206 protein-coding genes, 2 tRNA genes, 1 other RNA gene, 3 pseudogenes and 1 riboswitch (1 of these 213 running past the window's edge) are annotated in these 225,526 nt (G+C 62.2%); of the genes and pseudogenes, 110 read left to right on the plus strand and 102 right to left on the minus strand.

The annotated features are described in order from the left end of the window. The 3 genes from PG881_RS05075 to glpD form a co-directional block, all read right to left on the minus strand. A protein-coding gene (locus PG881_RS05075) for a 3-deoxy-7-phosphoheptulonate synthase (RefSeq protein WP_011705545.1) crosses the window boundary here: on the minus strand, window positions 1-335 show its 5' end (the start). Its footprint begins 739 nt before the window's first position; only the first 335 of its 1,074 coding nucleotides appear in the window; its start codon is at window positions 333-335; its stop codon lies beyond the left edge, outside the window. Between the two features lie 319 nt (window positions 336-654). After that, window positions 655-1,734, minus strand: a complete 1,080-nt coding sequence (gene glpQ, locus PG881_RS05080; RefSeq protein WP_017409921.1) for a glycerophosphodiester phosphodiesterase — start codon at window positions 1,732-1,734, stop codon at window positions 655-657. A 102-nt stretch (window positions 1,735-1,836) separates the two neighbouring features. After that, window positions 1,837-3,324, minus strand: coding sequence for a glycerol-3-phosphate dehydrogenase (glpD, locus tag PG881_RS05085; protein ID WP_270798351.1), 1,488 nt, complete (start codon window positions 3,322-3,324; stop codon window positions 1,837-1,839). A gap of 104 nt (window positions 3,325-3,428) precedes the next feature. On the opposite strand from glpD, the gene PG881_RS05090 reads away from it, so the two are divergent. After that, a complete protein-coding gene (locus PG881_RS05090; protein ID WP_257684444.1) occupies window positions 3,429-3,638 on the plus strand; it encodes a hypothetical protein in 210 nt (69 codons plus the stop codon). A 7-nt stretch (window positions 3,639-3,645) separates the two neighbouring features. Here PG881_RS05090 and PG881_RS05095 read toward each other — a convergent pair whose 3' ends face one another. Both PG881_RS05095 and glpT read right to left on the minus strand, forming a co-directional pair. After that, the gene (locus PG881_RS05095; RefSeq protein ID WP_011705542.1) at window positions 3,646-4,404 is read right to left on the minus strand and encodes a DeoR/GlpR family transcriptional regulator; all 759 of its coding nucleotides are present in this window, start codon (window positions 4,402-4,404) and stop codon (window positions 3,646-3,648) included. Window positions 4,405-4,505: 101 nt separating this feature from the next. Then, on the minus strand, window positions 4,506-5,861 hold the full coding sequence (gene glpT, locus PG881_RS05100) for a glycerol-3-phosphate transporter (RefSeq protein ID WP_029301313.1): 1,356 nt from the start codon (window positions 5,859-5,861) through the stop codon (window positions 4,506-4,508). Between the two features lie 487 nt (window positions 5,862-6,348). On the opposite strand from glpT, the gene PG881_RS05105 reads away from it, so the two are divergent. After that, window positions 6,349-7,197, plus strand: coding sequence for an MIP/aquaporin family protein (locus PG881_RS05105; protein ID WP_223951942.1), 849 nt, complete (start codon window positions 6,349-6,351; stop codon window positions 7,195-7,197). 54 nt (window positions 7,198-7,251) lie between these two features. Beyond that, entirely contained in the window at window positions 7,252-8,754 is a 1,503-nt protein-coding gene (glpK, locus tag PG881_RS05110) for a glycerol kinase GlpK (RefSeq protein WP_005299552.1), read from the plus strand. A 164-nt stretch (window positions 8,755-8,918) separates the two neighbouring features. On the opposite strand, the gene PG881_RS05115 is transcribed toward glpK, so the two are convergent. Then, a complete protein-coding gene (locus PG881_RS05115; RefSeq protein ID WP_270798359.1) occupies window positions 8,919-9,821 on the minus strand; it encodes a LysR substrate-binding domain-containing protein in 903 nt (300 codons plus the stop codon). A gap of 192 nt (window positions 9,822-10,013) precedes the next feature. Here PG881_RS05115 and PG881_RS05120 point away from each other — a divergent pair, with 192 nt between their 5' ends. From PG881_RS05120 to PG881_RS05140, 5 genes are all read left to right on the plus strand, one after another. Next, entirely contained in the window at window positions 10,014-10,400 is a 387-nt protein-coding gene (locus tag PG881_RS05120) for a DUF6404 family protein (RefSeq protein WP_016350301.1), read from the plus strand. A gap of 20 nt (window positions 10,401-10,420) precedes the next feature. Continuing rightward, window positions 10,421-10,786: a VOC family protein gene (locus PG881_RS05125; protein ID WP_270798364.1), complete on the plus strand. Its 366-nt coding sequence runs from the start codon at window positions 10,421-10,423 to the stop codon at window positions 10,784-10,786. 175 nt (window positions 10,787-10,961) lie between these two features. Then, window positions 10,962-11,258, plus strand: coding sequence for a putative quinol monooxygenase (locus tag PG881_RS05130; protein WP_270798368.1), 297 nt, complete (start codon window positions 10,962-10,964; stop codon window positions 11,256-11,258). 47 nt (window positions 11,259-11,305) lie between these two features. Next, on the plus strand, window positions 11,306-12,109 hold the full coding sequence (gene dkgB, locus PG881_RS05135) for a 2,5-didehydrogluconate reductase DkgB (protein ID WP_106552227.1): 804 nt from the start codon (window positions 11,306-11,308) through the stop codon (window positions 12,107-12,109). Between the two features lie 514 nt (window positions 12,110-12,623). Further along, window positions 12,624-13,805, plus strand: a complete 1,182-nt coding sequence (locus tag PG881_RS05140; RefSeq protein ID WP_242795424.1) for an MFS transporter — start codon at window positions 12,624-12,626, stop codon at window positions 13,803-13,805. A gap of 96 nt (window positions 13,806-13,901) precedes the next feature. On the opposite strand, the gene PG881_RS05145 is transcribed toward PG881_RS05140, so the two are convergent. The 8 genes from PG881_RS05145 to PG881_RS05180 all read right to left on the minus strand — a co-directional run bounded on the left by PG881_RS05145 (window position 13,902) and on the right by PG881_RS05180 (window position 20,346). After that, entirely contained in the window at window positions 13,902-14,507 is a 606-nt protein-coding gene (locus PG881_RS05145) for an HvfX family Cu-binding RiPP maturation protein (protein WP_270798377.1), read from the minus strand. Beyond that, window positions 14,504-15,298 carry an HvfC/BufC family peptide modification chaperone gene (locus tag PG881_RS05150; protein ID WP_270798379.1) on the minus strand — a complete coding sequence of 265 codons (795 nt, stop codon included), beginning with the start codon at window positions 15,296-15,298 and terminating at the stop codon, window positions 14,504-14,506. Before PG881_RS05150 ends, PG881_RS05145 begins: the two co-directional genes overlap by 4 nt. Continuing rightward, on the minus strand, window positions 15,291-16,148 hold the full coding sequence (locus tag PG881_RS05155; protein WP_257684451.1) for a DUF692 domain-containing protein: 858 nt from the start codon (window positions 16,146-16,148) through the stop codon (window positions 15,291-15,293). Before PG881_RS05155 ends, PG881_RS05150 begins: the two co-directional genes overlap by 8 nt. Next, window positions 16,136-16,465, minus strand: coding sequence for a hypothetical protein (locus PG881_RS05160; protein ID WP_098984440.1), 330 nt, complete (start codon window positions 16,463-16,465; stop codon window positions 16,136-16,138). Before PG881_RS05160 ends, PG881_RS05155 begins: the two co-directional genes overlap by 13 nt. Continuing rightward, window positions 16,458-17,417 (minus strand): MBL fold metallo-hydrolase, encoded by a 960-nt coding sequence (locus PG881_RS05165; protein WP_257684452.1) that lies wholly within the window; start codon window positions 17,415-17,417, stop codon window positions 16,458-16,460. The genes PG881_RS05160 and PG881_RS05165 overlap by 8 nt, the downstream gene beginning before the upstream one ends. A gap of 79 nt (window positions 17,418-17,496) precedes the next feature. Next, window positions 17,497-17,619 (minus strand): cytochrome bd oxidase small subunit, CydX/CbdX family, encoded by a 123-nt coding sequence (locus PG881_RS05170; protein ID WP_242795434.1) that lies wholly within the window; start codon window positions 17,617-17,619, stop codon window positions 17,497-17,499. 16 nt (window positions 17,620-17,635) lie between these two features. Continuing rightward, window positions 17,636-18,775, minus strand: a complete 1,140-nt coding sequence (cydB, locus tag PG881_RS05175) for a cytochrome d ubiquinol oxidase subunit II (protein ID WP_257684453.1) — start codon at window positions 18,773-18,775, stop codon at window positions 17,636-17,638. Further along, window positions 18,775-20,346 carry a cytochrome ubiquinol oxidase subunit I gene (locus PG881_RS05180; RefSeq protein WP_270798392.1) on the minus strand — a complete coding sequence of 524 codons (1,572 nt, stop codon included), beginning with the start codon at window positions 20,344-20,346 and terminating at the stop codon, window positions 18,775-18,777. Before PG881_RS05180 ends, cydB begins: the two co-directional genes overlap by 1 nt. A gap of 122 nt (window positions 20,347-20,468) precedes the next feature. Here PG881_RS05180 and PG881_RS05185 point away from each other — a divergent pair, with 122 nt between their 5' ends. Further along, window positions 20,469-21,908: an aminotransferase-like domain-containing protein gene (locus PG881_RS05185; RefSeq protein WP_270798395.1), complete on the plus strand. Its 1,440-nt coding sequence runs from the start codon at window positions 20,469-20,471 to the stop codon at window positions 21,906-21,908. 40 nt (window positions 21,909-21,948) lie between these two features. Here PG881_RS05185 and PG881_RS05190 read toward each other — a convergent pair whose 3' ends face one another. Next, entirely contained in the window at window positions 21,949-22,467 is a 519-nt protein-coding gene (locus PG881_RS05190) for a GNAT family N-acetyltransferase (protein ID WP_080938376.1), read from the minus strand. A 128-nt stretch (window positions 22,468-22,595) separates the two neighbouring features. Then, entirely contained in the window at window positions 22,596-23,246 is a 651-nt protein-coding gene (locus tag PG881_RS05195; RefSeq protein ID WP_270798401.1) for a tellurite resistance TerB family protein, read from the minus strand. Window positions 23,247-23,388: 142 nt separating this feature from the next. On the opposite strand from PG881_RS05195, the gene PG881_RS05200 reads away from it, so the two are divergent. The 5 genes and pseudogenes from PG881_RS05200 (at window position 23,389) to PG881_RS05220 (ending at window position 26,249) form a co-directional block, all read left to right on the plus strand. Then, window positions 23,389-23,700, plus strand: a complete 312-nt coding sequence (locus tag PG881_RS05200) for a hypothetical protein (protein ID WP_016350291.1) — start codon at window positions 23,389-23,391, stop codon at window positions 23,698-23,700. A 20-nt stretch (window positions 23,701-23,720) separates the two neighbouring features. Further along, window positions 23,721-24,191 (plus strand): acyl-CoA thioesterase, encoded by a 471-nt coding sequence (locus PG881_RS05205; RefSeq protein ID WP_011705527.1) that lies wholly within the window; start codon window positions 23,721-23,723, stop codon window positions 24,189-24,191. An 81-nt stretch (window positions 24,192-24,272) separates the two neighbouring features. After that, window positions 24,273-24,428 carry a pleiotropic regulatory protein RsmS gene (gene rsmS / locus PG881_RS05210; RefSeq protein WP_005299504.1) on the plus strand — a complete coding sequence of 52 codons (156 nt, stop codon included), beginning with the start codon at window positions 24,273-24,275 and terminating at the stop codon, window positions 24,426-24,428. 42 nt (window positions 24,429-24,470) lie between these two features. Further along, window positions 24,471-24,938 (plus strand): annotated as a pseudogene (locus PG881_RS05215) (GyrI-like domain-containing protein). Between the two features lie 111 nt (window positions 24,939-25,049). Continuing rightward, a complete protein-coding gene (locus PG881_RS05220; RefSeq protein WP_269383698.1) occupies window positions 25,050-26,249 on the plus strand; it encodes an MFS transporter in 1,200 nt (399 codons plus the stop codon). Between the two features lie 22 nt (window positions 26,250-26,271). On the opposite strand, the gene PG881_RS05225 is transcribed toward PG881_RS05220, so the two are convergent. Further along, window positions 26,272-27,120 carry a LysR family transcriptional regulator gene (locus PG881_RS05225; RefSeq protein WP_043166442.1) on the minus strand — a complete coding sequence of 283 codons (849 nt, stop codon included), beginning with the start codon at window positions 27,118-27,120 and terminating at the stop codon, window positions 26,272-26,274. Window positions 27,121-27,230: 110 nt separating this feature from the next. On the opposite strand from PG881_RS05225, the gene PG881_RS05230 reads away from it, so the two are divergent. Next, window positions 27,231-27,734, plus strand: a complete 504-nt coding sequence (locus PG881_RS05230) for a nucleoside deaminase (protein WP_270798412.1) — start codon at window positions 27,231-27,233, stop codon at window positions 27,732-27,734. Continuing rightward, window positions 27,727-28,962 carry a cyanate transporter gene (locus PG881_RS05235; protein WP_270798415.1) on the plus strand — a complete coding sequence of 412 codons (1,236 nt, stop codon included), beginning with the start codon at window positions 27,727-27,729 and terminating at the stop codon, window positions 28,960-28,962. Before PG881_RS05230 ends, PG881_RS05235 begins: the two co-directional genes overlap by 8 nt. Before the next feature lie 74 nt (window positions 28,963-29,036). Here PG881_RS05235 and rluF read toward each other — a convergent pair whose 3' ends face one another. After that, on the minus strand, window positions 29,037-30,071 hold the full coding sequence (gene rluF, locus PG881_RS05240) for a 23S rRNA pseudouridine(2604) synthase RluF (protein WP_024943742.1): 1,035 nt from the start codon (window positions 30,069-30,071) through the stop codon (window positions 29,037-29,039). Window positions 30,072-30,700: 629 nt separating this feature from the next. Between rluF and gdhA the strand changes: the two genes are divergently transcribed. Together gdhA and PG881_RS05250 are read left to right on the plus strand one after the other, a co-directional pair. Continuing rightward, entirely contained in the window at window positions 30,701-32,047 is a 1,347-nt protein-coding gene (gene gdhA, locus PG881_RS05245) for an NADP-specific glutamate dehydrogenase (RefSeq protein WP_017779216.1), read from the plus strand. Between the two features lie 198 nt (window positions 32,048-32,245). After that, a complete protein-coding gene (locus PG881_RS05250; RefSeq protein ID WP_270798424.1) occupies window positions 32,246-33,829 on the plus strand; it encodes an alpha/beta hydrolase in 1,584 nt (527 codons plus the stop codon). Between the two features lie 123 nt (window positions 33,830-33,952). On the opposite strand, the gene PG881_RS05255 is transcribed toward PG881_RS05250, so the two are convergent. After that, window positions 33,953-34,321, minus strand: a complete 369-nt coding sequence (locus PG881_RS05255; protein ID WP_043160720.1) for a VOC family protein — start codon at window positions 34,319-34,321, stop codon at window positions 33,953-33,955. A 153-nt stretch (window positions 34,322-34,474) separates the two neighbouring features. Then, window positions 34,475-34,914 (minus strand): annotated as a pseudogene (locus PG881_RS05265) (hypothetical protein). A 256-nt stretch (window positions 34,915-35,170) separates the two neighbouring features. Between PG881_RS05265 and PG881_RS05270 the strand changes: the two are divergent. Then, window positions 35,171-35,848 carry an HNH endonuclease gene (locus PG881_RS05270; protein WP_270798436.1) on the plus strand — a complete coding sequence of 226 codons (678 nt, stop codon included), beginning with the start codon at window positions 35,171-35,173 and terminating at the stop codon, window positions 35,846-35,848. A gap of 54 nt (window positions 35,849-35,902) precedes the next feature. Here PG881_RS05270 and PG881_RS05275 read toward each other — a convergent pair whose 3' ends face one another. The 4 genes from PG881_RS05275 to PG881_RS05290 form a co-directional block, all read right to left on the minus strand. After that, the gene (locus PG881_RS05275) at window positions 35,903-36,490 is read right to left on the minus strand and encodes a histidine phosphatase family protein (RefSeq protein ID WP_270798438.1); all 588 of its coding nucleotides are present in this window, start codon (window positions 36,488-36,490) and stop codon (window positions 35,903-35,905) included. Window positions 36,491-36,632: 142 nt separating this feature from the next. Further along, window positions 36,633-37,286, minus strand: a complete 654-nt coding sequence (locus PG881_RS05280) for a helix-turn-helix transcriptional regulator (protein ID WP_005299461.1) — start codon at window positions 37,284-37,286, stop codon at window positions 36,633-36,635. A 58-nt stretch (window positions 37,287-37,344) separates the two neighbouring features. Further along, the gene (locus PG881_RS05285; RefSeq protein WP_043166427.1) at window positions 37,345-38,634 is read right to left on the minus strand and encodes an L-cysteine desulfidase family protein; all 1,290 of its coding nucleotides are present in this window, start codon (window positions 38,632-38,634) and stop codon (window positions 37,345-37,347) included. A 22-nt stretch (window positions 38,635-38,656) separates the two neighbouring features. Beyond that, complete coding sequence (locus PG881_RS05290) at window positions 38,657-39,040, minus strand: Rid family detoxifying hydrolase (RefSeq protein ID WP_005299455.1); 384 nt, start codon at window positions 39,038-39,040, stop codon at window positions 38,657-38,659. 248 nt (window positions 39,041-39,288) lie between these two features. On the opposite strand from PG881_RS05290, the gene PG881_RS05295 reads away from it, so the two are divergent. From PG881_RS05295 to PG881_RS05305, 3 genes are all read left to right on the plus strand, one after another. Further along, window positions 39,289-40,584, plus strand: a complete 1,296-nt coding sequence (locus PG881_RS05295; RefSeq protein ID WP_270798443.1) for an aromatic amino acid transport family protein — start codon at window positions 39,289-39,291, stop codon at window positions 40,582-40,584. Between the two features lie 188 nt (window positions 40,585-40,772). Continuing rightward, a complete protein-coding gene (locus tag PG881_RS05300) occupies window positions 40,773-42,779 on the plus strand; it encodes a methyl-accepting chemotaxis protein (protein ID WP_270798445.1) in 2,007 nt (668 codons plus the stop codon). A 279-nt stretch (window positions 42,780-43,058) separates the two neighbouring features. After that, window positions 43,059-43,349: a hypothetical protein gene (locus tag PG881_RS05305; protein WP_270798447.1), complete on the plus strand. Its 291-nt coding sequence runs from the start codon at window positions 43,059-43,061 to the stop codon at window positions 43,347-43,349. A gap of 65 nt (window positions 43,350-43,414) precedes the next feature. On the opposite strand, the gene PG881_RS05310 is transcribed toward PG881_RS05305, so the two are convergent. Both PG881_RS05310 and speA read right to left on the minus strand, forming a co-directional pair. Then, complete coding sequence (locus PG881_RS05310; RefSeq protein WP_011705509.1) at window positions 43,415-43,603, minus strand: hypothetical protein; 189 nt, start codon at window positions 43,601-43,603, stop codon at window positions 43,415-43,417. Window positions 43,604-43,888: 285 nt separating this feature from the next. Next, the gene (gene speA, locus PG881_RS05315; RefSeq protein ID WP_024943754.1) at window positions 43,889-45,790 is read right to left on the minus strand and encodes a biosynthetic arginine decarboxylase; all 1,902 of its coding nucleotides are present in this window, start codon (window positions 45,788-45,790) and stop codon (window positions 43,889-43,891) included. Window positions 45,791-45,817: 27 nt separating this feature from the next. Between speA and PG881_RS05320 the strand changes: the two genes are divergently transcribed. The 3 genes from PG881_RS05320 (at window position 45,818) to PG881_RS05330 (ending at window position 49,923) form a co-directional block, all read left to right on the plus strand. Next, window positions 45,818-46,075, plus strand: a complete 258-nt coding sequence (locus PG881_RS05320; protein ID WP_270798449.1) for a hypothetical protein — start codon at window positions 45,818-45,820, stop codon at window positions 46,073-46,075. Window positions 46,076-46,857: 782 nt separating this feature from the next. Next, on the plus strand, window positions 46,858-48,081 hold the full coding sequence (gene pepT, locus PG881_RS05325; RefSeq protein ID WP_270798451.1) for a peptidase T: 1,224 nt from the start codon (window positions 46,858-46,860) through the stop codon (window positions 48,079-48,081). 141 nt (window positions 48,082-48,222) lie between these two features. Beyond that, window positions 48,223-49,923, plus strand: coding sequence for a lysophospholipid acyltransferase family protein (locus PG881_RS05330; protein ID WP_270798453.1), 1,701 nt, complete (start codon window positions 48,223-48,225; stop codon window positions 49,921-49,923). 86 nt (window positions 49,924-50,009) lie between these two features. On the opposite strand, the gene PG881_RS05335 is transcribed toward PG881_RS05330, so the two are convergent. From PG881_RS05335 to PG881_RS05350, 4 genes are all read right to left on the minus strand, one after another. Continuing rightward, window positions 50,010-50,321 carry a SelT/SelW/SelH family protein gene (locus PG881_RS05335; RefSeq protein ID WP_270798455.1) on the minus strand — a complete coding sequence of 104 codons (312 nt, stop codon included), beginning with the start codon at window positions 50,319-50,321 and terminating at the stop codon, window positions 50,010-50,012. A gap of 37 nt (window positions 50,322-50,358) precedes the next feature. Then, entirely contained in the window at window positions 50,359-51,480 is a 1,122-nt protein-coding gene (locus tag PG881_RS05340) for an adenosylhomocysteinase (RefSeq protein ID WP_226033293.1), read from the minus strand. Window positions 51,481-51,666: 186 nt separating this feature from the next. Beyond that, complete coding sequence (locus PG881_RS05345) at window positions 51,667-52,404, minus strand: hypothetical protein (protein WP_270798460.1); 738 nt, start codon at window positions 52,402-52,404, stop codon at window positions 51,667-51,669. Beyond that, window positions 52,404-52,964 carry a YceI family protein gene (locus tag PG881_RS05350; protein ID WP_029303418.1) on the minus strand — a complete coding sequence of 187 codons (561 nt, stop codon included), beginning with the start codon at window positions 52,962-52,964 and terminating at the stop codon, window positions 52,404-52,406. The genes PG881_RS05345 and PG881_RS05350 overlap by 1 nt, the downstream gene beginning before the upstream one ends. A gap of 110 nt (window positions 52,965-53,074) precedes the next feature. Between PG881_RS05350 and PG881_RS05355 the strand changes: the two genes are divergently transcribed. Then, window positions 53,075-53,977, plus strand: coding sequence for a LysR family transcriptional regulator (locus PG881_RS05355; RefSeq protein ID WP_270798464.1), 903 nt, complete (start codon window positions 53,075-53,077; stop codon window positions 53,975-53,977). Window positions 53,978-54,006: 29 nt separating this feature from the next. Here PG881_RS05355 and PG881_RS05360 read toward each other — a convergent pair whose 3' ends face one another. Then, window positions 54,007-54,423 carry a hypothetical protein gene (locus PG881_RS05360; RefSeq protein ID WP_270798467.1) on the minus strand — a complete coding sequence of 139 codons (417 nt, stop codon included), beginning with the start codon at window positions 54,421-54,423 and terminating at the stop codon, window positions 54,007-54,009. Window positions 54,424-54,489: 66 nt separating this feature from the next. Between PG881_RS05360 and PG881_RS05365 the strand changes: the two genes are divergently transcribed. Next, window positions 54,490-56,220, plus strand: a complete 1,731-nt coding sequence (locus PG881_RS05365; protein WP_270798469.1) for a formate--tetrahydrofolate ligase — start codon at window positions 54,490-54,492, stop codon at window positions 56,218-56,220. A gap of 242 nt (window positions 56,221-56,462) precedes the next feature. On the opposite strand, the gene PG881_RS05370 is transcribed toward PG881_RS05365, so the two are convergent. Next, the gene (locus PG881_RS05370; RefSeq protein ID WP_076359907.1) at window positions 56,463-58,118 is read right to left on the minus strand and encodes a methyl-accepting chemotaxis protein; all 1,656 of its coding nucleotides are present in this window, start codon (window positions 58,116-58,118) and stop codon (window positions 56,463-56,465) included. A gap of 413 nt (window positions 58,119-58,531) precedes the next feature. After that, window positions 58,532-59,188 (minus strand): GTP cyclohydrolase I FolE, encoded by a 657-nt coding sequence (gene folE, locus PG881_RS05375; RefSeq protein WP_011705496.1) that lies wholly within the window; start codon window positions 59,186-59,188, stop codon window positions 58,532-58,534. 305 nt (window positions 59,189-59,493) lie between these two features. Here folE and moeA point away from each other — a divergent pair, with 305 nt between their 5' ends. Continuing rightward, window positions 59,494-60,720, plus strand: a complete 1,227-nt coding sequence (gene moeA, locus PG881_RS05380; protein WP_270798473.1) for a molybdopterin molybdotransferase MoeA — start codon at window positions 59,494-59,496, stop codon at window positions 60,718-60,720. Continuing rightward, window positions 60,717-61,472, plus strand: coding sequence for a molybdopterin-synthase adenylyltransferase MoeB (gene moeB / locus PG881_RS05385; RefSeq protein WP_270798475.1), 756 nt, complete (start codon window positions 60,717-60,719; stop codon window positions 61,470-61,472). The genes moeA and moeB overlap by 4 nt, the downstream gene beginning before the upstream one ends. Before the next feature lie 79 nt (window positions 61,473-61,551). Here the strand turns inward: moeB and PG881_RS05390 are convergent, their stop codons facing one another. From PG881_RS05390 to moaA, 16 genes are all read right to left on the minus strand, one after another. Then, on the minus strand, window positions 61,552-62,328 hold the full coding sequence (locus tag PG881_RS05390) for an alpha/beta fold hydrolase (RefSeq protein ID WP_162901982.1): 777 nt from the start codon (window positions 62,326-62,328) through the stop codon (window positions 61,552-61,554). A gap of 64 nt (window positions 62,329-62,392) precedes the next feature. After that, the gene (gene modC / locus PG881_RS05395) at window positions 62,393-63,469 is read right to left on the minus strand and encodes a molybdenum ABC transporter ATP-binding protein (RefSeq protein ID WP_270798486.1); all 1,077 of its coding nucleotides are present in this window, start codon (window positions 63,467-63,469) and stop codon (window positions 62,393-62,395) included. Further along, window positions 63,466-64,146: a molybdate ABC transporter permease subunit gene (gene modB, locus PG881_RS05400; RefSeq protein ID WP_016350259.1), complete on the minus strand. Its 681-nt coding sequence runs from the start codon at window positions 64,144-64,146 to the stop codon at window positions 63,466-63,468. The genes modC and modB overlap by 4 nt, the downstream gene beginning before the upstream one ends. A gap of 222 nt (window positions 64,147-64,368) precedes the next feature. After that, window positions 64,369-65,097, minus strand: coding sequence for a molybdate ABC transporter substrate-binding protein (gene modA / locus PG881_RS05405; protein ID WP_270798491.1), 729 nt, complete (start codon window positions 65,095-65,097; stop codon window positions 64,369-64,371). Window positions 65,098-65,200: 103 nt separating this feature from the next. Next, window positions 65,201-65,674, minus strand: a complete 474-nt coding sequence (gene moaE / locus PG881_RS05410; RefSeq protein WP_270798493.1) for a molybdopterin synthase catalytic subunit MoaE — start codon at window positions 65,672-65,674, stop codon at window positions 65,201-65,203. 2 nt (window positions 65,675-65,676) lie between these two features. Next, the gene (gene moaD, locus PG881_RS05415) at window positions 65,677-65,922 is read right to left on the minus strand and encodes a molybdopterin synthase sulfur carrier subunit (protein ID WP_016350256.1); all 246 of its coding nucleotides are present in this window, start codon (window positions 65,920-65,922) and stop codon (window positions 65,677-65,679) included. Next, window positions 65,919-66,443, minus strand: a complete 525-nt coding sequence (gene moaC / locus PG881_RS05420; RefSeq protein ID WP_011705487.1) for a cyclic pyranopterin monophosphate synthase MoaC — start codon at window positions 66,441-66,443, stop codon at window positions 65,919-65,921. The genes moaD and moaC overlap by 4 nt, the downstream gene beginning before the upstream one ends. A gap of 9 nt (window positions 66,444-66,452) precedes the next feature. Continuing rightward, the gene (gene moaB, locus PG881_RS05425) at window positions 66,453-66,959 is read right to left on the minus strand and encodes a molybdenum cofactor biosynthesis protein B (RefSeq protein ID WP_011705486.1); all 507 of its coding nucleotides are present in this window, start codon (window positions 66,957-66,959) and stop codon (window positions 66,453-66,455) included. Window positions 66,960-67,221: 262 nt separating this feature from the next. Then, a complete protein-coding gene (locus PG881_RS05430) occupies window positions 67,222-67,812 on the minus strand; it encodes a cytochrome c3 family protein (RefSeq protein WP_011705485.1) in 591 nt (196 codons plus the stop codon). An 11-nt stretch (window positions 67,813-67,823) separates the two neighbouring features. After that, window positions 67,824-68,279, minus strand: coding sequence for a nitrate reductase cytochrome c-type subunit (locus PG881_RS05435; RefSeq protein WP_005299342.1), 456 nt, complete (start codon window positions 68,277-68,279; stop codon window positions 67,824-67,826). Next, window positions 68,279-69,154, minus strand: coding sequence for a quinol dehydrogenase ferredoxin subunit NapH (gene napH, locus PG881_RS05440; protein WP_168755153.1), 876 nt, complete (start codon window positions 69,152-69,154; stop codon window positions 68,279-68,281). The genes PG881_RS05435 and napH overlap by 1 nt, the downstream gene beginning before the upstream one ends. Further along, entirely contained in the window at window positions 69,151-69,885 is a 735-nt protein-coding gene (napG, locus tag PG881_RS05445) for a ferredoxin-type protein NapG (protein ID WP_011705482.1), read from the minus strand. The genes napH and napG overlap by 4 nt, the downstream gene beginning before the upstream one ends. 16 nt (window positions 69,886-69,901) lie before the next feature. Beyond that, a complete protein-coding gene (gene napA, locus PG881_RS05450; protein WP_016350252.1) occupies window positions 69,902-72,391 on the minus strand; it encodes a nitrate reductase catalytic subunit NapA in 2,490 nt (829 codons plus the stop codon). 148 nt (window positions 72,392-72,539) lie between these two features. Then, window positions 72,540-72,803: a chaperone NapD gene (locus tag PG881_RS05455; protein ID WP_011705480.1), complete on the minus strand. Its 264-nt coding sequence runs from the start codon at window positions 72,801-72,803 to the stop codon at window positions 72,540-72,542. A gap of 29 nt (window positions 72,804-72,832) precedes the next feature. Further along, the gene (gene napF, locus PG881_RS05460) at window positions 72,833-73,342 is read right to left on the minus strand and encodes a ferredoxin-type protein NapF (protein WP_011705479.1); all 510 of its coding nucleotides are present in this window, start codon (window positions 73,340-73,342) and stop codon (window positions 72,833-72,835) included. A gap of 249 nt (window positions 73,343-73,591) precedes the next feature. Next, on the minus strand, window positions 73,592-74,587 hold the full coding sequence (moaA, locus tag PG881_RS05465; RefSeq protein WP_041213764.1) for a GTP 3',8-cyclase MoaA: 996 nt from the start codon (window positions 74,585-74,587) through the stop codon (window positions 73,592-73,594). Further along, window positions 74,575-74,714: riboswitch (molybdenum cofactor riboswitch) on the minus strand. (Overlaps the previous gene by 13 nt.) A gap of 79 nt (window positions 74,715-74,793) precedes the next feature. Between moaA and narQ the strand changes: the two genes are divergently transcribed. The 3 genes from narQ (at window position 74,794) to PG881_RS05480 (ending at window position 77,824) form a co-directional block, all read left to right on the plus strand. Beyond that, entirely contained in the window at window positions 74,794-76,506 is a 1,713-nt protein-coding gene (narQ, locus tag PG881_RS05470) for a nitrate/nitrite two-component system sensor histidine kinase NarQ (RefSeq protein ID WP_016350249.1), read from the plus strand. After that, window positions 76,506-77,144 (plus strand): two-component system response regulator NarL, encoded by a 639-nt coding sequence (gene narL, locus PG881_RS05475; RefSeq protein ID WP_011705476.1) that lies wholly within the window; start codon window positions 76,506-76,508, stop codon window positions 77,142-77,144. Before narQ ends, narL begins: the two co-directional genes overlap by 1 nt. Window positions 77,145-77,248: 104 nt before the next feature. After that, window positions 77,249-77,824 carry an LON peptidase substrate-binding domain-containing protein gene (locus PG881_RS05480; protein WP_011705475.1) on the plus strand — a complete coding sequence of 192 codons (576 nt, stop codon included), beginning with the start codon at window positions 77,249-77,251 and terminating at the stop codon, window positions 77,822-77,824. A 227-nt stretch (window positions 77,825-78,051) separates the two neighbouring features. On the opposite strand, the gene PG881_RS05485 is transcribed toward PG881_RS05480, so the two are convergent. Continuing rightward, window positions 78,052-80,148 (minus strand): ATP-binding protein, encoded by a 2,097-nt coding sequence (locus PG881_RS05485; RefSeq protein WP_179101332.1) that lies wholly within the window; start codon window positions 80,146-80,148, stop codon window positions 78,052-78,054. 18 nt (window positions 80,149-80,166) lie between these two features. Continuing rightward, window positions 80,167-81,351, minus strand: a complete 1,185-nt coding sequence (locus tag PG881_RS05490) for an FIST signal transduction protein (RefSeq protein ID WP_270798502.1) — start codon at window positions 81,349-81,351, stop codon at window positions 80,167-80,169. 113 nt (window positions 81,352-81,464) lie between these two features. Here PG881_RS05490 and PG881_RS05495 point away from each other — a divergent pair, with 113 nt between their 5' ends. After that, on the plus strand, window positions 81,465-82,376 hold the full coding sequence (locus PG881_RS05495) for a gluconeogenesis factor YvcK family protein (protein WP_039213739.1): 912 nt from the start codon (window positions 81,465-81,467) through the stop codon (window positions 82,374-82,376). A 51-nt stretch (window positions 82,377-82,427) separates the two neighbouring features. Here the strand turns inward: PG881_RS05495 and PG881_RS05500 are convergent, their stop codons facing one another. The 3 genes from PG881_RS05500 to lpcA all read right to left on the minus strand — a co-directional run bounded on the left by PG881_RS05500 (window position 82,428) and on the right by lpcA (window position 84,569). Beyond that, window positions 82,428-82,763, minus strand: coding sequence for an Hpt domain-containing protein (locus PG881_RS05500; RefSeq protein WP_039213741.1), 336 nt, complete (start codon window positions 82,761-82,763; stop codon window positions 82,428-82,430). 299 nt (window positions 82,764-83,062) lie between these two features. Beyond that, window positions 83,063-83,851: a class II glutamine amidotransferase gene (locus tag PG881_RS05505; protein ID WP_270798506.1), complete on the minus strand. Its 789-nt coding sequence runs from the start codon at window positions 83,849-83,851 to the stop codon at window positions 83,063-83,065. A 139-nt stretch (window positions 83,852-83,990) separates the two neighbouring features. Further along, window positions 83,991-84,569, minus strand: coding sequence for a D-sedoheptulose 7-phosphate isomerase (gene lpcA, locus PG881_RS05510; protein ID WP_011705469.1), 579 nt, complete (start codon window positions 84,567-84,569; stop codon window positions 83,991-83,993). A gap of 244 nt (window positions 84,570-84,813) precedes the next feature. On the opposite strand from lpcA, the gene fadE reads away from it, so the two are divergent. Further along, the gene (gene fadE / locus PG881_RS05515) at window positions 84,814-87,270 is read left to right on the plus strand and encodes an acyl-CoA dehydrogenase FadE (protein WP_270798508.1); all 2,457 of its coding nucleotides are present in this window, start codon (window positions 84,814-84,816) and stop codon (window positions 87,268-87,270) included. Window positions 87,271-87,436: 166 nt separating this feature from the next. Then, complete coding sequence (locus PG881_RS05520; RefSeq protein WP_011705467.1) at window positions 87,437-88,954, plus strand: HD domain-containing phosphohydrolase; 1,518 nt, start codon at window positions 87,437-87,439, stop codon at window positions 88,952-88,954. Window positions 88,955-89,035: 81 nt separating this feature from the next. On the opposite strand, the gene PG881_RS05525 is transcribed toward PG881_RS05520, so the two are convergent. Continuing rightward, the gene (locus PG881_RS05525) at window positions 89,036-90,301 is read right to left on the minus strand and encodes a TIGR03503 family protein (RefSeq protein WP_270798511.1); all 1,266 of its coding nucleotides are present in this window, start codon (window positions 90,299-90,301) and stop codon (window positions 89,036-89,038) included. Then, the gene (gene dnaQ, locus PG881_RS05530) at window positions 90,298-91,032 is read right to left on the minus strand and encodes a DNA polymerase III subunit epsilon (protein WP_011705465.1); all 735 of its coding nucleotides are present in this window, start codon (window positions 91,030-91,032) and stop codon (window positions 90,298-90,300) included. The genes PG881_RS05525 and dnaQ overlap by 4 nt, the downstream gene beginning before the upstream one ends. A gap of 52 nt (window positions 91,033-91,084) precedes the next feature. On the opposite strand from dnaQ, the gene rnhA reads away from it, so the two are divergent. Further along, window positions 91,085-91,549 carry a ribonuclease HI gene (gene rnhA, locus PG881_RS05535; protein WP_017409841.1) on the plus strand — a complete coding sequence of 155 codons (465 nt, stop codon included), beginning with the start codon at window positions 91,085-91,087 and terminating at the stop codon, window positions 91,547-91,549. Here rnhA and PG881_RS05540 read toward each other — a convergent pair. Next, window positions 91,537-92,259 carry a class I SAM-dependent methyltransferase gene (locus PG881_RS05540; RefSeq protein ID WP_016350242.1) on the minus strand — a complete coding sequence of 241 codons (723 nt, stop codon included), beginning with the start codon at window positions 92,257-92,259 and terminating at the stop codon, window positions 91,537-91,539. The genes rnhA and PG881_RS05540 overlap by 13 nt on opposite strands. Before the next feature lie 71 nt (window positions 92,260-92,330). On the opposite strand from PG881_RS05540, the gene gloB reads away from it, so the two are divergent. After that, window positions 92,331-93,095, plus strand: coding sequence for a hydroxyacylglutathione hydrolase (gloB, locus tag PG881_RS05545; RefSeq protein WP_029303442.1), 765 nt, complete (start codon window positions 92,331-92,333; stop codon window positions 93,093-93,095). Window positions 93,096-93,165: 70 nt separating this feature from the next. Then, window positions 93,166-94,713: a LysM peptidoglycan-binding domain-containing protein gene (locus PG881_RS05550; RefSeq protein ID WP_029303443.1), complete on the plus strand. Its 1,548-nt coding sequence runs from the start codon at window positions 93,166-93,168 to the stop codon at window positions 94,711-94,713. An 86-nt stretch (window positions 94,714-94,799) separates the two neighbouring features. On the opposite strand, the gene PG881_RS05555 is transcribed toward PG881_RS05550, so the two are convergent. Continuing rightward, window positions 94,800-95,645 carry an endonuclease/exonuclease/phosphatase family protein gene (locus tag PG881_RS05555; protein WP_016350239.1) on the minus strand — a complete coding sequence of 282 codons (846 nt, stop codon included), beginning with the start codon at window positions 95,643-95,645 and terminating at the stop codon, window positions 94,800-94,802. Window positions 95,646-95,756: 111 nt separating this feature from the next. Here PG881_RS05555 and PG881_RS05560 point away from each other — a divergent pair, with 111 nt between their 5' ends. Then, the gene (locus PG881_RS05560) at window positions 95,757-95,981 is read left to right on the plus strand and encodes a hypothetical protein (protein WP_005299261.1); all 225 of its coding nucleotides are present in this window, start codon (window positions 95,757-95,759) and stop codon (window positions 95,979-95,981) included. Between the two features lie 6 nt (window positions 95,982-95,987). Here PG881_RS05560 and yciA read toward each other — a convergent pair whose 3' ends face one another. The 5 genes from yciA to PG881_RS05585 all read right to left on the minus strand — a co-directional run bounded on the left by yciA (window position 95,988) and on the right by PG881_RS05585 (window position 103,291). After that, on the minus strand, window positions 95,988-96,383 hold the full coding sequence (yciA, locus tag PG881_RS05565; RefSeq protein WP_005299258.1) for an acyl-CoA thioester hydrolase YciA: 396 nt from the start codon (window positions 96,381-96,383) through the stop codon (window positions 95,988-95,990). 141 nt (window positions 96,384-96,524) lie between these two features. After that, on the minus strand, window positions 96,525-97,337 hold the full coding sequence (locus tag PG881_RS05570) for an NAD-dependent epimerase/dehydratase family protein (RefSeq protein WP_270798517.1): 813 nt from the start codon (window positions 97,335-97,337) through the stop codon (window positions 96,525-96,527). Between the two features lie 258 nt (window positions 97,338-97,595). Next, window positions 97,596-98,594, minus strand: coding sequence for a LacI family DNA-binding transcriptional regulator (locus tag PG881_RS05575; protein ID WP_024943788.1), 999 nt, complete (start codon window positions 98,592-98,594; stop codon window positions 97,596-97,598). A gap of 179 nt (window positions 98,595-98,773) precedes the next feature. After that, window positions 98,774-100,690, minus strand: a complete 1,917-nt coding sequence (locus PG881_RS05580) for a transglycosylase SLT domain-containing protein (protein ID WP_270798520.1) — start codon at window positions 100,688-100,690, stop codon at window positions 98,774-98,776. Between the two features lie 84 nt (window positions 100,691-100,774). Continuing rightward, window positions 100,775-103,291, minus strand: a complete 2,517-nt coding sequence (locus PG881_RS05585) for a putative bifunctional diguanylate cyclase/phosphodiesterase (protein ID WP_168755163.1) — start codon at window positions 103,289-103,291, stop codon at window positions 100,775-100,777. A 371-nt stretch (window positions 103,292-103,662) separates the two neighbouring features. Here PG881_RS05585 and hpf point away from each other — a divergent pair, with 371 nt between their 5' ends. Then, window positions 103,663-104,001 (plus strand): ribosome hibernation-promoting factor, HPF/YfiA family, encoded by a 339-nt coding sequence (gene hpf / locus PG881_RS05590; RefSeq protein ID WP_011705453.1) that lies wholly within the window; start codon window positions 103,663-103,665, stop codon window positions 103,999-104,001. A gap of 80 nt (window positions 104,002-104,081) precedes the next feature. Here hpf and PG881_RS05595 read toward each other — a convergent pair whose 3' ends face one another. Beyond that, window positions 104,082-104,597: a VC2046/SO_2500 family protein gene (locus PG881_RS05595; protein ID WP_039213226.1), complete on the minus strand. Its 516-nt coding sequence runs from the start codon at window positions 104,595-104,597 to the stop codon at window positions 104,082-104,084. 125 nt (window positions 104,598-104,722) lie between these two features. On the opposite strand from PG881_RS05595, the gene PG881_RS05600 reads away from it, so the two are divergent. Both PG881_RS05600 and PG881_RS05605 read left to right on the plus strand, forming a co-directional pair. Continuing rightward, window positions 104,723-104,807, plus strand: a tRNA-Tyr gene (locus PG881_RS05600). Window positions 104,808-104,859: 52 nt separating this feature from the next. Continuing rightward, window positions 104,860-104,944: transfer RNA gene (locus tag PG881_RS05605), tRNA-Tyr, on the plus strand. Between the two features lie 138 nt (window positions 104,945-105,082). Here the strand turns inward: PG881_RS05605 and tamB are convergent. Continuing rightward, window positions 105,083-108,868 carry an autotransporter assembly complex protein TamB gene (gene tamB, locus PG881_RS05610; protein WP_270798528.1) on the minus strand — a complete coding sequence of 1,262 codons (3,786 nt, stop codon included), beginning with the start codon at window positions 108,866-108,868 and terminating at the stop codon, window positions 105,083-105,085. Between the two features lie 209 nt (window positions 108,869-109,077). Beyond that, window positions 109,078-110,853 (minus strand): autotransporter assembly complex protein TamA, encoded by a 1,776-nt coding sequence (tamA, locus tag PG881_RS05615; RefSeq protein WP_024943793.1) that lies wholly within the window; start codon window positions 110,851-110,853, stop codon window positions 109,078-109,080. 574 nt (window positions 110,854-111,427) lie between these two features. Here tamA and PG881_RS05620 point away from each other — a divergent pair. Both PG881_RS05620 and PG881_RS05625 read left to right on the plus strand, forming a co-directional pair. After that, complete coding sequence (locus tag PG881_RS05620) at window positions 111,428-111,802, plus strand: hypothetical protein (RefSeq protein WP_024943794.1); 375 nt, start codon at window positions 111,428-111,430, stop codon at window positions 111,800-111,802. A gap of 81 nt (window positions 111,803-111,883) precedes the next feature. Then, window positions 111,884-112,162, plus strand: coding sequence for a peptidylprolyl isomerase (locus PG881_RS05625; protein WP_011705448.1), 279 nt, complete (start codon window positions 111,884-111,886; stop codon window positions 112,160-112,162). Between the two features lie 14 nt (window positions 112,163-112,176). Here the strand turns inward: PG881_RS05625 and PG881_RS05630 are convergent, their stop codons facing one another. Next, entirely contained in the window at window positions 112,177-112,737 is a 561-nt protein-coding gene (locus tag PG881_RS05630) for a peptide-methionine (S)-S-oxide reductase (RefSeq protein WP_270798532.1), read from the minus strand. Between the two features lie 51 nt (window positions 112,738-112,788). On the opposite strand from PG881_RS05630, the gene PG881_RS05635 reads away from it, so the two are divergent. From PG881_RS05635 to mltB, 8 genes are all read left to right on the plus strand, one after another. Next, on the plus strand, window positions 112,789-113,463 hold the full coding sequence (locus tag PG881_RS05635) for a DUF1499 domain-containing protein (protein WP_270798536.1): 675 nt from the start codon (window positions 112,789-112,791) through the stop codon (window positions 113,461-113,463). 11 nt (window positions 113,464-113,474) lie between these two features. Further along, window positions 113,475-114,056: a carboxymuconolactone decarboxylase family protein gene (locus PG881_RS05640; RefSeq protein WP_270798538.1), complete on the plus strand. Its 582-nt coding sequence runs from the start codon at window positions 113,475-113,477 to the stop codon at window positions 114,054-114,056. Continuing rightward, the gene (locus tag PG881_RS05645; RefSeq protein ID WP_270798540.1) at window positions 114,056-116,209 is read left to right on the plus strand and encodes an FAD-dependent oxidoreductase; all 2,154 of its coding nucleotides are present in this window, start codon (window positions 114,056-114,058) and stop codon (window positions 116,207-116,209) included. The genes PG881_RS05640 and PG881_RS05645 overlap by 1 nt, the downstream gene beginning before the upstream one ends. 20 nt (window positions 116,210-116,229) lie before the next feature. Continuing rightward, window positions 116,230-117,414 (plus strand): ABC transporter substrate-binding protein, encoded by a 1,185-nt coding sequence (locus tag PG881_RS05650; protein ID WP_270798543.1) that lies wholly within the window; start codon window positions 116,230-116,232, stop codon window positions 117,412-117,414. Further along, window positions 117,414-119,090 (plus strand): ABC transporter permease, encoded by a 1,677-nt coding sequence (locus PG881_RS05655; protein WP_270798546.1) that lies wholly within the window; start codon window positions 117,414-117,416, stop codon window positions 119,088-119,090. Before PG881_RS05650 ends, PG881_RS05655 begins: the two co-directional genes overlap by 1 nt. A gap of 23 nt (window positions 119,091-119,113) precedes the next feature. Further along, entirely contained in the window at window positions 119,114-119,752 is a 639-nt protein-coding gene (locus tag PG881_RS05660) for an ATP-binding cassette domain-containing protein (protein ID WP_270798548.1), read from the plus strand. 14 nt (window positions 119,753-119,766) lie between these two features. Beyond that, entirely contained in the window at window positions 119,767-120,369 is a 603-nt protein-coding gene (locus tag PG881_RS05665) for a CDP-alcohol phosphatidyltransferase family protein (protein ID WP_085735257.1), read from the plus strand. Between the two features lie 95 nt (window positions 120,370-120,464). After that, on the plus strand, window positions 120,465-121,568 hold the full coding sequence (gene mltB / locus PG881_RS05670) for a lytic murein transglycosylase B (RefSeq protein WP_011705439.1): 1,104 nt from the start codon (window positions 120,465-120,467) through the stop codon (window positions 121,566-121,568). A gap of 44 nt (window positions 121,569-121,612) precedes the next feature. On the opposite strand, the gene PG881_RS05675 is transcribed toward mltB, so the two are convergent. Beyond that, a complete protein-coding gene (locus tag PG881_RS05675; RefSeq protein ID WP_270798551.1) occupies window positions 121,613-122,095 on the minus strand; it encodes a MarR family winged helix-turn-helix transcriptional regulator in 483 nt (160 codons plus the stop codon). Window positions 122,096-122,191: 96 nt separating this feature from the next. On the opposite strand from PG881_RS05675, the gene PG881_RS05680 reads away from it, so the two are divergent. Then, window positions 122,192-123,073 carry a DMT family transporter gene (locus PG881_RS05680; protein WP_270798553.1) on the plus strand — a complete coding sequence of 294 codons (882 nt, stop codon included), beginning with the start codon at window positions 122,192-122,194 and terminating at the stop codon, window positions 123,071-123,073. An 85-nt stretch (window positions 123,074-123,158) separates the two neighbouring features. Here PG881_RS05680 and pgm read toward each other — a convergent pair whose 3' ends face one another. Both pgm and seqA read right to left on the minus strand, forming a co-directional pair. After that, entirely contained in the window at window positions 123,159-124,808 is a 1,650-nt protein-coding gene (pgm, locus tag PG881_RS05685; protein WP_270798555.1) for a phosphoglucomutase (alpha-D-glucose-1,6-bisphosphate-dependent), read from the minus strand. Window positions 124,809-124,865: 57 nt separating this feature from the next. Continuing rightward, window positions 124,866-125,375, minus strand: a complete 510-nt coding sequence (gene seqA / locus PG881_RS05690; RefSeq protein WP_270798557.1) for a replication initiation negative regulator SeqA — start codon at window positions 125,373-125,375, stop codon at window positions 124,866-124,868. 292 nt (window positions 125,376-125,667) lie between these two features. On the opposite strand from seqA, the gene PG881_RS05695 reads away from it, so the two are divergent. The 4 genes from PG881_RS05695 to fldA are packed head-to-tail and all read left to right on the plus strand — an operon-like array spanning window position 125,668 to window position 127,590. Continuing rightward, the gene (locus PG881_RS05695; RefSeq protein ID WP_270798685.1) at window positions 125,668-126,432 is read left to right on the plus strand and encodes an alpha/beta fold hydrolase; all 765 of its coding nucleotides are present in this window, start codon (window positions 125,668-125,670) and stop codon (window positions 126,430-126,432) included. 55 nt (window positions 126,433-126,487) lie between these two features. Continuing rightward, window positions 126,488-126,709 carry a DUF2788 domain-containing protein gene (locus tag PG881_RS05700; RefSeq protein ID WP_011705431.1) on the plus strand — a complete coding sequence of 74 codons (222 nt, stop codon included), beginning with the start codon at window positions 126,488-126,490 and terminating at the stop codon, window positions 126,707-126,709. 20 nt (window positions 126,710-126,729) lie between these two features. Then, on the plus strand, window positions 126,730-127,026 hold the full coding sequence (ybfE, locus tag PG881_RS05705; RefSeq protein ID WP_270798559.1) for a LexA regulated protein: 297 nt from the start codon (window positions 126,730-126,732) through the stop codon (window positions 127,024-127,026). 39 nt (window positions 127,027-127,065) lie between these two features. Next, on the plus strand, window positions 127,066-127,590 hold the full coding sequence (gene fldA, locus PG881_RS05710; RefSeq protein ID WP_011705429.1) for a flavodoxin FldA: 525 nt from the start codon (window positions 127,066-127,068) through the stop codon (window positions 127,588-127,590). A 60-nt stretch (window positions 127,591-127,650) separates the two neighbouring features. Here fldA and PG881_RS05715 read toward each other — a convergent pair whose 3' ends face one another. Beyond that, window positions 127,651-128,133: a DUF4442 domain-containing protein gene (locus tag PG881_RS05715; RefSeq protein ID WP_016350215.1), complete on the minus strand. Its 483-nt coding sequence runs from the start codon at window positions 128,131-128,133 to the stop codon at window positions 127,651-127,653. 244 nt (window positions 128,134-128,377) lie between these two features. Here PG881_RS05715 and fur point away from each other — a divergent pair, with 244 nt between their 5' ends. Then, entirely contained in the window at window positions 128,378-128,806 is a 429-nt protein-coding gene (gene fur, locus PG881_RS05720; protein WP_011705427.1) for a ferric iron uptake transcriptional regulator, read from the plus strand. Between the two features lie 245 nt (window positions 128,807-129,051). Here fur and glnS read toward each other — a convergent pair whose 3' ends face one another. From glnS to nagE, 3 genes are all read right to left on the minus strand, one after another. Then, a complete protein-coding gene (glnS, locus tag PG881_RS05725; RefSeq protein ID WP_039213175.1) occupies window positions 129,052-130,713 on the minus strand; it encodes a glutamine--tRNA ligase in 1,662 nt (553 codons plus the stop codon). Window positions 130,714-131,060: 347 nt separating this feature from the next. After that, window positions 131,061-133,724, minus strand: a complete 2,664-nt coding sequence (locus PG881_RS05730; RefSeq protein WP_270798561.1) for a beta-N-acetylhexosaminidase — start codon at window positions 133,722-133,724, stop codon at window positions 131,061-131,063. 122 nt (window positions 133,725-133,846) lie between these two features. Next, the gene (gene nagE / locus PG881_RS05735) at window positions 133,847-135,325 is read right to left on the minus strand and encodes an N-acetylglucosamine-specific PTS transporter subunit IIBC (protein WP_016350212.1); all 1,479 of its coding nucleotides are present in this window, start codon (window positions 135,323-135,325) and stop codon (window positions 133,847-133,849) included. Window positions 135,326-135,598: 273 nt separating this feature from the next. Here nagE and nagB point away from each other — a divergent pair, with 273 nt between their 5' ends. The 3 genes from nagB to nagC are packed head-to-tail and all read left to right on the plus strand — an operon-like array spanning window position 135,599 to window position 138,773. Then, window positions 135,599-136,399 (plus strand): glucosamine-6-phosphate deaminase, encoded by an 801-nt coding sequence (gene nagB / locus PG881_RS05740; RefSeq protein WP_011705423.1) that lies wholly within the window; start codon window positions 135,599-135,601, stop codon window positions 136,397-136,399. A 9-nt stretch (window positions 136,400-136,408) separates the two neighbouring features. Next, on the plus strand, window positions 136,409-137,554 hold the full coding sequence (nagA, locus tag PG881_RS05745) for an N-acetylglucosamine-6-phosphate deacetylase (RefSeq protein WP_270798564.1): 1,146 nt from the start codon (window positions 136,409-136,411) through the stop codon (window positions 137,552-137,554). Window positions 137,555-137,558: 4 nt separating this feature from the next. Next, on the plus strand, window positions 137,559-138,773 hold the full coding sequence (nagC, locus tag PG881_RS05750) for a DNA-binding transcriptional regulator NagC (protein WP_016350209.1): 1,215 nt from the start codon (window positions 137,559-137,561) through the stop codon (window positions 138,771-138,773). Window positions 138,774-138,841: 68 nt separating this feature from the next. On the opposite strand, the gene PG881_RS05755 is transcribed toward nagC, so the two are convergent. The 3 genes from PG881_RS05755 to aspS all read right to left on the minus strand — a co-directional run bounded on the left by PG881_RS05755 (window position 138,842) and on the right by aspS (window position 143,343). Then, on the minus strand, window positions 138,842-140,458 hold the full coding sequence (locus PG881_RS05755; RefSeq protein ID WP_270798567.1) for a phosphoethanolamine transferase: 1,617 nt from the start codon (window positions 140,456-140,458) through the stop codon (window positions 138,842-138,844). Between the two features lie 282 nt (window positions 140,459-140,740). Beyond that, window positions 140,741-141,481, minus strand: coding sequence for a YebC/PmpR family DNA-binding transcriptional regulator (locus tag PG881_RS05760; RefSeq protein ID WP_011705419.1), 741 nt, complete (start codon window positions 141,479-141,481; stop codon window positions 140,741-140,743). Between the two features lie 95 nt (window positions 141,482-141,576). Next, window positions 141,577-143,343, minus strand: a complete 1,767-nt coding sequence (gene aspS / locus PG881_RS05765; RefSeq protein ID WP_270798569.1) for an aspartate--tRNA ligase — start codon at window positions 143,341-143,343, stop codon at window positions 141,577-141,579. A gap of 432 nt (window positions 143,344-143,775) precedes the next feature. Here aspS and PG881_RS05770 point away from each other — a divergent pair, with 432 nt between their 5' ends. The 6 genes from PG881_RS05770 (at window position 143,776) to PG881_RS05795 (ending at window position 150,093) form a co-directional block, all read left to right on the plus strand. Next, entirely contained in the window at window positions 143,776-144,624 is an 849-nt protein-coding gene (locus PG881_RS05770) for a DUF72 domain-containing protein (RefSeq protein ID WP_270798573.1), read from the plus strand. A gap of 393 nt (window positions 144,625-145,017) precedes the next feature. Then, entirely contained in the window at window positions 145,018-145,767 is a 750-nt protein-coding gene (cmoA, locus tag PG881_RS05775; protein WP_011705416.1) for a carboxy-S-adenosyl-L-methionine synthase CmoA, read from the plus strand. Further along, entirely contained in the window at window positions 145,764-146,741 is a 978-nt protein-coding gene (gene cmoB / locus PG881_RS05780; RefSeq protein WP_180345341.1) for a tRNA 5-methoxyuridine(34)/uridine 5-oxyacetic acid(34) synthase CmoB, read from the plus strand. Before cmoA ends, cmoB begins: the two co-directional genes overlap by 4 nt. Window positions 146,742-146,793: 52 nt before the next feature. Next, window positions 146,794-147,582: an ATP-dependent zinc protease family protein gene (locus PG881_RS05785; protein ID WP_039213166.1), complete on the plus strand. Its 789-nt coding sequence runs from the start codon at window positions 146,794-146,796 to the stop codon at window positions 147,580-147,582. Between the two features lie 3 nt (window positions 147,583-147,585). Next, window positions 147,586-149,124, plus strand: a complete 1,539-nt coding sequence (locus tag PG881_RS05790; protein WP_011705413.1) for an inactive transglutaminase family protein — start codon at window positions 147,586-147,588, stop codon at window positions 149,122-149,124. Window positions 149,125-149,127: 3 nt separating this feature from the next. Next, window positions 149,128-150,093, plus strand: coding sequence for an alpha-L-glutamate ligase-like protein (locus PG881_RS05795; RefSeq protein WP_011705412.1), 966 nt, complete (start codon window positions 149,128-149,130; stop codon window positions 150,091-150,093). 208 nt (window positions 150,094-150,301) lie between these two features. Here PG881_RS05795 and PG881_RS05800 read toward each other — a convergent pair whose 3' ends face one another. Beyond that, a complete protein-coding gene (locus tag PG881_RS05800) occupies window positions 150,302-150,904 on the minus strand; it encodes a peroxiredoxin C (protein WP_270798581.1) in 603 nt (200 codons plus the stop codon). A gap of 146 nt (window positions 150,905-151,050) precedes the next feature. Between PG881_RS05800 and PG881_RS05805 the strand changes: the two genes are divergently transcribed. After that, window positions 151,051-151,959, plus strand: a complete 909-nt coding sequence (locus PG881_RS05805) for a hydrogen peroxide-inducible genes activator (protein ID WP_011705410.1) — start codon at window positions 151,051-151,053, stop codon at window positions 151,957-151,959. A 66-nt stretch (window positions 151,960-152,025) separates the two neighbouring features. On the opposite strand, the gene ahh1 is transcribed toward PG881_RS05805, so the two are convergent. Then, a complete protein-coding gene (gene ahh1, locus PG881_RS05810; RefSeq protein ID WP_270798583.1) occupies window positions 152,026-153,891 on the minus strand; it encodes a hemolysin Ahh1 in 1,866 nt (621 codons plus the stop codon). An 854-nt stretch (window positions 153,892-154,745) separates the two neighbouring features. On the opposite strand from ahh1, the gene PG881_RS05815 reads away from it, so the two are divergent. Next, window positions 154,746-155,195: a C40 family peptidase gene (locus PG881_RS05815; protein ID WP_011705408.1), complete on the plus strand. Its 450-nt coding sequence runs from the start codon at window positions 154,746-154,748 to the stop codon at window positions 155,193-155,195. A gap of 55 nt (window positions 155,196-155,250) precedes the next feature. On the opposite strand, the gene PG881_RS05820 is transcribed toward PG881_RS05815, so the two are convergent. Continuing rightward, on the minus strand, window positions 155,251-155,544 hold the full coding sequence (locus PG881_RS05820) for a hypothetical protein (protein ID WP_005299095.1): 294 nt from the start codon (window positions 155,542-155,544) through the stop codon (window positions 155,251-155,253). A gap of 211 nt (window positions 155,545-155,755) precedes the next feature. Between PG881_RS05820 and PG881_RS05825 the strand changes: the two genes are divergently transcribed. From PG881_RS05825 to PG881_RS05840, 4 genes are read left to right on the plus strand one after another with little or no spacing between them, the layout of a single operon-like run. Then, window positions 155,756-157,186, plus strand: a complete 1,431-nt coding sequence (locus PG881_RS05825) for a coniferyl aldehyde dehydrogenase (protein ID WP_270798587.1) — start codon at window positions 155,756-155,758, stop codon at window positions 157,184-157,186. Between the two features lie 10 nt (window positions 157,187-157,196). Further along, on the plus strand, window positions 157,197-157,799 hold the full coding sequence (locus PG881_RS05830; protein WP_270798590.1) for a TetR/AcrR family transcriptional regulator: 603 nt from the start codon (window positions 157,197-157,199) through the stop codon (window positions 157,797-157,799). Continuing rightward, window positions 157,780-158,295: an SCP2 sterol-binding domain-containing protein gene (locus tag PG881_RS05835; protein WP_060388943.1), complete on the plus strand. Its 516-nt coding sequence runs from the start codon at window positions 157,780-157,782 to the stop codon at window positions 158,293-158,295. Before PG881_RS05830 ends, PG881_RS05835 begins: the two co-directional genes overlap by 20 nt. 17 nt (window positions 158,296-158,312) lie before the next feature. After that, window positions 158,313-159,497 (plus strand): iron-containing alcohol dehydrogenase, encoded by a 1,185-nt coding sequence (locus PG881_RS05840; RefSeq protein WP_270798596.1) that lies wholly within the window; start codon window positions 158,313-158,315, stop codon window positions 159,495-159,497. 33 nt (window positions 159,498-159,530) lie between these two features. Here the strand turns inward: PG881_RS05840 and PG881_RS05845 are convergent, their stop codons facing one another. Beyond that, on the minus strand, window positions 159,531-159,812 hold the full coding sequence (locus tag PG881_RS05845; protein WP_247141412.1) for a hypothetical protein: 282 nt from the start codon (window positions 159,810-159,812) through the stop codon (window positions 159,531-159,533). A gap of 165 nt (window positions 159,813-159,977) precedes the next feature. After that, on the minus strand, window positions 159,978-160,883 hold the full coding sequence (cysM, locus tag PG881_RS05850) for a cysteine synthase CysM (RefSeq protein ID WP_270798600.1): 906 nt from the start codon (window positions 160,881-160,883) through the stop codon (window positions 159,978-159,980). 134 nt (window positions 160,884-161,017) lie between these two features. On the opposite strand from cysM, the gene PG881_RS05855 reads away from it, so the two are divergent. From PG881_RS05855 to PG881_RS05880, 6 genes are all read left to right on the plus strand, one after another. Further along, window positions 161,018-161,275 (plus strand): GNAT family N-acetyltransferase, encoded by a 258-nt coding sequence (locus tag PG881_RS05855; protein WP_011705401.1) that lies wholly within the window; start codon window positions 161,018-161,020, stop codon window positions 161,273-161,275. Then, complete coding sequence (locus PG881_RS05860) at window positions 161,265-161,885, plus strand: nucleotidyltransferase family protein (RefSeq protein ID WP_270798602.1); 621 nt, start codon at window positions 161,265-161,267, stop codon at window positions 161,883-161,885. The genes PG881_RS05855 and PG881_RS05860 overlap by 11 nt, the downstream gene beginning before the upstream one ends. A 70-nt stretch (window positions 161,886-161,955) precedes the next feature. Next, on the plus strand, window positions 161,956-163,779 hold the full coding sequence (locus PG881_RS05865; protein ID WP_011705399.1) for a SulP family inorganic anion transporter: 1,824 nt from the start codon (window positions 161,956-161,958) through the stop codon (window positions 163,777-163,779). 146 nt (window positions 163,780-163,925) lie between these two features. Then, on the plus strand, window positions 163,926-165,272 hold the full coding sequence (locus PG881_RS05870) for an MATE family efflux transporter (RefSeq protein ID WP_039213156.1): 1,347 nt from the start codon (window positions 163,926-163,928) through the stop codon (window positions 165,270-165,272). 11 nt (window positions 165,273-165,283) lie between these two features. Then, window positions 165,284-165,874 carry a hypothetical protein gene (locus PG881_RS05875; RefSeq protein ID WP_029303482.1) on the plus strand — a complete coding sequence of 197 codons (591 nt, stop codon included), beginning with the start codon at window positions 165,284-165,286 and terminating at the stop codon, window positions 165,872-165,874. Between the two features lie 286 nt (window positions 165,875-166,160). After that, entirely contained in the window at window positions 166,161-166,376 is a 216-nt protein-coding gene (locus tag PG881_RS05880; RefSeq protein ID WP_011705396.1) for a YdcH family protein, read from the plus strand. Window positions 166,377-166,452: 76 nt separating this feature from the next. Here PG881_RS05880 and PG881_RS05885 read toward each other — a convergent pair whose 3' ends face one another. After that, window positions 166,453-167,568 carry a helix-turn-helix domain-containing protein gene (locus PG881_RS05885; protein ID WP_270798605.1) on the minus strand — a complete coding sequence of 372 codons (1,116 nt, stop codon included), beginning with the start codon at window positions 167,566-167,568 and terminating at the stop codon, window positions 166,453-166,455. Window positions 167,569-167,755: 187 nt separating this feature from the next. Here PG881_RS05885 and PG881_RS05890 point away from each other — a divergent pair, with 187 nt between their 5' ends. Beyond that, the gene (locus PG881_RS05890; protein WP_270798608.1) at window positions 167,756-170,257 is read left to right on the plus strand and encodes a penicillin acylase family protein; all 2,502 of its coding nucleotides are present in this window, start codon (window positions 167,756-167,758) and stop codon (window positions 170,255-170,257) included. A 75-nt stretch (window positions 170,258-170,332) separates the two neighbouring features. Here the strand turns inward: PG881_RS05890 and nifJ are convergent, their stop codons facing one another. Next, window positions 170,333-173,908 (minus strand): pyruvate:ferredoxin (flavodoxin) oxidoreductase, encoded by a 3,576-nt coding sequence (gene nifJ / locus PG881_RS05895; protein WP_270798611.1) that lies wholly within the window; start codon window positions 173,906-173,908, stop codon window positions 170,333-170,335. Then, the gene (locus PG881_RS05900; protein WP_270798613.1) at window positions 173,905-175,551 is read right to left on the minus strand and encodes an NAD(P)-binding protein; all 1,647 of its coding nucleotides are present in this window, start codon (window positions 175,549-175,551) and stop codon (window positions 173,905-173,907) included. The genes nifJ and PG881_RS05900 overlap by 4 nt, the downstream gene beginning before the upstream one ends. 390 nt (window positions 175,552-175,941) lie before the next feature. Here PG881_RS05900 and PG881_RS05905 point away from each other — a divergent pair, with 390 nt between their 5' ends. Both PG881_RS05905 and PG881_RS05910 read left to right on the plus strand, forming a co-directional pair. Beyond that, window positions 175,942-177,756 carry a hybrid-cluster NAD(P)-dependent oxidoreductase gene (locus PG881_RS05905; RefSeq protein WP_270798616.1) on the plus strand — a complete coding sequence of 605 codons (1,815 nt, stop codon included), beginning with the start codon at window positions 175,942-175,944 and terminating at the stop codon, window positions 177,754-177,756. A gap of 222 nt (window positions 177,757-177,978) precedes the next feature. Next, window positions 177,979-179,687, plus strand: a pseudogene (locus tag PG881_RS05910) (methyl-accepting chemotaxis protein). Between the two features lie 59 nt (window positions 179,688-179,746). Here PG881_RS05910 and htpX read toward each other — a convergent pair. The 5 genes from htpX to bioB all read right to left on the minus strand — a co-directional run bounded on the left by htpX (window position 179,747) and on the right by bioB (window position 184,569). Next, on the minus strand, window positions 179,747-180,619 hold the full coding sequence (gene htpX / locus PG881_RS05915; protein WP_011705391.1) for a protease HtpX: 873 nt from the start codon (window positions 180,617-180,619) through the stop codon (window positions 179,747-179,749). Between the two features lie 112 nt (window positions 180,620-180,731). Next, window positions 180,732-181,412 (minus strand): dethiobiotin synthase, encoded by a 681-nt coding sequence (gene bioD / locus PG881_RS05920; protein ID WP_017410030.1) that lies wholly within the window; start codon window positions 181,410-181,412, stop codon window positions 180,732-180,734. 82 nt (window positions 181,413-181,494) lie between these two features. After that, a complete protein-coding gene (bioC, locus tag PG881_RS05925) occupies window positions 181,495-182,298 on the minus strand; it encodes a malonyl-ACP O-methyltransferase BioC (RefSeq protein WP_219252426.1) in 804 nt (267 codons plus the stop codon). After that, entirely contained in the window at window positions 182,288-183,484 is a 1,197-nt protein-coding gene (bioF, locus tag PG881_RS05930) for an 8-amino-7-oxononanoate synthase (protein ID WP_270798625.1), read from the minus strand. The genes bioC and bioF overlap by 11 nt, the downstream gene beginning before the upstream one ends. Continuing rightward, on the minus strand, window positions 183,481-184,569 hold the full coding sequence (bioB, locus tag PG881_RS05935; RefSeq protein ID WP_045529651.1) for a biotin synthase BioB: 1,089 nt from the start codon (window positions 184,567-184,569) through the stop codon (window positions 183,481-183,483). The genes bioF and bioB overlap by 4 nt, the downstream gene beginning before the upstream one ends. 191 nt (window positions 184,570-184,760) lie before the next feature. Between bioB and bioA the strand changes: the two genes are divergently transcribed. Together bioA and PG881_RS05945 are read left to right on the plus strand one after the other, a co-directional pair. Beyond that, window positions 184,761-186,035: an adenosylmethionine--8-amino-7-oxononanoate transaminase gene (gene bioA / locus PG881_RS05940; protein WP_270798628.1), complete on the plus strand. Its 1,275-nt coding sequence runs from the start codon at window positions 184,761-184,763 to the stop codon at window positions 186,033-186,035. A 135-nt stretch (window positions 186,036-186,170) separates the two neighbouring features. After that, the gene (locus PG881_RS05945) at window positions 186,171-187,004 is read left to right on the plus strand and encodes a HAMP domain-containing protein (protein WP_043164868.1); all 834 of its coding nucleotides are present in this window, start codon (window positions 186,171-186,173) and stop codon (window positions 187,002-187,004) included. Here PG881_RS05945 and PG881_RS05950 read toward each other — a convergent pair. After that, the gene (locus PG881_RS05950) at window positions 187,001-187,303 is read right to left on the minus strand and encodes a hypothetical protein (RefSeq protein WP_270798687.1); all 303 of its coding nucleotides are present in this window, start codon (window positions 187,301-187,303) and stop codon (window positions 187,001-187,003) included. The genes PG881_RS05945 and PG881_RS05950 overlap by 4 nt on opposite strands. Window positions 187,304-187,544: 241 nt before the next feature. Between PG881_RS05950 and asnS the strand changes: the two genes are divergently transcribed. The 3 genes from asnS to PG881_RS05965 all read left to right on the plus strand — a co-directional run bounded on the left by asnS (window position 187,545) and on the right by PG881_RS05965 (window position 191,454). Continuing rightward, window positions 187,545-188,945, plus strand: coding sequence for an asparagine--tRNA ligase (gene asnS / locus PG881_RS05955; protein ID WP_270798631.1), 1,401 nt, complete (start codon window positions 187,545-187,547; stop codon window positions 188,943-188,945). Window positions 188,946-189,322: 377 nt separating this feature from the next. Then, window positions 189,323-190,666 (plus strand): anaerobic C4-dicarboxylate transporter, encoded by a 1,344-nt coding sequence (locus tag PG881_RS05960; RefSeq protein WP_017410023.1) that lies wholly within the window; start codon window positions 189,323-189,325, stop codon window positions 190,664-190,666. A 131-nt stretch (window positions 190,667-190,797) separates the two neighbouring features. Further along, window positions 190,798-191,454 (plus strand): adenine nucleotide alpha hydrolase, encoded by a 657-nt coding sequence (locus PG881_RS05965; protein WP_270798633.1) that lies wholly within the window; start codon window positions 190,798-190,800, stop codon window positions 191,452-191,454. A gap of 82 nt (window positions 191,455-191,536) precedes the next feature. Here the strand turns inward: PG881_RS05965 and PG881_RS05970 are convergent, their stop codons facing one another. Together PG881_RS05970 and dcuC are read right to left on the minus strand one after the other, a co-directional pair. Beyond that, complete coding sequence (locus tag PG881_RS05970; protein WP_270798635.1) at window positions 191,537-192,676, minus strand: M20 family metallopeptidase; 1,140 nt, start codon at window positions 192,674-192,676, stop codon at window positions 191,537-191,539. 84 nt (window positions 192,677-192,760) lie between these two features. After that, on the minus strand, window positions 192,761-194,137 hold the full coding sequence (dcuC, locus tag PG881_RS05975; protein WP_270798637.1) for a C4-dicarboxylate transporter DcuC: 1,377 nt from the start codon (window positions 194,135-194,137) through the stop codon (window positions 192,761-192,763). 285 nt (window positions 194,138-194,422) lie between these two features. Between dcuC and PG881_RS05980 the strand changes: the two genes are divergently transcribed. The 9 genes from PG881_RS05980 to PG881_RS06020 all read left to right on the plus strand — a co-directional run bounded on the left by PG881_RS05980 (window position 194,423) and on the right by PG881_RS06020 (window position 202,850). Beyond that, complete coding sequence (locus tag PG881_RS05980) at window positions 194,423-194,737, plus strand: hypothetical protein (RefSeq protein WP_024943845.1); 315 nt, start codon at window positions 194,423-194,425, stop codon at window positions 194,735-194,737. Window positions 194,738-195,053: 316 nt separating this feature from the next. Further along, a complete protein-coding gene (locus tag PG881_RS05985) occupies window positions 195,054-195,965 on the plus strand; it encodes a LysR family transcriptional regulator (RefSeq protein ID WP_005298997.1) in 912 nt (303 codons plus the stop codon). Window positions 195,966-196,160: 195 nt separating this feature from the next. Next, window positions 196,161-196,511: an ArsC family reductase gene (locus PG881_RS05990; protein WP_257684517.1), complete on the plus strand. Its 351-nt coding sequence runs from the start codon at window positions 196,161-196,163 to the stop codon at window positions 196,509-196,511. A 22-nt stretch (window positions 196,512-196,533) separates the two neighbouring features. After that, window positions 196,534-197,661, plus strand: coding sequence for a succinyl-diaminopimelate desuccinylase (gene dapE, locus PG881_RS05995; RefSeq protein WP_060388917.1), 1,128 nt, complete (start codon window positions 196,534-196,536; stop codon window positions 197,659-197,661). Further along, window positions 197,658-198,347: a M15 family metallopeptidase gene (locus tag PG881_RS06000; RefSeq protein WP_270798645.1), complete on the plus strand. Its 690-nt coding sequence runs from the start codon at window positions 197,658-197,660 to the stop codon at window positions 198,345-198,347. The genes dapE and PG881_RS06000 overlap by 4 nt, the downstream gene beginning before the upstream one ends. Further along, entirely contained in the window at window positions 198,344-198,490 is a 147-nt protein-coding gene (locus PG881_RS06005) for a hypothetical protein (protein WP_005298986.1), read from the plus strand. The genes PG881_RS06000 and PG881_RS06005 overlap by 4 nt, the downstream gene beginning before the upstream one ends. Window positions 198,491-198,733: 243 nt before the next feature. Next, complete coding sequence (locus tag PG881_RS06010) at window positions 198,734-200,461, plus strand: potassium/proton antiporter (RefSeq protein WP_011705375.1); 1,728 nt, start codon at window positions 198,734-198,736, stop codon at window positions 200,459-200,461. A gap of 42 nt (window positions 200,462-200,503) precedes the next feature. Next, window positions 200,504-201,607 (plus strand): beta-N-acetylglucosaminidase domain-containing protein, encoded by a 1,104-nt coding sequence (locus tag PG881_RS06015; RefSeq protein WP_270798647.1) that lies wholly within the window; start codon window positions 200,504-200,506, stop codon window positions 201,605-201,607. Between the two features lie 34 nt (window positions 201,608-201,641). Further along, window positions 201,642-202,850: a cation:proton antiporter gene (locus PG881_RS06020; RefSeq protein WP_270798650.1), complete on the plus strand. Its 1,209-nt coding sequence runs from the start codon at window positions 201,642-201,644 to the stop codon at window positions 202,848-202,850. A 105-nt stretch (window positions 202,851-202,955) separates the two neighbouring features. On the opposite strand, the gene PG881_RS06025 is transcribed toward PG881_RS06020, so the two are convergent. Together PG881_RS06025 and PG881_RS06030 are read right to left on the minus strand one after the other, a co-directional pair. Beyond that, window positions 202,956-203,744, minus strand: coding sequence for a DUF1460 domain-containing protein (locus tag PG881_RS06025; protein WP_270798652.1), 789 nt, complete (start codon window positions 203,742-203,744; stop codon window positions 202,956-202,958). Between the two features lie 253 nt (window positions 203,745-203,997). Beyond that, the gene (locus PG881_RS06030; protein WP_011705371.1) at window positions 203,998-204,630 is read right to left on the minus strand and encodes a LysE family translocator; all 633 of its coding nucleotides are present in this window, start codon (window positions 204,628-204,630) and stop codon (window positions 203,998-204,000) included. 164 nt (window positions 204,631-204,794) lie between these two features. On the opposite strand from PG881_RS06030, the gene PG881_RS06035 reads away from it, so the two are divergent. From PG881_RS06035 to PG881_RS06045, 3 genes are all read left to right on the plus strand, one after another. After that, entirely contained in the window at window positions 204,795-206,417 is a 1,623-nt protein-coding gene (locus PG881_RS06035; protein WP_270798654.1) for a methyl-accepting chemotaxis protein, read from the plus strand. Window positions 206,418-206,594: 177 nt separating this feature from the next. Then, window positions 206,595-207,125, plus strand: a complete 531-nt coding sequence (locus PG881_RS06040; RefSeq protein WP_016350163.1) for a DUF1523 family protein — start codon at window positions 206,595-206,597, stop codon at window positions 207,123-207,125. Window positions 207,126-207,153: 28 nt separating this feature from the next. Continuing rightward, a complete protein-coding gene (locus PG881_RS06045) occupies window positions 207,154-207,450 on the plus strand; it encodes a winged helix-turn-helix domain-containing protein (protein WP_029303501.1) in 297 nt (98 codons plus the stop codon). 238 nt (window positions 207,451-207,688) lie between these two features. Here PG881_RS06045 and PG881_RS06050 read toward each other — a convergent pair whose 3' ends face one another. Together PG881_RS06050 and rihA are read right to left on the minus strand one after the other, a co-directional pair. Then, entirely contained in the window at window positions 207,689-208,159 is a 471-nt protein-coding gene (locus PG881_RS06050; RefSeq protein WP_024943856.1) for a hypothetical protein, read from the minus strand. Between the two features lie 34 nt (window positions 208,160-208,193). Then, entirely contained in the window at window positions 208,194-209,129 is a 936-nt protein-coding gene (gene rihA / locus PG881_RS06055; RefSeq protein ID WP_270798657.1) for a pyrimidine-specific ribonucleoside hydrolase RihA, read from the minus strand. A 151-nt stretch (window positions 209,130-209,280) separates the two neighbouring features. On the opposite strand from rihA, the gene PG881_RS06060 reads away from it, so the two are divergent. After that, window positions 209,281-210,045 carry an RluA family pseudouridine synthase gene (locus PG881_RS06060; protein ID WP_270798659.1) on the plus strand — a complete coding sequence of 255 codons (765 nt, stop codon included), beginning with the start codon at window positions 209,281-209,283 and terminating at the stop codon, window positions 210,043-210,045. 121 nt (window positions 210,046-210,166) lie between these two features. Here the strand turns inward: PG881_RS06060 and udp are convergent, their stop codons facing one another. Continuing rightward, window positions 210,167-210,922 (minus strand): uridine phosphorylase, encoded by a 756-nt coding sequence (udp, locus tag PG881_RS06065; protein WP_011705364.1) that lies wholly within the window; start codon window positions 210,920-210,922, stop codon window positions 210,167-210,169. Window positions 210,923-211,314: 392 nt separating this feature from the next. On the opposite strand from udp, the gene yiaY reads away from it, so the two are divergent. The 3 genes from yiaY to PG881_RS06080 all read left to right on the plus strand — a co-directional run bounded on the left by yiaY (window position 211,315) and on the right by PG881_RS06080 (window position 213,700). Beyond that, the gene (yiaY, locus tag PG881_RS06070) at window positions 211,315-212,466 is read left to right on the plus strand and encodes an L-threonine dehydrogenase (RefSeq protein ID WP_270798661.1); all 1,152 of its coding nucleotides are present in this window, start codon (window positions 211,315-211,317) and stop codon (window positions 212,464-212,466) included. Between the two features lie 135 nt (window positions 212,467-212,601). Then, a complete protein-coding gene (locus PG881_RS06075; protein ID WP_011705347.1) occupies window positions 212,602-212,940 on the plus strand; it encodes an outer membrane protein assembly factor BamE in 339 nt (112 codons plus the stop codon). A 124-nt stretch (window positions 212,941-213,064) separates the two neighbouring features. Beyond that, window positions 213,065-213,700: an NAD(P)H-binding protein gene (locus PG881_RS06080; RefSeq protein WP_270798663.1), complete on the plus strand. Its 636-nt coding sequence runs from the start codon at window positions 213,065-213,067 to the stop codon at window positions 213,698-213,700. Window positions 213,701-213,827: 127 nt separating this feature from the next. On the opposite strand, the gene PG881_RS06085 is transcribed toward PG881_RS06080, so the two are convergent. Both PG881_RS06085 and PG881_RS06090 read right to left on the minus strand, forming a co-directional pair. Beyond that, window positions 213,828-214,175, minus strand: a complete 348-nt coding sequence (locus PG881_RS06085; RefSeq protein WP_016350142.1) for an RnfH family protein — start codon at window positions 214,173-214,175, stop codon at window positions 213,828-213,830. Continuing rightward, window positions 214,168-214,602: an SRPBCC family protein gene (locus PG881_RS06090; protein WP_011705344.1), complete on the minus strand. Its 435-nt coding sequence runs from the start codon at window positions 214,600-214,602 to the stop codon at window positions 214,168-214,170. Before PG881_RS06090 ends, PG881_RS06085 begins: the two co-directional genes overlap by 8 nt. Window positions 214,603-214,771: 169 nt before the next feature. Between PG881_RS06090 and smpB the strand changes: the two genes are divergently transcribed. The 4 genes from smpB to PG881_RS06110 all read left to right on the plus strand — a co-directional run bounded on the left by smpB (window position 214,772) and on the right by PG881_RS06110 (window position 217,852). Then, window positions 214,772-215,260, plus strand: a complete 489-nt coding sequence (gene smpB, locus PG881_RS06095; protein WP_011705343.1) for an SsrA-binding protein SmpB — start codon at window positions 214,772-214,774, stop codon at window positions 215,258-215,260. 119 nt (window positions 215,261-215,379) lie between these two features. Continuing rightward, window positions 215,380-215,739: a transfer-messenger RNA gene (gene ssrA / locus PG881_RS06100) on the plus strand. A 172-nt stretch (window positions 215,740-215,911) separates the two neighbouring features. Further along, entirely contained in the window at window positions 215,912-217,183 is a 1,272-nt protein-coding gene (locus tag PG881_RS06105; RefSeq protein ID WP_104452560.1) for an integrase domain-containing protein, read from the plus strand. Window positions 217,184-217,399: 216 nt separating this feature from the next. Then, window positions 217,400-217,852, plus strand: a complete 453-nt coding sequence (locus PG881_RS06110; RefSeq protein WP_223931102.1) for an antitoxin Xre/MbcA/ParS toxin-binding domain-containing protein — start codon at window positions 217,400-217,402, stop codon at window positions 217,850-217,852. 131 nt (window positions 217,853-217,983) lie between these two features. Here the strand turns inward: PG881_RS06110 and PG881_RS06115 are convergent, their stop codons facing one another. After that, on the minus strand, window positions 217,984-219,114 hold the full coding sequence (locus PG881_RS06115; protein ID WP_270798668.1) for a hypothetical protein: 1,131 nt from the start codon (window positions 219,112-219,114) through the stop codon (window positions 217,984-217,986). A 239-nt stretch (window positions 219,115-219,353) separates the two neighbouring features. Here PG881_RS06115 and PG881_RS06120 point away from each other — a divergent pair, with 239 nt between their 5' ends. From PG881_RS06120 to PG881_RS06130, 3 genes are all read left to right on the plus strand, one after another. Next, window positions 219,354-220,598 (plus strand): Fic family protein, encoded by a 1,245-nt coding sequence (locus PG881_RS06120; RefSeq protein WP_270798670.1) that lies wholly within the window; start codon window positions 219,354-219,356, stop codon window positions 220,596-220,598. A 72-nt stretch (window positions 220,599-220,670) separates the two neighbouring features. Then, a complete protein-coding gene (locus tag PG881_RS06125; RefSeq protein WP_270798672.1) occupies window positions 220,671-221,657 on the plus strand; it encodes a hypothetical protein in 987 nt (328 codons plus the stop codon). Continuing rightward, a complete protein-coding gene (locus PG881_RS06130) occupies window positions 221,654-223,693 on the plus strand; it encodes an ATP-dependent helicase (RefSeq protein WP_270798674.1) in 2,040 nt (679 codons plus the stop codon). Before PG881_RS06125 ends, PG881_RS06130 begins: the two co-directional genes overlap by 4 nt. A 320-nt stretch (window positions 223,694-224,013) precedes the next feature. On the opposite strand, the gene PG881_RS06135 is transcribed toward PG881_RS06130, so the two are convergent. Then, window positions 224,014-225,176 (minus strand): IS3 family transposase gene (locus tag PG881_RS06135; RefSeq protein WP_270798676.1). Its coding sequence is split into 2 segments (ribosomal slippage): window positions 224,014-224,921 and window positions 224,921-225,176, totalling 1,164 coding nucleotides; the frame shifts between segments, so codons are not numbered across the junction. Window positions 225,177-225,526 lie beyond the last annotated feature (350 nt).

Here is a 225,526-nt window from a genome sequence, read left to right on the forward strand (position 1 = left end):
GGATCGTTGATAAAGCCCTTCCAGCCGACCGTGGTGCGCGGCTTCTCAAAGTAGACCCGCATGACAATGTAGAGAGAGTCCTGATAGGCGTCATGCAGCGCTTTGAGTCTGGTTGCGTACTCTTTGGCGGCGTCCATGTCGTGGATGGAGCAGGGGCCACAGATCACCAGCAAGCGGTGATCACGACGGTGGATGATGTCGGCGATGGTATTGCGGGCCCCTTGCACGAATGCCAGCGCGCGATCGGAGATGGGCAGTTTCTCCTTGAGCTGGGCAGGCGTGATCATCACTTGTTCGGACTGGATATGGATGTTGTTCAGGGGATCTCTTTGCATGTTCTCATTCTCTCTACTGTTTCAAGCCAATTGCGCCGACCGTTCACATTTGTTTACACAAGTCAGCACTTTGTTACGCAACCGCCCTCACCTTACCAATTAAAAACAAACAATCAAGTGAAACCAGTGGGTTTATTCGCTAACAGATGGATAAATGACCACAAAAGAGACCCTTTCGGCCAGAAAGTAGTGATCCGCGCATGCTCTACACACCAAAATCGTAAATATATAATTACACTCCTTCTGTTTTCTCTTGCCAACAAGCATAAAAAAGCGGGGCACCTGGCCCCGCTTGCATTCCCGTGTTCCTCTTCTTTTATTATTTGCCGTGAGCCTTGATCACCTCGACCGCCTTGTCCGGGAAGTCGCTGAATACCCCATCCACATCGGCCTGATAGAGGAAGATGTTGAGCAGGTCGGTGAAGTCTTTCGCATAGGCCGGGATCTGGCCCTCATCCTGACGGAAGGTATAAGGATGCACTTTGAGGCCAGCCGCGTGTGCCTCTTTCACCATGCCGGTGAAGGTCGGTTTGCCCAAGGTACCCGGCTCCGGCACTATCATCGGCTTCCAGGGGCCGATCCCCTCGGCATAGCCGGCGATCTCCTTCATGGCGCCCGGCTTGAACATCCAGTCATAGCTGTAGGGGGTCGCCTTGCCCTTGGCGTCATAGACCATGGTCTCGTTCCAGTCGGTCTCGGCCATCAGCTGCACCAGCTTCAAGTCCATACCCATGGCGGGCATCAGCTCGCTGTTGATGCGCTTGAGCTCGTTGGTATCGAAACACTGCAGATAGACCTTGTCGTTCTTGCTGGTGTAACCGTACTCCTTCAGTACCTTGAGCACCGCCTTGGAGATGTCCTTGCCCTCGTGGCGGAACAGCCAGGGGGCTTTTATCTCCGGGTAGATACCGATGTTCTTGCCGGTGCTCTTGTTGAGCCCCTGGATCATCTCGATCTCTTCCTGGAAGGTATGGATCTTGAAGCTCGACTTCCACAGCGGGAAACGGGCCGGATAGACCGGCACCTGCTTGCCGTCCACCAGCTGGAACGGCTCGGTCATGCGCAGGGAACGCACCTCGTCCAGGGTGAAATCCACCACATAGTAGCGACCATCCGGGCGGGCCCGCCCAGGGAAGCGCTCGGCCACATCGGTGATGCCGTCGAGGAAGTGATCGTGCATCACCACCAGCTGGTCATCCTTGGTCATCACCAGATCCTGCTCCAGATAGTCGGCCCCCATGCCATAGGCCAATGCCTTGGACTCCAGGGTGTGCTCGGGCAGGTAGCCGGAGGCCCCCCGGTGAGCGATCACTATCTTGCCTTCATCGGCCGCCAGGGCGGGCAATGCCAGGGCGGCCCCCAGACCAAGGGCAAGCAGGGAGAGAGTGTGTTTTTTCATGCGCGGTGCTCTTTGTTATTGTTTATGGGATGTAGGTTATTGTTATAACAGAGGTTTATTGCATTTTTACGGCGGGCGACCAGGGCCGCCCGCCAGGGGTGATCAGCAGGCTTCGGGCAGGGCGTGGTGGTGTTCGCTGAGCCAGGCAGCCAGTTGCTGCTGCTCGGCTTCGGACAGACGCAACCCCAGCTTGCTGCGGCGCCACAGAATGTCTTCCAGGCTGCAGGCCCACTCCCGCTCGATAAGGTAGCGCACTTCCGCCTCATACAAGCCGGCACCAAAGTGCTGGCCACGCTCCTGGTGCAGCCAGAGACGGGCATGGGCGCCATAGGCCTCGGCAATGCGCAGGGCACTGCGATCATCGAGCCAGTCAAATTCCAGTGCAAAGGCGCGCGCCAGCTCGCGCACCGAGCAGTCGAACTCTCCACCGGGCAGCCGGCTGTTGGCGGTCCAGTCCTCCCCCATCTGGCTGAACCAGGGCTTGAGCTTGTTGCAGGCAGCCTGGGCCAGCTTGCGGTAGGTGGTGAGCTTGCCGCCGAACACCGACAGCAGCGGCGCGCCATCGGATTCACCGGACAGTTCGAGGGTGTAGTCGCGGGTCACCGCCTGCGGCGAGTCGGACTCGTCATCGCACAGCGGGCGCACCCCGGCATAGGTCCAGATCACGTCTTTGGGGGCGATCTGACGGGTGAAGTGGGCGTTGACCACTTTGCACAGGTAGTTTATCTCGGCGTCGCTGATCTTCGCCTCACGCGGGCTGCCCTTGTGCTCCACGTCCGTGGTCCCGATCAGCGAGTAGTCCCGCTGATAAGGGATGACGAAGACGATGCGGTTGTCCTCGTTTTGCAGGATATAGGCCTCTTCGCGCTCATGAATGCGCGGCACTATCATGTGGCTGCCCTTGATGAGGCGAATGCCGCGCGGGGATTTCTCGTGCAGGCTCTCATCATAGAAGGTCTTGACCCAGGGACCGGCCGCATTGACCAGACCGCGGCAGGTGACGTTGAACTGCTCGCCCCCTTCCCGCTCCAGGGTCAGGGTCCAGTGTTTGGAGCCGCGCACCGCCTTGACGCAGCGGGTGCGGGTCTGCACGTCGGCGCCCTTGTCGCGCGCCATCATGGCGTTGAGCACCACCAGCCGGGCGTCGTCGACCCAGGCGTCCGAATACTCGAACCCCTTGCTGATACCGGCGGTGAGGCCATCCTGCGGCAGGAAGCGCACGCCGCAGCTGCCCTTGAGCTTGTCGCGCTTGGCCAGGTTGTCATAGAGGAACAGGCCGGCGCGGATCATCCAGGCCGGGCGCAGGTGCGGGCGATGGGGCAGCCGAAAACGCATGGGACGGGCGATGTGGGGGGCCATGCCGAGCAGCACCTCCCGCTCCGCCAGCGCCTCTTTTACCAGCCGGAATTCGTAGTGTTCGAGGTAGCGCAGGCCGCCGTGGATCAGCTTGCTGGAGTTGGAAGAGGTGGCAGAGGCGAGATCGCGCGCCTCGAACAGGGCAACCTTCAGACCCCGCCCAGCTGCATCAGCCGCAATGCCTACCCCGTTGATGCCGCCGCCGACGACGACCAGATCATAATGTTCGCTCATGTTCACCTACTTTCTTATTTTGACCTTGCGAAACCGTCGCAATGTTTGATTTCGCTCATATTAGAGCATGAAAAAATGATAAACGAACATTTTATGGAGAAAATGTGATCGCGATTGTTTTGGCAATGCTAAAAATGCTGCCGGTCGGTGATAAAGCGGCGCAGCCTGGGGAAAACGGGGGCAAGGCTGTGAGCGAGATCGCGCTTTTTGGGACATCAGCACGGCATTGGCGGTGGAATGAGGGCGGGCAGAAATGCGGGGAGGCTGAAAACGAAGCGGCCGCCCGATGGCGGCCTGGTGCTGGAACGGGTTAACGGCGACTCAGCAGATGTGGCACTCGATCTGGTGCTGGGACATCAGCCGCATCAGCTTCTCCGGCGGCTCCTGATCGGTGAACAGGGCGTGGATCTGGCTGAGGTTGCCGAGGTTGACCATGGCGTTGCGGCCAAACTTGGTGTGGTCGGCGGCCAGGAACACCTGGCGGGAGTGGGCGATGATGGCCTGGGCAATCTTCACCTCGTGATAGTCGAAGTCGAGCAATGAGCCGTCGCTGTCGATGCCCGAGATGCCGATGACACCGTAGTCCATGCGAAACTGGCCGATGAAGTCGCGGGTCGCCTCGCCCACGATGCCGCCGTCCCGGTTGCGAATTTCGCCGCCGGCGATGATGACGGTGAAGTCATCCTTAGCGGTGAGGATGCTGGCCACGTTGAGGTTGTTGGTGACGATGCGCAGCTCGCGGTGATCGAGCAAGGCGCGGGCGATGGCTTCGGTGGTGGTGCCGATGTCGATGAACAGCGACGAGCCGTCGGGAATATTGGCGGCCACCTCACGGGCGATACGCTCTTTCTCCTTGAGCTGCATCACCTTGCGGGCGCTGTAGGCGGTGTTGACGGTACTCGAATGCAGGGAGGCCCCGCCATGGTGGCGCCGGATCTTGTTCTGCTCGGCGAGATCGTTGAGATCCCGGCGAATGGTCTGGGGGCTGACGTCAAAGTGGGTCACCAGATCCTCGGTCGAGACAAAGCCCTGCCGCGTCAGGACGTCCAGGATCTCCAGATGTCGTTGGGTTTGCTTCACGCTTGAACTCCGATGATGAGACGAAAAAAGGCCCCGGCAGATGCGGGGCCTTGGGGAGTTTACCTGATCCCTTTTCCAATCGATAAGGGCAGGATCACGTTTTATGCCTTATGGGCAGCCGCTTTGGCGGCAATCGACAGGTTCTCGTGCTTGAGGGTCATCGCCAGCAGGATGATGGAGAGCACGCAGGAAGCGGTCAGCACCATGAAGCCGCCATCCCAGCCGAAGTGGTCAACGGTGTAGCCCAGCATGGCGTTGGCCGCGACCGCGCCACCCAGATAACCGAACAGACCGGTGAAGCCTGCCGCAGTACCGGCGGCCTTCTTCGGCGCCAGCTCCAGGGCATAGAGGCCGATCAGCATGACGGGGCCGTAGATGAGGAAGCCGATGGCCACCAGCGCCATCATGTCAACGGTCGGGTTGCCGGCCGGGTTGAACCAGTAGACCAGCACGGCCACGGTCACCAGCACCATGAACAGGATGCCGGCCGGCGCACGGCGGCCCTGGAACATCTTGTCAGAGATCCAGCCGCACAGCAGGGTGCCCGGAATACCCGCCCACTCGTACAGGAAGTACGCCCAGGAGGAGTTGTCGACGCTGAAGTCCTTGGCCTCTTTCAGGTAGGTCGGCGCCCAGTCCAGCACACCGTAGCGAATGAGATAAACGAAGGCGTTGGCAATGGCGATGTACCACAGCAGCTTGTTGTGCAGCACGTACTTGACGAAGATCTCCTTGGCGGAAAACTCCTGCTCGTGGCTTTCGTTATAGTCCTTCGGATAGTCGTTCTTGTGCTCCTCGATGGGGGGCAAACCGACCGATTGCGGGGTGTCGCGCATCACGAAGAAGGCGATCACCGCGATGGCGGCGGCGGCAGCAGCCGGCACATAGAAGGCACTGCGCCAGTCGTTGAACCAGCCCATCCCCAGAATGAACAGCGGACCTATCATGCCGCCACCCACGTTGTGGGCCACGTTCCAGACCGCAACCACTTCGCCGCGCTCTTTCTGTGACCACCAGTGCACCATGGTGCGACCGCAGGGCGGCCAGCCCATGCCCTGTGCCCAACCGTTCAGGAACAACAGCACGAACATGATGGCGATGCTGGAGGTGGCCCAGTGCATGGTCCCCATCATGAACATGATGCCGGCCGACAGCAGCAGACCGGCGGAGAGGAAGTAGCGGGCGTTGGAGCGGTCCGACACGTTCCCCATCAGGAACTTGGAGAGACCGTAGGCGATGGAGACGCCAGACAGCGCCAGACCCAGATCGCCGCGGGAAAAGCCCTGTTCGATCAGATAGGGCATCGCCAGACTGAAGTTTTTCCGTACCAGGTAGTAACCGGCATAACCGAAGAAGATCCCGAAAAACACCTGCCAACGCATGCGTTTGTAGAAGGGGTCGACCTTGTCGGCCGGGAGCCTGTCTATGTGTGGTGCAGGCCTGAAGAGACTAAGCATGTTCTGCTTCCTTATTGTTGTTGTGGGCGGTTGAGGGTGCCCTGTCCATGCTGACCAATCAGATGAGTCCTGATTCGAAAGCGAGCCTATTGTGCTCATATGTGAACATTTAATCTGTGATGGAGGCTGAAATATTGCAGTTTTATTACAAAAGAAAGTGTCAAATGAGCAATCACTCATCAGCCGCAATCCCTTGTGTAGCAAGGCTTTTGGCTACCCACTAAGTGGTATAACCACTGTATCAACTTGCTTTCCGACACATTTTCTTAGCAATGAGTGGGATCTTGTCCACATTTCCTGCGGGGAGGGAGTGGTGAATGGGCGATTTAGGTTTATTTTCTCTCTCGTCCGAGAACGAGCGCAAACGAGCATAACGTTTGCGTCAGCTCAAAAAACAAGAAGAAACGTTTTCGGACGCAATAATGGGAATGAAAAACAACAAAACGGAACATCAAACCTACTCTGGGTGGATATAAGGAATAACGGTATGAGCATACAAAGACCCAATACCCTGCTTGGCGAATGCATTGCCGAGTTTATCGGAACCGGCCTGCTGATATTTTTCGGCGTCGGCTGCGTGGCCGCACTGGTGCTGGCGGGAGCCAACTTCGGGCAATGGGAAATTTCCATTACCTGGGGTCTGGGCGTCGCCATCGCCATCTATGTCACCGGCGGTATCTCCGGTGCCCACCTCAACCCGGCCGTGACCCTGGCGCTGATGACCTTCTGCGGGTTCGACAAGCGCAAAGTGGTGCCCTACATCATTGCCCAGGTTGCCGGCGCCTTCAGCTTCGCAGCGCTGGTCTACTTCCTCTATGGTAACCTTTTCACCCAGTGGGAAGTGACCCACAACGTGGTGCGCGGCAGCGTCGAGAGCCTCGGCAGCGCCGGCATCTTCTCTACCTACCCCAATGCCCTGCTCTCCAACATGCAGGCCTTCGCGGTCGAGATGGTGATCACCGCCGTGCTGATGCTGGGCATCATGGCACTGGGTGACAACAACAACGGTGCCCCCAAAGGCTTCGCCGCCGCCCTGCTGATCGGTATCCTGATCGCGGTGATTGGCGCCTCCCTTGGCCCGTTAACCGGTTTCGCCATGAACCCGGCCCGTGATTTCGGCCCCAAACTGTTCGCCTTCCTGGCTGGCTGGGGTGACGTGGCCATGACCGGTGGTCGTGACAACCCCTACTTCTGGGTTCCCATCCTCGGCCCCATCGTCGGTGCCCAGATCGGTACTGCCCTTTATGTAAAAGTGTTGGCTCCCTGTGTGCCGGGCAACCGCGTCGCCACCGAAGAAGCCGCCAAGCTGTCTAACAAAGAAGAGGCCGCCGCCTAAGAGCGGCCCTCCCCAACGTGTAAAAACGTGGAAAATAAAAACGTGGAGAACATCATGTCTGCTGAAAAGAAATATGTCGTCGCTCTGGACCAGGGTACTACCTCTTCCCGTGCCATCGTGTTTGACCAGGACGCCAACATAGTCGGTACCTCCCAGCGCGAATTCACCCAGCACTACCCGAAAGCGGGCTGGGTAGAGCACGACCCGATGGAGATCTGGGCGACCCAATCCTCCGTCTTTACCGAAGTGCTGGCCAAGACTGGCCTGCGCAGCGAAGAGATCGCCGCCATCGGCATCACCAACCAGCGTGAAACCACAGTGGTATGGGAAAAAGCCACCGGCAAGCCCATCTACAACGCCATCGTCTGGCAGTGCCGCCGTACCGCGGCCATCTGTGAAGAACTGAAAGCGCGCGGTCTGGAAGAGTACGTGCGTGAAAACACCGGTCTGGTGCTGGACGCCTACTTCTCCGGCACCAAGGTGAAGTGGATCCTCGACAACGTCGAAGGGGCCCGCGAGAAGGCGATGAACGGCGAGCTGCTGTTCGGCACCATCGATACCTGGCTGGTGTGGAAGATGACCAACGGCGAAGTGCACGTCACCGACCCGACCAACGCCTCCCGTACCATGCTCTACAACATCCGCGACCTGAAGTGGGATCAGCGCATGCTGGACGAGCTGGGCATCCCTGCCTCCATGCTGCCGGAGGTGAAGCCCTCCTCCGAAGTGTATGGCTACACCACCCGTGGTGGCGGCTCCCGCATCCCCATCGCCGGTATCGCTGGTGACCAGCAGTCTGCCCTGTTCGGCCAGCTCTGCTTCGAGAAAGGGATGGCCAAGAACACCTATGGCACCGGCTGCTTCATGCTGATGAACACCGGCACCGAGCCGGTTCGCTCCAGCAACGGCCTGCTGACCACGGTCGCCATCGGCCCGAAAGGGGAAGTGAATTATGCCCTCGAGGGTGCGGTATTTATGGGCGGCGCCACCATCCAGTGGCTGCGTGACGAGCTGAAGATCATTCACGATGCCCGCGATACCGACTACTTCGCCTCCAAGGTGGGCGACACCAACGGCGTCTACCTGGTACCGGCCTTCGTCGGCCTGGGTGCCCCCTACTGGGATCCGTATGCTCGTGGCACCATGGTCGGCCTGACCCGCGGCGCCAACCGCAACCACATCATCCGTGCCGCGCTGGAATCCATCGCCTATCAGAGTCGCGATGTGCTGGATGCGATGCAGCAGGACTCCGGCATCAAGCTGGCCGCCCTCAAGGTGGACGGTGGCGCGGTAGCCAACGACTTCCTGATGCAGTTCCAGGCCGACATGATGCACACCCCGGTGGTGCGTCCAACCCGTATCGAGACCACCGCCATGGGCGCTGCCTTCTTGGCCGGCCTTGCCGTCGGCTTCTGGAAGAGCTCGGAAGAGCTGGAAGACAAGTTCAGCGTGGACCGCGAGTTCATCCCGCAGATGGACCGCGACGATCGCGCCAAGCGCTACAACGGCTGGAAGAAGGCGGTGGAACGTTCACGCCGCTGGGCTGAAGAGGAGTGATCGGGCAACCGACATAGCCTTGAGCTGAAAAACATGAGAGGCCGACAGCAATGTCGGCCTCTCTTTTTAGCGCCGCCCTGATGATAACGCCCCCTATCCTCCCTCGGCAGGCACCCCAAGCACGGCGTGCCCTTTCTGGCGGGCAGCCCGGTCAGAGCCGGGCGCTATAGCATCTCGCTGCCGAGCTGCTCTTTGAGGAAATCGAGCCAGACCCGCAGCCGAATATCGCGCTGGGCATCGGAGTAGAACACCGCATTGATGGGGCGCGAGGCACCGCTGTTGCTGCGGGCCAGCACCTCCACCAAGGCGCCGTTCATCCGATCCTGCCCGGTCATGAAATCCGACAGACAGACGATCCCCTGCCCCCGCAGTGCCAGCTGGCGCAGGGTTTCACCGCTGCTGGCGCGCAGGGTCGGGGTGATGGGAAAGCGGTCCCCCTGCTCCTGGCTCAAGAGCGGCCAGTGGTTGAGGTGATCGGGGTGCAAAAAACCGAGCAGCTCGTGCCCGCTCAGCAGATCCGCCGGTTGGCGCGGGGTGCCGCGCTCGTGCAAATAGTCGGGGGACGCCAGCAGCCGCAGCCGCGAGCGGCCCAGCGGCAGCGCCCGCAGGGAAGAATCTGTCAGCTCGCCGATGCGAATGGCCATGTCCACCCGCCGCTCCATCAAGTTGATAAAGCCCTCGGAGCTGTGCAGTTGCAGCTCGATGGCGGGGTAGCGGCGGCGAAACTCGCCGATGATGGGCACCAGCCGGTGCAGGATAAAGGGGGTGGCGGCATCCACCCGCAATACCCCCTCCGGCTGTTCGCGGCGCATCAGCAACAGCCCCTCCGCCTCGCTCATCTCGGTCAGGATCTTCACCGCTCGCTGATAGAACCAGCTCCCCTCCTCGGTCAGGCTGACCCGCCTCGTGGTACGGTTGAGCAGCACTGTCGAGAGCTTCTCTTCCAGTCGCTTGATGCCGCGGCTCACCACCGAGTTGTCCATGCCGAGGTTCTCCGCCGCCTGGCGAAAACTGCCCGCCTCCACCACCGCCACAAACAGGGTCAGTTCATCAGAATGGGTCTTCATTGCTGCAATCCAGACAAGAGTAATGGGTCTTTATAGGCGTATTGTCCTTGAGTTGGCAAGGCCATATCGCGCAGCATTCTGTATTTCCACGGATAAATAACGTGATGACCAGCGCATACCAGGTTCGCCTTTTGCCGGTACAATGCGGCCAAAACGGCATCGTATGGCGCCACATCATCACAAGGACGATCTATGATATTCGACAACAGGCTGGCCGCCGCCCATCGGGAGCTGGCAGAGAAGGGTGTGCAGACGCTCAACTACAACCCGCCGATCATCTGGCTGCTGCGAAAGGCTGGGTTCACCATCAGGCCGCCCCACTACGAACGCTTTCTGGTCAATGTCCTTGCTCTGGGGATCCCCACCGGCGCTATCTGGGGGATGTTGATGTGGTTCTTCGGCTGGCAACATGAGGTAACGCCAGCATTCGCCCTGCGCCAGAGCCTGCTGTTTGGCATAGGGGTCGGTCTGCTGATGGCGACCTGGCTCTGGTTTCGGCGCAAGCAGCTCAAGCTGACCCCTTGGGACGCCTTGCCCCACTCCACGATCCGCACGCAAAAACGCTGGCAACTGAAATAATCACTGACAAGGAGAGCCTCATGACCAGGGCCCATGAAAAACTGAACTATGTGGAGTTTGCAGCCAGAGATCTTGCCGCCACCAAGGCCTTCTTTCAGGCCGCTTTCGGCTGGCAATTTGCCGATTATGGCTCCGATTATTGCGCCTTCGAGGGGGAAGGGCTGGATGGCGGTTTCTATCGCGCCGATCTATGCAGCCAGAGCGCGCAAGGCGGCGCCCTGCTGGTGTTCTACAGCGCCGATATTGAAGCGACCCAGAGCAAGGTAGCCGGCACCGGGGGCACCATAGTTCGCCCCCTGTTCGATTTTCCCGGTGGCCGCCGCTTCCACTTCGTCGAACCCAGCGGCAATGAATTTGCGGTCTGGTCCGAGCCGGCCAATGCCTGATGACAAGGGGGCGCCCCGGCGCTCCCTGCTCCTTTTACCGCCCTGACTTCCTCACCACCACCTCGCCCCGGTCCCTTCATTGCTGCTCTTGTCTCAATAGTGTTTTGCGACTGCTGCCCTGTTTCCCGCGATAGACGGCGGGCATACTGACTCCCGTCTTAACGAGGAGGTTCAGATGTCATCCCCCGTGATTGTGATTGCCCAGCTTGAAGCCAAACCCGAATTCGCCCCCCAGTTCCGCGCAGCCCTCGATCCGCTGATCGCCGCCACCTTGCTGGAGGCTGGCTGCCTGCGCTACCAGCTGCATCAGGATTTGGACAATCCCCACAGCTGGATGCTCTACGAGGTGTGGGAGAGCGATGCCGCCCTCAGCGCCCATCAGGGCCAGCCCCACTTTACCGAATTCGTCGCCAAGGCCGAGCCCTGGTTTGCCGGCAGTACCATTCGCCGCTATCAGCCGCTGGACGCCTGATTTTCCGCGCCGCTGAGCGCCCTTTTGCAACCTATTTGAGGAACAACATGATGAAGATGCCCAACCTGGGTCTTGGAACCTTTCGCCTGACCGGCCAACCCCTGCGTGACTCCCTGCTGCAAGGGCTCGAGCTTGGCTACCGCCATATCGACACCGCCCAGATCTACGCCAACGAGGCCGAAGTGGGCCAGCTGATGAGCGAGAGCGGCGTGTCCCGCCAGGATATCTATCTGACCACCAAGGTGTGGACCAGCGAGTTCGGGCCGGGCAAGCTGATCCCGAGCCTGGAGGTGAGTCTGGAAAAGCTAGGCACCGACTATCTGGATCTGGCGCTGATCCACTGGCCCTCCCCCAAGGATGAGGTGCCGATGGCGGTCTATCTGGAGCAGCTGGTCGAGGCCAAAGCCCAGGGTCTGACCTGCGAGATCGGGGTCTCCAACTTCACCGTGGCCCAGCTTAAAGAAGCCATCGATATTCTGGGGCCGGGCGTCATCGCCCACCAGCAGGTGGAGATCCACCCGCTGCTGCAAAACCGCAAGGTGGTCGAATTCTGCCAGGCCCACGGCATCGCCATCACCGCCTATATGCCGCTCGCCTATGGCAAGGTGCTCACCGAGCCGCTGCTGATGGAGATCGGCAAGCGCCACGGCGTCTCGGCGGCCCAGGTGTCGCTGGCCTGGCTGCTGGCTCAGAATATGGCGGTGATCCCGAGCTCCACCAAGCGGGAAAATCTGGCCGCCAACCTTGCCGCGCTGAAGGTCACGCTCACTGCCGAGGAGATGGCCGCCATCGCTACCCTGGATCGCGGTGAGCGCTGCGCCAACCCGGATTTTGCGCCAGATTGGGACTAATAAGCAGGTTCAACTGGATTGTTCCCTCTCCCCATGGGAGAGGGCTAGGGTGAGGGTATAGCAGGCTACCCTAGGCTAGTTTTGCTGCATATACAGAATGCCCCCTCATCCCCGCCCCTTCTCCCGCCAGAGGAGAAGGGAGGCAATAACGATCCGGGATATTTATCCAACCCCTAGCGGGAGGCGTTGTGCCTCCCGCTTTTTTGTCTCCAACACCGCACCACGGCAGCCCGCGCAGCCCCCCCCAGAGCCTTCTCTCAACCCTTTACTTCTTACCTCTTTCCTCTTTGTCCCGGTTCGCTATGTACTGATTGCTGCCGTACACGTTATCTCCGCACCCACCTCGCACGCTACGACCTGTTCTTGCCGCGTTGCCTCAGCCACTCCTCCTTCCAAGGCACCATTGATGCTAATTTGGCAAAAGTAATTTGATGTCACCGTCATTTTTACCAACAAACGCCCTCGGCATACTGGCGCCATTCTCCCGTCGGGAGTCCCTATCCAAGGAGTTGTTATGCCACTGGCGTTATTTGCCCTTACCCTGAGTGCCTTTGCGATCGGCACCACCGAATTCGTGATCGTGGGGCTCATCCCCACCATCGCCGAACAGCTGAATGTCTCGCTCCCCTCTGCAGGTCTCTTGGTCAGCCTCTATGCCCTTGGCGTGGCCATCGGCGCTCCCGTGCTGACGGCGCTCACCGGCAAGGTGCCGCGCAAGTGGCTGCTGGTGGGGTTGATGGCGCTCTTCACCGCCGGCAACCTGCTGGCCTGGCAGGCCCCCGGTTACGAGAGCCTGATCGTGGCCCGCATCCTGACCGGGCTGGCGCACGGGGTCTTCTTCTCGGTGGGCAGCACCATCGCCACCGGCTTGGTGGCCAAGGAAAAAGCGGCCAGCGCCATCGCCATCATGTTCAGCGGCCTCACCATAGCGCTGGTGACCGGTGTACCGCTCGGTACCTGGATTGGTCAGGTCTTCGGCTGGCGCGAAACCTTTCTGGTAGTGAGCCTGCTGGGGCTGGTCGCCATGGTGGGCAGCCTGCTGCTGATCCCGAGCAACCTGCCCAAGGGGGCGGCCTCGACTATTCGCGAGCAGCTCTCGGTACTGACCAAAAAGCCGCTGCTGCTGGTCTACGCCAAGACGGCGCTCGGTTACGGCGGCGCCTTCACGGCGTTCACCTTCCTCGCCCCCATCCTGCAGCAGGTGAGCGGCTTTAGCGCCGGCGCGGTGAGCCTCATTCTGCTGGTGTACGGGGTATCGGTCGCCGTCGGCAATATCTGGGGTGGCAAGCTGGCCGACAAGATGGGCCCGCTGCCTGCGCTGAAGCTGCTGTTTGCCGGTCTCGCATTGGTGCTGCTGGTGCTCACCTTCACCGCGCCCCATCCGGTGCTGGCGGTACTGACCGTGCTGGTGTGGGGCGCCTTTGCCTTTGGCAACGTGCCGGGTCTGCAGGTACTGGTAGTGAAGCAGGCCGAGCAACACACCCCTAGGGCGGTGGACGTGGCATCGGGCCTCAATATCGCCGCCTTCAACGTCGGCATCGCACTGGGTTCCGTCGTCGGCGGCCTGGTGGTGGAACACCTGGGTCTGATGCACACCCCCTGGATCGGGGCACTGATCGTGCTGCTGGCCTACGGCCTCACCCATGTCAGCGAGCGGCAGGCCGCTCGGATGGCACCAGTCTGCCCCCAGTACTGAAGCCACCAACCTGCGGCAGGTCTTCCTTCTTCACAATAAAAACGAGCGGCTGATGCCGCTCGTCTCTCTTTCACGTTCTGTTCACTCTGTTTTTTGTTATGCAGCTTGCTGCCCAGCGTTGCCGGTCACGGCGCGCTTTAGCCAGTAATCGAGGCTGACATAGCGCCCGCCGCCGTACACCAGCAGCACCAGCAGCATCACGAAGTAGGTAGCAGCAAACTCCATCCCGTTGTTGAGCATCACAGGATCCCCAAGCTCGGTGATGTAGTTGTAACGACCGGGGAAGTTGGCGGCCAGCCACTCGATAAAGCCGTTGAGGCGCAATGTCGCCTCCATGCTGCCGGTAGCGATGGCATCCCAGCCATGCTTCCAGTGCACCATGGCGCTCGCCACGCTCATCAGGAAGATGGTAGGAATGGCCATGATACGGGTAAAGAGGCCAAGGGCGATGCAGATGCAGCCCAGCACCTCGGTGCCCGCTGCCAGAAAGGCGAGCAGGGTCGGGAACGGCAGGTTGAGCCCCCCTTCCGAGGCCGGCGCGCCAAACCAGGCAACGGTACCGGCAAAACCCATCACCTTGGAGTGGGCCCCCACATAGATGACCGGAATGAGGTAGAGGCGAATGGCCAGCAGAGCCAGAAAATCGAGCCGCTTGCACTGGGCGACTGCCCGCTCGTACCACGAAATCAGGGTGTTGTTCATGGGAATTCTCCTTGGTGTTTGCTAAATGAGGGCAAGGGGGTAGCGGGCTGGCGCTCACCCACAGGCAGCGTCAGCAGACCCAGCTGGTGAAAATGGCGCGCCCACTCGGCCAGATCAAAGTCGCTGCGAACCTGTTGCACTTGTTGCTGGAACGCGGCTTGGATGATCCCCTGCTGCGGTTGCAACAGCTGGATCAGTGCCACGTCCCATTCACGCAACCGCTGGGTCACCACCTGATGATCCGGACTGCGAAACAGGCCATAGAAGTGGTTGCTCTGCCTAGTCGGCACCACACCGCTGCGGCTAATGGCAAAGGGGAGCTCAAGCAGCTGCAGGGTGGGATTGAGCCGAAGTGGACTCTTCGCCGTCATATCCTCCCCCGGCACCGCTTGTGGTACCACCCCTTCGTCAATCTCGACACACAGGCAGGCCCACTCATACTCCAGCAGCGCCAGCCACTGCTTTGGCCAGTTGAGGGAGCCCTCGCCGTGGCGATGCTGCACATAGCGGACAAACTCGGTGGCAATATGGTGAAACTCGGGGGCATCGGCGCCGTGGTGGGCGACAAAGCCCTCCACCAGCTGCCATCTGTCCACCGGCTCCCAGTGGCCGTGGGTGAGTGGAAACACGCTCTCCAGCACCGACTCCACATTGGCGCGCACGCTGCGGGCATACTGGCTGGCGATGCCATCCTGCGGCAGCCGCACCCGGCTCGCCAGCCAGGCAGTCTGCTGCTGCATCCGCTGTGGGACCACTTTGGGCGCGGTGATCAGTGATAACCGCCTATCCATACCGCACCTCCCGCACCTGACTGTCGAGCGCCTCGCAACAGGCGCCATGCACCCGCGCCAACTCTGCCTCCAGCTCAGGCAACGGCGGCAGATGGTGATCCCGCTCCAGCAGCAGGGGGCGCAGGCCGTGGGTCTGCACCGTATAACGGGCCAGCGCCACCACCGCCTCGCACACCGGGCGACCATGCGTGTCGAGCAAGGTGCCGTCCGCCTCTTCCAGATGGCCAGCGATATGGAAGTAGCGGATCGCACTGCCCGGCAATCCGGCGATCATCCGCTTGGGGCAGTAGCCGTGATTGCGGCTGTTCACAAAAACGTTGTTGATATCGAGCAGCAGCTCGCAACCGCTGCGCGCCACCAGCTCGGCGAGAAAATCCTCCTCCGGCATCTCGTGCTCATAGCCGTGGTAGTAGGAGATATTCTCCAGCACCAGCGGGCGCGCCAGCGCCTCCTGCACCTGCTCGATCCGCGCTGCCAGATAAGGGATGTTCTCCCACTGGCGCGGCACCGGCAGCAGCTCGTAGAGATAGCCCTGCTGGTCGCGGGAAAAGCTCAGGTGCTCGCTGTAGATGTCGACACCGAACTCGTCCAGAAAGGTGCGGATCTGGCCAAGCAAAGTGCGATTGAGCGGCTGGCAATCGCCGAGCGAGAGGCTGAGGCCGTGGGCCACCAGCGGGTAACGCTCGGCCAGCTGATGCAGCTGCGCCCGCTTGGCGCCGCCGATGGCCATCCAGTTCTCCGGCGCCAGCTCGAGAAAGTCGATGCCGGGGCGGATGGGGCCGGAGCAGAGCGCATCCAGATGCTCCTGACGCAGCCCTATCCCCCGACTGCGGGAGCTTATTGGCCGCATACCCCCTCCGTCATCTTGCTGCCCTTGCGCGAGGTATCGCCATCGATCCCCTGTTCTGCCACGCCGCACTTGCCATCACGGGCACGCACCAGCCGACCCTGCGGATCGCTGTCTAAAGCCTGCTTTTCGAAGCGCTTCTCGGTGCCGCACTTGCCGGCCGCACACTTGCCGCCATGCTGTTCGCTCGGCGCCGCCTTCACCGGCGCCTCGCTCGGGGTGGCCGCCAGCGCCAGCCCGGGGGTCAGGGCGATCAGGCCGGTCATGGCGATGGAGAGAGTCAGTTTGCCGGTGCTCTTGTTGTTGCTTGCATTACTCATGGTTGGACTCCTTGACGGATGAGACGGGGTAGCTGGAGAGATCGCGGGCGGCCACCACCTGGCCGTGGAACTGCTGCTTGACGATGGCCATCGCCTCCTTCTTGTGATGAAGGCCGACCCCCATCCAGTGGTTCAGTACCAGCAGCCTGGGGTTCACCTCAGCGGCAATCCTGGCCACCACAGATGGCTTGGCATGGAGCGAGGCGGAAACCGGGTCGGCCCCTTCGTGGATGGCGAGCGGCATCACCAGGATGTCGGCCCCCTTGGCAAACGGCACAAAGGCCGGGTTGCTGCCGTTCTGATCCGCCGAAATGACGATGGTCCCCTCGGCGCTCTCGATGCGATAGGCCAGACAGGGCACATCTCCGTGGGGGATGCCAAGCGCCGTGATGGTCAAGCCGTCCTGCTGATAGACCTGATGGGGCTGGGGTGTCTGGTAGGGCACATCGTGCAATGTGATGGGGAAGAGGCCATCGCTGCCATCCTTGAAGCCGCTCAGGTAGGCATAGGCGCCCTTGTCCGGGTTGAACAGGGCGTCAAAGTAGCCGCTCATGCTGGGAAAGGCCGAGCCGGCTTGCGGCCCCGCCAAGTCGAGCGGATCGCTGCGCTTGAAGAAGTAGGCCCCCTTGAGCAGAGCCGGCAAATCGGTCACATGGTCGGTGTGAAAGTGGGTGATGCCGATGAAATCGACCTCCTCGAGCTTGGCGCCCGCCTGGCCGAAGCGCAGATAGACGCCGCCACCAGCATCGATCAGGATGCGCGATTTGCCTTTCCACCAGATCACCTCGCTCGAGGAGGCGCGCAGATCGTCGGAGATGGGGCCGCCGCTGCCGAGTACTTGCAGGGTGAATGCCTTGTCCAATGGCGTCAGTTGTACGGGCTCGGCCCAGGCCGGCGCGGTGGCAAGCGCGCAGCCGATGGCCAGCGTGACCGCTTTCAGTGTCTGTTTCATATCGGATTACCTGTCGGTTGGATGACAAGAGAAAGGGGCCGGGGCGAGGCAGCACGTGCCTCCCCCCGGCCGAGGGGGATCAGGAGCGGGACTGAGCGTCGTCCCGTTCATCGGCTGCCCAGCGCGCTTCCAGCCAGAGCAGGTTGCACAGGCCCAGCAGCAGGGCGAAGCCCAGGCCCAAAATCCAGGTGAAGTACCACATAGCGGCTCCCTTGGGGTCAGTAGAGTTGATGGCTATTGCGCTTGATGCCGGCACGATCCAGCTTGCCGCGCACCACCCGGTAGACCCAGCCGGTATAGCCGAGGTTGATGGGCATCAGCACCAGCACGATCCCGAACATGATGGCCAGGGTCTTGAAGCTGGAAGTGCCGTCCCACAGGGTCAGGCTGCTCACCGGATCCAACGACGAGGGCAGCACGAAGGGGAACAGGGCGATGGCCACCGAGCAGAGCATGGCGGCGCAGGCCAGGCCGCTGGCCAGCAGCGCCAGCCGGCCCTTCTCCAGCCAGGCAGCGATGCCGCTGGCCAGCGGTGCCAGGGCGCCAGTGAGCGGCACCAACCACAGCAACGGGTAGTCGAAGTAGTTGCCAAGCCAGCCGCTGGCGTGGGGGATAACCCCCTTCATCAGCGGACTGATGGCGACATTGGGGTCAAAGGGCTGGCCCGCCAGGCCGGTCAGCTGATAACCCGGCAACCCCAAGAGATGCCAGCCGGCCAGCAGATAGCAGAGGGTCACCAGAGGTGCCAGCAGGATGGCGAGGCCACGGGCGCGCAGTGCCGGAGTCCCCTCCACCTTGGCTTGCAGGAAGCCGGCGCCGTGCAGCAGCAGCAGGCTCACCCCCGTCGCCACCACGCTGACAAGCCAGCCCCAGTGGAAGTCGAAGGCCCCGTAATGCAGGCGCAGTGCGCTGTCGAAGCGAAACGGCAGACCCTGCATCACCAGCGCGATGGCGGCAGAGAGCACCAGGGTCGGCACCAGACCACCGGCCACCAGGGCCCGGTCCCACCAGCGGCGCCACACGGGATCGGCGAGCTTGCTGCGATAGTCAAAACCGACCGGACGCAGGAAGAGGCCGAGCAGCAGCACTATCATCGGCACATAGAGCGCCGAGAAGGCGGCGGCGTAGACCAGCGGCCAGGCGGCGAACAAGGCGCCGGCGCCGGCAATGAGCCACACCTGGTTGCCCTCCCACACCGGCCCCACGCTGTTGATCACCAGCCGCCGGTCTTCATCCTCTTTCGATACCACCGGCAGTAGCATGGCGATGCCGAGGTCGAAGCCATCCATCACGATGAAGCCGACCAGCATGAACAGCACCAGCCCCCACCAGATGAGTTTCAGGGTTTCATAATCCATCAGGCGATCCTCGCAAGTTCAGGTTGTTCACCGTTGTAGCGGCCGGTATGCAGAACGGCTGGCCCCTGGTGGATCACGCGGCGCAGCAGGAACAGCTCCACCACCAGCAGGCAGGAGTAAATGAGACAGATGGCGATCAGGCTGAACCAAAGCTGGCCCGGCTGCAGCAAGGAGACCGAGGCCGACACCGGCAGCACGTCGCTGATGGTCCAAGGCTGGCGACCGAACTCGGCCACGAACCAGCCGGCCTCGATAGCAATCCAGGGCAACGGAATGCTCCACAACAGCGCCTTGAGCAGGCGGGGCGAGGCGAGCAGCCGGTTGCGGCACAGCTGGACGAAGCCTGCCACGAACAGCCCGAGCATCACGACGCCCAACCCGACCATGATCCGGAAGCCCCAGAACAGCGGCGCGACCTGCGGCACCGAATCTTCCACCGCCCTGGCGATCTCGGCCTCACCGGCCTTGGCGATGTTGCTGGCATAGGGGGTGAGCAGCAGCCCGTAGCCGAGATCCTGACCGTGCCGATCGAACAGCGCGCGATTCTCGGCCGAGTCGTTGCCGGCGCGGATCTGCTCGAGCGCCCCGGCGGCCACCATGCCGCTGCGAATGCGGGTCTCGTGCTGCACCTTGAGATCCTTGATGCCGGTCACCGCCTCATCGAGGGAGCGGGTGGCTATGATGCCCATCAGATAGGGGATCTTGACCGCGGCATGGGTGGTCTCGGCGCCCTGATCCGGGAAGCCGAACAGGGTGAATGACGCAGGTGCAGGCTCTGTCTCCCACTCCGCCTCGATGGCGGCGAGCTTGACCTTCTGCACCTCACCGGTGCGATAACCGGACTCGTCTCCCAGCACGATCACCGAAAGGATGGCGGCAAGGCCGAAACCGGAGGCGATGGCGAAGGAGCGCAGGGCAAAGCGCACCTCCATTCGGCGCAGCAGATACCAGCTGCTCACCCCCATCACGAACAGGGACGCCGCCACATAACCCGCCGCCACCGTATGCACGAACTTGACCTGGGCCACCGGGTTGAAGATCACCGCGGCTATGTCCACCAGCTCCATGCGCTGGGTCACCAGATTGAACTCGGCCCCCACAGGATTCTGCATCCAGCCGTTGCCGATGAGGATCCAGAGTGCGGAGAGGTTGGAGCCGAGCGCCACCAGCATGGTCACCAGCAGGTGTTGACCACGGGAGAGCTTGTCCCAGCCGAAGAAGAACAGACCCACCAGAGTCGACTCGAGGAAGAAGGCCATCAGCCCCTCCACCGCCAGCGGGGTGCCGAAGATGTCCCCCACATACTGGGAGTAGTAGGCCCAGTTGGTGCCGAACTGGAACTCCAGGGTGATGCCTGTGGTCACCCCCATCACGAAGTTGATGCCAAACAGCTTGCCCCAGAAACGGGTGATGTCCTGATAGATCACCTTGCCGGTCATCACATAGGCCGACTCGGCGATCACCAGGATCCAGGACAGCCCCAGCGTGAGGGGCACAAACAGGAAGTGGAACATGGCCGTGGCGCCAAATTGCAGGCGCGACAGGCTGACCACGTCATCCGGATTGATCATGCGTCACTCTCTTTTGTTGTATTTACCTTGCACGTTTTGTGCGTGACAAGTACACCACAGAGCATGACACCTATAACAGATGCAGTTATATTGAATTACACCTATAACAGTTGTCCTATCGCATGTCACTTTACCGTCAGTTGGCCGACCGCCTGCAACAGCAGATTGAAGCCGGGGTATGGCAACCCGGCGAGCGCATCCCCTCCATCCGCCAGAGCTGCAAGACACATGGCCTCAGCCCCATGACTGTGTTGCAGGCTTATCAGTTGCTGGAGAGCCAGGGGCGGATCCTCGCCCGTCCCCAGTCCGGCTACTACGTCAAGGCCGCCCCCTCCCGCCCGGCCGTCAGCCTGCCCCAACAGGCCCACTACAGCGGCTCGGTGGACATCAACGATCTGGTGTTCGAGGTGTTGCAGGCGAGCAAGTCGCGGGAACTGGTGCCGCTCGGCATGTCGGTGGCCGACCCCACCCTGTTCCCTCATCCCCAGCTCGGGCGGGCGCTGGCCGGCTGCATGCGCCGGCTCGACCCCTTCAGCACGGTGGCAGATCTGCCCCCCGGCAACGAGGCGCTGCGCCGGGCCATCGCCCAGCGCTACGCCGGCGAGGGGCTGGCGGTCGACCCCCAGCAGATCATCATCACCACCGGCGCCATGGAGGCGCTCTCCCTCAGCCTGCAGGTGCTGACCGAGCCCGGCGACTGGGTGGTGGTGGAGTCCCCCACCTTCTACGGCGCCCTGCAGGCCATCGAGCGACTCAAGCTCAATGCGGTGGAGATCCCGGTGATCCCGGGGGTGGGCATCGATCTCGCCCTGCTGGAGGAGGCGCTGGCCCAGCGCCCCATCAAGGCGTGCTGGTTGATGGGCAATGTCCAGCATCCGCTCGGTCACACCATGCCGGATGGCCACAAGCAGGCGCTGATGACGCTGCTCAACCGGCGCGGGGTGGCACTGGTGGAGGACGACGTCTATGCCGAGGTCTACTTCGGCCGCGAGCGGCCAAGGCCCATCAAGTATTGGGATGCCAGTGGCGACAGCCTGCTGTGCAGCTCCTTTTCCAAGTGCCTGGCGCCCGGCTTTCGGGTTGGCTGGGTGGTGGCCGGCCGCCACGCCGAGCGGGTGCAGCGACTGCAGCTGATGTCGACCCTCTCCACCAATGTGCCAAGCCAGCTGGCGCTGGCCGACATGCTGCTCAACGGCGGCGTCGATGCCCACTTTCGCCGGCTGCGCCACACCCTGGCCCAGCGCCAGCAGCAGATGCGGGCGGCCCTGCTGCGCCTGCTGCCGGGGGAAGTGAGCATCTCCTCCCCCGATGGCGGCTACTTTCTCTGGCTCGAATTTGACCCGCGCCTCGACAGCCGCGCCCTGCACGCCCAGGCGCTGGCCAGCGGTTTCTCACTGGCCCCCGGCGCCCTCTTCTCCAGCAAGGGGCTGCACAACCACTGTCTGCGCCTCAACAGCTCCCATCCCTGGAGCGAGCAGCTGGAGGCGGCCCTCACCCGGTTGGCCGAGCTCATTCACCAACAGCTGGACTCAGCTCCCGCCAAAGACCAAAAGGCCCCATGACGGGGCCTGTTCCTTGCGAAATTATCTGATTGAAACGGGCTTATCTGGCCATAGTCTGTGACAACATCTTGAACCCCAACGCCTCGTAGAGTGCCTTGGCCCGTTCGTTGAACGACATCACCTCCAGCCGGATCTGGTGGGCACCGTGCGCCTTGCCCCACTCGTCGCAATGGGCGATCAGCGCCTTGCCGATGCCTTGGGAGCGGCGCCCCTCATCGACCACCACGGTGCCGATGCGGCAGATGGGCTCTTTGCTGAGAAACGGGATGGTCTCGTTGATATCGATGCGGGCGGTCAAAAAGCCCACCACGGCCCCCTCCTGCTCGGCAACACAAAACAACCGCCCTTCGGCAGCGATGGCCGCCAGCAAGAAAGTCCGCTCCTCGGGGGATGGAGGGCAAAAGACCTGCGGGGCCTGCTCGAAGTGGATCTCTCCTATCTGCCGGTTCAGCTCGAGGATGGCGTCGATGTCCTGCTCTTGTGCCTTGCGTATTTCCAATGAATGCTCCTTGCCTCTGTGTCCTGGCGATGATGTGCCTGAGCGATGAGACGGTCTCATCTGCTCCCTTTTGGCCGAAGAGCCATCATAGTGGCTGCCCGCGCTAATAAGAAGTGCAGTGACTAGTGACCAGACACAACAAGGCCCCGTAACGGGGCCTCATCGACAATCCTTGTCCCTGGTGGGGTTCAGGCCGGCTGCGCCAACTGGGCCACCTGCCGCTCTATGCTGCCTTTGAGGTTGTCATCAAGCTTGAGGGCGCGCGCCAGCTCGTCCAGATAACCGTGCTCCATAAAGTGATCTACCTCGATGGCGAGCAGGGAGGCGAGGTAGACCTCGGTCGCCAGCTCCATGTCGGTCACTTCCCGCGCCAGGGCGTGGGGGTCGAGCGGGCGGGCCAGCTCGGCATCAATCCAGCGGGCCGCATCGCTCTGCCCCTGCTCGGTCAGGTACTGCTGGATCTTCTGGCGCTCGTCGCCGTCGATATGACCGTCGGCCCGGGCTGCCGCCACCATGGCGCGCACCAGAAGGGCTGCTCTGGCATCCAGCGCGTTGCCTTGCAGGGTATCGAGCGGCTGGGTCGGCTGGGCCGGGCTTGACTGCTGGGCCTGCCAATCCTGATAGAGCTTGTAGGCCAGCCCGCCGAGCGCCGCCGCGCCCCCCACCGCCGCCACCTTGCCGCCATATTTGCGCATCTTCTTGTTGCCAAGCAGCAGGGCCATGGCGCCGGCCGCGAGGCCCCCTTGCGCCATCCCCTTCATCTGCGCCTTGCGGCTGTCGCCGCCTTCGTTGAGCCAGCCTTTGCCAGCGCCCAACAACTGATCAAGCATCTGTTTCATCATGACTCCTCGCAATTGACTCTCCCATGCTTGCGCCGGGCCGATGAACCAAGAGTGAATGAGGCCCCATTATCGCAGCACAGCCTGTGCATCCCGTCGCCATTCGCGGTATACCTGAAACAGGTCAACAAGGAGCAACCGGATGCGCACCCTCACCCCATGGATCCCCCTCGGCCTGGCCCTGCTGTGCGGCCCCGCCCATGCCGCCAGCGAGCTCGATCGCCCCGCCCAGCAAGCCAAGCTGGATGCCGCCTGCCAGCAGGCCCAGCAGCAGCTGGTCGAGCAGGGCAAGCAACAGCGGATCGACGCCTGCATCAAGGCGGGCGGCAAGGCCGCCAAATGCCAGCAGGAGTTCGCCAGTTTTGGTCAGCGCGAGGGCAACAAGCGGCCCGACCTCAACAACCTGGCACCCTGCCAGCAGGCTGACGCCTATCGCAAGAGCTACCGACAATGACCCTCAATCAAGGAGCACCCATGACCCCACCCCGCGAGCTGACCCTGCAGTTTCTGGCCGAGCCCGCCGACGTCAACTTCGGTGGCAAGGTACACGGCGGCATGGTGATGAAGTGGATCGATCAGGCGGGCTACGCCTGCGCCGCCGGCTGGTGCGGCGGCTACGCGGTGACCGTCTACGTGGGGGGGATCCGCTTTTTGCGCCCCATCCAGATAGGCCAGCTGGTGGAGGTGCACGCCCAGGTGATCCACACAGGCACCACCAGCATGCACCTGGCGGTGGATGTCTACAGCCGCCATCCGGCCAGCCGGGAGCGCCACAAGACCACCCACTGCATCATCATCTTCGTGGCCATGGACGAGAGCGGCAAACCGACTCCGGTGCCCCAGTGGCAACCGCAAAACGAGAGCGATCGGCAGTTGCAGCAGTACGCCCTCAAATTGATGGCCCTGCGCGAGCAGATCGAGCAGGAGATGCGCCAGCACCTCTAGCCGGGTCGCCCGCAACACCAGACAGGTCCCCATCCGGGAGCGGCCCTGTATAATGGCGTTTTCCCCGTTACGGAGTCTGTCATGTCATTGGAAACTGCCCCGCCCGAGGTCCAGCTCGCGGTGGATCTCATCGAACTGCTGGAGACCAACCGGATTGAACCGGCCCTCGCCCTGGCGGCGCTGGCCATCGTCTCCGCGGACTATCAGCGCAAGCTCAACGAAGGCAAGGAGTGCTGAGCAAGGTTGCCTTGCCACCCATCGCGTACAGGAGGAGGTGTCATGACTGATCCCATCCGTTTTGAAACCGGCCGCCCCATGCTGCTTGGCGGCCTGCGTCGTCACCATGCCTTCGCCCACGCCGACTTCGGCGGCCAATGGCGCGATTTCAGCGCCCTGGGTCCGCTGCCGGGCCAGCTGGGCGAGCATGCCTATGGCGTCATCTGCGGCGTGACCGCGACCGAGTGCGAATACATGTGTGCGGTGGAGGTCGCCGCGCTGGAGGTGCTGCCCAGGACGCTGGGGCGGATGCGCATCGAGCCCCAGACCTATGCCGTCTTCCTGCATCAGGGGCATGTCTCGGCCATGCCGCACACCTGGCAGCAGGCGCTGGACTAGCTGGCGCAGTCCGCTTACCAGTCGGCCCACAAACCCGACTTCGAGCGCTATGGCGCCGCCTTTGACCCGGACACCGGCAGCGGCGAGGTCGAACTCTGGCTAGCCGTGCTGCCGCGCCAGGTCATCGCCTGAGCATCCCGCGCTCTCTGCCCTGATAAACCGGCAAGGTTTAACCCAGACGAGGGGCTGACTCGGCGCTCGGGCAGTGCAAGGATATGGCTCCCTTACTGCCCGAGAATTGTTATGGATAACCAGGAATGTCTCGACCAGGCCGGTCTCTGGAGCCGCTCCGCCCGCATCATGACGCTGGCCTGCCTCATCGTCTTCATGGCCCAGATGGCCACCACCGTTTACCTTCCCTCCCTGCCCGTGGTGATGACGGATCTCGCCATGACTAGGCAAGGGGCCGAGCTCTCCATCTCGCTGTTCGTCATCGGCGCCGCCCTGCCGGTGCTGTTCTGGGGCGCCGCCGCCGATCGCTACGGCCGCCGGCTGCCCCTCGCCCTGTCACTCTTGCTGTTCGTCGGCCTCAGCCTGCTGCTGGCCACCACCAGCCAGGGGCCGCTGCTCTTGATCCTGCGCACCCTGCAAGGGGTGGCGGCCGGCGGGGCGGCCATCATCGCCCGCATCCTGGTGCGGGATCACTGGCACGGCGATGAGCTGGCGCGCCGCCTCTCGGTGCTCTCCATCGCCTTTATCACCGCCCTCGGCGGCGGTCAGTGGATAGGCGGCCTCATCAGCCGTTATGCCCATTGGCAGCTGGGATTCGTGCTGATGGCCGGGGTTGGCGTGCTGGCGCTGCTCTTGATGAGCAGCCTGCCGCTGCAGGGGCCCAATCCGGCGGCGACGGGCGGCGGCATGTGGGCCCGTTACGCCAGCCTGCTGCGCCGCCCCGGCTTTTTCTGGCCGGCCTGCGCCGGCGGCATCGGCTTTGCCATCACGGTGACCCTGCAGGAGGTGAGCCCCTTCGTGCTGCAGCAGGGGTTTGCCCTCGAGGTCACCACCTTCGGCAGCCTGGGGTTGCTGATCGGTATCGCCTACTTCGCCGGTGCCATGACGGTCAACCGGCGGGTCGCCCGGGTGGGAGGTCGCCAGCTGATGCGCCAGGGGGCCGCGATCATACTGCTGGCGGCCGGCGGCATACTGCTGCTCTGGGCACTGGGCGCCCTGCAGGGCAGCGGCGGATTGGTGGCCATGATGACCTGCTACTGCCTCATCATCTTCGGGCAGGCGGTGCTCTTTCCCAACAGCATGGCGCTGGCGGTGAGCGATGGCCGCGAGCACGGCGCCTACGCCATGGCCCTGTGCGGCTTCCTGCAGCAGGGAGTGGCCGGGGTGGCCGCCGCCGGCGCCACCCTGGTGAGCCATCACGGTGCCTGGGCCCCGCTCGTCTTCACCCTGGCGCTCATCACCCTGCTCATCGTGCGCACCAGGGTGCGCTAAACAGGCACCTGCCTGCGTCCCCTCACCGCTCAGCGGGCCCCATCACCCGATCGCACAGGCTGATGAGGGCCTCGCAGAGGCGCGTGAGCGGCTCGCCGCGCTCCGCCCCCAGGTGCAGCGCCAGCTCCACCGGCGCCACCGCCGGCCAGTGGGTCAGCTCCTGCTGATCCGGCTGCAGCAAGCGCCGGGGCAGCAAGCTGACCCCGATCCCGGCGCTCACCGCCCCCTGCAGGCTGGCCAGGCTGGCGCTGACGTAGGCGATGCGCCAGCGCCGCCCCATCCCGTCGAGTGCCTCGGTCACCTGCCGCCGATAGAGCCCTTCGCTCGGGAACACCACCAGTGGCAGGGGATCTCGCTCGCTGGCGGGCCAGGCACGGCTGTCGACCCAGGCCAGCGGCTCGCGCCAGCAGGCGCGCGGCGCCCCCTGTCCCCGCGCCTGTTTGACCAGCGCCAAATCCAGCTCGCCGGCCTCGAAGCGCTGCCAGATCTCGTGGCTGAGGCCGCTGTGCACCTCCAGCCGCACCTGCGGGTAATCGCGGGCAAAGGCTGCCAGCACCGGGGCGATGGCGCCGGCGGCAAAATCCTCCGGAACCCCCAGGCTCAGCTGCAGGCTGGCCTCGGCCACCTGCTCCTCGGCCCGGGCCAGCAGGGCCAGGATGCTGCGGGCCAGCCCCAGCAGCTTCTCCCCCTCTGCCGTGGTCACCACCTGGCGACCGGAGCGGTCCAGCAGCGGGCAACCGAGCTGCTGCTCGAGCCGCCGCATCTGCTGGCTGATGGTGGATTGGGTGAGGTGCACCCGTTCACCGGCGCGGGTAAAACTGCCGCTGTCGACGATGGCGACAAAGCTGCGCAGCAAGAGAGGATCCAGCATGGCGACTCCATTTACAAAACCACTGGATGTCATTCTATCATTTAATTTCCACATGACTGATTCCCCCGTTAGGCTGGTCTCCTCCCATCCCCTTGCCTCGAGGATCCGTCATGCCCCACTCCCTTGCCGAACCCGCCGGCTCACGCCTGATCGCGTCGCTGACCGCCAATCCCAGCCATCAGGAGTGGCTGGAGCAGGCGCTGCAACTGGCCCTTCATAACCGCCAGCAAGGAGGCCGCCCCTTTGCCGCCCTGCTGGTGCGAGACAACCAGCTGGTGACCCGCGCCGTCAACGGCATGCACCAGGATGGCGACCCCACCCGCCACGCCGAGCTGGAAGCCCTGCGCCAGGCCAGCCAGGTCGGGCCGCTGGCGGGCGCCATCGTCTACGCCAGCGGTCACCCCTGCCCCATGTGCCTGAGCGCCCTGGTGATGAACGGCATTGCCGCCGTCTATTACGCCTTCGATAACGAGGATGCGGCCCCGTTCGGCTTTGACAGCACGGCCGCTTACCACAAGCTGGGCCTGCCCCTCGCGCCAGCCCCCCTGCCGCTTATCAAGCTGCCGAGCCCGCTGGCCGCCGCCGAGCTCTATGGTGCACCAGACCATGACTGAGGCCCGCATCGATGCGCGCCAGCAGCAGGCCCTGCTGGTGCTGGTGATCCTGATCGGGCTCAACCTGCGGCCGTTTCTCACCGCCATCGGCCCCCTCAGCCGCGACATTGCCGAGGCGCTCGGTCTTGGCATGGATACCCTGGCCTGGCTGACCCTGCTGCCGCTCTGGCTCATCGGCGGCGGCGTGCTGCTCACCCCGGCCCTGCGCAGTCGCACCGGGCCGCGCCAGTTGCTGGGGGCTGCCCTGCTGCTGCTGGGAATGGGCAGCGCCATGCGCTTCGAGGCAGCCAGCGGCGCCCTGCTCATCGCCAGCGCCGCCCTCTGCGGGCTGGGTTCGGCCCTGGTGCAAGGGGTGCTGCCCGGCCTCATCAAGCAGGCCTTTGCCCAGAAGGTGCCGCTGGTGATGGGCATCTTCTCGGCCTGCATGATGGGGGGCGGGGCGCTGGGTGCCAGCCTCACCCCGCAGCTCGCCGCCCGGCTCGACTGGTCCCAGGCGCTGGCGCTGTGGAGCCTGCCGGTGCTGCTGGCCATGGGCTGGCTCGGCTGGCGAGTACGGCTGCCCGCAACGCCGGTGGCAGTATCCGGCGGCGGCGAGCAGCGCCTCATCAGCCTGCCCCGCAGCTGGCTGCTGATAAGCTGCTTTGGCATCATCAACAGCGGTTACGGCATCGTCGTGGCCTGGCTGGCGCCGGCCTACATGGCGCAGGGCTGGAGCCCCCAGCAGGGGGGCGAGCTGGTGGCCTGGCTGGCGCTGGCCCAGACCGTGAGCGGCCTCGGCCTGCCGCTGCTGGCCGCCCGCCGGCTCGACCGGCGGCCCTGGATGGGATTGGCCATCGCCATGCAACTGGCCGGCTTTGGCGGCCTCTGGCTGGCGCCAACTGCCGCCCCCATCCTCTGGTGCATGCTGTGCGGCGCCGGGCTTGGCGGCAGCTTCTCCCTCATCATGGTCATAGCGCTCGATCACCTGCCCGACCCGCGCCGCGCCGGCACCCTCAGCGCCCTGATGCAGGGATTCGGCTTCATGCTGGCAGCCACCGGCCCCTGGGTGGCGGCCCGCCTGCATCACCTGAGCGGTGACTTCGCCGCCGCCTGGCAGTGGCAGCTGGCCGGCCTGGTGCTGATGAGCCTGCTGGTCTTGCGCCTCGACCCGCGTTACTACCCGAGGGCGATGCGACAATCCAGCAACGAAACCACGGCTCCGTTGACACGGGACAACCCTTCCGCCTAGCTCAGTCGCCAAAACAAAAACACCGGCCTGTGGCCGGTGTTTTTTACTGTCAACGCAGGGAGTGAGAGGGGGGCTTAGCGCCCCTTCTTCTGCCGCCCACCCTGACCGGCGCGCGGTTTGCCGGCCGCCGGTTTGGTCCCCTTGTTAGGGGCGCCTTTGCCTGCGCTACCTTTGGCCGCGCCGCCTTTACCGGCAGCCCCCTTACCGGCCGGGCTCTTGCTTTCAAATGCCGACGGCCCCGGCACGTTGGGACGCCCGCCAATCTCGTGGTCATCATCCCGGCGCGGTTTTTTGCCCGGTGCCGGCTTGCCGGCTTGCGCGGCGGATGCCTTGGGTTTACCACCCTGCCCGGCGGCAGCTTGCCCGCCTTTGGCCGGTTTCACCTCGGAGGAGGAGTCTTCAATCAGCTTGAACAGCTCGATCAGCTCGTCGTCGGTGAGATCGCGCCACTCGCCCACCGGCAACCCCTTGAGGCTGACGTTCATGATGCGGATACGCTCGAGCTTGGTCACCTCGAAGCCGAAGTGCTCGCACATGCGGCGGATCTGGCGGTTCAGCCCCTGCACCAGGGTGATGCGAAACACGAACGGCGCCTCTTTCTTCACCTTGCACTTCTTGGTGACGGCCCCCAGGATCGGCACCCCGGCGCCCATGCCCCGGATAAACTCGTCGGTGACCGGCTTGTCGACGGTCACCAGATACTCTTTCTCGTGATCGTTGCCCGCCCGCAGGATCTTGTTGACCAGATCGCCGTGGTTGGTCAGGAAGATGAGCCCCTGGGAGTCCTTGTCGAGCCGGCCGATGGGGAAGATGCGGGTACTGTGGTTGACGAAGTCGACGATGTTGTCCTTCTCGCCCGCCTCGGTGGTGGAGACGATGCCCACCGGCTTGTTCAGGGCGATGAAGACCAGGCTGTCCGCCTCGCGCGGCTCGATCACCTGGCCGTTGACCTTGACCAGATCCCCGGCAAACACCTGATCCCCCACCCCGGCCCGCTTGCCGTTGATGAAGACGTTGCCCTGCTCGATAAAGCGGTCGGCCTCGCGACGCGAGCAGATGCCGCTCTCGCTGATGTATTTGTTCAGGCGCATGGATTCATCAGCCAGCATGGATCACCTGCCACTGGCCTGCGGCCTGGATCCGGGTCATCAGGGCGGCACACTGCCGGTTCACTAACTCAAAATTGTGCATATCATTCCATCTTCAAAAAAGGCCGTTACCGACCTGTCCGGCAAAAAGCGCCGACACATTAACATATTGCCCCCTGACACACGCCGGATAGTTGCACTCGGCCCGCCCCCTTCTTGCAAAATGCGCCCCCTGTCACGCGGCCAGCCCCCGGTATTGCATCGTCATGCGCGGCCATTCGATTGCCGCCGGCACCGCCGAAGTCAGCATGGTAATGGCCACTTCCGCCGTTGTGCGGGGTTCTCTCGCTACGCTATAAAGATGCATGAAATATGCAATAAACAATAACCCAAGCCAAATGACAGCAACATTTTCTTGCTATTTATTAATCAAAAATGCATAAAAAGATTTTGATTCGCGCGAATTATCTGCCCCTTCCGGCGCTCTTTTCTGCTGTTTTCGGCGATTCGCACAACAATTTTCGCCCAATCGCGAAAAACACCAAATATTCACCTGCATCCAGGCCTGACAAAAACCATAAATTTGGCTGCAGGGTGTGCACTTTTCTCTGGCAAGAGGCCACTTTTACCCTTCACTACAGGAGTTACAGATGAGTCATTCCCTCTCCCAGGCGGATTTTCTGGCCCAGGTCGCCAGCCGCAATCCCCATCAACCGGAGTTCATTCAGGCCGTGAGCGAGGTGATCGCCTCCATCTGGCCCTATGTGGTACGCCACCCCCGCTACCTGCAGCACGGCCTGCTGGAGCGGCTGGTGGAGCCGGAGCGGCTGATCCAGTTTCGGGTGAGCTGGGTGGATGATCGAGGGCAGGTGCAGGTGAACCGGGGCTACCGGGTGCAGCACAGCTCCGCCATCGGCCCCTTCAAGGGGGGGATGCGCTTTCACCCCTCGGTGGATACCTCGGTGCTCAAGTTCCTCGCCTTCGAGCAGACCTTCAAGAATGCCCTCACCACCTTGCCCATGGGCGGCGGCAAGGGGGGCAGCGATTTTGATCCCAAGGGCAAGAGCGAGGGAGAGGTGATGCGCTTTTGCCAGGCGCTGATGCTGGAGCTGCATCGTCACCTCGGTGCCGACACCGACGTGCCGGCCGGTGACATCGGGGTGGGCGGGCGCGAGGTGAGCTACATGGCGGGCATGATGAAGAAGCTCACCAACAGCGCCGAGTGCGTCTTTACCGGCAAGGGGCTCTCCTTTGGCGGCAGCCTGATCCGTCCGGAAGCCACCGGTTACGGCCTGCTCTATTTCGTCGAGGCCATGCTGGCCAACCGGGGGCAATCTCTGGACGGCATGACGGTCTCTGTGTCGGGCTCAGGCAACGTGGCCCAGTACGCCATCGAGAAGGCAATGGCCCTCGGCGCCCGGGTCATCACCGCCTCCGACTCCGGCGGCACCGTCTACGATCCGGCGGGCTTTACCCCCGAGAAACTGGCGCGGCTGATGGCGCTCAAAAACGAGCAGCGCAAACGCATCGCCGATTATGCCCACGAGGAGGGGCTGGAGTTTTTCAGCGGCCGCACTCCCTGGCACCTGCCGACGGACGTTGCCCTCCCCTGCGCCACCCAGAACGAGCTGGATGAGTCGGACGCCACCACCTTGATTGCCAATGGCGTGCAACTGGTGGCCGAGGGGGCCAACATGCCGAGCAGCGCCGCCGCCATTCGCCGCCTGCACGAGGCCAAGGTGCTGTTTGCCCCGGGCAAGGCCGCCAACGCCGGCGGGGTCGCCACCTCGGGCCTCGAGATGAGCCAGAATGCCCAGCGCCTCTGCTGGAGCCGGGAAGAGGTGGACGCCCGCCTCAAGGGGATCATGACCAGCATCCACGCCACCTGTGTGCACTATGGCCAGGATGAGACGGGTCACGTGAACTACGAAAGCGGCGCCAATATCGCCGGCTTCGTCAAGGTGGCCGACGCCATGCTGGCCCAGGGGGTCTGCTGACACTCTCAACAACCGTACAGACGGATCCCCGTACCACAGAGGGCAGCCCCGGGGCTGCCCTCTGTTTACTCGGATGAGTCGCTCACTGTCTGTACTTATCACCTTGTTTCCCTTAGGCTTTAAGCCAGCTTTCGACCCTTAGTACGGCCGTCGTGGACGCGGGGCCGCCTCTCTTTTATCAGTGCCAAGGACTCTCCCATGCTGGCTCGCACCCGCCGCCTCGTTCGCCGCCTTCTTCTCAGCCTGCTGGGCTTGCTGCTGCTCGGCTGGACCCTGGTAGCCTACTTCGCCTGGCAGGCGGCGCCGCTGCAGCCCTGGCACACCCTGGTGCCGCCCGAGCTCAGCGCCGAGCAGCTCGATAACAGCGACTGGCAGGCCTATCTGGCCCACGAGCAGCAGCTGTTCGAGCTGGTGACCAAGGAGGTGATCGCCAGAACGCCGCCGGAGCAGCAGCTCGACAGCAATCGCTACTATCGGGATGCCCCCATCAATCCGGCTCATTTTGCAACCGACTGGAACCGCTCCTATCTGCTGCGCCCGAGCGGCGAGGTGAAAGGGGTGGCGGTGTTCCTGCACGGTTTGACCGACTCCCCCTACAGCCTGCGCCACCTGGCCCAGCGCTACCGCGAGCAGGGCTTCATCGCCCTGGGGCTGCGCATTCCGGGCCACGGCACCGTGCCGGCCGGGCTGGTCGACATCGACTGGGAGACCTGGCTGGCCGCCACCCGGCTGGCGGTGCGCGAAGCCAGAGTACTGGCGCCAAGCCCGCTGCCGCTGCATCTGGTGGGGTTTTCCAACGGCGGCGCGCTGGCGGTAAAATATGCGCTCGATGCGGAAGGTGGCAAGACAGGGGCACTGGCAAGGCCGGATCGGCTGGTGCTCATCTCCCCCATGATAGGGGTGACCCGCTTTGCCCGCTTCGCCGGTCTCAAGGCGGTGCCCGCCCTGCTGCCCGCCTTTGCCAGCGCCGCCTGGCTCGACACCATGCCGGAGTTCAACCCCTTCAAGTACAACTCGTTTCCGGTCAACGGTGCGCGCCAGTCCTACCGGCTGACCCACGCCATCCAGCAGCAGGTGCGTGAGCAGGCTGCCAGCGGCGAGTTGGCGACCTTCCCGCCCACCCTCACCTTCCAGTCGGTGATGGACTACACCGTCAGTACCCGCTCCATCATCGCCGATCTCTATCACTTCCTGCCTGCCAACGGCAGCGAGCTGGTGCTGTTCGACATCAACCGCGGCACCCTGTTCGGCCCGCTGCTGAGCAGCGCCTCCGAGCTGGCGCTGAGCCACCTGCTGCCGCGACCGCCGCTCTCCTACCGGCTGACGGTGGTGGGCAATCAGGCTCCCGCCAGCACCCGCACCCAGGCCAGCAGTCTGCCGGCCGGTGGCGGACCTGAGCAGATCCAGCCCCTCGACATCGACTACCCCAGGGAGATCTACTCCCTCTCCCACGTGGCCCTGCCCTTCCCGATGGATGACCCCCTCTACGGCATGGCGCCACGGCCCGAGCAGCGGGAACAATACGGCATCAACCTGGGGGGGTTGGCCCTGCGCGGTGAGCGCGGGGTGCTGATCGTCAACCCCGGCGCCCTCACCCGCACCTCCTCCAACCCCTTCTTCCCCTATCTGCAGCAGAAGGTGATAGAGACGCTGACCGCGCCAGCCCAACCGCCGGCAGGCAAGCAGCCAACCCCGGTCTGGGACAGCGAAGACGAGGCCGCCTATCAGGCGGAGCGGGAACAGTTTTTACAGGATGCGCAGGAGAGCGAGGCTCCCTTCTAGAGCCCTGGCCAGGACCCGTTGCGGCTGTGTGTCAGGATGGTGCCGGCGCGGAGCCTCTCACCGCTTGCCCCGATCGCCCCGGCAGGGCGGCATGCACCGGCCGTCACCCGATGCCAAGCGCCATCAGGGATAACGGCTGATCTCAATCAGGTTCTGATCCGGATCCAGGCAGTAGACCGACTCGATGGGGCCACAGGCTCCGCTCTTGGTCACCGGCCCCTCCACTATCTCCACCCCGTGGCAATGGAGCTGGGCGATGACCTGATCCAGCGGCCACCGAGTGATAAGGCAGAGATCCCCCGAGCCCACCTGCGCCCGGTTGCGCGGCTCCTGCCCCAGCAGTTGCAGGTTGATCTTCTGGTTGCCAAAGCGCAGGGCCCGGCGGCCCGCCCCGAAGGTGATGGCTTCCATGTTGAGCACTGAGCTGTAAAACGCGACGGCCCGCTCGATATCACTGACCGTCAATACCAGATGGTCGATATGGCTGATCATGTCCCCTCCTGGCTGATGTGTGTCGATAGCGCTGGCCCGACAGACTGGCCTGTGGGCATCCTCATCATACCCAAATGTCCACCTGGCAACTGTGCCGAATGGCGCAAAGATGGCCGAGCAAAGCCGCTAGCTGAGCGAAGGCGGCGTTGGCCTTCACTGTTGGGTACCACACGCCTGATCACGCTGGGCCAGCAGGGTTTCATCATCACTGTCCATCGCGGCCAGAATGGCTTGATTGCAGGCGCGCTCGGCCTGCCGGGCCGCATCCGGTTTGCTCTCGCGAATGTCGGCGATCATGGGGTGGTAGTTAACTGAGGCTGCTGCGAGTGGCTGTCATCCTGGCGCGACAACTGATCGCACAGCTTGCTAAATAGCGCTGCCGCCTTGACGGTGCATTGGCTGAAGCGCCGTGCATCCTGCTCATAACTGCGGCAGACGCTTTTCGGCTGCAACTGCCAAAACTGGAAGGCAAAGGGGATTTGTTCCCCCTCATACTCCACCACCAGCGACTTGAGCTCAGTGCCATAAATATCCGATACCTGCTGCTGTACCAGATTGAGATAAGCCGAGAAAAGATAAGAAACCGGATCCATCACCACCTCCTTGTGGTTGACCTGGGTGAACTGACGTCTGTTACTCCCCTGCGCTAAGTCTCTAATGAAAGGACCCACTCTAGCCTACTGCTTACTATCAGCTAATTGCTTGATGATGCACACATTATTGTGCCAACACAGCTGAAATAAGGTGTCGATTGGATTAAGATGCGCGCCATATCAGGTAACTCGGATGGGGCCATCCCGATCAAATCGGGGCTTGAGGCGACCGAGAAACAGGGCTGAGGAGCCAGTTTTGCGCGGGACATGGACAGAAGAGGAACTAAGGGCAACGGTCAGCGCCTACCTGGAGATGCGCACCATGGAGCAAAATGGCGTCCCCTTCGTCAAAAAGCGCTATTACACCGAACTCGCTAACCAGTTTGGCCGCACCGAGAAGGCATTCGAGTATCGAATGCAGAACATCTCCTATATCTGTGCCCTGCTAGGGCGGACCTGGGTATCAGGTCTCAAGCCGGCTAAAAACGTGGGCCCCCACAATGCCCCCATCATAGAGCGCCTGCTCTGTGAGCTCGATGGCCAACCCTATACCGGCAAGGCCGCCTTTGAACATCAAGTGAGCCGCTACAAGAGCAAGCCAACACTCCCCACGCCCATCGGCATCCAAGAACCACAGCAGCGTTATGGAGCCAACCCTAGCTATGGGCGGGATCCAAAGGTGAAGGCTTGGGTATTGATGACGGCGGCGGGCCACTGCGAAAGCTGCGCCCAACCGGCCCCTTTTCATGCCACCACAGGGGACGCCTTCTTAGAGGTGCATCATCTGCGCACACTCGCCGAAGGGGGTTCGGATACCATTAGCAACACGGTGGCGCTCTGCCCTAATTGCCACCGTGAGCTGCACTATGGCGTCAACCAGGCACAAAAGCGTGAGGCCCTTTACCAGGCGCTGCCCAGGCTGGTGCGAGAATAACGCGCCTGCTTCGCTCATAAAAAAACGGCTCGCCGATGGCGAGCTGTTTTGGGGTCAGCAGGGGATCCGCTCGATGCGGCCACCGCTCAGTTTGAAGAAGGCATCCTGCGGCAGCTCCTGCAGCCAGGTGGTGGTGTAGTCCAGATCCGCATAGGCGCCGCGCAGCATGGCGCCGAACAACCCGTGGGAGACCACGATGGCGCGCTCGGCGATACGCTCATCCTGCAGCCAGCTCAGCGCCCGGCCTTGAATGCTCTGAAAACTCTCCCCCGCGGGGGCTTGCAGATACCAGTCTGGCTGTTCCAGATCGAGCTCGGGGTGGGCCGCCAGCAGCTCGGGCACCCGGCGACTCTCCCACTCCCCCATCCCCAGCTCCACCAGTCGCTCGTCCCAGACGATACGCGCTTGGTCCAAGCCAAGCTGCTGGCATACCCGCTCCGCGGTCTGGCGCGCCCGGCCGAGGGGGCTGGCGTAAAGGGTCCAGTCGGCGGGCTCGGCCAGGAGCTTGGCCAGACGGGCCCCCATGGCGAGGGCCTGGGCTTCCCCCTTGGTGGTCAGTTCGGAGTTGCAGCGCCCCTGCAGCCGCAGTTCGGCGTTGTAACGGGTCTGGCCGTGGCGCAGCAGATAGAGGGTACGGGACATGGTTTCTCCAGCAGGTTCAATGAGATAACAAAAACAGAAGAGGCATGATAACAGATGCACCGGGGCAGCCAAGGCGCAGGCGGGGGGCGTAAACAAACAAAACGGGTCAATGCTGACCCGTTAATGCTGGCTGGAGCGGCGCTCAGCCCTTCTTGATCTCCCGCAGATAGCGGTAGATGGAGTGAACCGAGATGCCGAGCTGACGGGCCGCTATCTGGGCGCTGTCCTTGAGCTCGAAGATGCCGAGCTCGTGCAGCTGGTTCACCATGACCCGGGTCTTCTGGGACGGGGGCACCGCCTCGTTGCCGCGCACCTCGGCACTGACGGTGTCGATGGTGCTGTTGAGGGCCTCGTCGATGTTGCGGGCAAACACCTCCGGGGTGGCGTGACCATCGTGGCCGTGCAGGCACTCCGGCATCATGGTGCGCAGCACGGATTGCAGCGGGGCATCCATGTCGGTGTTGATGCAGAGCAAGCCGATGGCCTGCCCTTCACCATTGCGAATGACGGTGGTGAGCGAGCGCAGCGTCTTGCCGGTGGCGCACTTGGTCATGTAGGGGCTGGAGATATCCTGCCCGCTCTTGAGTTTCATCATCGCCAGGTTGGTGATGGGAGCACCGACGCTGCGCCCCGTGATATGGCCGTTGGCAATCTTGATGATCGACGGATTGCGCGCATCCAGGCTGTGCAGCAGCACCTCGGTGTGCTGACCATACATGGCGGCGATACCGTCCACGATGATCTCCATCGCCTTGAGGATCTCGAAATCGGTCTGACTCAGCTCTTGCAGCTTCACATTGAAACCTTATAAAAGGGCCGCCGACCCGGGCAAGGGCGGCAGCCGACAGGGACACTCAGGCGGACATGATATCAATAATGGTGCTGTCTGTGGCAGACATGCCGTCTTTGACCATCTGACCCACGTTGCGAATGGTCTGCTCCACGTTGCCCGCCACGATCCCCTGCCCCGATACCGCATGGCTGTTGAGCGCCATCAGGAAGCCGCGTACCGCCGCCCCGGAGGAGGTGCTCACCTTCATGGCGCAGGAGGCCTTGGCGCCATCGCACACCATGCCGGCGCTGTCGCTCAGCACGTTCTGGATCGCGTGGCAGGATTGCTCGAAACTGCCGCCCGCCAGGTAGACCATGGCCATGGCCGCCGCCGCGCTGGTGACCGTGTTGCCGCAAAAGGCCGACAACGGCGGATAGTGGGACTTGATGTAGATGGCCCCCAGATGGCTCATGATGAGGGCGCGGGCAAGCTGCTCTTCGCTGGCACCGAAGCGCTCGGCGATGACCACCACCGGGATGGTGGCGGCGATGCCCTGGTTGCCGCTGCCAAAGTTGCTCATGGCCGGCAGGCTGGCGCCCCCCATGCGCGCATCGGAAGCCGCCGCGGTGCGCATCACGATGCGGTTCATCACGTCCTCGCCGATGAGGCCGGCCTGGATGTTCTGCTGCATGGTGCGGCCGATCTCGAGGCCGTAGGGGTTGTTCATCCCCTCGTCGGAGAGTTTGCCGTTGAGCTCGGAGGCCTGCAGGATAAAGCGGATCTGCTCGAACTCCACCTGGGTGGCGAACTCATGAATGGCGGCGATGCTGATGTCGACCCCGTCGCAGATGGCACCGGTGGCGCCGCCCTGGCCCTGCTCGGCCGTGAAGGTCACTTCATCATTGCGGCGCTGCTCGACGATGCGGGTATGGCCGCCGCACAGGGTCACCTCGGCGCTGTGCTCGGTGCCCTCTGCATCAAGGCCCAGCAGCCGGACCCGACAATAGATGAACTCGGGGGCCGAGGTGCGGCTCACCTGCACCTGGCCTGCATCGATCAGCTCCTGCGCCTCTGCGACCTGGGCCGGCGTGATGGCGGCCAGCACCTCCAGCCCGGCCTCGGCGTTACCGCCGATGGCGCCGGCGGCAGCGGCAATGGCCAGCCCAATCTTGCCGGTGCCCGGCACATAGACCCCCATGGAGTTCTTGTATAGGTTGTCCGACACCACCACCTCCAGCCGGACGGGCTTGCAGCCCAGTTGCCGGGCGGCGACGGCGGCGGCATAAGCGGCGGCGATGGGCTCGGTACAGCCCAGCGCCGGTTTGACAACCTGTTGAATAATCTGCAGATACTGCTGCCACGCTTGCTTCATCAGAACACCCTTTCTATCAACATTAACCAGCGATGTGAGCGATCGCTTCCACTTCCACCCTGACACCCATCGGCAGATCCTTCACGGCAAAGCAGCTGCGGGCCGGGCAATCTTTCAGGAAATAGCGTTTATAAACCTCGTTGAACGCGGCAAAATCACTGATCTCGGCGAGATAACAGGTGGTCTTGAGCACGGTATCCAGGTTGCCGCCGGCGGCTTCCAAGACATGCTTGAGGTTCTCCAGCGCCTGACGGCTCTGGGCTTCGATGCCCCCTTCCACCACGCCGCCCTGCTGTTTGCACACCGGCAGCTGGCCGGAGGTAAAGATGAGGTCGCCATAGGCAGTGCCATGGCTGTAGGGACCGATGGCATCGGGTGCGGCATCCGCCACGATGATCTTTTTCATATCGCCACTCCTTAAAATGCAATTATTTTTGCAATCAATAGTCTCGTCTTGTTCAACATTATTTGCTTATTAGGCATTCCATTCAACTAAAACCTGCAAAAACAGCGATAAATTCGGTAGTAGACGCAAATTGAAAGCGTGATCTGTCTCCCTCTTTAGGTAGAAGAGCGATAAAAAGCATTGTTTTGCCGCTTTTTATTCAACTATATTTGCGCCTGATTTTTACCCCTACAAAAACAAGGTATTTTATGGACGCGCACAGTACGACACTCACCCGGCCCGTGATGGGCACGCTGGAATGGAAAGAAGCGGTTCGTTTTGACAGCACCGACTGGGGCTGGGTCATCATGAGCATCGGCATGGCCATCGGGGCGGGGATCGTCTTCCTGCCGGTGCAGGTGGGATTGATGGGGCTGTGGGTGTTTCTGCTGTCGGCGGTGATCGGCTACCCGGCCATGTACATGTTCCAGCGCCTCTTCATCAATACCCTGGCCACCTCGCCCGAGTGCAAGGACTACCCCAGCGTCATCAGCGGCTACCTCGGCAAGAACTGGGGCGTGCTGCTCGGCGCCCTCTACTTCGTGATGCTGGTGATCTGGGTGTTCGTCTACTCCACCGCCATCACCAATGACAGCGCCTCCTTCCTGCAAAGCTTCGGGGTCACCCAGCAACTGCTCTCCGAGAATCCCTTCTACGGCCTGGTGCTGATCTGCGCCCTGGTGGCGCTGGCCTCGCGCGGCGAGAACCTGCTGTTCAAGATCTCCACCTTCATGGTGCTGACCAAGATCAGCGTGGTGGCGGTGCTCGGTCTGATGATGGTGAGCAAGTGGGATGCCGCCAACATCACCGCCATGCCGGCCACCGGTGACTGGCTGAAGGATGCCATCGTCATGCTCCCCTTCACCCTCACCTCCATTCTCTTCATCCAGAGCCTGAGCCCCATGGTGATCTCCTACCGCTCGCGGGAAAAATCCCTGGAAGTGGCCCGCTTCAAAGCGATGCGAGCCATGAACATCGCCTTTGGCATCCTGTTCGTGGTGGTGTTCTTCTACGCCGTCTCCTTCACCCTCGCCATGGGCCACGAGCAGGCGGTCAAGGCCTCCGAAGAGAACATCTCGGCGCTGGCCATGGTGGCCCAGGGCATGCCGGGCCAGACCCTCAAGCTGCTCAGCCTCACCCTCAACATCTTCGCGGTGATGACCGCCTACTTCGGCGTCTATCTCGGCTTTCGTGAAGCCTGCCAGGGGCTGGCGATGAACCTGCAGCGCCGGGTGATGCCGGAAGATCGCATCAACAAGGGGCTGGTGGGCAAGGGCATCATGCTGTTCACCGTGCTGCTCTCCTGGGGGGCCATCGTGCTCAATGCCCCGGTGCTGAGCTTCACCTCCATCTGCAGCCCCATCTTCGGCATGGTGGGGTGCCTCATCCCGGCCTACCTGGTCTATCAGGTGCCGGCGCTGCACAAGTACAAGGGAGTCTCCCTCTACATCATCATCGTCACCGGCCTGCTGCTCTGCGTCTCGCCCTTCCTGGCGTTCAACTGAGTCGCGACCTTCTCCGATCGGCGACGGGCCACCCTGAGGGTGGCCCGTTTTTCTGACCCATTCAGCCCCCTCTCCACGGGAAAAAGCCAAGGGGATCACAACTTCCACCCCGCCCCCAGCCGAGCCACCCGGTGAGGAGTAATATCCAGCCATCCCGCTACACGCCCCGTCGGGGCCCGAGGCTTCATATGAAATGGATATTCACGCCCGCCATCCGGCTCGGCAATCAGCTCTCCTTCAAGTACAAGTTTTTGCTCTGGTCCTGCCTGATGCTGCTGCCGCTCGCCTACAGCATGACCAACCTGCTGGGTCGGCTGCAGGACGACAACGCCCAGGCCCGCAAGGAGCTGGCCGGCGTGGTCAAGCTGGCGCCGCTGCCCGCCATCGAGCAGGCCCTGCTGACCCATCGCAACCTGGTCACCCGGCACGGCTATGAACAGAACCCGGTCGGCGAGGAGGAGGTCAAGGCCGCGGCCCGGGCCGTCGATGCGAGCCTGGCCGCCTTTGCCGCCACCAAACAGCAAAACCCCGTGTTCGATACCCTCGCCCAGGAGTGGTCCAGCCTGCAAAACGAGGCGCTGGGGCTCGAGGTGGATCAGAGCAACCTGCGCCACGACAAGCTGCTGACCGAGGTACGCCACCTCTACAAGAGCATCACCGCCGCCAGCAGCCTGGTGCAGGATCCCGCGCTCGGCACCTACTACATGGTGGTGCTCGCCAGCGAGCGGCTGCCGCAGCTGCGCGATCTGCTGGCCCAGGTGCGGGACAGAGCCGCCACCATCGCCGACTTCGGCCTGTTTCAGGCCCAGGGCTACAGCGCCCTGCGCTTTCGCCTCGACCTCATCAACGCCACCCTGCAGGAGCTGGAGGCCGACCTGACCCTGCTCTATGAGATGGCGCCCGCCTATCGCAGCGAACTGGGCCAGCAGACCGACGCCCTGCTGCAGCAGGCCCATCAGGGGGTCGATACCCTGGAGAACAAGATGATGAAGGATCAGCAGGTGCAGCTCTCCAGCAAGGAGGTGCTGGCGCTGGGGGATGGGCTGGATGCCGCCATCACGGCGCTGGCGGGCCAGGTGCGCCAGCGGCTGGAGGCAGATCTGCACCAGCGCATGACCGCCAACCAGCGCCACTTCTGGTGGGTGACCGGGCCGCTGACCGCCATCCTGCTGGTCTATCTCTACCTGATGATCGGCGCCTATCTCTCCTTGCGCGGCACCGTGGGCCGGGTGCGGGAGATCGCCGCCCGGGTCAACGCCCAGGATCTCAGCCAGCAGATCGAGATCGTCGGCCAGGATGAGCTGGCCGCCATCAGCCGGGATTACAACGTGACCCTGCAGACCCTGCGCACCCTGATGCTGCGGGTGCGGGAGAACGGCGTCAGCGTGGTGGAGAGCGCCACCGAAATCGAAGCGCGGACCTGCCGCTCCCAGGAGGTGATCGCCGATCAGCAAGGGGAGACCCATCAGGTGGCCACCGCCATCAAGGAGCTGGCCGCCACCTCCCACGACATGGCAGGCAACGCCCAGCAGGCCGCCCGCATGACCCAGGAGGCGCAGGCCGTGGTGGGTCAGGGCGAGGCGGTGGTCGAGCGTACCATCAAGGCCATCGACCACATCAACCGCGAGGTGCTGCGCACCGCCGAGACCATCGGCCAGCTGGAGCAGCAGTGCAGCCAGATTGGTGGCGTCATCGGGGTGATCCGCGGCATCGCCGAGCAGACCAACCTGCTGGCCCTCAACGCCGCCATCGAGGCGGCCCGCGCCGGCGAGCAGGGGCGCGGCTTTGCGGTAGTGGCCGACGAGGTGCGCTCGCTGGCCAACCGCACTCAGGGGGCCACGGTCGAGATCCAGCAGATGATCGAGCAGTTGCAAACCGGCGCCCGCGCCTCGGTCAGCGCCATGTCCGCCGCCAGCCGCGAGGCACAGGAGGGGGTTGGTCTGGCCCAGGAGGCTCAGCATGCCTTTGGCGCCATCACCGAGCGGGTAGGCAGCATGGTCGACACCAACTCGGTGATCGCCAGCGCCATCGAGCAGCAGGGCGCCGTGGTCAACGAAATAGAGCGCAACGTGGTGCGCATCTCCGATGGCAGCGACGAGGCGCTGCAGGTGGCCAACGCCGCCCGCGACGCCGCCCGCCAGATCCACCAGCTCACCGAGCAGCTGCGTGCCATGGTGCAAAGCTTCGTACTCTGAGCCAGCGCCCGTCACCTATGCCAGCCCCCTGCCGGGGCTGGTTTTTTTTGCCAATTCAGACGATCGGGCAACATTGTTTTTCTTGGCGAAAAAAGTATCGACGACCCATTGTGCGCTGAGGAGAAAGCGGGGTAATCTTTAGCCACAACAAGATTCGAACGTTACCTTTTTGCCTGCCACAGGCCCGGGGATCAGTTCGATGCCCGAGAGGCAGTTCGACAAAAGTTCGACGAGAGGAAGCTCGCATCACGACACACAAGTTCAGGCGAGGTATCGCAAATGGCGAAGTACCAGTTTTTCTCTATCCCGGCCTCCAACCGGCAGCAGCACACCTTTATCGACATGGCCTCCCCCACCTTCCTGCCCGAGAAAGAGGCGCTGCTGGCACAGGGGTTCGAGGTGGAAGAAGATTTCATCGACGCGGCCAACCCGCGCGAGGCGGTGGAGAAGTATCGCTCCAACTTCCTCTACGTGGCCGATGAGATAGGCAAGTCGGACGCCGGTTACGCCGCGGCCATTGCTGTGCAGGCGCTCGGCAAGGGACTGCTGGGGCAGAAGCAGGGCAATTGAGCAGATAAATGAAGTGCGGCCATCGGCAAGCTGCCGATGGCCGCAGGCAATGCTGGCAATGTAGTTCAGCAGCGGGCGAGCTGGCGGAGCATCTCGATAAGCTCCTCTTCGCTGCTGGGCTCATAGGCCAACTGCAGGCTCGGCGCTGCGCCCCCCATCAGCATGTAGACGTGGGTGCTGCAGTGATCGTAGTGATACCACTTACCGTCGATACAGACGTCGGTGTAGCATCTCGGGTCCCTTTCAAGTTCCATACGCACATCCTTTTGTTACATCCCCTCAACATCACTCTGACCGTAAGATAACCCGGCCACTGCAAACTTGATGCAGATCAAGGGAAGCGACGGCCGCCCCGGATATCTGCCGGATCTGCGGCCCATGGGGCCCAAAACCGACATCCGCCAGCCGCCCCCAGCCCAAGACTCACTCCGCCAGCGCCTGCTGCGGCGGATCGTGCGCAACAAAAACGGCGCCCGCAGGCGCCGTTTTTTTATCTCCGCGCCACGTGGTCTCGCGGGGCGGGTGAACAAGCCTCAGGCTTATTCGTCTTCCAGGTAGGCGTAGCCTTGCAGACCCAGCTCCAGCTCGTCGAGCAGGGCCTTGCGGGTCGCGTCGTCCAGCGCCGGGTGGGAGACGATGCGCTGGTAGTTCTCGCGGATGACGGACGGGTCGATGTTGACGTAACGCAGCAACTGATCGACGGTGTCGCCGCGCACCACGTTGCGAATGTCCATCTTGCCTTCATCATCGAGCCACACTTCCGCGCAGTGGGTGTCACCGAACAGGTTGTGCAGATCCCCCAGGATCTCCTGATAGGCACCGACCAGGAAGAAGCCGACGTGGCACTCTTCGTTCTCGCCATAGACCGGCATCGGCAGGGTGCTCTCGACCCCCAGACCGTCGACGTAGTGCTCGACCTGACCGTCGGAGTCACAGGTGATGTCCATCAGGATGCCGCGGCGGGTGAGCGGACGCTCGAGACCGGCCAGCGGCATCACCGGGAACACCTGACCGATACCCCAGGCATCCGGCAGGGACTGGAACAGGGAGAAGTTGGCAAAGCACTTGTCAGCCAGTTTCTCGGAGAGCTCGTCAGCCAGCGCGCGGTGGTTGCGGTTGACCGGGTTGAGCAGCTCTTTGAGCGCCAGACAGGTGTTCTGGTGCAGCATCTCGGCCCAGGCGCGTTGCTCCAGGTTCAACAGGCCCATGGTGTACTGGGTATTGACGTCACCCAGGTCTGCCACCGAGTCGTGGAAGATCTCCAGCAGAGAGGGATCTTCGCTGCGCAGGTCCAGCCAGCCTTTCCACATGTTCTGCAGAATGGTGGGCGCATCGTCGTCCGGTGCGCTAATGTCGTTCATCTCCACCCCTTCGGCACCAATGATGTTGGTAACCAGCACGGCGTGGTGAGCGGTCAGGGCACGGCCAGACTCGCTGATGATGGTCGGGTGCGGCAGGTCGAACTCGCGGCAGACATCGCCGATGCCCCACACCACGTTGTTGGCGTACTCGGAGAGGCTGTAGTTGGCGGAGCAGTGGCTCTGGGAACGGGTTCCCTCGTAGTCCACCCCCAGGCCGCCACCGACGTCAACCACTTCGATGTTGGCACCGAGGCGACGCAGTTCGGCGTAGAAACGGCCGCACTCGCGGATGCCGCCCTGGATGTCGCGGATGTTGGCGATCTGGGAACCCAGGTGGAAGTGCAGCAGTTGCAGGCAGTCCAGCTTACCCAGCCCGCGCAGACGCTCGATCAGCGCCAGGATCTGGGAGGCGGAGAGACCGAATTTGGACATGGAGCCGCCGCTCGATTCCCACATACCGGAGCCGGTGGAAGCGAGCTTGGCACGCACCCCGATGTTGGGTTTGATGTTGAGACGAGCTGACTCGTCCAGCACCATTTCCAGCTCGGAGGGCTTCTCCACCACGATGTAGACCTTGTGGCCCATCAGGTTGCCCAGCAGGGCGTGGCGGATATATTCGCGGTCTTTGTAACCGTTGCAGACGATCACCGAGCCTTGCTCATGGTGATGGGACAGCACGGCCAGCAGTTCCGGTTTGGAACCAGCTTCCAGGCCAAGCCGGGGCTTGTCGCTGTAGGACTGGCTGATGGTCTCGATGACGCGACGCTGCTGGTTTACCTTGATCGGGTAAACGCACAGGTAGTCCCCTTCATAGCCTGACTTCTCGATGGCCTGACCGAAGGCGTTGAACAGCGCATCGACCCGACTCTTGAGGATGTCAGGGAAACGCAGCAGTACCGGAGTGGTCAGCCCGGATTGACGCAACTGTTCGATGGCGTCGGAGAGCACGATCTGTGCATCAGGGCGTGATTTGTCGGGAGCGACGGTCACATGACCGGCGTCATTGATGTTGAAAAAACCCGCACCCCAGTAGGGAACGTTGTAGACCTTCAAGGAGTCCTTGCTGGACCAGTTAGTCATGGGCTATGCCTCGCAAATGAGCGGCCGGTGGCCGCCTTCGTTACCCTCAATCACATCCAGACCATCGATGACAAGGTGCGGCGCGCCGAGGCGGCCTGCCGGCTCGGGAAGGGCGACTCCTGCAACCTGCGTGCACTACGCGGCGGGTTGACTCGGGCCCTTCCGTCACATCCCTTGCACATCGCGGCAAGCCTAGGCTGCCTGGTGGATCTTGGGGAAGTAACGAGTCTTGATGTGGGGCTGGTGGCTTTACATCAAGCTCAACGGTATGCGGTGCTGCACTAACAGCGCCGCGGTACTTTGATGACGGACAGCATCAGCCACGCGGTCCGTTCATCATTCGGCAGCCATCACGACAGCAAGGGAAGGTTCCAAGGAAGAGAAGCGAAGGCGTCAGCACGCGTGCGTGTTGATAGACGACAACAACCACAGCCAGCTCAGCACCAGTGACCGCCCATGACAAGGGAAGATGATGAGCCGTTGGCTCACTCGGTCAGCTGGACATTGAGTGTCCGTTGTTCTCCCTGATACCGGAGCCTAACCGGTATTAAAGAAACCATACCCTAGCAGTGTCTGTCGTTGCTGCGTGCCTCGCCCTATAGGCGTCTGATCTTCCGGGAGTCTGGCGGCCTCTGCCTGCTCAGGGTTACCCTTGGATCGGCGCGGAGTGTACACACTTACCGCCAGCGGTGACAATAAAAAATAGTGTTCAAAAACTGCTTTTAATAAGGCGATCAAATCTTGCTGCCAGCAGGCCTGGCATGCGGGGGAACAAGTCCGTCCACCCCCTCTTTTCCACCCTGAAAATAACGCCGGTTTGCGCCATCCGTTGTCGCCCCCGACACCCTCAGTACTGAGCGCCTGCCGAGCCACATCACAAGCCGCTTAAAAATGTCAGCAATTGGATATTTTATGCTGCGCTTGATATCAACAACCAGAGCCTGAACCACCTTACACGTTTACAGCCAGATCTTCGCCAAAAAATGCGGCAAAAACTGCGCTGACGCAAAAAGCCGCGCCGCCAGATTGGCCACAATGGCCCCTCCCCACCGGTACGAGGCTTGCCAATGGATACCTTGCTTGAGCGTTTTCTGCGTTACGTGACTTTTCATACCCGCTCCGATGCGACCAATCCCGCCTGTCCCAGCAGCGAGGGACAGCTCGTCTTCGCCCGCGCCCTGTGCGACGAGATGGAGCAGATGGGGCTGAGCCGGGTCACCCTGGACCAATACGGCTACCTCACCGCCTGCCTGCCGGGCAACCAGCCGGACGCGCCGGCCATCGGCCTCATCGCCCACATGGATACCGCCGACTACGAGGCGGCGCACGTGGTGCCCCAGATCATCGAAAACTATCAGGGCGGCGACATCTGTCTGGGCAAGGGGGACGAGGTGCTGGCCATTCGCGACTACCGCTTCCTGAAAAACTACCTGGGGCAGGATCTCATCACCACCGACGGCAGCACCCTGCTGGGAGCCGACGACAAGGCGGGCATCGCCGAGATCCTCACCGCCATCGACCACCTGCTGGCCCACCCCGAGATCCCCCGTGGCGATGTCTGGGTCGGTTTTACCCCGGACGAGGAGATAGGGCGCGGCGCCGACCGCTTCCCGCTGGACCGCTTCCCGGCCAAATGGGCCTATACGGTAGACGGCGGCGAGCTGGGTGAGCTCGAATACGAGAACTTCAACGCCGCCAGCGCCACCGTGCGCTTTATCGGCAACAACGTGCACCCCGGCACCGCCAAGGGCAGCATGATCAACAGCCAGACCCTGGCCGCCCGCTTCCACGCCGCCATGCCCGCCGAGCAAACCCCGGAGGCGACCGACGGCTATCAGGGCTTCTTCCACCTGGCCCAGATGAACGGCACAGTGGAAGAGACCAGCCTGCACTACATCATCCGCGACTTCGACGACGAGGGCTTCGCCGCCCGCAAGGCCCAGCTCAAGGAGCGGGTCGCCTCGCTGCAGCTGGAGGCCCCCAGGGCGCGCATCGAGCTCACCCTGACCGACAGCTATCGCAACATGCGCAGCCAGATCGAGCCACACATGCACATCGTCGAGCTGGCCAAGGCCGCCATGCAGGCCGCCGACGTCACCCCGAGGATCAAACCCATTCGTGGCGGTACCGACGGGGCGCGGCTCTCCTTTATGGGGTTGCCCTGCCCCAACCTGTTTACCGGCGGCCACAACTTCCACGGCAAGCACGAGTTCATCCCGCTGCAATCCATGGAGAAAGCCGTCACCACCCTGGTGGAGCTGGTGCGCCTGACTTCGGCCTGGCGCGGCTAAACCGGCCATCGTCACCGCCATGACCCAAGAGGGGAGCCGGTTAACCGGCGCCCCTCTTTGCCATCAAACTGTCATCCCGCTGCCATGGGGCGGGAACAGAAGGGCGTCAGGCTAGGGCAACGACTCATCGGAGCCCAGCCCATGTTCAGTGTCGATGCCCTGCTACAACAACACCTGCCCCGTCTCTCGGCCCACGGCCTGCTGCGCCCCCTGCTCCGGCAGGGGCTGCGCTGGCTGCTGCACGAGCAGGCATTTCAACGCTTTGCCACGAGTCATCCTCACCTGCGCGGACTCGACTTCGTCGAGCAGGCGCTGACCGAGCTCGACTTCGACTACCGGGTGAGCGAGGCCCAGCTCGAGCACATTCCGGCCAGCGGCCGGGTCATCATCGTCGCCAACCACCCCATCGGCTCCCTCGACGGGCTGGCCCTGCTGCGCCTGCTCGGCCGCATCCGGCCGGACGTCAAGATAGTGGCCAATCAGCTGCTGGCCCAGCTGACACCGCTGCGCCCCCTGCTGCTGCCGGTGGACAACCTGAGCGGCAAGACCGACCGGCGCGCCATTCTGGCGATGGGGGAACACCTGGCGAGCGAAGGGGCGCTGGTGATCTTTCCCGCCGGCGAGGTGTCGCGCCTCGGCCCCAAGGGGGTCAAGGACGGCCCCTGGCAGGCAGGCTTCATCAAGCTGGCCCAGCGCACCCGCACCCCGCTGGTGCCCATCCACCTGGACGGGCGCAATGGCCTCTCCTTCTATCTCGCCGCCTGGCTCCACAACGACTGGGCGGGGCTGTTGCTGGTCAAGCAGCTGTTTCGCCAGCAAGGGAAACGCCTCGGCGTCACCATCGGCGCCCGCATTCCGGTGAGCGGAGTGCAGGAGCTGCCCGCCAAGAGCGCGGCCCGGCTGGTGCGCAGCCACCTCTACCGGATCGGACGCGGCAAGCGGGGTTTGCTGGCCACCGAGGCCCCCATCGCCCTGCCGGAGGAACGCCGTCAGCTCAAGCAGGCCATCGACGCCTGCGAGGCGCTCGGCCATACCCCGGATGGCCAGGGGATCTACCTCTACCGGCGCCACGAGCTGAGCCATTCGGTGATCCTGCGCGAACTGGGGCGCCTGCGGGAAATCGCCTTTCGGGCGGTGGGGGAAGGCTCCGGCAGGCGGCGGGATCTCGACGCCTTCGACGATGACTACCACCACCTCATTCTCTGGGATCCAGCCCGGCTCGAGATCATCGGTGCCTACCGTTTCGCGCCGGTGGCCGAACTGCTGGCCAGCAAGGGGCTTGGCGGCCTCTACAGCCACACCCTGTTCGGCTTTGAAGAGAAATTGCTGCCCAGGCTGGCGCTTGCCATCGAGCTTGGCCGCAGCTTCATCCAGCCCGCCTACTGGGGCAAGCGGGGGCTCGATTATCTCTGGTTCGGCATCGGCGCCTATCTGGCGCGCTATCCCCGCTATCGCTACCTGTTTGGCCCGGTGTCGCTCTCCGGCAGCCTGCCAGCGGCGGCCAAGGATCTGCTGGTGAGCTTCTATCGCCAGCACTTTGCCCCCGAGCTCGCGCTCGCCCCGTCGCGCCGCCCCTACCCCGCCACGCCGCCGCTGTTTACCGGGCTGGATTACGGCGCCGATCTCAAGGAGCTCAAGGCCCGCCTCGACAACCTGGGTTGCGCCATTCCCACCCTCTACAAGCAGTACTCCGAGCTGTGCGAGCCGGGCGGCGTGCAGTTCATGGATTTTGGCATCGACCCCGACTTCAACCACTGCATCGACGGCCTGGTGTGGGTGGATGTGAGCCGCCTCAAGCCCCACAAGCGGGCCCGCTATATCGGCCTTCCCGCAGAGGAATAGCCGGGCACAACTGCCGACCGTTGACTGGGCGCCACAACGAGAGAGGGAGGCCTGCGCCTCCCTCTCTTTGTCATTGATGCTGTGGCCTACTCGGCGGCCGGCTTGCGATCGGCGTGGCCCAGGTCGCGTTCGGGGGCGATGACATCGCGCACCCGCTGCTTGATCTCCTTGGCCTCGGGGAAGCCATCGTCGGCCACCCGATCCCACACCAGCACCCCGTCCACCAGGATGCGGAACTCCCCCTTGCTGGCCGGCACCAGCGCCACCTCGCCGAGATCGCTGTCGAAGGTGGAGAGCAGCTCCTGGGCCAGCCAGGCGGCGCGCAGCATCCAGCGACAGAGGGTGCAGTAGCGGATCTCGATGCGGGGTTTGGCGGAGGGCAGCGTCGTGTCGCTCATGTGGTCACTCCATCAATGGCGGCTAAGAAAAAGGCACTCACTGGGCGACCCCGTGGAAGTCGGCCAGCCAGTGGCGGGCAATGGTGCGCATGGTCGACTGCGGCAGGTCGAACAGACCGGGGGCCAGCGGCTGCAACGCCAGCTGACGCACCCCTTCGATGATCTCCGCCAGCACCAGATAGACATATTCGCCGATGACGGCGCCGTGGACGAAGTTGACCGCCTCGCCCCGGTTGAGCAGGAAGATGGTGCTGCCGTCGGGGCGGGTCAGTGCCAGCACGTGGGGGCACACCTCCTCGCTCGGCCAGGGTAGCTGTGAGAGGCAGAACGCAAACTCGTCGTCCGCCGAGGTGACCGAGGCGACCATGGTGCCGGGGCGCAGCTGCTGCAGATCCGCCAAGTCCAGCGCCCCGTTGCCGGTGGAGCAGATCACTAGCTCGGCCCGACCGAGGGCTTCGGCCTTGCCCACCAGCTTGAAGCCGTGGGAGAGCGCCTCCACCTGGCGCAGCACGTCGGTCTCCACCAGCTCCAGGTGCAGATTGCGGCACCTGAGCTCGCGGGCGATGCTGCGGCCCACCTTGCCGTAGCCGAACAGGGCGGCCTGGCAGACATTGAAGGTACGGTTGAGGGTGCGGGCCAGGGATTCGGCGGAGTAGACCACGCTCAGGCCAATCTGGATATCCTCGGCCTGCTTGAGGGGGCTGCGCGCCACCGAGATGACCGGGGTGGCCAGCACCTCCTGCTCGTAGCGCTGATGGCCGTTTTCGGTCATCTCCACCACCCCGAGGAAACGGGGGCCGAAATACTCGCTGAGGGTGACCTGGGTCTTGGCGAAATAGCCCCCGATATCGAGGATGATCAGCCGCTCATGGGGCGCCACCAGCGGGGCTATGTGCTCGATCACCCCCTGCGGGGTGTTGGTCCACTGGCGATTGAGGGGCAGTACCGGGTAGTGTTGCTGGGCCCAGGTCAGGGTCGGTCCATGCACCGACTTGGGTTTGGGCAGGATGGCGCCGATCCGCCCGATCTGATCGAGGGCCTGGATAAACTGGGGGCGATCGGGAAGCAGATGGGTAACCAGCAGGATGCAGAGCCCGTCGAGACGTCCCTGCTCGGTGAAATGGCGAAAAAACAGATGCTCAGATCCTTGACTGCGCAACTGTGGCCTCCTTAGCGCGCCGCAAACAAGCAGGCAAACAGAACCCGGTCAGACCGGGTTCTGTGTGTGTCCAGATAATTGAAAATCCTTTTTATCTGAAAGCACTATGGGGCTCAATCTTTATCTGTGCAGACTATGACGAAGTCGGCAACTTTCGGGTTAATTGTCTGTTTTTTATGCTAAAAATCAGTACAACGAGGCTTCCGGCCACACCTTCCAGAGGCTGAGTCCGGCCCCCACGCCCGCCAGCAGGATCAATACGAACCAGCGCTGGATCCAGGGCTTGCTGCGCAAGGTCCACTCCAGCAGCGGCAGCAGCCAGACCGGCAGCAGCACCAGCAGCGGCACTTCCACGTATTGCCAGGCGAGCATCTGCACAAAGGCCAGCGCCAATCCGAGCGCCGCGGGCGCCACCTGGCTGCCGGCAAAGGCCCCGAGCAGGGCACGGAAACCGGCGAACGCCGCCAGCGCGCCGGCCAGCTGGGCAATCAGCAGGCTGCCGTCGATGCCGATCACCAGCGCCAGCCAGATGAAGCCGAGGGCAAAGCCGAGCCCCTCACGGCTGTCACCACGCAGCCCGGTCCATCCCAGCCAGGCGATGGCAGGCAGCAACGCCAGCCAGATGGCAGGCTCGCTCGCCAGCACCGAGGCCAGCCCCTGCCACCACACCAGCGCCCCCAGAGCGGCAAACAGCGCAAGTGCCGCCCGCTGGTCAGCCAGCTGCGCCGCCAGGGCGGGCACCAGCAGAGTCAGTGGCAGCCACTGCCACGCCTTGACCGGCAGCCCGTAGGCACCGCCCAGCAGACAGCCCACCAACCAGAGCGCCAGGGCGCCCCACAGATACCCCAGCCGCGGCCAGCGCCACGACAGCAAAGCGGCTCCCAAAGGAGCCGCCAGGGTTTGCAGCAGGAGTGCCGCGCCCATTACTTGCGCACGCCTTCGACGAACAGATTGATGCTCATCTCGTCAGGGATGTTCGGCACCATGTAGTTCACGCCAAAGTCGCTGCGCTTGATGGTGGTGGTGGCGTTGAAGCCGCTGCGGTAGCCACCCCAGGGATCCTTGCCTTCACCGATGTGGACCAGCTCGAAGGCCACTTCCTTGGAGACGCCGTGCAGGGTCAGGGTGCCTTTCAGTACGCCCTTATCCTTGGTGCCCTCGTAGCCGGAGCTGACGAAGGTCATCTTGGGGAACTGCTTCACGTCGAGGAAATCGGGGCTGCGCAGGTGTTTGTCGCGCGGCTCGTGGTTGGAGTCCACGCTGGCGGCATCGATCTCGAAGCTCGCCTTGGCCGCCGCCGGGTTGGCGTCGTCCATGCTGAAGGTGCCGCTGAAGGTATTGAAACGGCCCACCAGTTCGGAGAAGCCGAGGTGACCCACCTTGAACTGCACCGTGGTGTGCGCCGCATCGACGTCGTAATCGGCTGCCATCAGGGGAGCCGCCATAAACAGGCAGGAGGCCAGCAGGGCCTTGGTCATTTTCATCCGTTCGTTCCTTCATATTGGGGGTTCACAACAACAGCCAAGATGCTAACCTCCATATCGGAATAGATAATCAGCGATTTATTAAAATAATTATCAACTGAGAGTGAAAGATGGACCAGATAGCCGCCATGCGCACCTTCATCAAGGTGGTGGAGTGTCAAAGTTTTACCAAGGCCGCCAACCAGCTCGGCATCTCGGTCGCCATGACCTCCAAGCTGATGCAGCAGCTGGAGGAGTCGCTCTCCACCCGGCTGCTGTCGCGCACCACCCGCCAGGTGAACCCCACCGAGGCCGGCCAGTTCTACTACCAGCGCACCCAGGCGCTGCTGGCGGAACTCGAAGAGACCCACAGCCAGCTGACCCGCAACAACCAGCAGCCCCAGGGCACCCTCAAGCTGTCGGTGCCGATGGATTTTGGCTACCTGCACCTCTCACCCGCCCTGCCGCTGTTTCGTGAACGCTACCCGGATCTGAAGCTGGAGATAGAGTACAGCGACCGACGGGTGGCGCTGGTGGAAGAGGGGTTCGATCTGGCGCTGCGCATCGGCAACCTGCCGGACTCCTCCCTGGTGGCCAAGCCGCTGGCCATGATGCGGCTGGAGGTATGTGCCAGCCCGGCCTATCTGGCACGCCGAGGCACGCCGAGCACCCCGGAGGATCTCAAGCAGCACGACTGCCTGCTCTACACCCTGACCCAGCCGGACTGGGTGTTCAAACGGGATGGCGAGCAGCTGAGCGTGCGCCCGCAGGGGCCGCTGCGGGCCAACAACGGGGTGGCCCTGACCCGGGCGGCCTGCGACGATCAGGGCATCATACTGCAGCCCACCTTCATCGTCGGCGATGCGCTGCGCTCCGGCGCCCTGGTGTCACTGCTGCCGGAGTGGGAGAAGGGGCAGGTGGGGCTCTATGCCCTCTATCCGCACCGCCGTTTCGTCTCGGCCAAGGTGCGCTGTTTCATCGAATTCGTGCAGGAGCGCTATCTCGCCCCCCACTACTGGGATCGCAAGGCTTAAGACTTGCAGCGACCGAGGTGACGGGATAACTATGAGGCGACGCTATCGGCAGGCAGCGGCAGCTCGGCCACCAGCAGCAAGTCGCGCAGGCTCAGCTGCCAGCGCGGCAGGCGCTGGCGCAGGGTCGTCAGCTGCGCCTCGTCAAAGGCATAGGGCAGGGTGATGTGCAGGCAGTGGCAATCGAGCATGCCGGCCAGCTGCAGGGTCAGGATGAGATTGGCTTCGTCGGTCTTGTGCTTGTTGATGCGCTTGCCCAGTTCATGGCGAAAGTGGGTCTCGGGATCCTGGGTCATCGCCTGCCAGCCATAACCAAACAGCGGGATGAAGGCGCTGACGACCCCCAGCGCGGTCAACGGCTGTTTGGGCGGGTGATAGAGGGTGTTGAGATCCAGCTCGATGGGCGTTAGATGCAGCTCACGATTGCCGGACAAAATATTATTACTCATTGGATAACCCTGTTGATTCCACTAGACTGCGCCGCATATTTGACCTGACATGCCAACGAGGTGCTGATGCTAAGCGATATCGAGATCTCCCGCCAGTCCCCCCGTCTCTCCATTCACGCGCTGGCCGAACGCCTCGCCATCCCTTCGCACCAGCTCCATCCTTACGGTCACTACAAGGGCAAACTCAGCCTCGAGCTGCTCAAGTCTCTCCCCAAACCGGCGGGCAAGCTGGTGCTGGTGAGCGCCATCACTCCCACCCCGCTTGGCGAGGGCAAGACGGTGACCACCCTCGGCCTCTCCATGGGGCTCAACCATATCGGCCAGCCCAGCATCGCCACCATCCGCCAGCCGAGCCTGGGCCCGGTGTTCGGGGTCAAGGGGGGCGCCGCCGGTGGCGGTCACGCCCAGGTGGTGCCGATGGAGGAGATGAACCTGCACCTCACCGGTGACTTTCACGCCCTCACCGCCGCCCACAACCTGGCGGCGGCGGCCCTCGATGCCCGCCTGTTCCATGAGCGCAAACTCGGTGACCAGTTCAGCACCAGAACCGGCCTGCAGCGCCTCGATATCGACCCGGCCAACATCCTCTGGCCGCGCACCCTCGACATGAACGACCGCGCCCTGCGCCACCTCACGATTGGACAGGGGGGCGCCGCCGATGGCGTCGAGCGCCAGGATCGCTTCGTCATCACCGCCGCCTCCGAGCTGATGGCCATTCTGGCGCTGGCGAGCGATCTGAAAGACCTGCGCCAGCGCATCGGCCGCATCCAGCTGGCCCGCGACCTGCACGGCAAACCCATCACCGCCGAGCAGCTGGAAGTGGCGGGCGCCATGACGGTGCTGCTCAAAGAGGCCCTGCAGCCGACCCTGATGCAGACCACCGAGCAGACCCCGGTGCTGGTGCACGCCGGCCCCTTTGCCAACATCGCCCACGGCAACTCCTCGGTGATCGCCGATCGCATGGCCCTCGGCCTCACCGATTACGTGGTGACCGAGGCGGGTTTTGGCTCCGACATGGGGCTGGAGAAGTTCTTCAACATCAAGCATCGCCAGTCCGGCATCACGCCGGCCTGCGTGGTGCTGGTGGCGACGGTGCGCGGCCTCAAGGCCAACAGCGGCCTGCTCGACATTCGGCCGGGTCAGCCGCTGCCGGAAAGCCTGCTGCGCGAGGATCTGCCGACCCTTGAGCAGGGCTGCGCCAACCTCGGCTGGCACATCGCCAATGCCCGCCGCTACGGGGTGCCGGTGGTGGTCGCCATCAACCGCTTCCCCACCGACAGCGAGGCCGAGCTGGCCCTGCTGGCCCGCGCGGCGATGCGGGCCGGCGCTTGTGGCAGCGCCATCTCCAGCGCCTTTACCCAGGGTGGGGCCGGTGCCAGCGAGCTGGCCCAGGCCGTGGTGGCCGCCTGTGAGCAACCGGGCAAGGTCAAACTGCTCTACCCCGACGAGATGAGCCTGGACGCCAAGCTGGCAACCCTGGTGGAGTGCGGTTATGGCGGGCGCGGCGTGCAGCTCTCTGAGCGCGCGCGCCGCCAGTTGGCGCAACTCTCTGCCGAAGGATGGGATCACTTGCCGGTCTGCGTGGCCAAGACGCCGCTCTCCATCAGCCATGACCCCGCCCTCAAGGGGGTGCCGACGGACTTCGAGGTGCCCATCGAGGAGGTGAAGCTGTGCGCCGGTGCCGGCTTCGTCTATGCCCTGGCGGGCCCCATCATGACCATGCCGGGCCTTGGCAGCCTGCCGGCCTACCGTCATATCGATATCGACGATAACGGCGATATCGTCGGCCTGAGCTGATGGTTGATGGTGAGTGCCAGCTGCAGGCCAAGCCACCGCCTCGACAGCCTGCCACCGGTTACCGCCATATCAATATCGATGAAGATGGCGAGATAGTCGGCCTGAGCTAAATGGTCGGATAAAGGGTCTGGCGCCGGCCGATGGCGCTGCGCTCATCGACCCTGCGATCAACAAACCTGCCAGAAACAACAAGGCCCCGCCGATTGGCGGGGCCTTCTGTTATCTGTGACCAAGGGTCAGCCTTAGAGGGTAAAACGCTGGGTCATATGGTGCAGCGTATTGGCCAGCTTGCTCAGCTCCACGCAGGCCTGGGCGGTCTGCTGGGCCCCCAGGGCGTTCTCGTCGGCCGCATTGTGGATATTGACGATGCTGCGGTTGAGCTCCTCCGTCACCGCGTTTTGCTCCTCGGTGGCGGTGGCGATCAGGGTGTTCATGTCAGTGATCTGGGTGACGGCACCGTTGATGGTGTCGATGCTGCTGCCCGCTTCCCGGGCCAGCCCCACGCTCTCCTGCATCTGCTGGCGACTCAGCTGCATGGCGCTGCCCGCCTCGGCGGTGCGCTCCTGCAACACCTCGATCATCTTGCTGATCTCGGCGGTGGAGTTCTGGGTGCGCTGGGCCAGGGAGCGCACCTCGTCGGCAACGACCGCAAAGCCACGACCCTGCTCGCCGGCACGGGCCGCCTCAATGGCCGCGTTGAGCGCCAGCAGGTTGGTCTGCTCGGCGATACCGCGAATGACGTCCAGTACCATGCTGATGTTGTTGCTGTCCTGCTCCAGCTGCTGCACCACGGCACCCGCCTGCTCAATCTTGACCGACACCTCCTCGATGCTGCTGATGGCGCTGCGCACCACCTGGTTGCCCTGGGTCGAGGTGCGGGAGGCATCCTTGGCCGCACTCATGGCGTCCGTGGTGTTGCGGGCCACCTCGTTGACGGTGGACTGCATCTCGTTCATGGCGGTGGCGACCTGAGAAACCTCGCTCTGCTGGCGAGCCATGCCGGTGGCGGATTGCTCGGAGATGGCGCTCACCTCCTCCACCGCGCTGCTGAGCTGGCTCACCGAGCCGGCGATCTCGCTCACCAGATCCGCAAGCGCACCCTGCATGCGATCGATGGCTGCGCCGAGCTGGCCCAGCTCGTCACGCTTGAAGCGACTGCCGCGGATCCACTCCTGCAGTTCGCCCTTGCCCAGATCACCGCTCGCGATGCGCTGCGCCTGACGGGCCAGCATCACCAAGGGATCGCGGATCTGGCGGGTCAGCACGGTGGAGAGCACGCCCGCCAGCCCCAGACCCAGCAGCAGGGCGATGATGATGCTCAGCTTGGCGCTGTCAAACGCCTCCACCACCTGGGCACGAGAGTTGACGGAGTAGCCATGGTTGATGCGGATCAGATCCGCCACCGACTTGGCCAGATTGGTATAGAGGGTGACCCCCTCGCTCATGAACAGCTGCTGGGCCTCGGCCAGCTGACCGCCATCCTGCATCAACCGCACCCGCTGGTGCAGGGCAACGTACTTGTCCCAATCCTGCTTGACGATATCGAAGGTGCGACGCTCCTCCACATCCTCTGCCCAGATGGTGGCGTCGTGGGCTTTGACCTGCCGGGCAACCTCTTGCAGGCTCTGCTCGCTGAGATCCCGATAGTGGGCCCGTTGCTGCGGGTCGGCCGCCACCAGAAACACATCCAGTTCATAGCGGCGCAGGGTGTTGATGGTCTCACCCAGGGTGCTGGTACGCACCACGGCGGGCAATATGCTGTCGGTAAAGCCGATGGCCGCCCGGTTCATGTTGCCGAACTGCAGCAACGAGAAGCCGCCGATGAAGGCCATCATCAGGCCGAGCACGGCAAAGCCGGCGGTGAGTTTCTTGCCAATGGTCATGGTACTGGTATTCATGGCATGTCCTGGATATGAGTGAACAGATAACGCTCGTCTGGACCGTAGCGATACGATCCGCGGTCACCGCCTCCATGGCGGCTCATCCAGCCTTGATGAATCTATGTCCTTGCATGAACGAGGCGAACAGTGTTGCCAAAGTGCCGAGCTGCCCAAGCGCCGAGCCCAAGCCACAATGACACATGGCAGGGAAACGGCAGCAAGACCCCGGTCGAGAGAGCCGCCGGAACAGGCACCTTGCTGGCTTGGGTGCACTCCCCAGGAGCGCACCCAAGCCATGAAACGATATATCGACCGGGCCTGCCAATCCCTTGAGGAAAATCGTCGGGGCAATCGGCGGGCAGTCAGGAGAAGGAAAAAAGGGGGGAAAAAGCGAGGAGACATGCCGCCGCGGCGGCACGTCTCCGGGCAGATCAGCGCTTCAGGCCGGCCAGGAATTCGGCACGGGTATCGGGCTGGGTCTTGAACACCCCACCGAGGGAGGTGGTGGTGGTGTAGGAGGTGGAGTCCATCACGCCGCGGGCCTTCACGCAGAAGTGGGTCGCCTTGATGCTGATGGCCACATCCTTGGTGCCGAGCAGGGTCTGCAGCGCCAGCAAGATCTGCTGGGTCAGTCGCTCCTGCACCTGGGGACGGCGGGCAAAGAACTGCACGATGCGGTTGATCTTGGAGAGCCCGATCACCTTGCCACGGGGGATGTAGGCCACGTGGGCCAACCCGTCGATGGTGACGAAGTGGTGCTCGCAGGTGCTGGTGAGGCTGATGTCCCGCACCATGATCATCTCGTCCACCTTCATCTTGTTCTCGATCACCGTCACCTTGGGGAAGGTGGCGTAATCGAGGCCGGAGAAGATCTCGTTGACGTACATCTTGGCGATGCGGTGCGGCGTCTCCGCCAGACTGTCATCGGCCAGATCCAGCCCCAGCGTCTCCATGATGGCGCGCATGTGACCTTCGATCTTCTCCCGCTTCTGCTGACCGTCCAGTGCATTGGCCACCAGAGGTGTTTCGAGGCCCTCGGCCTCGAGGGCGGCCCTGACCAACAGGGCTTCCCGACTTAAGCTCGTCATCTTGTTCCTCTCCCACGCTCAGGGACTGTGATGGCCGCCTTGTCTATGACGGCATTCTGTTTTGGCGCAATAGTAAACGGCGATTATTGTCATAATTCAAGCTAACTCAAGCCTGTTCCCTGACTTTATGCCAATCCGGCGAATTTTACCCCGCCGGCGCTCCCCATACGGGGGTACCCTTTCGCTCCGGTCGCAGCCTATCTGTGCAGCCAGTCGGTTTTATCCCGCTGCAACCTGCCCATCCAGCTGGATTTTTGGGATAATCCGCCCTCTACTCCCCCTCCATCACACAATGAGGTCATGACATGGGATTTGATACCAGCGGACTACTCCCCCTGAGCGACGCCCTGCAGGGCATGCTGGCACAGCTTGACGGCTGCTGCGACAGCGAACAGCTGCCCCTGCCAGAGGCCCTTGGCCGGGTACTCGCCATGGATATCGCCTCCCCTCTCTCCGTGCCTCCGTTCGACAACTCCGCCATGGATGGTTACGCGGTGCGGCTGGCGGATCTCGCTGGCGGCGCCCCCCTCATCATGGCGGGCAAAGCCTTCGCCGGTCAGCCCTATCAGGGTGAGTGGCCCGCCGGCCACTGCGTGCGCATCATGACCGGCGCCCCGGTACCGGCCGGGACGGATGCGGTGGTGATGCAGGAAGAAACGCAGGCCGACGGCGACAGGATCACCTTTTTGACCACGCCGGTGCCCGGCCAGAACATTCGCCGCCGCGGCGAAGACATCCGCGAGGGCGCCAGCGTGCTCGCGGCCGGTACTCGCCTCACCGCCCGGGAGATGCCGCTGCTGGCCTCCCTCGGCATTGCCAGCGTGTCGGTACGTCGGCCGCTAAAAGTGGCCATCTTCAGTACCGGTGACGAGCTCAAGCCGGTCGGCACTCCCCTCGCCCACGGCGACATCTACGACTCCAACCGCTACGGCGTGCGAGCCATGCTGGATCGCATGGGCTGTGATTGCCTCGACCTTGGCATCATCCCGGACGATCCGGCCCAGCTGCGCGCTGCCTTTCTGAAGGCCGATCGCGAGGCCGACGCCCTCATCACCACCGGCGGCGTCTCGGTGGGGGAAGCGGACTTCACCAAACAGCTGCTGGAGGAGCTCGGCGAAATAGGCTTCTGGAAGCTCGCCATCAAGCCGGGCAAGCCGTTTGCCTTCGGTCGCCTGCCCCACGCCTGGTTCTTCGGCCTGCCGGGCAACCCGGTCTCCGCCATGGTCACCTTCGATCAGCTGGTGCAACCGGCGCTGGCCAAGCTGGCCGGCCAACGCTTCGAGCGCCCGCTCCAGCTCAACGCCATCGCGGCCGAGCCGCTCAAGAAGGCGCCGGGCCGGCTCGACTTTCAGCGCGGCATCCTGACTCAGGGGCCAAACGGCCTGGAGGTGCGCAGCACCGGCTCGCAGGACTCCGCCGTGTTCAGCTCCCTGTCGCGCGCCAACTGTTACATCGTCCTTGAGCGCGAGCGGGGTCGTGTCGCGGCAGGCGAGACGGTCACCGTCGAACCGTTCGGGGGATTGCTGCTATGAGCGAGATCCTGAGCGATGCCGAGCTCTTGCGCTACAACCGCCAGATCATCCTCAAATCCTTCGACTTCGAGGGGCAGGAGGCGCTCAAGCAGGCCAGGGTGCTGGTGATCGGCGCCGGCGGCCTCGGCTGCGCCGCCAGCCAGTATCTGGCGGTGGCCGGGGTCGGCCAGCTCACCCTGGTCGATTTCGATCGGGTGGAGCTCTCCAACCTGCAGCGCCAGGTGCTGCACACCGATGAGCGCATCGGCCACTACAAGGTGGACTCCGCAGCCCAGTCCCTGCGCGCCCTCAACCCCTGGCTCAACGTGGAGACCCACGCCGCCGTGGCCGACGAGACGCTGCTCGATGCCCTGTTGCCACGCCACCAGCTGGTATTGGATTGCACCGACAACCTGGCCATTCGCAACCTGCTCAACCAAAAAGCCCGCCAGCACGGCGTGCCGCTGGTCAGCGGCGCCGCCATCCGGCTGGAGGGACAAGTCTGCAGTTTCACCTGGCAGGAAGGGGAACCCTGCTACGCCTGCCTCAGCGCCCTGTTTGGCGAGCAGGCCCTGACTTGCGTCGAGGCGGGAGTGCTCGCCCCCGTAGTGGGACTGGTGGGCAGCCTGCAGGCGCTCGAAGCCATCAAGCTCTTGGCGGGGATGGGCCGCAGTTACAGTGGTCGCCTGCTGATGATCGACGGCCTTGGCGGCACCTTTCGCGAGATGAAGCTGCCAAAACGCCCCGACTGCCCGGTCTGCTCGCACGGGTGAATCACCCCAGCGAGCCTTTGCACTAACAAAAAGCCGACCCCTGAGTCGGCTTTTTTATCCACCTTTACTACCTCCCCCCTCAATGGGTTGAGAGGATCCGCTGCAACAAATGATTGAAGCCGGAGGGATCTTCCGCCGGCCAGGCGTGGTGGCCGTTGGGGGTGTGGATGGTGGCGTTGGGCAGGGAGGCGAACTGCTCCACCCGCTTGGCCAGCGGCAGATAGTCGTGACTGGTGGAGATGATGGCCACCGGCTGCCAGATGTTGCCGAGCCGGGCGCGCACCGACCAGCCGGGCAGTGCCTCCAGCAGCGCCTTGTAGGTTTTCTTCTTGTTGCGCACGAAACGCAGCCGGAAGGTGTGACGCACCTGGGCAAGGTCGGGGCCGGGAAAGAGCTCGCGGCCAAGCCACCAGGCGAGCGGCCGCAGGCCGAACCAGCGCAGCCACTTGAGGCGCTGGGCAAAGCGCTCCTGCTCTTTTGGCGTCTCCAGCAGAAATTCGCTGAAGCCGTTGACCAGCACCAGCCCCTGCACCTTGTGGGGCAGTTGCAGTGCCAGCTCCAGCGCCACCATGGCCCCCAATGACAATCCCACCACCCAGGCGGGCTCAGGCTGTTCGTCCAGCCAGTTCACCACGTCCGCCGCCAGGGTCGTCACATCGAACGGCCCCTCCTGCATGCTCTGTCCGTGGCCGCGCAGATCCAGCGCCACCACCCGGTAGTGCTCGGAAAAGCGTTCGATCTGCGCCTGCCAGTCGAGGCTGGAGGAGCCCAGCCCGTGCAGCAGCAACAACAAGGGGCCCTCCCCCGCGCTGCGCAGGGCAAGACCGTTGGATTTCATCACCTGATTGCGGCGCATCAGTTCATTGCCTCTCGACTCATCCGCTGAACCATCCTGATTTTCTGCCTCTTCTGCAATCCACTCAACCCTCGCTGACCAGGCTCACCGCCTTGATGTAGGCGTAGATCTGCTGGTTCGGGGCGAGTGCCAGCCGTCTGGCGGAGCGGCTGGTGATCCGGGCCAGCAGTATCTGCTGACCCAGCGCCAACTGCAACAGGGTCTGACCTGGGCGCACTTCGCGTTCGGCCAACAATCGAGTGGTGAGACAGTTGGAGAGGCTGGAGTGTTCGATGGGGGCGGTGGCGATCACCACGTCTCGCCCGGCCACCTTGATCTGCAAGGGGCCGCCATCATCCGGCACCTGGGTCATGGTGACCCGCAACTGCTGTTCGCCGAGCTGCAGGGTCGCCATCTGCTCGTCGTCATCGTAGTGAGAGAGGGTCGCCGCCAGCATCACCCCTGCGTCGTCGCGACTGGCGAGCGACAGGTCGGTGCGGGCGAAGATCTCGCTCGGCCGGCCTTGCGCCTCCACCCGGCCCTCCGCCAGCAGCACCAGCTGATCGCACAGCAGGCTCACCTCCTCCATGGCGTGGCTGACGAAGATCATCGGGATACCGCTCTCCTGCTGCAAGCCCTTGAGCACGTGGGCTTGATGGATGCGGCTGCGCCTGTCCAGCGCAGAAAAAGGCTCATCCAGCAGCAGCAGATCAGGCTCGGCCAACAGGGCCCGGGCCAGCGCCACCCGCTGGCGCTGGCCGCCGGAGAGGCCGTGGGCCGGCTGGGGCAGCAGTTCGGCAAAGCCGAGCCGCGCCGCCAGCGCCTCGGGTTGCCAGCGCCCTCGCCCCTTGCGGGCCGCCAGTTGCAGGTTGCCGAGCACGCTCAGATGGGGGAAGAGACGCGAATCCTGAAACACCAGCCCGATGCGGCGCGCCTCGGGCAGCAGCTCGCTCAGCCCCCTGCCCTGCCAGTTCAACTTGTCGTCCGGCGCCCTGTCCAGCCCGGCGATGATGCGCAGCAGGCTGCTCTTGCCGCAGCCGGAGGGGCCGAACAGACCGAGGATGCCCCCCAGCTCCAGGGCCAGTTCACAGTCGAGGGTAAAGGCGCCGAACGCCCGCCTCACCTTGAGTTGCAGCGGTTGCGCCTTGCGGGTATCGCTCATCCGAACAGCCTCCGTTGCCGGCGCTGCAGCACCCCGTACACCAGCACCAGCATCACCAGCGAGAAGCCCATCAGGCCACCCGCCAGCAGGTGGGCATTTTGATAGTCCATCGTCTCCACGTGATCAAACAGGGCGATAGAGAGTACCTGGGTTTCGCCGGGGATGTTGCCGCCAATCATCAGCACCACCCCGAACTCCCCCAGGGTGTGGGCAAAACCGAGCGCCGCCGCCATCACGAAGCTGGGCAGCGTCATCGGCAAGATGATGTGAAAGAAGCGTTCCACCGGCCCGAGCCCCAGGGTGGCGGCGGCCTCCAGCTCCTTGTTGCCCATGTTGACGAAGGCGGAGGTGAGCGGCTGCACCACGAAAGGAAGCGAGTAGAGGATGGAGGCCAGCAGCAGGCCGGTAAAGCTGAAGGCGAGCGGCGCCCCGAAGGTGTCACGCCACCAGGCACCCAATCCGTAGGAGGGGGAGAAGGCCAGCAGCAGATAGAAACCGAGCACCGTTGGCGGCAGCACCAGCGGCAGCGCCACCAGGGCCTCCACCACGGGTCTGAGCCTGTGCTGGCTGCGCGACAGCCACCAGGCCAGCGGCGGCGAGAGCAGCAGCAGGATGGCGGTGGTGCTGGCTGCCAGTCTCAGGGTGAGCCAGACCGCCAGCAGATCCCCTTCACTCATCGGACTAACTCCCAACGCCAGCTCCAGCACCCGACACGGCGAATGAGCCGCACTCCCGGTAGCACTGATCCCGAGTTAGACGAGTCATTGCCAGCAGATCTCTTTCAATACTCATCACCCACCTCCCGGGTGAATTCAGGCAACGGCATGGTGCGCATCCTTATCGCAAAAGTGGGCCGACCCGAGGGCCGGCCACTCATCAGGAGGTGTGTGATTGCGCCATCAGTGTGGCAGCGCATAGCCCGCCGCCTTGATCTGTGCCTGACCCGGCCCCTTGAGCCAGGCCACCAGCGCCTCGACTGCCGCCCCTTTCTTCAATACCAGCCCCTGCTGTTCGATGGGCGGATAGAAGTCGGCCGGCACGGCCCAGGCTTCGCCGGTCTTGCCCGCTTCCACCAGGTTGGCCCAGGCGACGAAACCCAGCTCGGCGTTGCCGGTATCGACGAACTGCCAGGTCTGGCCGATGTTGGTGCCGGTCAGCAGGCGGTACTGCTTGGGATCGATCTTGAGATGATCGAGGGCCGCCATGGCGGCGGTGCCGTAGGGAGCGGTTTTCGGGTTGGCGATGGCGAGGTTGCCCTTCCAGCTGCGCAGGGTTGCCTCGTCAGGAGCCGGCCCCCCCTTCTGCCACAAACCCAGCTGGCCGATGGCGTAGGTGAAACGCTCGCTGCCCTTGCCCTCCTGCTCCAGCTTCTGCGGGGTTTTCACATCGGCGGAGAGGAAGAGATCGAACGGGGCGCCGTGGCTGATTTGGGTGTAGAGCACCCCGGTCGCGGCGGAGGAGATGGCCAGGGTGTGGCCGGTCTTGGCGGTGAACTCCTTGCCGATGCGCTCTATGGTGCCCTTGAAGTTGGCGGCCACGGCCACCTTGACCTCATCGGCCTGCACGGCACCTGCCTGCAGCGCACTGGCGCAGACCCCGGCGATGACAACGGATAACAGCGGTTTCATTCCTTTACCTCCTGATTGGGGCCGCTTTTATTTATCCCCAACCAAGGGGGCGGCCCCGAAAACAGGGGCCGCGGCTCCCGATGAGCCAGCCCCCTTGAACAGGTCAAGCTTGCCAGCGGGCGGCGGCAGTGTTGTCGCTCTCCTTGGCCTCGACCCAGCGTTGTACCCCTTCGGCGGTCAGCTCTTTTTTCCAGAACGGCGCCCGGGTTTTCAAGAAATCCATGATGAAATGGCAGGCCTCGAAGGCCGCCTCGCGGTGGGCACTGCTCACCACCACCAGCACGATCTGATCGCCGAGCAGCAGCTCGCCGATGCGGTGGATCAGGGTGCACTCCTGCAGCGGCCAGCGGCTGCGGGCCTCGGCCACTATGTCCGTCAGCGCCTTCTCGGTCATGCCGGGATAGTGCTCGAGGGCCAGCCCCTTCACCTGCTCCCCCTGATTGAAGTCGCGTACCTTGCCAACAAAGCTGACCACGGCGCCGGTGTCCTGCCGGGCGGCGAGGCGGGCATATTCGTCGGCCAGCGAGAAGTCATCCCGCTGCACCAGAATGCGATCGGTCATGGTTGCCTTGCTCATCCTTAACCTCCGGTCACCGGCGGGAAGAAGGCGACCTCATCGCCATCATGAAGGGGCGTATCCAGCGGCACCAGGGTCTGGTTGACCGCCACCAGCAGCTTGCCCGCTTCCAGCGCCAGCGCCCACTTGTCGCCGCGCTCGCTCAAGGCGCTGCGCAGTTGCTCGGCAGTCGCGTAGTCGCACGGCAGGCTCAGCTCGTCGCAGGCCACCAGCTCTCTCACCTGGGCAAAAAAGAGTACCTTGATCATGCTTGCTCTCCGTCAGTCACACCCAGCTGAAAATGGCCGGACTTGCCGCCCTTTTTCTCCACCAGCCGCACCTGTTCGATCACCATGTCCTTTTGCACCGCCTTGCACATGTCGTAGATGGTCAGCGCCGCCACCGAGGCGGCGGTCAGTGCCTCCATCTCTACCCCGGTCTTGCCGGCCAGCTTGCAGAGGGTGCGAATGTGGACCCTATTTTGCTCCGCCTGGGGTTCTATCTCTACCTCCACCCGGGTAAGGGCCAGTGGATGGCAAAGGGGAATGAGGTCCGAGGTCTTCTTGGCCGCCATGATGCCGGCGATGCGGGCGGTGGCGAACACGTCCCCCTTGTGGTGCTGACCGCTCAGGATCAGGGCCAGGGTCGCGGGGGCCATGGTGACAAACGCCTCGGCGCGAGCCTCACGCTCGGTCACCTGCTTGTCGGTCACATCCACCATGTGGGCTTCGCCGCTCTGGTTGAGATGGGTCAGGTTGGGCTGAGTCTGCTTGGGTTCAGTCGGGTTCATCAAAGGCCCTCAAAGATGGGAGACAAAGTTGCACGGCTTGGTGCGGGCATCGAGCTGGTCCTGGACAAGCTTCTCCCAACCCAGCTGGCAGGCGCCAGGGGAGCCAGGCAGGCAGCAGATCAGGGTGCGATTGGCCAGCCCGGCCAGTGCGCGGCTCTGCATGGCGGAGCCCTTGATTTCGGCAAAGGAGAGCTGGCGGAACAGTTCACCAAAGCCCTGTACGGTACGCTCGAACAGCACGCCAACCGCCTCGGGCACCCGGTTTTGTTCGTTGAAGCCGGTGCCGCCGTTGATGAGCACTACCTGCACCCCCTCATCGGCGATCCAGTCACTCACCTGAGCGCGAATGCGAAACAGGTTGTCGGGGCAGAGCGCCCGGTCGGCCAGCACGTGGCCGGCATCGGTCAGGGCAGAAACCAGATAGTCGCCCGCACTGTCATCGGCGGCGGTACGGCTGTCGGAGACCGTCAGCACGGCGATCTTGAGGGGAATGAATGCGTTGTTTTTCTGTCCCATGGGCAGCTCCTGATGGCAAAGGACCGTGAGCAAAGAGAAGAAAAGTGGCCAGGATCCCGGCTGGCAGCGCTCGATTGCGAGGAGAGGCTCGTGTCCGTCAGGACCAAACCTTGACCAGTCGGTCACGCGCTGCGACTCACGGCGGGCCGATTCTACCAAAACTCGCGCCAGAGGGGGGATTAAAAGGGCGCCCGACGGCGCTTTTGCCCTGACCGGGCGGAATATGAACAGGCCGGGCGAACCCGGCCTGCATCAGGTGGGCTTAGAAGCCCTTCACGCCCGTCATGTCGGGCAGCTGGTGAGCGATACCCTTGTGACAGTCGATACAGGTGCTCTCGCCGCTGGCCAGACTGGTGGAGTGCATCTGGGCACCCCGTTTGCCTTGCAGGGAGAAGTCCATGTATTCGAAGTTATGGCAGTTGCGACACTCCCTCGAATCCGTGTCCTTCATCCGCTTCCACTCCCGCTCGGCCATCTCGCGCCGGTGCGACTCGAACTTCTCGCGGGTATCCACCTTGCCGGTCAGCATGCCCCACAGCTCCTTGGACGCCTGCACCTTGCGAATGATCTTGTAGGTCCATTCATGCGGCACGTGGCAGTCCGGGCAGCTGGCACGCACGCCGGAACGGTTGGCGTAGTGGATGGTGTCGCGGTACTCCACGAACACGTTGTCCTTCATCTCGTGGCAACCGGTACAGAACTTCTCGGTGTTGGAGGCTTCCATGGCGGTGTTGAAACCGCCCCAGAAGATGACCCCGCCGAAGAATCCCATCAACAGCAGCACCCAGAGGGCGGCCTTCGAGGGAGACTTGAAGGTGGTCCACAGACGCTGCACAAAACCGGGTAATTTCATCTATGGGCTCCTCAGTTCAGCGCTTCAACTGGTTTAAACGTGTTTTCCACCAGCGGCTTGGCATCCGCTTGCGGCACGTGGCACTGCAGGCAGAAGTAGCGACGCGGCGAGACCTCGCCCAGGGTCATGCCGTCACGGGTCTCGAAGTGAGTCGGGCTGATCTTGGGGGCCTTCATGGCGCTGGCGTTCTTGAAGCTGTGACAGGCCAGGCACTTGTTGACCTTGTTGTCCACTTCATAGTTGCGGGTGTCGTGGGGGATCAGCGGGGGCTGATGCATGTACTGGCGATCGTAGAGGTCACCATCCTTGCGAAAGTTCTTCATGGGGGCCGCATCGGCATCCGTCACCAGATCCGTGCTCCCCCGCTCCGATTTGATGCCCCCCGTGCTGTTGGTGATCTCGGGGACTGCCGCCATCAAGGAACCTGCCATCAGACAGGCCAGCATTGCTCCAATCAGCTTCTTCATTATGTGTTCTCCGACGTTTTCTCTGCCTTGACGGCAAAACCTACAGTGATTTCAAAAACTTGCTCCGCGCAGACATCGATGCAACGGCCGCAGTTGGTACACTCCTGAGCCACAATCAAGGGCCCGTGACCACGCTTGGCACCGTGAACGGGGCCGCGCAGGATGGGACGTTCCGGGCAGACCGCATAACAATCCATGCAGTTGCTGCACCGCTCGCGCCCCTTGGCAGAAATCTTGATGAACCCGACCCGGTTGACCAAGGCATAGAAGGCCCCCACCGGACAGAGGTGACCGCACCAGCCCCGCTCCACCACGAAGAGGTCGAACAGGAACAGCACCGCCAGCAAGGCCCAGCCCGCCCCCATGCCAAACAGCAGGCCGCGCAGGGTAAGCGACACCGGATTGACCAGCTCCCACACCAGTACACCGGCGATGGCCGGTGCCACCAGCACCATGGCCAGCAACCAGTAGCGGGTGGTGCGACTGAACTGACCGTTGCCCTTGAGGCCAAGTCGCCCCCTGAGCCAGGCCGCGGCATCGGTGACCAGGTTGACCGGACAGACCCAGGAGCAGAACACCCGTCCCCCGACCAGCCAGTAACCCAGCAGCACGATGACGGCCCCCAGCCAGAGGGTGGGGATGGGCCAATGGCCCGCCGCCAACGACTGCAGCAGGGTCAGCGGATCCGTGAGCGGCACCGTCTCCAGCAGCAGCGAGCTGGAGAGGTTGCCCTTGAGGATCCAGATGCCCGCCAGCGGCCCCAGCAGGAACAGCGTCAGCACACCGAGCTGGCAGAGCCGGCGCAGCAGCAGGAAGCGGTGTGACCGCCACCAGCCCAGCCTGGCCGTAGCCTCGGCTCCCGGATAACGACTCATAGCCCCTCCGGTTTGCGGGTCGGCAGAGTGAGCCTGTCGCCGATGAGCGATTTGCCCGCCTTCGCCTTCTCTTCCCAGCCGAGCCGGTAGTGGTGGCCAATCTCCCCCTTGGCAAGCTGGCGAGGCACCACCTTGATGGCCGCCTCCTCCAGCACGCAGGCATGCTCGCACTTGCCGCAACCGGTGCAGACATCGCTGTGCACCGTGGGCAGGAACATGGCGTGTTTGCCGGTGCGCTGGTTATGTTGCAGCTCCAGGGTGATTGCCTTGTCGATCAGTGGACAGACCCGGTAGCAAACGTCGCAGCGCAGCCCCAGGTAGTTGAGGCAGGTCTCGTGATCGATGAGCACCGCCACTCCCATCCTCGCCTGATCGATGTCGGTCATGGTCTGATCCAGCGCCCCGCTCGGGCAGGCCACCACGCAGGGGATGTCTTCACACATCTCGCACGGGACGGCGCGCGCCTTGAAGTAGGGGGTGCCGGTGGTCACGGGTTCAAACAGCCGGGCGAGCTTGAGGGTGTCGTAGGGGCAGGCCTCGACGCAGAGCCCGCAGCGCACGCAGGCGCCGAGGAACTGTGCCTCGTCGAGGGCGGCCGGCGGGCGCAGCGCCTGGGCAGGCACGGCCTGCACCTGCTGGCGCGCCATGCCGCCGAGCCCCACGCCAAGCAGACCCACACCGCAGGCCCCCTTGGCCATGTCGGCCAGAAACTGGCGCCGACTACGACTCATCTCGCGCTCCCCCGCCTTATGCCTTGACGACCTTGACGGCGCACTTCTTGTAATCCGTCTCTTTGGAGAGCGGATCGGTGGCGTCCAGGGTCAGCTTGTTGACCAGCTGGCTCGCGTCGAAGAAGGGCATGAACACCAGTCCCTTGGGCGGACGGTTGCGACCGCGGGTCTCGACCCGGGTCTTCACCTCGCCGCGGCGGGAGGAGACGATCACCTCTTCACCACGGCGCACACCACGGGCCTTGGCATCTTCCGGGTGCATGAACAGCACCGCATCCGGGAAGGCGCGATAGAGCTCGGGGACCCGGCGGGTCATGGTACCGGTGTGCCAGTGCTCCAGCACGCGACCGGTGGAGAGCCACATGTCGTACTCTTTGTCCGGAGCTTCGGCAGCCGGCTCATAGGGCAGCGCGAAGATCACCGCCTTGCCGTCGGGCTTGCCGTAGAAACGCACCCCTTCGCCCGCTTTCACGTAAGGGTCGAACCCTTCGCGATAGCGCCACAGGGTCTCCTTGCCGTCCACCACCGGCCAGCGCAGGCCGCGGGCTTCGTGATACTGATCGAACGGCGCCAGATCGTGGCCATGGCCGCGACCGAAGGTGGCGTACTCTTCGAACAGCCCCTTCTGGACGTAGAAACCAAAGTGCTCAGCCTCGTCGTTCAGGGCCCCCTTGCTCTGCTCTTTCGGGAACTGGTTGACCTGGCCGTTGGCATAGAGCACGTCGAACAGGGTCTTGCCCTTCACTTCCGGCATCTTGGCGATGAGTTCCGCCGGCCACACCTCTTCCACCTTGAAGCGCTTGGAGAACTCCATCAGCTGCCACAGGTCGGACTTGGCCCCTTCCGGCGGCTTGACCTGCTGGTGCCAGAACTGGGTACGGCGCTCGGCGTTGCCGTAGGCCCCCTCTTTCTCCACCCACATGGCGGTCGGCAGGATGAGGTCGGCCGCCTGGGCGGTCACGGTCGGATAAGGGTCGGACACCACGATGAAGTTGGCCGGGTTGCGATAACCAGGCAGCCCCTCTTCGTTCATGTTCGGGCCGGCTTGCATGTTGTTGTTGCACATCACCCAGTAGGCGTTGAGCTTGCCGTCCTTGAGCATGCGGTTTTGCAGCACGGCGTGGTAGCCCACCTGCTCCGGGATGGTGCCTTCCGGCAGCTTCCAGATCTTCTCGGCGATGGCGCGGTGCTTGGGTTCGGTCACCACCATGTCAGCCGGCAGACGGTGGGCGAAGGTACCCACTTCACGGGCAGTACCGCAGGCGGAGGGCTGGCCGGTCAGGGAGAACGGACCCGAGCCCGGGGTAGAGATCTTGCCGGTCAGCAGGTGGATGTTGTAACAGAGGTTGTTGGCCCAGACACCGCGGGTATGCTGGTTGAAGCCCATGGTCCAGTAGGAGACCACCTTCTTGCTCGGATCGGCATAGAGCTGGGCCAGCTTCTCGAGCTTGTCCTTGGGCACGCCGGAGAGTTTGGAGACGGACTCCAGATCGTAATCCGCCACGAACTTGGCGAAGTCATCGAAGCTCATCGGGGTGGAGTCGCCGCTGTCCGGGTTCTTGGCCTTCTGCTGCAGCGGGTTGGTGGGACGCAAGCCGTAGCCGATGTCGGTCACCCCTTTGCGGAACTGGGTGTGCTTGTTGACGAACTCCCAGTTCACCTTGTCGTTCTGGATGATGTAGTTGGCGATGTAGTTGAGGATCGCCAAGTCGGTCTGCGGGGTAAACACCATGCCGTTGTCTGCCAGCTCGAAGCTGCGGTGCTCGAAGGTGGAGAGCACGTGCACCTGCACATCCTGATGGGACAGACGGCGATCGGAGATGCGCGACCAGAGGATCGGGTGCATCTCGGCCATGTTGGAGCCCCACAGCACGAAGGCGTCGGCCTGCTCGATGTCGTCGTAGCAGCCCATGGGTTCATCCATGCCGAAGGTACGCATGAAGCCCACGACTGCGGAAGCCATGCAGTGACGGGCATTGGGATCCAGGTTGTTGGTGCGCAGACCCGCCTTCATCAGCTTGGCGGCGGCATAGCCTTCCCACACGGTCCACTGGCCGGAGCCGAACATGCCAACCGCAGTCGGCCCCTTCTCTTTGAGGGTGGCCTTGAACTTCTCGGCCATGATGTCGAAGGCCTGATCCCAGCTGATGGGGGCGAAGTTGCCGTTCTTGTCGAACTTGCCGTCCGTCATGCGCAGCATGGGCTGGGTCAAGCGATCCTGGCCATACATGATCTTGGACAGGAAGTAACCCTTGATGCAGTTAAGACCGCGGTTGACCGGTGCATCGGGATCGCCCTGGGTCGCCACGACGCGCCCATCCTGGGAACCCACCAGCACGGAACAGCCGGTACCGCAGAAACGGCACGGTGCCTTGTCCCAGGTGATGGCGGTCTTGTCGGTACTGGTGATCAGATTGGCCGCCAGCGTAGGGGCACTGACACCAGCAACGGCAGCGGCTGCCGCCACCGCGTTGGCCTTCATAAAGTCGCGTCGACTCAGCTTCATGGCATATCCTCACATTGCTTATCGCGTAAGTTGTCGAGTGTATCGAACTGGTTTTGGCTCAGGGCGGCGAACTCGTACCCCGGCATCGCTTTATCTTTGCATCCATGGCGGCCATTACGATGAGTCACGCAGGCTCGGCCTCATGGCGCTACTCCTTGCTCTGGGCCTCGAGCTCATCAAACTGGTGGTAAATCAGGGCGGCGGACAGCACGCCCGGCATCGCATTGATGGCGTCGATGGCCGCCATGATGGGACGCTGGCTCGGACCTTCCAGGGTCACCACCAGCTTGCCCTCATCACTGACGGCATGGATCTCGGCTCCCTCGAGGGTCGCGATCTCGTCTGCGAGCTGGTGACGCAAGGAGGGCTGGGTCAACACCACCAGGCTCGATACATGGAACTCTTGTTTCATTGTGACTCCTGCTTCACACAGATCCTGCTTCATCTGGACTCCTCGCCAGCGGGGGCCCCCACCCGGATGCTGCCCACCGGACAATCCATCACGCAGGCACCGCAACCGGTGCAGGCTGCCGCATCGATGCTGGGGGTCGGCACCCGGCCCAGCACGGGGGAGAAACGGATCGCCCGGGGCTCGCAGCTGTCCTGGCAGCGCTGGCAGAATACCTGGCCATGGGCCAGACAGTTGGCTTCAATATGGGCGATGTATTGCCAGGGTGCCTCCGTGGTCGGGCGAAATATCGGCACTTTGCAAGCGGCGACACATTCCCCGCAAAAAGTGCACTCGCCGCGCAGAAAATCCACGCTTGGAAAACCACCATCGCCCTTGACCAGGATCTGTTCCGGGCAAGCCGTGAGGCAGTCACCGCAGCGGGTGCAGTCGGCGGCAAAATCGGACCAGGCGACGGACCAGGGCAGTTGCACCCGAGGCTCATTCGATGTCAGACGACCCCGAAACAGACTGCGACGCGACAGGTTGACCCCATCCGGCATAACGGCTCCTTGCTGCTGGTAATGGCGCACGAGTGAGTCCCATGACAGGTATTTTCAATACCTATTATAAGAGTGGGTGTATATTGCGGCCCTGACAAGTTCAGGGATATACCACCAGGGAGATAATCAGGGGGGATTCTTGCGCTGGATCAAACCCTTGGCGCAATAAAGAACAATGGGGGCAAGGCAAAATACCCCCATTTGAGGATTGCTTATTAATCGATGGCTATTTTTGTCGGCTGCCGTGGATCAGCCGCCGATGGAGGCCAGATGCGGGGTCATGCCGGCATTGCCTTCGTGCAGTCGATGGGTCGCCGCCTTGCCGGCAAGGGCGCTGCGGATCCGCTGCTGCAATTCATCCTGCTGGTCGTCGGCCGTCAACAGATCCCGCAGCTCCACCCCGTGATCGCCGAACAGACAGAGGTGCAGCTTGCCGAGGGAAGAGACCCGCAGCCGGTTGCAACCGGCACAGAAATCCTTGCTGTAGGGCATGATGAGCCCGACCCCACCCATCGACTCCGGGTGCATGAACACCTGGGCGGGGCCATCGTCGGCACCGCGCAGCTGCTGCAGCCAACCGGCATCGAGCAGACGCTGCTTGATGAGCGCCCCGCTGGCGTGATGATCGCGAAACAGGGTATCCATCTCGCCGGTCTGCATCAGCTCGATGAAGCGCAGCTCGATGGGCTTGTGCCGGATCCAGGCCAGAAACGCATCCAGCTGATGATCGTTGAGCCCCTTGAGCAGCACGGCATTGATCTTGACCGACTTGAAGCCGGCGACCAGCGCCGCTTCGATGCCATCCATCACCTCCGCCAGCTTGTTCTCACCGGTGATCTGGTGAAACTGGCGTGGATCCAGGCTGTCGACACTGACGTTGAGGGCGGTCAGGCCCGCATCGAACCACTCCTGGGCTCGCTCTTTCAAACGATAACCATTGGTGGTCATGGCCACCTTCTCGATGCCGGGGGTATTGGCCACCGTCTCTATGATGGCGGTGAAGTCCCGGCGCAGGGAGGGCTCCCCGCCGGTCAGGCGCACCTTGCGGGTGCCCATGGCGGCAAATCCGGACACGACGCGGCGGATCTCTTCCAGAGAGAGAAAGGGCTGACGCCCCGCCTTGTCACCGGCCGGTGGGCGGTAACCATCGGGCAGGCAGTAGGTACAGCGAAAATTGCACACGTCGGTGATCGACAGGCGCAAATAGTAGAAACGACGGGAAAAACCATCTTGCAGTGGCGACATAAACACCTTTCCAAATACGGGAGGCCAGGGCATTTCTTTCCTGACCCTTACAGCTCGAACATCGGCTGACGGCGGTTTCCCCCTATCATGAGGACTTAGGCAAAACCGCTCGGAGTTCATCTAGTTTTTCGATGCTAGCACAAGTTGGAGTACACTCCCATGCTACTTTGTGGGGTTATTGTCTGAAGTCGAGGAAGAGAGCCGGCATGGGAAAGTGGTTCAAGGTACATTCGGTCAGCAGCGCCATCGGACGCTCCATGGTGCTCATCCTGTTCATGGCAAGCCTGATCGCCGTGGTAGCCATGGTGACCCTGTTCTATTCGGTGCCCGACGCCAAGGCGATCAACCTCTCCGGCTCCCTGCGGATGCAGGCCTACCGCATGGCCTACGAGATTGAACAGGGCCAGCAGGTGCTGAGCCGGCTCGATCAGTTCGAGCAGACCCTGCACGCCGCCGAACTGCAGGAGACCCAGCGCTGGATCACTCCCGCCTCCCTGCGTCGCACCTATGGCGAGGTGCTGCAGCAGTGGCAGGTGATGCGCGAACACATCGAGAACGCCACCCCACGGCGCTACACCGACAACACCGAGCAGTTCGTCGCGGCCATCGACGACTTCGTCAACCAGATGCAGTACCACGTGGAGTTCAAGGTGCGCATGCTGGCGCTGGCCGAAGGGCTGGGGCTGCTCTCCATCATCACCATCGCCTGGTTCACGGTGCGCTTTACCCGCCAGCAGGTGGTGGCTCCGCTCAACCAGCTGGTCTATTGCGCCCGCCAGATCCAGCGCCAGGAGTTCGACCTGACCCTGCCCCCCCACTGTGAAAACGAGCTGGGGGAGCTGTCGGGGGCTTTCGTCACCATGGCCGACGAACTCGGCAAGCTCTACCGGGAGCTGGAGAGCAAGGTTGAAGAGAAGACCGCCAAGCTGCAGCAGGCCAACGACACCCTCTCCTTCCTCTACAGCACCGCCCAGAAGCTGCACGCGGCGCCGCTGAGCCGGCGTACCCTGCTCAAGCTGCTGGAGCGGGCGGCGGCCCACCAGCACATCGACTATATCCGGCTGACCCGCTTCGAGCACAATGCCATGCCGGACTACATCACCGGCCGCAAGGGCTGGCCCGGCGATCTGGATGCCGTGGTCAGCTTCTATCTGCAGATGGACGAGCAGGAGTATGGCCGGCTCGACGTCATCAGCAGCCACCCCATCGACGAGCGGCTGATGAAAAACTTCTCCATGCTGCTGGCCCAGGTGCTGCACAAGGATCAGACCCTGCTGCAACACCAGCGCCTGCTGCTGATGGAAGAGCGGGCCGTCATCGCCCGCGAGCTGCACGACTCGCTGGCCCAGGCCCTCTCCTATCTCAAAATCCAGTCCACCCTGCTCAAGCGCTCCTTCGCCAAAGGGGATACGGTCAAGGCCGAAGCCGCCATGCAGCAGATCGACGAGGGGCTTGGCAGCGCCTATACCCAGTTGCGCGAGCTGCTCGGCACCTTCCGTCTCAGCATTGGCGACGCCAACCTCGGTGAAGCCATCAAGGTGATGCTGGAGCAGCTCAAGCCGCAGACCCAGGCCGACATCAGGCTCCATTACGGTCTGGCCGATACCGATCTCGAAGCCGGTCAGCACATCCACATCTTGCAGCTGATCCGTGAGGCAGTGCTCAATGCCATCAAACATGCCAGTGCGCAAGTGATTGATGTTAGCTGTGAGACCCTCGCCGATGGTAACATCCAGGTTCAGATTTCAGATGATGGTGTCGGAATAGGGATCGCAAGCTCGGCGGTCAACCACTATGGCCTGAGCATCATGAACGAGCGTGCCAGCAAGCTGCATGGTCTGCTGACCATCAGCGAAAGGCCGCCCAGAGGCACCTGCGTACATCTGACCTTTCCCACCAGCCTAACAAGAGATGCCTGATGGACGAGATGAAATATAGTGTTCTGGTCGTGGATGACCATCCCCTCATGCGCAAAGGAATTGTGCAGCTGCTGGCCCTGGAGGAAAACATCGAAGTCGTCGGTGAAGCTTCCAACGGTACCGATGCCGTCGCCATGGCCAAGGAGTCCGAACCGGATCTGATCCTGCTCGACCTCAACATGAAAGGCCTCTCCGGTCTGGACACCCTCAAGGCGCTGCGCACCGAGGAAGTGACCTCCCGGGTGGTGATCCTGACCGTGTCCGACGCCCGTCAGGACGTGGTGGCGCTGCTCAAGGCCGGCGCCGATGGCTACCTGCTCAAGGATACCGAGCCAGAGATGCTGCTGGCCCAGCTGGCGGACGTGATGACAGGCAAGCAGATCCTGAGCGAGCCGCTGCGTCCCTACCTCGAGAACATTTACGAGCTGGATCACCTGCAGCAGAAGCTGGAGAGCTTAACGCGTCGCGAAATGCAAATCCTGCGCGAAATTGCAAAGGGCCTCTCCAACAAACAGGTCGCCTCCGTGCTCCATATTTCCGAAGGCACGGTCAAGGTACACGTCAAGAGCCTGCTCAAGAAGCTCGAGGCGCAAAGCCGCGTGGAAGCTGCTGTCATGTACCTGGAGCAGCGCAACTAAACGCCATCCCATCCAGCAAAAAGCCACCTTCCGGTGGCTTTTTTCATTCTCTGGCACAGTCGCTGCATTGTCCTATTCAGCAATTACTCAATGGAGGATGGAACATGAAACTTCAACCCTTGGCACTGTTCCCCTTGCCTTCCCACATACTGCCTGGTGGCAAGCTTCCTCTGCGTTTGTTTGAACCGCGCCACCTGCAGATGCTCAAAGAGTCATTCATCGATGACCAGGGCTTCGGCATCGTGATGGAAGAGGCGACGACGACTGGCAAGTCCGGGCGGATCCTGCCGGTCGGCACCCGGGTCAAAGTCACCGACTTTTACACCCTGAATGACGGCCTGCTCGGCGTCACCGTACTCGGCATGGAACGTTTCTGCATCCACGAGATGGAAACGGACGAGCTGGGTCTGCGCCGGGCCAGAGTCGAAGCCCTGCCCAACTGGCCGAGCACCCATTCAGACTTCAGCGACAAGCCGCTGGTGACCCGGCTGCGGGAAGTGTTTGAACAGTATCCGGAACTGGATGAACTTTACCCGGACAAGCAGTTTGACGATGCGGCCTGGCTTTGCCAACGCTGGCTCGAAATCCTGCCGATGCCGATCTATGAAAAGCAGATGTTGATTGCCAAACAAAATAGCGAAGCGGCCCGTCAATTCTTGCGCCGACTGATCGCACAGTGAGTCAGAAGTGTATTGCAAAATGCGAATATTCCGATAATGAAAACAAGAATTTCGCATTTTGCAAATAAAGCGCCCAATAGAAATCAATAACCGCGCTGCAAGCCGCATAAACTGGTTCTGAAAAGTTGGCACGACTTTTTCATATAGAATCGTACAACCCGATTTATCCCGTGCTCTCTTCAGTATTTGCTGAAGAATTGGTCAACCACCCAGGTTGACCATTTTTTTTAGCTGCGATCCGGCGCTGCGGGCTGAAAATGGCGCTGCAGACACTCCCGCAGCCGCATCAGACTTATCGGTTTGGCCAGAAAGTCATCCATCCCCTGGGCCAGGCAACGAGCCCTGTCTTCCGCCATGGCGTTGGCCGTCAGCGCCACGATGGGTACGCTACAACCCAGTTCTCGCAGACGCCGGGTCGCCTCCAGTCCATCCATCTGCGGCATCCGCATGTCCATCAGGATGAGATCCGGCCGTTGCTCTGCTACTTGGGCCAGCGCCTCCAGCCCGTTGGCCGCGACTCTGACCCGGCTAACCAGCTTTTGCAGCATGAGCGATACCACCAGCTGGTTGACCGGACTGTCTTCCACCACCAGCACATCCAGATCCTGAATGGGCTGCTGATCCGGCTCCGGCCGGCTGCTGCATTCGCATGGCAGCGCCATGCCCGGCAAATCAAACCAGAAGCAGCTCCCCTCACCAGGGGCACTGCGCAGCTGAATGCTGCCGCCCATCAACTCCACCAGCCGCTTGCTGATGGCCAGCCCCAGCCCGGTGCCCGAGAAACGGCGGGTGGCCGAACTATCGACCTGAGAGAAGGGTTCGAACAGCAGCGCCTGATCCTCGGCCGAGATACCGATCCCGCAGTCGGTCACCGAGACCCTCAACTGCTGTTCATACCAGCTCAGTTGCAGCAACACGCTGCCCTGACTGGTGAATTTCACCGCGTTGCCGAGCAGGTTGCTGATCACCTGGGAGAGGCGCACCGGATCCCCCTGCAACTGGGCTGGTACGGCGTCGTCTACCCGCCAACGCAGGTCGATGCCCTTGCTGTCCGCCTGCGCCAACAGCGGCTCGATGAGGGACTGGCAGAGCTGAGCCGGCTGCAGCGTCTCGCAGTGAAACTCCAGGGTATGGGATTCAATCTTCGAGAAATCGAGCACATCGTCGATGATGGTCTGCAGCAGGCGCGCCGCATGGGTGGCGTGGCCCAGCAGCGTCTGTTGCTGGGGCTCGAGCTGGGCGTGTTGCAGCAGGTCCAGCATGCCCAGCACCGCGTTCATGGGAGAGCGTATCTCGTGGGTCATCATGGCCAGGAACTGCGACTTGGCGCGGTTGGCCGCCTCCGCCTCGTCCCGCGCCCTGGCCAGCTCCTGCTCACGGCGGATCTGGTTGCCCACATCCCGCGCCGTGCCGCGATAACCGATGAAGGCGCCGGCCGCATCGAAACAGGGTTCGGCGTTGATCTCCATCCAGCGCGGCCCCTTGGCCAGGCTGACCTGGGCCCGCACCGCCCGCACCGGCAGGTGCAGACCGATGAGCCGGCGATACTTGCCCCATTCGGGGTCGCGCCTGTCATGGGCGTAATCGTAGAGGCTCTGGCCGGGTTGATGCACCAGCATGTCCCCCTGCTGGCCGGGGGCGGATACATAGCTCAGCCGGTGCTCGGTATCCGTCTCCCAGAACCAGTCGGACGCCATGCCGGCAAAGCTGCGAAAACGCTGTTCGCCCGCTTGCAGGGCCAGCGTTTTCAGCTCGACCTGTTCCTGTAGACGGGCTCGATAGGCGATGTTGACCAACGCCTGGGAGATAAGTGGACGGCAGCGCTGCATGGCCGCCTTGCTCTTGAGATCGAAGGTCCCCATCACGGCGTGACGGCAGATGAGCACGCCGGAAAAACCGGGAGCGCGCAAGCCCGTCATCATAACGCTTGCCCAGCCCGCCACATCGGCCAGCGGTGCCAGTTCCGGCAACTGGGTCGGATCATAGATGACCAAGGTCTCTCCCTCGATGGCACGAGAGAACAGCGGGGTCAGCTGCCAGCTGCGCCCCACTTCACCATCCTGGGTGCTGAGGTGGGTGATGCCGCCTTCTCCTTCCCAGGCCACCACATCCGCATGTTCGAAGCCGATGAAGGGCTTGAGCACCTGAATGAGGCTGTCCAGCACCTGCTCCAGCGTCTGGGCATCGGCCAGCGTCGCCACCCCGCACAACAGGGTTTGCGACTCCTGGCGGTATTTGGCCTCGCGTTCCCGGCAACGCACCAGCTCCACCAAGGTGGTCTGCAGCTTGTCGCCGAGGGCTTCCAGTTCCGTGTTACCTATCATCTTGTTTCCAGCGCAATGTCAGCTGTCGAGGAAGATCACGCTCGAGACCATCAGGTTACCGTGCGCCAGCTCACCATGGGGCAGGCGGCCCTGCTCGCCGAAGGTGAACGGGGTGATGAAGGGGATATCCCCCAGCCGGGTATGAAATTGATCGACAAATTGGCATAAGCTATCACCAAGAGCCAAGCGACAACCAGCACAAAAAATCACAAGGGCGCCAAACGGCTGCATCTCGGTGGCCATGCCGTACTCGGGTTCGATGCGGGTTGCATTCAGACTGCGTTGCAGCAAGCCCTCCTGACTGCTGTACATCAGCAGCAACCGCTCCCCGACCTGAGTATCGGTAAAGAGGCGCAATCCGCCACCTTCTGTCACGGCTTCCGGGTGGGAGAGCTTGTAATAGGGCATGTCATCCAGGGTGCCAACCTGTCTGGCCAGCGGTGACAGGGTGGTCTCCCGCAGGATGGGACCCACCGGCCAGGGGGTTGTCCGTCCGCTCCAGCGAGCGTAGACCTCGGCCGCCGGCTCATGATCGATGGTGAGGATCTCCCGTCCCGACAGGGCCGTAATGGTGCCGCGATATTCGGTGGGGACATAGCCGGAGTGAAACTGGAACGCCAGCTGGCAATCGGGATAGAGCACGGCCAGTGCGACGCCCTCGCGGGTACTGCCCTCATCCCAGCACAGCTGCCAGTCACCGCTGACGCTGTTGTCGGCGGCGGAGCCCCCGACAACCGGGACCGTCGTGCCCAGCTCGGCTTCGATGCTCTCCAGCATCGCCTCCTCCTGGCCCGGGCTGGCATGCAGCAAGATGAGTTGTGGCAGCTCGCCGGGGCGCCCCCCGTCGGCGATGGCACTGCGCAGCAGCTGGCGCACATCCACCGCATCCCCCGCCTGGCCCGCCACGCCGTAGGCTCCCTTGTCATCGTAGATGGCCGCCACTGCCAGACCGATCCCCTGGCGGGCATGATGGCCGGTCTGGGTCATGACCCCGCCACAGGAGCTGCAACCTATCATCCGAGACGACGGGAACTGCTGTTTGAAGTGATGGCGCAGTTCCTCGGCATCGTGAGCCTGAGTAAAATAGACCAGTAACAGCGAAGGGGAATGAGGTGATTGAGCGAGCAGCCGCTCACTTCCCTGCCGGGCAGCCAGCAGGGAAGTCTCTTCAAGAGAGTGAGCCGTCAGGAAGTTCAACACCATCTCCTAGTTGTTCATGATGCTGGGGGTAAGCAAAAATCATACCTTAATCAAACAATTATCCCGTCTTATCGATTAGAATCACATTCAATTGAGCCCAACCACAGGAAAACGGCATGTGGCAGAAGAACATCAATGATTTTGACCGGGTCGTCGCCATCGGTGGCGGCCACGGCATGGGCCGTGTGCTCTCTTCACTCTCGTTTCTGGGATCGCGCCTGACCGGCATCGTCACCACCACCGACGATGGCGGCTCTACCGGACGACTGCGCAAGAGCCAGGAGTGTATCGCCTGGGGGGATCTGCGCAACTGCCTTAATCAACTGGTGACCGATCCCAGTATCGGCAGCCTGCTGTTCGAATATCGGTTCGCCGGTCGCGGTGAACTGGCGGGCCACAACCTCGGCAATCTGATGCTGCTGGCGCTCGACAACCTCTGCGTACGCCCTCTTGATGCTATCAAGCTCATCAGCGACATGCTGAAAATAGAGTCACAATTGCTACCCATGTCTGAATTTCCCACCGACCTGTGCGCCCACACGGCCTGTGGCAATCAGATACTGGGGGAAGTCTCCATCGATCAGCTCGACACCCCGCCGCTCTCCCTCAGCCTGAGTCCGGAGGTACCGGCCACCCGCGAGGCGGTGCAGGCATTGGCACAGGCCGACATGATCATCCTCGGCCCCGGCAGCTTTCTTACCTCCATCATGCCGCCCCTGCTGCTGGCTGAGGTGGCCCAGGCCATCAACGAGAGTGATGCCATGCTGGTGTTCATCTGCAATCTGGTCGCCGAAAACGGTCCTGCCAGCCAGCTCAGCCTGCACAACCAATGGCGCTGGCTGGAATCACGGGTCGGAGCGGGTCGGGTCGATGCCATTCTGGCACCCGCGGGGGAATACCCGGCAGAGCTGGCTGGCCGATTGATCCTGGCCGAGCTGGGTGAGGCCGCCCTTCCCCATCGGCACGATCGCCTGAAATTGAAGCTGGCACTGGACAGGGTTATCCAGCAACTGGTTAATCAACGCTAATGGGCGGGTAGAGGATGGCAAGTCCGGCGCCCATGCGCCGGCTGCAGGGGCTCAGTGATAGTTGGCGAGGTGGGAGAGCACCTGGGGCAGGGATTGCTCCAGCTCGGCCAGCAAACGGGAGACTTGCTCGCCGTCTTCATGTTTGCAGGCTTGTTCCAGCGCCACCACCTGCTGGTAACTGAGCTGGGCACCATAGCTGCCGCAGGAGGACTTCATGCTGTGGGCAAGCCGGGCCAGTGCGGGCCAGTCCTGCTGTTCATAGAGCGGGCGCAGCTGGGCAAGCTGTTCCCCCACCTCTTCGATGAAGACCGAGATCACCACCGGCATCATCTCCTGGCCGATGTCTTCCGCCAGCTGTCGCAACACCTTCTGATCCAGCCACTCCATTCCGTCATCCTCCTGATGGTATTCAAACAGACCATACTATAGATGCCCGGCACGACTCAGTCACCTTTCATTGCCGTCAGAAAATCGAACTCAAACGGGACGTGAATGAGAAAAGTGTGATCAGGATCGCCTAACCAGACAATAGATGGCCGAGTTGCAACATAAATGTTGCCATGAAATTAACAATTAAATAACAATGGCGACCGTGAGAATGATGCGACTCAGCAACACCTCTCTCATCCCTTTTGCCTGTATGGCTGCTGCGAAGAACCAGGGTAGGATTCTACCCTGGTATTTTTTTATCTCTGGATCAGCTGATTGGCACCAACCCGCTCACCCAGCCGAAACAGACTGAACTCGCCCGGCGCCATTTTTACCCAGTCTTCATTACCGGTCAGCGGCCGGGTCGCAATCAGGGTCACCACATCGTCCGGTGTCGTCTCGCTCTGAAAGTCGATGGCGACATCTTCATCCAGCAGACGGGCCTCCCCGAACGGGGCTCGCCGGGTCAGCCAGTAGAGGTTGTTGCTGCAGTAGGTCATCACGAACTCCCCATCCGACAGCAACATGTTGAATACCCCCAGGCCGCGCAGCTCGTCGCACAGGGTCGCCAGGTAGCGAAACATGGCGGGGAAGTTGGCAGGGCGTCGGGGATATTTCTGTTCCAGCCGATCGAGCAGCCAGCAGAAGGCGTGCTCGCTGTCGGTGTCGCCCACCGGTCGATGGCGGCCGGTGGCCAACCCTTTGTAACCCGTCAACTGGCCATTGTGGGCAAAGGTCCAGTAACGGCCCCATAGCTCGCGGGTAAATGGATGGGTATTCTCCAGCGAGACGCAGCCGCGGTTGGCCTGCCGAATATGGCTGACCACGGCGCGGCTCTTGATGGGCAGCGCCTGCACCAGCCTGGCAATCGGCGACTGGGCGCTGGGCTCGGGATCCTTGAAGGTACGAAAGCCTTTCCCTTCGTAAAAAGTGATGCCCCAGCCATCCTTGTGAGGCCCGGTCTTGCCGCCGCGCAGCATCAGGCCGGTGAAGCTGAAGCAGATATCGGTCGGCACATTGGCACTCATGCCGAGCAGTTCGCACATAGGCTGCGGGCTCCTTGCTTACTTGACCATCTCATTGCCAATCGGCCGGCTCAGCCTGCGCTGACACCGGCCGCTTGCGCAAGATCCCGCCGGGACACGGCCAGACAAGGCACGACTATCCCGGCTCGAGACCCCTGCCTTACTTGGCCATCTCTTTTTCGACCAGCTGGATCAGGATATGGATCACCTTGATGTGCACTTCCTGAATGCGGTCGGCGTAACCAAAGTGCGGCACCCGGATCTCGACATCGGCCAGACCGGCCATCTTGCCGCCGTCCTTGCCGGTCAGCGCAATCACCTTCATGCCTTTGGCGTGGGCAGCCTCGATGGCTTTCAGGATATTGCCGGAGTTGCCGCTGGTGGAGATACCGAGCAGCACGTCACCGCGACGGCCGACTGCCTCTACGTAGCGAGAGAAGACGTAGTCATAGCCAAAGTCGTTGGACACACAGGAGAGGTGGCTGGGATCAGAGATGGCGATACCGGCATAACCGGGGCGGTTCTCGCGATAACGGCCGGTCAGCTCTTCGGCAAAGTGCATGGCGTCGCAGTGGGAACCACCGTTGCCACAGGAGAGTACCTTGCCTTCCTGCTTGAAGGAGTCAGCGAGCAGCTTGGCGGCCGCTTCGATGTCCTTGAGATTTTGCTCATCTGCCAGGAACGCCTGGAGCACGCTGGCAGCTTCGGTCAATTCATTGCGGATCAGTTCTTGGTACATGATGTCTCTTCCAAAATATGGGCCGCGCCATTGTCGCACAAGCCAATCCCGGAGTCGCCCCCTGCCCGTCACGCGCCCCTCTGCAGGACGTTATGCCGATCACAGAGCCAAGGTAACAAGCTTGTAAACAGCTTGATAAGTTTGTGCGTATGAATTACAACAGGGACCATATCCAACAGGTCAGACCTCTGGATCAGTTCAACCATATTCACCCAACTTCGGCAACTCATGCAAGGAGCGAAAAATGACGACGACCCTCACTCTGCTCGGAGTGATCCTGGTGATCGGCGCCATGGCTTATCGCCGGGCGTCTCTGTTCACCTCCACGCTTGCCACTGCGGCAGCCCTGATTGTCGGCACCCTCTATGGCCACGTCCCCCTGCTGGTCTGGGCGCTGTTTGCCGTGATCGCCATCCCCCTCAACCTGGTGGATTTTCGTCGCAACCAGCTGACCAAGCCGCTGTTCAAACTCTACAAATCCATCATGCCGGAGATGTCCCGCACCGAGAAAGAGGCCATTGAAGCGGGCACCACCTGGTGGGAAGCAGACCTGTTTGCCGGCAACCCGAACTGGAAGAAGCTGCACGCCATTCCGGTCAGCACGCTGTCTGCCGAAGAACAGGCGTTTATGGACGGTCCGGTTGAAGAAGTGTGCCGCATGGTCAACGACTGGGAAGTGACCCACGAGCGAGCCGACCTCTCTCCCGAAGTGTGGCAATACCTGAAGGACCACAAGTTCTTCGCCATGATCATCAAGAAGAAATATGGCGGGCTGGAATTCTCCGCCTATGCCCAATCCTGCGTGCTGCAAAAGCTGTGCGGCGCCAGCGCCGTGCTCGCCTCCACCGTTGGCGTGCCCAACTCGCTGGGCCCGGGTGAGCTGCTGCAACACTATGGCACCGACGAGCAGAAGAATTACTACCTGCCCCGTCTGGCGGTCGGCAAAGAGATCCCCTGCTTCGCCCTGACCAGTCCCGAAGCGGGTTCAGACGCCGGCTCCATCCCCGACTTCGGCATCATTGCCAAGGGTGAATGGGAAGGAGAAGAGGTGCTCGGCATGCGCCTCACCTGGAACAAGCGTTACATCACCCTCGCCCCCATCGCGACCGTGCTGGGTCTGGCCTTCAAACTGCGCGACCCGGATCACCTGCTGGGTGACGAAGAAGAGCTTGGCATCACCTGCGCCCTCATTCCGACCCACATCAAGGGAGTCGACATCGGCCGCCGCCACTTCCCGCTCAACGTGCCGTTCCAGAACGGCCCGACCCGCGGCAAGGACGTGTTCGTCCCGCTCGACTTCATCATCGGCGGCCCGGCCATGGCTGGCCAGGGCTGGCGCATGCTGGTGGAGTGTCTGTCGGTCGGACGCGGCATCACTCTGCCCTCCAACAGCACCGGCGGCGTCAAGATGCTGGCCTTGGCGACCGGCGCCTACAGCCGTATCCGTCGCCAGTTCAAGCTGCCTATCGGCAAGATGGAAGGGATTGAAGAGCCGCTGGCCCGTCTCGGTGGCAACGCCTACATCATGGGGGCCGCCGCCAACCTGACCGTGACCGGCATCGACCTGGGCGAGAAACCCTCGGTCATCTCTGCCATCGTCAAATATCACCTCACCGACCGCGCCCAGAAGTGCATCATCGATGCTATGGACATCCACGGTGGCAAGGCCATCTGCATGGGCCCCAACAACTATCTGGCCCGCGGCTATCAGGGTGCCCCCATCGCCGTCACGGTAGAAGGGGCCAACATCCTGACCCGCAGCATGATCATCTACGGTCAGGGCGCCATCCGCTGCCACCCGTACGTGCTGCCGGAGATGCTGGCCGCCAGCCACCCGGATCAGGAACAGGCCCTCAAGGACTTCGACAAGGCGATGTTCAGCCACGTCGGCTTTGCCATCAGCAATCTGGTGCGCAGCTTCTGCTTAGGGTTAACCGGAGCCCGCTTCGCCGCCGCGCCGTTCAAGGATCAGACCAAGGGCTACTACCAGCAGCTCTCCCGCCTCTCTGCCAACCTGGCCTTCCTGTCAGACATGGCGATGGGCACCCTGGGGGGCGAGCTCAAGCGCAAGGAGCGGGTCTCCGCCCGTCTTGGCGACGTGCTGAGCCAGCTCTATCTGGCCTCCAGTGCCCTCAAGCGCTATCAGGATGAGGGTCGTCAGCACGCCGACCTGCCGCTGCTGCACTGGGCACTGCAAGATGCCCTGTTCAAGGCGCAGGAAGCTATCGACGAATTGCTGCGCAACTTCCCGAATCGCTGGATTGGCTTGGCTCTGCGCGTCATCGTGCTGCCGCTGGGTCGCGACCTGAAGCGCCCGAGCGACAAGCTGGACAGCCAGGTCGCCCGCCTGCTGCAAACTCCGAGTGAAGCCCGCAGCCGTCTGGCCCAGGGGCAGTATCTCACCCGCGAAGAGGGCAACCCCTTCGGCCTGCTGGAGCAGGCGCTGGACGACGTGCTCTCTGCCGAGCCGCTGTTTGAGAAAGTATGCAAGGCTGACGGCATCAAGCGTCCGTTTATGCAACTGGACAAGGTGGCAGAGATCGGCCTAGCGCAGGGAGTTCTCAACCAGACCGAAGCGGACCTGCTGCGCCGCGCCGAAGAGAGCCGCCTGCGCACCATCAACGTCGATGATTTTGATCCCATCGACCTGGTGGCCAACAAAGCGCTGTTCGAGCCATCGGCCTATCACAGAGCCGCCTGACAGACACATAGATAGTCAAACGCCTCCCATGTGGAGGCGTTTTTTTAGGGGGCCGGAACAGGATGACGACAAAGAGATTTCACAGATCAAATTTTATTTCTCAATAAGTTTCCTATCCTTAGTGAAGCAGTTAATGTAAGCACAGGATCCCAAACAGGATTGCATGATGGATGACCAAATCCTGATTATTGACGATGACGATCTGCCCCTTCTCGATGACCAGCAGGCTGGATGGAAGGTGATGATTGTGGACGATGAACCCGAGGTTCATCGCATCACCAAGATCACCCTGAGCAAGTTTGAATTCGATAATAGACCCATTGAATTTTTGCATGCTTATTCAGCCGCCCAGGCCAGGGAGTTGCTCGCCAAGACTCCGGACGTAGCACTGCTGCTGCTGGACGTGGTCATGGAGGTCGATCACGCCGGCCTCGATGTGGTCAAATTCGTGCGCGAGGATCTGCAAAACAAGATGGTGCGCATCGTACTGCGCACCGGCCAACCCGGTCAGGCCCCGGAAGATGACGTGGTCACCAACTACGACATCAACGACTACAAGGACAAGACCGAGCTCACCTCCCAGAAGCTGCGCACCCTGCTGCGGGCCAGCCTGCGTTCATATCGCGATATTCGCACGCTGGAGAGCAATCGCCAGGGACTGGAAAAAGTCATTGAGGCCTCCAAGGGGATCTTCGAGAAACGGGCGCTGCGCCAGTTTGTCGAAGGCGCTCAGGAACAGCTCGGGGCCCTGCTCAGCCTGGAAGAGTCGCAAATCTACGACGTGAAGCAGTTCGCCTACGAAGTGCGGGATCAAATTCTGGAGCCCCTGCTGCCGGGCCACCCGTCACTGCGACTGGCGGATGCCCCCTCTATTCTGCGCCAGGCCATGGCCAATCGTGCCAACGTCTATGATGGCAACCAGATGGTGCTCTACTGCCAGAACCCCCGTCATCACCTGCTGTTTCATATCGAGACCACTCGTCAGCTCAGCCAGATGGACATGGGGCTGCTCAGCCTGTTTACCGAAAACATCATAGTGGCGCTGGAGAACATCCGGCTCAACGAGGTCATCGCCGACAACCAGCGCGAGATCATCTATCGGATCGGCGAGCTGGTGGAGACCCGCTCCAAGGAGTCCGGCCTGCACGTGAAACGGGTCGCCCTCTACACCGAACTGTTCTGCCAGCTGCTTGGCATGAGCGAGGAGCAGAGCGAGCTCATCAAACGCGCCTCCCCGCTGCACGACATCGGCAAGGTGGGCATCCCGGATGCCATCCTCCACAAACCGGGCAAGCTGACCCCCGAGGAGTGGGAGATCATGAAGACCCACGCCCAGCTGGGACAAGACATGCTCTCCGGCAGCGATCTGGCGCTGTTCCAGATTGGCGCGACCATCGCCGGCAACCACCATGAAAAGTGGAATGGCAGCGGCTATCCCCGTGGCCTCAAGGGTGATGCCATTCCGTTGGAAGGGCGGGTGGTGGCGCTGGCCGATGTGTTTGATGCGCTCGGCTCGGATCGCTGCTACAAGAAGGCCTGGCCGCTGGACAAGGTACTGGCGCTGATCCAGGAAGAGAAAGGTCAGCACTTCGATCCCCAGTTGGTAGAATTGATGCTGGCCAACCTCGACAAATTCCTCGAGATCCGCGATCAACACAAGGACATCTACGTCGGGGAACATTGATGCTGAAAGGTTGTAGCTAACCCGTCTGCCCATGAATAACAAAGCCGCCGTGATGGGCGGCTTTTTCATGCGGTTGCCCGGTTATTGTTCGGGCAGGTTCAGATCCAGTTTGGCTTCCGGCTTGGCGCTTTCGCTCTCGGCCTTCTGCGCCGCCATCGCTTTTTTCAGTGCCCGCCGCTTTTGCAGCAAGATGAAACCGATGCCGCCCAGCAAGACCAGCAGGATGCCGACTCCACCCAACAGCCAGATCAGCCAGCCGCTGCTCTGTTTTTCCTCGAATTTCACCTGGTTGGGCACTGCCGCCGAGGTTTCAGAAGCCGCAGAGGCCGCCGATGGCTCAGCCGCAAGCACCGGGAAGATATTGAACGATTTCACCGGCAGCGTGACCTGGATCTCGCGGCCCAGCCGGGTCGTGCCAAACAGGGTGGCGTTCACCTCATACTGGCCGACCTCCTTGATGGCGGAGAGATCCACTTCCACCCGGGGTTCGGTCGCCACCGCATTGAACGCCATGCTGGCTCCCACCGTGTTGGTCGCCTTACCTTCAATTACCACGGAGGCCGGATCCAGCTCATCGGCATCGATCAGGAAGGAGAGCTTGGCGCCAAACTCCTGCGAGGGAGGCGCCAGGGTATAGTTGACCGGCAACGGGTAGATCAGCACGTCCTGATAGCGAGCGCGGGAGAACACCTGATTGCCCGTGCTATACATGGCCCGGTATTTTCCCGCAGCCACATCCAGCACCGCCTCGGCGGTCATGATGCCGTCACCCGGCACCTCGTCGAGCCCCTTGCCATCGTCACGATAGTGGCCGAGCACTTCGTTAACGATGGGCTCATCCTCCTGCTTGGCGTCGTTGAAACGCTGCAATCGCACCGTCATGCCAAGGTCGGTGAGGTAATAGCCCGCCTTGGGCGGTGCATCGTCGATCAGCAGCCAGGACTTGAGCTTGACCCTTTCCCCCTGATAGAGCTGGGTCGGCAGTTGATCGGTTTCCAGCCTGATGTTCGACAGCAGGCGCACCCGGTTGTCCGGGTCCACCTCGCCGATGGCCTGCCAGGGGCCTGGCATGGGATCACGGATGGTGATGAGATCCTGATCCTTGAGCGCCAGCCAGCCCACATCGGGGGGCGTCACCTTGCCCACATAGAGCTTGCTGCCGTCCGGACGCACCAGGATCACCGACGGGGTGCCCGGCTTGCGCGTCACGATGAAGGTGATCTCTTTCACCCCGTAATCAATGCGAAAGCGATTGTCGAGCAGGGGAATGTCGGAGGGGGCAAACACCTCGTTGGCCGAGGCCGTCAGCGAGGCCAATAACAGCAGGCCGCCCCATAGCTTGCTCATTGCCGCCACAGGCAGGCTCCTCCCTTTTTCTGCACCAGATCCAGCCGCGCCTCGTGCACCGCCTCAATCTCGGCGCTGGCACGGATCACCTTGAGCGGTGGGCGATTGCTCTCCAGCCGGCGGATGCTGGTGTCCTGGTTGCTCTCATTCTCACTGCTCTCGGTAGCCAGATTCAACTTGGTCTGGCCACCCGTCATCAGCAGGTAGACGTCCGCCAGGATCTCCGCATCGAGCAAAGCCCCGTGCAGGGTACGGTGCGAGTTGTCGATGCCGTAGCGATCGCACAGCACGTCGAGGTTGTTGCGCTTGCCGGGGAACAGGTCCCGCGCCATCGCCAGAGTATCCGTGATACCGCAGATGTCGGCAGTCTTGAAATTGAGGCCGAGCTTGCCGAACTCATAGTCCATGAAGCTCACGTCAAACGGCGCGTTGTGGGCAATCAGCTCGGCACCGCGGATGAACTCGATGAACTCGTCGGCGATCTGGCTGAACGACGGCTTGTCACGCAGGAACTCGTCGGTGATGCCGTGAACCTGGATGGCCTCGGGGTCCACCAGCCGATCCGGCTTGATGTAGACATGGAAGTGGTTACCGGTCAGCTTGCGGTTGATCACCTCCACACAGCCGATCTCGATGATGCGGTGTCCCAGATAGACGGGGCCACCGGCGGTGTTCATACCTGTGGTTTCAGTATCCAGAATGATCTGGCGATTCAGTTGGGGTGTGTTCATGATCCAATCTATGTCAAACTTCGGCTTTACCCGCTAGTTTACCCCAAGACTCATGCTAAAAAAGATCGATTTGTATACGGATGGTTCCTGTCTCGGCAACCCGGGCCCTGGCGGCTATGGTGCCGTCATGGTCTATGGCAAGCACCGCAAGGAGCTCGCCGCCGGTTTTCGCCTCACCACCAACAACCGGATGGAGCTGATGGCCGCCATCATGGGGCTGCGCACCCTGAACGAGCCCTGCCAGGTCAGACTCACCACCGACAGCCAGTATGTGCGCCAGGGGATCACCCAGTGGATCATCGGCTGGAAGAAGAAAGGATGGGTGACAGCCAGCCGCCAGCCGGTCAAGAACGTCGATCTCTGGCAGGCATTGGATGCGGAAGTGGCGCGCCATCAGATCGAATGGCTCTGGGTCAAGGGGCACTCCGGTCACCCGGAAAACGAACGCTGTGACGAGCTGGCCCGCGAGGCCGCCAGCGGCAAACAGCTGGCCGAGGATACCGGCTACCAACCCTGACGCGCCATGCCCGGCGTCGCAATCGACTCGGGCAAGCGCCAGCGGCGGCGTACCGGCGTCAACGGAAAGCGCCGCTTGCGCGCCGCTATCACGTAAACGGACGCAAACGGCCTGCAATAATCCCGCCCCACACTCTCCCGCCACCAGCCTATTCGGCTCTGCTTGCCCATGAACGAGTAGCCAAAGCGCTCGTCAAACATCACTTCACACCCGAGCAGCTGCAGCCAGTCGGTGACCCGCGCCGGAGTGAACATGCGGGCCGACCAGGGCAGATGTTGACGCAGGAAAGGCAGGCAGTGGCCGATACCGACCAGGCTGAGCGGATTGTAGCCGCTGACGATAAGCCATCCATCGTCGGTCAGCACCCGCTCCGCCTCGCGCAGCACCTGATGCGGGTCGGGTGAAAAGTCGAGACAGTGGGCCAGCAGGCAGGCATCCACGCTGCCGGTGCGCACCGGCAAGGCCAGTGGGTCGCCCTTGAGATCCAGCAATCTGCCGCTGGGGGCGACCCCTATCTGGTGGCGAATGGAAGAGCAGCCGCAGGAGAGTTCGGCGCTCAGTGCCCCGACTTTAAGCAGATGATAACCAAACAGATGTGGACACCAGCTGTCGAGCCGTTCCTGGATCTCGGCCGCTACCCAGTCCCCCATGGGCAGTGCCGACCAGCTGGTCGGGATCTCGATTTGTTGTTCGGTACGTGCCACCTGCATAATAGGGCTCAACTTGGGGTTCGAACGCCATCCAGTTATATAAGATACCCTCCATAAAGAGAAGCAGACTCATGTATCCAGTGATCACAGTTCCTGCCTTTAACGACAACTACATCTGGTTGATCCGACACGAAAATCACTGCCTGGTCGTCGACCCGGGCGATGCCGAACCCGTGCTGGAGCGACTGGCTGCACTGGAGCTGCAGCTCGACGCGATCCTGCTGACCCATCACCACCACGATCATGTGGGAGGCGTCACCGCCCTGCTCGGCCACTTTCCCCACGCCAGACTCTATGGCCCCAAACTTGACCCTATGCCTGCTCATCACGGCCAGTGGCTCGATGACGGGGATCAGATCAACTGGCATGGGCTGAGTCTCGAGGTGATCCATGTGCCCGGCCATACCCATGGCCACATCGCCTATTACGGCCATGGCATGCTGTTTTGTGGCGATACCCTCTTCAGTGCCGGTTGCGGCCGCCTGTTCGAAGGTACCCCGGCCCAGATGCACGCCTCATTGCAGCGACTCGCCACCCTGCCCGACGATACCCTCATTTATTGTGCCCATGAGTACACCCTCTCCAACCTGCGTTTCGCCTACGCGGTCGAGCCGGACAACCAGGCGATCCAGCAGCGGATTGGACTGATCAGCAAGCTGCGCCAGCAGGGTCTGCCGAGTCTGCCCTCACGGCTGGGGGATGAGCGGGAGTTCAACGTTTTTCTGCGATGCGAACAGGATTCCGTGAAATTTTCTGCTGAGAAACACGCCTTAAAATGCTTGGAAAATCCAGAGGATACCTTCACCGTGCTGCGATCCTGGAAGGACGTTTTTTGAACAAACCTTGATCAGGGGGCCATTGCCCCTTATGATGCGAGCTGTTTTTCCTAAAGATGACCTGAGCGAGATGAAGGTACGAACGGCCTTATTGGCGGCGCTGTTTCTCAGCGGCTGCCAAAACCTGAGCCATCAGGATGACCGGGCGCTAACGGCAATCGAGCCGATCAAGTCCCCCCAAGTCAACAAAAAAGCGTATAAAAAACATTCGGCGCGCTTCCTGTTCGGAGACGAACAGATCGACGAACTGGATGACACCGATAACCTGTGGGTGCGTATCAGCGATGATATGCAGTTTGATCCGCAGGAGAACGACCGTGTCCGCCAGCAGCGTGATTGGTTGTTGCGCAATGATAAGCATCTGGCGACCATTGCCAGCCGGGCTGAGCCCTACCTGTATCTGATGGTAGAGGAAATCGAACGGCGTGAGCTGCCAATGGAGCTTATTACCATCCCCATGATCGAGAGCATGTTCGATCCCCACGCCCGTTCCCGCAGCAATGCGGTGGGTCTGTGGCAGTTCGTTCCTGCGACCGGCAAGAACTTCGGCCTGCGCCACGACAACTGGTACGACGGCCGCCGCGATGTACTGGCCTCCACCAATGCCGCGCTGGATTATCTGGAGTACCTGAACCGTTTCTTCGACGGCGACTGGCTGCAGACGCTGGCGGCTTACAATGCCGGTGAAGGACGGGTGCGCAACGCCATCACCCGCAATCAGAAGGCAGGCCGACCAACCGACTACTGGTCACTCGATCTGCCCCGCGAAACCCGGATGTATGTGCCCAAGATCCTGGCCATGGCCGACATGATCCGCAATGCGGACAAGTACAATGTCACCCTGCCGGTACTGGCCAACAAGCCTCAGCTGCGGGTGGTCAACACCGGCGGCCAGATCGATCTGAACGTGGCAGCCCAGCTGGCAGGCCTGCGTCCGGCTCAGCTGAAAGAGGTCAATCCGGCCCTGACGCGCTGGTCGACCTCACCCAAGGGGCCCTATCGCCTGCTGGTACCGGTCGAGTATGCCGATACCCTGGAGCTGGCCCTGGCCGATCTGCCCCAGAGCGAGCGCATCCGCACCCGCTCCTATCAGGTCACCAGCGGCGACACCCTCTCCCGCATCGCCCAGAATCACGGGGTGAGCGTGCAGCAGCTCAAGCTGGCCAACAACCTGAGTGGCAACCACCTGCGCCGTGGCCAGACCCTGATGATCCCGACCAGCGGCAGCAAGCCGGCGGTCAGTCAGAGTGCCCAGAGCAAGCCACAGCAGCTCGCCAGCCGCAGTGCCGGCAAGATCCAGTACAAGGTGCGTGCCGGTGACAATCTGTGGAGCATCAGCCAGGCGCACGGGGTCACCCATGACGAGCTGGCCAAGTGGAATGGTCTCAATGCCAAGTCGGCCTTGAAGCCTGGCATGAAGCTGGTGGTCTGGCCCAAGCAGGGCAAGAGCAGCAACAAGTCCATGGTCTATCAGGTACGCCGCGGTGATTCCCTCTCCTCCATCGCCGCCCGTTTTCAGGTTGCCGTGATGGATGTGATGCGCTGGAACCAGCTGGGCAAGAGCGATTACCTCAAGCCGGGTCAGGAGCTGACCCTGTTCGTGAAGAACAACAGCTGATCGTTCATCACTGCATAAAAAAATACCCCGCCAAAAGCGGGGTATTTTTTTATCTGGCACAGGCCACCCTGGTGGCCTGTACGGATTCAGGGAGTGATGGCCTGAGCCGCAAAACGGGCCATGATGGGGTTGTGATCCGAGGCATCGGTCGCCGGGCTGCTCACTTCCACCAGGTCCAGGTTGCGGTAGTAGAGGTGATCGAGCGGTCGGCCGAAGGCGGTCCGGCGCAGATCCGGCACCGGGATCGCCTCCTGCAGCCCCAGTTCGCCCACCAGCTTGTTCAGCCAGAATTCGCGCTTGTCGCTCCAGGTGTTGAAATCCCCGGCCAGAATGACCGGGCCCTGATGGCGATGGATGAGGGCGGTCAGATCGTTGAGCTGCTCGCGAAAGGTCGCCATCCCCAGCTCGAAATTCACCGCATGCAGGTTCACCACCAGCACGCCGTCAGGATCCCCCTGCAAGGGGTAGAGGCTGACCAGACCGGATTTGGGGATGCGCAGCAGCGGCTCGGGGGAGCGCACACCGCACACGAACGCCTGTGGCGTCTTGGCGACCGTCATCACGCCGAAGGAGACACCGCCCTGGGTAAAGGCTTGCAATTGCTGCCACTGGAAATCACCGGCCTTCAGCCATTCCAGCATGTCGGGGCGGGTCGCCGACTCCTGCAGCAGTACCAGATCCTGGGATTTGGCATACTCGTCCAGCCCCTCGCGCCAGTTTTTACGCTGACCCTTGTAGAGATTCCAGACGGTAATGCCGAACTCGCGTGGCAAGGCGGTGGAGGCCAGTGCCACCAGCGGCGGCTTCTGGCAGTTGGCGCCGGGAATGATGCCCTGCGCCGTGACCAGGTGATCCTGATCCGGCACCTCGAAACAGCCGACCAGTCCCAACGTCAGCAGCGACGTACCCAGAATGCGATAACTATTTTTCATTGGCTAACAACCACCTGCCTCTGCATTGTGTCCTGACCATCACAAATGTCATCGCTGCCGACTAGGCTGATAGCTCGTGTCCGGCCCGGCTCCTCCAGAAGGAATTCAACGATGGCGAGACAGCACCAGTACCGCGTGACATTTTATGATCAACAAGGAAATTGTCATCAAGTGGAGCTTTCCACCGTCTATCAGATCAGACGGGATCCCCAGTGCGATCTCTGCCTGTTCGACACCCAGCAGTGCGTCGGCTCGGAAGAGATGCTGGAACGCATGATACGGCAAAAAACCGGGTTTGAGCAGGAAATATCCATCATCAACGCCCGGCTTATCTGAGCCAGATCAGACCGGTACCGGACGGGATTTTCCCTGTTCGTCGATGGCGACATAGGTGAAGATCCCTTCGGTCACGCAGTAGCGCTGGGCCTCGTTTTCACGCAGCACCGGCTTGACCCACACCTCCAGCTTCAGCCGCATGGAGCTGCGACCGATCTTCAGGCAGCGCCCGTAACAGCACACCACGTCGCCCACCTTGACCGGGCTGTGAAAGGTCATGCCCTCGACGGATACGGTACAAATACGTCCTTTTGCCAGCTCCTTGGCCATGATGCCCCCACCTATATCCATCTGGGACATGATCCAGCCCCCGAAGATATCGCCATTGGGGTTGGTATCGGCTGGCATTGCCAGGGTTCTCAGCAACAGTTCCCCATCGGGGTGACGTCTTGTATCTACCATCTTTACCGCTCTCTCTGTATGGATGGCGGCATGATAGGGGGCGAGCCCCCCCTTGGCAAACCTCAATTGCCCGCCGCACCACACCATTGGAGCCACCTGTACCCCACCTCGCTCCCCGCTCTATAGCACCGGGCGGGATACTCAGTGACCCCGGGCCGCCAGCTCGGCAAACCAGTGCGCCGGGTCGGGCCAGCGATAGACAAAACCGAGCTGCTCGCAGATGAGCAGCCCCTCGACGGGGACAAACCGGCCCGCCGGCTCGATAAAGACCGGGACTGGCAGGCCCAGCTGACGTGCGGCAAAGGGGTAGAACTGCTCCCGGCGCGGGTGCACCGGCGCACTCAGGTTGTAGGCATCCCCATCCTTTCCCTGTGCCAGCAACAGCTGACAGGCGGCTACCACGTCATCCAGATGCACCAGGTTCACCGCCTGACCGCCCCCTTCCAGGGTCTTGCCCGCCAGGAAGCGACCGGGATGGCGCTGTGGCCCGTACAGCCCGGCCGGGCGCAGCACCATGGCACAGGGAATACCGGCCCCCATCGCCGCCTGCTCGGCGGCCAGCATCCGCATCCCGCGCTCGTGGGCAGGCATGGGGTGTTCATCCTCCCCCTGCCCCGGCGCCCAGACCGAAGTGGCACTCACGAACAGCAGCCGCTGCACGCCGGCGGTCTGCGCCAGTTCGGCCACCCGCCCGATGGCGGCCGGGTAATCCTCGACCTTGCTCGGCGGCACGCAGATAACCAGCTCACTGCAGCGAAACGGCAGGGCGGTCAGCCCGGTGCCCAGTTGCAGTGGCCAGGCCTGCAACCCCCCTGCCGTCAGCTGTGCGGCTTTCTGGGCCGAGCTGACCGTCACCGCCACCTCGCGGCCCTCGGCCTGCAGCGCCCGGGCCAGCGGCAACCCCAGCCAGCCAGCGCCCACGATCCCCGTCTGGTATTCACTCTCTGTTGTCATGACAAAATCCTGGCAAAAAAAAACGGCCATCCATGATGACCGTCGAAAGTAACGAAGGAAATAGCTGGATTAACCAGTTACCTCCCACAGCGGGAAAATCGGGAGCGCAGGCTCCTAATTCGTGGGGCCTATGCTAGTGGCAGGCAGTCCAAAAAGCTTTGAAGCGGATCACAGTTGAAAAGGATTTCTGAAAACGCTTTCAATTTTTCCGCAAAACAGGGGAGCGACATTGGCCCATTCAGGGCCAATGTCGGCCACTCAGGCGACGGATTCCCGTCTGACCAGCTCGGCCTCGAACTTGAGCTCCAGCCCCTCGGCCGGTTTGTGATCCAGCAGGCTCAGCGCCAGCTCGGCAGCCCGGCCGCCCATCTCCTCAATGGGGTAGCGCACCGTGGTGAGCTTGGGATAGATGTAGCGGGCATAGGGAATGTCATCGAAACCCACCACCGAGATCTGCTGCGGGATCTTGTATCCCCGCTCCAGCAGACAGGAGATGGCCCCCGCCACCATGGCGTCGTTGAAACCGAGCACGGCGGTAAACTCAACCCCCCGATCCAGCAGCTCGCCCATCGCCACGTAACCGCCGTTCTCGTCGGCGAAGGCGCGGCCGATGAGGGCAGGATCAAGCGCGATGCCGGCCCGCTGCAGGGCGTGATGATACCCCGCCATCCGCTGCTGGCCATCGACGAACTCTTCATCGTCCGAGGTGACGAAGGCAATCTTGCGATGGCCCGCATCCAGCAGGTGCTGGCAGGCGGTGGTGATGCCGGCCTGGTTGTCCAGCCAGACGCAGCGATCTTCGGCGCCCGGCACCTGGCGATTGATGAAGACCACCGGGGTGCTGCCCGCCACCAGCTCGCTCAGCTCCTCGTCGGGCAGCGCCTTGCTGTGCAGGATCAGCGCATCGCACTGGCGCTGCAGCAGCGCCTGGATGGCGTGGCGCTCGCGCACCTCGTCGTGGTTGCCGGACATGACGATGGTGAACTTGTCCGCCTTGTCCACCACGCTCTCGATGCCGCGCATCATCTGGGCGAAGAAGGGGCCACCACACAGATCCCCCACCAGCACACCGATGCAGTTGGAGCGCTTGCTGACCAGCGCCTGGGCAAAGCTGTTGGGACGAAAATTGAGTTCCTTCATGGCCGCCATGACGGCCTCACGCTTTTCTGGTGCCACCTGCGCCGTGTTGTTGATGACTCGCGACACAGTTGAAATGGACACATTAGCCAACCGGGAAACGTCTTTAATCGTTGCCACTATCAATTCCTTTGTTGGGGGAGCCTGTCTGTGTTGAACGGGCGATTATAACGAACCTGCCAGACCAAGAGATGGCGCCCGATCACCTGGCAGGTTTCCTTTTGTAACAAAACCTTATGGGATAATAACCATTTTGGGGAGGGAATGGGAATCCGGCTGCCGCCAGGGCGGCAGCCGTCTCAATAAGCGTGACTCAGCTCGCGCTCGGACATGAAGCGCAGCGGCTGCTGCAGCTTGTGCTGATAGATGAGATCGAACGACAGCACGTTCTGCACATAGTTGCGCGTCTCCTTGTAGGGAATGCTCTCGACCCAGACATCCATCGGCTTGTCCGCACTCTGATCGCGCCAGCGTTTCACCCGGCCGGGGCCGGCGTTGTAGGCCGCCGCCGCCAGGATCCGGTTGCCATCGTACACATCCAGCAGCCGCTTGAGATAGGCGCTGCCAAGGCGGATGTTCATGGCGGGATCAAACAGCTGCTGCTCGTTGCGATAGGGCACTCCCAGCTTGCTGGCCGTCTCCTTGGCAGTGGTCGGCATCAGCTGCATCAGTCCCCTCGCCCCGACCGGCGACTGTGCCAGCGGGTAGAGCGCACTCTCCTGCCGGGAAATGGCGTAGAGCAGGCTGGTGTTCATGGTCCGCTCCTGCGCCATCTGGGAGAAGGTGTGCTTGAGCGGCAGCGGGAAGCGCAAATCGAGGGCATCCCAGGCCTCGGCCCGGATGCTGGCCAGAATGGCCAGTTCATGCCAGCCCTGGTTGAGGGCGATGTGGCCGAACTCGAGGCGCTGGGCCACCGGATTGCGATCCATGTTGTGGATCCACTCCGCCCGCGCCGCCGTGATCTCGTTCATGTCGAGCAACTCGCGCACCCGCAGCAGGAAGGGCCAGCGGCTGCTGGCGGTGCGCCAGTCCGGCACCTTCTTCGCCACGCTCTGATTCTTCATCCGATAGGGCACGCCGCTGCGCTGCGCTGCCATGAAGCCATAGAAGCCACGCAGATTGGCGGTCTCCAGATAGAGATCCCGCGCCGGTTTCTGCTGACCCTGTACCTCCAGCGAGCGCGCCAGCCAGTAGCGCCAGCGATCCTCCTTCTGCAGGGCCATGGGCATCCGCTTGACCCAGCCGGAGAGCCCTTTCCAGTCCTGCTCCCAGATGGCGAGTCGGGCCCGCAGCTCCAGCAGATCCGGGTCGGCCTGGCGCACCACGGTAGCATCCAGCCAGCTGCGCTGGGCGCTTGAGCGATCCAGCAGCAGCCGTCTGGCCACCGCCCGTTCCACCGGCTTGAGCTCGGCCGCGCTCAGCGCGAAACGCGAGCGCAGATAGCCGAGCTGTCCCAGCACCGCTTCCGGCTGCTGGTTGGCATAGCGGGCCAGCCCCAGCAGCAGCAACTTTTTGGAGGGGGCGGCGGTAGTGAAATAAGCCGTGTTCATCGCCTTGGCGGGCTGCTCGAACAGGGTAATCATCTGATCCCCGTACGCCTTCATGCCGCTGCCGAGCTGGGCGCCGAGGTGGCGGATAAGATTCGGGTTCTCCGCCTCGAAGGCCAAGGTCATGCGGGTCCAGATCTTCTCCTGGGTACGTAAACCGGCCTGTTGCCAGAGCTGGAACAGGGGATCGCAGGCATCGGGGCGAGACTGGCCACTCAGCCAGAGCTTGCCCGCCTCCTGCAGTGCCTGGCTCTGCTGGCCGGTGTAGTAGCGCGCCTGATAGTGCATGCAGAGCAGATCGGTGGAGTTCGGCTTGGCCGGATAGAAACGCAGGAACTGGGACCACTGCTGGCTCTGGGCCAGATAGGTGAGGTAGCTGCGCTCCAGCCGGTTGGATTGGGGGGTGTCGCCGTGCTCGCGGATGAAGCGGGTCACGTCGTCATACTCTGCCGCCCCCGGCCGAAAGGCCAACTGGTAGTAATCGAGATAGGGCAGCAGCGGATAATGGGTCAAACGGGCGCGAATTTGCTGAAAACGGGCCTGATCGTCGGCCCGCACCGCGTCATAAGCCTGGCGATAGAGAGATTGTTCCAGAGTCTGCGCCGCAACCTGCGTCAGCAGCCCCGGCACGCACAGCGCCGATAAAATGATTCCCTGCACGGCTTTCACGAGAGACGTCTCCATTGAGAGGCAATGCCACCGCCCGCTGGCGGTGGTGTCATATTCCCTCATTCTACCCGTTAACCCGAGGGGCTACAGCTCGCCGGCGAGACTATTTTTACCCCCGGCCAGCGGGCTTTCGCTGCGGGCAAGGCGCTGCACGTAGCGCTCCAGATAGGGTACCGGCAGCGGCTTGGAGGCCAGGTAGCCCTGGTAGAAGTGACACCCCTGGGCCTGCAGAAACTCCAGCTGCTGGCGCGACTCCACCCCTTCCGCCGTCACGTTGAAGCCCATGTGGCGCGCCATGGCGATCACCGCCTCGACAATGGCCATATTGTCGCCATCGCGCGGAATGTCCTGGATGAAGGAGCGATCGATCTTGAGCTCGTCCGCCGGCAGCCGCTTGAGGTAGCTCAGGGAGGAGTAACCGGCACCGAAGTCATCGATGGCAAAGCTGATGCCGAGCGCCTTGAGCTCGCTCATCTTGCTGATGGTGTCTTCTGCGTGCCCCAGCACCACGGATTCGGTGATCTCCAGATTCAGACTGGCGGGATCCATGCCGGTGGAGGCCAGCACATCGTGGATCCGATCGACGAAGTCGGTGGCGTGAAACTGCTTGGCACTGACGTTGACCGACAGCTGCGGGATGTGGATGCCGTTCTCCTCCCAGCGCACGTACTGGGCGCAGGCCTCGTACAACACCCAGTTGCCGATGTCGACGATAAGGTCCGTCTCCTCGGCGATGGGGATGAACTCGGCGGGCGACACCAGGGCCCGGCCTGGCGGCTGCCAGCGGATCAGCGCCTCGACGCCGATGATATCGCCCCCCTCCACCATGTGCTGGGGCTGGTAGTAGAGGGTCAGCTCCTGCTGATTAAGGGCGCTGCGCAGCTCGTTGTGGATGAGCAGCCGGCGATCCGCCTGCAACTGCATGGAGGCATCGAAGAAGCGCCGGGTCTTGCGACCGGCCGACTTGGCCTGATACATGGCGGTGTCCGCCTGCTTGAGCAGATCGTCCACCCCCTGCTCCCGGCCGGGGAAGAGGGTGATGCCGACACTGGCGCCAATGTGCAGCACCTGACCCGCATGGTTGTAGGGGGCCGCAATCTCGCTGATGAGCCGCTCGGCGATAAGGTCGGCCTGCATCTCCGCCTGGGGGGGGCTCGCCGAGAGCGAGGGCAGCAGCAGCACGAACTCGTCGCCGCCGAGCCGTGCCAGACAATCCCCCTGCCGTACCAGCCGCTTGAGCCGACTGGCGACCTCCTTGAGCAGCCAGTCGCCGGTGGCGTGGCCGAGAGAGTCGTTGATGGTCTTGAAGTGATCCAGATCGATGAACAGCAGGGCGCCGATCAGATAGTCGCGGCTCGCCTCGCCAAAGGCGTGGGCCAGGGTTTCGTGCAGCTGGCGGCGGTTGGGTAGGCCGGTCAGCTCGTCGTAGTAGGCGAGATCCTGGATGCGGCGCTCGGCCTCCTTGCGCTCGGAGATATCCTCGAAACAGATGACGAAGTGGCTGATCTCCCCCCTGTCATCCTGCACCGGAGTGACTATTTCCCACTGCGGATAGGGATAGCCATCCGCGTGCAGCCGTTGGGTCTCCCCCTGCCAGCGGCTCAGGGTGCCGAGCTCGTAGCCAAGGCCCCCCAGCCCGCACCAGAGATCGTTGCCCAGATGCAGGCCGATCACCCGCTGGCTGTCAAAGCCGGTGATCTGGCTGAAGGCGTGGTTGACCCGCAAAATCTTGAAATCGGGGTCGGTGATGATGATCCCTTCATGGGTTTCAAACGCCACGGCCGAGAGGCGCAGCTGGGCATCGCTCTGCAGCCGCTCCAGCTCCGCCACCATCCGCATGGAGAAGGTGGTCAGCACCGAGCCCAGATTGGGGATCGCGCTCTGATCGGAGAAGAGCAGCGCCAGGTGGCCCAGGATCTGGCCGTTGCGATCACACAGCGGCAGACCGTAGTAGCCCTGCCCCCCTTTGAAACCGGTACAGCAGGGCAGATCGTTCGCCAGGGGAATGACGCAGGCCTCCCCCGCCAGATAGACCTGCTGGCAGGGCATGCCGTCGAGTTCGTACTCCTTGAGGTCGATGCCGTGGCAGGCCAGCACCTTGAGCCGTCCACTGCCGGTGCGCTCCGCCAGCCAGACCGCGTCCGCCACCAGGATGTGGGCGAGCTGGTTGACCAGGGTATTGAAGAAATCGAGCCCGGTCCGGGCAGAGAGTGCCTGCGCCAGCTGGGTCAACAAGGGGTCTTGCAGCAGCGGCAGTTGCTGGGAGAGGTCGGCAGGCAGCTGGGTGCTGCGGGTGGTGTCGAGCGGCGCAATCCAGCCGCAGCACATCTGCTGGGCCGGCACGTACTGGCCGCTCCAGAGCACATGGCGCACCTCGCCCCCCTCCTCGCAGAGGTGACCGATGAACTGGGCCGGTTGCTGTGAGTGGTAAAGTCTGGCGAGAAAGTCGGCAAAGCCGGCCTCGTCATCTGCCGCCAATTGCCCGAACCAGGGGTGAGGCCCCTCTCCTTGCCAGAGCTGGTAGGAGGCATGATCGGACAGACTCCACTGGGCGTGTTGCCGATCATAAAACCACATCATCTGAGTGGCCTGCTGTTTCATGTACTACTCCAACACCACAACAACCACGTTCAAGTCCCTGACGACTTGGCAGCGCCCACATTCACAGCGCGCACGTCGGCAAGGGCGGTGCGGGGAGAAAGTGCAAAAGATGCGAGACTAAGCGGTGAAAACCGGACATGAGGTCGACATGCGGCGCTGCCACGAAGGGACAGAAACGATCCAAGTTTCTCCATACTGCCTGCCAGTTTCGTGGAGCTCAAGCGCTTTTTGGTGCAGAACGGGAAAAGATCACAATTTATTCCTCCCCTCGGAAGCAAGGCCACAGTTCGTGACACAGATCACATTTTAATGTTCAGCCATGAGTAATCTGAAGGTGAAGACACAAGCAAGACGACCCGAAGGGGGCCAATATGAAAATCGAAATTACCAGCAAAATCATCGACATCACCCCGGCTATCCGCGAGCGCATTGAATCCCGTTTTGACAAGCTCGAGCGTCTTCAGGTGCCTCTTATCACACCCCATGTGATTGTCTCCAAAGAGCGTCTGATGTTCATCGTTGAAGCCACTGCTGGCATCCCCAACGGCAAGCTGTTTGCCCAGGCAGAACATGAGGACTTATACGCCGCCATCACCGAACTGGGGCAAAAGCTGGAGCGCCAGCTCAACCGCCACACCGAGAAACCCATCGCCCGTCGCGCCGCAGCGGCTGGCAAGGAAGTGCCGCAAGAGGATGAAGCCGACGCATAAACTGCGCCACGGCACAGCCAGAAACGACAAAGGCGGGATCTCCCGCCTTTTTGCTGCCCGAATGCCGGCGTTTGTCGCCTTCAGCAACCACTGAGCCAGTGCAGCCTGGCATCCACCCCCGCCTTGAGCGTATCGAGGATCGGCAGCATCAGCAGGGGATCGTCGCGTCTGGGCTGATCCGCCAGCTTGCCCTGCCAGCGCTCCCGTCCAAGCGGCGAGAGGTTGTCATAGACGGCAGGTTCCAGCGCCGGCGGGGCGCCGAGCAGTGGCGGTGAGTGCAGCGCCAGCCAGAGCCGCACATCCACCATGGAGCCTCCCTGTTGCAGCCGCTCGTTGAGCAAAGCGGCCTCTTCATCATTTGCACTGCCCTGCAAGGGCGTGGCTGGCGGCAGCTCAAAGCGGCTGCGCCAGACCCGGCTCTCAGCCTTTGCTGGCTGCCTGGGATCGAACCAGGGCTGCTCTTCCACCGCATCGGTCAGCAGGGCCAGATGCAGGCGAAAGTCAGCCCTGTCTCCGTGCTGGAGATCCTGGTTGAGACGTTGCCCCAGCTGGGCCTCGTCCACCAGCCACTGCTCACGAATGGCGCTGGGTAGCATGAGATAACTCTTGGAAACGGTGGTTTCATCCTTTATCGGCCGCAAATACGATCCTTTAAGCAGGAAAAATCCCGCCAAGGGGTTCACAACCCCGGCAGATCTGTTAGTATGCGCCTCGCACTTGTGGAGGGGTTCCCGAGTGGCCAAAGGGATCAGACTGTAAATCTGACGGCTCTGCCTTCGAAGGTTCGAATCCTTCTCCCTCCACCATTTCAAGTGCAGTCACGGCGCCCGCCGTGGATAAAAATTGGCAATACCCCGTGGAGGGGTTCCCGAGCGGCCAAAGGGATCAGACTGTAAATCTGACGGCTCTGCCTTCGAAGGTTCGAATCCTTCTCCCTCCACCATCATTCAAGAAAACCCGGCCTCGCGCCGGGTTTTCGCTTTTCAGCATCCCCCTGCTCATCAGCATCAACGTCAGCCCCATCAACGCCGCCCATAAAAACGGGAGGCTTGCGCCTCCCGTTTTTGTCTCTTCCTGCCCGCTACAGGGTGAAGCGATAGAAGATATCCACCGCCTGGGCCACCCCGCTCATGGCCTGCAGGTAGAGCCTGGGCATCAGCTCGTAGCGCAGCTTGAACTCGGCGATGGGGCTGAACACCCCGACCCCGTACTGGAACTGCAGCCCCGGCAGCAGGTAGGCCGACAGAGTCACCTGGGTGTTGTCACCACTACCGGCGGTGTCGAGGGCCACGTCGCTCATGCCAAGGGATTCCCCCAGACTGGAGACCACGCCGTTGGCCTGGCTGACCGCGCCCGCCACCAGCAGGCCGTTGAAGCCGCCATCCTCGCCACTGGTCTGCAGCCCCTTGCCGCGCAGCAGATAGGAGAGCTGCTCGGACTGGGCCAGCTGCGGCTCCGAGTAGACGGTGATCTTGGGCTTGCTGGCCGGCCCGGTCACCCGCACCCCCACCGTCACCTTGTCTTCTATGGTATCGGGATCCCGATACGCCTCTATGTTGAGGAACGGCTGATCGAGGGGGCCGGAGAAGAGGATGCGGCCATCCTTGATGATGAGGTTCTGGCCATAGGCCTTGAAACGCCCGTCGTTGAGCACCAGCTGACCGTTGCCCGCCAGCGGCCGCGAGGGATCCTGGCGGATGTTGATGCCGCCCCCCACCTTGGTCTTGAGCCCCATCGCCTCCAACCGCACGTCGTCACCCAGCCGGATGGCCAGCTTGATCGCCATCGGCAGCGGCGCCGCCTTGGGCACCGGCGGCAGATCGTCGTAGACCACGGTCACGTCGTCGGAGACGGCCACCGCGCTCTCCGGCAGGCTCTTGACCAGGATCCGCGCCCAGGGGATGTCGACCTGACCGGTGATCCGGGTCTCCTCCCCCAGCGAGATGGCGATGTCCGGGGAGACCCGCACCCGGCCCATGCCAGGATACTGGGCTTCCAGCTCCTTGCCCTGGATGGTGAGGCTGCCGGTGACCGGCAGCTGTGCCCAGCTCAGCCAGCCCCCCAGTGCCAACGGGCCCTTGCCCACCAGCATGGTACCGTCCAGCTCGGCCCGGTTGCCTTCAATCTTGAGGCGGGTCACCAACTTGGAGAGGGTCACCATGTCGGAGTGGGTCTGCACTTCCCCATCCAGCAGGTTGAGCTGGCCAAACAGCAGCGGCGAGGCCAGGGTACCGTCGAAACGGGCATCGGCCGAGATGACCCCCTGCAGGGAGCGCACCTCGGGGATGAGCGGGGCAAAGGTGGTCAGCTTGAGGTCGTCAAACTTGAGCTGGCCGGAGAGATTGCCACGACCGGACGGATCCCGGATATAGAGCTTGGTGTCGATGTTGCCGATCTGCTCGGAGGCAAAGTCGAGCCGGATGGCCGCCTGCTGGCGTTCGAAGTCCACCCCGAGCTCAAGGCGCTGGTAGTCGGTCTTGAGCTCGTCGGCCACGAAGGTGCCCGGCGTGGTACGCACGGTGGCGTGCAGGGTCGGCTGATTGCCGCGCCAGCTGGCCCGCCCGTCGGCGGAGAGCACCGCCTGCCAGCGGAAGTTGTCCGGCAGCCAGGGCCGCAGGCGCTTGAGGTCAAACTGGTTGAGGGCAAACTCCAGGCTGCCCTGCTGGGCCGATACCTGGCTGCCCTTGACGCAGAGGCTGGCCCCCTGAGAGCCAAGGCAGAGATCCCCCATGGTCAGCCGCTGACGCGGCAGATCGAGGTCGAGGGCCCAGGGCGAGCTCAGCTCCCAGCGCCGCAGCGGCGTCTTCAACTTGAGCTCGCTGAGGGCGCCGCGCCAGTGCTCCCCGCGCAGACCGCCGCTCAGCTTGAGGTTGGCCGCCACCGGATCGCCCTTCATGGTGAGCGACAGGGCGTGCTGGTTGAGATCGCCGCTCAGGTTGAGCGCCAGCTGGCTGAGGCTGGTCGCCCCCTGCACCAGGCTGGCCACCGTCAGGGCCACTTCCCCTGCCGGCTTGTCACCGACTAGGGCATTGCCCTTGATGGCGATCCCCTTCAGATCGGTGCCGGCATAATAGAGACGGCTGGCAGCCAGCTCGGTAGTGACCCGCGGCGCCTGCTGATTGCCGGTCAGGCGCACCTGCCCCTTGATGTCCCCCTTGAGCCCGGGGTAGAGCCCGGCCAGATTGGGGGCGTTGAGATCCGCATCCAGTTTCCACGCCTGCTGGCTCAGACTGCCCTTGGCCTGCAGCTGGTTGGGGCCGCTTTGCAGCGCCAGCGCCGGGATGGTCCACTCCATCTTGTCGTTGCCGCTCGCGCTGCCCTTGATGGCCAGCGGATACTGGTTGAGCTTGCCATCCACCTTCAGCTCGGGCAGTTGCAGTTGCCAGTGGCCCGCCTCATCGAGCTCGAAACGGCTGGCAATCTTGCCCGCCAGCGCCCCCTTGAGCTCGGGCACCAGCTCGGCCGGGTTGATCCCCTTGAATTCCGTGGTGCCCTGCCAGCGTACCCCCTTGTCCCAGGCGAGCTTGCCGTCCAGCTTGAGCTCCCCCTTGAGGGCGTTGAGCAGCAGGTTGATCTGGTTCAGCTGCGTCAGATCCCCCTTGCCCGTCAGCGCCAGCTTGAAGGGGGGCACGTCCGTGCCCTTGCCGGCGGTATTCAAGGCAAACTGGTAGCCGGAGAGCTTGCCCTTGGCACTCAAACTACCCTTGTCCAGCCGGTAGCTGGGCTCATCTTTGGCAGGCTTGTGCAGCGGCCAGCCCAGGCTCTTCCACTCCAGCGCCGCATCAAAGGGCAAGTCGGGGTCGAGGGCCGCCAAGGACCCCTTGAGGCTGACAGCCACCGGCCCCTTGGCCTGCAGCGCCAATGCCAGCTTGCCCACCGAACCGCCGAGGGTCAGGCTGGCCTGTTGCCCCTGCAGTTCGCCATCCAGCAACCCCTTGCGGGCCTTGGCATCCAGGGTCAGGGCCAGCGGGTAATCGTCTTTGAGCTGGATCTTGCCCTTGAGCGCCAGATCCGCCATGGCATGGCGCAGGGAGAGCTCGCGCAGCGCGATGTCGCTGCCCTCGGCACTGGCCGACAGCAGCAGCTTGTCGAGCCCTTCCACCAATTCACCCTGCTGATAGCGAAACGCCGTGACCTGCAATCCTTCCAGCTGGATGGGGAACGGCAGCCGGATGGCGGGCAGCTCGATGGGGGTCGCCTTGGTTGTCTTTTGCGCCTTGCTCTCATCCGCCGGCTTCGCCTTGGCGATGACCGGCGACTTGGCCGCAGCCTTGTCTTGGGAGCTTGCCTTGGCGGCAGCTGGTTTGGCAGCCTCGGTGGCCTGCGTCTCGGCCAGGGTCACCTTGAGGCCGTCCAGCACCGGTCCCTGCACAATGAGCCCCTTGCGGCTGAGGGTGGCGCCGATGTCGAGGGACTTGAGGCTCACCCCCACCCCGGGCACAGTCACATCGAGATCCGCCACCTGGAGGCTGTCGACCTGAATTTTCAGGGGCAATGGATGCCAGACGAAGGGCTCTGACGGCTCTTCCGGGGTCGGTGCGGAGTCGGCGACCTTGACCACCGGGTGGGTGACGTTCAGGGATTTGATCCAGAGCTTGCCCTGCAGCAGCTTGCCCAGATCCCAGTCCAGCACGGCGCGATCCACCGTGACGTCCACCAGCTCGTCCTGCCAGCCGACCCCTTCCAGGGTCCAGCCATAGCCGAGCTGGCCCGCCACCAGCTCCCCCTTGAGGGAAGGCAGGGCGGCCCTGGCCTGCTGCCACAGCCATTTGTTGCCCTGATGGGTGAAGCCCAGCAGGCTGACACCGATGAGCAGCAGGAAGATGAGCCCCATCAGCCAGAGAAAAATACGTTTTACCCAGATCACAGTGCAGACCCCCGCGAAAGATGCAGCCGCAGCGGCCAGAGAAAGATGCGTTTTACCCAGATCACAGCACAGACCCCCGCGAAAGACGCAGCCGCAGCGGCCAGAGAAAGATGCGTTTTACCCAGATCACAGCGCAGACCCCCGCGAAAGATGCAGCCGCAGCGGCCGGTCAGGAGAACAGAAGAGAAGATGAGTGGAAAGCGGCCGGATCATAGTTCAGGCCCCAGCGCGAAGTGGAGTCGCAGCGGCTTCTCCTCCTCGGAAATGCCCACCGCCAGGTCGAGCCTGACCTGACCGATGGGGGTCACCCAGCGCACGCCGACCCCGGTGCCTATCTTCCAGGCCTCGCTGTAGTCGACCGTGGCGGTACCGCTGTCCACGAACAGGGCCCCCAGCCACTTGTCGCTGAAGCGGTAGTTGTACTCGGCACTGGCGACGCTCACGTAGCGGCCCCCCAGCAGCTTGCCGTCGCTGCCGCGCGGCGAGATGGTCTCGTAGCCGTAGCCGCGCACCGTCTGGTCACCACCGGTAAAGAAGCGCAGGGAGGGCGGCACCAGCGAGAAGCTGTCCCCTATGATGGCCCCCTGTTCGGCCCGCAGCAGGAAGCGGTGATCTTCCCCCAGGGTGCGCAGCCACTTGCTGCGCCCCCACACCCGCACGAAGCTGATGTCGGAGCCCCAGTAGGGGTCGGAGAACTCCAGGGTGAGCTGCTGGCGATCGCCCCAGTCGGGCACCAGACCGCCGCGCACCCGCAGCCGCGACCAGGAGACGCCGGGGATCAGCAGCAAGCTGTTGCCCTCGTCGGCGCCCTGGGTATAGATCTCGTTCTCCAGCCGGATGAACACGTCCCGGTCCCAGCTCTCCGGCCGCCGCTTCCAGCGGTGCACGCTGAGGGTGGTCAGGTCGGAGCGGGTATCGTTGTTGTCCTTGTATTGATAACCGGCCTGCAGCGAGTAGTAGTCCCGCAGCGGATTGCCCACCGGGATCTGGTAGTCGAAGCTGAGCTCGGCCTCGGGTTGGGAGACCTTGGCGGTGGCGTTGAGCCGGTGACCGTAGCGGTTGACCCAGGGCTTCTCCCAGGTGGCGCTCATGCGCGGCCCCACGTCGGTGGCATAGCCGATACCCGTTTCAATCTCGTGATCGACCCGGTTGGAGAGGGTCACCTGCACCGGCACCCGGTTGCCCTCGGCCTGGCTGATGAGGGGCTTGATGTCCACCTGCTTGAACAGCTTGGTGGAGGAGACATCCTGCGACATCTCTGCCAGCCGGATCGCCAGATAGGGGTCGCCGCTCTTGATGTTGATCAGCGGGCGGATGAGGCGCAGCGCCTCCGGCGTGGCATCGTAGTGGATCTCGCCGAAGTGGTAGCGCGGGCCGGAGCGAAACAGGATGTAGATCTCGGCGGTGCCCTGATCCGGGAACACCTTGACCTGGCTCTTGCTGATCTTGGCGTCGAAGTAGCCGCGGGCCAGCCCCAGACTGCCCAGATCCGCCTTGATGGATTCGTATTTGCCGTGGTTGAGGGGATCCCCCTCTTTCAGGGGCAGCTTGTCCAACAGCTCGCTGTAGAGCTCGTCGCTGCTGGCATCCCCTTCCAGCAGGATGTCGAGACGGGAGATGATGACCGGCTTGCCCGGCTCCACCTCGATGATCACTTTGGCGGGCGCCTTCTTGTCGCGGCTCAGGGTGATCTTGGGCTGGTAGTAGCCATAGACCTGCAGCGCCTTTTGCACGCTTTCGGTGATCTTGGCGCGGGCCGGACGGTACTGGCGCTCCTGATAGACCGGCAGGGCATTGAGGTAGGCCTCGACGTTGTCCTTGTTCTCCCCCTTCAGTCCCTTGATCTGATAGGTGAGTTTGGCCGCCATGGCGGGCGTGACGAACAGCAGCAGACAGAGGCTCAGTCCCAGCGCGCGAAGCCCACGACGAAAGGCCCGTGCGGGCGGTGAGATCCCTGCAGGCAGGGGCGGATTGCATCCTGTCAAACGTCAATTTCCCCGAAGAACATGATTAAAATAATGCGATATTCAGAACGAATATGAGGCTCACTCGATCGCAAACGCGCCTCATCCTAGCATATCCCCGGCCCGACATCAGAGCGGGGTAACACCGAATTTCGCCATATTATTGAAGCCTTTGCCCACGCAGCCCGCGCATTTTTCACACTTTCCCCCGCAGACTTATGCCACTGCGGGCCAAAAAGGGCAATCCATGACCAGCATGGCCATGCAATATGGCCCCTGGCGGCCCATCCGGCCCGCTATCGCGCCACCCCTTGTTGGCCGATGGGCGCGACATCAACTGTCGGCAACTGGTCAAGATAGCGGCAATTCCCTCTCTCGCCGGGCCCACCAGCCGCATTCTGGCTGCCACTGGGCCGCCCGCCTTGCCCCACTCCCGCAGAGGTAGTGCATTTTATCTTGCAGGATCAAACAGTTGCCATCACGCAATCAAAGCCTCGTTCAACCCAATCGATTTATCCCGCTGCCCCCCTGCTCACTTCTCGCCCACACTGGGGTCATTGCACCAAGGCTCGCATCCCACCAGAGGAGACACCGCATGCACGCACGCAGCGAACAGATGGCGGACTACATCGCCGACCGACTCGAATTCATCACCTTTCTCGCCTGTTGCAGCGCCCTGCTGGCCCTGCTGACCGGCATGAACGGCCAGCAGGCGCTGGCCTTCACCGCGCTGAACCTGCCGTTCGGGCTTGCCATCCTGCTGGGCATGGCCATGCTGGCACCGCTGCCGACCCACTGGCGCCTGCCGGGCATCACCTTGCTGCTGGCGGGCAGCGCCCTGGCGACCCTGCAACTGGGGGGCAACTGGCTCAATCCGCTGGCCATCTGGAGCCTGCACGCCCTGCTCGGGCTGGAGATCCTCTGGCAGGCACGGCCCAGAACCCGGCTTGCTGCCCGTGCCCGCAGCTGAATTTGCCATGACGGCTGACGCGCGGCAGGAATTGGAGTACTCTTTGCGCCCCCGATTTGCCCACCGCCGAGGAGCGTCCCGATGAGAAAAGCCTGTGCCCAGCACATCCTGGTCAAGACCGAGAAAGAGTGTCTGGAGATCAAGGAGAAGATTGCCAAGGGAGCCGACTTCGGCCAGATGGCCAAGCGCTTCTCCACCTGCGCCTCCAGCAAGCGCTTCGGCGATCTGGGGGAGTTTTCGAAGGGCGACATGGTCAAGGCGTTTGACGATGCCGTGTTCAAGGGCGAGCTGCTGACCGTGCTCGGCCCGGTACGCACCAAGTTCGGCTTCCACCTTATCAAGGTGCTCTACCGCAACTGAGTTCAGGGCCCGGTTCAGGGTTCTGGGGTCAGCTCCACCGGCCAGCCGCCGCAGCGGCGGGCATAGAAGCCGAAACGCCAGGGATGGCGCGCCGCCCAGTCCTCCATCTCCGGCGCCGGGGTGAACCGGCTCTGCGGCCAGAGTGCGACCCGGCTCGGCCGCCCGTGCAGCGCCTGCCAACGCGTCAGGCTTACCTGGGCCAAGCGCCACTGATAGTCATCCTTTGGCAGCAGGGCCGGCGCAAATGCCAGCCCCCGATTGCAATACTGGCCCTCGCCATCGCGCCCATCCACCAGCTGCCAGAACAGGTTGAGCAGATCGCCATACCCCACCTTGACCGGGTCATAGTCGATGCGCACCGCCTGGCGCCGCGGCGGCACTTCCCGCCAGCTCGACCCCGTCGCCGCCAGCTGACTGACGTAGCCCGGCTCCACCCGGCTGACCCCGGGCAGGGTCTCGTAGACGGCTTCGGCGCGCCACATGTCCCCCGCCGCCAGCACGGCGCTGTCCGCCCACAGCGGAACGCTTGGGAAAAGCAGCAGGATTGAGATAAATTTACTAACGTTATCAGTCAATTAAGTTTATCCTTCTGGGCACTTGTCCATCATAACCAGTGGATCCCCGTTATGCCCAGATATTTGTGGTGGCCGCTTCTGGCCTGGTTGCTGCCGCTCGCCGGCGCCCTCGGCAGCCGTGTTCACCTCTGGCCCTGGTGGCTGGGGTTTGCCATCTGCCTGCTCGGGGCCCTCGTCTCCCTCGTCTTGCTGGCTCGCCTGCCCTGGTCTCGCAGCCGCTGCGCCAATGGTTGGGGCGCCGCGCCACTGCTGTTGCCCCTGGCCTTTGTGGTGCAGGCGCTGCGCACGCCGCTGGTCAACGATGTGAGCACGGATCCCAACAACCCACCCCAGCTGCACTGGGCCAGCGAGCTCAGAACGGCGCAGGATCTGCCGATTAATCCGGCCCCCTTGAAAACAGTTGAGGGGAAACCCGGTCCTCTCTTTACCAGCGCCTCCCCGGTCGAGGTGATCACCGAGGCCCACGCCCTGATGGAGCAGCTCGGCTGGCAGGTGCGACCAAGCCCGGAAGGGCTCGAGGCAGTGATCACCACCGGCTGGTTCGGTTTTCAGGATGACGTGGCGCTGCGGGTCTTTGCCGGGCCCAAGGAGACCCGTATCGACATGCGCTCCGCCTCCCGTCAGGGGCAGAGCGACCTGGGCACCAACCGGGCCCGCATAGAGGAGTTTCTGATCCGCCTCAACGAGCGGCTGGGTCAGGCCTACAAACCCAACTTGAAGCAATAAGAAGGTCATCCATGCGCGTCGAGGTCAAGCCCGATCGGGAATATGCCTGGTTCATCCGCCCCTTTTTCTGGCTGCAACAGCACAACTACGGCCAGGTGCTCATTCCCGGCAAGTGCTGGGGCCGCTCGCCGCGCCTGTTTGCCGCCGTCGCCACCCTCTATGGCGTCATCAACCGCAAGCGCTCCCCCATCGACCCCGTGCTGCGCTCCCTGGTGACGGTGCGGGTTTCCCAGCTCAACTGGTGCCGCTTTTGCGTCGACATCAACGCCATGACCCTCATCAAGCGCGCAGGCTCCAGCGAGAAGGTGGAGGCGCTCGCCAACTGGCGCGAAAGCCCGCTGTTCGACGAGCGGGAGCGGGCCGTGCTCGACTACACCGAGGCGATGACGGGCCTCGATGGAGTCAGCGATGAGCAGGCTGCCCGCCTCAAACCCTGGTTTGACGACGACGCCATGGTGGAGCTCACCGGCCTCATCGCCTTCCAGAACATGTCGGCCAAGTTCAACGCCGCCCTCGATATTGCCCCGCAGGGCTTCTGCCAGTTGCCGGTGCAGCCAGTGCGTCCGGCCCAGCCGGATAACAAGGACGCCTGATGAGCGGCTCCCGCCTGCTGCTGGTGCTGGTGATGGGCTGCCTCATCGGCGCCTTTTTCGCCTTCGACCTTGGCCACTACCTGAGCCTGCCCCAGCTGCAGGCCCGTCAGGCCGAACTGGCCGCCCTGGTCGACCGCCATTTCGTCAGCGCCACCCTGCTGTTCGTCGCCGTCTATGTGGTGAGCACGGCTCTCTCCCTGCCCGGTGCCAGCCTGCTCACCCTGGCCGGCAGCGCCGTGTTTGGCGTTGCCTGGGGGCTGCTGCTGGTCTCCTTTGCCAGCAGCATTGGCGCGACCCTGGCCTTTCTCAGCGCCCGCTTTCTGCTGCGCGACTGGGTCGAGCGGCGCTTTGGCGACAAGCTGGCCAGCTTGCAGGCCGGCATGAAGAAAGAGGGGGCGCTTTATCTGCTGAGCCTGCGCCTCATCCCCATCTTCCCCTTCTTTCTGGTCAACCTGCTGATGGGGCTCACCCCCATCAGAGTCAGCACCTACTACTGGGTGAGCCAGCTCGGCATGCTGCCCGGCACCTTCGTCTACGTGCTGGCGGGCAGCGAGCTCGCCAACCTCACCAGCACCGGCAATATCCTCTCCCCCGGTCTGATGGTGGCGCTGACCCTGCTCGGGCTGATGCCGATGCTGCTCAAGGGCCTGCAGCGGCGCCTCGCCCTGCATCGGCTGCACGCCCCCTACCGCAAGCCAAAACACTATGACTACAACCTGCTGGTGATTGGCGCCGGGGCCGGCGGTCTGGTCACCAGCTATATCGCCGCGGCGGTGAAGGCCAAGGTGGCGCTCATCGAGAAGCACAAGATGGGGGGCGATTGCCTCAACAGCGGCTGCGTCCCCTCCAAGGCGCTGATCCGAAGCAGCCGCTTTGCCGCCGAGCAGCGTCGGGCCAGTGAACTGGGCTTTGGCCCAAGCCAGACCAGCGCCGATTTCGCTGCCGTGATGGAGCGGGTCGCCCGCGTCATCAAGGAGGTCGAACCCCACGATTCGGTAGAGCGCTATCAGGGGCTGGGGGTGGAGTGCATCGAAGGGGAGGCGCGGCTGGTCTCCCCCTGGGAGGTGGAGGTGAACGGCCAGCGCCTTGCCAGCCGCCATATCGTGCTCGCCACCGGCGCCCGGCCGCTGGTGCCCACGCTGCCGGGCCTTGAGCAGGTGCCCTGGCTCACCTCCGACACCCTCTGGCAACTGCGCACTGCGCCGCGCCAGCTGCTGGTGCTGGGCGGCGGCCCCATAGGCTGCGAGCTGGTCCAGAGTTTTGCCCTGCTTGGGGTGCCCGTTACCCTGGTAGAGCTCTCGGATCAGCTGTTGCCCCGTGAAGAACGGGAAGTGGCCGAGCTGCTGGCGGAACAGCTGGCCCGCGATGGCGTGCGGGTGCTCACCGGCTGGCGCGCCGAGCGAGCCGACTATCTGCCCGCAGCCGAGGGAGATCTGCCCATCCGGCTGCAACTGCGCCGGGGCGACGAGATACAAACCATTGCAGGGGATCAGCTGCTGCTGGCGCTGGGCCGGGTCGCCAACGTCAGCGGCTTCGGGCTCGAAGCGCTGGGGGTGGAGCTGGCCCCGCGCGGCACGGTTGCAGTTGATGGCTTCCTCGCTACCAACTACCCCAGCATTCTGGCGGTGGGGGACGTAGCGGGCCCTTACCAGCTTACCCATGCCGCCGCCCATCAGGGCTGGTATGCCGCAATCAATGCCCTGTTCAGCCCGTTCAAGCGCTTTCGGGCCGACTATCGGGTCATACCGGCCGCCATCTATACCACCCCAGAAATAGCCCGGGTCGGCCTCAATCAGAAAGAGGCCAGGGCGCAGGGCATCCCCTTCGAGCTGACCCGCTTCGAGCTGGCCGAGCTGGACAGGGCCATCGCCGACGGCGAGCGCCAGGGCTTTATCGAGGTGCTCACCGTACCCGGCAAGGATCAGATCCTGGGTGCCACCCTGGTGGGCACTCACGCCGGCGAGCGGATCGCCGAGTTCGTGCTCGCCATGCGCCATCGCCTCGGCCTAGGCAAGATCCTCGCCACCATCCACGCCTACCCCACCCTGATGGAGGGGAACAAGTATGTGGCGGGCGAGTGGCGACGGGCCCGTCAGCCCGCCACCCTGCTGGCGCTGCTGACCCGTTATCACCGCTGGCGCCGCGGCGCCTGACCCAACTCCAGGTAACCCAGATGCGATACTCATTGCCCTCGTTCAAACAGCTGTTGCGCGCCCTGCCTCTGCTGGCAGGCAGCCTCCTCTTTACCCAGGCCAACGCCGCCGACAACCCGCAGTGGCAGCAGACCCTCGAGGAGGCCAAGGGGCAGACCGTCTACTTCAATGCCTGGGGCGGCAGCCCGGAGATCAACGCCTATCTGGTGTGGGCCGGCCAGGAGCTGGCACGCGAATACCAGGTCAAACTGGTGCAGGTGAAGGTGGACGATATCGCCCAGAGCGTCAGCCAGCTGCTGGCCAACAAGCAGGCCGGCAAGCGCAGTGGCGGCCCCATCGACCTGCTCTGGGTCAACGGCGAGAACTTCAAGGCGCTCAAGGAGCAGGGGCTGCTCGGCGCCCCCTTTACCCGTGAGCTGCCCAACATGGCGCTGGTCGACGGCGCCCTGCCGGTGAGTGAGGACTTCACCGTGCCGGTGGAGGGGCTGGAAGCCCCCTGGGGCATCGGCCAGCTCAACCTGATGGTCAACGGCGAAGAGGTCAAACAGCTGCCCACCTCGGCGGCGGCCCTGCTCGCCTGGACCAAGGCCCACCCCGGCCGCTTCACCTACCCCAAGCCGCCCCAGTTTCACGGCTCCAGCTTTCTCAAGCAGATCTTGCTGGAGCTGACGCCGGACCCCGCCCCCCTCTATCGGGAGGCGACCGAGAGCGATTTTGCCAAAGTTACCACCCCGCTCTGGGCCTGGCTGGATGAGCTGCACCCGACACTCTGGCGCAAGGGCAAGCTGTTCCCCACCAGCGCCGCCGAGACCCGCCAGCTGCTCGATGACGGCGAGCTGGCGATGGCCATCAGCTTCAACCCGCAAGAGGCGCAGAGTTCGGTACAAAATGGCACCTTGCCCCCCAGCGTGATGGCGGTGGCCATGGCGAAAGGGGCGCTCACCAACAGCCATTTCCTCGCCATCCCCTTCAACGCCAACGCCCGTGCCGGCGCCAAGGTGGTGGCCAACTTCCTGCTGAGCCCCGCCGCCCAGGCGCGCAAGGCCGAGCCCGCCTTCTGGGGCGACCCCAGCGTGCTGCGCGCCGATGCCCTGCCCGCCACCCAGCAACCGGTGCCGGCACTGCGCTTCAAATCGGTGGCAGAGCCCCATCCCAGCTGGCAGCTCAGGCTCGAAGCGGCCTGGGCCGAGCGCTACGGCCACTGATGAGCCGCTTTGGCAGCTCTGCATCCGCTTGGCGCCCCCTGTTCGCCGCCGGGTGCTCCCTGGTTTTTGGCCTGCCGCTGCTGGCGGGGGGCTGGCAACTGCTGGCTGAGGGGCTGAATCAGGCCCATCTGCAACGGCTGCTGGCCCAACCGGGCTTCTGGCACTCGGCGCTGCTGAGCCTGTGGATTGGCGCCGCCTCGACCCTCACCAGCCTGCTGCTGACCGCCCTGCTGCTGGCCCACAGCGACAGCCGGGCCTTCGGCTGGCTGCGCCGGTTGCTCTCGCCCTTGCTGGCGCTGCCCCACGTCGCCTTTGCCATCGGCTTTGCCTTTCTGCTCGCCCCCTCCGGCTGGCTGCTGCGCCTGCTCTCGCCGACCCTCACCGGGTTCGAGCTGCCCCCCGACTGGCAGACCCTGCGCGATCCCGCCGGGCTCGGGCTCATTCTTGCCTTGACCCTCAAGGAGACCCCCTTCCTGCTGCTGATGGCACTCGGTGCGCAAGAGCCCGCCAGGGTGGCACGCCAGCAGTGGCTGGGGGCGAGTCTGGGTTTCAGTATCCCCCAGATCTGGTGGCGCCTGCTGCTGCCGGCACTGTGGCCCGCCCTGCGTCTGCCCCTCTACGCGGTGGCCTCCTACGGGGTAGCCGTAGTGGATCTGGCCCAGCTGCTCGGGCCCGATGCCCCCGCCCCGCTGGCCGTTCGCCTGTGGCTCTGGTATCAGGATCCGGATCTGGTCTGGCGCGGCGCCACCGCCAGCGGCGCCCTGCTGCTGCTCGCCATCACGGCGCTGCTGCTGGCCCTGTTGCGGTTGCTGGAGCTGGCGCATAGAGCCCTTGGCAAACCCGGCTGGCTCGATGGCAGACGATCAGCCCCAAGCGCTCTTGGCCGCACCCTTGCCACCGGCAGCGTGATGACGCTGATCGTCCTCAATCTGACGGTACTGGGAGCGCTGCTGCTCTGGTCGCTGACCCGGCGCTGGCCCTTTCCCGCCCTCTGGCCAAGCCAGTGGAGCGGCCGCCATTGGCTCGACCTGCTGCCGACCCTGTCGCCGCTGTTGACCACCAGCATCCTGCTGGCGCTGGCGAGCGGGGCGATAGCGCTGGTGATGGCGGTGCTGAGCCTGGAGGCGCAGGCCGGCCGCCGCCCCTGGCCGCTCTGGCTTATCTGCCTGCCGCTGCTGCTGCCGCAGGCCAGCCTGCTGTTTGGCATTCGGCTGGGAGTGGACTGGTTCAGCCTCGGGTGGGGGGGCGATGGCATCGGCTGGGGCTGGGTACTCTGGAGCCAGCTGCTGTTTGTCCTTCCCTACGTCTATTTGTGCCTGCACGGACCCTATCGCCAGTTCGACGCGCGGCTCACCCAGAGCGCCCTGCTGCTTGGGGCAACCCCGTGGCGAGCCTGGTGGCAGGTGAAAGGGCCGCAGCTGGCGCGTCCGCTGTTGTTTGCCTTCGGCGTCGGAGCCGCTGTGAGTCTGGCCCAATACCTGCCGACCCTGCTGTTTGGCGCAGGCCGGGTGGTCACCATCACCACCGAGGCGGTGGCCATCGGCAGCGGTCTCAACCGGCGGCTGGCGTGCCTCTACGGCCTGCTGCAACTGCTGCTGCCACTCGTTATCTATCTGCTGGCGCTCTGGCTGCCGGCCCGACTAAACCCGGCGCTCAAAGGGAGCGGCTCACGATGAACTCTCATGTTGGAAATAGCCATATGCTGAGCACCACGCCTCTTCACCTCTATCTGGAGGAAAACCTGCTGCTCTCGCTGCCCGCCCTGCAGGTGGCGCCAGGCGAGGTGCTGACCCTGATGGGCCCCAGCGGCTGTGGCAAGAGCTCGCTGTTGGCGGCGCTGGCGGGGGTGCTGCCCGCAAGCGGCCCGCTCCGGCTGGAGGGGAACGTGACCCTAGGCGCACGCCGGCTCACCCAGCTGCCGCCCCAGGCGCGGCGCATCGGCATGCTGTTTCAGGATGATCTGCTGTTCGACCACCTGACGGTGGCCGAGAACCTGATGTTCGGCATGCCGGCCAGCGTGAAGGGGCACAGGGCGCGGCGGGAAAAGGCAGTGACCGCGCTGGCGCAGGTGGATCTGACAAGTCAGGCGGACAAGCTGCCGGAGGCGCTCTCCGGCGGCCAGAAGGCTCGCGTCAGCCTGCTGCGGGCGCTGCTGGCCGAGCCCGAGGCATTGTTGTTGGACGAGCCCTTCTCCCGCCTCGACAAGCCGCTGCGGGCCGCCTTTCGCGAACTGGTGTTCGCGCAGATCAAGGTGCTGGCCATCCCCGCCATTCTGGTGACCCACGACGCAGACGACGCGCCGGGCACCATACTCCAACTCACCGAATCCCGTTTTTGACCGAGGAGTGCACCTTGTTTGACCGCCACCTGATCCCCGTTATCCGCAGCCCCCTCACCCGGCTCGCCAGACCGCTCTGCCGCGCCGGGATCAGCGCCAACCAGGTAAGCCTCACCGGCTTTGCCATCGGCATGCTGGCGTTGCCGCTGCTGGCCTTTGGCTGCTATCAGTGGGCGCTGGCGGCCATCCTGTTCAACCGGCTGCTGGACGGGCTCGATGGCGCCGTGGCGCGGGAAACCGGCATCACCGACTGCGGCGGCTTTCTCGACATCACGCTGGATTTCATCTTCTACGCCGCCGTGGTGCTGGGCTTTGCCCTCGCCGCCCCCGCCAATGCGCTGCCCGCCGCCACCCTGCTGTTTGCCTTCATGGGCACAGGGTCGAGCTTTCTGGCATTTGCCATCATGGCCGGCAAGCGGGGCATCGACAATCCGGTCTATCACCACAAGTCCCTCTACTATCTGGGCGGCCTCACCGAGGGGAGCGAGACCATCGCCCTGTTCGTGCTGATGTGCCTGTGGCCCGCCGCCTTCGCCCCGCTCGCCTACGGCTTTGCCCTGCTCTGCGCCATCACCACCCTGACCCGGCTCTGGAGCGGTTACCACACCCTGCGTTGAGGCAGGATGGCAGGAGGGGGCCGCTACGGAACACTTGCGCATGGACGACAATGTTTTACCATGGCGACACTCTTTTTCAGGCTCATGAGAACCTTATGCGTCGCCTTGTCTCCGTGCTCACCCTCTCCCTGTTTCCCATGCTCTATGGCTGCAGCAGCACGCCGGCTGCCAAGCCCGTGGTCAAGCCCCAGCCCAACAGCGCCTTCATCAACCAGACGCCGCCGAGCAAACCCTTCTACGGGCAGGTGAGCCAGCCGGGTGTCAGCAAGGGGGACTTCGCCAATCGCGCCAACGTGGACAACTTCGTGCAGCGGATGGTGCAAAAACACGGCTTCGACGGCGCCGAGCTGCACCGGGTGCTGGCCCAGGCCGAGCGCTACGACTGGATCATCCGCCTGATGGATGCCCAGGCCCCCACCACCACGCCGCCCACCGGCCCGACCGGCGCCTGGAATCGCTACCGCGCCAAGTTCATCACCCCGGACAACGTGCAGAACGGCGTCAGCTTCTGGCGTGAGTACGAGAACGAGCTCAACCGTGCCCAGCAGGTGTATGGGGTGCCGCCGGAGATCATTGTCGGCATCATAGGCGTGGAGACCCGCTGGGGCCGGGTGATGGGCAAGACCCGCATCCTGGATGCGCTGGCGACCCTGGCGTTCGACTACCCGCGCCGGGCCGAGTTCTTCACCAGCGAGCTGGAATCCTTCCTGGTGATGACCCGCGACGAGGGGATGGATCCCACCGAACCCAAGGGCTCCTACGCCGGCGCCATGGGTTACGGCCAGTTCATGCCCTCCAGCTTCCAGCGCTACGCGGTGGACTTCAACGGCAACGGCCACACCAACCTGTGGGACCCGGTGGATGCCATCGGCAGCGTGGCCAACTACTTCAAGGCCCACGGCTGGGAGAAGGGGCAACCGGTGGCGGTGCGCGGGCAGGGCCAGCTGCCCGGTTACGAGCACGGCTTCCAGACCCGCTACCCGGTCGCTTCCCTGCGCCGCGCCGGGTTGACTCCCACCAGCACCCTCGGCAACCACAGCGAGGCGAGCCTGCTGCGCCTGGATGTGGGCACCGGCTATCAGTACTGGTACGGCCTGCCCAACTTCTACACCATCACCCGCTACAACCACAGCACCCACTACGCCATGGCGGTGTGGCAGCTGGGGCTGGCGGTGAAGGATGCCCGCGGCGGTTACTGAGCCAGGCATACAGCCAACAAAAACGGGCCCGCAGGCCCGTTTTTTTATTCGTTTTCCAGCAACCAGCGCTTGAGCAGGGCGGCCAGCTGGTTCTGCTCGGCCAGGGTCAATGGTGCCAGCAGGCGCCGCTCGTTGGCCACGTGCCGCTCCACCGCCCGGTCAACCAGTTCCCGACCCGCGTCAGTCAGGCAGACCAGCAGGCTGCGCCGATCGCTCGGGGCCGCCTGGCGTTCTACCAAGCCTCGCTCTGCCAGTTTGTCGAGCCGGGCTGTCATGGCCCCCGAGCTCAACATGGCGGATTGATAGAGCACGGTCGGGGTGAGCGGTTCGCCGGCCCGGCGCAGGGTCGCCAGAATGTCGAAGTCGCTGCCGAGCAGGCCGCACTCCTTGAGCTCCTCGCTCACCTCCCGTCCGGCGATCGCCGCCATTCGCGCCACCCGTCCCAGCACGCCCATGGGAGAGCAGTCGAGATCCGGTCGCTGCCGGGCCCACTGGGCCAACAGCAGGTCTACATGATCTGATTCCATCTTCGGCCACTTATCTTTTTATCGAGATACTTGATGGTAAACCAATTTGAGGCTAATTTATCTTTTCTTAAAGATACTTCATAAAGAGACAAGTTCATGCCCATGCTGATCGCCCTGCTGGCCCCCCTGCTCTGGGGCAGCACCTATGCCGTCGTCAGCCTCTCTCTGACCGACTACTCCCCCTACTGGGTGGCGGTGTGGCGGGCATTGCCGGCCGGGTTGCTCCTGTTGCTGGTACGCCCGCGCCTGCCGCCCCTGCCCTGGGGCAAACAGTGTCTGCTGGCGTTTTGCAACATCGCTGCGTTTTTTGCTCTGCTGTTCGTGGCCGCCTTCCGGCTGCCCGGGGCCGTGGCGGGCACCCTGGGTGCCACCCTGCCGCTGGTCCTGATGTTGCTGGCCTGGTTGCAAGATGGCGTCAGGCCATCCCTGAAATGGCTGCTGCTGGGCCTGATGGGGCTGGGCGGGGTCTTGCTACTGCTCAACCCTTCCGCCAATCTGGACCCTGTCGGCGTCACCTGTGCCCTGCTGGCGACCCTGCTCATCGGCCAGTCCAGCCGCTGGATGCAGCGCTGGCCGGTCAGCGATCTGCTGGCGCTGACCGCCTGGCAACTGCTGCTGGGCGGCCTGATGCTGATCCCGCTCGCCTGGTGGCTGGCCGGCCCCATGCCGCTGCCGCAGCCGGCAAGCGCTCCCGGCCTGCTCTGGCTGATCCTGCTCAACACGGCGCTGGCCTACTGGGCCTGGCTATGGGGGCTCAAGCGCCACGGCCCGGAGGTGATGGGCATGCTGGCCCTCACCAACCCCATGGTGGCGGTCTCCTGCGGTGTGCTGATGGTGGGGGAAACGCTGGATGCTCGCCAATGGCTCGGCATCGGGGTGATCCTGCTCTCCCTGTTCCTGATGAAGCTGCCGGCCCGCCACTTCTTCAAGCGCTGGCAGGCCCGCCGGGCGAGCACCGGTCAGTGCGGCAGGCCGTGAGCACGACCCATTCAACTCAAGCGCAATAAAAAAAGAGGAGCCATCAAGGCTCCTCTTTCACATTCCGCAGGTGTTTGAGTCGAACTCAGACCCCGGCCTTGGCCAGGGCGGCGGAGACGATCTGCTGGGCTTCCTGCTGGATGAGGTCCAGGTGTGCCTCGCCCTTGAAGCTCTCCATGTAGATCTTGTAGATGGACTCGGTGCCGGAGGGGCGCGCCGCGAACCAGCCGTTCTCGGTCACCACCTTGAGGCCGCCGATGGCGGCATCGTTGCCCGGTGCCTTGGTCAGCTTGGCGATGATGGGCTCACCGGCCAGGGTGGAGGCTTCCACCAGCGCCGGATCCAGCTTGGAGAGCACCGCCTTCTGGGCGCTGTTGGCCGGGGCATCGATGCGACGATAGCTGGAGCGACCGAACTTGGCTTCCAGTGCGTCGTAGTGGGCCTGCGGATCCTTGCCGGTCACCGCCAAAATTTCCGCCGCCAGCAGCGCCAGGATGAAGCCATCCTTATCGGTGGTCCAGACGGTGCCGTCTTTGCGCAGGAAGGAGGCGCCCGCGCTCTCCTCGCCGCCAAAGCCGAACTCGCCGCTATAGAGGCCATCCACGAACCACTTGAAGCCGACCGGCACCTCTTTGAGGGTACGGCCAATCTCGCCGGCAACCCGGTCGATCATGGAGGAAGAGACCAGCGTCTTGCCGACGGCTGCATCGGCAGACCAGCCGGTGCGATGGGTAAACAGATACTGGATTGCCACCGCCAAGTAGTGGTTCGGGTTCATCAGGCCAGACTTGGTAACGATGCCGTGACGGTCGTAGTCAGGGTCGTTGCCAAGGGCGATGTCGAACTTGTCCTTGAGAGCAATCAGGCTGGCCATGGCGAACGGGCTGGAGCAGTCCATCCGGATCTTGCCGTCTTTATCCAGGGTCATGAAGGAGAAGGTCGGGTCGACCTTGTAGTTCACCACCTCGATGTTCAGGCCATAGGTCTTGGCGATGACGTCCCAGTAGGCGACGCCGGAGCCGCCCAGCGGATCGACACCGATCTTGATGCCCGCTTGCTTGATGGCATCCATGTCCAGCACGTTCTTCAGGTCATCCACATAGGGAGTCACATAGTCGTGCAGGGCCACGAACGGGCTCTTGAGGGCCTCGGCGAACGCCATGCGCTTCACGCCGGCCAGACCCGCTTCCAGAATCGCGTTGGCGCGATCCTCCACCCACTTGGTGATCTCCCCTTCAGCGGGGCCGCCATGGGGCGGGTTGTATTTGAAGCCACCGTCTTCCGGCGGGTTGTGGGACGGGGTGATCACCACGCCGTCAGCACGGGCAGCCGGTTTGCCTGCATTGTGGCGCAGAATGGCGTGAGAGATGACCGGGGTCGGGGTGAAGCCGAGACCGGCCTGAATGCGGGTCTCGACGCCGTTGGCCGCCAGCACTTCCACCGCGCTGGCAAAGGCGGATTCAGAGAGGGCGTGGGTATCCATGCCGACAAACAGCGGGCCCGTGATGCCGGCCTGCTGGCGATACTCCACCAGCGCCTGGGTCACCGCCAGGATGTGGGATTCGGTGAAGGCGTTGTGCAGGGCGCTACCGCGGTGACCGGAGGTGCCAAAGGCAACCCGCTGCTCGGGGCGGCTCATGTCGGGCTTGTTGAGGTAGTAGGCGCTGACCAGACGGGGGATGTTGGTCAGGTCGCTCAAACGGGCCGGCTGACCGGCGTGGGAATGCTGTGCCATGGCGTTGTCCTTGCTTGATGGCGGCCTTGCCCGGCAAGGCCTGAGTCTGATGAACCGTTAAATTGCGCCGCACACCCGGGCGATCACCTCGTCGCCATAGCCCATGCTGGTCATCAGCTGGGCCACCATGTTTTGCTTGCGACTGGTGTTGGTATTGGTGATCACCCAGAACGGGGTCTCCGGCACCGGCTTGGGCTTGGTGGTGCTGCCGCTGGCGCGCAGGGCATCGGGATCCCGCGAGAAATAGACGCGCTTGCGCCCCTTGATTTCGGTGGCCTGGGTAAACCCGACCGGGTCATCCCGGTAGAGGGTACTGAGCACCTGCATGAAGCGGTTGATAGACTTCTCTTCTTTTTGCAGCTCGCCAGAGTCGAGCAGCGCCTCCAGCCCCATGGCATCGGCCACAGTGTGCGGCTGGGCCGTCGTCACCGGTTCGGCAACCGGCGCAGCCTGGTTGGCGGGCTGTTCCAGCAGGCGGCGCAGGATATCGGAGGCACTCTCGCCGATGTGCCGGGTCTGGCTGGCGATATAGAAGTAGAGATCGTCATCAAGCTCGATGGTTTTCATAGGGATGCGCTGGACTCGTCGAAATTCGGATGCGGCGATTATACATAGGCAAACCCGGCAGCCCAAGCAAGGGGCGGACAGATGTGCATGAATCTCATCGAGAATACGGCATAATAGCGGGCCAAGTGTGTGATCCGTCGCACTGATAGCCGATCTGGCAGACTTTTTTTAGAAAAAAAACCACACTTTTTTGCTCCACAATGAGTGAAATCCTTTTCTTTCCAGTGTGTTAAATCACAACGAATAACGCACTCACGACCGACAAGGTGTCATTTTGCAACAAAACCCATTATTGAACTTCAAGGAGCAGGGCCAGGGCCAGCCCGTCGTGCTGATCCACGGGCTGTTTGGCAGTCTGGACAACCTCGGCCTGCTGGCGCGCCCGCTGAGCGAACAATACCGGGTCATCAGCATCGATCTGCGCAACCACGGCGCCTCCTTTCACTCCGACGAGATGAGCTACCCGGCCCAGGCCGCCGATCTGCTCGCCCTGCTGGATCGGCTCGGGTTTGAGCAGGTGGCCATCGTGGGTCACTCCATGGGGGGCAAGGTGGGCATGCAGCTGGCGAAGCTCGCGCCAACGCGCGTTGCCAAGCTGGTGGTAGCCGATATCGCGCCGGTCGCCTACCCCCACGCCCGCCACCAGAATGTGTTCGCCGGCCTCAACGCCACCCTCCAACTCGCTCCGCAAAGCCGCAGCGAGGCGGAAGCCATCCTGGCGCAGCACATCGAGATCGCCGGCGTACGCCAGTTCCTGCTCAAGTCGTTTGCCAAAGCCGGGCACGGCTGGGGCTGGCGCTTCAACGTCCCGGCCCTTGAGCGCAACTACACCAACATCATGGGCTGGCCCGATGCACAGAGCCGTTTCGAGGGCCCTGCGCTGTTCATCAAGGGGGGGGATTCCGATTACATGCAGCCTGAACATACCGAGACGGTGATGGCGCAATTTCCCGCAGCCAAGGCCCGGGTCATCGCCGGTACCGGTCACTGGCTGCACGCGGAAAAGCCGATTTTGTTCAACAAACTGGTTGTGGATTTCCTGTCGACAGGCGGTTAACAGTTTCAAATCCTTTGTGATATAGTGCGCCCGTCATAAGGAGTGTGCGCAATCCATGCTAAGTGAACATATCGACCTGATTGAGAGTCTGGGCCTGAAGTTATTCTTTGTGGCCATTTTCGTATTGATTGGCCTGGCCATTCAGGACGTGCTCAAACGCGGCAACGTGCCCCGTTTTGGCCGACTCATCGTCTGGTTGGTACTCTTCCTGGGTTGTGCAGGTTTTGTCGCCAAGGGGCTGATCGAACTGGGCTGGGAAGGCTCAGGCATCGGCTAACTTATTTTCATCTGTGATGTATGGCCAAACAGCAAACTGATCGAACAACACTGGATCTGTTCGCAAATGAGAAGCGCCCCGGCAGGCCAAAGACCAACCCACTCCCCCGCGAGACCCAGCTCAAGATCAACAAGCGCAACCAGCTCAAGCGCGATCGGGAGAACGGTTTGAAGCGGGTAGAGTTAAAGGTGGAGGCCGAGTTGCTGGAACGCCTGAACCAACTTGCGTTACAACAGAACATCAGCCGAGCCGAGCTGATCCAATCTATCCTGAAGCAACAGATTGAGTCTGCACATGCTGCAGGTATCACAATCTGACCGTTAAGCATTAACACCAGATACGGGTAACTAAACACTATGGCTAGTGTAGGTCTGTTTTTCGGCAGCGATACCGGTAATACCGAAGCTGTCGCCAAGATGATCCAGAAAGAACTGGGCAAACAACTGATTGAAGTCCGTGACATTGCCAAGAGCAGCAAGGCCGACATCGACAGCTTCGATCTGCTGATGTTCGGTATCCCGACTTGGTACTATGGCGAAGCCCAGGCCGACTGGGACGACTTTTTCCCCGAGCTGGAAGAGATCGACTTCACCAACAAGCTGGTCGCCATCTTCGGATGCGGCGATCAGGAAGACTATGCCGAGTACTTCCTCGACGCCATGGGCACCCTGCGTGACATCGTCGAAGCCAAAGGCGCCATCGTCATCGGCAATTGGCCAACCGCCGGCTACGAATTCGAAGCCTCCAAGGCACTGGTGGACGACAAGCACTTCGTGGGTCTGGGCATCGACGAAGATCGCCAGCCGGAGCTGACCGCCGAGCGCGTCAAGGGCTGGTGCAAGCAGCTGCACGAAGAGATGTGCCTGGCCGAGCTGGAGTGATCTAGGCTCGCCAGCCTCTCTGACAACAAGGGCCCCGCGGGGCCCTTGTTGTTTTCTGGCTCATGCTCTCTCGCCACTTCGGTGCTCCGGTTTGGCCCGCACATAGAGGGTGCGCTTGACCTGGGCCACCAGCTCGCCGCTCTGATCCTGCACCGTCACTTCGAACTCGGGGAAGTGCTTGTCTCCCCCGTCGGTCGCCGCCACGATGGCAGCCAGCTTGCCGTCGGTCAGGTTGAATTCGGCCACCAGCTTGCCCTTGCCCGGCTTGATGTAGTTGATGCTGCCCGCTTTGTCCCAGACGTAATAGCGGTTCTTGAAATAGCCCATCAGCATCAGTGGATAGATGGGATCGGTCATCGCAAACATGCTGCCACCAAACTGGGTACGGTTGGCGTTCTTGTTCCACCAGCGGGACTTGAGGGTGACCCGGCAGAAGCGAAAATCATCGCTCAATGTCTCTATCTTGATGCCGGCGCCCCAGAAGGGAGGCCAGGCGTTGAGGGCGCGGCGCACCCAGGCCGCATTGTCAAAAAGCCAATCCATGGATCTCATCCGACCAGACAGTGAAGAAGGTTACATTTTATCAACATTCACCAAACGAGCAAGCCATCGCGAGAATCCGTCCAATTCCGCCGGATGGCGCCATCTGCGCTAAAGCCCTTGAATTACTGGGTTTATTTTTAGGTGAGCTACGACCTATAATGACAGGCCAAGCGAGTTCGTGGTTGCCATTCCAGCGGCAGTCAATCAGAATAACCACACCTTCGAGAATGCGAATAAATAGAATATGGCAGACAACAACCAAGCGTTAAAAAAGGCCGGGCTCAAGATCACCTTGCCCCGTGTCAAAATCCTGGAAATCCTGCAACAGCCGGACTGCCAGCACACCAGTGCGGAAGATCTGTACAAACGACTGATCGACCAGGGTGAAGAGATTGGTCTCGCTACCGTATATCGCGTTCTCAACCAGTTTGATGATGCCGGTATTGTTACCCGTCACCACTTCGAAGGGGGCAAGTCGGTGTTCGAACTGGCCACCCAGGAACACCACGACCACCTGGTCTGCCTCGACTGCGGCAAGGTGATCGAGTTCTCCGACGAGGTGATCGAGCAGCGCCAGCGCGATATCGCCCAGCAGCACAACATCCGGCTGACCAATCACAGCCTCTATCTGTACGGCCACTGCGCCGCCGGCGAGTGCAAGCACGAAGATTGACCCGCCAGGCAGAGACAATAAAAAAAGCCAGCATCACGCTGGCTTTTTTGTGTCCGTCATTTAGAACCCGGTTAGGGTCTTGCTCCGAGGCCGTGCTCAAGGCTCATCTGCTGCTCAAAGCCCTCACGTATCTCTATACGCGCCGGTTCCTGTGCGGCTTCACCTTGCTGACAACCTCTCGTCACGGATCGTAAACAGGCTCCCAGATCAAGAAAGGGCAGGGTCTCCCCTGCCCTCTTCTGTTATCAGGCCTCGGCCTTGCCCCACACGTCGCGCAGGGCCACGGTGCGGTTGAACACCAGATGCTCCGGGCTGGAGAGCTTGTTGTCGGCGCAGAAGTAACCTTCACGCTCGAACTGGTAAGCCTGCTCCGGCTTGGCGTTCTTCAAGGAGGCCTCGACGCGGGCGCCCTCAATGATCACCAGGGAGTCCGGGTTCAGGGCCGCTTCGAAGTCCTCTTCGGCGCCCGGGTTCGGCACCTTGAACAGACGGTCGTAGAGGCGCACTTCGGCCGGCAGGGAGTGAGTGGCGCTGACCCAGTGGATCACCCCTTTCACCTTGCGGCCATCGGCCGGATCCTTGCCCAGGGTCTCGGGATCGTAGGAGCAGTAGATGCAGGTGACCTTGCCATCGGCATCCTTCTCGACCCGCTCGGCCTTGATGACGTAGGCATTGCGCAGGCGCACTTCCTTGCCCAGCACCAGTCGCTTGAACTGCTTGTTGGCTTCTTCTTTGAAGTCTGCTTCATCGATGAGGATCTCGCGGGTGAAGTTCAGCTCGCGGGTGCCCATCTCGGCGTTGTTCGGGTGGGCCGGGGCGGTCAGCACTTCGTCGGCGGCCAGGTTCTCGATGACCACCTTGACCGGGTGCAGCACAGCCATGGCGCGCGGGGCGTTCTCGTTGAGATCTTCGCGGATGCAGGCTTCCAGCATGCTCATCTCGACGATGTTGTCCTGCTTGGTCACGCCGATGCGCTTGCAGAACTCGCGGATGGAGGCCGGAGTGTAGCCACGACGACGCAGACCGGAGACGGTCAGCATGCGAGGATCGTCCCAACCGTCCACGTGCTTCTCGGTCACCAGCAGGTTCAGCTTGCGCTTGGACATGACGGTGTATTCGAGGTTCAGCCGGGAGAACTCGTACTGACGGGGGTGGCAGTCGATGGTGATGTTGTCCAGCACCCAGTCGTACAGGCGACGGTTGTCCTGGAACTCCAGCGTACAGATGGAGTGGGTGATCCCTTCCAGGGCGTCCGAGATGCAGTGAGTGAAGTCATACATCGGGTAGATGCACCACTTGTCACCGGTCTGGTGGTGGTGGGCAAACTTGATGCGGTAGATAACCGGATCACGCATCACCATGAAGGGGGATGCCATGTCGATCTTGGCGCGCAGGCAGGCGGCGCCTTCGGCAAACTCGCCGTTCTTCATCTTCTCGAACAGGGCCAAGTTCTCGGCCACCGAACGATCGCGGAACGGGCTGTTCTTGCCCGGCGCAGTCAAGGTGCCACGGTATTCGCGCATCTGCTCGGCAGAGAGTTCGTCCACGTAGGCCAGGCCCTTCTCGATGAGCTCGATGGCATAGCCGTGCAGCTTGTCGAAATAGTCGGAGGAGTAGCAGATCTCGCCATTCCACTGGAAGCCGAGCCACTGCACGTCCTGCTTGATGGACTCAACGTACTCGATATCTTCCTTCACCGGGTTGGTGTCGTCGAAGCGCAGGTTGCACTGGCCCTGGTAGTCGCGGGCGATGCCGAAGTTCAGGCAGATGGACTTGGCGTGACCGATATGGAGATAACCGTTCGGCTCGGGCGGAAAACGGGTATGCACGCTGCTGTGCTTACCGCTGGCCAGATCTTCATCAATGATCTGACGAATAAAGTTAGTTGGGCTGTTCGCCTGACTCATGGCTCACCTCAAAAATGCGTCACTGGCGGAAGTTGTGCCGGCTGGCACCCTCATCCCCCCGCCGTCAAGCCGGATATGATCCCTCATTACGCGCCCTGTCTCAACCTGAATTTGCCCGTTTCGGGGTACTGGCACCGCAAAACAACACGTACTGGGGCCGGTTTGACTGACTGGCGAAAAAAAAGACCCCGCACGAGGCGGGGTTCAAGGTGATGAAAAACAAAAACAGACAATACACACACACAACAAAGGCTCACACGCACAGTCAACCTTTCCCAAGCCCGATGGCCATCGCCCTTGGGAAAGGCGGGTCTTGCGACCCACCTTGCGTTATGGATTGAGGACTATCAGTTCAGCTCGGTGACGCGGCTGGTGCGCTTGCCATCGAAGCTGGTGGTACGCAGGTAGACCTTGCCATCCACGGTCGGCTTGGCGGCAGCGTCGTAGGCGCTCCAGCTCTTGCCATCCAGGCTGTACTGGATGGGCAGACCCGGCAGATCCACGTTCGCTTCCAGCACGCCGTTCACCACCTTGGCACCCGGTACGGAGAGGCGGTATTCCACCCCGGCCTGGTCCAGTTTCGGCAGCACGCGCTGACCCAGTACGTTGGCGAACTGGTTCCACTCCTTGTTTAGGGTGGCCTTGTTGACGAACTTGGTGGTGCCGGAGAACTCGCGGTTCTTCACGTAGTTGAGCTCGAAGCCGCCCTTGTGCCAGGCACGCTCGGCCATGGAGAAGATGCGCGGGTAGACCATGTACTCGTATTGCGCGTCGGTACGCACGGTTTCGCTCCACTGCTGACCGGAGATCCCCTTGAACTTGACCGGATCCTGGTCACCCTTGGCCACGAAGGCGTTGCCGTCGCGGTCAACCGAGGTCTCGGCGTTCTGCGGCAGGTTTTCCGGGGCGAAGGCGAATACCTTGCGGGTGTCGTTGAAGCGGGTGGCCCAGTAGTAGCCGCGCTCGGCCGGGTGTACCTCGTTCGGGAAGTCGAAGTAGAGGTAATCCGGGTTGGAGAGCACCACGTCATAGCCCTTGTGCGCCCACTTCATCGCTTCGTTGAAGCCACCCCAGTAGAGGGTTTCCCAGAAGTTGACCCGGGTCTTGTCGGTGGCAAACACGCTGGCATCCTTCGCGTACTTCAGACCATCTTCCCACGCCTGCAGAGTGGAGAAGCCGTGGCCCTTGACCATTTCGCTCACTTCCTTGGCGAAGTAGACCGGCAGCTCGGCCACGTCCTTGATCTTGCCATCGTCGATCATCTTCTGGCACATCGGAGACTTGCCGAACGGCTTGTCCTGCTTGCTGGAGTCGACGTTGCCCTTCCAGGCGACCAGCTCTTCTTTCTTGGTGACGGCCGGATCCTGGTAACCACCGCCCTGCATGATGTTCTTCGCCTCGTCACCACCGTAGTGCCAGGCGGTCAGCGGCTGGCCGGCGGCCTGGTGCATCTGGGCCACTTCGTCCATCACCTTGGCCACGAAAGTGGCGGCGCCCGGCTGGCAGGGGTTGATGAAGGACATCTTGTCGTAGAACTGTACCGAGGTGACGTTGGAGGTATCGGCCGGGTCAGTCAGACGGAACTGGTTGGCTTCGGTCTCTTTACCTTCAGCCATCAGACGCTTGTAACGCGCTTCCATGGAGACCACGGCGGCACGGGCGTGCGCCGGCATGTTGATCTCGGGGATCACTGTCACACCGCGGGCCTTGGCATAGCGTACCAGGTCGATGTAGTCGGCCTTGCTGTAGAAACCGGAACCCTGGTTGTCGCTGGTCGGACCGGAGCCCAGCTGCGGCATCAGGCACTTGGTTTCCGACTCGTCGTGGCAACGCTGGCTGCCGACGTCGGTCAGCTCCGGCAGGCCCGGGATCTCCAGACGCCAGCCTTCATCGTTGGTCAGCCCCAGGTGCAGCACGTTGAGCTTCATGGCGGACATCTGGTCAACCAGCTTCTTCAGGGTTTCTGGGCTTCTGAAGTGACGGGCCACGTCGGTCTGCATGCCACGGTATTCAAAGCGCGGCGCATCTTCGACATGCATCTGGCTGACCAGCTTGTCGTTGACCCCCAGGAGGGAGATCAGGGACTGGGCCCCCCAGAAGGCGCCTTCGATGTCATGCCCCTGCACCACAGTGCCTTTCTGGCCGATGGTCATGTCGTAGCCTTCGGCCTGCTTGAGCTTGCTGCCAAGCTTGATGGTCACTGGGTAGCCGGTGTCGGAGAGGGTAACACCCAGCTTGGTCAGTTGAGCCTTCAGGGCTTCGGCGCGATCGCTCGGCAGGTCCAGGGCATTGAGCTTGATGGTGGAGAAGTCGACCTGCGGGCCGGCCTTGACAACCTGCTTCATCGGGGTCGGCAGGATCTGGTTGTCGACCTTGCCAGCCGGCAGCAAGGTGCTGGTCTGGTTGGCGGCGAAACGGGTTTCGCTGTTCATCAGGATGTTGTTGTCATCCTTGGTGCGCTTCCAGCCGTCGGCCGGCATCGGCTTCTCGTAGGTGGTGGCATCGTCGATGTTGCTCATGCTGGCCAGCACTTTCGGCTCGGCCCCTTCGCTGGCGACATACCAGTTCGGCATGATGTCAGATTCGAACAGTACCCAGTACTCCACCACCAGCGGCACTTCGACCGTGGCATCCTTGGCAAAGCCCTGGAACTTCTCGGTCGGCGTCAAACGATAAAGGTCGCCGGTCAGGTGGGTAATGGTGAACTGATCGTTGTCCACCCGCTGGATGCGGCGGATGGAGGATACATAGATGCTCCAGTCTTTGGAGGTGACGTCAGCACCGGTATTGGTCAGGTGCAGCTTGGCAACGCCACAGCTCGCCCACTCGGAGCCCAGCGCCTGGCAGTCGAGGCCGGCGCCGGCACCGTCGTTGGTGACGACTTCGTACTTGACGACGAGGTTGCTGGCGAGGGCGTCGACCACGGCTTGCTTGGCGGCATCGGCTGCCTGTACCTGGCTGACGAAAACGGTAGACATGGCAATGGCTAACAGAGAATGTTTCAAGTTCATAACTGCTGCTCTCATTTGAAGTAAAGGTTGGATTTTCTTGGCTTTTTTTATATGGGGCCCCGAGGCGGGGCCCTTAGTTATGTCAACAATGGACTTAGACTTGAGGCGAGCTTGGCGCCCGATTAACGCAGGGCCTTCATCTCACCGGCGATGATTTCGGCCAATGGGCCCAGAATCACCTGCAGGTTCTGCTCACCGAGCTTGACCACACCGGCCGCGCCCAGGGCTTTGAGCTTGCGCTCGTCAACGATGCTGCGGTCTTTCAGGGTCAGACGCAGACGGGTGATGCAGGCATCGATGGTCACCAGGTTCTCTTGACCGCCCAACACTTCCAGATACTGGCGTGCCAGTTCGGTACGGTCGGTGGTCTGGGCAGCAGCCGGAGCAGCAGCTTCATCATCTTCACGACCCGGAGTTTTCAGACCCAGTTTGGCAATGACAGCGCGGAATACCACGTAGTAGAGACCGAAGAACACCAGACCTTGCGGGATCAGCATGTACCAGTTGGTCGCCAGCGGGTTGCGGCTGGAGAGCACCATATCCACCAGACCGGCACTGAAACCGAAGCCGGCCATCCAGTGCATGGAAGCAGCGATGAACACGGAAACACCGGTCAGGAAAGCGTGAATGACGTACAGCACCGGTGCCACGAACATGAAGGAGAACTCGAGCGGCTCGGTCACCCCGGTGAAGAAGGAGGCAAAGGCGGCTGCGATCATGATGGATGCAACCTTGTCCTTGTTCTCTTTCTTGGCGGAGTGGTAGATGGCCAGTGCGGCACCCGGCAGACCGAACATCATGATCGGGAAGAAGCCAGCCTGGTACATGCCTACCACGCCTTTCACCTGATCCAGGCTCTTGCCTGCAGCCAGAGCGGCATCGATGGTAGCCTGACCACCCAGGAAGTTCGGGATGTCGTTGATGCCGGCCACGTTGAACCAGAACACGGAGTTCAGGGCGTGGTGCAGACCAATCGGGATCAGCAGGCGGTTGAAGAAGGCGTAGATACCGGCGCCGGTGGAGCCCAGGCTGACGATGGATTCACCAAAGCTCACCAGACCACCGTAAATGACCGGCCAAACGGCCATCAGGATGAAGGAGACGACGATCATCACCACGGAGGTTACGATCGGCACCAGACGGCGGCCGGAGAAGAAAGCCAGTGCCTTGTGCAGTTCCACGCTGCTGAAGCGGTTGTAGAGCTCGGCGGCGATGACACCACACAGGATACCGACGAACTGGTTGTTGATCTTGGCAAAGGCTGCCGGAACCTGCTCTACAGGGATGCCTTTAATCATCGCCACAGAACCAGGGCTCAGCAGAGTGGTCACCACCAGGAAACCGACCAGACCGGCCAGCGCGGCAGAACCGTCTTTGTCTTTGGACATACCATAGGCAACACCGACCGCAAACAGCGTGGACATGTTGTCGATCAGTGCTGAACCCGCCTTGATCAGGAAGGCGGCCAGCGCGCTGTCACCACCCCAACCATTCGGGTCAATCCAGTAGCCAACCCCCATCAGGATCGCGGCGGCAGGCAGTACCGCTACCGGCACCATCAGGGCACGGCCGATCTTTTGCAAATAACCGAGAATGTTCACGGTTCCTCTCCTTAGTTAATGTTTCTCTAGAAATTAAGTGCTTATCACGTTTGACGCATAAGCCATCAAGGCTTGATTGGCAGTCTAGGGCTTTTATTTCGCTGCGCAAATTAATAAACCTGTAATCGTGATCATTATCACCCAAACGAGATAAAGGTGGCGGATAGATGTGGCTTAGTTCGCAATCTTTATTTACGCTATAAAACAACTTGAATCCGTCCCAGTCTATTTGCCGCCGACATCCCGGCAGCAACCCGTACAGAGGTATCTACAATGCGCCTGATCCCGTTGAAATCTGCCAGCCAAGTGGGCCTGTGGTCTGCCCGTTACATCGTTGACCGTATCAATGGGTTCAAACCCACTGCCGAGCGCCCCTTCGTACTGGGCCTGCCCACTGGCGGCACCCCGCTCAACACTTACAAGCGCCTGATTGAACTGCATAAAGCTGGTGAAGTGAGCTTCCAGAACGTGGTCACCTTCAACATGGACGAGTACGTCGGCCTGCCGGAAGATCACCCGGAGAGCTACCACAGCTTCATGCACAACAACTTCTTCAGCCACATCGACATTCGCCCCGAGAACATCAACATCCTCAACGGCAACGCCCCGGATCTGGTGGCCGAGTGCAAGCGCTATGAAGACAAAATCAAGTCCTACGGCAAGATCCACCTGTTCATGGGCGGTGTCGGCAACGACGGGCACATCGCGTTCAACGAACCGGCTTCATCCCTCTCCTCCCGCACCCGGGTCAAGACCCTGACCGAAGACACCCGCATCGCCAACTCCCGCTTCTTTGGCGGCGACATGGAGCAGGTGCCCAAGCTGGCGCTGACCGTGGGTGTCGGCACCCTGATGGATGCGGAAGAGATCATGATCCTGGTGACCGGTCACGGCAAGGCCCAGGCCCTGCAGGCCGCGGTGGAAGGCAGCGTCAACCACATGTGGACCATCTCCACCCTGCAGCTGCATCCGAAGGGAATGATGGTGTGTGACGAACCCTCCACCATGGAGCTCAAGGTCAAGACGGTGCGTTACTTCCAGCAGCTCGAAGCCGCCAATATCGGCCGTCTGTAAGGAGTCACCATGTACGCATTGACCAACTGCACCCTCTACACCGGCAGCTGCGTGCTGACCGGTTACGGGGTAGTCATCGAGGGCGACAAGATTGTCGCCATCTCCCGCCTGGCCGAACTGCCGGCCGGCATCGAACGCATTGATCTCAAGGGTGCCAACCTGAGCGCCGGTTTCATCGACGTGCAGCTCAACGGCTGTGGCGGCGTCATGTTCAACGGCCACATCACCACCCAGACCCTGGCGACCATGCAGGCCGCCAACCTGAAATCCGGTACCACCAGCTTCCTGCCGACCCTGATCACCAGTCCGGACGCAGACATGAAGCAGGCCGTCGCCGTCACCCGCGACTACATGGCTGCGCACCCCAACGAAGTACTGGGCGTCCATCTGGAAGGGCCCTACACCAACCTCAAGCGCAAGGGGATCCACCCGGCCGAGCAGATCCGCCAGCCCGCCGACGAGATGATCGACTTCTTCTGCGCCAACGCGGATGCCATCGCCAAGATCACCCTGGCGCCGGAGCGCAACAAGCCGGAGCACATCCGCCGGCTGGTGGAGGCCGGTATTCTGGTCTCCGCGGGCCATACCGCCGCCAACTACGATCAGGCCATGACCGGGTTCGACAACGGCATCCGCTTTGCCACCCACCTCTACAACGCCATGACTCCGACCGTGAACGGTCGCGAGCCGGGCGTGGTCGGTGCCATCTACGATCGCAAGGATGTCTATGCCGGCGTCATCGTCGACGGCCATCACGTGCACTGGGCCAACGTGCGCCTTGCGCACAAGATGCTGGGAGAGCGACTGGTGCTGGTCACCGACGCGACCGCACCGGCAGGGGCACCGGAAGGCTTTGAGAAGTTTGATTTTTGTGGCGCAACCGTCTATTTCCGCGATGGTCAGTGCGTCGACGAGAATGGTACACTCGGCGGCTCTGCCCTCACCATGATTGAGGGGGTGGAGAATCTGGTCAAACAGGTCGGATTACCGCTCGATGAAGCACTGAGAATGGCCACCCTTTACCCTGCTCGCGCCATTGGATGGGACTCACGTCTCGGTAGTATCCAGGTCGGAAAAATAGCCAACCTGACTGTCTTTGATCAGGCCTTCACGGTCTGCGGGACCGTGGTTAACGGACACTACACAACACAGTGACACTATGACTGGCGGACAAATAGCAAACGTAGATCTTATCAAGCAGGTCAACAGTGCAGCCGTGTATCGGCTCATCGACCTGCAGGGGCCCATCTCGCGGGTCAAAATTGCCGAGTTGAGTCAGCTGGCCCCGGCCAGCGTGACCAAGATAACCCGGCAACTGATCGAGCATGGCCTGATCAAGGAGACCTCGCCGCAAGCCTCCACCGGCGGACGGCGCGCCATCTCCCTGACCACCATCAAGCATCGCTTCCAGTTTGTGTCCGCCAAGCTCGGCCGCGGCTACCTGCAGCTCGCCCTGTATGACCTCGACGGTAAGGAGCTCGATCAACACATCACCCAGGTGACCGAGATCGAGCAACAGCCGGTGGTCGACATGCTGCTGCGGGAGATCGGTGCCTTCATCGACTCCCAGCAGGATCGCAGCCGCAACCTCATCAGCATCGCGCTGACCATGCCGGGTCTGGTCAATCCGGAATCCGGCATGGTCATCTACACCCCCAAGTACCAGATCCGCAATCTGGCGCTGGCCAAGCTGCTGGAAAACCACTTCAACCTGCCCTGCTACGTGGGCAACGACACCCGCTCGCTGGCACTGGCCGAACACTTCTTCGGCGAGTCCCGCGACTGCATGGACTCCATCCTGGTGAGCGTCCATCAGGGGGCGGGTTCTGGCATCATCACCAAGGGCAAGGTGTTTCTCGGCCAGAACCGCAACGTCGGCGAGATCGGCCACATCCAGGTCGAACCGCTCGGCAAGCGCTGCCACTGCGGCAACTTCGGCTGCCTGGAGACCATCGCCTCCAACGAGGCCATTGTCGACAAGGTGAAGGAGCTCATCAGCCGCGGCCACCTGAGCTCGCTGCAAGAGAAGCACATCACCATCCAGGAGGTGTGCAAGGCGGCCATGGCCGGTGACGAGCTGGCCCGCAGCGTGATCGAGAACGTGGGTGAGCATCTGGGACGGGCGGTGGCCATCACGGTCAACCTGTTCAACCCGCAGAAGGTGCTGATCGCGGGCGAAATCACCGCCGCCGAAGAGATCCTGTTCCCGGCCATCCGCCGCTGCGTGGAGCACCAGTCGCTGCCAAGCTTCCATCGCGGCCTGCCCATCGTGAAGGCACGCTTCCAGAATCAGCCCACCGTCGGCGGTTTCGCGCTGGTGAAGCGGGCCCTGCTGGAAGGGGACCTGCTGCAGATCATCATGGAGCAGAAGTAAGGCCGAGGCCTTGCGAAACAACAACGGCAGCCACTGGCTGCCGTTTTTTATTGGTCACTTTCGCCGGGTTAGCCCGCCCGACACGGTTTGAACAGATCCAGCGCTCCATCATACACCTGGGTCTGCACATCCATGATGCCGAGCATGGAGTGGAACAGATTGTCGTGGGAGAAGCGCTTGCTGGCCGCTTCCTGCTGCAGACAGGTCATATCCAGCTGGCGATCGGCCTGCAACTGGGGTGAGAACCAGGTCATCAGCGGTACCCGGGTCTGATCATCCGGCGCAAACTTGTAGGGGGTGCCGTGCAGGTAGAGCCCCATGGCCCCGAGGGATTCGCCGTGATCCGACAGATAGACCAGCCCCACGTTGTAATCCTGCTCCAGCGTCTTGAGCTTGTCGATGAGGCGGGCCACCACCTTGTCGGTGTAACGGATGGTGTTGTCATAGGTGTTGACCAGCTCTTCATTGGTGCAGTTTTCGATGTCGCTGCGCGGGCAGTCCGGCACGAAGGTCCGCTCACTGGCGGGATAGCGGCGATAGTAGGTCGGACCGTGGCTGCCCATCAGGTGGAAGGCCACCAGCTTGTTGCCCTTCATCTGCGCGATCTGCCGATCCAGCCCCTCCAGCATCACCTCGTCGTAGCAGGAACCCTTCTGGCAGTACTGGGGAAAATCCTTGGCCTCGATCTCGATGGTGGGCACGTTCTTGCACACTCCCTTGCAACCGCCGTCGTTCTCCTTCCAGAGCACGGAGACCCCAGCATGCTGCAGCACATCCAGCATGCCGTCGCGGGACTGGGCCAGGGTGTCGTCATAGCCGCGCCGTGTCAGGTTGGAGAACATGCAGGGCACCGAAACCGCAGTGGCGGTGCCGCAGGAGCGCACGTTGCGAAACGAGACCATGCCCGACTCCCGCGCGGTGAAGCTGTTGGTGGCCTTGCCGTAACCGTTGAGGGAGTAGTTCTGGCTGCGCGCCGTCTCCCCCACCACCAGGAACATCAGGGTCGGCTTGCCGCCCTGCCCCACCACCCTGGCATCGGTGCCCAACGGCTGATACGGGATCGGGGTGGCAAACAGAATGTCGGTGGCGTAACGATAGAGGCCGTGCACATAGTTGGCGGGCACTATCTCCTTGCCGAGGGACTTGTTGTTGCGCCCGACCGAGGCGTAATCCTGGTAATAGAGCGCCGCCACTCCCACCAGAAACAGCAGGGACAGGGCGATGGAGCCAAGCCGCAGGCCCAGCCCCTTATACCAGGGACGGGGATACTCTATCTTCACCCACAGCAGAACCAGCGCAGGCAGCAGGCCGGTCAGCACGAACCAGAGCAGGATGGAGGCATTGAAGTAAGAGGTCGCCTCCCCCGTGTTGGTTTCGACGATGTTCTGCACCATGCTCACGTCGAAGATGACGCCGTACTTGAGCATGGCGTAGCTGACCACGGATCCCATCAGGATCAGCAGCACGAAGAAGGGCTTGAGCAGATAGCGAAAGGTAAAAGGCAGGAACACCGCGTTGAGCGCGGCCAGCAGCACGAAGGGGATCGAGAGGGCGAAGCCCGTCTTGACGTGTTCCAGCTTGGTGAGAATGGTGTAAAAGTGCAGGAAAATGGGCCAGTTGAATACCAGTGCAAACAACAGCACCAGCAACAGATTCACCTTCATCACACCCAGGGTGATGCGCATAACGATACTCCGACAAACCAGGCAGGACAGGGGCCACACAGGGCACCTCTTGTTGCAGTCTCGCTTGCCGATCCCTCCTCCCGAGGTGATGGCGGCAAGGGGCAGCGAGGCCCGGACACGGCAGGCAGCTTAAAAAGCCAAACTTAAGGGAAAATTAAGGCGGGCAATGCCATGGCCGGCACGGCCTTCAGGCGTCAGGTCCTCACAAGAAAAACGGCAGCCGAGGCTGCCGTTTTAGCGGGGGCGAGCAGAGCGTCGCCACCTGAGTGTTCACGAACCGGGTTACAGGGTCGCGGCGACTTCGTCGGAGATGGAGCCGTTGTGGTACACCTCCTGCACGTCGTCCAGATCTTCCAGCATGTCGATGAGGCGCATCAGCTTGGGCGCGGTCTCGGCATCCAGCTCGGCTTCGGTGGACGGGATCATGGTCACTTCGGCGCTCTGGGGCTTGAAGCCGGCGGCTTCCAGACCATCGAGCACGGTGCCGAAATCGTTCGGGGTGGTATACACCTCGATGGAGCCATCCTCTTCGGTCACCACATCGTCGGCACCAGCTTCCAGGGCGGCATCCATCAGGGCATCTTCATCGACGCCCACGAAGGTCAGCAGCCCTTTCTTGCTGAACAGATAGGCAACAGAGCCATCGGTGCCCAGGTTGCCACCGCACTTGCTGAAGGCGTGACGCACTTCGGCAACGGTACGGTTGCGGTTGTCGGTCAGGCACTCCACCATGACGGCAGAGCCGGCCGGGCCGTAACCTTCGTATACGATGGTCTCGAGCTGTTCGCCATCGCCACCGCCGGCGCCACGCTGGATGGCACGGTTGATGGTGTCGCGGGTCATGTTGCCGGTCAGGGCAGCCGCCACCGCCGCACGCAGGCGCGGGTTGTTGGCAGGATCGGCATCACCCAGACGTGCGGAGGTGGTGATTTCGCGGATCAGCTTGGTGAAGATCTTGCCGCGCTTGGCGTCTTGCGCCGCTTTGCGGTGTTTGATGTTGGCCCATTTACTGTGACCTGCCATAGGGACTCTCCGTTATTTTTGAATTTCAGTAACACTGGTCATGACTAATGCAAGGGAAAGGCCGCATTGCTGCGGCCTTTGCTGCCGGTAACGGCTTATTCATCACCCTTGACGGTGGTCGCAATCGCCAGCTCGCCCAGTTGGGCGGCGTTGGCAAAGCTGGGGGCGTCTGTCATCAGACAGGCGGCCGCCGTGGTTTTCGGGAAGGCAATCACGTCCCGGATGTTTTCAGTACCGGTCAGCAGCATGCTCAGACGGTCCAGGCCGAAGGCCAGGCCGGCGTGCGGCGGGGTACCGTACTTCAGGGCATCCAGCAGGAAGCCGAACTTCAGGCGCTGCTCGGCCGGGGTAATACCCAGGATGTCGAACACGGTGGCCTGCATCTCGCTGTTGTGGATACGGACAGAACCGCCACCCACTTCGTAGCCGTTGATCACCATGTCGTAAGCGTTGGCGTAAGCGCCTACCGGGTTGGCTTTCAGCTGCTCCGGGCTCAGGCCGCTCGGCGCGGTGAACGGGTGGTGCATGGCAGCCAGACCGCCTTCGCCATCCTCTTCGAACATCGGGAAGTCGATGACCCACAGCGGCCTCCAGCTGTTCTCCAGCAGACCCAGATCACGGCCCACTTTCAGACGCAGGGCGCCCATGGCATCGCACACTACTTTCTTGGAGTCGGCACCGAAGAAGATGATGTCGCCGTCGGCTGCGCCGGTGCGGGCCAGGATCTCGCGCACGATGGCGTCGGAGAGGAACTTGGCCACCGGGGACTGCACCCCTTCGATACCGTTGGCGGCTTCGTTGACCTTCATCCAGGCCAGGCCCTTGGCACCGTAGATGCCGACAAACTTGGTGTACTCGTCGATCTGCTTGCGAGAGAGCTCGGCGCCGCCCGGGACTTTCAGGGCAGCCACGCGGCCTTTCGGATCGTTGGCGGGGCCGGCGAACACGGCGAACTCGACCGCGGTCAGCAGGTCAGCCACATCGACCAGCTCCATCGGCAGACGCAGGTCCGGCTTGTCGGAGCCGTAGCGACGCATGGCTTCGTCGAAGGTCATGATCGGGAAGTCGCCCAGATCCACGTTCAGGATGTGCAGCCACAGTTTGCGGATCATCTCTTCCATGATTTCACGCACCTGCGGCGCGGTCATGAAGGAGGTTTCCACGTCGATCTGGGTGAATTCCGGCTGGCGGTCGGCACGCAGGTCTTCGTCGCGGAAGCACTTGACGATCTGGTAGTAGCGGTCGAAGCCGGACATCATCAGCAGCTGCTTGAACAGCTGCGGGGATTGCGGCAGGGCGTAGAACTTGCCCTTGTGCACGCGGCTCGGCACCAGATAGTCGCGGGCCCCTTCCGGGGTGGCCTTGGTCAGCATCGGGGTCTCGATGTCGAGGAAGCCGTGCTCGTCCATGAAGCGGCGCACGAAGGCACTGGCCTTGGCGCGGGTCTTCAGGTACTTGGCCATCTCGGGGCGACGCAGGTCCAGGTAGCGATACTTGAGGCTCACCTCTTCGCTGTTGACCTGGTTGAAGTCCAGCGGCAGCGGCTCGGCACGGTTGATGATGGTCAGCTCGTGGGCAAACACCTCGATGGCACCGGTGGCCATGTCGCTGTTGCGCTGGGAGTCGGGACGGGTGCGCACCACGCCGGAGACCTGAATGCAGAATTCGCCGCGCAGTTCGGAGGCCAGGGCAAAGGCGTCCGGCTTGTCCGGATCGAAGAACACCTGCACGATCCCTTCCCGGTCGCGCATGTCGATAAAGATGAGGCCGCCCAGATCGCGACGACGATGGACCCAACCGCACAATGTAATGGTCTGCCCTGCATGGGCCTCATTGACCTGTCCGCAATAGATAGAGCGCATGGACTTCTTCCTTCGAATTTGTAGAGAGACGGTTAACCTGGGTCGCCGGGCACGACTGGCAAGCACCGTCTGTCTCACAGCTGGCCAGATCCTGTTCTTGCCCGGTTTGAAATCTGTCTCGTACCGTCCGACCGCCGGGATCGGACACCTGCCGCCGATATCGGCTCGACCAGAGGCGGCTGGCAAGCGGCCGGGGTGTCGGGCGGAGGGCATCGGCAAGCGATTGTTGTTTGGCCGCATCATGGCCGCTGCCGTCGTCACAATATGCGTACAGCGGCGTGAGTCACAACAAATTGGCAAACAAAAGGGCTGGCATTATAGAGGAAAACCCCCATTTGGGTAAAATGGCCAGCAGCCTCCTTTGCCCTGTTTTTTACATCCCAGGGCAAAAAAGGGGGGTAAAACGAGATAAACCCGCAGACAGGATCCCTCATGAGCCTCTTTTTGGGCCTGCCACAATGGTCGCACCCGGCCTGGCCAGGTCACTTGCTGGGCGTGGGCGCCAAGCCCGCCGAGCACCTCGCCCACTATGCCCGGGTATTCAACACGGTGGAAGGCAATACCACCTTCTACGCCTCGCCGACCCCCGACACGGTCCGGCGCTGGGCCGATGCGGTGCCTGCCCACTTTCGTTTCAGCTTCAAGTTTCCGCAAGCCATCAGCCACCAGAGCGATCTGGTGAGCGCCGACAAACAAGTGAGCGACTTCATCCGCCTGCTAGAGCCCTTGCACGACAAGCTGGGACTGCTCAAGCTGCAGCTGCCCGCTCGCTTCGGCCCACAGGGACTGCCCCGTCTGGCGGCCTTTTTCGAACGGCTGCCGCCGGCGTTTCGCTATGCCCTCGAGGTGCGCCACCCCGATTTCTTCGCCAAGGGCGAGGCGGAGCGGCAGTTGAACCGGCTGCTGATGGAGAAGGGCATCAACCGCATCATGCTCGACAGCCGGCCGCTGTTCTCGGTGCCAGCCACCACGCCAGCCATGATCGATGCCCAGGGCAAGAAGCCGAGGCTGCCGGTGCACCTGCTGGCCACCGCCAATGCCCCCGTGGTGCGGCTCATCGGCCTGCCGGATCCGGCCGCCAACCACCCCTTCCTGCCAGGCTGGCTCCCCCACTGGCGCCAGTGGCTGGCGGAGGGAAAAGATCTCTACCTCTTTATACATACGGCCGACAACGCCCAGTCGCCCGAGCTGGCCCGTCAGGTTGCCCGCCTGCTGGGGGAAGAGATGGCCCCCTGGCCGGGGGAAAACGATCGCGCGCAGCAGGGCGTGCTGCCCTTTTAGTCAGCCGCCTCACCCCGTCTTCCCCGCCGCGAAAAAAAGCCGTTTTTTTGTGGCTGGACGGGGCTTGGCGTCAAGACAAACGCCGACCTTTCCTCTACACTAGCGCCCCAAGTAAGGACCCGGACCGCCAGCCCAGCACAATCCGATGCAGGCTGGTATCCGGCGCCATAAACAGGGCCCTGACGCCAGTGCGCTGCAACTCGTTGCCGCAGATGGTGCCGCCCTCAGAAAGGACCAGGATGATGGTCCATTGCGAACGGAACCGGCCCGATGGATCTCAAGGCCCGCCACCCCGTTCGTGAACCGGTGACGACCCGGCCCGGACCGGTGTCACCCAACGATTCAATTGAACAAAACAGTCGGTTCGCGCACCGGCTGTCAGGTTGCGCCAGCATGCATACCAAAGATCAGATTTTTGCCGCCCCTATCGCTCGATTGGGGGATTTTTGCTTTGACGAACAGGTCGTCGATGTCTTCCCCGACATGATCCAGCGCTCGGTGCCGGGTTACAGCAACATCATCTCCGCCATCGGCATGATGGCCGCCCGTTACGCCCAGCCACAAAGCCGGCTCTACGACCTCGGCTGTTCGCTCGGCGCCGCCACCCAGGCGATGCGTCGCCACGTCACCCAGCCCGGCTGCCACATCACGGCGGTGGATCTCTCCCACCCCATGATCGAGCGTGCCCGCGCCCACCTCTCAGGCTTCAAGTCCGAGGTGCCGGTGGAGCTGGTGGAGGCGGACATCTGCGACATCGCCATCGAGAACGCCTCCGTGGTGGTGCTCAACTTCACCCTGCAGTTCGTCGAGCCCGAAAAGCGGGCCGCCCTGATCCAGCGCATCTTTGATGGGCTGCGCCCGGGCGGGATCCTGATCCTGAGCGAAAAATTCCGCTTCGAAGATGCACCGGTCAACGAGCTGCTCATCGACCTGCACCTCGACTTCAAGCGCGCCAACGGTTACAGCGAGCTGGAGATCAGCCAGAAGCGCACCGCTCTTGAGAACGTGATGCGCACCGACAGCCTGCCGGTGCATCAGGCCCGCCTGCGAGACGCCGGCTTCGCCCATCAGGATCTCTGGTTCCAGTGCTTCAACTTCGGCTCCATGATTGCCATCAAATCGAGCGAGCCTGCTCAGCCATGATCGACTTTGCCAACTTCTACCAGCTGATCGCCAAGAATCGGCTGAGCCACTGGCTGCATACCCTGCCCGCCCAGTTGCACGCCTGGCAGCACGACAACCAGCACGGCGATCTGCCGCGCTGGAACCGCGCCCTCAACAAGCTGCCGCAGGTGGCCCCCGGCCACATCGAGCTGCACAGCCGGGTCGAAATCGGCTCGGCCGAGAGCCTTGGCGAAGGGGAGCGCAAGAAGGTGGAGAGCCTGCTGCGCCACTTCATGCCCTGGCGCAAGGGGCCGTTCACGGTACACGGCATCCACATCGACACCGAATGGCGCTCCGACTGGAAGTGGGATCGGGTACTGCCCCACATCAGCCCGCTTGCCGGTCGCTACGTGCTGGACGTGGGCTGCGGCAGCGGCTACCACCTCTGGCGCATGGTGGGCGAAGGAGCTCGGCTTGCGGTCGGCATCGATCCGAGCCCGCTGTTCCTCTGCCAGTTCGAGGCCATCCGCCACTTCGCCGGCAACGACCAGCGCGCCCACCTGCTGCCGCTCGGCATTCAGGAGCTGCCGGAGCTGCGGGCGTTCGACACCGTCTTCTCCATGGGGGTGCTCTATCACCGCAAGTCCCCCGTCGAGCACATTGAACAGCTGCGCAACCAGTTGAAAGACGATGGCGAGCTGGTGCTGGAGACGCTGGTGATCGACGGCGGCGTCAACGACGTGCTGGTGCCCACCGATCGCTACGGCAAGATGCGCAACGTCTGGTTCATCCCCTCCAGCGCGGCCCTCAAGCTGTGGGTCGAGCGCTGCGGATTTACCGATGTGCGGATTGTCGACGAGAATATGACCAGCACCGACGAACAGCGTCGTACCGACTGGATGATTAATGAATCCCTGAGTGATTATCTGGATCCAACCAATCCTGCACTCACGGTAGAAGGACACCCGGCACCGAAACGTGCCGTACTGATTGCCAGAAAGGCCAAAGACTAGCCGATGGCGGCTGTGGAAGTTACACTGACCCAATTCCAGGAAGCACAGTTAAATGAATGACATGAAAAGCAAATTAAAAGGAATGACCCTGCTCTCCCTGCTCAGTCTCGGCGGGTGTGTCAGTATGGAGAAAGCGCCCCCGGTACCTACCTTGACGCTGGCCGAGCTTCGCAACGAGATCAATCTGAGCGAGCAGCGCCTGCAAACATCCATGGAACAGCAACAGAAGCAGTATGTGCAGCAACAGCACCTGCTGGTTCAGCTCAACACTGATGTCAACAACATGAAAGAGTCCGTGAACAAAGTCGGCAGCAAGCTCGAATCCCTGCCGCCCGAGCCACCCAAGCCCATGGCGATCCCGACCGAGAAGTGCCAGGCCCCGAGCCAGGGTCACACCGTCGACGGCAAGCTGCTGGTCGGCGAGGCGGAGTGGATCTGGGTTGACGCGGCCAACGACGCCTTCCAGGCGCGGGTCGATACCGGTGCCACCACCTCCTCCATCAGCGCCCAGGACATCACCATCTTCGAGCGCAACGGCAAGAACTGGGTGCGCTTCTTCCTGAGCCATCAGGAGATGGACGACAAGATCCAGATTGAAGCGCCGCTGGTGCGCCACGTGCGGGTGCGTCAGGCCTCCGCCGACGACCTCGACCGCCGTCCGGTGGTGCGCCTCGCGGTACGCATCGGCGACATGACCGAGAAGGCCGAATTTACCCTGAAGGACCGCAGCGACATGGCCTTCCCCGTGCTGCTCGGCCGTGAGTTTTTGAAAGACATCGCCGTGGTTGATGTGGCCCGCGAATATATCCAACCCAAACCCAAGCTCAAGGATGTGAAATAATCCATGGTTTCCCGTAAGCCGTTCTATTTGCTGGTAGCCCTGCTGTACATTGTCGGCCTGGGGATGACGTTCTATCACCACATCGCGCTGGATGTACCGCTCACGCCGGGTGAAAAACGCCAGATCTGGTCCATCGAAGCCAAGCTGGAGTTCGAGGCCACCGGCGAGCCGGTGATCGCCTCCCTGGCCATTCCGGGCACCCAGCCCGGTTTCACCCTGATGAACGAGAACGCCGCGAGCCCGGGCTACGGCCTCTCCTTCGTCGAGAAGGATGGCGATGCCCGCGCCGAGTGGTCCATTCGCAGCGCTTCCGGTCGTCAGGAGCTCTACTACCGCGTCGACATGATGGCCGATGCCCATGCCAAACCGGCCGCCAACCCGCTGCCGCCGGCCATCGAGAAGCAGATCGAGAGCGAGCCCTACGCCACCGCCATGAAGCAGATCCTGGAACGTGCCCAGGAGCGCTCCGCCGACGGCTACACCCTGACCCGCGAGATCATCAAGGAGATCGAGAAGCAGGAGCAGAACGCCGAGCTGTTGAAGAAGCACAAGAGCCGCGCCAACCTGATCGCCGAACTGCTCAACAACGCCGACGTGCCGACCCGGGTCGTGCACGCGCTGAGCCTGGAAGATGGCCGCCGTCGTCAGGAGCTGGTGGATTACCTGCAGGTGTTCAACAGCCCGACCGACTACAAGCTGTTCAACCCGCAGACCGGTGAACAGGGCCGCCCTGCCAACCTGTTGCTATGGGAATACAACTCCGGCGCCCTGCTGGACGTGACCGGTGGTCACAACTCCCGCGTCAGTTTCTCGATGATCGAGCAGGAACAGCCGGTCAGCGTGGCGCTGGCCCAGAAGTTTGAAAAATCGGAGATGATGAACTTCTCCATCCACAGCCTGCCGCTGGAAGAGCAGACCCTGTTCAAGGGCTTGCTGCTGATCCCCATCGGCGTGCTGATGGTGGTGTTCCTGCGGGTACTGGTGGGGATCAAGACCTCGGGTACCTTCATGCCGGTGCTGATCGCGGTCGCCTTCATCCAGACCTCGCTGGTCACCGGTCTCATCGGTTTCCTGCTGATCGTCGGCACCGGTCTGGTGATCCGCTCCTACCTGTCGCGGCTCAACCTGCTGCTGGTCGCCCGAATATCGGCCATCATCATCATGGTGATCTCGATGATCGGCATCTTCTCCGCGTTTGCCTTCAAGCTGGGGCTGACCGACGGCATGAAGATCACCTTCTTCCCGATGATCATCCTCTCCTGGACCATCGAGCGGATGTCCATCCTGTGGGAAGAAGAGGGTCCGAAAGAGGTGTTCCGCCAGGGTGGCGGCTCCCTGCTGGTGGCCGTCATCGCCTATCTGGCCATGGATAACGAACTGATCCGTCACCTCACCTTCAACTTCCTCGGCCTGCAGCTGGTGCTGATGGCAACCGTGCTGTTGATGGGTAACTACACCGGCTACAAGCTGAGCGAACTCAAGCGCTTCAAGCCGCTGGTGGACGAGATCAAATCGGGTGCCACTCCGGGTAAGGACAAGTAACAGATGTGGTTCTGGGAAAAGTACACCACCCCGTGGAGCCTGTCCCAATCAGGCATCCTCGGCATGAACAAGCGCAACCACTCCTACATCAGCCGCTACAATCCGCGCAGCCTCTATCCGCTGGTGGATGACAAGCTGCAGACCAAGCGCATTGCGCTGGATGCCGGCGTCACGGTACCGGAACTGATCGGCACCATTCGTGCCCAGCACGACGTGAGCCGCATCACCGAGCTGGTGAAGGATTGGCCGGGCTTCTGCATCAAGCCGGCACGCGGCTCCGGCGGCAAGGGGATCCTGGTGATCCTGCGCCAGGAAGAGGGCCTGTTCTACAAGCCCAATGGCAGCGCCTCCAACGGGCAGGATCTGGAGCGTCATGTCTCCAACATCCTGGCCGGGCTCTATTCGCTGGGCGGCAAGCCCGACGTGGCGCTGGTTGAAGGCCTCATCAACTTTGATGACGTGTTCGACGGCTACTCGTTCGAAGGGGTCCCCGATGCCCGGGTGATCATCTTCAAGGGCTTCCCGGTGATGGCCATGATGCGCCTCTCCACCGCCGCGTCCGACGGCAAGGCGAACCTGCACCAGGGCGCCGTGGGGGTGGGTCTGTGCCTGCGTACCGGCCGTGCGCTGCGGGCGGTGCAATTCGGCAATCCGCTGCGCCACCACCCGGACACCGGCCTCGATCTCTATGAGCTCAAGGTGCCCCACTGGGACACCCTGCTGACCCTGGCGGCCTCCTGCTACGAGATGTCGGGCCTGGGCTACATCGGCACCGACATGGTGCTGGACAAGTTCCGCGGCCCCATGCTGCTGGAGCTCAACGCCCGCCCGGGCCTCGCCATCCAGATCGCCAACGGCCGCGGTCTGGTCCCCAATCTCAAGACCATCGAGAAGCTGGGCCAGGTGAAGATGAACGTGGAGCAGCGGGTCAACTTCGCCAAGGATCACTTCGGTATCTTTGACGAGTAGTCCGGACACCCATGACAAAAGCGCGCCAAAGGGCGCGCTTTTTTATGCCTGCCGTTTATCGGCAATCTGCCGGCAACCACAATCCTGCTGAGCATGGGTTTCTGGACAAGGGTTGCTGGACACCGTTGCGAAACGAGAGGCCGAATAACGGCCATAAAAAAACCGATGCCTGGGCATCGGTTTTTCACTATCTGGTTTGCTGACCCGATTACAGGGAAGCAGCGTTCTCGGACAGGTACTTGGCAACGCCGTCCGGAGAGGCGGTCATGCCTTTTTTGCCTTTTTCCCACTGAGCCGGGCACACTTCGCCGTGCTCTTCGTGGAACTGCAGGGCGTCGACCATGCGCAGCATCTCGTCGATGTTGCGGCCCAGCGGCAGATCGTTGACAACCTGGTGACGAACGACACCGTTCTTGTCGATCAGGAAGGAGCCACGGAATGCAACACCGGCTTCCGGGTGCTCGACGTCATAGGCTTTGCAGATCTCGTGCTTGATGTCGGCAACCAGCGGGTACTTGATCGGGCCGATGCCGCCGTCTTCGATCTTGGTGTTGCGCCAGGCGTTGTGGGAGAACTCGGAGTCGATGGAGACACCGATCACTTCCACGCCACGCTTGTTGAACTCTTCCAGACGGTGATCGAAGGCAATCAGCTCGGACGGGCAGACGAAGGTGAAATCGAGCGGATAGAAGAACAGGACGGCTGCCTTGCCCTTGATGTGGGATGCCAGGTTGAAGGAGTCAACGATCTGGCCATTGCCCAGAACGGCAGCAGCGGTGAAATCGGGTGCGGGACGGCCTACCAATACCATATTCAATTCCTCTTTATGTGAAGTGAACAATCCTGTCAGGATCAGGCTACCTAGAGCCAAGTCCGTCTAATTAAAGCGACAAACTATAGCCCCGATGGTAGATTAGTTAAATCAAATTAAATAGATAGCATTAATCGGGTTTTCCTATGCAACGTTGGCCCAGCCTGAAACAGCTGCAATATCTGGTTGCTCTCGACGAGCACAAGAACTTCAACCGCGCCGCCAAGGCCTGTCATGTCAGCCAGTCGACCCTGAGTACCGGGATCCAGACGCTGGAGGACATGATGAACCTGCAACTGGTGGAACGGGACCACAAGAGCTTCATTATGACCCCGGTCGGCATGGAAATCGTCGAGCGAGCTCGCAATTTGCTCTCCGATGCGCGGGATCTGATGGAACTCGGTCAGCATCAAGGGGGGGTCATGCACGGCACGGTACGCCTGGGCTGCATTCCCACCATCGCCCCTTTCCTGCTCAGCAAGCTGCTGCAGGTGTGCGGCAAGACCTATCCTGAGCTGGAATTGTTGCTGCGTGAAGACACCACCACCAACCTGCTCAAGCAGCTGGAGCAGGGTCAGCTCGACCTGCTGATCCTGGCGCTGCCGGTGGAGATCGGCGGCTTTCACTGCAAGACGGTCGGCCAGGATCCCTTCCACATGGTGATGCCCGCCAGCATGGCGGCCAGCCTGCACACTCCGTTCGACTACAAGGAGCTGCCCAACCAGAGCATCTTCCTGCTGGAGCGGGAGCACTGCCTCACCGAACACGCGGTGAGTGCCTGCCGGCTGCGGGACAAGAGCAAGATCAACCCGTTTGCCGCCACCAGCCTGCACACCCTGGTGCAGATGGTCGGCGCCGGGCTCGGCACAACCTTCCTGCCGCAGATGGCCATCGATGCCGGCATCCTCGACAACACGGATCTGGTGGCCATTCCACTGCCGGGAGAGCACCCCTATCGCGAGATCGGGCTGGTGTGGCGCCCCAGCACCACCCGGGTGCAGACCTTCTACAAGCTGGCGGAGCTGCTCGCCCCGCTCATCGAGAACAAGGCCTGATCCGCCCCTCATAAAAAACGCCGGCACTTGCCGGCGTTGTTGTGTTGGGCGCAAGACCCTGCTCTGTCAGTGACTGGCCGGTGGCCCGAAGATGCGGGTGTAGGAGGTCAGGGTCCGTACGCTCACATTCTGCGGGTTGCCGTTCTCGTCGTAGAGCCCCAGCGCCCCGCTCTGCTTGTCATGACCCAGCAGCTGATGGGCACTCAGGTTGCTGAGCGCATCGCTGTCCGCCTTCCACTCCCAGCGCTGACCCAGGCTCAGGCTGCAGCTCTGCAGCTGGCCGAGGTTGTTGCCGTCCAGGCAGCGGCGGGTATCCTGCGCGCTGACATAGCGGCCGTACTGGTCATAGATGAAGGACTGGGCGGCCGAGGTCTCGTCACAGGTCACCGCGCTCAGACCATGGTTGGCATCCGCGCTCAGGCAGCGGTTGTCAAAGCCCCCCAGCTGCAGGTTGACCGGGCGACCGCCGGTAAACACCGGGTGGTTCCAGTCCACCTTGAAGCTGGTGGACGCCGTCACCCGTCTGCGCTTGTCGGTATCTTCAAAGCCCTGGAAGGAGACATGGGCCCCCACCACGTAGTAGTGCTTGTAGATGCCGGTGTAGATGGGGCGGATGTTGACCGAGGAGTCGATCTTGAACTCGGTGCTGCCCGTCTCGTCCGGTGCCGCCTTGTAGATGACGTCCAGATTCGGCACGAACCCCTTGTAGCTGAGCGGCTGGATACGGTTGTGATCCACATCGTAGCCCATGCCCCAGACGGTGGCCGTCTTGGAGGAGAGCAGGGACTCCGCGGTCGCGTACTGATCGCGCACCCAGCTGAAACTCACCTTCTGGGCGCTCGGCGCCGAGCGTTCGACCCGGTAATCCTGGGTGTTGTAGGCGAGCTGGCGCTGCTGGCTGAACTTGGCCGACGCCTCCAGCTTGGCCTTGGGCCCATCCTTGTTCACCTCCACCCCGCCGGTGACCCCCACCTCGAAGCCCGAGATCTCGCGATGCTCGTACTTGCTGTTGAGGTTGGTCGGTAGGCTCTTGAGCACCGCCGCCTTGGTGTTGGACGCCTCGATGCTGAAGCGGTAATCCTGGGCGATGGCATCGGTGGCATAGTCGCGAGCCCAGCCATCCAGCAGCAGGTAGTCCGCGATGTTCTCGCTCCAGCTCAGATCCTCGTTGAGCTGGATGCCAGCACCGGCCGACTCTTCGTCCAGCGAGATCCGCACTATCTTGGCATCCGGCGTGGCGGAGCCGGTGTTGCCAAATTGCAGGGAGCGCTCCAGGTTGACTCGGTAGACCAGCGAGATGTTCGGAGAATCGCAGAACAGCCGGTCGCCCCGGCTCCAGGTACGCGAGCGCGGGAAGGTGCACTCGGCATCGCTGATCTTGCGGTTGACGTTGAGGTAGAAGGCCACGTGAGGCAGGCCGGCCTCGGCGGCGGGCGGCTGGGTCAGCGAGCGCTTGTGGCGCTTGCCCTGCCCTTCTAGGCTCTCGACCCGCTCCATCACCTGATAGAAGGCCGGGTCATCGACGCCCCCCAGCGGGGTGAACAGCAGCTCCCCCTTGTAGCCTGACACCAGCACCCAGTCTGCATCAAAAGAGATGCCGGCCAGCTGCTCCATGGCTTTTCTGGCCTGCTGCCGCTCATTCTTGTCGGTGACGGCGCTGAAATCGATGAACAGACGCTCGCCCCGTTCCAGCACCCGCTCGCGCAGCTGATCCCGGGTCATGAGCGGCGTCGCCCCCTGCCCCTTCAGCCAGACGTCGGCATTGAGGTAAATCAGACCCTGTTCGGATTGCAGGCTGGCCAGCATGGCGGTGCCCTGGTCGGTACGTTCGCCAATATCTTCGGCTTGCACGCTGCCTGCCAACAAGGCCAGCGCGAGCAGACTGAGAGTGGGGGCTTGCGTGATGAATTTGCGTGGTTTTTTGTTTTTCATTGTTATCTCCTTGTCGAATCACGCCAAGCTATTTAAACAATGAACGAATACGGCATAACCATATTATTCACGGTTATATTTCGGGGCGTTATTCTGCTTGCCTGTCATGACATTCATTATTCTCGCCGTGAATTAACAGCGTGGCAGCGAATGCATTTATTGTTGACAGAACAAGGATCGCGATGCGATCTAAGGTGGATGATTCGGCATGCACCGAGGCTATTACACGGGAGTCGCGCTCTGATGGCAATCTTCCCTCAAGGTCGCCTGACTGCGCCTTGCATCTCGCACTGTGCCCGTTGGCTTGGCAGTAGCGCCCATCGGCCTGAACGATGGTGTGACAGCCTGATGCCGCAGGCCTCCTGGTGCGAGGGAACACTCACTGCTATGGACCGGATATCATAGGATGGCCCTCCTCTGTCTGGTGATATTGTCAGCCGACGCCAGTCATTGGCCGAATATTATTATGTGAACCAGTTGCGGGAATATACCCAGAGATATCTTGTGGTGCTGCCATCATATTGGCGGTAAAAATGGCGGGGTCCCTTGCCATTTATTTGATGGCGCCATCATAACGAATTAACCCTGAGACAGAAAGTGACACAGATCACGGGGCGGCGTCAATAAGGTTAATTATCATTTCATGACAGGGCTGATTGGAATAACTACTTTAATATTGAAATACTCATTCAAGATAATCGCCAAATATTATTCAAATGAATACAAACAATATTATAACTCTCTGCATTTGCGCCTCTTTTGAGGTAGCCAGAGGCTGTTTCTTGCAAGCAAGGCTATGTTCGAGCCCCGAACCCCGTTTATGATGAAGACGTTGTCGTCTCGAAGGAGCCCCCATGGATTGCAAATGGCTGCTACCCCTGCTGGCCCTGTTGCTGGCCGCCTGTTCCAGCACACCCGAGCCTGCCCCGCCGCGCCAGCAGAGCAGCGCCTTTGAAGGCTTCTATCAGCAGTGGCGCGGCGTGCCCTATCGCATGGGCGGCTCGGATCGGGCCGGCCTCGACTGCTCCGCCTTTACCCAGCTCGCCTACCAGCAGGTGATGGGTTTCAATTTGCCCAGAACCACCGAATCCCAGGCCAACCTGGGCCGCCCGGTCGATCGCTACCGGCTGCAGCACGGCGATCTGGTTTTCTTCAAGACCGGCTGGCAGCAATACCACGTCGGCGTCTACACCGGCGGCGGGGAGTTCATCCACGCCTCCACCAGCAAGGGGGTGATCCGCTCGCGCCTCGACAACGTCTACTGGAACAGCCGCTACTGGCAGGCGCGCCGCCTCACCCAGTGACCACCATAAAACAACAGGGCCCGCGACGGGCCCTGTTGTTGATTCAACGGATGGCTCAGTGTTTGCGATGCCAGCGCGGCGAGGTGGCCCGCTCACCCCAGGGGGTCACGCAGGGCAACAGCGCCCCTTCGATCACCTTGTCGCTGCCGGCCAGGGCCTCGGCAATCTTCTCGTGCAGCACCCGCAGCAGGCGCCCCTCCTGTTCGGCCAGGGAGTGACCCGCGGCAAAAAACTCGCGCTGATGCTGCAGCGCCAGCTTCTGGGCAAATTCATAGGTGTTGAAGCAATCCGGCATCCGCTCGACCACATCTTCCAGGCGGGCCAACAAGCTGTTCAGTTCCCTGGTCATAACACTCTCTCCTTGTCGGTTGATAGCCAAAAACTACCCCTTATTAGATAATTCACCAACCCCAAATCCACGAAAGTGTGGAGGCCAGCACAGTCGCCGGGTGAGTCATCCGCGCCCCATCCTAAGTCAACGGACAAAACTTTACAGCCAGTTAACAAGACGCTAGATTTAGACCGACCAATCAGTCGGTCCCTAACCAGCGGGGTATGCCATGGAAGCGATGCAGTTGCAGGAGGCCACCGACAAGCTGTCGCTCCCGGCCAGACTGGCCAGACTCAGAGACGCCTGTCAGCAACATCCCATGCCGAGCCTGAGCGAGCGCAGAGCCCACCTCAGCCAGCTCAAACGCGCCCTGATCGCCCACAAGCAGCCGCTGTGCGATGCCCTGGCCAAAGACTATGGCCAGCGCAGCGACTACGACAGCATGATTGCCGACATCCTCCCCTGCGTCATGCAGATCAACTACACCCAGAAACGGATCAAGCGCTGGATGCGCCCGCACCGCCGCCACACCGGCCTGCTGCTGGCGCCGGCCCGGGTGGAGGTGTTCTATCAGCCGCTCGGGGTGGTCGGCATAATAGTGCCCTGGAACTTCCCGGTGATGCTGAGCCTCGGCCCCCTCATCAGCGCCATCGCCGCCGGCAACCGCGCCATGCTGAAGCTCTCCGAATTCACCCCACACACCAACCGGGTGCTGCGTGAGCTGCTGGACGGCGTCTTCGACGAGCGCGAGGTGATGGTGATTGAAGGTGACGCCCAGGTGGCGGCCGCCTTCAGCGCCCTGCCCTTCGACCATCTGCTGTTTACCGGCTCCACCGCCGTGGGACGGCTGGTGATGGCAGCGGCGGCCCCCCAGCTCACCCCGCTCACCCTGGAGCTCGGTGGCAAGAGCCCCTGCCTCATCGCCCCCGACATGCCGCTGGCGCTGGCGGTGGAGCGGATGATCTTCGGCAAGAGCCTCAACGCCGGCCAGATCTGCGTCGCCCCCGACTATGTGCTGCTGCCACGCGGTCAGGAGCAGGCCTTTGTCGAGGCCTATCGCGATCACTTCACCCGCCTCTATCCCCAGGGGCTGGCCAGCGCGGATTACGGCTCCATCATCAATGGCCGCCAGTATGAGCGGCTCACCGGCTGGCTGGCCGAAGCCGAGCGGGCAGGCGCCCAGATCCACCCCTGTGGCAGCCCGGCCCGGGATGATGGCGCTCACCGCCTGCTGCCCCATCTGCTCACCGAAGTGCCGAGCCACTGCCAGCTGATGCAGCAGGAGATTTTCGGCCCGCTGCTGCCGATCGTGCCCTATGACTCGCTGGACGAGGCGCTCGCCTATATAGCCGCGCGGCCCCGCCCGCTCGCCTTCTACCTGATGAGCCTGGATCCCGCCCTGCAGCAAAAGGTGATCCGGGAGACCCACTCCGGCGGCATGGCCATCAACGACAGCCTGTTCCAGGTGGCGGCCGATGACGTGCCCTTTGGTGGCATCGGTGCCTCCGGCATGGGTCACTACCACGGCCACGAGGGGTTTCTCACCTTCTCCAAGGCCAAGACCGTGCTGAGCCGGGGACGCTTCAGCACCGGCACCATGGTGCACCCTCCCTATCGGCGCTGGCACCAGCGGCTGATGATGGCCCTGTTTTTGCGCTGACGAGACCAGCATGAACACATCCGTGACCGACAAGCGCCGCCAGATCCTGGATGCCGCCCTTGCCCTCTGCGCCGAAGATGGCTTGCAGGGCGCCGCCACCGCCCGCATCGCCAAGGCAGCCGGGGTGGCCAACGGCACCCTGTTTCACCACTTTCCCAGCAAGGAGGTGCTGATCCAGAGCCTCTACCAGGACATCAAGCTGCGCCTTGGCGCCGCCATCACCGAGGCTGACGCCGCCCTGCCCCTTCAGGAGCAGGCGCGCCACTACTGGAGCCAGGCGATGGCCTGGATGCAGGCCCACCCCCACGAGCTCAAGTTCGTGCTGGGCTTCTTTCACTCCCCCCTGCTGGCTCGCCCGCTGCGCAGCCAGATCCTGAGCGACACCCTGCGTTTTCTACCCCGCCTGCTGGCCCAGGGCCAGACCAGCGGCGAATTGATGCAAGCTCCACCGGCCCTGATGCTGGAGGTGTGCCAGGGCCAGTTCCTGGCCTGCGCCTCGCTGTTTGTCGACCAACCTGAACTGGGACGGGACGGCCACTGGCAAGCCAGCGCCTTCGCCCTGTTCTGGTCCGCCATCTCGGGAGTTCACGCCTATGCACAACCGACACCTTGATACTCTGGCGGCGCAGGGTCGCCGCCTCTGGATCAGCTGCCTGCTCTGGATCATCGGCCGCACCCTGTGCCGCGCCGCCCGCATCGACGAGGCGGTGCGCCAGGAGCTCGCCCCCCTGCCGGACGGGCTCACCATCCGGCTGGAGGTGAGCGGCATGGCCCACGGCCTGACCATTCACAAGGCGGCCGGCCGCTGGCAGAGCGGCCCCGCACCCGACACCGGCGGGCTGCATCCGCTGCGGGTGCGCTTCAAGCATCCCGCCATCGCCTTTCGCGCCCTCAGCTTTCGGCTCGGGGTCAATCAGGCGTTCAGCGAGAACCGCCTGCTGGTGGAGGGGGATCTCACCGTCGCCATGCACCTGGTGCGGGCGCTGGAGCAGTTGCAGGCGCTGATCCTGCCGGCCTTCATCGCGCGGCCACTGCTGCGCCACTATCCTGACCCGCGCCACAAGCTGAGCCGGGCCTGCCACATCTACCTGGGTCTGTTGACCGGCTGAACGAGAGGATGAGCACCATGAGTCGCTATTACGATTTTTTCTGTCCGGTCAAACTGATGGCGGGCGAGCAGGCGCTGGAGCAACTGGCCGGCGAGCTGGCGGGATTGGGGGCGCGCAGGCCGCTGCTGCTCACCGATAAAGGGGTCAGCGGCACTGGCCTGGCCACCCTGCTGGCCGGGGTACTGGCCGAAGGGGAGCTGCCGGTGGCCGCCATCTGGGACGAGATCCCGGCCGACTCCTCCACCGCCGTGGTGGAGCGGATTGCGGCCCGTCACCGGGAGCTTGGCTGTGACAGCCTGGTGGCGCTGGGCGGCGGCTCCGTCATTGACACCGCCAAGGCGGTCAACATTCTCGCCTCCATGGGGGGGACGCGGCTGCTGGATTACGCCGGCGCCGGCTGCCTGACCCGGCCGCTGCAACCGCTGGCGGTGGTGCCCACCACGGCGGGCACCGGCTCGGAAGTGACCCTGGTGGCGGTGATCAAGGACGAGGCGAGCGGGCGCAAGGTGCCCTTCACCTCCCCCTTCCTGCTGCCCCAGCTGGCGGTGCTGGATCCGCGCCTCACCCAGGGGCTGCCGCTCAACATCACCGCCGCCACCGCCATGGATGCCATGACCCACACCATCGAGGCCTTCATCGGCAACGCCAAGAACCCGGTCAGCGACGCCCTGGCCCTGATGGCGGTGGAGAAGATCGCCACTGCCCTGCCCCAGGTGCTGAGCAACCCGCAGGACAAGCGACTGCGGCTGCAGCTGGCGGAAGGTTCCACCCTGGCGGGCATGGCCTTCTCCAACTCCATGGTGGGGCTGGTGCACGCCCTCGGCCACAGCCTGGGAGCCCGCTGCCACCTGCCCCACGGCCTGTGCATGAACCTCTTCCTGCCCACCGTGCTCGAATACAACCGGCCGGGCATCGACCCTGAGCTGGCCCGCCTGCTGCTGCCGCTGGTGGGGGCCGAGCGTTTTGCCGCAACCCCGGCCGCCGCGCGGGCCCAGGCCGCCATCGAGGCGCTGCAGGCGCTGCGCGATACCCTGTGGCAGGCGGTGAAGCTGCCGCGCACCCTGCGCGAGGCCGGCGTCACCGACAAGGCGCTACTGCCCGAGATCCGCGATCTCGCCATCAACGACGGCGCCCTGCTCTACAACCGCAAGGATGCCGACCGCACCCAGCTGCTCGGCCTGCTCGAGCTCGCCTGGGAGTAATCAGACAGAGGCCCCGCATCGCGGGGCCTCCTGTTACCAGCTGATGGTGGCGCCGGCGCCGTAGTTGTCGCGCGCTTCGGGCGTTTTTTCGCGCCAGATGGACTCCTTGTTGCGGCGCACGGCCTCTTCCCGCTCTTGCTTGCGCTCCCAGACGGGCTTCACCTCATCCAGCGGCCGCTCGTGTTTCTGCCCCTGGTGATCAATCACCGAGCACTGCTTATCGCCGCACTGATAGGCGTAGGGTTCGACGGTACAACCCGCCGTGGCCAGACAGAGGCCAAACAGAGAAAGACGAAGGGAGGAAGGCAAGATCATGGGACGCTCCTGTTTGCATCGGTCAACCAAGGGCGCCGAGTGTCAAACAGGAGGCAAATGGAATCAACCCTGCCAACAGGGTTGATTGTTACAAGGGGTACACAGTGCAATGTATCAGCAAGCTGTTGATACATATCATGTTAGTTATCTTACTAACACAGGTCCTCAGCCCTGCTCGTCGCTGAACACCCCGGTGGAGAGGTAGCGATCTCCCCGATCGCAGATGATGGCCACCACCACCCCCTGTTTGATCTCTGCCGCCACCCGCAAGGCGCCTGCCACGGCGCCCCCCGAGCTGACCCCGCAGCAGATCCCCTCCTCCCGCGCCAACCGGCGCATCATGGCGAGCGCCTCCTGCTGGGTCACGTCCAGCACCCGATCCACCCGGGCAGGCTCGAAAATGGCGGGCAGGTAGGCCGCGGGCCAGCGCCGGATCCCCGGGATCTGGCTCCCCTCAGCCGGTTGCAGGCCGACCACCTGCACCGCCGGGTTCTGCTCCTTGAGGTAGCGGGAGACCCCCATGATGGTGCCCGTGGTGCCCATGGCCGAGACGAAGTGAGTGACCGCCCCCTCGCTCTGGCGCCAGATCTCGGGGCCGGTGGAGAGGTAATGGGCATCCGGGTTGGCCGGATTGTTGAACTGGTCGAGCACCAGCCCCTCGCCCCGCGCCTGCATCGCCAGGGCGAGGTCGCGCGCGGCCTCCATGCCTCCCTCCACCAGCACCAGCTCGGCGCCATAGGCCTGCATGGCATCGCGCCGCTCCTGGCTCATGGTATGTGGCATGATGAGCCGCATCCGGTAGCCCCGCGCCGCCGCCACCATGGCCAGCGCAATGCCGGTGTTGCCGGAGGTGGCCTCGATGAGCCGCGCCCCTGGCGCTAAGTGACCGCTTGCCTCCGCGCACTTGATGAGGTTCAGCGCCGGCCTGTCCTTGACCGAGCCGGCCGGGTTGTTGCCCTCCAGCTTGACCAGCAGGGTGACACCGGGGTGGGGATTGATGCGACGCAGCGCCAGCAGGGGGGTATTGCCGATCAACTCTTCCAGCGTGGCAAAAGCCATAATGGGATCCATCCTTCGTGAACTGTTCTATACCTTGGCTAGCGGGTATGTACCCGGCCGGGCTCGCAGTGTAAGCGACCCCGAACAGTTGGCAAAGGGGCGCCAACATGGTCAGATAACCCCATCCCCCGTACCGAGGAGCAAGCATGAGCGAGATCATTCATCAGGCCAACCAGCAGCAATTCATCTGTGTGGTGGATGGCAAGGAGTCCAGGCTGCGTTACCGGCGGCTCGACGCCAAGACCATCGACGCCTACAGCACCTTCGTCCCGCCCGAGCTCAGGGTACAGGGGATCGCCGATCAGCTGGCGCGCACCTTCTACAGCTGGACCCAGGCAGAAGGGCTCACCATAGTGCCGAGCTGCAGCTACATCGACGTCTGGTTGCGCCGCAATGCCGGCTGACACCCAGACGCGTCACAGCACGCCAGCCTCGCACGCTCGCCAGAGCGCCCTGGAAGCCGACCTGCAGGCGCAGACCGAAGCCCTGCTGCGGGCCGATGATCAGCGCATGGATTGCCTGCGGGCAGCCCGTGAACTGGCACTGCCCGACTGGGCGCTGGGAGCCGGTTTTATCCGCAACCTCATCTGGGATCACCTGCACCATAAATCGGTGCCGACCGCCCTCAACGACATCGATCTTATCTATCTGGACAGTGCTGATCTCACTGGATTGCAGGAGGCCGAACACGAAGCCTGGCTCGCCGCCAGGGTGCCGGGCCAGCAGTGGGAGGTGCGCAACCAGGCCCGCATGCATGTGCGCCAGCGTGTGCCCCCCTTCACCAGCTCGCTCTCGGCCCTCAGCCACTGGGTGGAGGTGCCCACCTGCATCGGGGTCCGGCTGCTGGCAGACGATTCATTCGAGTGGCTGGCCCCCTACGGCTTTGCCCCCAACTGGTCCCTGCAGGTGGATCCCAACCCGCGCTGCCGCCAGGAGCGCCGGGTCTTTACCGAGCGGGTCAAGGCCAAGGGGTGGCAACGGCTGTGGCCTGACCTGGTGGTGAACTGGCCATAACCTGATTGCAATGTTTCGATAACCTTGGGCACACTAAGGAAAAGCTGTTTGTAACTCAATGGGTTAAATAATGCGCGACTTCTTCTCACTCGAACGCTGGCTACCGGGCCTCGCCGCCCTGCTGCAATACCAGCGGGCCTGGCTGATGCCGGATATGCGCGCTGGATTGTCGGTGGCCGCCGTGGCCCTGCCCGTGGCCATCGCCTATGCGGAGCTGGCCGGGGTGGGGCCGCTGGTCGGCCTCTACTCCTGCATCCTGCCCATGCTGGTGTACGCCCTGTTCGGTACCTCCCGCCAGCTCATCGTCGGCCCGGATGCCGCCACCTGCGCGGTGATCGCCGCCGTGGTGACCCCCCTCGCCGCCGGGGATGCCACTCGCCACTGGCAGCTGGTGATGACCATGACCGCCATGACCGGCTTCTGGTGCCTCATCGCCAGCCGCTTCAAGCTGGGGGTGCTGGCGGACTTTCTCTCCCGCCCGATCCTGATGGGGCTGCTCAACGGGGTGGCCATCACCATCATGGTGGGGCAGCTCTCCAAGATCTTCGGCTTCACCTTCAGCGAGCGCTATCTCATCGAGCGGATCGCCGGCGGCGCCAGCTACATCACCCAGACCCATCTGCCCACCCTGGCCATGAGCCTGACCGCCCTGCTCACCCTGCTGCTGGCCAAGCGCTTCAAGCCGGCCTGGCCCTCCTCCATGGTGGCCATGGTGGTGACGGCGGGACTGGTGTGGGCGCTCGATCTCGGCCAGTTCGGCATCGCCACCCTGGGCGCCATCGGCTCCGGCCTGCCCGCCTTCCAGCTGCCGGAGTTTCCTCCCGGCCTGATGCGGGAACTGGTGCTGCCGGCGCTCAACCTGGCCATGGTGAGCTTCGTCTCCATGATGCTGACCGCCCGCAGCTTCGCCGCCAAGAACGGCTACGAGATCGATGCGGACAAGGAGTTTCGTGCCCTCGGCATGGCCAACCTGGCGGCGGCTGCCTCCCAGGGCTTTGCCATCAGCGGCGCGGATTCGCGCACCGCGGTCAACGATGCCAACGGCGGCAAGAGCCAGCTGGTCTCCATCATCGCCGCCGCCGTCATCGCCCTGGTCACCTTCTATCTGACAGCGCCGCTGCAATACATCCCCACCGCCGCCCTCGGCGTGGTGCTGGTGATGGCATCTTTGTCGCTCACCGACTTTCGCGGCCTGTGGGCCCTGCGCCACTCCGATCGCTCCGCCTTCTGGCTGGCGCTCATCACCTTCATCAGCGTGCTGGCCATGGGGGTCATTCCGGGCATCACCCTCGCGGTGCTGCTGGGGCTGTTCCAGTTCCTGCGCAACGTGATGCGCCCCACCGACCAGCTACTCGGCATGGACGACGAGGGGGTGGTGCGTACCCTGGGGGACAACGAGCAGGCCAAGGCCATTCCCGGCATCCTGGTCTATCGCTTCAACTCGCCGCTTACCTACTTCAACGCCCCCTACTTCAAACGGCGGGTGCTGGCGCTGCTGGTGCAGGATCCCCACAGCCCCAAATGCCTGGTGGTGGATGCGGTGGCCTGCTTCACCCATCAGGACATCAGCGTGATGAGCATGCTGGGGGAGCTGCACAAGGATCTGAAACGGCGCGGCATCCACATGGTGATGGCCGGCCGCCACGGCCAGATGAGCCTGTGGCTCAAGCAGGCCGGGATCCGAGTCGGCGACGAGGGGATCATCCTCTGCCCCGACATGTATCAGGCACTGCGCATGACCCGCTGCTACCGCGAGCCGGTGTTCAAGGATGACGAGGTGGTGGAGAGCACCACCGAAGCCATTCTCTCGCGCTGGCCTCAGGATGACGCCCTGCCCGATTCGGCGCGCCTCACCCTGCCAAGCGAACAGGAGGCGGGCGCCACCCCGGCCTGATCCCGAGCGGGCCCTGCCCATGGCGGCAGGGCCCGCGCTCTCTTCCCCCTCTTGGTCACCGCCACGATTGCGCCTCGTACCCGCTTGGTGTTAAATGCCCGTCCAGATGGCGCTGACGAGGGCCATCCCCAGTATTTGGACACCCCATGCAAACTCAATCCCACGCAGGTCCGGGCACCCTCTTCTCCCTGACCTGGCCACTGTTTATCGATCTCGCCCTGCACTTTCTGACCGGGGCCCTCAACACCTTCATGGTGGGTCACGTCTCCTATCAGGGGGTGGCGGCGCTCGCGGTCGGCAACCAGGTGTTCGATCTCGCCATCACCTTGTTCAGCTTCGTCAGCATCGGCACCAGCGTGGTGATCACCCAGTATCTGGGGGCCGGCGACAAGGAAAAGGCGCGCGTCGTCATCCACACCGCCATCGGTTTCAACCTGCTGGTGGGACTGGTGGCCGCCGTCGGCGTCATCGCCGGGGCCAGTACCATGCTGGCGCTGATGAACCTGCCCGCCAACCTGATGAGCGATGCCACCCTCTACCTGCAGATCATCGGCCTGTGCCTGCTGCCGGAAGCGGCGGCGCTCTGCCTGGCCGCCACCCTGCGCGCCCACGGCCACACCCGGCAGGCGATGTACGTGACCCTCATCGTCAACCTCATCACCTTCGTCGGCAACTTGCTGCTGCTCTACGGCTGGTTCGGCCTGCCCCAGCTCGGGGTAGCCGGGGTCGCCATCAGCACGGTGGCGGGCCGCATCGTCGGGGTGGTGCTGCTGGTGTGGCTGGTGGCGCGCAAGACCGGCATCCGGCTGCGCCTGCCGGAGATCGTCAAACCCAGCCGGCTGATGCTGGGCAAGGTGCTGCACATCGGCCTGCCGGCCGCCGGCGAGAACCTCTCCTGGATGCTGCAGTTCATGGTGGTGACCGCCTTCGTCGGCCTGCTCGGCGACAAGGCGCTGGCCACCCAGTCCTACTTCTTCCAGATCTGCCTGTTCATCCTGCTGTTCGGCCTCTCCATCGGCCTTGGCAACGAGATCATCATCGGCCACCTGGCGGGGGCCCGCCGCTTCGAGCAGGCCTACCGCCAGTTGCTCAAAAGCCTGAAGCTGGGGCTCGTCGTCACCGCCTTCATCGCCTTGCTGGCGGCCCTCAACGGCCGCACCATCATCAGCCTGTTCACCGATGACGCCGACATCATCACCCAGGTGGCGCAGCTGTTCTTGATAAGCCTCATCCTGGAACCCGGCCGTACCTTCAATCTGGTGGTGATCAACGCCCTGCGCGCCACCGGGGACGCCCGTTTCCCGCTCTACATGGCGCTCGTCTCCATGTGGGGGATTGCCGTTCCACTGGCCTATTTCCTTGGTATCATGCAGGGTTATGGACTGGTCGGTATCTGGTTGGCGCTCGCCTGCGACGAGTGGGTGCGCGGTCTGGCCATGTTCTGGCGCTGGCGCAGTCGTCGCTGGCAAAACAAAATTCTTGTTGAAACATAAGCGGAATCACAATGAAGAAGATAGGACTCTTGTTGGCGGCCATCCTGCTCAGCCCGCTCGCCATGGCGCAAACCGCCCCCGCCGCCCCCAAGGCACAGGCGGCCCAGACCTGGTACGTGGCCCCCATCGCCATCGATGAAACCAGTGAAGCGCAAAAAGCGCTGACCAAGGACTTCATGGCCCAGATGATCAAGACCATCAAGATCAACGAGTACCAGACCGGCAAGGCGGTGGGCAAGACCAAATCGCCCAAGTGGCTGATCCGCACCAAGCTGATGCCCGCAAGCCAAGAGCCCCTGGTCGGCAAGAAGCACCCGCAGGGCCTCACCTACGGCAAGGGCATCCCCACCCAGGAGATCGTCGGCGAGCTCATCATGAACGGCACCCTGGTGGCCCATGTGGGTCAAGGCTGGCGCGAGCCCATCGTCCCGGGTACCCCGGTGGCCGAGAAGATCACCATCGCCAACTACCAGTACGCCATCGGCAACGAAGCCAAGGCCGCGGATCTGGAAGAGCTGGCGGCGCAGATCGGCTTCGAGGTGGGCAAGGTGATCGCCCGCGACGGCAAGCCGCTGCCCGAGAAGAAAAAGAAAAAAGAGTAAACGCCACACCTGTTACCAAGAAGGGGCCCTGCGCCCCTTTTTGCTGCCCGCCTGGCGGCCACAAGCTGTCATCCGGCCGTCACAATTGTGATCCATCCGGCACTTTTCAGACTCTCTGCTTACCGATAAAAGCCTTATCAGCTTGTGATTCAAACAGTTAAAAATCGCTCGTCGAATACAGCAAATCATTGGTCCCGAATTGGAGCCGGATCACATTTATCTCGCGGGGGACGCGGTAGTTTGGTCTTGCAGGCACAATCAAACGAAACCAAGGAGGCCGCATTACATGTTCCCAGAGTACAGAGAGCTCATCTCGCAACTGAAGAGCAGTGATGTCCATTTCCAAAAGAAGTTTGACTTGCACAACGACCTGGATGTGGAGATTAGAAAGTTGGAAAAGCATCACGCCAGCGACTACAGCTCCGAGGTGAAGGATCTGAAAAAACAGAAACTTAAACTGAAAGAGGAGATCTACGACATCCTCAAACAACATCCACAATAGACGCCTCGACGAATACCTGGATAAGCAACTTATCCTGCCAGCCCGGCCCGACGCCGGGCTTTTTGTTGGCCGCTCATCAGGAGGCGACCACTGCTTGCGCCCCCTGGCGTCGAAACTCGCTGGGAGTCTGGCCGGTGTGACGGCGAAAGGCACTGTTGAAGGTAGACTTGCTGTTGAAACCGGCCCGGTAGCAGACATTGGCCACCGTCTCGTCACTCGTCTGCAGCAGCCGCTTGGCCTCCTCCACCCGATGGCGGTTGAGCCAGTCGTAGAAGTTGCCCCCTGAACAGGCGTTGATGGCACTGGACGCCTGATAAAGGCTCAGACCGCACTCCTCGGCCAGCTTGCCAAGGGAGAGCGCGGGATCCCGGTAGGCACCACGCCCGAGCTGGCGTTCCAGCTCCTCGAACAGGGGGCGCAGACCGTCATCTCGCACCGGCTCAGAAGCGGCGTCATTGGCACGCTCGCGCACGCCCCCCTCCGGCGCGCCGCCTTGCTGGGGCAAGCGGGCATGGGCCAGCACCTGCAGCAGCAGATAGGCGGTAACGGGAGCCTGCAGATAGACGGTAGAGAGCGGCCAGCCGAGCCAGCTCAAGGCGATACGGCCGAGCAACAGCAAGGCCACCAGCAGTTGCAGCCCCTGCAACTGAGCCACCCAGGCCCGCAGCGCCGGCTTGCGGCTGACCACCCCAAGGCGCTGCTGCTGCCACCAGTAGGCCAGCCCCAGCAGGGCGATGCAAGCCAGATAGCGGTTGCCATAGAGGGTCACCCCGGGCCACAACGCATCCCCCTGCTTGCCAAGCAGGATCCAGCTCACCTTGTCGGCCCCCGGCAACAACCAGTAGGGCAGCGCCAACCCGGCAACCAGCAGCAAGGGCAAGCCGTGCACCAGCCGGTCACGCCAGCCACCGAGTACCGCCTCCCCCTGCAGAGCCCTGATATAGCCATACAGACAAAACGGCAGCATCACCACCAGGGGATCCGCCAGCTTGAGCAGGTGGGGCCAATGGTGGAACCACTGCTGCTGGTGATAGAGATATTCCAGCGCCTGCAAGCCGCTCAGGCTGAGCAGGGCCAGCAGATAACCGGCGGCGGCATCCCGCCGCATGCGGCGCAGCCAGCCGAGCGTGGCCAGCAGCAACATGCCGGTCAGGCTCAGACTGAGCACGGCGGCCACTTCTTCCCACTGCATATGCATCCTCCTGCAGGTGCGGCTCCATCGAGCCGCACCTGTTCATCCTTGTTTTTATTGCGTTTTCCAACTCTCGACCGGTTCCATCCAGCGGGGCGACAGCAAACCGGTGCTGTTCTTAAATACCGTCACCTGCGGCTGAAAAGCAACAGAACCATAACAAGTCAGGACCACAGAAGGAACCAAGATGAGAACACCCTTCCCCCTTACCCTGCTCGGCTGCCTCGTACTGGCCGGCTGCCAGGAGAACAGCAGCGAGCCGGATCCCGCTCGCCACTACGACGTCACCCTCACCTATACGGAGCAGGGTGTTCCCCACATCAAGGCGAACGACTACGCCAGCCTGGGCTTTGGCGCCGGCTATGCCCATGCCGAAGAGAACCTCTGTACCCTGAGCGAGCAGATCATGAAGCTGCGGGGAGAAAAATCCCGCTGGCTGGGAGCGGGAGAGCAGCAGCGCAACCTGCTCTCCGACATAGGCTATCGTTCGCTCGACCTGCCAGCCCAGGCTGCCGCCCTGTATGGCAGGCTGGCGCCGGATGCCCGTCATCTCATCGAAGGCTACGTGGCGGGGTTCAACCACTCCCTCAGCGGTCGAACCGGCCCGGCAGACTACCCCTCGCCCTGCCGCGGGGCCGAGTGGGTCGAACCCATCACCCCGACCCAGCTACTGGCCTATCACCTGGATCTCGCCCAGCTGGCCAGCGGCCGCAGCTTCATCGGCGCCATGGCCAGTGCCCAGCCACCCGGCAGCGGCGCACGGGCGCGTACCGCCCTGCCTGTGCCCGAGCTGGATCCCGCCGCATTGCTGACCTCGGAGGGGATCGGCAGCAACGGCTGGGCGCTGGGGGCGGATCGCAGCAGCAACGCCAACAGCCTGCTGCTCGGCAACCCCCACTTTCCCTGGGATGGCGAACTCAGGTTCTATGAACAGCACCTGCAGATCCCGGGGGAGCTCAACGTGACCGGTGCCACCATGATGGGCTTTCCCGCCATCCTGATCGGCTTCAACGAGCAACTGGGCTGGACCCACACCGTCTCCCAGTCCAAGCGCTTCACCCTCTATCAGCTCACCCTGGACCCCGCCAATCCGCTGCGTTACCGCTACGGCGACCAGTGGCGGGAGATGAGCCAGAAAGCGATCACCGTACAGGTACGCCAGGCCGATGGCAGCCTGCAACCTTATGTCCAGACCGTCTATGCCAGCCACTTCGGTCCCATGGTCAACCTCGCCTCCCTCTCGCCCAGCCTGGGCTGGACCAGCAGCAGCGCCATCAGCTTCCGCGATGCCAACGCCGGCAACTACAAGATGCTGGAACAGTGGCTGGCCATGGCCAGGGCCCAGAGCACCCCGGCCTTCTTCGATGCGCTGGCCGAGCATCAGGGGGTGCCCTGGGTCAATACACTGCTGATCGACAAGACGGGCCAGGCCAGCTATGTGGATGCCACTCAGGTGCCCCGCCTCGGCACCAAGGCAGAAGCCTGGTGGCGAGTAGCTTCCCAGACGCCGCAACTGGCCCCCATCTGGCTGGATGGCGAGGGCAGCGTACTGTTGCCGGGCAACGACCCCGATTTCGAGTGGGTCGACAGCGGCCAGACCCGCGTTCCCGGCCTTGTCCCCCTGAGCCAGGCCCCCCGCCAGACTCGCAGCGACTACGTCTACAACGCCAACAGCAGCCACTGGCTGACCAACCTGGCGGCCCCGCTCGAGGGTTACTCCATCCTCTACGGGCCGGAGCAGACGGTGCGCAGCCCGCGAACCCGCTACAACGCCCAGCTCATCAGCACCCCCGACACCATGGGACTGACCGGAAGCGATCGGCGTTTTACCCTGCAGTCGCTGCAACGGGTACTGACCCACAACGGCTCCCTGTTTGCCCGTGAGCTCAGAGATCCCCTGCTGGCTCGCTGCCAGGCACATCCGCTGATCCAGCTGACCAGCGGCCCGCTGGACTTGACGCCGAGCTGCAATGCACTCGCCAACTGGGATGGCGAGTATCAGCTGGAGAGCCGCGGCGCCCACCTGATGCGCGAATGGTTGACGGCGTTTCGCACCAGCGGTCACAGAGACATCAAGGATGTCCTGTTCGCCATCCCCTTCGATCCGGCCCATGGCGCCACCACGCCGAGCGGGCTGGCTCCCTGGAGCGGCGCGCCGGATCTGGATCCCGCCCTGCTGGCGCTGGCCCAGGCCCAGCAGCGTCTACAGGCGGCCAGTATCGCGCCGGATGCCGAGCTCGGCGCACTGCAATTCGTGCAAAAAGCTGCCGGGCTGAGCCCCATAGCACTGCCGGGAGGCAACTCGTTCGAGGGCATGTTCAACATGGTGCAGACCAATCTGCCTTCGCGCAGCAGCTCGGATCTCGCCAACATAGTGACCGGCAAGGCCGTGGCAGGCACCATGCTGCGCAGCCTGGATGACGACGGTGACGGCCAGCCCGAGCTGCGTTATCGCGCCAACTACGGCTCCAGCTTCGTGCTGGCCCTGCAGTTTGATGCTGCCGGCCCCAAGGCGGAGCGCTTCCTGAGCTACGGCCAGTCCCATGACCCCGAGAGCCCGCACTTCACCGATCAGACCGAGCAGTTCGCCCGTCAGCAGTGGCAGCCCATGCGCTTCACCGAGCAGGAGATAGCGGCCCACCAGGAGCGCACCCTGCACCTCAAGGTGCTGCGTACCACCAGCCCCTGAGCGCCCCTTGTCAATCCACTCATAAGAAAAGCGGGCCAGTGGCCCGCTTCGTTTTATGCAGAGTTAACCCCATCCTCACACCGGCGGATGGAAATGGCTGGCCTCGCGGGTGGCCATCTCCTCGTAGGTGGCCCACTTCTGCCACGCCACTTGTTGCGCCACCTGCATCAACCGCTCGGCCTCCTGTGGATGGCTCTGGGCCAGCACCCGATAACGGGTCTCCTCCTGCCGGTATTCAGCGAGGGGGATGGAGGGGCGCAGGCTGTCGAGGCTGAAGGGGTTCTGCCCCGCACTGCGCAGTACCGGGTTATAGCGCATCAGCGGCCAGTGACCGGAGGCCACGGCCCGTTTTTGCTGGGTCAGGCCAAACTCCATATCGATACCATGGGCGATGCAGTGGCTGTAGGCGATGATGAGCGACGGGCCCGGATAGGCCTCCGCCTCACGCAAGGCTTGCAACGCCTGCTGCGGGTTGGCACCGAAGGCGATGCGGGCAACATAGACGTTGCCGTAGGAGATGGCCTGCAAGGCTACATCCTTCTTGGCCAGCGTTTTGCCCCCCGCCGCAAACTTGGCGACGGCACCGAGCGGGGTCGATTTCGACATCTGACCGCCGGTGTTGGAGTAGACCTCGGTATCCATCACCAGCACGTTCACATCGCGGCCAGAGGCGAGCACGTGATCGAGCCCCGCCGAGCCGATGTCATAGGCCCAGCCATCGCCGCCGATGATCCAGACCGAACGGCGCACCAGCTGATCGATAAGCGAGAGCAACTCGCGAGCCTTGCCGGATTTCACCTCTTCCAACCGCTCGCGCACTTGCGCCACCCGGGTACGCTGGGCACGGATCTCTGACTCCAGCCGCTGCGGGGCGCTGACAAGCGACTCCACCAGCTCGACCCCGATCTCCCCCTTCATCGCCTGCAAGGCTGCCACTGCCTGACCGTGGTGCTGATCGGCGGTGAGACGAAAACCAAAGCCAAACTCGGCGTTGTCCTCGAACAGTGAGTTCGACCAGGCCGGCCCCTTCCCTTCGCCATTCTTGGCCCAGGGGGTGGTCGGCAGGTTGCCGCCGTAGATGGACGAGCAACCGGTGGCGTTGGCCACCAGCATGCGGTCACCAAACAGCTGGGTCAGCAGCTTGAGATAGGGGGTCTCGCCACAGCCGGCGCAGGCGCCGGAGAACTCGAACAGGGGTTCGAGGAACTGGGTGCCGCGCACGGTGGAGAAATCCACCCGCTCGCGGGCCGGCCATGGCAGGCTCTCGAACCAGCGCAGCGCCTGTTTCTGGCCAGCCAGATGGGGCGCCTTGTCCATCATGGCGATGGCACGCTCGCCTTCATGGCTCTCATCCGCCCCGACCCGCACCGGACAGGCCTGCACACACTGGCCGCAGCCGGTGCAATCTTCCGGATAGAGCTGCAAGGTGTAGCGACTGTCGGGGAAGCCCTTGGCGGTGACCGGTACCGACTGCGCCGCCTCGGGGGCGCTCACCAGCCAGTCCTGATGGTAGAACTTGGCCCGCAGCGCCGCGTGGGGGCAGACAAAAACGCAGTTGCCGCACTGGATGCAGATATCGGAGTGCCAGATCGGGATCTCGCGGGCGATATCCCGCTTCTCGAAGCGGCTGGTAGCGGTGGGGTAAGTGCCGTCCACCGGCAGCATGGAGACAGGGATACGATCGCCGCGCCCCGCCAGCATCTCGCCGGTGACGCGCTGGACAAACTCGCTGCCCCCCGGTGCCAGCGGCAGCGGATAGTCGCTGATCTGCTCCTCACCGGCCGGGATGGCCACCTGATGGAGATGGGCCAGGGTGTCATCCACCGCCGCAAAATTGCGCGCCACCACCTCGGGCCCCTTGCGGGCATAGCTCTTCTCGATGCTCTCCTTGATAAGGGCGATCGCCTCGTCCCGCGGCAAGATGCCGGCCAGGGCGAAGAAGCAGGTCTGCATGATGGTGTTGATGCGATTGCCCATGCCGTTGCGCTCGGCCACCCGAGCGCCGTCGATGCAGTAGAGGCGGATATTGAGGGCACGAATGCGGGCACGCAGCCGCTCGGGCAGCTCGGCCCAGACCCGCTCGGGCTCATGGGGGGCATTGAGCAGCAGGGTCGCCCCTTCGGCGGCGAACTCCAGCAGATCCACAGATTCGACAAAGCCCCACTGGTGGCAGCCGATAAAGCTCGCCTGCTCGATAAGCCAGGGGGCGTCGATGGGCTCGGGGCCAAAGCGCAGGTGGGAGACGGTGCGCGAGCCCGACTTCTTGGAGTCGTAGACGAAGTAGCCCTGGGCGTGGAACCCCTCCAGCTCGCCGATGATCTTGATGCTGTTCTTGTTGGCACCGACCGTGCCGTCGGCGCCGAGGCCGAAGAAGAGCGCCCGCACCCGGCTGGCGGGCTCCAGATCGCCGATGGGGTGCCAGGCCAGACTGAGGCCCGACACATCATCGACAATCCCCACGGTAAAGCGCGGGCGCGGCGCATCGGATGCCAGCTCCTCGAATACCGCCGCACACATGGCGGGGGTGAACTCCTTGGAGGAGAGGCCGTAGCGACCGCCACTGAGCCACGGCAGGCGCTTGATAAGGCCGCGCTGCAAGCCGTCGATGAGGGCGCTCTGCACATCCAGCAGCAGCGGCTCGCCGCCGGCCCCCGGCTCCTTGGTGCGATCCAGCACCGCCATGCGCCGCACGCTGGCGGGCAGCGCATCGAGCAGCGCCTGCACCGGGAAGGGGCGATAGAGGCGAATGACCAGCACCCCGGTCTTGCGATCCTGCTGGTTGAGCCAATCCACGGTGGTGCGGGCGGTGGCTGCCCCCGAGCCCATCAGCACGATGACGTCGGTGGCATCCGGGGCGCCGTGATACTCCACCAGTTGGTAGTGGCGGCCGGTCAGCTCACCGAGGCTCTCCATGCACTGCTGCACCCGCGCCGGCACCGCCTCGTAGAAGGGGTTGACGCTCTCGCGGGACTGGAAATAGGTATCCGGGTTCTGGGCGGTGCCACGCATCACCGGATGATCCGGGTTCAGCGCCCGCGCGCGGTGGGCGCGCACCCAGTCGTTGTCGATAAGGGCCCGAATTTCATCTTTGTGCAGCGCGACTATCTTGTTCACCTCGTGGGAGGTGCGAAAACCGTCGAAGAAGTGGATGAAGGGCACCCGGCACTGCAGGGTGACGCTGTGGGCGACCAGGGCCAGGTCCTGCGCCTCCTGCACCGAGCCGGAGGCGAGCATGGCAAAACCGGTGCTGCGCGCCGCCATCACGTCCTGATGGTCGCCAAAAATCGACAGCCCCTGCGCTGCCAAGGATCGGGCCGCCACATGGAATACCGCCGAGGTCAATTCACCGGCGATCTTGTACATGTTGGGCAGCATCAGCATCAGCCCCTGGCTGGCGGTGAAGGTGGTGGCCAGCGCCCCCGCCTGCAGGGCGCCGTGCACCGTGCCGGCCGCCCCCCCTTCGCTCTGCATCTCCACCACCGTGGGGATGTTGCCCCACAGGTTGGTCTGCCCCTCCGCCGCCCAGGCGTCGGCCAGTTCGGCCATGGTCGAGCTCGGGGTGATGGGGTAGATGGCACACACTTCGCTCAGCTGATACGCCACCCGGGCCGCGGCTTCGTTGCCGTCGACCATGATCAATTCATGTTTCATTGGGACTCCTCCGGTTGGCGCAACTCGATGGCGTGGCAGGGACACTGGTCATGGCAGGCACCGCAACCGGTGCAGAGTTCGGCATCCACCTGATACCCCAGGCCCGGCCCCTGCTTGGCGATGGCCTGCTCGGGGCAGCTGCCATAGCAGCCGTCGCACTCGAAGCAGTTGCCGCAGGAGTAGCAGCGCGCCGCCTCGTAGCGGGCCGCCGTCTCGTCCAGTCCGCCGATGATCTCGCCAAAGTCGTCCCGCGCCGAGGGCGGTTTGACTGGCTGGCTGCTGGCGGGCGCATGGGTCTGGAACCAGAGCTGCAACTGCTCGGGCCCCACCAGCGGGTAGGAGAGCGGCTTGTGGTAGAGGCGACCACGCAGCCAGGCATCCATATGGCGCGCCGCCTTCTTGCCGTGACCGGTGGCGATGGTGACGGTGCGCTCGGAGGGCACCATGTCACCGCCGGCAAACAGACCCGGCACGTCCGTCATCAGGTTCTCGCCGACCTGCACCACCCCCTCCTTGTTGACCCGCACGCCGGGGATGCTCTCCAGCACGCTCAAGTCCACTTCCTGACCCAGCGCCAGAATGAGGGAGTCCGCTTCGAGGGTTTCAAACTGGCCGGTGGGCACCGGCTTGCCCTCGGCATCCAGCGCCATCACCTCCACTTCAATACTGGTGCTGTCGAGCTGGCGGATGGTGCGCAGCCAGTTGATCTTGATCCCCTCCTCCTCGGCCTCATCGGCTTCGAAGGCGTGGGCCGGCATATGATCCCGGTCGCGGCGGTAGATGATCATCGCCTCCTCGACCCCGAGGCGGCGGGCGGTGCGGGCCGCGTCCATGGCGGTGTTGCCGCCACCGTAGATGGCTACTCGTCGTCCCAGCTTGGGCGGCGGCAAGCCTTTCTCCTCCGCCAGGCTCGCCTGCTCGAGGAAGCTCACCGCATCGAGGATCTTGCCCGCTTCCCGGGCCGGAATGTCGACCCGCTTGGCCAGATGGGCGCCGATGGCCATGAAGACGGCGTCAAAGCCCCCCTCATCACGCTCGCGCAACACATCCTCCACCTTGTGGTTGAGAGTCAGCGTCACCCCGGCAGCGACGATGCGGGCCACCTCCCTGTCTAGCATCTCGCGGGGCAGGCGGTAGGCGGGAATGCCGAAGCGCAGCATGCCGCCGGCGAGCGGGCCCGCCTCGCGGATCTCCACCTGATGGCCGAGCCGATTGAGGTGCCAGGCGCAGGAGAGACCGGAGGGGCCGGCACCGATCACCAGCACCTTCTTGCCGCTGGCGGGTGCGGGGGGCGCAGGCTGCCAGCCACGGGCCAGCGCCTCGTCACCGAGGAAGCGCTCGATGGCGTGAATGGAGACGGCATCATCCACCTGAGCGCGGTTGCAGGCCGTTTCGCAGGGGTGATAACAGACCCGCCCGTGGACTGCAGGCAGGGGATTTTCTTCGATCAGTCGTTGCCAGGCCGCCTCAAAGCGGCCCGCTTCGGCCAGGGCAAGCCAGGCCTGGATGTTCTCGCCAGCCGGGCAGGCATGGTTACAAGGTGGCAGGGCCGGCCGCCAAACGGGTAGCCGAGTACGGACCGGGCCTGTTCCCGTTTTCTGGGAGAGATCCGGCTGTGGGGTCATATCCAGTTGTTTGCTCATACATTGCTTTCTTCTTTTTGTGTGACAGGCCCCATCCGAATGCGCTTGATACCGTTTTGCCTGGGCAGACGGTGGCCGGAGGGGGAAGAAGCGAAAGCGTTAGAAACTGGAAGCTGACTCGATAATGGACTGATTTGTGTACCGAATGACGGATCAGGATCAAAAAATGTTGCACTTTATGAGGTATGGAGTGCACAACGTGACCCGTGTAACATCTTGCCCGTCTGCAGGAGTCACCGCTCGGGCTCGCGCCCCGCAAGCAGCGCCAAGCCGTTCTCCGGCCCCGTGAGCTGGCCGCATCAGGCCCCCCTCCTGCAACGATTGCTGCACGGAACAGCTCCCGTTATCTTGTCTCCTGCACTGGAACCACCACAGCACAAGGACCCGGCCATGCCCAAGCTCGCCAGCATTCATCTCTATCCCATCAAGTCCACGGCAGGCATGCCACTGACCCGCGCCCTGGTCACCGAAGAGGGGCTGCAGGGGGATCGCCGCTACATGGTGGTCAAGCCGGACGGCAGCTTCATCACCGCCCGCACCCATCCCCAGTTGCAGCAGGTAGTGGCCACCCCCATCGAGGGTGGTCTGCAGCTACGCTATCCGGGCCTTGACCCCCTCATCCTGCAAGAGCGGGAGTTTTCCCGCACCCCTCGGGCCACCGGGGTCTGGAGCGACAGCTTCAGCGCCCTGCAGACCCAGCCCCAGGCCGATCAGTGGCTGAGCCAGGTGGCGGGGGAGCCGGTTCAGCTGCTCTGGCTCGGTGAAGAGTCCGCCCGCTTTCGGGAGAAGACCGGCACCCGGGTCAGCTTTGCCGACGGCTATCCGCTGCTGCTGATAAGCCAGGCTTCTTTGGAGGATCTCAACCTGAGATCCGACGCGCTGCACCAGATGAGCCAGTTTCGCACCAACCTGGTGGCGAGCGGCACCCTCCCCTTCGAGGAGGACAGCTGGAAACGGATCCGCATCGGCGAGGTGGAGTTTCGGGTCGCCAAGCCCTGCAGCCGCTGCATCATGACCACGGTGGAGCCGGGCACGGATCGCTTCAATGCCCTCAAGGAGCCGCTGGCCACCCTCACCCGCTACCGGCGCGGCGAGGATGGCGAGGTCTACTTCGGCCAGAACCTGGTGGCCCTCAACGAGGGTTGGATTGAGGCGGGCAGCGAGATAGAGGTGCTGGAGCGCGCCCGCGCCCCCGTCTACCCCAACGCGGCCCCGAAAAAACGGGAGCTGGTGTGCGTGGCCCGCGAGCCGCTGGCGCGGGATCTGGAGACCTTCTGGTTCGAGGCGGCCGATGGCGAGCCCCTGCCCGACTATCTGCCGGGCCAGCATCTGCCCATCAGCCTGGACATTGGCCTGGGTCTGCGGCGCGAGCGTCTGCAGCGCCGCTATACCCTGAGCTCCACGCCGGAGCGGCCCGAGCGTTACAGCATCAGCGTCAAGAAAGTGGGGGGCGGTCGCATCTCCCACTGGCTGCACCAGCAGCTGCAACCCGGCGACCGATTGCTGGCCGCAGCGCCGGCCGGCGAGTTTCACCTAGGCACCGGGCGCACCCTGCTGCTGCTCTCGGCAGGCTCGGGGGTCACACCCATGCTCTCCATTGCCCGCACTCTGGCCTTGCGTGGGGAGCTTGGCGATGTGCACTTTATGCACCTGTGTCGCAGCGAGGCGGATATTCCCGCCGCCGCCGAACTGCACGCCCTGGCGCAGCAGGGGATGACCCTCACCCTGATCCTGAGCCAGCCCGAGGCGCACTGGCAGGGGCTCAAGGGACGGCTCGGCGATGAGCACCTCAAACAGGTCAAGCAGCTCGCCGAACGGGAGGTGTTTATCTGCGGCCCTCACGGCTTTATGGCCGATGCGGCCGCCAGACTGGCCGCCCTTGGCGTGCCCGCCGAGCGGATCCGCCAGGAGAGCTTTGGCGGCGCCATCCTCTCGGTGGCGCGCCCCCACCAGGCGGTGCAACTGCGCATCGGCAAGCAGAGTTTTGCCGGCAACAATCAGGGCACCGTGCTGGATCAGGCCCACAAGCAAGGGGTGGATCTGCCCTGGAGCTGCCGCGCCGGCATCTGCGGCAGCTGCAAGCAGACCCTGCTCGCAGGTGAGGTGGATCATCCCGACGCCCCAGCCATCACCGCCGCCGAACGGGCCGAGGGCAAGATCCTCACCTGCTGCGCCGTGCCGCTCACCGACCTTGTCATCAAATAAGGTGATCGAGCAGCGATAACCCCACCGGCCGGGTGCCCGCTCCTGGCCGTTTTCTCCCTGTTTCGGTACGCTCTCCCTCGCCCCCACCTTTTCTCCAAACCACCGCAACCTTGCCGGGCCCCGCTCCTATACTCACAGCAACAACAACAAAACCCCTCCGACGTAGCGGCCTTTGCCGTCTGACCAAGGGGGTTATCCGGTGAGAATAAGGACGCTCAAACCATGGAACAGAACAGACCCGCCTTTCAGCTCAACCTGCTGCTCTCCGTCGTCACCCTGATCCTGCTGTCGCTGGTATTTTTTGCCTACAGCTGGTCAGGAACGCAACTCGAGCAGAGCTATCAGCAACGCTATCAATCCTATCTGCTGGCCGATGAACTGCGGCAATCCTCCGACGACCTGACCCGCCTCGGCCGCACCTACGTGATCACCAAGGATCCGGCCTACGAACAGCAGTACATGCGGATCCTGGCCATTCGCAACGGGGAGCAAAACCGGCCGCAGGGCTACAACCGCATCTACTGGGACTTCGTCGCCGCCAACGGCCAGAACCCGCGGCCCGACAGCCAGGTGCGCCGTGGCCTCATCGACCTGATGAAGGACACCGGCTTTACCGAAGAGGAGCTGGCCAAGCTCAACGAGGCCAAGAACAACTCGGATGCCCTGGTCAACACCGAGGTGGCCGCCTTCAAGCTGGTGCAGCAGACAGACGGCGATCTGGTCGCCAACCAGCAAAAGGCCATCGCCATGATGCATGACAAAGCCTATCACCAGAACAAGGGGCGCATCATGTCCCCCATCGACGACTTCTACGTCCTGATGGAACACCGCACCCAGCAGGCGGTGGACGACGCCGCCAGCCAGTCCGCCATGCTGCGCTACCTGTTCATCGCGCTGGGTCTGGTGTTGATGTTTTTCCTCTGGCGCACCTACAAGGCGCTGCTCGACCTGGTCGGCACCTCGGTCGACCAGCTCAGAAGCGATCTCAATCACCTGGCCGAGGGGGACTTCTCCCAGCCGATCAAGGTGCCAGCCGGTGCCAAGGAGAGCCTGATCGGCCTGCTCGCCACCATGCAGGGCACCCTCAAGGGGATCATCGCCCAGGTCTCCCACTCCAGCGAGGAGCTCTCCGGCTCGGCCGACAGCATCGCCCAGATAGCGGAGCAGACCGCCCAGTTCGCCACCTCCCAGCAGACCAGCACCCAGACCATGGCGGCCGCCATCGAGGAGCTGGTGGTGAGCATCAGCCATCTCTCTGACAACGCCACCCACGCCGACGAGCTGAGCAAGGTCTCCGCCAACACCCTGGCCGAAGGCTCCGGGGTCATCAAGCAGACCCTCGACAGCATCCAGAGCATCTCGGATACCGTCTCCAACGCCGCCAGCAGCATCGCGGATCTCAACAGCCATACCCAGCAGATCTCTGAGATCATCGAGGTGATCCGCGGCATCGCCGATCAGACCAACCTGCTGGCGCTCAACGCCGCCATCGAGGCGGCCCGGGCTGGCGAGCAGGGACGCGGCTTCGCGGTGGTGGCCGACGAGGTGCGCAACCTCGCCAGCCGCTCGGCCGCCTCCACCCAGCAGATCACCGGCATGATCGGCAAGATCCAGAGCGGGGCGGATGCCTCCATCCGCAGCATGGAGAACACGGTCAACAACGTCTCCCGCGGGGTGAGCCTGGCCAGCCAGACCGGCGAGGCCATCGCCAGCATCCAGAACCACGCATCCAACCTGACCGGCCTGATGGGGGCAGCCACACCCTGCGCGAGCAGTCCACCGCCGCCAACGAGGTGGTCTCCACCGTCGGCAACATCACCTCCCTCTCCGAGCAGTCGGGTGACGCAGCCCGCCATGTCTCGCAGGAGGCCGCCAAGCTCAAGCAGCTGTCACGGCTGCTGCGCCAGGAGATGGCCCACTTCAAGCTGTAGCTGCGCGCACAAAGCAAAACGGCTGCCCGAGGGCAGCCGTTTTCATTGGTACGGAACGCTTAACCGCGCAGGGCGGCGATGCGCTGCTCGATGGGCGGGTGGCTCATGAACAGCTCGCTCATGGAGCGCTTGCCGTTGATGCCGAACGCCATCATGGAGCCTTCCAACTGCGGCTCGGCACCGCGGGAGAGGCGCTGGAGCGCGGCAATCATCTTGTCGCGACCGGCCAGCTTGGCTGCACCGGCGTCGGCGCGGAATTCACGCTGACGGCTGAACCACATGACGATGATGGAGGCCAGCACGCCGAACAGCATCTCCAGCACGAACACGGTGATCATGTAGGCAAAACCACCGGTGCTGCTGCTCTCTTCGTCGTTGTTGGAGCTGAAGAAGTTGCTGATGACGCCGGCCACGATGCGGGCGAAGAACATCACGAAGGTGTTCACCACCCCCTGGATCAGGGTCAGGGTCACCATGTCGCCGTTGGCCACGTGGCTCACCTCGTGGGCCAGCACGGCTTCCGCCTCGTCACGGCTCATGCTGTAGAGCAGACCGGACGACACGGCGACCAGCGAGTCGTCACGGCGGGCGCCGGTGGCGAAGGCGTTCATCTCGGGGGAGTCGTAGATCCCCACTTCCGGCATCTTGATGCCCGCTTCACGGGCCTGACGGGCCACGGTACTGACCAGCCAGTGCTCGGTCTCGTTGCGGGGTTGCTCGATGACCTGGACGCCATAGCTGCGCTTGGCCATCCACTTGGACATCAGCAAGGAGATAAAGGAACCCCCAAAACCGAACACGGCGCAGAACACCAACAGCCCGGAAATGCTGGACTTGTTGATCCCCAGAACCGAGAACAGGATATTGAGTACCACCCCCAGCACCAGCATGACGGCCAGGTTGGTCACCAGGAATAGCATAATTCGCTTCATATTGACTCCTTGTGAGATATGGACGCGTGGCCCGTCACCAGTTCGCTGCCGGTCGGGCCACACCTGTCACGCATAATAGACAGTTTCTATGAATGTTCGCTGAATGTCAGATTCAGAGCAGGGGCGAAATGTCGAGTCGCCCGCGCAGATCAGCCTCGAGCGGATTGTTTACAAAGGGTATTTCACCCAAAAATGGGGCCGGCAGCAAGCCCCGCAGGGTGTCCAGGTTTTCCTGATAGTGGCTCATGGAGCCGTGCAGCCGGTTGATGACCCAACCCGCCACCGGCAGGTTGTTGTTGCGAATGGCGGCGAAGGTGAGCAGGGCATGGTTGAGACAGCCTAGTTTGGCCCCCACTACCATGATGACCGGCATGTTCTCCTGCTTGACCCAGTCCGACAGCAGATGTTTGCGATCGAGTGGCAGGAACCAGCCCCCCGCCCCCTCCACCACCACCAGCTCGGCCCCCGCCTGTTCAATCTGGCGCAGCCCGTCCGACAACCCCTTCAGGGTAATGGCATCGCGCGCTTCGCTGGCGGCGATATGGGGCGCGATGGGCGGCTCGTAGGCGTAGGGATTGACCAGATCGTAGGGCAGCGACAGGCTCGCCGCCTCCTGCAGCAGCACGGCATCAAGATTGCGCAGCCCGTCCGGGGTGCGGGCACAGCCGGCGGAGATGGGCTTGTAGCCGGCGCAGCGCAGACCGTGCGCGGCGAACTCCAGCAACAGGGTGCGGGCGACCAGCGTCTTGCCCACATCGGTATCGGTGCCGGTGACAAAGAAGGATTTAACCATGATGACTCCTCAATACGGGGCCGCTGCCCGGGCTCGCGATGGCGGGCAGCGGCTTCTCAATTCTCTCGGCCCATGAGACCGGTTAGCGGCGGATCAGCTGGCCGAGGCACACCTGATAGCTGGCGGCCAGCAGGCCGTCCGGTTGGCGATGGGCTTCATAGGCCTGGCTCAGGCGCTGCAGACGCTGGCGACTGCTCAGTCCGGTATGACGCTCGTCATTGACCTGGCTGGCGCCGATCCCCTTGAGATCACGCAGCAAGCCGTTGAGCTCGGGGTAGCCGAGCGACCAGGTCAGGCTCTCCAGCGCCGGGGCGGCAAAACCGCCAGCGGCGATGGCATGCTGCAATTGTGGCAGGCTGAGGAAGCGATTGACATGATCACACTCGTCAACCGTGCGCCAGGCCTCACGCAATTGCCAGAGCGACTCGGCCAGCAGGGTGGAGAACAGCAGCCGGCCGCCGGGTTTGAGCACCCGGTGCAGCTCGGCAAAGGCCTGGGCCGGTCGCTCGCACCACTGCAGGGCCAGGCTGGAGAAGACCCAGTCAAACGTCTCGTCGGCAAAGGGAAGCTGCTCGGCATCGCCGCACAGCAGGCGGGCGCCGCTGCCGCGAAGGGCCGCTTGCGCCAGCATGCCGGGAGCCAGATCCAGCCCGGTCAGCTCGCTGCAGCGCCCGGCCAACGCCGGCAGGAAGAAGCCGGTGCCACAGCCCAGATCCAGCCCGCTCACTGTCAGATCTGTGCCAACTTGCCTGTCCGGCATCCGCTCAAGCAGCGCCTGCCCCACCTCCTGCTGGAAGCGGGCGTGGGCGTCGTAGTGACGGGCGGCGGCGCCGAAACGGCGGGCAAGCTGAGCCTTGTCGACCGCCTGAAAACGCTCATGGAGCATGGGTGCCCCCTCTCTCGTCGTCCGCCGGGCAGGGACCGAGGGCATCGAGCAGCCGATCCACATCCTGTTCACGGTGGGCCGCGCTCAAGGTGATGCGCAGCCGCGCCGTGCCGACCGGCACCGTGGGCGGGCGGATGGCGCCAGCCCAGACGCCGCATTCGCGCAGCCGCTCGGCCAGTTGCAGGGCAGCGATGCTTTCCCCCACCAGCAGCGGCTGGATGGGGGTAGCGCTGGCACCGAGTTGCCAACCCAGCGCCTGCGCCCCTTGCCGAAAACGGATGATCAGCTGGCCAAGCTGGGCGCGGGCCTCGTCGGCGGCGCGCACCAGCGCGATGCTCTGGCGCACGGCGCAGGCCTGGGCAGCCGGCATATGGGTGCTGTAGACATAGTGGCGGGCGAAGTTGACCAGATACGCCACCAGCTCGCGACTGCCGCCCACAAACGCGCCAGCCACCCCGAGCGCCTTGCCAAAGGTGCCCATCTGGATGTGCACGCTGGCAGGAGCAACCCCCTGCGCCGCCAGGGTGCCGCGCCCTTGTGGCCCCAGCACGCCGAGGCCGTGGGCATCGTCGATCATCAGCCAGTTGCCGCTCTGGGCGGCCAGGGCTGCGAGCTCGCGCCAGGGGCCCTGATCACCGTCCATGCTGAATACCCCCTCCGAGACGATCAAGCCTCGGTTTGGCTCAAGCTGCCGCTCAAGAGCCGCCATGTCGTTGTGACCGAAGCGCTTCATCTTGCAGGGCAGCTGGCTGCCCATCTCCTGCAGGGAGGCGTGATTGAGCTTGTCCTGCCACAGCAGGTGCTCCTTGCCGAGCAGGGCCTTGAGCACCGCCTGATTGGCGGAAAAGCCGCAGTTGAACAGCAGCACGGCCTCCAGCCCCAACCAGTCAGCAAGGGCCTCTTCCAGCTGTTGGTGGGCCCGGCTGTAACCGGTTACCAGCGGCGAGGCGCCGGCACCCGCACCATAGTGGTCGACTCCCTCCTGGAAGGCGGTCTTGATGGCGGGGTGATCGGCAAGCCCCAGATAGTCGTTGGCGGAAAAGTTGAGGTAATCGCGCCCGGCCACCCTGAGCCGTCCGCCACTCGCGCCGTCGGTCGCGATGCGGCTGCGCAGCAGGCCTGCCTGCTCGCGTTCGGAGAGCGCCGCGCTCAACCCAAAAGGGCCCGTGACTGCAGGGCCGTTCATGACCGCGCGGCCCCTGCACGGGGGCGGGTGGCGTCATAAAACATTTCGGCGGGCTCGCTCTGGCGACTCACCTCGGCCAGCAGCTCCTCTTCTTGTACTTGATCCGGCTTCTGGGCCCGCTGGGCGGGGCGAATGCCGAGCCGCTTGAACAGCTGCATGTCGCTGTTTTCGTCCGGGTTGGGGGTGGTCAGCAACTTGCAGCCATAAAAAATCGAATTTGCCCCCGCCATAAAGCACATGGCCTGCATCTGCTCGTTCATCTTCTCCCGCCCGGCGGAGAGGCGCACGTGGGAGGCCGGCATCATGATCCGTGCCACGGCGATGGTGCGGATGAATTCGAACGGATCGAGGTTCTCCTGGTTCTCCAGCGGCGTCCCCTTCACCTTGACCAGCATGTTGATGGGCACGCTCTCCGGGTGGCGCGGCAGATTGGCCAGCGCCATCAAGAGGCCCGCCCGATCTTTTGCCTGCTCGCCCATGCCGACGATGCCGCCGGAGCAGACCTTCATGCCGGCGCCGCGCACATGCTCCAGGGTATCGAGCCGGTCCTGATAGGTGCGGGTGGTGATGATGTCGCCGTAAAACTCCGGCGAGGTGTCGAGGTTGTGGTTGTAGTAGTCAAGGCCGGCTGCACCGAGGCGCGCCGCCTGATCGGCGGTGAGCATCCCGAGCGTCATGCAGGTCTCCATGCCGAGCCCGCGCACCTCTTCAATCATTCGCAGGATGTAGGGCATGTCCTTCTCTTTGGGGTTGCGCCAGGCGGCCCCCATGCAGAAGCGGGACGAGCCGTTGGCCTTGGCTTCGCGGGCCCGCTCCAGCACTTTCTCCACCTCCATCAGCCGCTCGGCCTCAAGGCCGGTGTGATAACGGGCACTCTGGGGGCAGTACTTGCAATCCTCCGGGCAGGCACCGGTCTTGATGGAGAGCAGGGTGCTCACCTGCACTTCGTTCGGATCGAAATGGGCGCGGTGGACGGTCTGGGCCCGGAACAGCAGGTCGTTGAATGGCAGGGCAAACAGGGCCTGAACCTCGGCGAGGGTCCAGTCGTGACGAAGGGCGTGAGCGCCCGCGGTGACAGCATTCATACATGGCTTCCAATTGTTATAAGTGGGATCCTGCGCCGCCAGCTTGCATGGGCAAACACAGAAGCCGCCACCCAGCCTGCACCCGAGTCGGGTTGCACGCAGCCAAGTGGCTGAAATTGTTGGCTAGTGTAGAGAGCGCGCGTAGACTGTCAACACCGACCAGATCAAACCAATTGACAACAGAATATAAAATGACCAATCAAGAATTCGACCTGCACCACGTCTGGCACCCCTATACCTCCCTCACCCATCCCCTGCCCTGCTATGAAGTGGCCAGTGCCAAGGGAGTGACCCTCACCCTCAGCGACGGCCGCGAGCTGGTGGACGGCATGAGCTCCTGGTGGGCTTGCGTGCACGGCTATCAGGTGCCGGAGCTCGATGCGGCCGCCACTGCCCAGCTCGGCAAAATGTCCCACGTGATGTTTGGCGGCCTCACCCACGCCCCCGCCGTCGATCTGTGCCGCAAGCTGGTGGAGATCACGCCAGCCAAGCTGGATCGGGTATTTCTGGCGGACTCCGGCTCGGTGGCGGTGGAAGTGGCGCTCAAGATGGCGCAGCAGTACTGGCACGCCAAGGGGACGCCCAGGGCCAAGTTTGTCGCCCTGCGCGGCGGCTATCACGGCGATACCTTCGGCGCCATGAGCGTCTGCGATCCGGATGGCGGCATGCACGAGCTCTACAAGGGCTTCCTGCCCGAGCACCATTTTGTCGAAGCGCCCAGCTGCCGCTTCCACGCCGAGTGGGACGAGCAGTGCGTGGTGGAGCTCGCCACCCTGGTGGCGGACCATCACGAGGAAATAGCCGCCATCGTGCTCGAGCCCATCGTGCAGGGCGCTGGCGGCATGCGCTTCTACCATCCCCGCTACCTGCAGTGGGTACGCGCCCTGTGCGACGAGTTCGGCCTGCTGCTGATTGCCGACGAGATCGCCACCGGCTTTGGCCGCACCGGCCAGCTGTTTGCCTGCGACTGGGCCGGCATCAGCCCCGACATCATGTGCCTTGGCAAGGCGCTCACCGGCGGCTACCTGACGCTGTCGGCCACGCTCACGACCGAGCATGTGGCTCGCACCATCTGTGACGGGAAGGCGGGCGTCTTCATGCACGGTCCCACCTTCATGGGCAACCCATTGGCCTGCGCCGTGGCCAACGCCTCCATCGATCTGCTGCTGGCCTCGCCGTGGCAGGAGCGGGTCCGCGCCATCGAACACCAACTCAAAACCGAACTGGTGGCGCTGACCCTGCACCCGGCGGTGGCGGATGTGCGGGTGCTTGGCGCCATCGGGGTGGTGGAGATGAAGGACCGGGTGGACGTGGCGCGCATCCAGCGCAAATTCGTCGAACTGGGCGCCTGGATCCGCCCGTTTGGCAAGCTGATCTATCTGATGCCCCCCTTCGTCATCAGCCCGGCACAATTAACCGTGCTGACCAACGCCATCACCGCCGCCATCCACAGCGACGAGTTCTGAGTCAGAGGTGGCAGGCCCTGCCCGACCGGGCAGGGTCTTTTGACTCTTTTTCATCAGAATGTGAGCGAGACACCAGACCCGGGCGACCAAGACGCGTAGACTGCGCGGGTTTTACCCAACAGATGTACCGTTCCCATGCGCCTCTCCATTGCTGCCAAAATCAACTTCTTCCTGCTGTTCATCTTCTCCATGGTGCTGGTGTTCTCCGCCGCCTATCAGGCGGTGCGCGAACGCGACCTGATCCTGACCCTCATCAAGGAACAGAGCCGCGAGCAGACCGAGGCCTACTTCGACGGTCTCAACATGCTGATGCTGACCGGCAAGATGGATGCCCGCGACACCCTGCGCGGCAAGTTTCTCGAGCACGCCCACGTGGAGGATGCCCGTATCGTGCGCAGCGAGGCGGTGAGCAAGCAGTACGGAGCTGGCCACCAGAGCGAGCAGCCCAAGGACAGGTTCGATGAGCTGGCACTGGCCGGCAAGGGCAGCCTGGAGGTGGTACACGACGGCATGCACAGCAAGCTGGTGGTGACCCGCCCGCTGCTGGCCAAGAAGGATTTTCGCGGCACCGACTGCACCAGCTGCCACCTGGTGCCGGAGAATACCGTGCTGGGGGCGGTGCGCTTTGACTACTCCCTCGATACCCTGTTTACCCGGGTCGAGCAGAACATCCTCACCTCGGCGCTCAGCCTCACCGTCATCTTCGGCCTGGGGCTGCTGCTGACCCTCTGGGTCATCCGCACCTGGATCGTCCGCCCCCTCAACCAGCTGACCCGCTCCATGGAGGAGGCCACCGACCTGCACGACTTCGGCCACCGGCTGGAAGGAGATGAAGGGGACGAGATTGGCCGGGTGGCGCTGGCCTACAACCAGATGCTCGACAGCGTGGAGCGTCAGCTCGGCAAACGACCCGCCGCACCGATGGAGGGGAGCGAGCAGAAGGCGACAGAGAGAAGAAAAGAGGGCTAGCCCAGGTAGTAGAACAGCAGACTGGCGATCAGGATCAACAGCAAGATGGTCAGGTGCACCCGCCCCGTGTCCTCCTGCCGCCGGCAGCGTCGGCGCTCCGCCAGCAGCACCGCCAGGGTCAGCAGACAGCAACTCCAGAGCCCGTGCAGCAGCCAGGGGGTGAGCAGGGGATCCCAGCTCTGGCGTACCCTGACCCCGCCATAGACCAGAAAACCGTAGGCCGTCTGCGGTCTGGCGAAGTGGTAGAGGGAGAGCAGGACGATAAAGCCGCCCCAGCAGAGCATCACCAACCCCTGCAACACCCGTGTCAGCCGGTCCGGCCCCCGTCGCCGCTCTTTCACGCTTATCCCCCGTCCAACTGGCCTGCCAATCCACCGATAGGCGCCGAAATCCCCCCCAGAGTCCGACATTTTTGCTTGTTTATCAAACCTGCGCGGGTAAGATTGACGGCTTAGTCTGCCATGATGGGCCAAGATTGCCCGGGCCAGACCCCAAGTGTTGCAAATAGCGCTGCAAGAACAAGCTGGAGACAATATTTCGATGACGCACGCATCCGTAGTAGATGTGCTGACCGGTAAGTATGCGGTCGGCACCACCCAGACAGTGAAAGGGTGGATCCGGACCCGCCGCGATTCCAAGGCGGGGATCTCATTTTTGGCCATCTCCGATGGCTCCTGTTTCCATCCGGTACAGGCAGTCGTCCCCAATACCCTGGCCAATTACGAGAATGAAGTGCTGCGTCTGACCACGGCTTGCTCGGTGGAAGTGACCGGCCTGGTGGTCGAGTCTCAGGGCAGCGGCCAGGCGTTCGAACTGCAGGCCACCGACGTCAAGGTGGTGGGCTGGGTCGAAGATCCGGATACCTACCCCATGTCCGCCAAGCGTCACAGCGTCGAATACCTGCGCGAGCAGGGCCACCTGCGCGCCCGCACCAACATCGTCGGCGCCGTGACCCGGGTACGCAACTGCCTCTCCCAGGCCATCCACCGCTTCTTCCACGAGCAGGGTTATCTGTGGATCGCCGCGCCGCTCATCACCGCCTCCGACACCGAAGGCGCCGGCGAGATGTTCCGCGTCTCCACCCTGGATATGGAAAACCTGCCGCGCACCCCGCAAGGCAAGGTGGACTATGACAAGGACTTCTTCGGCAAAGAGACCTTCCTGACCGTATCCGGCCAGCTCAACGTCGAGACCTACGCCTGCGCGCTGTCCAAGGTCTACACCTTCGGGCCGACCTTCCGCGCCGAAAACTCCAACACCAGCCGCCACCTGGCCGAGTTCTGGATGGTTGAGCCGGAAGTGGCTTTCGCCGATCTGGAAGACAACGCCGCCCTGGCCGAAGCCATGCTGAAGTATGTCTTCAACGCCGTGCTGGCCGAGCGCCGCGACGATCTGGAGTTCTTCGCCCAGCACGTGGACAAGGACGCCATCGGTCGTCTGGAGCGCTTCGTCGCCTCCGACTTCGCCCAGATTGACTACACCGACGCCATCGAAGTGCTGAAGAACTGCGGCAAGAGCTTCGAGTTCCCGGTCTCCTGGGGTATCGACCTCTCTTCCGAGCACGAGCGCTACCTGGCCGAAGAGCACTTCAAGTCCCCGGTGGTAGTGAAGAACTACCCGAAAGACATCAAGGCCTTCTACATGCGCCTCAACGACGACGGCAAGACCGTCGCCGCCATGGACGTACTGGCCCCGGGCATCGGCGAGATCATCGGCGGCTCCCAGCGTGAAGAGCGTCTGGACGTGCTGGATGCCCGTCTTGCCGAGATGGGCCTGAACAAGGAAGACTACTGGTGGTATCGCGACCTGCGCCGCTACGGTACCGTGCCGCACTCCGGTTTCGGTCTGGGCTTCGAGCGTCTGGTGGTTTACGTGACCGGCATGGGCAACGTGCGCGACGTGATCCCCTTCCCGCGCACCCCGCGCACCGCCGAGTTCTGATTACAGGACTTTCCCTTAAAAGCCGACCTCAGGGTCGGCTTTTTGTTGCCCGTCCGGCGGCCGGACGGCCTTGCCGGCACCACAATTAATCATTCTTGCCGCCCTCCGTCACGCCCCCTTGCTGACACACCCGCCCCGCGCCAGCCGTTGAGCCCCATACGCTGCCACTTATTGCCCGCAAAATAACAAAAACGTTAATACGTGGTTTTTATGACGTTAAATCAAAAAGCGATGAGTTATTGAAGTACCTCAAATTTTTGCCCTTTTTTGGCAGGCACAATAACCACTAACCCTTTAGGGCTAAATAAAAAACAGACAATCCCGGTCCATGAGCCCAACACAGCACAGACATGGATTAAATAACGCGAGGTAATGGAATGATCTTGATGGAATTTTTGGTGGTACTCGGCTGCTTGCTGCTGGGTACCCGGTTTGGGGGCATGGGGCTGGGTCTCATCAGCGGCATCGGTCTGTTCCTGCTGACCTTCGTGTTCGGTCTCACCCCGGGCGAACCGCCGGTGCAGGTGATGCTGACCATACTGGCGGTGATCGGCTGCGCCGCCACCCTGCAGACCGCCGGCGGTCTCAACCTGATGATGCAGGTGGCCGAGCGTCTGCTGCGCCGCCACCCCCAGTACATCACCCTGCTGGCGCCGCTCACCACCTGGACCCTCACCTTCCTGTGCGGTACCGGCCACGTGGTCTACACCATGTTCCCCATCATCGCCGACATCGCACTGCAGAAGAACATCCGCCCGGAACGGCCGATGGCGGTCGCTTCCGTCGCCTCCCAGATGGCGATCTGCGCCTCGCCGGTGTCGGTGGCCGTGGTCTCCATGGTCTCCATCCTGGCGGCCGGTCACGGCATCGGTCAGGCCTACAGCCTGCTCGACATCCTGATGGTAGCCATCCCCTCCTCGCTCACCGGGGTCATAGTCGCGGCCCTCTGGAGCCTGCGTCGCGGCAAGGATCTGGACAAGGACGAAGAGTTCCAGGCCAAGATCAAGGATCCGGAGCAGCGAGCCTTCGTCTACGGCGGTGGTGAGACCCTGCTCAACACCAAGTTCCCGAAAGAGGCCTACTGGTCGACCTGGATCTTCTTCGCAGCCATCGCCGCCGTGGTGGTGCTGGGGGCCGACGCCTCCCTGCGCCCGGTGTTCGAAATGGGTGGCAAGACCGGCCCGCTCTCCATGAACCTGGTGATCCAGATGATGATGCTGATCGCCGGCGCCATCATCCTGATGCGCTGCAAGGTCAAACCGGGTGACATCTCCAACGGCGCCGTGTTCAAGGCCGGCATGGTGGCGATCTTCTCGGTATTCGGGGTCGCCTGGATGAGCGAAACCTTCTTCCAGGCCCACATGCCGCTGCTGAAAGAAACCCTGGCCCATGTGGTGCAGGCCCAGCCCTGGACCTATGCCCTGGTGCTGTTCCTCATCTCCAAGCTGGTGAACAGCCAGGCCGCCGCCCTGACCGCCATCGCTCCCATGGGGCTGGCGCTGGGTGTGGAGCCCAAGCTACTGATCGCCTTCCTGCCGGCGAGCTACGGCTACTTCGTGCTGCCGACCTACCCGAGCGATCTGGCCTGTATCGGTTTCGACCGCTCCGGTACCACCCGCATCGGCAAGTTCATCATCAACCACAGCTTCATCATTCCGGGTCTGATCGGGGTCGCCACCTCCTGTACCCTGGGTTATCTGCTGACCAGCATACTGCTCTAAGCAACACACCGCTTAGCCAGTCCAGCAGGCCCCCCCGGGGGCCTGCTGTTTTGTGCCCTGCCCCATCCCGTTTTGCCAACCGCCCGCACTCTGGGTAGCATGACCCCTCTTTTCTTTGCGGAATCTCCCCCATGTCTCGCGTCATCGTGCTCTGGAGCGGCGGCAAGGATGCCATGCAGGCCCTCTGCCATGCCCGCGAAGCGGGTCATCAGGTAGTGGCACTGGCCACCTTTGCACCGCCCGAACCCCGCTTTCTGGCCCATCCCCTATCACAGGTGCGTCGGCAGGCGGCGGCCCTCGGGCTGCCCCATCTGCTGATCACCATCGAAGCGCCGTTCGATCTCGGTTATGAGCGGGCGCTGGCGGCATTGAAAGAGGAGTGGCGCCTGGATGGGGTGGTCACCGGCGATATCGACAGCGTGGGGGGCGCGCCGAACTGGATCCGCGAGCGCTGCCGCCCGCTCGATCTGGCCGTTCACACCCCGCTCTGGCAGCAAAGCCGCGAGGCGCTGCTGGCAGACCTGCTGACCCGCGGCATCGTCGCCCACCTCTCCTGCGTCGACACCCGGGTGCTGGCCCCCGAGTGGGTGGGGCGCACCCTCGATACCGCCACCCTGGCCGAGTTGCAGCAGCTGGCGGCAAGCCGGGGCTTCGATGCCTGCGGCGAGCAGGGGGAGTACCACACCATGGTGACCGACGGCCCGGGCTTTGCGGCGCCGCTGGTGCTCGGCCGCTGGCAGGTTGCCCGTCAGGAGCAGCTCGCCTACCTGCTGGAGGATGAGGGGTAGCAGGACAGCTCGTCTGCACCGGCATGTCAGATAAAAAAACGGGAGGCGATGGCCTCCCGTTTTGCTTTTCTTTGACGCTGACCTAGTTGGCCAGCTTGCCCAGCACCCGCTGCAGCAGGCGGATGCGTGGCTCGATGCTCTCCAGCAGCAGGAACTCCGCCTCCGAGTGGAAACCGCCCCCCATGGGGCCGAAGCCATCCAGCGACGGCACCCCGGCGGCGGCGGTGAAGTTGGCATCCGAGCCGCCACCAGCCTCCAGCCAGTTGAAGGTGATCCCCTCCTCCTTGGCTGCCGCAGCCACCAGCGCCATCAGCGCCTCGGTGTCGCCACTCGGGCGCATCGCCGGCTTGAAGCTCTGGCGATCCACCTCGACCCGGCAACCGGCGAGGAAGGGGTTGTTGGCCATGAAGGTGAGCCGCTCGTGCACGGCGGCCGCTTCGTCATTGCTCCAGAAGCGCAAGTCGACGATCGCCTCGGCAAAATCCGGCACCACGTTGACGCCGGTCCCCCCCTGCACCACCCCCACGTTCATGGTGGTGCCGGTATCGAGGTTGACCTGCTCGTTGATGGCGAGCACCCAATGGGCCAGCTCGGTGATAGCTGAGACCCCTTCGGTGAGGGCCGAGCCAGCGTGGGAGGCCTTGCCGTGGAAGGTAATGCGGTACTTGGCATTACCCTTGCGAGCGCTGATGAGATCGCCGTTGGGGCGCGCCGCCTCAGCCACCAGCACGCAGCCGCTCTGCTTGGCTTTTTCCACCAGCCACTCTTTGGACCAGGGGGAGCCAATCTCCTCGTCGCAGTTGCAGCAGACCAGCACCTTGAGCTTGGCCAGCACGGCGGGATCCATCCCTTTCAAGGCATACCAGATGGAGAGCAATCCGCTCTTCATGTCCGACACACCGGGACCAAAGGCCTGATTGCCTTCCACTTTCAGCGGCCGCTTGGCGGCTGTCCCCACGGGGAATACGGTGTCCATGTGGCCCACCAGCATCACATCGTAGTGGCTGGCGCCGGGGGCATTGGTTGCCTCGAGGCAGGGGCCGCACTCGGCGGCAAACTGGTGGCGGGTCACCTGCCAGCCGATGGCCTCATATTTCTCGGCCATGATATCGGCGACCCGAGCCACCCCGGCCGGGGTGCGGGTACCGCAATCGAGGTTGATGAGCGGGGCCAGATCCGCTAGGTAGGCGTCCAGGGAAAAAGCGTTGCGAGAGTCTGTCATTGTCATCTCCTGAGGCGGGAGGACACACCTCCCGCCCGACGGCCGAATGAAAGGGGCGGACGACCCGGGCCGTCCGCCGCCCGGTTACATAAACAGCAGATAGTTGAGGGGGAGCGCGGTCACCAGGGCGCCGGCCATGGGCACGCAGGTGCGCTTGACCACCACGAAGGGGGAGACCTTGGCGATGCCCGCACAGGCGATCAGCACCGCCGCGATGGGGGAGACGGTGCGGCCGATGCTGGAGGCGAGCTGCATCGGCAGCAGCATGGTCACCGCCGGTACGCCGAACTTGGCAGCCACCGCCGGCGCCAGGGTCGAGAAGCTCAAGAATGCCGCGTTGCCCGAGCCCATGATGACCGCCGCCACCATGATGAGACCCACCATCACCAGGGTCATCAGACCGCTGCCGATACCGGCATTGCTGGCAGAGTGCAGCAGGGTATCGATGGCGCCAATGGCCTTGAGGGACTCGGCAAACAGCTCGGCACAGACGATGAGCGCCACCACGGGGCCGAACACCTTGCCCATGCCGTCGAGGAAGCTGGAGAGCCCGGCGAAGGCGGTGCGCACCGAGCGGGTGCGCAGCAGCTCGCACAGCATGCCGATAAAGACCGACAGCAGCATGGCCACCTCCACGCTGACGCTGATGGTGGTCACCAGCAGTTTCGAGAAGGTCATCATCAACACGAAAGGAATGATGGGCAGCAGAGCATACCAGGTGGGCGCCGCCACCGCCTCGGTACCCTGCTCGTCCAGCTCGGCGTGCTCGCCGCGATGCAGGGCCGGATCCCAGCCATCCTGACGGTCACAGTGCCGCTGCCAGAAGAAATGCAGCACCATGGTCACCAGCAGCATGGGGGCCACCAGCCAGATCTGGTAGTCGACGAAATAGCTGGTGGGATCCATGCCGGATTGGCCGGCGGAGAAGATGGCGTTGGTCTGGGTCGGGCCGATTTCGAACGCCTGGGAGGTGGCGATGACGCCGCAGGCGGAAGCCGGGCTGATGCCGAGGTTGCGCATCACCGGGTACATGGTGACCATCAACAGCAGGCCAAGGCCGGTGGCGGAGGTGACGAACAGGGAGACGAAGACCGCCACCAGGTAGCAGATGGCCAGCATCAGGTAGCTGGACTGGATGCCCGCCACCGGTTTGACCGCCACCCGCACCAGCGCCTGGGAGGCACCGATATGGGACATGTAGGTGGCAAAGCCGGCCACCGCCATGATGGTGAGGCCGAGGCCCGCCGCACGGTAGGAGAAGATCCCCTTGAACACCTCGAACAGGTCGAACAGGGCGAAGCCGGTGCTCTTGTCGGCGGGCAGAATGGGGTGCAGTCCCAGCCAGTAGGCGACGGTGAAGATGGCCATGCCGGCCAGTGCCAGCACCGCCTGCGGGTTGTAATCCTTGACGATGCCGTAGACCACGGCCAGCAGTACGAGCAAGACGAAGACGAGTTCCAAATATTCACTCCTGATAAAGTTATCGAGGAGCGGAATCTAGTGGTCTGACCGCGCTTTCCCATTGATCCCCGTCAAGAAAGATGGCTTGACCGCACCCCAATGAAACAAAATGCTACACATATAACAAAAAACAGCAATTTAAACTAAAGGCAAACCTTTAGAATCCCTTTGCCACGCGTTCTGGCGAATAACCTCAGGCTTTTTTGCTTTGGATCAACGTCAGGGGCCAGTGAACTGGCCAAGATGCGCATCGACACACAGCGACCATTCGCGCCGGAGAGAGTTATGACAGACCGAGCCAACGCAGGCATGACGACCTGCGACTACAAGCTATGGGACATCCTCGTCGAGTCTGCAAAGGAACGCACCACCATTCGTTACTCCAAGCTGGCCAGGCAGGCCGGGCTGGAGAATTGCCAGGATGAGCTGCGCACGCTGCTGCAACGCATCCGCATGTACTGCACCGAGCACCAGTTGCCGATCCTCTCCGCCATCGTGGTGGACGATGTGGGCAAATATACCGGCCTCTCCTCCAGTCTGCCGGACGCCCCCTGGGAGCGTGCCAAGGTGTTTGACTACCAGTGGCCGGTTGCGCCCTGAGTCATCCACCCCTCACAATAACGCGCCCGCCGGCGCGTTTTGTACTTCTTTGGGCCCCCTTTTCCTGAACCGCAGGCAAAAAAAACCCGCCGAGACGGCGGGTACTAAGCAAGCAACGCTCTGGATGACCAGAGTAAAGAGTTCAGGCTGTCGAATCTTGCCACCTCCGGCACCACGCGAAAGAGGTAACAGGACAACATGGGTTTGCATAAATCGCTGATTTATCCAAGCTTCATGCTGACCATCGACGGGAAATGAGACTAAAGTGAAGGCCCTGCTTAAGGAAATGATTTATTAGTATTCCATTATGCACAGAATGAATTTACGAGGCGTCGACCTCAACCTGCTGGTGGTGCTCAAGGCACTGCTGGAGGAGCGCAACACCACCAAGGCCGCCGAACGGCTCGCCATGAGCCAGCCGGCCGTCAGCCGCGCACTGGCCCGCTTGCGTCTGCTCTATGACGATCCCCTGCTGATCCGCACTCCCCAGGGCATGGAACCCACCGCCCGGGCGGAGGCCTTGCTGCTGCCGCTGCGGGAGATCCTGCACGACATCGAGCAGACCTTCAGCCCCCCCGAGCAGCTCGACCCCGCCCAGTTCGAGGGAGTGCTGCGCATCGGGGCCCACACCTATGTGGAGTACGTGATGATGCCGAGCCTGCTGGCCCGGCTGCAGCAGCAGGCGCCCAACCTGCGCATCCACATGGTGCCGCTCAATGCGGACTACGAAAGCCAGCTCGATGAAGGGGTCATCAGCATGGTGATCAGCAAGCAAGACGAGGTGCCCGGCCGTTTTCGCCGCATCCCGCTGTTCGAGGACAAGCTGATCTGCGCCGCCCACCGCAGCCACCCGCTGCAGGGCCAGGTGCTGTGCATCGAATCCTTCGCCCAGGCCCAGCACCTGCTGGTCGCTCCCCGCGGCAGCGAAGGGGGCATCGTCGATGATCTGCTGGCCGCCCACGGCATGACCCGGCACACCCCCTTGATCGTACAAAGCTTTCTGGCGGCCCCCTTCATCCTGCCGTGCGCGCCTCTGCTGCTCACCTCCCCCGCCCGGGTGCTGCGCCCGCTGATGCCGCTGCTGGATCTGGTGGAGTACGAGACCCGCTTCGCCCTGCCCACCTTCGAAGTGAGCCTCATTCGTCATCGTCGCGACGACAACAACGCCATGCTCAACTGGTTCGAATCCGAACTGCACCTCTGGTGTCGCACCCAGAGCGAACTCTGATGCCCGCCGGCGCGTCCCGCGCCGGGCACTTTTCCCCTCCCCCCAGGCCCGACCAGCACCTCTCCCCACCTCCCCCATGCGCATCGGCGTTGCCTTGAGATCGCCACAATGCCAGAATCGGGCCTCTTCTTGATTTCCCGTTTCAGGACTCAAGTTTCGGCTTTCCGGGCCCATGCCCGCAGACAAGGACTCCCCATGGCCACCACCCTCTATGGCATCAAGAACTGCGACACCATCAAGAAAGCCCGCAAGTGGCTGGAGCAGGCCGGCATCGACTACCGCTTTCACGACCACCGTGCCGATGGCCTGAATCCGGACGATCTCGACCACTGGCTGAGCCAGCTCGGCTGGGAGGCGCTGCTCAACAGCCGCGGCACCACCTTTCGCGCCCTGCCGGACGAGGCCAAACAGGGGCTCGACACCGCCAAGGCGCGCGCTCTGTTGCTGGAGCACCCGGCCATGATCAAGCGCCCGCTGCTGGACCGAGACGGCGAGCTGACCCTGGGCTTCAAGGCCGATCACTACCAATCCCTCTTCTCTCGTTAAACTTTTTTGCTAAGGAACGCTGATGTCGGATGTCATCGCACTGGCCAAGGATCTGATCCGCCGCCCCTCCGTTACCCCGCTGGATGAAGGGTGCCAGACCCTGATGGCGGAGCGCCTCGCCAAGCTCGGCTTCGTCATCGAGCCCATGGTGTTCGAAGACACCACCAACCTCTGGGCCCGCCGGGGCAGCGAGGGGCCGCTGTTCTGCTTCGCCGGCCACACCGACGTGGTGCCCGCCGGCCCACTGGAAAAATGGCATACCCCGCCGTTCGAGCCGACCATCCAGGATGGCGTGCTGTACGGCCGTGGTGCCGCCGACATGAAGGGCTCGCTGGCCGCCATGGTGGTGGCGGTCGAACGCTTCGTCGCCGAGCATCCGGATCACTCCGGGTCCATCGCCTTCCTAATCACCTCCGATGAAGAGGGGCCCTTCATCAACGGCACCACCCGGGTGATCGACACCCTGGAAGCGCGCCACGAGAAGATCACCTGGTGCATCGTCGGCGAACCCTCCTCCACCGCCGTGGTGGGGGATGTGGTGAAGAACGGCCGGCGCGGCTCCATCACCGGCGATCTGCTGGTGCGCGGGGTGCAGGGCCACGTCGCCTACCCCCATCTGGCGGACAACCCGATCCACAAGGCGGCGCCAGCGCTGGCGGAGCTCGCCGCCACCGTGTGGGATGAGGGCAACGCCTACTTCCCGCCCACCAGCTTCCAGATAGCCAACATCTCGGCCGGCACCGGCGCCTCCAACGTCATTCCCGGCGAATTGCACGTCCAGTTCAACTTCCGCTTCAGCACAGAACTGACCGACCTGGATATCCGCGAGCGGGTCGAAGCCCTGCTGGACAGGCATGGTCTCGATTACCAGATCGACTGGACCCTCTCCGGCCAACCCTTCCTCACCGACACCGGCAAGCTGCTGGCGGCCGCGGTCTCTGCCATCGAGGCGGTCAACGGCCAGCAGCCGGCCCTGCTCACCACCGGCGGCACCTCGGACGGGCGCTTTATCGCCCCCACCGGCGCCGAAGTGATCGAGCTGGGCCCGGTCAACGCCACCATCCACAAGGTGAACGAGTGCGTGAAGGCGGACGATCTGGATCTGCTGGCAGACATGTACCAAGGGGTGCTCGCGAGGTTACTGGCATGACCCAGGAGCAACTGCTGGGGTTGGATGAAGGTCACCTCATCCTAGTGGGGCAAGGCCCGCACCGGCTGACAGCCGCCACCGCGGCGGCCTTCAACGACATGCAGGTAGCCGCCGCCCACGCCGGTTTCAACCTGCAGCCCGCCTCTAGCTGGCGCGACTTTGATCGCCAGCTCGCCATCTGGAACGGCAAGTGGCGCGGCGAACGACCGCTGCTCGATGCCAACAGCCAGCCCATCGACGCCCTGCAACTGAGCGACGAGGAGCGCCTCCACGCCATCCTGCGCTGGAGCGCCCTGCCCGGCACCAGTCGCCACCACTGGGGCACCGATCTCGACATCTACGATCCGGACTGCCTGCCCGCCGGCACCAGGCTGGCGCTGGAGCCCTGGGAGTATGAAGCCGGGGGCTGGTTCGCCGACCTGAGCGAGTGGCTTGAGGATCGCATGAACGACTTCGGCTTCTTCCTGCCCTATGCCAAACCGGTCGGTGCCGGCAGCGGGGTTGCCTACGAGCCCTGGCACATCAGCTTTGCGCCTGAGTCCCGCGAGCAGCGGCTCGACCCGGCCGCGCTGGCACTTTGCCTGCAACAGGCGGATATTGAAGGCAAGGCGACCATACTGGCCAACCTCGACGAGATCCTGACCCGCTATGTCACCCTGGCCACCGACGAAAGGAGTAGCACATGAACCTCTGGCTCTGGATAGGCTTGCCACTGCTCTTCCTGCTCGGCCTGTTTCTCAACGCCATCAAGGACATGAAGCGACTGGAGAAAGAGCTGCCCCGCTACAAGGACAAGATCCGGGAAGTGAAGGACGACGAGGACGACTGACTCGCGTCCGCCAGACAGGGGCACCCACGGGTGCCCCTGTCGCTATCTGTCCACTTTGTGAACATGGTCACGTTGCTCGCCGCGCTGGCGACGCCGACGACCGCCTTTTGATGGCCAGAACCCTTCGCAGCCATGACACCAAAAATGTAAAAAACTGCAAATAAATGCACAATTAAGCCACACCGAGCCCAACAAACTGCATATAATGTGCCTGATTTGCATTTTGACAGAAGGAGTTCGCCATTGGATGCCGTCACCATCAACAGTTTTTTCCTCGTCGCGGCCTTGTTGGTGGGCGCCAGTGTCCTGTTGAGCGCGCTCTCCTCCCGTCTCGGTATCCCCATCCTGGTGATCTTCCTCGCCGTCGGCATGCTGGCCGGTGAAGATGGCCCCGGCGGCATCCACTTCGCCGACTACTCCATCGCCTATCTGGTGGGCAACCTGGCGCTCGCCATCATCCTGCTCGACGGCGGCATGCGAACCCGGGTCTCCTCGTTTCGGGTGGCGCTCTGGCCCGCGCTGTCGCTGGCCACGGTCGGGGTGGCCATCACCACTGGCCTCACGGGCCTCGCCGCCGCCTGGCTGTTTGACCTCAACCTGATGCAAGGGATGCTGATCGGCGCCATCGTGGGCTCCACCGATGCGGCAGCGGTGTTCTCCCTGCTCGGCGGACGCAGCCTCAACGAGCGGGTCAGCGCCACCCTGGAGATAGAATCGGGCAGCAACGACCCCATGGCGGTGTTTCTCACCGTCACCCTGATCGAGGTGCTGGCCAGCGCCCAGCAAGACCTCAACGCCGGTTTTCTGCTGCTGCAGCTGCTCAAGCAGTTTGGGCTGGGCGCCGGCATCGGCCTTGGCGGCGGCTGGCTGCTGTGGAAGCTCATCAACAGCGCCAAGCTGGCCCCCGGCCTCTACCCGCTGCTCACCGTCAGCGGCGGCCTGCTCATCTTCGCCCTCACCACGGCTGTGGGCGGCAGCGGCATCCTAGCCATCTATCTCACCGGCCTCTTGCTCGGCAACCTTTCCCTGCGCAGCCGCAGCACCACCTTGTCGGTGCTGGACGGCCTGACCTGGCTCAGCCAGATCGGCATGTTTCTGGTGCTGGGGCTGCTCGCCTCCCCCCACAAGCTGCTGCCCATCGCCCTGCCGGCGCTGGCGCTGGCCATGTGGATGATCCTGTTCGCCCGCCCCATCTCGGTCTGGATCGGGCTGCTGCCGTTCAAGAACTTCGCTCCACGCGAGCGCTGGTTCATCTCCTGGGTCGGCCTGCGCGGCGCGGTGCCGATCATTCTGGCGGTGTTCCCCATGATGGCGGGGCTGCCCAACGCCCAGCTCTACTTCAATGTCGCCTTCTTCGTGGTGCTGGTCTCGCTCATCTTGCAGGGCAGCTCGCTGCCGCTGGCCTCCAGGCTGGCGCGGGTGGAAGTGCCGGCGCCCCCCTCGCCCATCAACCGCTCCGGGCTCGAGATCGATCTCGACAGCCAGTGGGAGACATTCGTCTATCGCCTGAGCGACGAGAAGTGGTGCATCGGCTCGCCGCTGCGGGATCTGCGCATGCCCAAGGGCACCCGCATCTGCGCCCTGTTCCGGGATCAGGAGCTGCTGCACCCCTCGGGCAGTACCTGTCTGCAATCCGATGACATCCTCTGCGTCATCGGCCACGAGCGCGACCTGCCCGCCCTCGGCCAGCTGTTCAGCCAGGCGCCAGAGCAGGATCTGGGCCCGCGCTTCTTCGGCGACTTCCTGCTGGAGGCGGCCGCCAACCTGGTGGATCTCGCCCCCCTGTACGGGCTGGATGTGAGCGAGGTGGCGGATCAGACCCTTGGCCATTTCATTGCCCACCAGTTGGGCGATAATCTGGTGGTCGGCGACCACGTCGAATGGCAGGGACTGATCTGGACCGTGGCCGAAATGGACGAGGGTGAGCCCCGCAAGATCGGGGTGCGCTTTCTGGAAGAAGATCCGGTCTGATCGTCGTTGTCTGCCTCGTCCTCTGCGAGAAGGGAGTTACCTATGCCTTACCAAACCCTGTTGTCCGGCTTGCAACCCCCTTCGCCCCAGCTGGGGGTGATCGAGGGCTTCTTTGGCAAGGGCTGGAGCTGGGAAGCCCGCGCCCGCTACGCCCAGTGGCTGCCCCGCCACGGTTACGGCTTCTATCTCTATGCCCCCAAGGAAGATGGCTACCTGCGCAAGCATTGGGCCAAGCCCTGGCCTGCCGCCCAACTCGAGGCGCTGCGCCAGCTCGCCCGCCAGTGCCGCGACAACGGCCTCGCCTTCGGGGTGGGCCTGAGCCCCATGGGCGCGCACCACGACTATGCCCGCCAGCGGCCGGCCCTGCTGGAAAAGGTGCGGCTCATCGAGGATGAGCTCAAACCCGACATCCTGGCCGTGCTGTTTGACGACATGAAGGGGGATACCCCGGATCTCGCCCACTGGCAGCTCACCATCGCCCACGACATCGCGGCCCACACCCGCGCCGGCCGGCTGCTGTTCTGCCCGAGCTACTACAGCACGGACCCCGTGCTGGAGAAGGTGTTCGGCGCCATGCCGCCCCACTATCTGCAGGATCTGGGGCAGGGGCTGGACAAGCGCTTCGAGATCTTCTGGACCGGCCCCAAAGTCTGCTCCAGCGACTATCCGGCGGCCCACCTCAAGCAGGTGGCGGAGTGGCTGCATCGCAAGCCGTTCCTGTGGGACAACTACCCGGTCAACGACGGCAGCAAGGCCAGCAGCTTCCTGCACCTGCGCGCCTTCGAGAACCGTCCGGCGGAACTCGCCGAGCTGACCTCGGGCCATGCGGTCAACCCCATGAAGCAGGCGGCGCTGTCGGTGCTGCCGCTGGCCACCCTGCCGATGAGCTACAAGCTCGGCAAGCAGTACGATCCGGACAAGGCGCTGCACGCCTCCCTCAATGCCACCTGCGGCCCGCAGATCTCCGCCATGATCCAGGCCGATCTGCCGCTGTTTCAGGACATAGGGCTGGCCCAGCTGACCCCTGAGCAGGTGGCCCATCTCAAGGCCCGCTACCTGCCATTTCGCGACCAATCCTGCGTCGGCGAGATCCTGCGCTGGCTGGATGGCGAATACGTGTTCGACCCGGACTGTTTGACCGACTGACCCTCACCACAGAGACCCTGCCACAGGAGGCTGCATGGATGCGTCCCTGATTTACCAGAACCTGGCGGTGATCGCCGCCTTTCTGCTGGTCTACAGCCTGATCGCCGGGCGCTTTGAATCGCGACTCGTCAACGGCCCCCTGCTGTTTTTGCTGATGGGCTGGCTGCTGGGGCCGGGCGGCATCGAGCTGCTCTCCCTCTCCATCGACAGCGACGGCATCAAGCTGTTGGCGGAGCTGACCCTGGTCATAGTGCTGTTCAGCGACGCGGCCAACACCAACTGGCAGGTGCTGCAGGCCAACCGCGCCCTGCCCATCCGGCTGCTGCTGATCGGGCTGCCGCTCACCCTGGCGGCCGGCGCCCTGTTCGGCCACTGGCTCTTCCCCGATTTGCCGCTGCTGGAGATGGCGATCCTCTCCACCATACTCGCCCCCACCGATGCGGCACTCGGCAAGGCAGTGGTGAGCAACCCGGCGGTGCCCGCCCCCATCCGGGAGGGGCTCAATCAGGAGAGCGGCCTCAACGACGGCATCTGCGTACCCGTGCTGCTCCTGCTGCTCGCCCTTATCGCCCCGACCGAGCAGCACAGCGGCACCGGCCTGCTGGCTCTCACCTTGCTGCTGGAGGAGATCGGCATCGGCCTGCTGGTAGCCTGGGGGCTGACCAGCCTCACCCTGCGCCTGCTCAAGACTTCCTACCTCAACGGCTGGCAGCTGCCGCTCTGGCGCCAGCTCACCATGCCGGGGCTGGCCCTGCTCTGCTTCGCGCTGGCCCAGACCCTGGGCGGCAGCGGCTTCATCGCCGCCTTCGTCGGCGGCCTGCTGATCGGCCGCAAACTGGGGGAGCACAAGCACGCCTACCTGGACAGCTGCGAGGGGTACGGCGATCTGCTCTCGGTGGTGATCTGGATGGTGTTCGGCGCCACCCTGATGCCCATGCTGACGGAGCTGCTGCACTGGCAATACTGGCTCTATGCCGCCGCCAGCCTCACCCTGCTGCGCATACTGCCGGTCTGGCTGAGCCTGCTCGGCACCGGCCTCAAGCCCGAGCTCAAGCTCTTCATCGGCTGGTTCGGCCCACGCGGGTTGGCCAGCATCGTCTTTGCGGTGATGGTGTTGCAGCACGAGCCAGCCCTCCTCGGCCAGCGCCCCATCATCGCCACCGTGCTCTGCACCATCATCCTGAGCGTCATCCTGCACGGCATCAGCGCCAACCCCTGGGTCGCCCGCTTCAAGCCCCATTGACCTATTAAGGGGATACGCCGCCAACGAAAAAGCCCCGGGATTACCCCGGGGCTTTTCTTTTGTCAGGCACCAGGCCCGCCCGTGCCGGCCACAGTCAAGCCTGCCCTAGGAGCTCTCCCCCTCAGCCTGAGCCCGGTAGACCAGGATCCCCGGCTTGTTCTGCACATACTCCAGGAAGGGGGAGTCCACCACCTGCATGTTGCTCGAGAGGGAGGAGGCATTGCGCAGCACGGGGCCGTTCTCGCCACGGATGAAGATGCCGGTGTGGGTGACGTCGAGCCCGGCGAGATCGGTATAGATGCCGATGTAGTCGCCCTCTTCCAGCAGGCTCAGGGTGTTCTCATCGATGCTGGCGGAGGGAATGTAGGTGATGTCCCGTGCCGTCACCCCCAACCCAGGAATGTAGTGGCCACCGTCCGCCTTCTGGTTGAGCTGCTTGGCCGTGGTCACCACGGCGCCGCCCACCAGATGGGTCACGTCGCTCACCCGGTTGTCGCCATGCACCCAGTCAGAGAAGAAGTGCTTTCTGGTCAGGTAGTTGACCTCACCGTTCACGTAACGAGTGTGCATCACGTTCTCGATGAAGTGATGCACACTCGTTGCGCGACGCAGCGACTCGACATAATCCAGATAGGTGAAGCAATCGAGTTCGCCAAAATCCACCACCAGCTGCTCCTGGGTATCGTTCGAGCCGACCAGCCGGTTGGCGACGTAGGGATTGCCCAGAAAGAGCCCGGAAAAATCCCTGATCGACTGACCCGGCGAGCCCTGCGGCCGGGCAAACAGCTCGATAAGCTGCGGCTCCTCGATGTTGTAAAAATCGAGGTTCCTCTCTTTGCCGGCGACCGCCGCGCCGGCAAAGAGCAGCAATGCAACGCTGGTTAGCCTCATCATCCTTAATTCTCCTTGCTCAGAATGTTAAAAACGGACCGTTTGCATCCTCTTGCGGCCGCAAGCAAATGCCATTCGAGACTGACGATGTTGCGACCGTTTGCAAACCGGATAAATGTAAGCAAATGTGGCCAGCCTCCCCCATCCCGCCCCGATCAGCACATCCATGGTCGGTCCTTGTATCCGCAGGCATCACGAAAAAGCCCCGCGGGGCGGGGCTTTTCGGCAGAGTCAGGCCAGCTGGCAAGCGATGGCATCAACCCAGTGCCAGCCAGACCCCTACGCCAAACATCAGGGAGCCGGCGATCCGGTTCATCAGGGTGACGTTGCCGCTCTTGGCGAGGAAGTGGCGCAAGGTGCGGCCACCGCTGGCGTAGAGCAGCAGGCAGGAGAACTCGATGACCAGGATCAGGGCCACCAGGGCGCTGATCTGCGGCGCCATCGGCTTGGCCGCGTTGATGAAAGGGGGCAGCAGGGAGACCATGAAAGCCCACCCCTTGGGGTTGGCGATGGCGGTGACGAAACCCTGCATGGCCAGCGCCAGGGGACGGGTCTCCTGGGCCGCCGACAGATCCGCCGGAATGGCCAGCTTGCCTTTGGCCTGCCACATCTGGATGCCGAGCCAGATGAGATAGGCGCCGCCCACGTATTTGAAGGCGGCAAACAGCGCCGGGTAGTTGAGCATGACGGCCGCCACCCCGATCACCGACAGCACCGACACCAGGCCGACCCCGATAAGCTCGCCCCACATCATGTGCAGGGTGCGGCGTACCCCCAGGCTCATGCCGAGGGTCATCGCCAGGGTCATGCACATGCCGGGAGTCACGGAGACAAAAAAGAACGTGGGAATAAACAGCGCCAGAATGGCGGGATCGATCCAGTCGGACACACTACACCTCCATGGTAACAGACCGACGATCTTGCCTATCACATTCATTTAACACAAGAAAAAACCTTTTCGTTCAGCATGATTTCAGCCATAAAAACCTGTGACAAGGTTTGTCGCGCCTGTGTAAGATGCCGCCTTGTTCCTCTTCTGGGTCAGGATCTTTCATGTCATTGAATAATCTCTCTATCCGTCTGCAAGTACTCATTCCTCTCCTGCTCGCCAGCCTGCTGATGATCCTGATGATCGGGATCGGCAAGCAGGACATCGACAGCGCCATCGGCGACATGAACGACACCACCGTCAGCGTGACCCGTCACAAGGACGACATCGCTACCCTGATCCACGCCACCTACCGGCTGCGCACCACCGCCATCTATGGCCTCTACGACCCCGAACGCTTTGCCACGCTGCCCGGTGACCTCACCGCCGCCGAGCAGGAGATCGGCTCCATCCTGGCCAGACTGGTCATCACCGGCGCCGAGCAGGACAACAGCCGGGTGGCGGCCGCCCTGCAGGCCTACCTCGGCCACACCCGCAACAACATGCTGCCGCTGCTGGCCGCCAAGCACCAGGGCAGCGGCGATCCCGCCGCCTACGAGCAGGCCCGCCTGCGCTTTCGCGAGCTGGGGGAAGATCTCATCAAGCAGATTGATGCCATGTCCGCCCACATCAACCAGCTGATCCAGGATGAGATCGCCCAGGAGCAGGCCCACTACCACTCAACCCTGCTGCGCACCCTGCTGCTGATGGGGGCGGCCCTGCTGGCTGCCCTGTTTGGCGGCTGGTGGCTGTCCGGCCAGATAGTGCGCCCCATCGGCCAGCTGCAGCAGGTGATGCGCGCCGTGGCCCAGGGCCGCTTCAACGTGCGCGCCGCTGCCGACGGCGACAACGAGCTAAGCCAGCTGGCCGCCGACATCAACCAGACCCTGACCCAGCTTGGCAACACCATCCAGACCCTGACCGGCATCAGCGGCAACGTGGCCTCCGCCGCCACCGAGCTCGCCGCCGTGATGACCCAGTCCGAAGCCAACGCCCAGCAGCAGCGCAGCGAGACCGAGCAGGTCGCCTCCGCCGTCACCGAGCTGGCCAGCACCGCCGACAACGTCAACCACAACGCCGCCCTGGCCGATGAACTGGCGCGCGATGCCAACGACAGGGTCGAGCAGGGGCTGACGCTGTTTGCCGAGAGCATCCAGGCCAACAGCCGCATGGCGGGCAGCCTCGAGAGCGCCGCCGCGCAGGTGGCCCAACTCAAGTCCCAGTCCGAGCAGATCGGCAAGGTGATCGAGGTCATTCAGGGGATTTCGGAGCAGACCAACCTGCTGGCGCTTAACGCCGCCATCGAGGCCGCCCGCGCCGGCGAAACCGGCCGCGGCTTTGCGGTGGTGGCCGACGAGGTGCGCATGCTGGCGGCCCGCACCCAGGACTCCACCAAGGAGATCCAGGCCATCATCGAGCAGTTGCAGAGCCAGTCCCAGTCGGCCAACAGCGGCGTGCAGGAGACCCTCGCCATCCTGGCCCACAACCAGCAGCTCTCCGGCGAGGTGCAGGCGCTGCTGGGCTGCATCACCGAAGCGGTCAACCAGATCAACGGCGCCAACGCCCAGGTGGCCACCGCTGCCGAGGAGCAGTCCTGTGTCACCGCCGACATCAACCGCAACATCACCAACATCCACGAGATCGTCAACCAGAACGCGGCCGGCATCAGCCAGAGTGCCGCCGCCAGTCACGAACTGTCACAGCTCGCCGAGCAGCAGCGCAAGCAGCTGGCCCAGTTCCAGCTGTAACCACGCCCTCGTGAGTACAGACAAGGCCCCGGATCCGGGGCCTTGCTGTTAATGAAGCTGACGGCTTGTTGTTGTTTTAAACGCTCTTTTTTATAACATGGCTTCATTGGGGGCTGGGCTACCTCACCAAATGTGGGTATGGTAGAGGCACGTCACTCCCCCTCATGCGAGATCATCATGAAGCTGTCCTTCAAGAAACCGGCCTTCATCGGCCTCGGGCTCATCGCCCTCGTCTCCGCCATCTGGCTCGATTTCTATCTGCCGGAGCACACCATCGCCACCATCACCGGGGTCGAGGTGAAACGCACCGACAAGGATGGCCCCATCAGCCAGAAGAACCCGGCCGACGGTCCCACCACCGACGTCTACTACATCTATACCGAGCGACCCGGTGAGAAGATCCGCGTGTTCCGCAACGAAGACACCGAGTGGGGCTGGCCCTTCTACTTCAAGTTCAACGCCGCCGACGTGCAGGCCAAGGCCAAGTCGATGGAGTTCGAAAAGCGGCTCGCCATCATTACCTCCTACGGCTGGCGCATCAACATGTTCTCCATGTTCCCCAACGTCACCAAGATTGAGAGCACCGAGCCCGACGCCTCCACCTGGAGCTTCTTCCGCTGGTTCTGGTTCGGCATCTGGGCTCTGGTGATGGGCAAGGCTGCCATCGCCACCTGGCGCTACTTCGATCGGCTCGAGGACGAGATATGAGCGACGCCGCTTGCCGGAGGAACGGACAATGAGTGAGCCGAGCAAGACGCGCACCAGCTTCTATCGCCGGCTCTACGTGGCCTGGCTCATCAGCCAGGGCACGGATACGGTGCCGGCCATCATGGAGGCGACCGGCATGCCGCGCCGCACCGCGCAGGATACGCTCAGCGCCCTGGCCGAGCTGGACATCAGCTGCGGCTTCGAGCAGACCGAGGGGGCTCGTCATCTGCAGGGGCACTATCGCATCAGTGACTGGGGGCCCATCAATCCCGCCTGGATCGCGGCGCAATTGCCTGCCATCAAGGAGACGCTGGGTTACCCCTGAGGTCGTCTGTGACTGGGGGACAATCCGAGCAATCCTGCCTGGATAAAGGCCCAACTGCCGGCCATCAAGGATGACATTGGGTTACCCCTGAAGCCACGGACTTGATCGTCTGTGACTGGGGCAGGCTGAGCAAGCCAGCCTGCAACAGGATCCAATCCGCCAAATAAAGAAGGGCCAGCCGACAAGGCTGGCCCTTCTTGTATCTTGTCAGCCAGGAGTGGCCCGGCCGACAGAGTCCTCATTCGGGGAACGGCTCCTCCGGCAATGGATCCTGGGTCTCCCCCTTGGTGCAGTCGATGATGGAGCGCTTGGGGTTGTTGGGGTCACGCAACAGCAGGGGCGCCAGCCCGGCGTCGTGCTGCTGCTCGTCGGAAAACTCGCTGCCATAGGCGTTGTGGGTCAGACGCCGCGCATTGGCGATGGGGGTATCCACGAACAGGGCATGCACCTCGAAAGTGGACGAGGGGATGAGAAAGCCGCTGATGGGCAGACCGTGCAGATCCTGGCGGGTCTTGTACCAGGCAAAGCCGTCCGTCACCTTGTAGGGGGTGAACTGTTTGAGCTGCGGGTGCACCGGCTGGCCGGTCTCGCTGTCGAGATAGAGATCATCCAGCTCGCAGGTCGCCAGCCCCTGCCACATCGACTCGAACGGCGTGGCACACCCCGTCAGTTGCAACCCGGCCAGCAGTGCCAGCCCTGTCTTCCACATCGCTTCGCCCCTTCTTGCAAGAGTGGAACTGCGTTCAGTCAAAGGCCCGCAGCCGCGTGACCAGCAGATCGATAAAACCGGCCCGATCCAGCCCCAGCAACACCAGCGCATTGGCCGCTTTGCCGGTCAGACCGTAGCGATCCACCACCGTCATGCCGCTAGTATGGGTGCCGCCGGTCTCGATATCGACCCGGCACTCAACCCCGTGAAACAGCGCGGGGGCCAGCAACCAGGCAATGGTACAGGGGTCGTGCAGCGGCGCGCCAGCAAATCCCCACTTGGGATCCCGGTGATAGATCATGAAAAAGTCGAGCAGCCCGGCCACGCACTGGGCCACCGGATTGGTGATGGCGCGCACCCGTTCGATATCCTCGTCCATCACCTGCGCCTCATGGGTCACATCCAGCCCGCACATGGTGATGGGGAGCCCCGACTTGAACACCATATCGGCCGCTTCCGGGTCCACATAAATATTGAATTCCGCCGCCGGGGTCCAGTTGCCTGGCCCCGCCGCGCCGCCCATCAACACGATACGGGCGATCTTCTGCTTTAGCTCGGGGTGGGCCGCCAGCAACAGGGCGATATTGGTGAGCGGGCCGGTCGGCACCAGGGTCACGGGCTCCGGGCTCTCGCGCAGGCACTTGGCCATCAGCTCAAGGGCGGTCATGGCCACGGGGGCAAAGGCCGGATCCGGCAGTTTGGGGCCATCGAGACCCGATTCGCCGTGGACGTTGTCGGCGATGATAAGCTCGCGGGCCAGCGGCTTGGGAGCCCCCGCCGCCACCGGAATGTCGTCACGCCCCAACAAGGTGAGGATGCGCAGGGCATTGTTGAGGGTCTTGTCCGGCGTCTGGTTGCCGGCGCTGGTGGTGACCGCCAGCACCTTGAGTTCAGGGCTGGCCAGCGCCAGGATGAGGGCGATGGCATCATCGTGGCCGGGATCGCAATCGAGAATAACGGGCAACGCCATGGACGGACTCCTTACAACATGACAGGGAGCCATACCTTAGCAAGCGGCGGCAGAATTAACTCTGGAGGGAGTCACAAAACGCCTTGGCCAAACAGATCAATCACTTGCCGGCGGCACTCAAGTCAGTTCGCCGCGCTTCGCCGGTTCGGGTATGATCCCCCTCCCTTTTCTAACCGTGCGCCCCATGTCCGTCATCGTCGACACCTTCATCGCCCCGCCCTGTGCGGCCACCATCGAGATCCTGTTCGAGGATGAGCACCTGCTGCTCATTAACAAGCCGAGCGGCCTGCTGAGCCTGTCGGGCAAGAACCCGCAGAACCTCGACTCGGTGCACCATCGGCTGGTGCAGGCTTACCCCGGTTGCGCCCTGGTCCATCGCCTCGATTTTGGCACCTCTGGCATCATGCTGGTGGCCAGGAACAAGGCCATCAACGCCCTGCTCTGCCGCCAGTTCAGCCAGCGGGCGGTGAGCAAGGCCTACAGCGCTCTGCTGTGTGGCCATCTGGTCGACGATGAGGGAGTGATCGATGCCCCCATCGCCAAGGATCCGGCGCTGTTTCCGCTGATGAGCATCTGCGCCGTCAACGGCAAACCCGCCCGCTCCCGCTATCAAGTGATTGAGCGGCTGGAACAGCAGATGCAGGGACAGACAGTGCCGCTGACCCGGGTGCGGTTGGTGCCGGAGACCGGTCGCACCCACCAGCTACGTATCCACAGCCAGCAGTTGGGCCATCCCATTCTCGGCTGCGATCTCTATGGCGGCCTGCTGCCGCCCGGCTGCGAGCTGGCGCCGCGGCTGATGCTGCACGCCAGTGAACTCGATTTTGTCCACCCGGTCAGCGGCGAGCCGATGCAGATCCGCTGTGAGGCGCCCTTTGCGCAGGCGCTGGCCGCCATGACGGGGCAACCGGGGTAACCTGGAACAGGGAAGAAATGAAGGGGCAGGCAAGCAGAAGAGGGGCAAAGCGGTAAACGGCGGATAAAGATAGGGGCCGTGCTTTCGCAACGGCCCCCACCCCCCACTCGTGGTGGTGCTATCAGATCAGCTTGCGGGCAGCGCCCAGTACGATCTTGATGGCATCAGATTCGGTTTTCGCCATGGTCTCGGCGTTCGGGATTTCCTGCTGGGTACGGTTGACGATGACGCCAGCCACCATACCGGCACGCAGGCCCTGGCTGGTGCACATGGTCAGCAGGGTGGCAGATTCCATCTCGTAGTTCAGCACGCCCATGGCTTGCCACTCTTTCATGGAACCCTGGAAACGGCTCACGACGCGGCCGGATACAGTGTCGTAACGCTCCTGACCCGGGTAGAAGGTATCGGAGGAGGCAGTCACACCGATGTGCAGCTTGGAACCCAGCTCTTTGGCGGTGTTGACCAGCGCGGTGGTGCAGTCGAAGTCGGCCACGGCCGGGAACTCCATCGGCGCGAAGTGCAGGCTGGCACCGTCGAGGCGCACGGAACCGGTGGTGACGATCACGTCGCCCACGTTCAGGTGCGGCTGGATGGCGCCGGTGGTGCCGATGCGCAGGAAGGTACGGATGCCCAGCTGAGCCAGCTCTTCCACCGCGATGGAAGTGGACGGGCCGCCGATACCGGTGGAGCAGATGATCACGGCCTTGCCGTCCATCTCGCCGCGCCAGGTAGTGAATTCACGATGGCTGGCCAGGTGCACCGGGTTATCCAACAGCTCTGCGATGCGCTTCACGCGCTCGGGATCACCAGGGACGATCGCCAGGGTGGCGCCTTGCAGATCCGCTTTCTTCAAACCCAAGTGAAATACATCAGACATAGTGGACTCCTGGTTGCTCCCCACCAGCATGGTCAGGGCGCAAGTTAAGATGATTCTTTATGGTACTTTCAAGCCTTCACTCCCCTCGTCGGGGAGGCGCCAACTATGGTCGAAAGCGCTTTCCAATTCCTTGAAGCATCTCACACTTCCTTGCATTGACAGTGACAAATTCGGCGCAAAACGTTTGCTAACCTGATGAATTAATTGAAAAACGTTTTTCTTCCCGCGAACGGGCAAGGGCCCTTGTCAATCCCTGTCGCGCCCCATGTTTCCGGTACGTGATCGAGTCCATAAAGTTGCAAAGCAGATACCATTGACCCCTTTTCATCCCCTCTGACGATGTTATGTTGGCGCCCGCATACCACTTAATGGCTAATAAAACGGAGTCCATCATGGCGACATTCAAGTTCTACATTCCCGCTATCAACCTGATGGGAGCAGGCTGTCTGCAAGAGGCGGCAGCCGATATCAAGGGTTATGGCCATCGCAAGGCGCTGATCGTCACCGACAAGATCCTCAACCAGATCGGCGTGGTCGCCAAGGTCGCCGGCCTGCTGGCAGAACATGGCATTGAAAGCGCAGTTTTCGACGAGACCAAACCCAACCCGACCATGACCAACGTGGAAGCGGGTCTGGCCATGCTCAAGGCCAATGGCTGTGACTGCGTCATCTCGCTAGGCGGCGGCTCCCCCCACGACTGCGCCAAGGGCATCGCCCTGGTGGCCGCCAACGGCGGCAGCATCAAGGATTACGAAGGGGTGGATCGCTCCGCCAAGCCGCAGCTGCCGCTCATCGCCATCAACACCACCGCCGGCACCGCCTCCGAGATGACCCGCTTCTGCATCATCACCGACGAGGCTCGCCACGTGAAGATGGCCATCGTCGACAAGCACGTCACCCCGCTGATGTCGGTCAACGATCCCGAGCTGATGCTGGCGAAACCCGCCGGCCTCACCGCCGCCACCGGCATGGACGCGCTGACCCACGCCATCGAGGCGTATGTCTCCACCATCGCCACCCCGGTGACCGATGCCAGCGCCATCATGGCCATCCAGCTCATCGCCAAGCACCTGCGCACCGCGGTCAATCAGGGCGACGATCTGCACGCCCGCGAGCAGATGGCCTACGCCCAGTTCCTGGCCGGCATGGCCTTCAACAACGCAAGCCTGGGCTACGTGCACGCCATGGCCCACCAGCTGGGCGGCTTCTACGACCTGCCGCACGGGGTGTGCAACGCCGTGCTGCTGCCCCACGTACAGGCCTATAACGCCCAGGTGTGCGCCGGCCGGCTCAAGGATGTAGCCCGTCATATGGGGGTGGACGTGAGCGCCATGAATGACGAGCAAGGGGCCGCCGCCGCCATTGCCGCCATCCAGCAGCTGGCGCTGGACGTGAAGATCCCGGCCGGGCTGGAGCAGCTGGGCGTCAAGGCCGATGACTTCAACCTGCTGGCCGAGAACGCCCTGAAAGACGCCTGCGGCTTCACCAACCCGAAACAGGCGAGCCACGAAGAGATCGTCGCCATCTTCCGCGCCGCCATGTAAGGGCGCAATCGGCAGAAAGGGTCGCATGGCGGCCCTTTTTATTGGCTGATGGATCAATGGCTTTTTACTTCCGTAGAGGGAGCCGGTATGATTTGCCGAGCTTAAAAAGACTTGAATGGATGATCTGAACTCGATATGCGGATGAAACACCTGATTGCCGCGGCCCTGACCGCCCTCACCCTGTCCGGTTGCAGCCTGGTCTATCGCATCGATATTCCTCAGGGCAACTATGTGGAACAAAAACAGGTCGACAAACTGCGCCAGGGCATGACCCGCGAGCAGGTCGAGTTCGTGCTGGGCTCCGCCATGCTGCGCGATGGCTTTGACCCGAACACCTGGTATTACCTCTATGAATTCCAGCCGGGGCGCGGCGAGAAAGAGCGCAAGGAGCTCACCCTGACCTTTGCCAACGACAGATTGGCCACGGTCACCGGCGATTTCCCGCTGCCAGCGGCCTTCCATACCCCGCTCTGATCCCATCCACAAAACCGGCCTCGCGCCGGTTTTGTTTTAGCGCCGCCAGCCACGGACGACCCGCTGGCAGAGGGCAGCCCCTCAGCGGATGCGGGCGTCACTTTCATCACACAGGGAGAGCAGCATGAGCCGGATCCTGATCGCCGGAGCCACCGGCCTCATCGGCCGTGAGCTGGTGCGGCAACTGCCCGCGGAGCACCAACTGACCCTGCTCTGCCGCAAGCCCGGGCCGCCGCAACCCGCCCGCCACTGGCTGCCGGTCAATTTCGATATGCTGGCCGCGGTGAATCTGCCCGAACCGGTGGATCTCGCCTTCTGCTGCCTTGGTACTACCCGCAAGGAGGCCGGCTCGCCCGAGGCCTTTCGCCGGGTCGACCTTGACTATGTGCTGGCCTTTGCCGAGCTGGCCCGCCGCCACGGCTGCCAGCGGCTGGTGGTGGTCTCGAGCCTGGGGGCCAACCCGCACTCCCCTGCCCTTTATCCGCGCACCAAGGGGGAGATGGAGCAGGCTCTGCTGGCCCAGTCCTGGACACGACTCGCTATCGTGCGCCCCGCCATGTTGCTGGGAGATCGCCAGCCGCCGCGCCGCTCGGAGCAGTTTTTCCAGGCCATCTACCCGTTGCTGAAGCCGCTCCTGATAGGCAGGTTGCGCCGCTGGCGCGCCATCGAGGCCGGCCAGGTAGCCCGCGCCATGATCGCCCTCTCCCGCCAGCCCGCCGGCTGCGAAGTGGTCGAGAACGAGCGGCTGCTCCAGCTGTAGTGAAGCCCCTCGACTTGGCGGGTAGATGACGGGATCAAAAAAGGCGCCAAGGCGCCTTTTTTATATGCGGTGTCGTGCCAGTGCTGGAACCTTTTATACGAAGGATCATGCCTGCCAATGCAGGCATTTAGTCAGAATGTTTGCGATTGGCATTGGGACGGCCACCCGTGACCACGTCGGCACGTCCCTCTTCCTTGGCCTTCTCGGCGCGCTTCTTGCGCATCTCCTTGGGATCGGCGATGAGCGGACGGTAGATCTCGATGCGATCGCCATCTTGCAGCAACTCGGAGCCCTTGACCGGTCGGCTGTAGATGCCGAACTTGTTGACCGTCAGATCGATCTCGGGGTGTTTTTGCACAATGCCGGATTGCTCGAGGGCGGCCAGCACCGAGGTCTGTGCAGGCACCCGCAGCCGCAGCACCGTCTGCCGCTCGGGCAGGGCGTAAACCACTTCGATGTTGAGTTGATCAGGCACCGTACACCACCTTGGCGCGGTTGGAGAAGGCGAGCACCATGGAACTCACCAGATCGCGGAAGATCTGGCCGAAGGCCAGCTCGATGAGTTTGGAGGTGAACTCGAAGTCGAGATCGAACTCTACCTTGCAGGCATCCACGTCCAGCGGCGTGAAGGTCCACCAGCCCGCCAGCTTGCTGAAAGGCCCCTCCACCAGCTCCATCTTGATCTGCCGGTTGGCATCGAGCAGATTGCGGGTGGTAAAGGTCTTGGCAATCCCGGCCTTGGCCACATCGACCGAGGCCGTCATATAGTCATCGCCGGTTTCGTGGACACGGCTGCCGACACAACCGGGCAGGAACTCCGGATAAGCGTGAACATCATTGACCAGCCTGAACATCTGTTCGGCGCTGAACATCACCAGGGCACTGCGAGTAATACGGGGCATGGCTTTTCCTCATCCAATCGCCGCGATTTTATCATCATGTTTCATCTTGTGGAGGTAAAACCTCGGTCAAACTGCTCATAAAGCCATCAGTTGACCCGCTGCGCGTTTTACAGCCGCCCTTGCCCACGTATAATGCCCTCCTCCCAGTCATTGCCGGAAATCGCCCGTCATGAGCAAAAAAAACAGTAAAAACAAAGCCGGGTCCAACACCATTGCACTCAACAGAAGCGCGCGCCACGAATACTTCATCGAAGAGAAGATCGAGGCGGGTCTGTCCCTGCAAGGGTGGGAAGTCAAATCTCTGCGGGCGGGCAAGGCCAACATCAGCGAAGCCTATGTCATCTTCCGCGATGGTGAGGCTTACCTGTTCGGCTCCAGCTTCCTGCCACTGCAAGCGGCCTCCAGCCATGTGGTGTGCGACCCGACCCGGACCCGCAAACTGCTGCTGAGCCGCCGTGAACTCGACAAGCTCGAGAGCCTGATCGCCCGCCAGGGCTACACCGTCGTTCCCCTCGCCCTCTACTGGAAACAGTGCTGGGTCAAGGTCGAGATCGGCCTGGTGAAGGGCAAGAAAGAGCACGACAAGCGCGAAGACACCAAGGCCCGCGAATGGGATCGGGAAAAAGCGCGCATCATGAAGAACAAGCACCGCGGTTGATGGTGCGCCGCCTGCCGGGCGCCGCCCAATAAACCAGCAATCGACCGGCCAAGGCCGGTCGATTGCCATCAACGCCTTGCCATGACAGGATTTTTGCGTACAATCGCTCTTAACAACTTGGGGCTGATTCTGGATTCGACAAGATTCACGAAACCCAAGGTGCATGCCGAGGTGCGGTAGGCCTCGTTAATAAACCGCAAAAAAATAGTCGCAAACGACGAAAACTACGCACTCGCAGCTTAATAACCTGCGCTGAGCCCTTCTACCCTAGCTTGCCTGTGTCCTAGGGAATCGGAAGGTCATCCTTCACAGGATCGTGTGGAAGTCCTGCTCGGGGCGGAAGCATTAAAACCAATCGAGCTAGTCAATTCGTGGCGTGTCTCTCCGCAGCGGGTTGGCGAATGTAAAGAGTGACTAAGCATGTAGTGCCAAGGATGTAGTAATTTTGGACGGGGGTTCAAATCCCCCCAGCTCCACCAAATCATGTTCCGGCCGGGAACGAAGAAGTACAGAAACCCGCATTGCCAAAGGCTTTGCGGGTTTTTTGTTGTCCTCAGTAGTCCGAGGAAGTCGCCAGAAACCAGCTCATTTAGTACCATTACTAGTACCACAAGGGCGATGGTACTAAATTCAGTGGTACTAAGAGGCGGCATGGACAAGAAGACGCGTAAGACAGGAACAAACCGGCTTTCTGACACTAAAGTGAAAACAGCCAAAGCAGACATCAAAGAGTTAACCTTACCTGATGGGGAAGGGTTAGAGCTGAGAGTTAAGCCTAACGGAGGGAAAAGATGGGTTTTCAAGTACCAAAAACCAGCCGATAAAAAGCGCACCAACATGGGATTTGGTACTTATCCAGAAGTCTCCCTTGCCGCTGCTAGAGAGCGGCGGCGAGAAGTCCGCACCCTACTGGCCCAAGGCATTGATCCCAAGCTCCATAAAGAAGAACAGATCGCCACAGCTCAAGCCAAGCAAGAAGCTAGTGCCAACACGTTCGAACGCATGGCGTGCAAATGGCTGGAATTGAAACGCCACAATGTGACAGACGCCTATGCCACCGATTCGTGGCGCTCCCTTGAACTCTATGTGTTGCCCTTCATTGGCTCAATGCCCATAGACCAGATACGTGCGCCTAAAGTTATTGAAATTCTTCGCCCAATTGAAGCAGATGGCAAACATGAGACTGTACGTCGCCTCTGCCAGAGGATTAACGAAATTCTCGACTATAGCGTCAATCATGGCCTTCTCCAGGCTAATCCTTGCTCTGCCATTCGTAAGGTATTCAAGAAACCCACCAAAAAGCACATGCCGACCCTCAAGCCAGCCGAGTTGCCACATCTGATGGCAGACATTGCAAATGGGAGGTTAGACCTCACAACACGCTGCCAAATTGAATGGAGCTTGCATACCTTGGTTCGCCCAGGCGAATCCGCAGGTACTCGCTGGGATGAGATCGATATCGATGCCAAAGTCTGGAACATCCCTGAAGATCGGATGAAGAAGGAACGCCCGCACCGAGTCCCTCTGACACCACAAGCAATATCCCTGCTGGAACGGATGAAACCGATTAGTGGCCACCGCCCCTTCGTGTTCCCTGGCTACCGTGATCCACTCGGCCACATCAACGACCAGAGCGCGAATGCCGCCCTCAAGCGACTGGGCTATGGCGGACGACTGGTGGCCCACGGTTTGCGCTCGCTGGGTAGCACCACTCTAAACGAACAGGGATTCAACCCTGATGCCATCGAGGCAGCACTGTCTCACGCAGACGAGAACGAGATCCGCCGTGCCTATAATCGTGCAGATTACTTTGAGCAACGAGTGATAATGATGATGTGGTGGAGCAACCACATTGAACAGGCTAGCCAAGGGAACCTCTCTCTGGCTAGCGGTTTTAGAGCATTGACAGTTGTGGGCGAGTAGCCCACATCTGACTAATTGCCCGGACTATATGGAATTTTGACGTAAAGAAATATTGAAGGCCCTATCCACCTACCGATATTCAGCTCACAAAAGTCAAAGATATGGAGATTTGCAGACCGACACATTGTATTGACTGTGACTGCCACCACTCTAGACGACAAAACTATTCTAGGTGAAATCTTGGTGTAGAATCGCTCATAGAAATAGGAGAGCTACGTGATAACCTATGCAGACGATGGTATGAGTCCTCACATCACCACAAGTAGATCACTTGCACATGCCCTTAACATTCCGAGCGAGCTATTGAGAGTTCACCTATGGATTGTTGCTGGCGTAGCACCAGAGACTATTCCTCAGCTCGCTAAAATGGTTATGACAGATGTTGGCACGATATGCCGCCTCACCGGCATTAGCAAGAATACTATTTCACGCAAACTCAGAACAAATACACCTCTGACTATTCAACAAGGTTCTAGGGTTTATGGTGTTATATTGGCTCTGGATGCGGCTCGCGCCCTAAATGAAAATGATAATACCAAATCCATAGCATGGCTACATCAACCAGCTAAGGGACTTGGCGGGAAAATGCCAGCTGAACTGTTGAGTACATCAGTAGGAGTTCAAGCAGTGGTAGACTTAGTAGGACGAATTGAACATGGTGTCTACTAATATAAGACAACACATCTGGCTGCCATAATTTTAGTTTTTCCTCGCGTTGCGAGAAAAGATCCAGACTTATTATAACTAAAGGGGGGGTGTCCCCCCCCTGCATTCCGTAAAAACATCTATAAAAATCATTGTTACTCATTATGAGTATACTCTTCAAAAAAAATGTCATCTTCTAAATATTTAGCATACAACTTATATGCTAACTGTTGAGCCATATTGGATATACTTGTATCCACGTCAGGGGGAGTCAATGCAGGAAGAATTTTACCTGGTAATGAGAAAGTATAACTTTCATCGCCACTGTGCATATCATAACTTGTAGTTGTATCTGTCGACGTCAGTAAATCAAACCCTAACTCTTTAGCAAGAAATATCCATACCCAACACCGGAATGAGTTTTCCTTATCATAATCACTAACCAGCTTATATATTGCGTCAACAGAACCATTGATTGCACTAACAATCCACCAATAATAAGCATTCACCACCATGCCACGAGTTTCACATTCGATTGCAATAGATTCACTACGTTTACTGCTGCCCATATAGCCAATATATAAAGAGGAATCAAGTCCATGTGATGCCAACTCGAAAACAGCATCCATATCAAATGACATTGCAGCTTTTTTCAAGTGATGATACCAATAAATGTATCGTTCTTTATCTGTGTCAACTAATGCATTAATATCAGCACCATTAAAGCCACTGGCTATTCTGTACAATTTCTGATGAAGTTCAAAATCGGTAAATGACGAGGCATTTCGGTCTGCAAATGCACTTAACTGGACCAACCCCTGGTGTACTAATGGCGAGTTAAATTCATTCTGTTTAAACATACTCATTAACTCCCCAGCATAATGGTCTGAGGAGCTAAAGCGGCTAGCAGTAGTCGAATTAGGATGAAGTTGATTACTCTGAATATAAAGCTGAGTAATGTAATCGTCGTTTAGGCGATTCCTCAAAATCTCTTTTACGCGTAGGCTTATAATACCAGCTTGCACTAACAATGTGGCCAACTTCTGAGCGACAAGCTCAGGAATACTAATACCCAGAATAACAGCTCTAGCCTCAATTGCACTTACATCCAACGCAACCTGCCATTTCGTATTACTGAGCAGAATCGCATCAGCTTGCAATGACGCGTAAGTACTGTAGCCATAGGCCGCAGCAATCATCTCGTAGATATGACTACGTTTGAGGGAGATGCCTAGTACATCTTTGAGCTCAAGTTGGGTTGTGTGGACGAACGCTTTGATGGTCATGATCCAATCTCCTAGTCCTACCCTGGGGTATACATCGCACGTTTAATCCATCCAAGGTGAGGATTTGAGGTTGAGATCATGTGGCTTGAGAGTAGTAACCATTTTGACTCGTGCGAAAGTCTGGCTGGTCAGCCGAGACAAATCATAACCTAGTAAGTGGCACTGTCCAAGAGTCCATTCTCGCCCCGAGCCTCTCCGACACCCAGTAGACCAGCCCTGTGAGTTGTGGAATGAGCCGAATGAGGGCTATTATCGGCTCATATCGCGAGCCGAATGTGGTGTCAATTCGGCTCATTTTTGGCATTGCACTGCTTGCCCGCGACACAAAATCAGCGAGATTATCGATGACCGTAGACTGGATCTGGCAACACGATGAGTGGCCCAATTTTTGCTGGCAAGACCGGCAGTTACTGCCAAAGCTACGCCAAGTGCACCGTAATCTGGGGTTGCTCCAGGGCCTTCACTTATCAGCTCACAACACAACACTGGCGCATCAGACACATGCCCTAGATACGCTGCTGGCCAATGTTATTGCTTCATCGGCCATCGAGAATCAACGACTTAATACGCAATCGGTACGTACATCACTGGCTCGTCACCTCGGCATATCGGAGCAGACACCTTACCCCACCTCAGATCGATCTGATGGATTGGCCGCCATGATTGTGGATGCAATCTATAGCACCGATGAGCAGTTGACGCTGGAACGCTTGCTGCAATGGCACCGCTGGCTTTTTCCCGCAGATGACCGGAGATTGCATCAGATACGCGTTGGCCAGCTGCGTGGTGATGAGCCGATGCAGGTGATATCCGGAGCACGTGATCGACTCATCGTGCATTTCGAAGCCCCACCACGAGAGGGGCTGGAGCAGGAATTGGCCACTTTCATCGAATGGTTCAGAACCAGTCTCGATGACCCCTGCCTAGACCCATTACTTAGGGCGGCCATCTGCCACATATGGTTTGTCACTTTGCATCCGTTTGATGACGGTAACGGACGGATTACCCGAACCCTCACCGATCTTGCACTCTCTCAGGCCGACAACCAGAGCATCAGTCTGTATGCCATGTCGGTAGTAATATTTGAGCAGCAAGCCGATTACTATCGCACTCTGGAGCAGACCCAGAGAGGTGGTCTGGATATCACCCCTTGGCTGGTTTGGTTTTTGGACACACTCAACGTCACGCTGGAACAGACCCAACAATCATGTACCCATGCGCTTGCTCGAAACCGCTTCTGGCTGCTACACGCTAGTGACCAATTGTGCCCTGAACAGGTGATGATACTGAACCATTTGCTCGACGGTTACACACAGGACAGCCTTCCGTACATTAGTGCCAGCCAGTATCAAAAAATTGCTCAGGTGAGCAAATCTACAGCCACGCGCCACCTTACTGATCTACTGGAAAAAAACTGCCTAGAAAAAGAACCTGGTGGAGGCGGTAGAAATACCCGTTATAGGCTCAAATTGACAAATCACTGATAAAGGGACTCAAAATAGGATGAGTTTCACAGACCTGTTCTTAGCGGCGATTTTCTGGGACCCTTTGCAGTCATGACAAGTCAATCCAGCTCAATACAGTACGCCTTCGCCTTAGACAGCCAAGGCGCACTCACGCACATTAGCGATGCTCTGCGCTCGAGTATCTACACCTGTCCAGGCTGTAAAAAAAACCTCACGCCAGTATTAGGCGAAAACTATGCTAAGCACTTCCGTCATTCTGAAGAATGTTGCGCCGTTGAAACCTACCTGCACAAGTGCGCCAAAGAAGCATTCTTCTATCGCTACCAACAAGCTCTCAGCCACGAAGTACCTATTAGCCTTGAGCTAGAGCGCCGGGTTTCCTGTAATGGTTCTCGTTTGGCATTAGTTAGGGACGAAACACTTCACTGCCTAAAATTCGTACCTGCGCGCTACAACTTGACTCAATTCTTCGATCAGGCGGAGTTGGAAAAGTACGATAAGGTTACAGGACTGCGCCCAGACATAATGTTGTGTGATGCTGCTGGCGAAAGGCGTTGTTATGTCGAGATTTTTGTTACGCACCCCTGCTCTCAAGAGAAGATCGAAACCGGCATCCCGATTCTTGAGTTTAAGGTTCACTCTGCCGCCGATATTCAGATGTTGCTTACCGGGTCATATTCAATCAAGGATACTTCTCTGAGAGTGTTCAACTGGGCCCCTCCCTCGCAAACCGTTGATACGTGCACTGGAGTCTGCTCCGCAGGTAACGTGGTTATGTCTGTTTGGAGCTTAAGCGATTCCGGCCGACTCAACGAACAAACGATGCGGCTCGCTGAAGTGGATCTAACAATCAACTCTGACGTCAACACATGGCCGAAATCGTTAGGAGGTGTCGAGTTGGCCGATAACTTAAGAACTTTTCTCCGTCAAGCCGATCCTCATTCGTTATTTTCTAACTGCATTATGTGCGAGCAAGCAAACCGCTGGGAGGATGGCTATCTGCAATGTCGAAGTAAGGCAAAAATAGTTCCTTACACAGAGGCCCGTCAGTGCGCCAGTTACAAGGTTAAGGCATGAAAAAAAGACTGACTTGGGAGCAAAAATGCATTGTTGGCCATGATACCGGACATGCGTTGGTAAAAGCCGTACCGGGTAGTGGAAAAACAACCACTCTCGTCAAGCGCATTGAAAGGTTAGTAAAAACGGGGACGGACCCTCGTTCCATCCTGGTTTTGATGTACAACAAATCTGCCCAGGAGAACTTCACTGATAAATTGAAAACAGCACTGAAGTCGAGAGTGATACCAGAAATCCGCACGTTCCACAGTTTGGCCTTAACGATTGTTGGTTACGGGGAGCGCCGACAGCTAATCAAGAAGAAAAACCTCATCACACCCGACGACTACCGATATGAGCAACTGATTAAGCAAGCCTATCGCTATGGTTTTGACTATGAGGCGAGTTACATCGACCCCAATGAAATTGAAACCTTCGAGTTGTTTATCTCTTGTTGGCGCGCTGCGGCAGTAACTCCTGTTGATGCAGCTAATGATCCAACATTCAACAACATCAAACGAGAATTTATTCGCGCTTATAGCCGCTATTGTGAGCTGTTGGAGGAAAACTGTCTGCGAACCTTTGATGACTGTTTGGTTGAGGCTGTTGCACTGTTGCGTAAAGACAGCAGCCTTGGTGCCCACTTCAAACACATCATTGTTGATGAATATCAGGATGTTAACTGGATACAGCATGAAATGACCCGCTTGCTATCCAAGCAGGATACGTCAGTTATGGCTGTGGGTGATGTTAACCAGTGTATTTACGAGTGGCGAGGTGCTCGACCAGATTTTATCGGTGGCCTGTTTGAACAGCATTACCAGAATACGAAGGTATTTCAACTTTCATGCACGTTCAGGTTTGGCCATGAGCTTTCCTTGATGGCAAACTCGGTAATTCGGCGTAATTCCACTAAACTGACCAAGCTTTGTGTCAGTCATCCTAGCACCCCAAAAACGGAGGTCAGATTGCACTTTGATAACAGCTTATCCAAGGTGCTATCAAACCTTTCGGTGAGCAGCGGAACACAAGCCATATTGTCCCGCACTAAGGCGAACCTTGCCGAGGCGGAAATTGCATTACGCCTGTGTGGGCTACCCTATCGCTACCTCAATGGTTCAAGCGCATTACATACCCGTACTGAAATCGGAATACTGGTAGTCGGCGTATTGCTGTCTGTGTACGGCGATCTGCGGCTACTTGAAAACCACCCCAACAAAAAAGCGATTATCTACGGCTTTCTGAAGGAAGCTGGTTTTAACTGGCAGACAGGGCAATTAAAAGCAGCGCTCAGTGGATTGATGGCTCCACATGCCGATCTATGGACTGTTCTTGGTCAGATATTCGACGGCGCACAATACCAAAAAGACCGGCTAGGAAGACTAGCCACTATATGCCAAAAGGACGGAGAGGAAACGCCAGCTATTGATGTGTTACGCCGTCTTGGCATGGAGGGTTTTATTGATAATGTTGGCTCAGACGGCGTAACACGCACTGGCTCAAACGATCGGCAACGAGGAGTAGTGAGGATCGTGGAACTACTTGACTCTAGTAAGATCGATTCCCGGACGTTTTTAAAACTTATCCTTAACCCGGAAGAGGCTGCGACTGACTGCGAACCCTTCATCCTTTCCACACTGCATGGTTCCAAGGGACTAGAGTGGGATAAAGTGATACTGATAGGCTTAAATGAGCAAGAATTTCCTGGCGGCAAAACCGATGATCTTTATAGCGCGCGCACATCGATGAGCCCCCCCTCGACCAACGAGAACATCGAGGAAGAACGTCGGTTGTTTTATGTCGGAATTACTCGCACAAAACAACAGCTTAATCTGGTTGCCCCTCTTGATGAAGGGCTCACACTGTGGCTGAGAAACCACTGGGACAGCACCCCGAAGAAGCCACCGATAGCCACTCGCTTCGTCTATGAGGCTGGCTTGTCTGCTTGCGCTGTTACCAGTGATGCGATCTATAACAACACGTTTAAGGAACTGGAGAGTGACCTTAGCAAGTTTCACCAATGGTATCTAAGAGATCTTCAGCGATTAAAAGTCTAGGGAGCACGGACAAGATACTTGCCGATTTCCGCTTCGTGCTAATTATCGAGTTCAATGGAGGTCTATTGCTCGGAAGCAAGCTTCAGCACAACGATCCGCATAGCAACGCCTCGCAGCACCAGTATAAAGAGTTTTTAAGCGGTTCTGAGGGGCTATGCTTGCCAGTATTCAGGATCCAGCTCTATATCCACTCATTTCAGCTATGCCACGACAACACGATATCTAACCATTAACTCGAAAATGATTAGATGCAAATATACCAGAAGGAGAGAGGGAGAATTGACTTCAGGCTATGTGGTAATAGACACAGGGTGTAGTGGTCAACTAAATCCGGACACTTGGTTAGGCCGTTCTTCGGCTGTTGCTGGCGGTATCCCGTTATTGTGGTGATGTGGACGCCGCCAGTTGTAGTAATCCATCAGGTAATAACTGATATCCCGTTTCGCCTCCCGCAGGCTCAGGTATCCCGTTACCGGGAGCCACTCTGACTTCAGGCTCCTGAACAACCGCTCCATCGGGGCGTTATCCCAGCAGTTACCACGTCGGCTCATGCTCTGGGTCATGCGATAGCGCCACAGTCGTTGCCGAAATGCCCGGCTGCCATATTGGCTGCCCTGGTCAGAGTGAAACAGTACGCCTGATGGGCAACCTCGTTGTTGATAGGCCATCTCCAGTGCGTTGATGGCCAGTTCTGCATCTGGTTTATCTGACATAGCCCATCCCACAACCCGCCGGGTGTACAGGTCAAGCACCGCCGCCAGGTAATGCCAACGACCGCCTGCCCAGACGTAGGTGATGTCGCCACACCACACCTGATTGGGTTGCTGGACATCAAATTCGCGGGCCAGCAGATTGGGAATGTCCGGTCGTTCAGACTGTGCCGCCTTATAACGGTGTGCGCCCGGCTGTTTGGATGCCAGCCCGGCTTCCTTCATCAGGTTACGTACTTTGAATCGGCCAATCTGATACCCCAACTCCCGCATCATCGACATTAAGGTGCGGCTGCCTGCCGAGTCCCTGCTCGCTTTGAACAATCGACGCAACTCACAGCGCTGCTGCATGCGCTCACGGTTAATCGTCCGCCTGCGAGCCAGATAATCGTAAAAACAGGAGGTGGGAACATCGAAAGCGCGGCAGACCAGGGTGATGGGGGCTTGCTCCCTCAATCGGTCTATCAGCGCGTACGTGTGAACTCGTCCGCCATCAAGAGAGCAGTAGCCTTTTTTAGAATGTCCTTTTCACGTTTGAGCCGATTGATACGGGCTTCCAACTCCTGAATTTTTTGCTGCTCCGGAGTCAATGCTTTGCCGATTGGGGTTGTGCCAGCTCGTTCGGATTGGAGTTGCTGAACCCAGCGACGAAGCACGGTTTCGCCGACATTCAGTGAACGGCTTGCTTCGGGGACCGAATAGCCCTGGTCAAGCACCAGGGATGCAGCTTCAAGTTTGAATTCGGCAGTAAACGAGCGACGTAATCTTGTCATTGAACACCTCAGGTCATGGTGGCGACTGTACCACCTAAAATGGTGTCCGGGATGATTAGACCACTACAGGGGGACTGTAAACAAGCTGCGGTGTTTACAGCCCCACATACGTTGAGAATGCTATTTTCATCGAATTTGAAGTTTACGTTTTTGGCATGGGTGTTTTAAGCACTTACATACAGCAATTTAAATTTCAGAATTACCATTAATACGTTGAAACAAGCAAGACCAACCTTTAATTGTTCAGCATTGAAACTAAACTCACATCAATCATAGGGAAGGTGCGAATAAGCGGGGAAATTCTTCTCGGCTGACTCAGTCATTTCATTTCTTCATGTTTGAGCCGATTT

Origin of the sequence: Aeromonas sp. QDB54, assembly GCF_027707385.1 — a bacterium.
GTDB lineage: Bacteria > Pseudomonadota > Gammaproteobacteria > Enterobacterales > Aeromonadaceae > Aeromonas > Aeromonas hydrophila.

Bases quoted from the DNA above. Each gene is read 5' to 3' on its own strand.
- PG881_RS05360 (WP_270798467.1), bottom strand. From the start codon at position 54,423: ATGAGTAATAATATTTTGTCCGGCAATCGTGAGCTGCATCTAACGCCC.
- moeB (WP_270798475.1), top strand. From the start codon at position 60,717: ATGAGCGAGATCCTGAGCGATGCCGAGCTCTTGCGCTACAACCGCCAG.
- modA (WP_270798491.1), bottom strand. From the start codon at position 65,097: ATGAAACCGCTGTTATCCGTTGTCATCGCCGGGGTCTGCGCCAGTGCG.
- PG881_RS05900 (WP_270798613.1), bottom strand. From the start codon at position 175,551: ATGAGCAAACAACTGGATATGACCCCACAGCCGGATCTCTCCCAGAAA.
- PG881_RS05190 (WP_080938376.1), bottom strand. From the start codon at position 22,467: ATGAGACCGTCTCATCGCTCAGGCACATCATCGCCAGGACACAGAGGC.
- cmoB (WP_180345341.1), top strand. From the start codon at position 145,764: ATGATCGACTTTGCCAACTTCTACCAGCTGATCGCCAAGAATCGGCTG.
- nagB (WP_011705423.1), top strand. From the start codon at position 135,599: ATGCGCCTGATCCCGTTGAAATCTGCCAGCCAAGTGGGCCTGTGGTCT.
- dapE (WP_060388917.1), top strand. From the start codon at position 196,534: ATGTCGGATGTCATCGCACTGGCCAAGGATCTGATCCGCCGCCCCTCC.
- PG881_RS05275 (WP_270798438.1), bottom strand. From the start codon at position 36,490: ATGTCCCGTACCCTCTATCTGCTGCGCCACGGCCAGACCCGTTACAAC.
- speA (WP_024943754.1), bottom strand. From the start codon at position 45,790: ATGACTAACTGGTCCAGCAAGGACTCCTTGAAGGTCTACAACGTTCCC.
- cysM (WP_270798600.1), bottom strand. From the start codon at position 160,883: ATGGATCCCATTATGGCTTTTGCCACGCTGGAAGAGTTGATCGGCAAT.
- PG881_RS05520 (WP_011705467.1), top strand. From the start codon at position 87,437: ATGGATGACCAAATCCTGATTATTGACGATGACGATCTGCCCCTTCTC.
- narQ (WP_016350249.1), top strand. From the start codon at position 74,794: ATGGGAAAGTGGTTCAAGGTACATTCGGTCAGCAGCGCCATCGGACGC.
- modB (WP_016350259.1), bottom strand. From the start codon at position 64,146: ATGAGTGAAGGGGATCTGCTGGCGGTCTGGCTCACCCTGAGACTGGCA.
- PG881_RS05570 (WP_270798517.1), bottom strand. From the start codon at position 97,337: ATGACAACAGAGAGTGAATACCAGACGGGGATCGTGGGCGCTGGCTGG.
- PG881_RS05715 (WP_016350215.1), bottom strand. From the start codon at position 128,133: ATGGATTGGCTTTTTGACAATGCGGCCTGGGTGCGCCGCGCCCTCAAC.
- PG881_RS05120 (WP_016350301.1), top strand. From the start codon at position 10,014: ATGATATTCGACAACAGGCTGGCCGCCGCCCATCGGGAGCTGGCAGAG.
- PG881_RS05455 (WP_011705480.1), bottom strand. From the start codon at position 72,803: ATGAAACAAGAGTTCCATGTATCGAGCCTGGTGGTGTTGACCCAGCCC.
- glpQ (WP_017409921.1), bottom strand. From the start codon at position 1,734: ATGAAAAAACACACTCTCTCCCTGCTTGCCCTTGGTCTGGGGGCCGCC.
- PG881_RS06120 (WP_270798670.1), top strand. From the start codon at position 219,354: ATGAGGGCTATTATCGGCTCATATCGCGAGCCGAATGTGGTGTCAATT.
- PG881_RS05370 (WP_076359907.1), bottom strand. From the start codon at position 58,118: ATGAATACCAGTACCATGACCATTGGCAAGAAACTCACCGCCGGCTTT.
- PG881_RS05945 (WP_043164868.1), top strand. From the start codon at position 186,171: ATGCGCCTCTCCATTGCTGCCAAAATCAACTTCTTCCTGCTGTTCATC.
- PG881_RS05860 (WP_270798602.1), top strand. From the start codon at position 161,265: ATGCCGGCTGACACCCAGACGCGTCACAGCACGCCAGCCTCGCACGCT.
- PG881_RS06000 (WP_270798645.1), top strand. From the start codon at position 197,658: ATGACCCAGGAGCAACTGCTGGGGTTGGATGAAGGTCACCTCATCCTA.
- moaD (WP_016350256.1), bottom strand. From the start codon at position 65,922: ATGATCAAGGTACTCTTTTTTGCCCAGGTGAGAGAGCTGGTGGCCTGC.
- PG881_RS05865 (WP_011705399.1), top strand. From the start codon at position 161,956: ATGCGCGACTTCTTCTCACTCGAACGCTGGCTACCGGGCCTCGCCGCC.
- PG881_RS05585 (WP_168755163.1), bottom strand. From the start codon at position 103,291: ATGAAACAGCAGGCCACTCAGATGATGTGGTTTTATGATCGGCAACAC.
- seqA (WP_270798557.1), bottom strand. From the start codon at position 125,375: ATGAAAACCATCGAGCTTGATGACGATCTCTACTTCTATATCGCCAGC.
- PG881_RS06020 (WP_270798650.1), top strand. From the start codon at position 201,642: ATGGATGCGTCCCTGATTTACCAGAACCTGGCGGTGATCGCCGCCTTT.
- napH (WP_168755153.1), bottom strand. From the start codon at position 69,154: ATGAGTCGTTATCCGGGAGCCGAGGCTACGGCCAGGCTGGGCTGGTGG.
- PG881_RS05290 (WP_005299455.1), bottom strand. From the start codon at position 39,040: ATGAAAAAGATCATCGTGGCGGATGCCGCACCCGATGCCATCGGTCCC.
- glpK (WP_005299552.1), top strand. From the start codon at position 7,252: ATGTCTGCTGAAAAGAAATATGTCGTCGCTCTGGACCAGGGTACTACC.
- fldA (WP_011705429.1), top strand. From the start codon at position 127,066: ATGGCTAGTGTAGGTCTGTTTTTCGGCAGCGATACCGGTAATACCGAA.
- PG881_RS05155 (WP_257684451.1), bottom strand. From the start codon at position 16,148: ATGCGGCCAATAAGCTCCCGCAGTCGGGGGATAGGGCTGCGTCAGGAG.
- PG881_RS06075 (WP_011705347.1), top strand. From the start codon at position 212,602: ATGCGGATGAAACACCTGATTGCCGCGGCCCTGACCGCCCTCACCCTG.
- PG881_RS05220 (WP_269383698.1), top strand. From the start codon at position 25,050: ATGGATAACCAGGAATGTCTCGACCAGGCCGGTCTCTGGAGCCGCTCC.
- PG881_RS05820 (WP_005299095.1), bottom strand. From the start codon at position 155,544: ATGACCAGGGAACTGAACAGCTTGTTGGCCCGCCTGGAAGATGTGGTC.
- PG881_RS05435 (WP_005299342.1), bottom strand. From the start codon at position 68,279: ATGAAGAAGCTGATTGGAGCAATGCTGGCCTGTCTGATGGCAGGTTCC.
- PG881_RS06060 (WP_270798659.1), top strand. From the start codon at position 209,281: ATGATCCCCCTCCCTTTTCTAACCGTGCGCCCCATGTCCGTCATCGTC.
- PG881_RS05430 (WP_011705485.1), bottom strand. From the start codon at position 67,812: ATGAAATTACCCGGTTTTGTGCAGCGTCTGTGGACCACCTTCAAGTCT.
- asnS (WP_270798631.1), top strand. From the start codon at position 187,545: ATGACGCACGCATCCGTAGTAGATGTGCTGACCGGTAAGTATGCGGTC.
- PG881_RS05805 (WP_011705410.1), top strand. From the start codon at position 151,051: ATGCAACGTTGGCCCAGCCTGAAACAGCTGCAATATCTGGTTGCTCTC.
- PG881_RS05540 (WP_016350242.1), bottom strand. From the start codon at position 92,259: ATGCAGGTGGCACGTACCGAACAACAAATCGAGATCCCGACCAGCTGG.
- rsmS (WP_005299504.1), top strand. From the start codon at position 24,273: ATGTCATTGGAAACTGCCCCGCCCGAGGTCCAGCTCGCGGTGGATCTC.
- ybfE (WP_270798559.1), top strand. From the start codon at position 126,730: ATGGCCAAACAGCAAACTGATCGAACAACACTGGATCTGTTCGCAAAT.
- PG881_RS05225 (WP_043166442.1), bottom strand. From the start codon at position 27,120: ATGCTGGATCCTCTCTTGCTGCGCAGCTTTGTCGCCATCGTCGACAGC.
- rihA (WP_270798657.1), bottom strand. From the start codon at position 209,129: ATGGCGTTGCCCGTTATTCTCGATTGCGATCCCGGCCACGATGATGCC.
- PG881_RS05255 (WP_043160720.1), bottom strand. From the start codon at position 34,321: ATGATCAGCCATATCGACCATCTGGTATTGACGGTCAGTGATATCGAG.
- glnS (WP_039213175.1), bottom strand. From the start codon at position 130,713: ATGAGTCAGGCGAACAGCCCAACTAACTTTATTCGTCAGATCATTGAT.
- bioA (WP_270798628.1), top strand. From the start codon at position 184,761: ATGACCAATCAAGAATTCGACCTGCACCACGTCTGGCACCCCTATACC.
- aspS (WP_270798569.1), bottom strand. From the start codon at position 143,343: ATGCGCTCTATCTATTGCGGACAGGTCAATGAGGCCCATGCAGGGCAG.
- PG881_RS05560 (WP_005299261.1), top strand. From the start codon at position 95,757: ATGGCGAGACAGCACCAGTACCGCGTGACATTTTATGATCAACAAGGA.
- gloB (WP_029303442.1), top strand. From the start codon at position 92,331: ATGTATCCAGTGATCACAGTTCCTGCCTTTAACGACAACTACATCTGG.
- moaE (WP_270798493.1), bottom strand. From the start codon at position 65,674: ATGAGCAAGGCAACCATGACCGATCGCATTCTGGTGCAGCGGGATGAC.
- PG881_RS05490 (WP_270798502.1), bottom strand. From the start codon at position 81,351: ATGGTGTTGAACTTCCTGACGGCTCACTCTCTTGAAGAGACTTCCCTG.
- PG881_RS06090 (WP_011705344.1), bottom strand. From the start codon at position 214,602: ATGCCCCGTATTACTCGCAGTGCCCTGGTGATGTTCAGCGCCGAACAG.
- moaC (WP_011705487.1), bottom strand. From the start codon at position 66,443: ATGAACCCGACTGAACCCAAGCAGACTCAGCCCAACCTGACCCATCTC.
- PG881_RS05555 (WP_016350239.1), bottom strand. From the start codon at position 95,645: ATGAAAAATAGTTATCGCATTCTGGGTACGTCGCTGCTGACGTTGGGA.
- PG881_RS05115 (WP_270798359.1), bottom strand. From the start codon at position 9,821: ATGAAGACCCATTCTGATGAACTGACCCTGTTTGTGGCGGTGGTGGAG.
- PG881_RS06115 (WP_270798668.1), bottom strand. From the start codon at position 219,114: ATGACCATCAAAGCGTTCGTCCACACAACCCAACTTGAGCTCAAAGAT.
- PG881_RS06045 (WP_029303501.1), top strand. From the start codon at position 207,154: ATGAGTGAGCCGAGCAAGACGCGCACCAGCTTCTATCGCCGGCTCTAC.
- PG881_RS05345 (WP_270798460.1), bottom strand. From the start codon at position 52,404: ATGGGCGCGGCACTCCTGCTGCAAACCCTGGCGGCTCCTTTGGGAGCC.
- PG881_RS05985 (WP_005298997.1), top strand. From the start codon at position 195,054: ATGAATTTACGAGGCGTCGACCTCAACCTGCTGGTGGTGCTCAAGGCA.
- narL (WP_011705476.1), top strand. From the start codon at position 76,506: ATGGACGAGATGAAATATAGTGTTCTGGTCGTGGATGACCATCCCCTC.
- gdhA (WP_017779216.1), top strand. From the start codon at position 30,701: ATGAGTCATTCCCTCTCCCAGGCGGATTTTCTGGCCCAGGTCGCCAGC.
- PG881_RS05815 (WP_011705408.1), top strand. From the start codon at position 154,746: ATGGATTGCAAATGGCTGCTACCCCTGCTGGCCCTGTTGCTGGCCGCC.
- PG881_RS06105 (WP_104452560.1), top strand. From the start codon at position 215,912: ATGGACAAGAAGACGCGTAAGACAGGAACAAACCGGCTTTCTGACACT.
- folE (WP_011705496.1), bottom strand. From the start codon at position 59,188: ATGACGAGCTTAAGTCGGGAAGCCCTGTTGGTCAGGGCCGCCCTCGAG.
- PG881_RS05650 (WP_270798543.1), top strand. From the start codon at position 116,230: ATGCGATACTCATTGCCCTCGTTCAAACAGCTGTTGCGCGCCCTGCCT.
- PG881_RS05505 (WP_270798506.1), bottom strand. From the start codon at position 83,851: ATGTGCGAACTGCTCGGCATGAGTGCCAATGTGCCGACCGATATCTGC.
- PG881_RS05845 (WP_247141412.1), bottom strand. From the start codon at position 159,812: ATGATCTTGCCTTCCTCCCTTCGTCTTTCTCTGTTTGGCCTCTGTCTG.
- glpD (WP_270798351.1), bottom strand. From the start codon at position 3,324: ATGAGCGAACATTATGATCTGGTCGTCGTCGGCGGCGGCATCAACGGG.
- hpf (WP_011705453.1), top strand. From the start codon at position 103,663: ATGAAAATCGAAATTACCAGCAAAATCATCGACATCACCCCGGCTATC.
- pepT (WP_270798451.1), top strand. From the start codon at position 46,858: ATGGATACCTTGCTTGAGCGTTTTCTGCGTTACGTGACTTTTCATACC.
- PG881_RS05790 (WP_011705413.1), top strand. From the start codon at position 147,586: ATGGTTTCCCGTAAGCCGTTCTATTTGCTGGTAGCCCTGCTGTACATT.
- PG881_RS05960 (WP_017410023.1), top strand. From the start codon at position 189,323: ATGATCTTGATGGAATTTTTGGTGGTACTCGGCTGCTTGCTGCTGGGT.
- PG881_RS05870 (WP_039213156.1), top strand. From the start codon at position 163,926: ATGCAAACTCAATCCCACGCAGGTCCGGGCACCCTCTTCTCCCTGACC.
- PG881_RS05105 (WP_223951942.1), top strand. From the start codon at position 6,349: ATGAGCATACAAAGACCCAATACCCTGCTTGGCGAATGCATTGCCGAG.
- PG881_RS05350 (WP_029303418.1), bottom strand. From the start codon at position 52,964: ATGAAAATGACCAAGGCCCTGCTGGCCTCCTGCCTGTTTATGGCGGCT.
- PG881_RS05990 (WP_257684517.1), top strand. From the start codon at position 196,161: ATGGCCACCACCCTCTATGGCATCAAGAACTGCGACACCATCAAGAAA.
- PG881_RS06130 (WP_270798674.1), top strand. From the start codon at position 221,654: ATGAAAAAAAGACTGACTTGGGAGCAAAAATGCATTGTTGGCCATGAT.
- PG881_RS05150 (WP_270798379.1), bottom strand. From the start codon at position 15,298: ATGGATAGGCGGTTATCACTGATCACCGCGCCCAAAGTGGTCCCACAG.
- PG881_RS05170 (WP_242795434.1), bottom strand. From the start codon at position 17,619: ATGTGGTACTTCACCTGGATTTTGGGCCTGGGCTTCGCCCTGCTGCTG.
- PG881_RS05825 (WP_270798587.1), top strand. From the start codon at position 155,756: ATGGAAGCGATGCAGTTGCAGGAGGCCACCGACAAGCTGTCGCTCCCG.
- pgm (WP_270798555.1), bottom strand. From the start codon at position 124,808: ATGGCACAGCATTCCCACGCCGGTCAGCCGGCCCGTTTGAGCGACCTG.
- PG881_RS05485 (WP_179101332.1), bottom strand. From the start codon at position 80,148: ATGATAGGTAACACGGAACTGGAAGCCCTCGGCGACAAGCTGCAGACC.
- smpB (WP_011705343.1), top strand. From the start codon at position 214,772: ATGAGCAAAAAAAACAGTAAAAACAAAGCCGGGTCCAACACCATTGCA.
- PG881_RS05550 (WP_029303443.1), top strand. From the start codon at position 93,166: ATGAAGGTACGAACGGCCTTATTGGCGGCGCTGTTTCTCAGCGGCTGC.
- PG881_RS05970 (WP_270798635.1), bottom strand. From the start codon at position 192,676: ATGACAGACTCTCGCAACGCTTTTTCCCTGGACGCCTACCTAGCGGAT.
- PG881_RS05905 (WP_270798616.1), top strand. From the start codon at position 175,942: ATGCCCAAGCTCGCCAGCATTCATCTCTATCCCATCAAGTCCACGGCA.
- PG881_RS06050 (WP_024943856.1), bottom strand. From the start codon at position 208,159: ATGTGGAAGACAGGGCTGGCACTGCTGGCCGGGTTGCAACTGACGGGG.
- napF (WP_011705479.1), bottom strand. From the start codon at position 73,342: ATGCCGGATGGGGTCAACCTGTCGCGTCGCAGTCTGTTTCGGGGTCGT.
- PG881_RS05755 (WP_270798567.1), bottom strand. From the start codon at position 140,458: ATGCGCATCACCCTGGGTGTGATGAAGGTGAATCTGTTGCTGGTGCTG.
- yiaY (WP_270798661.1), top strand. From the start codon at position 211,315: ATGGCGACATTCAAGTTCTACATTCCCGCTATCAACCTGATGGGAGCA.
- PG881_RS05480 (WP_011705475.1), top strand. From the start codon at position 77,249: ATGAAACTTCAACCCTTGGCACTGTTCCCCTTGCCTTCCCACATACTG.
- PG881_RS05640 (WP_270798538.1), top strand. From the start codon at position 113,475: ATGCGCGTCGAGGTCAAGCCCGATCGGGAATATGCCTGGTTCATCCGC.
- PG881_RS05700 (WP_011705431.1), top strand. From the start codon at position 126,488: ATGCTAAGTGAACATATCGACCTGATTGAGAGTCTGGGCCTGAAGTTA.
- bioF (WP_270798625.1), bottom strand. From the start codon at position 183,484: ATGAACGGCCCTGCAGTCACGGGCCCTTTTGGGTTGAGCGCGGCGCTC.
- PG881_RS05875 (WP_029303482.1), top strand. From the start codon at position 165,284: ATGAAGAAGATAGGACTCTTGTTGGCGGCCATCCTGCTCAGCCCGCTC.
- PG881_RS05760 (WP_011705419.1), bottom strand. From the start codon at position 141,481: ATGGCAGGTCACAGTAAATGGGCCAACATCAAACACCGCAAAGCGGCG.
- moeA (WP_270798473.1), top strand. From the start codon at position 59,494: ATGGGATTTGATACCAGCGGACTACTCCCCCTGAGCGACGCCCTGCAG.
- PG881_RS05130 (WP_270798368.1), top strand. From the start codon at position 10,962: ATGTCATCCCCCGTGATTGTGATTGCCCAGCTTGAAGCCAAACCCGAA.
- PG881_RS05885 (WP_270798605.1), bottom strand. From the start codon at position 167,568: ATGCAGTGGGAAGAAGTGGCCGCCGTGCTCAGTCTGAGCCTGACCGGC.
- cydB (WP_257684453.1), bottom strand. From the start codon at position 18,775: ATGGATTATGAAACCCTGAAACTCATCTGGTGGGGGCTGGTGCTGTTC.
- PG881_RS05390 (WP_162901982.1), bottom strand. From the start codon at position 62,328: ATGCGCCGCAATCAGGTGATGAAATCCAACGGTCTTGCCCTGCGCAGC.
- PG881_RS05770 (WP_270798573.1), top strand. From the start codon at position 143,776: ATGAGCCTCTTTTTGGGCCTGCCACAATGGTCGCACCCGGCCTGGCCA.
- PG881_RS05160 (WP_098984440.1), bottom strand. From the start codon at position 16,465: ATGAGTAATGCAAGCAACAACAAGAGCACCGGCAAACTGACTCTCTCC.
- PG881_RS05620 (WP_024943794.1), top strand. From the start codon at position 111,428: ATGCACGCACGCAGCGAACAGATGGCGGACTACATCGCCGACCGACTC.
- PG881_RS05840 (WP_270798596.1), top strand. From the start codon at position 158,313: ATGAGTCGCTATTACGATTTTTTCTGTCCGGTCAAACTGATGGCGGGC.
- lpcA (WP_011705469.1), bottom strand. From the start codon at position 84,569: ATGTACCAAGAACTGATCCGCAATGAATTGACCGAAGCTGCCAGCGTG.
- htpX (WP_011705391.1), bottom strand. From the start codon at position 180,619: ATGAAGCGAATTATGCTATTCCTGGTGACCAACCTGGCCGTCATGCTG.
- PG881_RS05730 (WP_270798561.1), bottom strand. From the start codon at position 133,724: ATGAACTTGAAACATTCTCTGTTAGCCATTGCCATGTCTACCGTTTTC.
- PG881_RS05330 (WP_270798453.1), top strand. From the start codon at position 48,223: ATGTTCAGTGTCGATGCCCTGCTACAACAACACCTGCCCCGTCTCTCG.
- PG881_RS05285 (WP_043166427.1), bottom strand. From the start codon at position 38,634: ATGAAGCAAGCGTGGCAGCAGTATCTGCAGATTATTCAACAGGTTGTC.
- PG881_RS05300 (WP_270798445.1), top strand. From the start codon at position 40,773: ATGAAATGGATATTCACGCCCGCCATCCGGCTCGGCAATCAGCTCTCC.
- PG881_RS05125 (WP_270798364.1), top strand. From the start codon at position 10,421: ATGACCAGGGCCCATGAAAAACTGAACTATGTGGAGTTTGCAGCCAGA.
- PG881_RS05250 (WP_270798424.1), top strand. From the start codon at position 32,246: ATGCTGGCTCGCACCCGCCGCCTCGTTCGCCGCCTTCTTCTCAGCCTG.
- fur (WP_011705427.1), top strand. From the start codon at position 128,378: ATGGCAGACAACAACCAAGCGTTAAAAAAGGCCGGGCTCAAGATCACC.
- PG881_RS05310 (WP_011705509.1), bottom strand. From the start codon at position 43,603: ATGGAACTTGAAAGGGACCCGAGATGCTACACCGACGTCTGTATCGAC.
- PG881_RS05355 (WP_270798464.1), top strand. From the start codon at position 53,075: ATGGACCAGATAGCCGCCATGCGCACCTTCATCAAGGTGGTGGAGTGT.
- napA (WP_016350252.1), bottom strand. From the start codon at position 72,391: ATGAAGCTGAGTCGACGCGACTTTATGAAGGCCAACGCGGTGGCGGCA.
- napG (WP_011705482.1), bottom strand. From the start codon at position 69,885: ATGAGTCGTAGTCGGCGCCAGTTTCTGGCCGACATGGCCAAGGGGGCC.
- PG881_RS05495 (WP_039213739.1), top strand. From the start codon at position 81,465: ATGTGGCAGAAGAACATCAATGATTTTGACCGGGTCGTCGCCATCGGT.
- PG881_RS05140 (WP_242795424.1), top strand. From the start codon at position 12,624: ATGCCACTGGCGTTATTTGCCCTTACCCTGAGTGCCTTTGCGATCGGC.
- bioD (WP_017410030.1), bottom strand. From the start codon at position 181,412: ATGGTTAAATCCTTCTTTGTCACCGGCACCGATACCGATGTGGGCAAG.
- PG881_RS06025 (WP_270798652.1), bottom strand. From the start codon at position 203,744: ATGATGAGGCTAACCAGCGTTGCATTGCTGCTCTTTGCCGGCGCGGCG.
- PG881_RS05235 (WP_270798415.1), top strand. From the start codon at position 27,727: ATGACTGAGGCCCGCATCGATGCGCGCCAGCAGCAGGCCCTGCTGGTG.
- PG881_RS05800 (WP_270798581.1), bottom strand. From the start codon at position 150,904: ATGGTATTGGTAGGCCGTCCCGCACCCGATTTCACCGCTGCTGCCGTT.
- PG881_RS05830 (WP_270798590.1), top strand. From the start codon at position 157,197: ATGAACACATCCGTGACCGACAAGCGCCGCCAGATCCTGGATGCCGCC.
- PG881_RS05305 (WP_270798447.1), top strand. From the start codon at position 43,059: ATGGCGAAGTACCAGTTTTTCTCTATCCCGGCCTCCAACCGGCAGCAG.
- PG881_RS05195 (WP_270798401.1), bottom strand. From the start codon at position 23,246: ATGAAACAGATGCTTGATCAGTTGTTGGGCGCTGGCAAAGGCTGGCTC.
- PG881_RS05980 (WP_024943845.1), top strand. From the start codon at position 194,423: ATGACAGACCGAGCCAACGCAGGCATGACGACCTGCGACTACAAGCTA.
- PG881_RS05635 (WP_270798536.1), top strand. From the start codon at position 112,789: ATGCCCAGATATTTGTGGTGGCCGCTTCTGGCCTGGTTGCTGCCGCTC.
- PG881_RS05200 (WP_016350291.1), top strand. From the start codon at position 23,389: ATGCGCACCCTCACCCCATGGATCCCCCTCGGCCTGGCCCTGCTGTGC.
- yciA (WP_005299258.1), bottom strand. From the start codon at position 96,383: ATGGTAGATACAAGACGTCACCCCGATGGGGAACTGTTGCTGAGAACC.
- PG881_RS05335 (WP_270798455.1), bottom strand. From the start codon at position 50,321: ATGAGCGACACGACGCTGCCCTCCGCCAAACCCCGCATCGAGATCCGC.
- dkgB (WP_106552227.1), top strand. From the start codon at position 11,306: ATGATGAAGATGCCCAACCTGGGTCTTGGAACCTTTCGCCTGACCGGC.
- PG881_RS05500 (WP_039213741.1), bottom strand. From the start codon at position 82,763: ATGGAGTGGCTGGATCAGAAGGTGTTGCGACAGCTGGCGGAAGACATC.
- PG881_RS05525 (WP_270798511.1), bottom strand. From the start codon at position 90,301: ATGAGCAAGCTATGGGGCGGCCTGCTGTTATTGGCCTCGCTGACGGCC.
- mltB (WP_011705439.1), top strand. From the start codon at position 120,465: ATGCGTCGCCTTGTCTCCGTGCTCACCCTCTCCCTGTTTCCCATGCTC.
- glpT (WP_029301313.1), bottom strand. From the start codon at position 5,861: ATGCTTAGTCTCTTCAGGCCTGCACCACACATAGACAGGCTCCCGGCC.
- PG881_RS05595 (WP_039213226.1), bottom strand. From the start codon at position 104,597: ATGCTACCCAGCGCCATTCGTGAGCAGTGGCTGGTGGACGAGGCCCAG.
- PG881_RS05855 (WP_011705401.1), top strand. From the start codon at position 161,018: ATGAGCGAGATCATTCATCAGGCCAACCAGCAGCAATTCATCTGTGTG.
- moaB (WP_011705486.1), bottom strand. From the start codon at position 66,959: ATGGGACAGAAAAACAACGCATTCATTCCCCTCAAGATCGCCGTGCTG.
- PG881_RS05660 (WP_270798548.1), top strand. From the start codon at position 119,114: ATGCTGAGCACCACGCCTCTTCACCTCTATCTGGAGGAAAACCTGCTG.
- PG881_RS05880 (WP_011705396.1), top strand. From the start codon at position 166,161: ATGTTCCCAGAGTACAGAGAGCTCATCTCGCAACTGAAGAGCAGTGAT.
- fadE (WP_270798508.1), top strand. From the start codon at position 84,814: ATGACGACGACCCTCACTCTGCTCGGAGTGATCCTGGTGATCGGCGCC.
- PG881_RS05365 (WP_270798469.1), top strand. From the start codon at position 54,490: ATGCTAAGCGATATCGAGATCTCCCGCCAGTCCCCCCGTCTCTCCATT.
- PG881_RS06035 (WP_270798654.1), top strand. From the start codon at position 204,795: ATGTCATTGAATAATCTCTCTATCCGTCTGCAAGTACTCATTCCTCTC.
- PG881_RS05835 (WP_060388943.1), top strand. From the start codon at position 157,780: ATGCACAACCGACACCTTGATACTCTGGCGGCGCAGGGTCGCCGCCTC.
- rluF (WP_024943742.1), bottom strand. From the start codon at position 30,071: ATGCTGGCTGATGAATCCATGCGCCTGAACAAATACATCAGCGAGAGC.
- cmoA (WP_011705416.1), top strand. From the start codon at position 145,018: ATGCATACCAAAGATCAGATTTTTGCCGCCCCTATCGCTCGATTGGGG.
- nagC (WP_016350209.1), top strand. From the start codon at position 137,559: ATGACTGGCGGACAAATAGCAAACGTAGATCTTATCAAGCAGGTCAAC.
- PG881_RS05795 (WP_011705412.1), top strand. From the start codon at position 149,128: ATGTGGTTCTGGGAAAAGTACACCACCCCGTGGAGCCTGTCCCAATCA.
- PG881_RS05965 (WP_270798633.1), top strand. From the start codon at position 190,798: ATGTCTCGCGTCATCGTGCTCTGGAGCGGCGGCAAGGATGCCATGCAG.
- PG881_RS05890 (WP_270798608.1), top strand. From the start codon at position 167,756: ATGAGAACACCCTTCCCCCTTACCCTGCTCGGCTGCCTCGTACTGGCC.
- PG881_RS06040 (WP_016350163.1), top strand. From the start codon at position 206,595: ATGAAGCTGTCCTTCAAGAAACCGGCCTTCATCGGCCTCGGGCTCATC.
- PG881_RS06015 (WP_270798647.1), top strand. From the start codon at position 200,504: ATGCCTTACCAAACCCTGTTGTCCGGCTTGCAACCCCCTTCGCCCCAG.
- PG881_RS05625 (WP_011705448.1), top strand. From the start codon at position 111,884: ATGAGAAAAGCCTGTGCCCAGCACATCCTGGTCAAGACCGAGAAAGAG.
- udp (WP_011705364.1), bottom strand. From the start codon at position 210,922: ATGTCTGATGTATTTCACTTGGGTTTGAAGAAAGCGGATCTGCAAGGC.
- PG881_RS06080 (WP_270798663.1), top strand. From the start codon at position 213,065: ATGAGCCGGATCCTGATCGCCGGAGCCACCGGCCTCATCGGCCGTGAG.
- PG881_RS05655 (WP_270798546.1), top strand. From the start codon at position 117,414: ATGAGCCGCTTTGGCAGCTCTGCATCCGCTTGGCGCCCCCTGTTCGCC.
- moaA (WP_041213764.1), bottom strand. From the start codon at position 74,587: ATGTCGCCACTGCAAGATGGTTTTTCCCGTCGTTTCTACTATTTGCGC.
- ahh1 (WP_270798583.1), bottom strand. From the start codon at position 153,891: ATGAAAAACAAAAAACCACGCAAATTCATCACGCAAGCCCCCACTCTC.
- PG881_RS05145 (WP_270798377.1), bottom strand. From the start codon at position 14,507: ATGAACAACACCCTGATTTCGTGGTACGAGCGGGCAGTCGCCCAGTGC.
- bioB (WP_045529651.1), bottom strand. From the start codon at position 184,569: ATGAATGCTGTCACCGCGGGCGCTCACGCCCTTCGTCACGACTGGACC.
- PG881_RS05230 (WP_270798412.1), top strand. From the start codon at position 27,231: ATGCCCCACTCCCTTGCCGAACCCGCCGGCTCACGCCTGATCGCGTCG.
- dnaQ (WP_011705465.1), bottom strand. From the start codon at position 91,032: ATGAACACACCCCAACTGAATCGCCAGATCATTCTGGATACTGAAACC.
- PG881_RS05785 (WP_039213166.1), top strand. From the start codon at position 146,794: ATGAATGACATGAAAAGCAAATTAAAAGGAATGACCCTGCTCTCCCTG.
- PG881_RS05180 (WP_270798392.1), bottom strand. From the start codon at position 20,346: ATGATCAATCCGGATGACGTGGTCAGCCTGTCGCGCCTGCAATTTGGC.
- PG881_RS06005 (WP_005298986.1), top strand. From the start codon at position 198,344: ATGAACCTCTGGCTCTGGATAGGCTTGCCACTGCTCTTCCTGCTCGGC.
- modC (WP_270798486.1), bottom strand. From the start codon at position 63,469: ATGAGCGATACCCGCAAGGCGCAACCGCTGCAACTCAAGGTGAGGCGG.
- PG881_RS05295 (WP_270798443.1), top strand. From the start codon at position 39,289: ATGGACGCGCACAGTACGACACTCACCCGGCCCGTGATGGGCACGCTG.
- PG881_RS05185 (WP_270798395.1), top strand. From the start codon at position 20,469: ATGTCACTTTACCGTCAGTTGGCCGACCGCCTGCAACAGCAGATTGAA.
- PG881_RS05675 (WP_270798551.1), bottom strand. From the start codon at position 122,095: ATGGAATCAGATCATGTAGACCTGCTGTTGGCCCAGTGGGCCCGGCAG.
- PG881_RS05680 (WP_270798553.1), top strand. From the start codon at position 122,192: ATGCCCATGCTGATCGCCCTGCTGGCCCCCCTGCTCTGGGGCAGCACC.
- PG881_RS05165 (WP_257684452.1), bottom strand. From the start codon at position 17,417: ATGAAACAGACACTGAAAGCGGTCACGCTGGCCATCGGCTGCGCGCTT.
- nagA (WP_270798564.1), top strand. From the start codon at position 136,409: ATGTACGCATTGACCAACTGCACCCTCTACACCGGCAGCTGCGTGCTG.
- PG881_RS05645 (WP_270798540.1), top strand. From the start codon at position 114,056: ATGAGCGGCTCCCGCCTGCTGCTGGTGCTGGTGATGGGCTGCCTCATC.
- bioC (WP_219252426.1), bottom strand. From the start codon at position 182,298: ATGCTCCATGAGCGTTTTCAGGCGGTCGACAAGGCTCAGCTTGCCCGC.
- nifJ (WP_270798611.1), bottom strand. From the start codon at position 173,908: ATGAAACATGAATTGATCATGGTCGACGGCAACGAAGCCGCGGCCCGG.
- PG881_RS05205 (WP_011705527.1), top strand. From the start codon at position 23,721: ATGACCCCACCCCGCGAGCTGACCCTGCAGTTTCTGGCCGAGCCCGCC.
- rnhA (WP_017409841.1), top strand. From the start codon at position 91,085: ATGCTAAAAAAGATCGATTTGTATACGGATGGTTCCTGTCTCGGCAAC.
- PG881_RS06125 (WP_270798672.1), top strand. From the start codon at position 220,671: ATGACAAGTCAATCCAGCTCAATACAGTACGCCTTCGCCTTAGACAGC.